Origin of the sequence: Jiella sonneratiae, assembly GCF_017353515.1 — a bacterium.
Classification (GTDB): Bacteria; Pseudomonadota; Alphaproteobacteria; order Rhizobiales; family Rhizobiaceae; genus Jiella; species Jiella sonneratiae.
The window spans coordinates 54,115-276,611 of record NZ_JAFMPY010000005.1; the positions used below are offsets into that span (position 1 = coordinate 54,115).

General features: G+C 69.2%; 194 protein-coding genes, 3 pseudogenes and 1 riboswitch (1 of these 198 running past the window's edge). Of the genes and pseudogenes, 98 read left to right on the forward strand and 99 right to left on the reverse strand.

Going from position 1 to position 222,497, the window contains the following annotated elements; genetic code table 11:
• From J1C47_RS06145 to deoA, 8 genes are all read left to right on the forward strand, one after another.
• A protein-coding gene (locus J1C47_RS06145; RefSeq protein ID WP_207349863.1) for an ABC transporter ATP-binding protein crosses the window boundary here: on the forward strand, window positions 1–212 show its final stretch. 1,321 nt of this gene lie to the left of the window's left edge; the window shows 212 of its 1,533 coding nt (coding positions 1,322–1,533); its start codon lies beyond the left edge, outside the window; its stop codon occupies window positions 210–212.
• Window positions 209–634 (forward strand): VOC family protein, encoded by a 426-nt coding sequence (locus J1C47_RS06150; protein ID WP_207349864.1) that lies wholly within the window; start codon window positions 209–211, stop codon window positions 632–634. The genes J1C47_RS06145 and J1C47_RS06150 overlap by 4 nt, the downstream gene beginning before the upstream one ends.
• 655 nt (window positions 635–1,289) lie before the next feature.
• A complete protein-coding gene (locus J1C47_RS06155) occupies window positions 1,290–2,432 on the forward strand; it encodes an ABC transporter permease (protein ID WP_207349865.1) in 1,143 nt (380 codons plus the stop codon).
• Window positions 2,432–3,400: an ABC transporter permease gene (locus tag J1C47_RS06160; protein WP_207349866.1), complete on the forward strand. Its 969-nt coding sequence runs from the start codon at window positions 2,432–2,434 to the stop codon at window positions 3,398–3,400. The genes J1C47_RS06155 and J1C47_RS06160 overlap by 1 nt, the downstream gene beginning before the upstream one ends.
• 5 nt (window positions 3,401–3,405) lie before the next feature.
• Window positions 3,406–3,816 (forward strand): cytidine deaminase, encoded by a 411-nt coding sequence (locus tag J1C47_RS06165; RefSeq protein ID WP_342591946.1) that lies wholly within the window; start codon window positions 3,406–3,408, stop codon window positions 3,814–3,816.
• Window positions 3,813–4,619: a purine-nucleoside phosphorylase gene (locus tag J1C47_RS06170; protein WP_207349868.1), complete on the forward strand. Its 807-nt coding sequence runs from the start codon at window positions 3,813–3,815 to the stop codon at window positions 4,617–4,619. Before J1C47_RS06165 ends, J1C47_RS06170 begins: the two co-directional genes overlap by 4 nt.
• Window positions 4,612–5,391 carry a deoxyribose-phosphate aldolase gene (gene deoC / locus J1C47_RS06175; RefSeq protein ID WP_245396392.1) on the forward strand — a complete coding sequence of 260 codons (780 nt, stop codon included), beginning with the start codon at window positions 4,612–4,614 and terminating at the stop codon, window positions 5,389–5,391. The genes J1C47_RS06170 and deoC overlap by 8 nt, the downstream gene beginning before the upstream one ends.
• Before the next feature lie 342 nt (window positions 5,392–5,733).
• Window positions 5,734–7,050, forward strand: coding sequence for a thymidine phosphorylase (deoA, locus tag J1C47_RS06180; protein ID WP_207349869.1), 1,317 nt, complete (start codon window positions 5,734–5,736; stop codon window positions 7,048–7,050).
• A 6-nt stretch (window positions 7,051–7,056) separates the two neighbouring features.
• Here the strand turns inward: deoA and J1C47_RS06185 are convergent, their stop codons facing one another.
• A complete protein-coding gene (locus J1C47_RS06185) occupies window positions 7,057–9,087 on the reverse strand; it encodes a thioredoxin domain-containing protein (protein ID WP_207349870.1) in 2,031 nt (676 codons plus the stop codon).
• A gap of 298 nt (window positions 9,088–9,385) precedes the next feature.
• On the opposite strand from J1C47_RS06185, the gene J1C47_RS06190 reads away from it, so the two are divergent.
• Window positions 9,386–10,027, forward strand: coding sequence for a LysE family translocator (locus J1C47_RS06190; RefSeq protein WP_207349871.1), 642 nt, complete (start codon window positions 9,386–9,388; stop codon window positions 10,025–10,027).
• A 91-nt stretch (window positions 10,028–10,118) separates the two neighbouring features.
• On the opposite strand, the gene acs is transcribed toward J1C47_RS06190, so the two are convergent.
• The 4 genes from acs to J1C47_RS06210 form a co-directional block, all read right to left on the reverse strand.
• The gene (acs, locus tag J1C47_RS06195) at window positions 10,119–12,068 is read right to left on the reverse strand and encodes an acetate--CoA ligase (protein ID WP_207349872.1); all 1,950 of its coding nucleotides are present in this window, start codon (window positions 12,066–12,068) and stop codon (window positions 10,119–10,121) included.
• Window positions 12,069–12,202: 134 nt separating this feature from the next.
• Window positions 12,203–12,601 (reverse strand): DUF1761 domain-containing protein, encoded by a 399-nt coding sequence (locus tag J1C47_RS06200; protein WP_207349873.1) that lies wholly within the window; start codon window positions 12,599–12,601, stop codon window positions 12,203–12,205.
• Between the two features lie 178 nt (window positions 12,602–12,779).
• Window positions 12,780–13,844, reverse strand: a complete 1,065-nt coding sequence (locus tag J1C47_RS06205) for an AI-2E family transporter (RefSeq protein ID WP_207349874.1) — start codon at window positions 13,842–13,844, stop codon at window positions 12,780–12,782.
• 178 nt (window positions 13,845–14,022) lie between these two features.
• Window positions 14,023–14,940: a helix-turn-helix domain-containing protein gene (locus J1C47_RS06210; protein ID WP_207349875.1), complete on the reverse strand. Its 918-nt coding sequence runs from the start codon at window positions 14,938–14,940 to the stop codon at window positions 14,023–14,025.
• 402 nt (window positions 14,941–15,342) lie between these two features.
• Here J1C47_RS06210 and J1C47_RS06215 point away from each other — a divergent pair, with 402 nt between their 5' ends.
• Both J1C47_RS06215 and J1C47_RS06220 read left to right on the forward strand, forming a co-directional pair.
• Window positions 15,343–17,526: a TonB-dependent siderophore receptor gene (locus J1C47_RS06215; protein ID WP_207349876.1), complete on the forward strand. Its 2,184-nt coding sequence runs from the start codon at window positions 15,343–15,345 to the stop codon at window positions 17,524–17,526.
• 122 nt (window positions 17,527–17,648) lie between these two features.
• Window positions 17,649–18,308, forward strand: a complete 660-nt coding sequence (locus tag J1C47_RS06220; RefSeq protein WP_207349877.1) for a DedA family protein — start codon at window positions 17,649–17,651, stop codon at window positions 18,306–18,308.
• Here the strand turns inward: J1C47_RS06220 and J1C47_RS06225 are convergent.
• The 3 genes and pseudogenes from J1C47_RS06225 to J1C47_RS06235 all read right to left on the reverse strand — a co-directional run bounded on the left by J1C47_RS06225 (window position 18,299) and on the right by J1C47_RS06235 (window position 19,618).
• Window positions 18,299–18,979, reverse strand: coding sequence for a YggS family pyridoxal phosphate-dependent enzyme (locus J1C47_RS06225; protein ID WP_207349878.1), 681 nt, complete (start codon window positions 18,977–18,979; stop codon window positions 18,299–18,301). The genes J1C47_RS06220 and J1C47_RS06225 overlap by 10 nt on opposite strands.
• Window positions 18,979–19,152: pseudogene (locus J1C47_RS23635) on the reverse strand (YegP family protein); the annotation flags it as partial. The gene J1C47_RS06225 and the pseudogene J1C47_RS23635, both read right to left, overlap by 1 nt.
• A gap of 178 nt (window positions 19,153–19,330) precedes the next feature.
• Entirely contained in the window at window positions 19,331–19,618 is a 288-nt protein-coding gene (locus tag J1C47_RS06235; RefSeq protein WP_207349879.1) for a BrnT family toxin, read from the reverse strand.
• Window positions 19,619–19,810: 192 nt separating this feature from the next.
• On the opposite strand from J1C47_RS06235, the gene leuS reads away from it, so the two are divergent.
• On the forward strand, window positions 19,811–22,429 hold the full coding sequence (gene leuS, locus J1C47_RS06240) for a leucine--tRNA ligase (protein WP_207349880.1): 2,619 nt from the start codon (window positions 19,811–19,813) through the stop codon (window positions 22,427–22,429).
• Window positions 22,416–22,997: a hypothetical protein gene (locus tag J1C47_RS06245; protein ID WP_207349881.1), complete on the forward strand. Its 582-nt coding sequence runs from the start codon at window positions 22,416–22,418 to the stop codon at window positions 22,995–22,997. Before leuS ends, J1C47_RS06245 begins: the two co-directional genes overlap by 14 nt.
• Window positions 22,998–23,187: 190 nt before the next feature.
• Here J1C47_RS06245 and J1C47_RS06250 read toward each other — a convergent pair whose 3' ends face one another.
• Window positions 23,188–23,586 (reverse strand): (R)-mandelonitrile lyase, encoded by a 399-nt coding sequence (locus J1C47_RS06250; RefSeq protein WP_207349882.1) that lies wholly within the window; start codon window positions 23,584–23,586, stop codon window positions 23,188–23,190.
• Window positions 23,587–24,121: 535 nt separating this feature from the next.
• Between J1C47_RS06250 and araD the strand changes: the two genes are divergently transcribed.
• Genes araD through J1C47_RS06265 form a run of 3 tightly spaced genes read left to right on the forward strand, consistent with a single transcriptional unit; the run spans window position 24,122 to window position 27,666 of the window.
• Window positions 24,122–25,864 (forward strand): L-arabinonate dehydratase, encoded by a 1,743-nt coding sequence (gene araD, locus J1C47_RS06255; RefSeq protein WP_207349883.1) that lies wholly within the window; start codon window positions 24,122–24,124, stop codon window positions 25,862–25,864.
• Window positions 25,865–25,876: 12 nt separating this feature from the next.
• On the forward strand, window positions 25,877–26,704 hold the full coding sequence (locus tag J1C47_RS06260) for an HpcH/HpaI aldolase family protein (RefSeq protein ID WP_207349884.1): 828 nt from the start codon (window positions 25,877–25,879) through the stop codon (window positions 26,702–26,704).
• A gap of 2 nt (window positions 26,705–26,706) precedes the next feature.
• Complete coding sequence (locus J1C47_RS06265) at window positions 26,707–27,666, forward strand: aldose 1-epimerase (protein WP_207349885.1); 960 nt, start codon at window positions 26,707–26,709, stop codon at window positions 27,664–27,666.
• Between the two features lie 58 nt (window positions 27,667–27,724).
• Here J1C47_RS06265 and J1C47_RS06270 read toward each other — a convergent pair whose 3' ends face one another.
• The 3 genes from J1C47_RS06270 to J1C47_RS06280 all read right to left on the reverse strand — a co-directional run bounded on the left by J1C47_RS06270 (window position 27,725) and on the right by J1C47_RS06280 (window position 30,570).
• On the reverse strand, window positions 27,725–28,687 hold the full coding sequence (locus J1C47_RS06270) for an aldo/keto reductase (protein WP_207349886.1): 963 nt from the start codon (window positions 28,685–28,687) through the stop codon (window positions 27,725–27,727).
• A gap of 15 nt (window positions 28,688–28,702) precedes the next feature.
• Window positions 28,703–29,542 (reverse strand): amidohydrolase family protein, encoded by an 840-nt coding sequence (locus tag J1C47_RS06275; RefSeq protein WP_210382257.1) that lies wholly within the window; start codon window positions 29,540–29,542, stop codon window positions 28,703–28,705.
• Window positions 29,543–29,763: 221 nt separating this feature from the next.
• Window positions 29,764–30,570, reverse strand: coding sequence for an HpcH/HpaI aldolase family protein (locus J1C47_RS06280; protein ID WP_207349887.1), 807 nt, complete (start codon window positions 30,568–30,570; stop codon window positions 29,764–29,766).
• Window positions 30,571–30,983: 413 nt separating this feature from the next.
• On the opposite strand from J1C47_RS06280, the gene J1C47_RS06285 reads away from it, so the two are divergent.
• Window positions 30,984–32,378 carry an HD-GYP domain-containing protein gene (locus J1C47_RS06285; RefSeq protein ID WP_207349888.1) on the forward strand — a complete coding sequence of 465 codons (1,395 nt, stop codon included), beginning with the start codon at window positions 30,984–30,986 and terminating at the stop codon, window positions 32,376–32,378.
• Between the two features lie 42 nt (window positions 32,379–32,420).
• Here J1C47_RS06285 and lpdA read toward each other — a convergent pair whose 3' ends face one another.
• The 19 genes from lpdA to J1C47_RS06380 form a co-directional block, all read right to left on the reverse strand.
• Window positions 32,421–33,830 (reverse strand): dihydrolipoyl dehydrogenase, encoded by a 1,410-nt coding sequence (gene lpdA, locus J1C47_RS06290; protein ID WP_207349889.1) that lies wholly within the window; start codon window positions 33,828–33,830, stop codon window positions 32,421–32,423.
• Window positions 33,831–33,968: 138 nt separating this feature from the next.
• Entirely contained in the window at window positions 33,969–34,526 is a 558-nt protein-coding gene (locus J1C47_RS06295) for a hypothetical protein (RefSeq protein WP_207349890.1), read from the reverse strand.
• Window positions 34,523–35,266, reverse strand: coding sequence for an SDR family oxidoreductase (locus J1C47_RS06300; protein ID WP_207350050.1), 744 nt, complete (start codon window positions 35,264–35,266; stop codon window positions 34,523–34,525). The genes J1C47_RS06295 and J1C47_RS06300 overlap by 4 nt, the downstream gene beginning before the upstream one ends.
• Window positions 35,267–35,336: 70 nt before the next feature.
• Complete coding sequence (locus tag J1C47_RS06305) at window positions 35,337–35,642, reverse strand: pentapeptide repeat-containing protein (RefSeq protein ID WP_207349891.1); 306 nt, start codon at window positions 35,640–35,642, stop codon at window positions 35,337–35,339.
• The gene (locus tag J1C47_RS23640; RefSeq protein ID WP_245396393.1) at window positions 35,642–36,040 is read right to left on the reverse strand and encodes a hypothetical protein; all 399 of its coding nucleotides are present in this window, start codon (window positions 36,038–36,040) and stop codon (window positions 35,642–35,644) included. The genes J1C47_RS06305 and J1C47_RS23640 overlap by 1 nt, the downstream gene beginning before the upstream one ends.
• A 24-nt stretch (window positions 36,041–36,064) precedes the next feature.
• Window positions 36,065–37,678, reverse strand: coding sequence for a 2-oxoglutarate dehydrogenase complex dihydrolipoyllysine-residue succinyltransferase (gene odhB, locus J1C47_RS06315; RefSeq protein WP_207349892.1), 1,614 nt, complete (start codon window positions 37,676–37,678; stop codon window positions 36,065–36,067).
• Between the two features lie 26 nt (window positions 37,679–37,704).
• Complete coding sequence (locus J1C47_RS06320) at window positions 37,705–38,028, reverse strand: YciI family protein (protein ID WP_207349893.1); 324 nt, start codon at window positions 38,026–38,028, stop codon at window positions 37,705–37,707.
• A gap of 24 nt (window positions 38,029–38,052) precedes the next feature.
• Window positions 38,053–41,037 carry a 2-oxoglutarate dehydrogenase E1 component gene (locus tag J1C47_RS06325; protein WP_207349894.1) on the reverse strand — a complete coding sequence of 995 codons (2,985 nt, stop codon included), beginning with the start codon at window positions 41,035–41,037 and terminating at the stop codon, window positions 38,053–38,055.
• A gap of 175 nt (window positions 41,038–41,212) precedes the next feature.
• The gene (sucD, locus tag J1C47_RS06330) at window positions 41,213–42,133 is read right to left on the reverse strand and encodes a succinate--CoA ligase subunit alpha (protein WP_207349895.1); all 921 of its coding nucleotides are present in this window, start codon (window positions 42,131–42,133) and stop codon (window positions 41,213–41,215) included.
• An 18-nt stretch (window positions 42,134–42,151) separates the two neighbouring features.
• A complete protein-coding gene (locus J1C47_RS06335) occupies window positions 42,152–42,571 on the reverse strand; it encodes a PIN domain-containing protein (protein ID WP_207349896.1) in 420 nt (139 codons plus the stop codon).
• Window positions 42,552–42,836, reverse strand: coding sequence for a ribbon-helix-helix protein, CopG family (locus J1C47_RS06340; RefSeq protein ID WP_207349897.1), 285 nt, complete (start codon window positions 42,834–42,836; stop codon window positions 42,552–42,554). The genes J1C47_RS06335 and J1C47_RS06340 overlap by 20 nt, the downstream gene beginning before the upstream one ends.
• 64 nt (window positions 42,837–42,900) lie before the next feature.
• Complete coding sequence (locus tag J1C47_RS06345; protein ID WP_207349898.1) at window positions 42,901–43,461, reverse strand: STM3941 family protein; 561 nt, start codon at window positions 43,459–43,461, stop codon at window positions 42,901–42,903.
• A 93-nt stretch (window positions 43,462–43,554) separates the two neighbouring features.
• On the reverse strand, window positions 43,555–44,175 hold the full coding sequence (locus J1C47_RS06350; RefSeq protein WP_207349899.1) for a hypothetical protein: 621 nt from the start codon (window positions 44,173–44,175) through the stop codon (window positions 43,555–43,557).
• 29 nt (window positions 44,176–44,204) lie between these two features.
• Window positions 44,205–45,398: an ADP-forming succinate--CoA ligase subunit beta gene (gene sucC, locus J1C47_RS06355; protein ID WP_207349900.1), complete on the reverse strand. Its 1,194-nt coding sequence runs from the start codon at window positions 45,396–45,398 to the stop codon at window positions 44,205–44,207.
• An 85-nt stretch (window positions 45,399–45,483) separates the two neighbouring features.
• Window positions 45,484–46,446 (reverse strand): malate dehydrogenase, encoded by a 963-nt coding sequence (gene mdh, locus J1C47_RS06360; protein ID WP_207349901.1) that lies wholly within the window; start codon window positions 46,444–46,446, stop codon window positions 45,484–45,486.
• Window positions 46,447–46,825: 379 nt separating this feature from the next.
• Entirely contained in the window at window positions 46,826–47,233 is a 408-nt protein-coding gene (locus tag J1C47_RS06365; RefSeq protein WP_207349902.1) for a helix-turn-helix domain-containing protein, read from the reverse strand.
• The gene (locus J1C47_RS06370) at window positions 47,230–47,793 is read right to left on the reverse strand and encodes a Smr/MutS family protein (RefSeq protein ID WP_207349903.1); all 564 of its coding nucleotides are present in this window, start codon (window positions 47,791–47,793) and stop codon (window positions 47,230–47,232) included. The genes J1C47_RS06365 and J1C47_RS06370 overlap by 4 nt, the downstream gene beginning before the upstream one ends.
• Entirely contained in the window at window positions 47,790–48,887 is a 1,098-nt protein-coding gene (gene mltA / locus J1C47_RS06375; protein ID WP_207349904.1) for a murein transglycosylase A, read from the reverse strand. Before mltA ends, J1C47_RS06370 begins: the two co-directional genes overlap by 4 nt.
• 18 nt (window positions 48,888–48,905) lie before the next feature.
• Window positions 48,906–49,613, reverse strand: coding sequence for a Tim44/TimA family putative adaptor protein (locus J1C47_RS06380; protein ID WP_207349905.1), 708 nt, complete (start codon window positions 49,611–49,613; stop codon window positions 48,906–48,908).
• A 232-nt stretch (window positions 49,614–49,845) separates the two neighbouring features.
• On the opposite strand from J1C47_RS06380, the gene J1C47_RS06385 reads away from it, so the two are divergent.
• The 3 genes from J1C47_RS06385 (at window position 49,846) to secB (ending at window position 52,509) form a co-directional block, all read left to right on the forward strand.
• A complete protein-coding gene (locus J1C47_RS06385; RefSeq protein WP_207349906.1) occupies window positions 49,846–50,391 on the forward strand; it encodes an FxsA family protein in 546 nt (181 codons plus the stop codon).
• Window positions 50,392–50,666: 275 nt separating this feature from the next.
• Window positions 50,667–51,677 carry a DM9 repeat-containing protein gene (locus J1C47_RS24100; protein WP_207349907.1) on the forward strand — a complete coding sequence of 337 codons (1,011 nt, stop codon included), beginning with the start codon at window positions 50,667–50,669 and terminating at the stop codon, window positions 51,675–51,677.
• 322 nt (window positions 51,678–51,999) lie between these two features.
• Entirely contained in the window at window positions 52,000–52,509 is a 510-nt protein-coding gene (gene secB / locus J1C47_RS06395) for a protein-export chaperone SecB (RefSeq protein WP_207349908.1), read from the forward strand.
• A 197-nt stretch (window positions 52,510–52,706) separates the two neighbouring features.
• On the opposite strand, the gene dnaQ is transcribed toward secB, so the two are convergent.
• Window positions 52,707–53,444 (reverse strand): DNA polymerase III subunit epsilon, encoded by a 738-nt coding sequence (gene dnaQ, locus J1C47_RS06400; protein ID WP_207349909.1) that lies wholly within the window; start codon window positions 53,442–53,444, stop codon window positions 52,707–52,709.
• A gap of 225 nt (window positions 53,445–53,669) precedes the next feature.
• Between dnaQ and J1C47_RS06405 the strand changes: the two genes are divergently transcribed.
• The 5 genes from J1C47_RS06405 to sbmA all read left to right on the forward strand — a co-directional run bounded on the left by J1C47_RS06405 (window position 53,670) and on the right by sbmA (window position 58,029).
• On the forward strand, window positions 53,670–54,230 hold the full coding sequence (locus tag J1C47_RS06405; RefSeq protein WP_207349910.1) for a Uma2 family endonuclease: 561 nt from the start codon (window positions 53,670–53,672) through the stop codon (window positions 54,228–54,230).
• A 55-nt stretch (window positions 54,231–54,285) separates the two neighbouring features.
• On the forward strand, window positions 54,286–55,095 hold the full coding sequence (gene hisF, locus J1C47_RS06410) for an imidazole glycerol phosphate synthase subunit HisF (protein WP_207349911.1): 810 nt from the start codon (window positions 54,286–54,288) through the stop codon (window positions 55,093–55,095).
• Window positions 55,096–55,134: 39 nt separating this feature from the next.
• A complete protein-coding gene (locus J1C47_RS06415) occupies window positions 55,135–55,467 on the forward strand; it encodes a phosphoribosyl-ATP diphosphatase (protein ID WP_207349912.1) in 333 nt (110 codons plus the stop codon).
• Between the two features lies 1 nt (window position 55,468).
• Window positions 55,469–56,428: a type I pantothenate kinase gene (gene coaA / locus J1C47_RS06420; RefSeq protein ID WP_207349913.1), complete on the forward strand. Its 960-nt coding sequence runs from the start codon at window positions 55,469–55,471 to the stop codon at window positions 56,426–56,428.
• Between the two features lie 344 nt (window positions 56,429–56,772).
• Window positions 56,773–58,029: a peptide antibiotic transporter SbmA gene (gene sbmA / locus J1C47_RS06425; RefSeq protein ID WP_207349914.1), complete on the forward strand. Its 1,257-nt coding sequence runs from the start codon at window positions 56,773–56,775 to the stop codon at window positions 58,027–58,029.
• 74 nt (window positions 58,030–58,103) lie between these two features.
• Here the strand turns inward: sbmA and J1C47_RS23650 are convergent, their stop codons facing one another.
• Window positions 58,104–58,718: an alpha-ketoglutarate-dependent dioxygenase AlkB gene (locus J1C47_RS23650; protein ID WP_207349915.1), complete on the reverse strand. Its 615-nt coding sequence runs from the start codon at window positions 58,716–58,718 to the stop codon at window positions 58,104–58,106.
• Window positions 58,715–59,425, reverse strand: a complete 711-nt coding sequence (locus J1C47_RS23655) for a LuxR C-terminal-related transcriptional regulator (RefSeq protein ID WP_342591941.1) — start codon at window positions 59,423–59,425, stop codon at window positions 58,715–58,717. The genes J1C47_RS23650 and J1C47_RS23655 overlap by 4 nt, the downstream gene beginning before the upstream one ends.
• Before the next feature lie 746 nt (window positions 59,426–60,171).
• On the opposite strand from J1C47_RS23655, the gene hslU reads away from it, so the two are divergent.
• The 3 genes from hslU (at window position 60,172) to J1C47_RS06450 (ending at window position 64,049) form a co-directional block, all read left to right on the forward strand.
• Window positions 60,172–61,479: an ATP-dependent protease ATPase subunit HslU gene (gene hslU / locus J1C47_RS06440; RefSeq protein WP_207349917.1), complete on the forward strand. Its 1,308-nt coding sequence runs from the start codon at window positions 60,172–60,174 to the stop codon at window positions 61,477–61,479.
• Window positions 61,480–61,765: 286 nt separating this feature from the next.
• On the forward strand, window positions 61,766–63,037 hold the full coding sequence (locus tag J1C47_RS06445) for an SAM-dependent methyltransferase (protein ID WP_207349918.1): 1,272 nt from the start codon (window positions 61,766–61,768) through the stop codon (window positions 63,035–63,037).
• A 178-nt stretch (window positions 63,038–63,215) separates the two neighbouring features.
• Window positions 63,216–64,049 carry an MBL fold metallo-hydrolase gene (locus J1C47_RS06450; RefSeq protein WP_207349919.1) on the forward strand — a complete coding sequence of 278 codons (834 nt, stop codon included), beginning with the start codon at window positions 63,216–63,218 and terminating at the stop codon, window positions 64,047–64,049.
• Window positions 64,050–64,555: 506 nt separating this feature from the next.
• Here the strand turns inward: J1C47_RS06450 and J1C47_RS06455 are convergent.
• Window positions 64,556–65,560, reverse strand: a complete 1,005-nt coding sequence (locus tag J1C47_RS06455; RefSeq protein ID WP_342591942.1) for an MBL fold metallo-hydrolase — start codon at window positions 65,558–65,560, stop codon at window positions 64,556–64,558.
• A gap of 155 nt (window positions 65,561–65,715) precedes the next feature.
• Between J1C47_RS06455 and mnmE the strand changes: the two genes are divergently transcribed.
• Entirely contained in the window at window positions 65,716–67,164 is a 1,449-nt protein-coding gene (gene mnmE, locus J1C47_RS06460) for a tRNA uridine-5-carboxymethylaminomethyl(34) synthesis GTPase MnmE (protein WP_207349921.1), read from the forward strand.
• Between the two features lie 396 nt (window positions 67,165–67,560).
• Here the strand turns inward: mnmE and J1C47_RS06465 are convergent, their stop codons facing one another.
• Entirely contained in the window at window positions 67,561–68,127 is a 567-nt protein-coding gene (locus tag J1C47_RS06465; protein WP_207349922.1) for a Uma2 family endonuclease, read from the reverse strand.
• Between the two features lie 93 nt (window positions 68,128–68,220).
• Between J1C47_RS06465 and J1C47_RS24205 the strand changes: the two genes are divergently transcribed.
• The 7 genes from J1C47_RS24205 (at window position 68,221) to J1C47_RS24105 (ending at window position 76,376) form a co-directional block, all read left to right on the forward strand.
• A complete protein-coding gene (locus J1C47_RS24205) occupies window positions 68,221–68,679 on the forward strand; it encodes a helix-turn-helix domain-containing protein (RefSeq protein ID WP_425354544.1) in 459 nt (152 codons plus the stop codon).
• Between the two features lie 205 nt (window positions 68,680–68,884).
• On the forward strand, window positions 68,885–70,777 hold the full coding sequence (mnmG, locus tag J1C47_RS06475) for a tRNA uridine-5-carboxymethylaminomethyl(34) synthesis enzyme MnmG (RefSeq protein ID WP_207349924.1): 1,893 nt from the start codon (window positions 68,885–68,887) through the stop codon (window positions 70,775–70,777).
• Between the two features lie 9 nt (window positions 70,778–70,786).
• Window positions 70,787–71,674, forward strand: a complete 888-nt coding sequence (locus J1C47_RS23975) for a 16S rRNA (guanine(527)-N(7))-methyltransferase RsmG (RefSeq protein WP_207349925.1) — start codon at window positions 70,787–70,789, stop codon at window positions 71,672–71,674.
• Window positions 71,675–71,798: 124 nt separating this feature from the next.
• The gene (locus J1C47_RS06485; RefSeq protein WP_425354545.1) at window positions 71,799–72,602 is read left to right on the forward strand and encodes a ParA family protein; all 804 of its coding nucleotides are present in this window, start codon (window positions 71,799–71,801) and stop codon (window positions 72,600–72,602) included.
• 82 nt (window positions 72,603–72,684) lie between these two features.
• A complete protein-coding gene (locus J1C47_RS06490) occupies window positions 72,685–73,671 on the forward strand; it encodes a ParB/RepB/Spo0J family partition protein (protein WP_207349926.1) in 987 nt (328 codons plus the stop codon).
• Window positions 73,672–73,681: 10 nt separating this feature from the next.
• The gene (holA, locus tag J1C47_RS06495) at window positions 73,682–74,728 is read left to right on the forward strand and encodes a DNA polymerase III subunit delta (RefSeq protein ID WP_207349927.1); all 1,047 of its coding nucleotides are present in this window, start codon (window positions 73,682–73,684) and stop codon (window positions 74,726–74,728) included.
• Window positions 74,729–75,014: 286 nt separating this feature from the next.
• A complete protein-coding gene (locus J1C47_RS24105; protein ID WP_207349928.1) occupies window positions 75,015–76,376 on the forward strand; it encodes a glycosyltransferase 61 family protein in 1,362 nt (453 codons plus the stop codon).
• 93 nt (window positions 76,377–76,469) lie between these two features.
• On the opposite strand, the gene J1C47_RS06505 is transcribed toward J1C47_RS24105, so the two are convergent.
• Entirely contained in the window at window positions 76,470–78,599 is a 2,130-nt protein-coding gene (locus J1C47_RS06505) for a S9 family peptidase (protein WP_207349929.1), read from the reverse strand.
• Window positions 78,600–78,936: 337 nt separating this feature from the next.
• Between J1C47_RS06505 and J1C47_RS06510 the strand changes: the two genes are divergently transcribed.
• The 10 genes from J1C47_RS06510 (at window position 78,937) to J1C47_RS06555 (ending at window position 88,230) form a co-directional block, all read left to right on the forward strand.
• Window positions 78,937–81,297 (forward strand): putative monovalent cation/H+ antiporter subunit A, encoded by a 2,361-nt coding sequence (locus J1C47_RS06510; protein WP_207349930.1) that lies wholly within the window; start codon window positions 78,937–78,939, stop codon window positions 81,295–81,297.
• Window positions 81,294–81,713 (forward strand): Na(+)/H(+) antiporter subunit B, encoded by a 420-nt coding sequence (locus tag J1C47_RS06515; RefSeq protein ID WP_207349931.1) that lies wholly within the window; start codon window positions 81,294–81,296, stop codon window positions 81,711–81,713. The genes J1C47_RS06510 and J1C47_RS06515 overlap by 4 nt, the downstream gene beginning before the upstream one ends.
• A complete protein-coding gene (locus J1C47_RS06520) occupies window positions 81,713–82,090 on the forward strand; it encodes a Na+/H+ antiporter subunit C (RefSeq protein ID WP_207349932.1) in 378 nt (125 codons plus the stop codon). Before J1C47_RS06515 ends, J1C47_RS06520 begins: the two co-directional genes overlap by 1 nt.
• Window positions 82,091–82,093: 3 nt before the next feature.
• Entirely contained in the window at window positions 82,094–83,800 is a 1,707-nt protein-coding gene (locus tag J1C47_RS06525; RefSeq protein WP_207349933.1) for a proton-conducting transporter transmembrane domain-containing protein, read from the forward strand.
• Window positions 83,797–84,270: a Na+/H+ antiporter subunit E gene (locus tag J1C47_RS06530; protein ID WP_207349934.1), complete on the forward strand. Its 474-nt coding sequence runs from the start codon at window positions 83,797–83,799 to the stop codon at window positions 84,268–84,270. The genes J1C47_RS06525 and J1C47_RS06530 overlap by 4 nt, the downstream gene beginning before the upstream one ends.
• A complete protein-coding gene (locus J1C47_RS06535; protein WP_207349935.1) occupies window positions 84,267–84,656 on the forward strand; it encodes a cation:proton antiporter in 390 nt (129 codons plus the stop codon). The genes J1C47_RS06530 and J1C47_RS06535 overlap by 4 nt, the downstream gene beginning before the upstream one ends.
• On the forward strand, window positions 84,653–85,093 hold the full coding sequence (gene mnhG, locus J1C47_RS06540) for a monovalent cation/H(+) antiporter subunit G (RefSeq protein ID WP_207349936.1): 441 nt from the start codon (window positions 84,653–84,655) through the stop codon (window positions 85,091–85,093). Before J1C47_RS06535 ends, mnhG begins: the two co-directional genes overlap by 4 nt.
• A 4-nt stretch (window positions 85,094–85,097) precedes the next feature.
• Window positions 85,098–85,556, forward strand: coding sequence for a DUF423 domain-containing protein (locus J1C47_RS06545; RefSeq protein WP_207349937.1), 459 nt, complete (start codon window positions 85,098–85,100; stop codon window positions 85,554–85,556).
• Complete coding sequence (locus J1C47_RS06550) at window positions 85,553–86,353, forward strand: SDR family NAD(P)-dependent oxidoreductase (protein WP_207349938.1); 801 nt, start codon at window positions 85,553–85,555, stop codon at window positions 86,351–86,353. The genes J1C47_RS06545 and J1C47_RS06550 overlap by 4 nt, the downstream gene beginning before the upstream one ends.
• A 194-nt stretch (window positions 86,354–86,547) precedes the next feature.
• Window positions 86,548–88,230: a CHASE domain-containing protein gene (locus tag J1C47_RS06555; protein ID WP_207349939.1), complete on the forward strand. Its 1,683-nt coding sequence runs from the start codon at window positions 86,548–86,550 to the stop codon at window positions 88,228–88,230.
• A 70-nt stretch (window positions 88,231–88,300) separates the two neighbouring features.
• On the opposite strand, the gene J1C47_RS06560 is transcribed toward J1C47_RS06555, so the two are convergent.
• The 5 genes from J1C47_RS06560 to J1C47_RS06580 all read right to left on the reverse strand — a co-directional run bounded on the left by J1C47_RS06560 (window position 88,301) and on the right by J1C47_RS06580 (window position 95,557).
• Window positions 88,301–88,753 (reverse strand): hypothetical protein, encoded by a 453-nt coding sequence (locus J1C47_RS06560; RefSeq protein WP_207349940.1) that lies wholly within the window; start codon window positions 88,751–88,753, stop codon window positions 88,301–88,303.
• 49 nt (window positions 88,754–88,802) lie between these two features.
• Window positions 88,803–89,957 carry an osmoprotectant NAGGN system M42 family peptidase gene (locus tag J1C47_RS06565; RefSeq protein ID WP_207349941.1) on the reverse strand — a complete coding sequence of 385 codons (1,155 nt, stop codon included), beginning with the start codon at window positions 89,955–89,957 and terminating at the stop codon, window positions 88,803–88,805.
• Window positions 89,958–91,766: an N-acetylglutaminylglutamine synthetase gene (gene ngg, locus J1C47_RS06570; protein ID WP_207349942.1), complete on the reverse strand. Its 1,809-nt coding sequence runs from the start codon at window positions 91,764–91,766 to the stop codon at window positions 89,958–89,960. It lies immediately after the preceding gene.
• A gap of 4 nt (window positions 91,767–91,770) precedes the next feature.
• The gene (locus J1C47_RS06575; RefSeq protein WP_207349943.1) at window positions 91,771–93,546 is read right to left on the reverse strand and encodes an N-acetylglutaminylglutamine amidotransferase; all 1,776 of its coding nucleotides are present in this window, start codon (window positions 93,544–93,546) and stop codon (window positions 91,771–91,773) included.
• A 229-nt stretch (window positions 93,547–93,775) separates the two neighbouring features.
• The gene (locus tag J1C47_RS06580) at window positions 93,776–95,557 is read right to left on the reverse strand and encodes a sensor domain-containing phosphodiesterase (RefSeq protein ID WP_207349944.1); all 1,782 of its coding nucleotides are present in this window, start codon (window positions 95,555–95,557) and stop codon (window positions 93,776–93,778) included.
• A 212-nt stretch (window positions 95,558–95,769) separates the two neighbouring features.
• Window positions 95,770–96,024: riboswitch (cobalamin riboswitch) on the forward strand.
• Window positions 96,025–96,218: 194 nt separating this feature from the next.
• On the opposite strand from J1C47_RS06580, the gene cobU reads away from it, so the two are divergent.
• From cobU to cobO, 5 genes are all read left to right on the forward strand, one after another.
• The gene (cobU, locus tag J1C47_RS06585; protein ID WP_207349945.1) at window positions 96,219–96,737 is read left to right on the forward strand and encodes a bifunctional adenosylcobinamide kinase/adenosylcobinamide-phosphate guanylyltransferase; all 519 of its coding nucleotides are present in this window, start codon (window positions 96,219–96,221) and stop codon (window positions 96,735–96,737) included.
• Window positions 96,738–96,840: 103 nt separating this feature from the next.
• Complete coding sequence (gene cobW, locus J1C47_RS06590) at window positions 96,841–97,950, forward strand: cobalamin biosynthesis protein CobW (RefSeq protein WP_207349946.1); 1,110 nt, start codon at window positions 96,841–96,843, stop codon at window positions 97,948–97,950.
• Window positions 97,951–97,960: 10 nt separating this feature from the next.
• On the forward strand, window positions 97,961–102,253 hold the full coding sequence (gene cobN / locus J1C47_RS06595) for a cobaltochelatase subunit CobN (protein ID WP_245396396.1): 4,293 nt from the start codon (window positions 97,961–97,963) through the stop codon (window positions 102,251–102,253).
• Between the two features lie 31 nt (window positions 102,254–102,284).
• On the forward strand, window positions 102,285–102,740 hold the full coding sequence (locus J1C47_RS06600; RefSeq protein WP_207349948.1) for a GNAT family N-acetyltransferase: 456 nt from the start codon (window positions 102,285–102,287) through the stop codon (window positions 102,738–102,740).
• 38 nt (window positions 102,741–102,778) lie between these two features.
• Complete coding sequence (gene cobO / locus J1C47_RS06605) at window positions 102,779–103,387, forward strand: cob(I)yrinic acid a,c-diamide adenosyltransferase (RefSeq protein WP_207350053.1); 609 nt, start codon at window positions 102,779–102,781, stop codon at window positions 103,385–103,387.
• 181 nt (window positions 103,388–103,568) lie between these two features.
• On the opposite strand, the gene J1C47_RS06610 is transcribed toward cobO, so the two are convergent.
• Both J1C47_RS06610 and pcaD read right to left on the reverse strand, forming a co-directional pair.
• Entirely contained in the window at window positions 103,569–104,627 is a 1,059-nt protein-coding gene (locus tag J1C47_RS06610) for a 3-carboxy-cis,cis-muconate cycloisomerase (protein WP_207349949.1), read from the reverse strand.
• Window positions 104,624–105,433, reverse strand: a complete 810-nt coding sequence (pcaD, locus tag J1C47_RS06615; protein ID WP_207349950.1) for a 3-oxoadipate enol-lactonase — start codon at window positions 105,431–105,433, stop codon at window positions 104,624–104,626. Before pcaD ends, J1C47_RS06610 begins: the two co-directional genes overlap by 4 nt.
• Before the next feature lie 154 nt (window positions 105,434–105,587).
• Here pcaD and J1C47_RS06620 point away from each other — a divergent pair, with 154 nt between their 5' ends.
• Window positions 105,588–106,538 carry a carbohydrate kinase family protein gene (locus J1C47_RS06620; RefSeq protein ID WP_207349951.1) on the forward strand — a complete coding sequence of 317 codons (951 nt, stop codon included), beginning with the start codon at window positions 105,588–105,590 and terminating at the stop codon, window positions 106,536–106,538.
• Window positions 106,539–106,727: 189 nt separating this feature from the next.
• Here the strand turns inward: J1C47_RS06620 and J1C47_RS06625 are convergent, their stop codons facing one another.
• Window positions 106,728–107,516 (reverse strand): outer membrane protein, encoded by a 789-nt coding sequence (locus J1C47_RS06625; protein WP_207349952.1) that lies wholly within the window; start codon window positions 107,514–107,516, stop codon window positions 106,728–106,730.
• 537 nt (window positions 107,517–108,053) lie between these two features.
• On the opposite strand from J1C47_RS06625, the gene J1C47_RS06630 reads away from it, so the two are divergent.
• The gene (locus J1C47_RS06630) at window positions 108,054–108,500 is read left to right on the forward strand and encodes a c-type cytochrome (protein ID WP_207349953.1); all 447 of its coding nucleotides are present in this window, start codon (window positions 108,054–108,056) and stop codon (window positions 108,498–108,500) included.
• A 159-nt stretch (window positions 108,501–108,659) separates the two neighbouring features.
• Here J1C47_RS06630 and J1C47_RS06635 read toward each other — a convergent pair whose 3' ends face one another.
• The 13 genes from J1C47_RS06635 to J1C47_RS06695 all read right to left on the reverse strand — a co-directional run bounded on the left by J1C47_RS06635 (window position 108,660) and on the right by J1C47_RS06695 (window position 122,950).
• The gene (locus J1C47_RS06635; RefSeq protein ID WP_207349954.1) at window positions 108,660–109,604 is read right to left on the reverse strand and encodes a 2-hydroxyacid dehydrogenase; all 945 of its coding nucleotides are present in this window, start codon (window positions 109,602–109,604) and stop codon (window positions 108,660–108,662) included.
• A gap of 110 nt (window positions 109,605–109,714) precedes the next feature.
• Window positions 109,715–111,217, reverse strand: coding sequence for a tripartite tricarboxylate transporter permease (locus J1C47_RS06640; protein ID WP_207349955.1), 1,503 nt, complete (start codon window positions 111,215–111,217; stop codon window positions 109,715–109,717).
• An 8-nt stretch (window positions 111,218–111,225) separates the two neighbouring features.
• On the reverse strand, window positions 111,226–111,699 hold the full coding sequence (locus J1C47_RS06645; RefSeq protein ID WP_207349956.1) for a tripartite tricarboxylate transporter TctB family protein: 474 nt from the start codon (window positions 111,697–111,699) through the stop codon (window positions 111,226–111,228).
• A gap of 310 nt (window positions 111,700–112,009) precedes the next feature.
• Window positions 112,010–112,996: a tripartite tricarboxylate transporter substrate binding protein gene (locus J1C47_RS06650; protein ID WP_207349957.1), complete on the reverse strand. Its 987-nt coding sequence runs from the start codon at window positions 112,994–112,996 to the stop codon at window positions 112,010–112,012.
• A gap of 288 nt (window positions 112,997–113,284) precedes the next feature.
• Window positions 113,285–114,133, reverse strand: coding sequence for a fumarylacetoacetate hydrolase family protein (locus tag J1C47_RS06655; RefSeq protein ID WP_207349958.1), 849 nt, complete (start codon window positions 114,131–114,133; stop codon window positions 113,285–113,287).
• Between the two features lie 351 nt (window positions 114,134–114,484).
• Entirely contained in the window at window positions 114,485–115,243 is a 759-nt protein-coding gene (locus J1C47_RS06660) for an SDR family oxidoreductase (protein ID WP_207349959.1), read from the reverse strand.
• 133 nt (window positions 115,244–115,376) lie between these two features.
• Window positions 115,377–116,180, reverse strand: coding sequence for a GntR family transcriptional regulator (locus tag J1C47_RS06665; protein ID WP_245396397.1), 804 nt, complete (start codon window positions 116,178–116,180; stop codon window positions 115,377–115,379).
• Window positions 116,181–116,232: 52 nt separating this feature from the next.
• Window positions 116,233–117,216 carry an NAD(P)-dependent oxidoreductase gene (locus J1C47_RS06670; RefSeq protein ID WP_342591943.1) on the reverse strand — a complete coding sequence of 328 codons (984 nt, stop codon included), beginning with the start codon at window positions 117,214–117,216 and terminating at the stop codon, window positions 116,233–116,235.
• 237 nt (window positions 117,217–117,453) lie between these two features.
• Window positions 117,454–118,437, reverse strand: coding sequence for a D-erythronate dehydrogenase (gene denD / locus J1C47_RS06675; protein WP_207349961.1), 984 nt, complete (start codon window positions 118,435–118,437; stop codon window positions 117,454–117,456).
• A gap of 351 nt (window positions 118,438–118,788) precedes the next feature.
• Window positions 118,789–119,541, reverse strand: coding sequence for an SDR family oxidoreductase (locus J1C47_RS06680; RefSeq protein WP_207349962.1), 753 nt, complete (start codon window positions 119,539–119,541; stop codon window positions 118,789–118,791).
• 103 nt (window positions 119,542–119,644) lie between these two features.
• Entirely contained in the window at window positions 119,645–121,465 is a 1,821-nt protein-coding gene (locus tag J1C47_RS06685) for an IlvD/Edd family dehydratase (RefSeq protein ID WP_207349963.1), read from the reverse strand.
• 285 nt (window positions 121,466–121,750) lie between these two features.
• Window positions 121,751–122,146, reverse strand: a complete 396-nt coding sequence (locus tag J1C47_RS06690) for a DUF1761 domain-containing protein (protein ID WP_207349964.1) — start codon at window positions 122,144–122,146, stop codon at window positions 121,751–121,753.
• A 123-nt stretch (window positions 122,147–122,269) separates the two neighbouring features.
• Complete coding sequence (locus J1C47_RS06695; protein WP_207349965.1) at window positions 122,270–122,950, reverse strand: class I SAM-dependent methyltransferase; 681 nt, start codon at window positions 122,948–122,950, stop codon at window positions 122,270–122,272.
• Between the two features lie 237 nt (window positions 122,951–123,187).
• Here J1C47_RS06695 and J1C47_RS06700 point away from each other — a divergent pair, with 237 nt between their 5' ends.
• From J1C47_RS06700 to J1C47_RS06730, 7 genes are all read left to right on the forward strand, one after another.
• Window positions 123,188–124,270 (forward strand): enoyl-CoA hydratase/isomerase family protein, encoded by a 1,083-nt coding sequence (locus J1C47_RS06700; protein ID WP_207349966.1) that lies wholly within the window; start codon window positions 123,188–123,190, stop codon window positions 124,268–124,270.
• A 66-nt stretch (window positions 124,271–124,336) separates the two neighbouring features.
• On the forward strand, window positions 124,337–125,197 hold the full coding sequence (gene mmsB, locus J1C47_RS06705; protein ID WP_207349967.1) for a 3-hydroxyisobutyrate dehydrogenase: 861 nt from the start codon (window positions 124,337–124,339) through the stop codon (window positions 125,195–125,197).
• 376 nt (window positions 125,198–125,573) lie between these two features.
• Window positions 125,574–126,941 (forward strand): ethanolamine ammonia-lyase subunit EutB, encoded by a 1,368-nt coding sequence (locus J1C47_RS06710; protein ID WP_207349968.1) that lies wholly within the window; start codon window positions 125,574–125,576, stop codon window positions 126,939–126,941.
• Window positions 126,942–127,268: 327 nt separating this feature from the next.
• Entirely contained in the window at window positions 127,269–130,133 is a 2,865-nt protein-coding gene (locus J1C47_RS06715) for a phosphoenolpyruvate carboxylase (RefSeq protein ID WP_245396398.1), read from the forward strand.
• A 14-nt stretch (window positions 130,134–130,147) separates the two neighbouring features.
• Window positions 130,148–131,446: a serine hydroxymethyltransferase gene (gene glyA / locus J1C47_RS06720; RefSeq protein WP_207349969.1), complete on the forward strand. Its 1,299-nt coding sequence runs from the start codon at window positions 130,148–130,150 to the stop codon at window positions 131,444–131,446.
• A gap of 237 nt (window positions 131,447–131,683) precedes the next feature.
• On the forward strand, window positions 131,684–131,974 hold the full coding sequence (locus J1C47_RS06725; protein ID WP_207349970.1) for a hypothetical protein: 291 nt from the start codon (window positions 131,684–131,686) through the stop codon (window positions 131,972–131,974).
• Window positions 131,967–132,185, forward strand: a complete 219-nt coding sequence (locus J1C47_RS06730) for a hypothetical protein (protein WP_207349971.1) — start codon at window positions 131,967–131,969, stop codon at window positions 132,183–132,185. Before J1C47_RS06725 ends, J1C47_RS06730 begins: the two co-directional genes overlap by 8 nt.
• Before the next feature lie 145 nt (window positions 132,186–132,330).
• On the opposite strand, the gene folD is transcribed toward J1C47_RS06730, so the two are convergent.
• Window positions 132,331–133,224 (reverse strand): bifunctional methylenetetrahydrofolate dehydrogenase/methenyltetrahydrofolate cyclohydrolase FolD, encoded by an 894-nt coding sequence (gene folD, locus J1C47_RS06735; protein ID WP_207349972.1) that lies wholly within the window; start codon window positions 133,222–133,224, stop codon window positions 132,331–132,333.
• On the reverse strand, window positions 133,224–134,900 hold the full coding sequence (locus tag J1C47_RS06740) for a formate--tetrahydrofolate ligase (RefSeq protein ID WP_207349973.1): 1,677 nt from the start codon (window positions 134,898–134,900) through the stop codon (window positions 133,224–133,226). Before J1C47_RS06740 ends, folD begins: the two co-directional genes overlap by 1 nt.
• Before the next feature lie 292 nt (window positions 134,901–135,192).
• On the opposite strand from J1C47_RS06740, the gene J1C47_RS06745 reads away from it, so the two are divergent.
• The 7 genes from J1C47_RS06745 to J1C47_RS06775 all read left to right on the forward strand — a co-directional run bounded on the left by J1C47_RS06745 (window position 135,193) and on the right by J1C47_RS06775 (window position 143,313).
• Window positions 135,193–135,822, forward strand: coding sequence for a LuxR C-terminal-related transcriptional regulator (locus J1C47_RS06745; RefSeq protein WP_207349974.1), 630 nt, complete (start codon window positions 135,193–135,195; stop codon window positions 135,820–135,822).
• 498 nt (window positions 135,823–136,320) lie between these two features.
• Window positions 136,321–137,265: an HpcH/HpaI aldolase/citrate lyase family protein gene (locus tag J1C47_RS06750; protein ID WP_207349975.1), complete on the forward strand. Its 945-nt coding sequence runs from the start codon at window positions 136,321–136,323 to the stop codon at window positions 137,263–137,265.
• A gap of 106 nt (window positions 137,266–137,371) precedes the next feature.
• Window positions 137,372–138,553 (forward strand): malate--CoA ligase subunit beta, encoded by a 1,182-nt coding sequence (locus J1C47_RS06755; protein ID WP_207349976.1) that lies wholly within the window; start codon window positions 137,372–137,374, stop codon window positions 138,551–138,553.
• 17 nt (window positions 138,554–138,570) lie between these two features.
• A complete protein-coding gene (gene sucD, locus J1C47_RS06760; protein WP_207349977.1) occupies window positions 138,571–139,470 on the forward strand; it encodes a succinate--CoA ligase subunit alpha in 900 nt (299 codons plus the stop codon).
• Between the two features lie 6 nt (window positions 139,471–139,476).
• Entirely contained in the window at window positions 139,477–140,445 is a 969-nt protein-coding gene (locus tag J1C47_RS06765; protein ID WP_207349978.1) for a 2-hydroxyacid dehydrogenase, read from the forward strand.
• Window positions 140,435–141,700: a DUF4147 domain-containing protein gene (locus J1C47_RS06770; RefSeq protein WP_207349979.1), complete on the forward strand. Its 1,266-nt coding sequence runs from the start codon at window positions 140,435–140,437 to the stop codon at window positions 141,698–141,700. Before J1C47_RS06765 ends, J1C47_RS06770 begins: the two co-directional genes overlap by 11 nt.
• Window positions 141,701–142,086: 386 nt before the next feature.
• Complete coding sequence (locus J1C47_RS06775; RefSeq protein ID WP_207349980.1) at window positions 142,087–143,313, forward strand: pyridoxal-phosphate-dependent aminotransferase family protein; 1,227 nt, start codon at window positions 142,087–142,089, stop codon at window positions 143,311–143,313.
• Between the two features lie 248 nt (window positions 143,314–143,561).
• On the opposite strand, the gene J1C47_RS06780 is transcribed toward J1C47_RS06775, so the two are convergent.
• The 13 genes from J1C47_RS06780 to J1C47_RS06840 all read right to left on the reverse strand — a co-directional run bounded on the left by J1C47_RS06780 (window position 143,562) and on the right by J1C47_RS06840 (window position 161,001).
• Complete coding sequence (locus J1C47_RS06780; protein ID WP_207349981.1) at window positions 143,562–144,905, reverse strand: aspartate aminotransferase family protein; 1,344 nt, start codon at window positions 144,903–144,905, stop codon at window positions 143,562–143,564.
• A 44-nt stretch (window positions 144,906–144,949) separates the two neighbouring features.
• Complete coding sequence (locus J1C47_RS06785; RefSeq protein ID WP_207349982.1) at window positions 144,950–147,325, reverse strand: xanthine dehydrogenase family protein molybdopterin-binding subunit; 2,376 nt, start codon at window positions 147,323–147,325, stop codon at window positions 144,950–144,952.
• A complete protein-coding gene (locus J1C47_RS06790; RefSeq protein WP_245396400.1) occupies window positions 147,322–147,789 on the reverse strand; it encodes a (2Fe-2S)-binding protein in 468 nt (155 codons plus the stop codon). The genes J1C47_RS06785 and J1C47_RS06790 overlap by 4 nt, the downstream gene beginning before the upstream one ends.
• A gap of 14 nt (window positions 147,790–147,803) precedes the next feature.
• Entirely contained in the window at window positions 147,804–148,673 is an 870-nt protein-coding gene (locus J1C47_RS06795; RefSeq protein WP_207349983.1) for an FAD binding domain-containing protein, read from the reverse strand.
• A gap of 318 nt (window positions 148,674–148,991) precedes the next feature.
• Window positions 148,992–150,020 (reverse strand): ABC transporter permease subunit, encoded by a 1,029-nt coding sequence (locus J1C47_RS06800; RefSeq protein WP_207349984.1) that lies wholly within the window; start codon window positions 150,018–150,020, stop codon window positions 148,992–148,994.
• On the reverse strand, window positions 150,013–151,038 hold the full coding sequence (locus J1C47_RS06805; protein ID WP_207349985.1) for an ABC transporter permease: 1,026 nt from the start codon (window positions 151,036–151,038) through the stop codon (window positions 150,013–150,015). The genes J1C47_RS06800 and J1C47_RS06805 overlap by 8 nt, the downstream gene beginning before the upstream one ends.
• Window positions 151,038–152,588, reverse strand: coding sequence for a sugar ABC transporter ATP-binding protein (locus tag J1C47_RS06810; RefSeq protein ID WP_207349986.1), 1,551 nt, complete (start codon window positions 152,586–152,588; stop codon window positions 151,038–151,040). The genes J1C47_RS06805 and J1C47_RS06810 overlap by 1 nt, the downstream gene beginning before the upstream one ends.
• 62 nt (window positions 152,589–152,650) lie before the next feature.
• On the reverse strand, window positions 152,651–153,739 hold the full coding sequence (gene torT / locus J1C47_RS06815; protein ID WP_207349987.1) for a TMAO reductase system periplasmic protein TorT: 1,089 nt from the start codon (window positions 153,737–153,739) through the stop codon (window positions 152,651–152,653).
• Between the two features lie 66 nt (window positions 153,740–153,805).
• Window positions 153,806–155,761 carry a hydantoinase B/oxoprolinase family protein gene (locus tag J1C47_RS06820; RefSeq protein ID WP_207349988.1) on the reverse strand — a complete coding sequence of 652 codons (1,956 nt, stop codon included), beginning with the start codon at window positions 155,759–155,761 and terminating at the stop codon, window positions 153,806–153,808.
• A 4-nt stretch (window positions 155,762–155,765) separates the two neighbouring features.
• Complete coding sequence (locus J1C47_RS06825) at window positions 155,766–157,790, reverse strand: hydantoinase/oxoprolinase family protein (protein ID WP_207349989.1); 2,025 nt, start codon at window positions 157,788–157,790, stop codon at window positions 155,766–155,768.
• Window positions 157,791–158,035: 245 nt separating this feature from the next.
• Window positions 158,036–158,992, reverse strand: coding sequence for an AraC-like ligand-binding domain-containing protein (locus tag J1C47_RS06830; protein WP_207349990.1), 957 nt, complete (start codon window positions 158,990–158,992; stop codon window positions 158,036–158,038).
• Window positions 158,993–159,155: 163 nt separating this feature from the next.
• The gene (gene pxpA / locus J1C47_RS06835) at window positions 159,156–159,878 is read right to left on the reverse strand and encodes a 5-oxoprolinase subunit PxpA (RefSeq protein ID WP_207349991.1); all 723 of its coding nucleotides are present in this window, start codon (window positions 159,876–159,878) and stop codon (window positions 159,156–159,158) included.
• A 196-nt stretch (window positions 159,879–160,074) separates the two neighbouring features.
• Window positions 160,075–161,001, reverse strand: coding sequence for a LysR family transcriptional regulator (locus J1C47_RS06840; protein WP_207349992.1), 927 nt, complete (start codon window positions 160,999–161,001; stop codon window positions 160,075–160,077).
• Window positions 161,002–161,223: 222 nt separating this feature from the next.
• Here J1C47_RS06840 and J1C47_RS06845 point away from each other — a divergent pair, with 222 nt between their 5' ends.
• The 5 genes from J1C47_RS06845 (at window position 161,224) to J1C47_RS06865 (ending at window position 165,518) form a co-directional block, all read left to right on the forward strand.
• Entirely contained in the window at window positions 161,224–161,466 is a 243-nt protein-coding gene (locus tag J1C47_RS06845; protein WP_207349993.1) for an acetyl-CoA carboxylase, read from the forward strand.
• 2 nt (window positions 161,467–161,468) lie between these two features.
• Window positions 161,469–162,860 (forward strand): acetyl-CoA carboxylase biotin carboxylase subunit, encoded by a 1,392-nt coding sequence (locus tag J1C47_RS06850; protein WP_207349994.1) that lies wholly within the window; start codon window positions 161,469–161,471, stop codon window positions 162,858–162,860.
• Window positions 162,857–163,726: a 5-oxoprolinase subunit B family protein gene (locus J1C47_RS06855; RefSeq protein ID WP_207349995.1), complete on the forward strand. Its 870-nt coding sequence runs from the start codon at window positions 162,857–162,859 to the stop codon at window positions 163,724–163,726. The genes J1C47_RS06850 and J1C47_RS06855 overlap by 4 nt, the downstream gene beginning before the upstream one ends.
• Window positions 163,719–164,711 (forward strand): 5-oxoprolinase subunit C family protein, encoded by a 993-nt coding sequence (locus tag J1C47_RS06860; RefSeq protein WP_207349996.1) that lies wholly within the window; start codon window positions 163,719–163,721, stop codon window positions 164,709–164,711. Before J1C47_RS06855 ends, J1C47_RS06860 begins: the two co-directional genes overlap by 8 nt.
• A gap of 84 nt (window positions 164,712–164,795) precedes the next feature.
• Window positions 164,796–165,518, forward strand: a complete 723-nt coding sequence (locus J1C47_RS06865) for an FCD domain-containing protein (RefSeq protein WP_207349997.1) — start codon at window positions 164,796–164,798, stop codon at window positions 165,516–165,518.
• Between the two features lie 140 nt (window positions 165,519–165,658).
• Here the strand turns inward: J1C47_RS06865 and J1C47_RS06870 are convergent, their stop codons facing one another.
• Window positions 165,659–166,975 (reverse strand): aspartate aminotransferase family protein, encoded by a 1,317-nt coding sequence (locus J1C47_RS06870; RefSeq protein WP_425354546.1) that lies wholly within the window; start codon window positions 166,973–166,975, stop codon window positions 165,659–165,661.
• A 415-nt stretch (window positions 166,976–167,390) separates the two neighbouring features.
• Between J1C47_RS06870 and J1C47_RS06875 the strand changes: the two genes are divergently transcribed.
• Window positions 167,391–168,500: a phosphotransferase gene (locus tag J1C47_RS06875; protein WP_207349998.1), complete on the forward strand. Its 1,110-nt coding sequence runs from the start codon at window positions 167,391–167,393 to the stop codon at window positions 168,498–168,500.
• Window positions 168,501–168,509: 9 nt separating this feature from the next.
• Here the strand turns inward: J1C47_RS06875 and J1C47_RS06880 are convergent, their stop codons facing one another.
• The 9 genes from J1C47_RS06880 to J1C47_RS06920 all read right to left on the reverse strand — a co-directional run bounded on the left by J1C47_RS06880 (window position 168,510) and on the right by J1C47_RS06920 (window position 183,095).
• A complete protein-coding gene (locus tag J1C47_RS06880) occupies window positions 168,510–174,158 on the reverse strand; it encodes a DUF4011 domain-containing protein (protein ID WP_207349999.1) in 5,649 nt (1,882 codons plus the stop codon).
• Between the two features lie 147 nt (window positions 174,159–174,305).
• Window positions 174,306–176,468, reverse strand: coding sequence for a methylmalonyl-CoA mutase (scpA, locus tag J1C47_RS06885; protein WP_207350000.1), 2,163 nt, complete (start codon window positions 176,466–176,468; stop codon window positions 174,306–174,308).
• Entirely contained in the window at window positions 176,465–178,516 is a 2,052-nt protein-coding gene (locus J1C47_RS06890; RefSeq protein ID WP_207350001.1) for an acetyl-CoA carboxylase biotin carboxylase subunit, read from the reverse strand. The genes scpA and J1C47_RS06890 overlap by 4 nt, the downstream gene beginning before the upstream one ends.
• Before the next feature lie 425 nt (window positions 178,517–178,941).
• Window positions 178,942–179,319: a hypothetical protein gene (locus J1C47_RS06895; RefSeq protein ID WP_207350002.1), complete on the reverse strand. Its 378-nt coding sequence runs from the start codon at window positions 179,317–179,319 to the stop codon at window positions 178,942–178,944.
• On the reverse strand, window positions 179,319–179,597 hold the full coding sequence (locus tag J1C47_RS06900; protein ID WP_207350003.1) for a DUF2442 domain-containing protein: 279 nt from the start codon (window positions 179,595–179,597) through the stop codon (window positions 179,319–179,321). The genes J1C47_RS06895 and J1C47_RS06900 overlap by 1 nt, the downstream gene beginning before the upstream one ends.
• Entirely contained in the window at window positions 179,578–179,814 is a 237-nt protein-coding gene (locus tag J1C47_RS06905) for a DUF4160 domain-containing protein (protein ID WP_207350004.1), read from the reverse strand. The genes J1C47_RS06900 and J1C47_RS06905 overlap by 20 nt, the downstream gene beginning before the upstream one ends.
• Before the next feature lie 66 nt (window positions 179,815–179,880).
• Entirely contained in the window at window positions 179,881–180,447 is a 567-nt protein-coding gene (locus tag J1C47_RS06910) for an HXXEE domain-containing protein (protein ID WP_207350005.1), read from the reverse strand.
• A complete protein-coding gene (yghU, locus tag J1C47_RS06915) occupies window positions 180,447–181,364 on the reverse strand; it encodes a glutathione-dependent disulfide-bond oxidoreductase (RefSeq protein WP_207350006.1) in 918 nt (305 codons plus the stop codon). Before yghU ends, J1C47_RS06910 begins: the two co-directional genes overlap by 1 nt.
• A gap of 198 nt (window positions 181,365–181,562) precedes the next feature.
• Window positions 181,563–183,095, reverse strand: a complete 1,533-nt coding sequence (locus J1C47_RS06920; protein WP_207350007.1) for an acyl-CoA carboxylase subunit beta — start codon at window positions 183,093–183,095, stop codon at window positions 181,563–181,565.
• Window positions 183,096–183,459: 364 nt separating this feature from the next.
• Between J1C47_RS06920 and J1C47_RS06925 the strand changes: the two genes are divergently transcribed.
• The 10 genes from J1C47_RS06925 (at window position 183,460) to J1C47_RS06970 (ending at window position 190,829) form a co-directional block, all read left to right on the forward strand.
• Complete coding sequence (locus J1C47_RS06925) at window positions 183,460–183,984, forward strand: DUF4405 domain-containing protein (protein WP_207350008.1); 525 nt, start codon at window positions 183,460–183,462, stop codon at window positions 183,982–183,984.
• Window positions 183,985–184,269: 285 nt separating this feature from the next.
• On the forward strand, window positions 184,270–185,709 hold the full coding sequence (gene atpD / locus J1C47_RS06930; RefSeq protein ID WP_207350009.1) for a F0F1 ATP synthase subunit beta: 1,440 nt from the start codon (window positions 184,270–184,272) through the stop codon (window positions 185,707–185,709).
• On the forward strand, window positions 185,706–186,134 hold the full coding sequence (locus J1C47_RS06935; protein ID WP_207350010.1) for a F0F1 ATP synthase subunit epsilon: 429 nt from the start codon (window positions 185,706–185,708) through the stop codon (window positions 186,132–186,134). The genes atpD and J1C47_RS06935 overlap by 4 nt, the downstream gene beginning before the upstream one ends.
• Window positions 186,131–186,460, forward strand: a complete 330-nt coding sequence (locus J1C47_RS06940) for an AtpZ/AtpI family protein (RefSeq protein ID WP_342591944.1) — start codon at window positions 186,131–186,133, stop codon at window positions 186,458–186,460. Before J1C47_RS06935 ends, J1C47_RS06940 begins: the two co-directional genes overlap by 4 nt.
• The gene (locus J1C47_RS06945; protein ID WP_207350011.1) at window positions 186,457–186,750 is read left to right on the forward strand and encodes an N-ATPase subunit AtpR; all 294 of its coding nucleotides are present in this window, start codon (window positions 186,457–186,459) and stop codon (window positions 186,748–186,750) included. The genes J1C47_RS06940 and J1C47_RS06945 overlap by 4 nt, the downstream gene beginning before the upstream one ends.
• Window positions 186,747–187,439 (forward strand): F0F1 ATP synthase subunit A, encoded by a 693-nt coding sequence (locus tag J1C47_RS06950; protein WP_207350012.1) that lies wholly within the window; start codon window positions 186,747–186,749, stop codon window positions 187,437–187,439. The genes J1C47_RS06945 and J1C47_RS06950 overlap by 4 nt, the downstream gene beginning before the upstream one ends.
• An 11-nt stretch (window positions 187,440–187,450) precedes the next feature.
• On the forward strand, window positions 187,451–187,693 hold the full coding sequence (locus J1C47_RS06955; protein WP_207350013.1) for a F0F1 ATP synthase subunit C: 243 nt from the start codon (window positions 187,451–187,453) through the stop codon (window positions 187,691–187,693).
• A 7-nt stretch (window positions 187,694–187,700) separates the two neighbouring features.
• Window positions 187,701–188,444: a F0F1 ATP synthase subunit B family protein gene (locus tag J1C47_RS06960; RefSeq protein WP_207350014.1), complete on the forward strand. Its 744-nt coding sequence runs from the start codon at window positions 187,701–187,703 to the stop codon at window positions 188,442–188,444.
• A gap of 2 nt (window positions 188,445–188,446) precedes the next feature.
• Window positions 188,447–189,994, forward strand: a complete 1,548-nt coding sequence (locus tag J1C47_RS06965; protein ID WP_207350015.1) for a F0F1 ATP synthase subunit alpha — start codon at window positions 188,447–188,449, stop codon at window positions 189,992–189,994.
• Window positions 189,987–190,829, forward strand: a complete 843-nt coding sequence (locus tag J1C47_RS06970) for a F0F1 ATP synthase subunit gamma (RefSeq protein ID WP_207350016.1) — start codon at window positions 189,987–189,989, stop codon at window positions 190,827–190,829. Before J1C47_RS06965 ends, J1C47_RS06970 begins: the two co-directional genes overlap by 8 nt.
• Window positions 190,830–190,847: 18 nt before the next feature.
• Here J1C47_RS06970 and fabI read toward each other — a convergent pair whose 3' ends face one another.
• From fabI to J1C47_RS06985, 3 genes and pseudogenes are all read right to left on the reverse strand, one after another.
• Window positions 190,848–191,648 (reverse strand): enoyl-ACP reductase FabI, encoded by an 801-nt coding sequence (gene fabI / locus J1C47_RS06975; RefSeq protein ID WP_207350059.1) that lies wholly within the window; start codon window positions 191,646–191,648, stop codon window positions 190,848–190,850.
• A gap of 126 nt (window positions 191,649–191,774) precedes the next feature.
• Window positions 191,775–192,173: pseudogene (locus tag J1C47_RS06980) on the reverse strand (MaoC/PaaZ C-terminal domain-containing protein); the annotation flags it as partial.
• The gene (locus tag J1C47_RS06985; protein ID WP_245396401.1) at window positions 192,142–193,914 is read right to left on the reverse strand and encodes a PHA/PHB synthase family protein; all 1,773 of its coding nucleotides are present in this window, start codon (window positions 193,912–193,914) and stop codon (window positions 192,142–192,144) included. The gene J1C47_RS06985 and the pseudogene J1C47_RS06980, both read right to left, overlap by 32 nt.
• 212 nt (window positions 193,915–194,126) lie before the next feature.
• Here J1C47_RS06985 and J1C47_RS06990 point away from each other — a divergent pair, with 212 nt between their 5' ends.
• Together J1C47_RS06990 and J1C47_RS06995 are read left to right on the forward strand one after the other, a co-directional pair.
• Entirely contained in the window at window positions 194,127–194,531 is a 405-nt protein-coding gene (locus J1C47_RS06990) for a host attachment family protein (protein WP_207350017.1), read from the forward strand.
• 14 nt (window positions 194,532–194,545) lie between these two features.
• A complete protein-coding gene (locus J1C47_RS06995; RefSeq protein WP_207350018.1) occupies window positions 194,546–194,881 on the forward strand; it encodes a c-type cytochrome in 336 nt (111 codons plus the stop codon).
• 43 nt (window positions 194,882–194,924) lie between these two features.
• Here J1C47_RS06995 and J1C47_RS07000 read toward each other — a convergent pair whose 3' ends face one another.
• Window positions 194,925–195,557, reverse strand: a complete 633-nt coding sequence (locus J1C47_RS07000; RefSeq protein WP_207350019.1) for a DsbA family protein — start codon at window positions 195,555–195,557, stop codon at window positions 194,925–194,927.
• Between the two features lie 450 nt (window positions 195,558–196,007).
• On the opposite strand from J1C47_RS07000, the gene J1C47_RS07005 reads away from it, so the two are divergent.
• Window positions 196,008–196,607, forward strand: a complete 600-nt coding sequence (locus tag J1C47_RS07005; RefSeq protein ID WP_207350020.1) for a class I SAM-dependent methyltransferase — start codon at window positions 196,008–196,010, stop codon at window positions 196,605–196,607.
• Between the two features lie 5 nt (window positions 196,608–196,612).
• Here J1C47_RS07005 and J1C47_RS07010 read toward each other — a convergent pair whose 3' ends face one another.
• From J1C47_RS07010 to J1C47_RS07035, 6 genes are all read right to left on the reverse strand, one after another.
• On the reverse strand, window positions 196,613–197,044 hold the full coding sequence (locus J1C47_RS07010; protein ID WP_207350021.1) for a DUF6691 family protein: 432 nt from the start codon (window positions 197,042–197,044) through the stop codon (window positions 196,613–196,615).
• Between the two features lie 11 nt (window positions 197,045–197,055).
• Window positions 197,056–197,490 (reverse strand): YeeE/YedE family protein, encoded by a 435-nt coding sequence (locus tag J1C47_RS07015; protein WP_207350022.1) that lies wholly within the window; start codon window positions 197,488–197,490, stop codon window positions 197,056–197,058.
• A gap of 30 nt (window positions 197,491–197,520) precedes the next feature.
• A complete protein-coding gene (locus J1C47_RS07020) occupies window positions 197,521–198,306 on the reverse strand; it encodes a sulfite exporter TauE/SafE family protein (protein WP_207350023.1) in 786 nt (261 codons plus the stop codon).
• Between the two features lie 68 nt (window positions 198,307–198,374).
• Window positions 198,375–200,057, reverse strand: coding sequence for a bifunctional protein tyrosine phosphatase family protein/NAD(P)/FAD-dependent oxidoreductase (locus J1C47_RS07025; protein WP_207350024.1), 1,683 nt, complete (start codon window positions 200,055–200,057; stop codon window positions 198,375–198,377).
• A gap of 162 nt (window positions 200,058–200,219) precedes the next feature.
• Window positions 200,220–200,675 (reverse strand): ArsR/SmtB family transcription factor, encoded by a 456-nt coding sequence (locus J1C47_RS24210; RefSeq protein ID WP_207350025.1) that lies wholly within the window; start codon window positions 200,673–200,675, stop codon window positions 200,220–200,222.
• Complete coding sequence (locus J1C47_RS07035; RefSeq protein ID WP_207350026.1) at window positions 200,672–201,313, reverse strand: peroxiredoxin; 642 nt, start codon at window positions 201,311–201,313, stop codon at window positions 200,672–200,674. Before J1C47_RS07035 ends, J1C47_RS24210 begins: the two co-directional genes overlap by 4 nt.
• 309 nt (window positions 201,314–201,622) lie before the next feature.
• On the opposite strand from J1C47_RS07035, the gene J1C47_RS07040 reads away from it, so the two are divergent.
• A complete protein-coding gene (locus tag J1C47_RS07040) occupies window positions 201,623–201,832 on the forward strand; it encodes a YgaP family membrane protein (RefSeq protein ID WP_207350027.1) in 210 nt (69 codons plus the stop codon).
• 28 nt (window positions 201,833–201,860) lie between these two features.
• Complete coding sequence (locus J1C47_RS07045; protein ID WP_207350028.1) at window positions 201,861–202,742, forward strand: MBL fold metallo-hydrolase; 882 nt, start codon at window positions 201,861–201,863, stop codon at window positions 202,740–202,742.
• Window positions 202,743–202,798: 56 nt separating this feature from the next.
• Here the strand turns inward: J1C47_RS07045 and J1C47_RS07050 are convergent, their stop codons facing one another.
• From J1C47_RS07050 to J1C47_RS07060, 3 genes are all read right to left on the reverse strand, one after another.
• Complete coding sequence (locus J1C47_RS07050; RefSeq protein ID WP_207350029.1) at window positions 202,799–203,713, reverse strand: SMP-30/gluconolactonase/LRE family protein; 915 nt, start codon at window positions 203,711–203,713, stop codon at window positions 202,799–202,801.
• Between the two features lie 203 nt (window positions 203,714–203,916).
• Window positions 203,917–205,851 (reverse strand): putative bifunctional diguanylate cyclase/phosphodiesterase, encoded by a 1,935-nt coding sequence (locus tag J1C47_RS07055; RefSeq protein ID WP_342591945.1) that lies wholly within the window; start codon window positions 205,849–205,851, stop codon window positions 203,917–203,919.
• 239 nt (window positions 205,852–206,090) lie between these two features.
• Window positions 206,091–207,560, reverse strand: a complete 1,470-nt coding sequence (locus J1C47_RS07060) for a cryptochrome/photolyase family protein (RefSeq protein ID WP_207350030.1) — start codon at window positions 207,558–207,560, stop codon at window positions 206,091–206,093.
• Window positions 207,561–207,831: 271 nt separating this feature from the next.
• On the opposite strand from J1C47_RS07060, the gene J1C47_RS07065 reads away from it, so the two are divergent.
• Both J1C47_RS07065 and J1C47_RS07070 read left to right on the forward strand, forming a co-directional pair.
• Window positions 207,832–208,779, forward strand: coding sequence for a ring-cleaving dioxygenase (locus J1C47_RS07065; RefSeq protein ID WP_207350031.1), 948 nt, complete (start codon window positions 207,832–207,834; stop codon window positions 208,777–208,779).
• 83 nt (window positions 208,780–208,862) lie between these two features.
• Window positions 208,863–209,513: an alpha/beta hydrolase gene (locus J1C47_RS07070; protein WP_207350032.1), complete on the forward strand. Its 651-nt coding sequence runs from the start codon at window positions 208,863–208,865 to the stop codon at window positions 209,511–209,513.
• Window positions 209,514–209,594: 81 nt separating this feature from the next.
• Here the strand turns inward: J1C47_RS07070 and J1C47_RS07075 are convergent, their stop codons facing one another.
• Window positions 209,595–210,479: a hypothetical protein gene (locus J1C47_RS07075; protein ID WP_207350033.1), complete on the reverse strand. Its 885-nt coding sequence runs from the start codon at window positions 210,477–210,479 to the stop codon at window positions 209,595–209,597.
• 604 nt (window positions 210,480–211,083) lie between these two features.
• On the opposite strand from J1C47_RS07075, the gene rimP reads away from it, so the two are divergent.
• The 5 genes from rimP to J1C47_RS07100 all read left to right on the forward strand — a co-directional run bounded on the left by rimP (window position 211,084) and on the right by J1C47_RS07100 (window position 219,101).
• Entirely contained in the window at window positions 211,084–211,674 is a 591-nt protein-coding gene (rimP, locus tag J1C47_RS07080) for a ribosome maturation factor RimP (protein WP_207350061.1), read from the forward strand.
• Between the two features lie 129 nt (window positions 211,675–211,803).
• Window positions 211,804–213,417: a transcription termination factor NusA gene (gene nusA, locus J1C47_RS07085; protein WP_207350034.1), complete on the forward strand. Its 1,614-nt coding sequence runs from the start codon at window positions 211,804–211,806 to the stop codon at window positions 213,415–213,417.
• A 29-nt stretch (window positions 213,418–213,446) separates the two neighbouring features.
• Window positions 213,447–214,166 (forward strand): RNA-binding protein, encoded by a 720-nt coding sequence (locus tag J1C47_RS07090; RefSeq protein ID WP_207350035.1) that lies wholly within the window; start codon window positions 213,447–213,449, stop codon window positions 214,164–214,166.
• A 94-nt stretch (window positions 214,167–214,260) separates the two neighbouring features.
• Window positions 214,261–217,548: a translation initiation factor IF-2 gene (infB, locus tag J1C47_RS07095; protein WP_207350036.1), complete on the forward strand. Its 3,288-nt coding sequence runs from the start codon at window positions 214,261–214,263 to the stop codon at window positions 217,546–217,548.
• A 1,046-nt stretch (window positions 217,549–218,594) separates the two neighbouring features.
• Window positions 218,595–219,101: a hypothetical protein gene (locus J1C47_RS07100; protein ID WP_207350037.1), complete on the forward strand. Its 507-nt coding sequence runs from the start codon at window positions 218,595–218,597 to the stop codon at window positions 219,099–219,101.
• A 5-nt stretch (window positions 219,102–219,106) separates the two neighbouring features.
• On the opposite strand, the gene J1C47_RS07105 is transcribed toward J1C47_RS07100, so the two are convergent.
• The gene (locus tag J1C47_RS07105) at window positions 219,107–219,817 is read right to left on the reverse strand and encodes a hypothetical protein (RefSeq protein WP_207350038.1); all 711 of its coding nucleotides are present in this window, start codon (window positions 219,815–219,817) and stop codon (window positions 219,107–219,109) included.
• Between the two features lie 211 nt (window positions 219,818–220,028).
• On the opposite strand from J1C47_RS07105, the gene J1C47_RS07110 reads away from it, so the two are divergent.
• The 3 genes from J1C47_RS07110 (at window position 220,029) to J1C47_RS07120 (ending at window position 222,089) form a co-directional block, all read left to right on the forward strand.
• On the forward strand, window positions 220,029–220,493 hold the full coding sequence (locus tag J1C47_RS07110; RefSeq protein ID WP_207350039.1) for a hypothetical protein: 465 nt from the start codon (window positions 220,029–220,031) through the stop codon (window positions 220,491–220,493).
• Window positions 220,494–220,943: 450 nt separating this feature from the next.
• Window positions 220,944–221,801, forward strand: a complete 858-nt coding sequence (locus J1C47_RS07115; RefSeq protein ID WP_207350040.1) for a hypothetical protein — start codon at window positions 220,944–220,946, stop codon at window positions 221,799–221,801.
• A gap of 30 nt (window positions 221,802–221,831) precedes the next feature.
• A complete protein-coding gene (locus J1C47_RS07120) occupies window positions 221,832–222,089 on the forward strand; it encodes an acyl carrier protein (RefSeq protein WP_207350041.1) in 258 nt (85 codons plus the stop codon).
• A 118-nt stretch (window positions 222,090–222,207) separates the two neighbouring features.
• Here the strand turns inward: J1C47_RS07120 and J1C47_RS07125 are convergent.
• Window positions 222,208–222,497 (reverse strand): annotated as a pseudogene (locus tag J1C47_RS07125) (IS630-like element ISAva6 family transposase); the annotation flags it as partial.

The following is a 222,497-nucleotide window of genomic DNA, read 5'->3' on the forward strand; positions in this document are numbered from 1 at the left end:
TCGAGTTCATCCACAAGCGCATCGTCGAGATGCGCGACGCCGGCAAGGCGATCCTCCTCGTCTCCGTCGAGCTCGACGAGATCCGGGCGCTGTCCGATCGCATCTTGGTGATGTTCGCCGGCAGGATCGTCGGCGAACGCGGCCCCGACGCGTCCGAGAGCGAACTCGGCCTGCTGATGGCCGGCGTCGACGGAAAGGAAGCCGCCGAATGACCCCCGCCCGCATCACCCTCGTCACCCTCGGCGTTGCCGACGTCGCGCGGTCGGTCGCCTTCTACGAGGCGCTCGGCTGGCGGAAATCGCCGCAAAGCGTCGCGACCACCGCCTTCATGAGCGGCGAAGGCATCGTCCTGTCGCTCTGGGACCGCGCCGAGATGATGGCCGACGGCAGCGAGGGCGAGCTTGCCGCCGGCTCCGGCTCGGTGGCGCTGGCGGTGAACTTCGACAGCCCCGAGGCGGTCGACGGCTTCTACGCCCGCGCGGTCGAAGCCGGCGCGAGGGCGGTCAAGCCGCCGCAAAAGGTCTTCTGGGGCGGCTATTCCGGCAATTTCCGCGATCCGGACGGCCATCTCTGGGAGGTCGCGCACAATCCCTTCTGGCAGTTGGACGAAGCCGGCCGGGTCGACCTGACATGAGCGTCTTGGCGGTTACACACGGGCCCCGGCACCGCTCACCACCGAACGTTCGGCGCGCCTTGAGAGCAAGAGCGGAAGCGCCCACCCCGACGCCTCGTCATTCTCGGGCCCCGTCCCGAGAATCCAGGGGCGGCTGCCGCAGCATCAGCCACTTCGCCGTCCGGCAAAGAACAGGCGTGGCGTCTTACGATCTCTGGATTCTCGGGACGGGGCCCGAGAATGACGAAGCTTCGTCGCTCGCGGCTGCCCGTCACCGTCGCGCCCCCTTGGCATCTCTGCGCCGGCGAAGCGTCATTGATATGAGGCGGGGTTGCCGGAATGAGTCGGGCGACGAAGGCAGGCCGCGCCCTTGGCACCCCCCTCTGGGCTGCCGCCCATCTCCCCCACAAGGGGGGAGATCACGCGGCGTCGATTACTCCGCCTCCTTTTTTTCAGCTGTGCTAGGGCGTAACCGCGGCCTCTCACCGGATTTCCAGGGAGCGTGTACCGCCCGCGCGGGATCGATCTCCCCCCTTGTGGGGGAGATGTCCGGCAGGACAGAGGGGGGTGCGGCCGTAGGCCTCGGCCATCGCACGAGCCGGCACCGTGGCGCCCCGACCCGCGGACCGTCCTGCACTGCCCAACGCATCACTTCCACCCGAAAGCCGACCCGCCGATGAGCCGTCCCTACGCCAAACTCCCGGCCTGGATCGACTACGGGCTGATCCCGCTCATAAATCTCGTCGTCGCCTTCCTCGTCGCCGGGCTGGTCGTGCTGCTCGTCGGCGAAAGCCCGCTGGAAGCCGCGGCGCTGATGCTGCGCGGCGCGTTCGGCTATGCGGAAGGCTTCGGCTTCACCCTCTATTATGCGACGAACTTCATCTTCACCGGCCTCGCCGTCGCCGTCGCCTTCCACGGCGGCCTGTTCAACATCGGCGGCGAAGGCCAGGCCTATGTCGGCGGCCTCGGCGTCGCGGCCGTCGCCCTGTCGCTCGGGGCGATCCTTCCCTGGTGGCTGAACCTGCCGCTCGCCATCGCGCTCTCCTTCGCCTTCGGCGCGCTCTGGGCCTTCGTCCCGGCCTATCTCCAGGCAAAGCGCGGCAGCCACATCGTCATCACGACGATCATGTTCAACTTCATCGCCGCCTCGCTGATGGTCTACCTTCTCGTCGGCGTCCTCAAGCCGGCCGGCTCGATGGCGCCGGAGACCCGCACCTTCGACGCCGGCGGGCAGCTGCCGAAGCTGAAGGGCCTGTTCGAGCTCTTCGGCTTCAATCTCGGCGGCGCGCCGCTCAACGTCTCGATCTTCGTCGCGCTTGTCGCGGCGGTCTTCGTCTATGTCCTGATCTGGCGCACGCGGCTCGGCTACGAGATCCGCACCCTCGGCTTCTCGCCGCGCGCCGCCCGCTATGCCGGCATGTCGGAGACCCGGCTGATCGTCGTCACCATGATGATCTCCGGCGGCCTTGCCGGCATGATGGCGCTGAACGCCATCATGGGCGACCAGTACCGCCTCGCCATCGACTTTCCGCAAGGGGCCGGCTTCGTCGGCATCGCCGTCGCGCTGATGGGCCGCGGCCATCCGGCCGGCATCGTGCCGGCGGCGATCCTCTTCGGCATGCTCTATCAGGGCGGGGCGGAGCTCGCCTTCGACATGCCGGCGATCTCGCGCGACATGATCGTCATCATCCAGGGCCTCGTCATCCTCTTCGCCGGGGCGCTGGAAAACATGTTCCGGCCGGGCATCGGCGCGGCCTATCAGCGGGTCCGCTTCCGCACCGAGGAGCCGGCCGGCGCCAATGTCGGGGAGGCGCGGTGATGGACCTCTCCTCGCTCCTCGACATCGTCGATTCGACCATCCGCCTGTCGACGCCGCTGATCTTCGCGGCGCTCGCCGGGCTCTATTCCGAACGCTCCGGCATCTTCGACATCTCGCTGGAAGGCAAGATGCTGATCGCCGCCTTCGCCTCGGCCTCGGCGGCCGCCGTCTGGGGCTCGGTGGTCCTCGGCCTCTGCGTCGGCATCCTCGCCTCCGTCGCCTTCTCGCTGATCCACGGCGTCGCCTCGATCACCTATCGCGGCAACCAGATCGTCTCCGGCGTCGCGATCAACTTCATCGCGGCGGGACTGACGATCATTCTCGGACAGAGCTGGTTCGGCCAGGGCGGCCGCACGCCGAGCCTCTTCGGCGGCGGCCGCTTCACCGCGGTCGACCTGCCCTTCGCCGAGGCGGTGCGCGACGTCCCGGTGCTCGGCCCGATCTATTCCGGCGTCCTCTCCGGCCAGACGCCGCTCGTCTACGTCGCCTTCCTGATGGTGCCGCTCACGTGGTGGGTGCTCTACAGGACGCGCTTCGGCCTGAGGCTCAGGGCGGTCGGCGAAAACCCCGCGGCGGTCGACACCGCCGGCATCTCGGTGACCTTCCTGCGCTACCGGGCGGTGATCATCTGCGGCGTCCTCACTGGCTTTGCCGGCGCCTATCTTTCGACCGGACAGGCGGCGGGCTTCACCCGCGACATGACCGCCGGCAAGGGCTACATCGCCCTCGCCGCCCTGATCTTCGCCAACTGGAAGCCGGTGCCGGTGATGTTCGCCTGCCTGCTCTTCGGCTTCCTCGATGCCGTGTCGATCCGCGTCCAGGGGGTCGAGCTGCCGCTGGTCGGGCAGGTCTCGGTGCAGTTCGTCCAGGCGCTGCCCTACATTCTCACCGTCGTCCTGCTCGCCGGCTTCGTCGGCAAGGCGACCCCGCCCAAGGCCGGCGGCGTGCCCTATGTGAAGGAGCGGTGATGGCCGTGACCGATCGTCTCTTCGAAGCCGCCAGTGCCGCGATGGCAAAAGCCCATGCGCCCTATTCGCGCTTTCCCGTCGGCGCGGCGATCCTCGCCGCGGACGGCACGGTCCATTCCGGCTGCAACATCGAGGTCGTCAGCTTTCCGGAAGGCTGGTGCGCCGAGACCAGCGCCATCGCCCACATGGTCATGGCCGGCGGCAGCCGGCAGATCGCCGAGGTCGCGGTGGTCGCCGAAAAGCTCGTCGCCTGCTCGCCCTGCGGCGGCTGCCGCCAGCGGCTCGCCGAGTTCTCCGGCCCCGGCACCAGGGTGCATCTCTGCGACGCCGCGACGGGCGTCGTCGAGACCGTGACCATGGGCGAACTGCTGCCGCACTCTTTCGCGACGGATGCGCTCGGCGAGGCGAAGGGATGAGCCCGGCAGCAGAGCTTCTGCGGCAGAGCCTCGGCGGCGGAACGCCGGTCGCGGCGATGGTCCTCGGCTCGGGCCTCGGCGATCTGGCGGCGCAGCTTGAGGTCGACGCCCGCATTCCCTTTGCCGCGATCCCCGGCTTTTCGGCGAGCGCGGTCTCCGGCCATGCCGGCGAGGTGATCCTCGGCCGGCTCGGCGGGCGCCCGGTTCTCGTCGTCTCCGGCCGCGTCCACTATTACGAGAGCGGCGATCCGGGCGCGATGCGCCCGGTGATCGCGGCGATCGCCGAGCTCGGCATCGCCAGTCTGCTCCTGACCAATTCCGCCGGCTCGGTGCGCGACGACATGGCGCCGGGGTCGGTGATGGCGGTCGCCGACCACATCGCCCTTTCCGGCATGAACCCGCTGATCGGTGAGGCTTCCGATGCCCGCTTCGTCGGCATGACCGCGGCCTATGACGCCGATCTTCGGGCCGGCATGGCGGCGGCGGCGGAGCGCCTCGGCGAGCCGCTCGCCGCGGGGGTCTACATGTGGTTTTCCGGCCCTTCCTTCGAGACGCCGGCAGAGATCCGCATGGCCCGTCTCCTCGGCGCCGATGCGGTCGGCATGTCGACCGTGCCCGAGACGATCCTCGCCCGGTTCTTCGGCCTGAGGGTGGTCGCCGCCTCGGTGATCACCAATTTCGGGGCGGGAATGACCGGTGCCGAACTCTCCCACGCGGAGACCAAGGAAATGGCGCCGAAGGGCGGTGCGCGGCTGTCGCGCATCGTCGAGGCGATGCTCCGGGAGGGCGTGTTCGATGACTGAGGAGCCGGCGATGGCGGGCGGCACGGCGGCGCGGCGGGCGAAGGCGCTGATCGCCCGGCTCGATCTGACGAACCTTGCCGAGGACTGCAGCGAGGCCGACGTCGCGGCGCTCTGCGACAGGGCAGAGACGCCCGCGGGGCCGGTTGCGGCGATCTGCATCTGGCCGGAATTCGTCGCCTTCGCCCGGCGCGAGCTCTCGGCCCGCATCAAGGTCGCGACGGTGGTCAACTTTCCGATGGGCGGCGCCGACGTCGACGCGACGCTCGCCGAGACGCGGCAGGCGGTCGCCGACGGCGCCGACGAGATCGATCTCGTCGTCGCCTACGACCGGGTCGAGAGCGATCCGGGTTTCGTCGAGGCGCAGGTGCGCACCATCAAGGCGCATTGCGGCCACGCGAAACTGAAGACCATCCTGGAGACCGGCCGGCTCTTCGACGAGGCCGCGATCCGCACCGCCTGCCACGCCGCGATCGCCGGCGGCGCCGACTTCCTCAAGACCTCGACGGGCAAGGTTGAGGTCAACGCGACGCCGGCCTCCGCCCGCATGCTGCTCGAGGAAATCGCCAAGGCCGGCGGCACCGTCGGCTGCAAGCCGGCCGGCGGCATCAGGACATTCGAGGACGCCGACGGCTACATGCGCCTCGCCGAGACCATCTGCGGCAGCGACTATCCGTCCCCCGACCGCTTCCGGCTGGGGGCCTCGGGCGTCCTCGCCGACCTTCTGGCCGTCGCCGCAGGCACCGAGCGGCCGGGCGGCAAGGCGGGGTATTGAGGGGATGGGTTCGGCGCGGCGTGTCTCGATGATCGACGGTAGCGCGCGGCGGTTACCCCCCTCTGCCCTGCCGGGCATCTCCCCCTCAAGGGGGGAGATCGATCTCGCGCAAACGCTTTCGCCTCCTCTCGACCGGAGGAAGCTGCAACCACGACGGATGAAAGGGCGCAAGCCGGGAAGCTTCCGATCTCCCCCCTTGAGGGGGAGATGTCCGGCAGGACAGAGGGGGGTCCGAAGTCGCCACCATCCGCCGAGCTCGTCACGGCGAACGGCAGGACGCAGGGAGGTCTGCCGGGGCACCAACCGGCTCAGTTCCCCGAAGCCGCCGCGGGCGCATCGCTGATGCTCCCCCAGGAGATCATCGCGGCAAAGCGCGACGGCCGGACGCTTTCGGAGGAAGAGATCGAGGCCTTCGTCGCCGGTTTTTCGAACGACACCATCTCCGACGCCCAGATCGCCGCCTTCGCCATGGCGGTGATCTTCCGCGGCCTGACGCGGGCCGAGACCGTCGCGCTGACCGGGGCGATGCGCGATTCCGGCGAGGTGATGCAGTGGCCGGATCTCGGCCGGCCGGTCGTCGACAAGCACTCGACCGGCGGCATCGGCGACAACGTCTCGCTGATGCTGGCGCCGATCCTTGCCGCCTGCGGGGCGGCGGTGCCGATGATCTCCGGCCGCGGCCTCGGCCACACCGGCGGCACCCTCGACAAGCTGGAATCGATCCCCGGCTACACAATCGTGCCCGATGGCCCGACCTTCCGGCGGACGGTCGGGGACGCCGGCTGCGCGATCGTCGGCCAGACGGCGCGGCTCGCCCCGGCCGACGGGCGGTTCTACCGGGTGCGCGACGTGACGGCGACGGTGGAATCGGTGCCGCTGATCGTCGCCTCGATCCTGTCGAAGAAGCTCGCCGAAGGGCTCGACGCCCTCGTCCTCGACGTCAAGACCGGCTCCGGCGCCTTCATGGCCGGGGAGGCGGCGGCCCGCGACCTTGCCGAAAACCTCGTCGGCGTCGCCGAGGGCGCCGGGCTGAAGACCGCCGCGCTGATCACCCGCATGGATCAGGCGCTGGCGTCCGCGGCGGGGAACGCCGTCGAGGTCGCGAACGCCGTCGCCTTCCTCACCGGCGTTCGCCGCGACCATCGGCTGGAAAAGGTGACGCTGGCGCTCGCCGGAGAGGCGCTGGCGCTGTCGGGGCTCGCCGCGGACACGGCCGCCGGCGAGGCGATGGCGCGGCGGGCGCTGGAGGGCGGCGCCGCCACCGAGCGCTTCGCCAAGATGGTCACGAGCCTTGGCGGTCCGGCCGATTTCGTCGAGCGGATGGATGCGCATCTTCCCCACGCCCCGCTCCTTCGCCCCGTCACCGTCGATGCGGCCGGCACGGTCGCCGCCGTCGACGCGAAGGCCCTCGGGCTGGCGGTGGTCGAACTCGGCGGCGGCCGGCGGCTGCCGGAGGATGCGATCGACCACGCGGTCGGGTTGACGGGTCTTGCCGAAATCGGCTGCGCTCGTGCGCCCGGCGAGCCGCTGGCGATGGTCCATGCCCGCGACGAGGCGGGCTTCGAGCGCGCCGCCCGGCGCGTCCGCGCCGCCTACCGGCTGGCGGACGGGGGCGTTAGGCCCGCAGCGCCGGTCATCGGCCGGATCGTCGGCTCCTGAGGTTTTTCACCCGCCGCGGCGCAGGAGGTCGAGAAGCGCCTCCGGCTCGTACACCGGTGCGCGGCAGACCCTTCCCTCGCAGAGAAACGCCGCCGGCAGCCGGGCCGGTTCGGTCGCGGCGATCGACAGCTCGGCCGGCAGCACGTTCGGCGAAGCGGCGAAGAAGTCGAGCCGGTCGAGATCGACGCTGGCGATCGCCGCCGCGCGCAGGGCCTCGAAGGCAGGGTCGCCGGCCGTGCCGAACACCGCGAGTTCCGCCCCGCGCTGCAGCCGGCGGGCCGCGGCGACGATCCCCGGATGGCCGGCGGCGCGATCGCCGATCCGCGCGGCGGCCCGCTCTGCCGCCCGCTCCGCCGCCTCGGTGGCGGCGATCCGTCCGCTCGCCTGGCCGAAGCTCGCCAGGCCCTCGACGACCAGCGAGGTGGCGCTCGGCACCGCCTCGTCCTGGTCGCCGCGCAGGCGAAAGAGCACGTCGGCGGAATCGACTGCGTTCAGCGTGTGGCCGCCCTCGCCGTCGCCGTGCCAGCGTTCCAGCTCGTCGGCCAGCCACTGGCCGCGGTCGAGATGGGCCGGCTTGTCCGTCGCGGCGAAGAGCGCGGCCGCCGCCGAAAGCAGCGCACCGAAATCCGAGGCGAGGGCGAGGCCCGCGGTCCGCCCGTCGCGGGCGGCATGCCGCAGCCGGCCGTCCGTCACCATCTGCGTCAGGACGAAGTCGAAGGCCTTCTCGGCCATGGCGAGCGCCCGGTAGTCGCCGAAGGCATGGTGGACGTCGCAGAGCGCCCGGATCGCAAGGCCGTTCCAGTCGGCGAGCACCTTGTCGTCGCGGCCGGGGCGGGCCCGGTCTTCCCGCGCCGCGAGGAGCGTCGCCTTCTCGGCGGCAAAATCCCCGTCGTCGCTGCGGGCGCCCGGATGCAGGCGATGGAGGATCGACCTGCCCTCCCAGTTGCCGGCTGCGGTCACGTCGTAGGCGCGCTTGAACGCCGGTGCCGCCGGGCCGAGCAGGGCGTCGACCTCCGTCTCGCGCCAGACGTAGAAGGCGCCTTCCTCCGGATGGCCGTCGGCGTCGAGGCTGTCGGCATCGAGCGAGGCGGAAAAGCCGCCGCCGTCGAGCCGCATCTCGCGTTCGAGCCAGCCGACCGTCTCGTCGACCCGCCGGCGGTAGAGGTCGTCGCCCGTCGCCCGGAACGCCCAGGTCAGGTGCCGCAGGAACTGGGCGTTGTCGTAGAGCATCTTCTCGAAATGCGGCACCAGCCAGCGCTCGTCGGTGGAATAGCGGTGCAGCCCGCCGCCGAGATGGTCGTAGATGCCGCCGGAGGAGAGCGCCTGCGTGGTCCGCAGGAAGCCGCCGAGCCGGGCCTCGTCGCCGGTCTCGAAGGCCGAGCGGGCGACGATCTCCATGAAGGGCGCGTTGGGAAATTTCGGCGCGCCCTTCATGCCGCCGCGCGCCGGATCGAGCATCGAAGCGATGCGGCCGGCCGCGGCGGCAAGGTCGAGGGGCTCGAGCCCGGCCGCCGCTCCGGCCGGGGCCGCCTCGCCCACCGCGTTCCGGATGTGGTCGGCGATGGTTCCGGCGCTCGTCTCGATCTCGTCCCGCCGCTCCGCCCAGGCCCGGGCGATCGCCTCCATCACCTGCACGAAGCCCGGCCGGCCGTAGCGCGGCGCCTTGGGGAAATAGGTCCCGCCGAAGAACGGCCGCCCCTCCGGCGTCAGGAACATGGTCATCGGCCAGCCGCCCTGTTCGCCGAGGGCGTGCAGCGCCGTCATGTAGAGGTGGTCGACGTCCGGCCGCTCCTCGCGGTCGACCTTCACGTTGACGAACAGCCGGTTCATCACCGCCGCGACGTCCGCGTCCTCGAAGCTCTCATGGGCCATCACGTGGCACCAGTGGCAGGCGGCATAGCCGACCGACAGGAGGATCGGGCAGTCGCGGGCCTTCGCCTCGGCGAGCGCGGCGGGAGACCACTCCCGCCAGTCGACGGGATTGTCCCTGTGCTGCAGGAGATAGGGGCTGACGGCATCGCCGAGCTGGTTGCTCATCTTCCGCTCCGGCCTGGATCTTCTTTCCGGGGCTCGCGCCGCTCGCGCCCGCGACGCGGCGGTGGCCCCGCCGAAACCGCAGCTAGGGCGCAGGGCCGCAAACGGAAATCGGCCCCTTCCGGCCGCCGGCGGGCGAACACCGCTCGCCGCCCCTCAAGTGGGAGCCGCCGCGCCGCCGCGCAGAGACCCGCGCGATGCCGCCGACCCTGCGGATTTCGGGCTGCGCGGGGCCGCCGCTTCGGCTATGGAAGCGACGGCGGCGACTGGCGCCACCGTTTGTCGGAATATCGAGACGGCCATGCATGCGATCACGCCCTATCTCGCCTATGCCGCGGCGCTCGGCATCGCCGCCTTCATTCCGGGGCCGGGAGTGGCGGGCCTCGTCGGCCAGTCGCTCGGCAACGGCCTGCGCGCGGCGCTGTTCTTCCTCGCCGGCATCGCTCTCGGCGACCTCACCTATCTGACCGTCGCGGTGGCGGGCCTCGCGGCGCTGGCGGAGATCTTCGCCGAGGCGCTCATCGTCGTGAAGATCCTCGGCGGGGCCTATCTGGTCTATCTCGGCGTCGTCTTCTGGAGGCACCGGGGCGGGCTCGCCGACCTTCGGGCGGCGAAGACGCGCAGCGCCTCGCGGGCCTTCCTCGCCGGCTACACCATCACCCTCGGCAATCCGAAGACCATCGTCTTCTATCTCGCCCTGCTGCCGACGGTGCTCGACCTTCACGCCGTCACCTTGGGCCAATGGATGCTGCTCGCGCCGCTGACGGTCCTCGTCCTCTTCGCGGTCCTCTCCCCTTACGCCTTCGTCGCGGCCCGGGCCCGCAGCCTGATGACCCGGCCCGCGGCGCTGCGCCGGCTGAACCGCGTCGCCGCAGGCATCATCGGCGGCGCCGGCGCGCTGATCCTCGGCGAGGCCGCGGTGGCCGCGGCCCGCCGGGTCTGACGCCGGCCCGCTCGTCGGGGCGGCGGCCGCCTTGCGGCGCCGCCCGCTTCGATGCCTGCGTCGATGGCCGATTCGACGGCCGGGGAGCGCCTCAGCCCTTCTTGTTCTGCCGGTTGTCGATCAGGTCGTCGACGACGGCCGGGTCGGCGAGCGTCGAGGTGTCGCCGAGCGAGCCGAAGTCGTCCTCGGCGATCTTTCTGAGGATCCGCCGCATGATCTTGCCGGAGCGGGTCTTCGGCAGGCCCGGCGCGAACTGGATCTTGTCGGGCGAGGCGATCGGCCCGATCTCGTTGCGGACATGGGCGACGAGCTCCTTGCGCAACTCGTCGGAGCCCTCCTCGCCCTCCATGAGGGTGACGTAGCAGTAGATGCCCTGGCCCTTCATGTCGTGCGGATAGCCGACCACCGCCGCTTCCGAGACCTTCGGATGCGAGACCAGCGCCGACTCCACCTCCGCCGTGCCCATGCGGTGGCCCGACACGTTGATGACGTCGTCGACGCGGCCGGTGATCCACCAGTAGCCGTCGTCATCGCGCTTGGCGCCGTCGCCGGTGAAGTACTTGTTCTGGCAGGTCGAGAAATAGGTCTGCTCGAAGCGCTCGTGGTCGCCGTAGACGGTGCGCATCTGGCCCGGCCAGGAATCGGTGATGCAGAGATTGCCCTCGGTCGCACCCTCCAGCACCCCGCCCTCGTTGTCGACGAGCTGAGGCTTGACGCCGAAAAAGGGGCGCGTCGCCGAGCCGGGCTTGAGAGCCGTGGCGCCGGGCAGCGGCGTGATCAGGATGCCGCCGGTCTCGGTCTGCCACCAGGTGTCGACGATCGGGCAGCGCTCCTCGCCGACAACCTTGTAATACCAGTTCCAGGCCTCCGGATTGATCGGTTCGCCGACCGAACCCAGAACCTTCAGCGTTTCACGTGAAGCCCGCGTGACCTTGTCGTCGCCGGCGCCCATCAGCGCGCGGATCGCCGTCGGCGCGGTGTAGAAGATGTTGACCTTGTGCTTGTCGACGACCTCCCACATGCGGCCGGCGTCCGGATAGTTCGGCACGCCCTCGAACATCAGCGTCGTCGCGCCGTTGGCGAGCGGGCCGTAGACGATGTAGCTGTGGCCGGTCACCCAGCCGACGTCGGCGGTGCACCAGTAGACGTCGCCCTCGTGCCAGTCGAAGACGTATTCGTGGGTCATCGAGGCATAGACGAGATAGCCGCCCGAGGTGTGGACGACGCCCTTCGGCTTGCCGGTCGAGCCCGAGGTGTAGAGGATGAACAGCGGGTCCTCGGCGTTCATCTCCTCCGGCGCGCACGCGGCCGGAACGGCGGCCTTCGCCTCGTGCCACCAGACGTCGCGGCCGTCCTGAAAGGCGACCTCGCCGCCGGTGCGCCGGACGACGAGGACGGTCTCGACGGTCTGGCCGGCTTTCTTGGCGATGTCGCAGGCCTTGTCGGCGTTCTTCTTCAGCGGCACCTTGCGGCCGCCGCGCAGCCCCTCGTCGGCGGTGATGAGGACGCTCGACTGCGCGCCTTCCAGCCGCCCGGCCAGCGCGTCCGGCGAGAAGCCGCCGAACACCACGGAATGGATCGCGCCGATGCGCGCCGAGGCCAGCATCGCATAGGCCGCCTCGGGGATCATCGGCATATAGATTGTGACGCGGTCGCCCTTCTTCACGCCGCGCTCCTTGAGGACGTTCGCCATGCGGCAGACCTCCTCGGACAGCTCGCGATAGGTGATCGCCCGCGAATCCTTCGGATCGTCCCCCTCCCAGAGGATCGCCACCTGATCGCCGCGCTTGTCGAGATGCCGGTCGATGCAGTTGGCCGAAACGTTCAGCGTCCCGTCCTCGAACCAGCGGATGTCGACGTTGCCGGGCGCGAAGGAGGTGTTCTTGACCCGGCCGTACGGCCTGATCCAGTCGATGCGCCGGCCGTGCTCCTTCCAGAAGCCCTCCGGATCGGACACGCTCTTCTCGTACCAGGCGAGATAGGTGTCGTTGTCGATCTTGGCGCGGTTCTTCCACTCGTCCTTGACGGCGATGGTGGTCATCGTTTCCTCCCGGTCCCTGCACGTGCCGACTTCGCGGCAATCTCCTCCGGCGGGACCTTAGGGCGAGATCGCGGCAAAGGTCTAGGTGACGCGGCGTTAGACTTTCGCCGCGGCGGGACTGACGCCGCGCCGCCTCAGCCGGAAAGGCCGATCACCACCGCCATGATGACGAAGACGCCGAGCCAGTGGCCGGCATTGACCAGGGTCAGCTTGCGCGGCCGCGCTTCGAAGGAGTGGTCGACGACCATCGTCGCGAGGACGAAGCCCGCCCAGACGAGGAGGGCGTTGACGAAGGCGTTGGCGAGGGTGATGCCGCCGATATGGGCGGTGAGGCCGGAGAGCATCTCGGCGACGACGAAATAGGCGATGAAGACGACGACGAGCGGGGCGAGCTTCAGCGCCGGCCTGGCGGCATAGCCCGGCGCCGTCATCCAGCGCCTTTCGAACGTTCTATGCCAGAAGAAGCCGAAGCCGAAGGCGAGGACGGCGGCGATGAGGCAGGGGATCGGATTGGCCGCGGCGGCGAGGTTCATGGAAAGGTCCTGACGAGGGTTGGCGAGAAAGGCTGCGGGCGCCGTTCAAAGCGGCCGCCCTTTTTGAGGCAACGCCGCACCCGCCGCATCGTTGCCGAATGCCGCGCGGCGGCGAAAAGTCGACAGCCTTGGGTGGCCTTCCCCTCCCCTCGGCCGGCAGCTTCTGCCCGCAGCGCTCCTAGTCCAGGCTCCCGCCATGCGGGCCGCCGAGCGTGTCGTTGACGTAGAGCTCGCGCACGAAAACCATGATGACGGCGATCAGCGGCACGGCGAGCGCGATGCCGAGCGTGCCGAACAGGACGCCGAAGATCGCCTGGGCGCCGAGCGTCAGAACCGGCGGCAGCGAGCTGGTGTAGCGCTGCGCGACGGGCTGGGCGAGATTGCTTTCGACGGTCTGGACGAGGACGTAAACGCCGAGGCCGAGCAGCGCCATGGTCACGGATTCCGACAGGCCGACGAGGACGATCGGGATGCCGGCGATGAAGGGGCCGAGGGTCGGGATGAAGGCGAGCAGACCGGCCTGCAGCGCCAGGAGAAACGCGCTCGGCATGCCGACGACCATCAGGCCGATCCAGGTGACGACGAAGACGATCGCCATCGAGATGCCGGTGCCGCAGACCCACAGGACCAGCTCCTCGGTCGCGTCGCCGAGGGTCTGGTCGACGCGGGCGCGCTTCGACGGCGGAAACAGGCTGACGAAGCCGCGGCGGTAGAGCTCCGGCTGGGCGACGAGGAAGATCGCGACGAAGACGATGATGAAGACGTTGCCGAGCGTGCCGAGCACGGAGAACATCGCCTGCGAGGCCGAGGAGAAAATGCCCGACGGATTGGGAAACAGCGTGTCGAGGCCGATCTGCTTGTCCTGGCCCGAGCCGCCGCCGCCGCCCTCCTCGATCCCCATGTCCGCCAGGGTCTTGGCCAGCGATTGGAGCTGCTCGCGCAGCTGGTGCCAGAGTTCGTTGAACTGGCTGATCAGCGTCACCCCGCCATAGAACAGCCCGCCGCCGATCGCGACGAACAGGAAGACGACGACGATCGCGAAGGCCAGTCCCCGCCTGACGCCGAGCCACTGCAGCGGCCGTGCGAGCGCGGCGATGATCGCGGCCAGCAGCAGGCCCCCGAAGATGAGGAGAAGCGCGCCGGCCGCCGCCCAGGCCAGCGCCACCGTCGCCGTCATGGCGAGGACGACCGAGGTGACGATCGTCGCCTTCTTGGTCAGCTCGCTCTCGTTGTCGTCCGTCACGCCGCCCCCGGGTCAAGATGGTCCGATGCGCCGGCCCCCGTCTGCGGCGATATGGCGCCGGCGGGGCGGCCCGACAGGCCGAAAAGCCGGTGGTCGCGACCCGATGCCGGCCGCCGGCCGTCGCGACGAGCGCCGCGGCCCGGGGGCGTTGCGGGAGCGGCCCGGATCGTCGCCGGGATCAGCTGCGGGAAAGGCCGTCCGCGCCCTGCCGCAGGCGCCGCCAGGCGGCGGGCGTCTCGCCGGCGATCTGGCGGAACACCCTGGTGAAGTGGGCCTGGTCGGCGAAGCCGAGCTGCGAGGCGACGGCTGCCACCGTCGGCTCGCCCTCGAGCAGCAGCTGCTTGGCCGCCGCCACCCGATGGGCGAGCTGCCACTGCAGCGGCGTCTGGCCGGTGGTGCGCTTGAAGCGTGCGGTGAACCAGCTCTCCGACAGGCCGACCGTCGCGGCCATCTCGGCGACGGTGAGGCGGCGGTCGCCCTTCGCCTCGATGCGGGCGGCGAGGCGGCCCATCTGCGCCTTGGTCAGCGGCCCGCCCGCCGTTTCGGCTTCCTCGGGCTCGGCCGGAAGGTCGAGGAGCGCGGTGACGATGCTTCCGGCCAGGCACTCGGCATGGACGCCGTGCCGGACCGGCTCGCGGAGTTCCCTGACCAGCAGCTTCGCCAGAGTCTCGATGGCGGCGACGTCTTGCGCCTCGACCGGACGGCGCAGCGCCGCCTGTGCCGCCGAGCCTCCGAGGGCCGGTGCCAGAAACCGCAGCATCCGGTCGCGGTTGAGATGCAGGTCGAGATGGGAAAAGCGGTGGCCGGCCGCAAACTCGGTCCATAGCGGCATGCCGGCGGGAACAAAGGTGACCCGGCGCATCGGGCGAGAGGCCGCGCGCGGCCGGTCCGGCGCGCCGCACGTCCGGATATGCGACGAGACGTCGTTGAAGAAGACGACGATGCGCGGGTCCGGCGAGACGTAGTAGCCCCTCGCCCGCTTCTCGCCCTCCGCCGTCCAGAAGACGCCGGCGATCCCGTCGAGATTGCGCCATGTCACCGGCGCGAGCGGCCGGATGCCCTCGGTCCGGCTGTGCATGGAGTGGGTGAAGCTCAACCTTTCGCACTCCCCGAGCCATGATGCCACCGACCCTCGTCCCCCTGTGCGCGGCGACCGGCTCGGATGCCGCCCGTCGGCCTGCGAAGGCGAGCCAAAACATGACTGGCATCATCATCTTTGGCTTGCGAGTCAATGGCGCCGGCGCGGCGGAGGACCGATGCAACCGCCCTCCACGGCTGCGGGACCGCCCGGCCGACACACTGTGTCCGATCCGCCACAGCATGGTTTGGGTGTGATCGGTGCGGCGGCGATTCCTTCCAGCCCGTCGGATTCTTCAATACCTGATGAAATCGGTCAAGTTATCGCACGAAAGAGGGCGTGGTTCGGGCACCGTCTCGCGGACGGGCGGGGCGGGCCGGGGCGGGCAACGCCGCAATGACGCAGAGAGAGGGGCAGACGATGACCGTCGAAAAGGGGCCGGTGGGGCCGTTCCGGAACGCGAGAAGACCGGTGAACATCGAGGTGCGGGTTCGCGAAGCGCGCTGGCGCACGGTGCTGTGCTGCGGAACGGCGCTCTGCCTCGTCCACCCCGTCGCCGCCCGTGCCGAGGATGCGGCGGACGACGGCGCGGCGATCGTCCTCGACACCGTCACCATCTCCGGCGAGGGCGCGAGTGCCGTCGGCCCCGACGCGACGATCGTCGCCACCGACACGGCGGTCGGCACCAAGACCGACACGCCCGTCCTCGACGTGCCGGCGGCGGTCTCGGTGGTGACCGAGAAGGAGATGCGCGAGCGCGACACCAACGATCTCGACGAAGTGCTTGCCTACACCGCCGGCGTCTCGACCGACATCTACGGCGCCGACGACCGCTACGACTTCTACCTGATCCGCGGCTTCTACCAGACCGGCAACGGCACCTATCGTGACGGCCTGCCGCAGCGGATCTTCGGCTTCACCGGGACGCGGCTCGAACCCTACGCCTTCCAGCGCATCGAGGTGCTCAAAGGCTCGACCTCGACGCTGTTCGGCCTCAACGCCCCCGGCGGCCTCGTCAACGCCATCACCAAGCGGCCGACCGACTATGCCTTCGGGGAAGTCTACACCACCTTCGGCGACGGCCACATCGAGACCGGGACCGACGTCGGCGGCCCGCTGACGGCGACCGGCGACTGGTCCTACCGGATCACCGCCAAGTGGCAGGACGGCGACAACGGCGCGGACTTCACCCGCGACGACCGGGTCTATCTCGCACCGGCGATCACCTGGAGCCCCGACGCGTCGACCAGCCTGACGCTGCTTGCCGACTACAACAAGCGCAAGGGCAACACCTCGCACGGCATTCCCCTCGGCTCGGGCCTCGACCCGGACCTGTTCCTCGGCGAGCCGGACTTCAACGCCATGGACACCGAGGAGAAGAACGTCGGCTGGCTGTTCAGCCACGATTTCGGCAACGGCCTCGAATTTCGCCAGAGCGCCCGCTATTCGACCTTCGATCTGACCTACGAATCCGTCTATGGCGGCACCACCGATCCCGCCGATCCGCGCAGCGCCTGGGCCGTCTATGGCGACGACGAGCGCTTCGCCATCGACAACCAGCTGCAATACGACGCGAGCTTCGGCCGGTTCGACAGCCGCACGCTCGTCGGCCTCGACTACACTCACGACAAGACGAGCGAATACCGCGTCTTCGGGTCGGCGACCGGCATCGACCCCTACGATCCCGACTATTGCGGCCTCTCCTGCATCACCCTGCCCCCCGGCTACACGTGGAACAACGAGCAGGCGGCGACCGGCCTCTACCTGCAGGAGGAACTGACCCTCGACGATCGCTGGATCCTCACCGCCGGCGGCCGCTTCGACCATGTCGAGACCGACAGCGGCTATCCGGACTACGACCTCGCCTACGACGCCACCGACGAGGCCTTCACCAAGCGCTTCGGGCTGACCTGGAAGGCGACGCCGCAGATCTCGGTCTACGGCAACTATTCGGAGAGCTTCGACCCGCTCGGTGCCGACCGCTCGACCATCGTCGGCGATCCCAAGCCGCAGGAGGGGCGCCAGTACGAGGTCGGGACGAAGTACCGGCCGGACGGCTTCGACGGCCTCTTCACCCTGGCGCTGTTCGACATCACCCAGACCAACGTGCCCTATTACGTCACCGCGACCACGCAGGCCCAGGTCGGCAAGGTGCGGGTGCGCGGCGCCGAGTTCGAGGCGAAGGTGGCGATGACCGACCGCTTCGACCTGACGGCGGCCTATTCCTACTGGGACGCCGAGATCCTCGAGGACGGCCTCGACGGCAATGCCGGCAAACGGCCGCAGCTCGTGCCCGAACACATCGCTTCGCTCTGGGCCGACTACACGATCCCCGGCGAGGGCGTGATCGGCGACCTGACGCTCGGGGCGGGCGTGCGCTATTTCGGGCCGACCTATGCCGACAACGCCAACACCATCGACCTCGACGCCCGCACCACCGTCGACGCCGCGCTGACCTACAAGATCAACGATAAGGCGACCTTCCAGGTCAACGCCACCAACATCTTCGATGCCCGGCACGTCGCCCAGGTCGATACCTACAACGGCACGGAATACTACAATGACGGCCGCACGGTGCGCGGGACGCTGCGCTACAGCTGGTAGCGGCCCGGTCGGGCGCCGCGCCGCGCGGCGCCCTCTCCACTATACCAAATCGTATAGCGGCGGCTGCTACCCTTCGCGCTGCCCGTGCGTTAGCCGGGCGAGATCACCGTCGAAGGCCGCCCATGTCGTCAATCCTCGCCACCGTCTCGTCCTGGATCCTCGCCGTCATCTCAGGCCTCGGCCTGCCGGGGATCGTGCTTTTGATGGCGCTGGAATCGGCCTGCCTGCCGATCCCTTCGGAGATTGTCATGCCATTCGCCGGCTATCTCGCCTCGACGGGACGGTTCGATCTCTGGGCGGTGGCGCTCGCCGGGGCGATCGGCTGCAATCTCGGCTCATGGGCGGCCTATGCGGTCGGCGCGCGGGGCGGCCGCAGGCTGGTCGAGAAGTGGAGCCGCCATTCCATCTTCGGCCCGCGCGAACTGGGTCTGGCGGAGCGGTTCTTCGCCCGCTACGGCCCCTCGGCCACCTTCATCTCCCGCATGCTGCCGGTGGTGCGCACCTTCATCGCCCTGCCGGCCGGCATGGCGCACATGAACCAGACGAAGTTCCACGTCTACACCTTCGTCGGCTCGTTCATCTGGTGCCTCGGGCTCGCCTGGATCGGCAAGCTCCTCGGCGACCACTGGAACGACAGCCCGGCGCTGAAGACCGCCTTCCACGTCGCCGACGTGGTGATCGGCCTCGCCCTCGTCGCCGCGGCAGTGCTCTACTGGCGGCATCGGCGGCGCCAGGCGGCGGAAGCGACGCCGACCGAGGCCGCTTCCGACCGTCAGCCGTAGTCGCGGGCGCCGAAGATCGCCGAGCCGACGCGCACCGAGGTCGCGCCCATCTCGACGGCGGTCTCGAAGTCGCCGGACATGCCCATGGAGAGCTTTTCGAGACCGGCTTCGCCGGCCAGCTTCTTCAAAAGCGCGAAGTGCGGACCGGGATTTTCGTCCGCCGGCGGGATGCACATCAGTCCCTCGATCGCAAGGCCGTGCTCGGTTTGGCAGCGCTTCACGAAGGCGACGGCCTCCGTCGGCATGATCCCGGCCTTCTGCGGCTCCTCGCCGGTGTTGACCTGGACGTAGAGCCGCGGGCTCCTGCCCTGCTTCTCCATCTCCTTGGCCAGCTCCCGCGCGATCTTCTCGCGGTCGACGCTTTCGATCACGTCGAACAGCGCCACCGCCTCCGCCGCCTTGTTCGACTGCAGCGGCCCGATCAGGCGCAGCTCGATGTCAGGAAAGCGCTCGCGCAAGGCGGGCCACTTGGCCTTCGCTTCCTGCACCTTGTTCTCGCCGAACACCCGCTGTCCGGCCTCGATCACCGGCAGGATCGCCTCCTCGCCGTGGGTCTTGGAGACGGCGACGAGGGTAACGGCATCCGTTGGCCGGCCAACGCCGGCGGCGGCTTTGGCGATGGCGTCAAGGACGGCTTGGTACTGATCCGCAACGGTGGTTGACGCTTTCACTAATCGATCCCAATCGTTCCGGCTTCGGCCATGTGGCGTTTGATCGTCTCGATGCCCCGGTGGGCGTCGGACTTCGTCCGGTAGCTGGTCGTCGAGAAGACGACCTCGCTGTTGAACATGAAACGGACGCGATACTCGCCGCTCCGGTCCTCGTAGACTTCGAACGTGTAGGAAGCCGGCCCGCTCTGTGGTCGAGGCGAGTTGTCCGCAGGCGGAGCGGCGTCGTCAGAGGCCCAGAACGAGGCGTCGAACTCGGGAATGTCGCCAAAGTCGATGTCCTCGTCCCGCATCGCATCCAGACGCTTCAGCTCATCGCGCTCTTCGGGCGAGAGTTCGGGCGGGTCGACGAGGTCAAGTGTCGTTCGGATCAAGGCCATGTCGGCTTCTCTCACGGGAACTGGCGATGCGGGCGGAAATGATGCGGATCGCGTCGCCGCGCAAGGTATAGACGACGACGACGAGCCGGCCATCGATGAAGCCCGTCGTGACGAAGCGATCTTCGCCGTAGTCCTTGCGGACGTCGCGTCGGGTGACACGCCCCTGGTCCAGAAACACCCGGCGGGCAAGTCGGAAGCTCATGCGATGCTTGGCCCGGTTGCGAGCGTCCTTGTCGTCGTCCCACTCGAAATCCGAGACCATGCGGACAAGGTAGCGACGACGCGAGGATCCAGCAAGGAGATCGGGCCGATAGTTCGTCGCGTGGCTCCCGGCATGACGACGACGATGCGACCGGCAGGGGACCTCCAGTTGACGCCCTCGTGGAAGCCGTGTTGAACGGCGAGCGATTTGAACGGCTGCCTCCCAGGCCCCACAGCGGCAATCATCCCGACCATGACCACCGAACGCTACAATCCCCGCACCGCCGAGCCGAAATGGCAGACCGCCTGGGCCGATGCGCGGCTCTTCGAGACGAGGACCGACGCTGCGGGCGAGAAATACTACGTCCTCGAGATGTTCCCCTATCCGTCGGGGCGCATCCACATGGGCCACGTGCGGAACTACGCGCTCGGCGACGTGATCGCCCGCTACAAGCGGGCCAGGGGCTTCAACGTTCTCCACCCCATGGGCTGGGACGCCTTCGGCATGCCGGCCGAGAACGCCGCGATGCAGAACAGGGTGCATCCGGCGAAATGGACCTACGAGAACATCGACACGATGCGCAAGCAGCTCAAATCGATGGGTCTGTCGCTCGACTGGTCCAGAGAATTCGCCACCTGCGACGTCGAATACTACCACCGCCAGCAGATGCTCTTCCTCGACATGCTGGAGAAGGGTCTCGCCTATCGCAAGAAGTCGAAGGTGAACTGGGATCCCGTCGACATGACGGTGCTCGCCAACGAGCAGGTGATCGACGGCAAGGGCTGGCGCTCGGGCGCCGAGGTGGAGAGCCGCGAACTCGTCCAGTGGTTCTTCAAGATCACCGACTTCGCCGACGATCTCGCGAGCGCCCTCGACCGGCTGCCGCAATGGCCGGAGAAGGTCCGGCTGATGCAGCGCAACTGGATCGGCCGCTCGGAAGGGCTGATGCTGCGCTGGGCGCTGGCCCCCGAGACGGCGCCCGCAAACGAGCGCGAGGTGACGGTGTTCACCACCCGGCCGGACACGCTCTACGGCGCTTCCTTCATCGCCGTCGCGCCCGACCATCCGCTGGCGCAGAAGGCGGCCGAAGGCGACGAGGCGCTGAAGGCCTTCATCGCCGAGACGCGGCATGGCGGCATCTCGGCGGAAGCGATCGAGACCGCCGAGAAGAAGGGCTATCGTACGTCGATCGAGGCGGTGCATCCGCTCGACGCGACCTGGCGGGTGCCGGTCTATGTCGCGAATTTCGTGCTGATGGAATACGGCACCGGCGCCGTCTTCGGCTGCCCGGCCCACGACCAGCGCGACCTCGACTTCGCCCGCAAATACGGGCTTCCCGTCAAGCCGGTGGTGCTGCCGCCGCACGAGGACCCGGTGGCCTTCTCGGTCGGCGACGAGGCCTATACCGACGATGGCACGATCTACAATTCAAAGTTTCTCGACGGCAAGACGCCGGCGGAAGCCTTCGAGGCGGTCGCCGCGAAGCTCGAAGCCACGGAGCTGTTCGGCAAGCCCCAGGCGGCGCGCAAGGTGAACTACCGCCTGCGCGACTGGGGCGTCTCGCGCCAGCGCTACTGGGGCTGCCCGATCCCGGTGCTCCATTGCGACGCCTGCGGCGTCGTGCCGGAACGGCGCGAGAACCTGCCCGTCAGGCTGCCCGACGACATCGACTTCGAAAAGCCCGGCAACCCGCTCGACCGGCATCCGACCTGGCGCAGCGCGACCTGCCCGCAATGCGGCGGCGAGGCTTCACGTGAAACCGACACGATGGATACCTTCGTCGATTCCTCCTGGTACTTCGTGCGCTTCACCGCCCCGCGGGCCGAGGAACCGACCGATCCGCAGGCGGCGAACGCCTGGATGCCGGTCGACCAGTATATCGGCGGCATCGAGCACGCGATCCTGCATCTGCTCTATTCCCGCTTCTTCGTCAGGGCGATGCGCGAATGCGGGCATCTCGACCTCGACGAGCCGTTCAAGGGCCTGTTCACGCAGGGCATGGTCGTCCACGAGACCTATCGCGACGGCCGCGAATGGGTGGCGCCTGCCGACGTCCGGATCGTCGAGGCCGACGGCCGGCGCGTCGCCACCCGCATCTCCACCGATGCGCCGCTTCAGATCGGCGGCATCGAAAAGATGTCGAAGTCGAAGAAGAACGTCGTCGATCCCGACGACATCATCGCCTCCTACGGCGCCGACACCGCCCGCTGGTTCGTCCTGTCGGACTCCCCGCCCGACCGCGACGTGATCTGGTCGGAGGCCGGCGTCGAGGGCGCCCACCGGTTCGTGCAGCGGCTGTGGCGGCTGTTCACCGAGACGGCGCCGAAGCTCGGCCCGGCCGCGGACGGCGCCGCCGAAGCGACCGGAGGCCCGGCGCTCGACATCCGCAAGGCGGTGCACCGCACCGTCGCCGGCGTCTCCGACGACATCGAGCGGCTCGCCTTCAACAAGGCGATCGCCCGGGTGCACGAGCTGGTCAACCAGCTCGCGGCAGCCTTCGGCAGGCTCGATCCGGCCGATGCCGGGGCGCGCGCCGCGGCCCGCGAGGCGCTGTCGATGCTCGCCCGCATCGTCGCGCCGATGATGCCGCATCTTGCCGAGAGCCTCTGGGAGGTGATCGGCGAGGCCGGGCTCGCCGCCGCGGCGCCCTGGCCGGCCGTCGATGCGAGCCTCCTCGCCGACGATCAGGTCACACTGCCCGTCCAGATCAACGGCAAGAAGCGCGGCGACTTGACCGTCCCGGTCGACGCCGGCAAAGCTGAGATCGAGAGGGCGGTGCTGGCGCTCGACTTCGTGAGCGCGGCGCTTGCCGGCCAGGCGCCGAAACGCCTGGTGGTGGTGCCGGGGAGAATCGTCAATGTCGTTGTCTGACCGCGCCGGGCGCGCGCCGCGCGCAAGGCTGGGCGCCCCGGTGCCGCGCCGTGGCCACCTCGCTGCGGCGATCCTCGTGTCGATCCTCGCCGGCTGCACCGCCGGCCCGCTCTACGGCACCAACGGCGTCGGCGGAACCGACATCGGCGGCGAGGCGGCCCGGCTGCCTTATGCCGGCCGCATCCTCATCACCGAGGCCGACACCCGCACCGACCAGCTGGTGCGCAACGAGCTGTCGTTCCGGCTGAACCGCGGCCGGCCCGTCGCCGCGCCGCTCTACGAGCTGCAGCTTTCGGTCTCGGGAAAGGCGCGCGGCACCATCGTCGGCAGCGAGGGCGTGTCGCGCTCGGTGATCTACGTCGAGACCGCGACCTACAAGCTCGTCCGGCTCGGCGACCATGCCGTCGTCACCTCCGGCGAACGCTCGGCGACTGTTCCCTACGACCAGACGATCCAGCTCTACCAGAGCCAGCGCTCGCTGAAGAACGCCCGCGAGGAGGCGAGCCGCCAGCTCGCCGGCCAGGTCGAGCTGGCGGTGGCGAGCGCCCTGTCGCGCAGCGGCGGCTGACGCCGACGCCGCGCCGTCGCGGCGGCCGCCCCGGGCGGCGCCCGCCGGCGTCCGCATGTCATCGCAGCGTCGAAGGGCGACGCAGCGCCCGCCCGCTGCGCCGAACGCACCCAGGCATTCGACGCGGCGCCCAGAGGTCTCGCAGAAACCCGGATCCGGCACCGGGCCTCGTGTCCGATGCCTCTCGCCGTCAGTCGGCCGCGTAGTCCTCGTCCGAGACCTGTTCCAGCCAGTCCACCGGGCTGCCGTCCTGGCGCTCCTGGACGGCGATGTGGGTCATTCCGGTCGTTGCCGTCGCCCCGTGCCAGTGCCGTTCGCCGGGTCCGAACCAGACGACGTCGCCGGGGCGGATAATCTCCTTGGCGCCCCCCTCGCGGCGCACCCAGCCGCAGCCCTCGGTGACGATCAGCGTCTGGCCGAGCGGATGGGTGTGCCACGCCGTGCGGGCGCCGGGCTCGAAGGTGACGCGGGCCATCGCCACACGGGCGGGCTCCGGCGCGCTGTAGAGCGGGTCGAGGCGGACCCGGCCGGTGAAATAGTCCGCCGGGCCCTCGCCCGAGGGCGTCTCGCCGATGCGTTTGATTTCCATGGTCGATGCTCCTTCGCTCCGCCGCCCGGTCCCTCGAGGGACGCGTGAGGGACGCGTGGGGGACGCCGTCGCGGCTCGAGTGTCTGCGCATCGCGCTTTCCCGAAAATCGATCGCGATCTTCGGGCCGATGCTTTCGGAAAGTCCGGCGACGATGGTGGTGCGCAGGCTTCGGCCGGCAAGGCGCTCGTTGCGCAGCCGGCGAGCGGCCGCGGCGGGGGAGAGCATCGCCTGAAGGCAGGCGCAGAGCAGGGCGATTGGCCTGATCTCCCCCCTTGTGGGGGAGATGCCGGCAGGCAGAGGGGGGTATCATGGCGCCGGACCTTTGAACGATGGCGCCGCACCCCCCTCTGGGTTGCCACCCATCTCCCCCGCAAGTGGGGAGATCGAAGCGTTGCCGACGGCGCTTGCAGTCGAGCGATCGCCCTGCCGTGCGCCCGGCGCGCATTGACCCGGAAGGTCCGCGCGCCTTACCTCGGCGGGACGGATCGACTCGCGCCGGGCGCGGCCGCTCCGGTCGGCCGGGAGGACCGCGACATGACCGAGACCAGACGACGCCCGCTCGCCGAGCTGCGCTCGCAGCGCTGGTACGCCTCGAACGACATCCGTGGCTTCGCCCATCGCCAGCGCTCGCAGCAGATGGGCCTGAGGCGCGAGGAGTTCCTCGGAAAGCCGGTGATCGCCATCCTCAATACCTGGTCGGAGATGAGCCCCTGCCACGCGCATCTGCGCGACCGCGCCGAGGCGGTGAAGCGCGGCGTCTGGCAGGGCGGCGGCTATCCGGTCGAGCTTCCGGTGCTCTCGGTCGGCGAGGTCATGGTGAAGCCGACGACGATGCTCTACCGCAACTTCCTCGCCATGGAGGCGGAGGAGGTGCTGCGCTCGCACCCGATCGACGGCGCGGTGTTGCTCGGCGGCTGCGACAAGTCCACCCCCGCCCTTCTGATGGGCGCGATTTCGATGGACATCCCGGCGATCTTCTGCCCGGCCGGGCCGATGTCGACGGGCAGGTGGCGGGGGGTGACCACGGGCGCCGGCACCCACACCAAGAAATACTGGGACGAACTGCGCGCCGGGCGCATCAGCGATGCCGACTGGGTGGATCTCGAAAGCCGCATGACCCGCTCGATCGGCACCTGCAACACCATGGGCACCGCCTCGACCATGACGTCGATCGCCGACGCCATGGGAATGTCGCTCACCGGCGCCTCGTCGATTCCCGCCGCGGACTCCGCCCATCCGCGCATGGCGTCCGCCTGCGGCACGCGCATCGTCGAGATGGTCTGGGAAGACCTCAAGCCCTCCGACCTCTTGACGCGCCAGAGCTTCGACAACGGGCTCGCCGTCTACATGGCGCTCGGCGGCTCGACCAATGCGGCGATCCACCTGATCGCCATGGCCGGGCGGGCGGGCATTCCCCTGACCCTTTCCGACATGGCGGCCGCAGCGGCGAAGATCCCGGTGCTCGCCGACCTCTTTCCCTCCGGTGGGCACCTGATGGAGGATTTCTGGTTCGCCGGCGGCCTGCCGGCGCTGATGCGCAAGCTGACGCCGCACCTCGCGCTCGATGCCCGCACCGTCGAGGGCCGCACGCTGGGCGAGGCGATCGCCGGCGCCGACTGCTATGCCGACGACGTCATCCGCGACCTCGACGACCCGGTGGTGCCGCTGGAGCGCGGCCGCACGCTGCAGCTCCTGACCGGCAATCTCGCCCCCGACGGGGCGGTGATGAAGTCCTCGGCCGCCAGCGACCGTCTCCTGAAGCACCGCGGCCGTGCCGTCGTCTTCGACGAACCCGAGGCGATGCGGCGGGGGATCGACGATCCGGCGCTCGGCATCGACGCCGACACCGTGCTCGTCCTGCGCAATGGCGGGCCGGTCGGCGCGCCGGGCATGCCGGAATGGGGCAACCTGCCGATCCCCAAGGCGCTACTGAAGCAGGGCGTCACCGACATGGTGCGGATTTCCGACGCCCGGATGAGCGGCACCCATTACGGCACCTGCATCCTCCACGTCGCGCCGGAGGCGGCGGTCGGCGGCCCGCTGGCGCTGCTTCGGACCGGCGACGTCGTCAGCCTCGACGTTGCGGCCGGCCGGCTCGACATGGAGGTGGACGCCGCCGAGATCGCCCGCCGGCGCGCCGCCTGGCGGCCGCCGCCGCAGCGCTACGAGCGCTCCTTCGCGGCCCTATACCAGCGCCACGTCTCGCAGGCCGACCGCGGCTGCGACTTCGACTTCCTCGAAGGCACGAGCGCCGTGCCCGAGCCCGAGATCTTCTGAAGGACGGCAGAGATGAGCGACAACCCCTTCAAGCGCTGGTTCGCCGCCGGCAACACACGGCCGACGCCGCTCGGCACCTGGCTGATGGCGGCGGCGCCCGCCACCGCCGAGGCCCTCGGCCATGCCGGCTTCGATTTCCTGGTGGTCGACGCCGAGCACGTGCCGATCGACACCGCCGATCTCGCTCATATCCTGAGGGCCGTCGCCGCGACGCCGGCCGCCCCGCTGGTGCGCCTCGCCTGGAACGACCAGGTTCTGGTCAAGAAGGCGCTCGACGCCGGGGCCGAGACGATCATGATCCCCTTCGTCGAGACCGCCGAGGAAGCGCGGCGCGCCGTTGCCTTCGCGAAATATCCGCCCATGGGCGTCAGGGGCGTCGCCGCCGTCCACCGCGCCTCGCGCTTCGGCGCCGACGCGGCCTATCTGAAGACCGCCAACGACCGCACCTGCGTGATCCTGCAGCTCGAGACGCCCGGCGCGATCGAACGTCTCGCCGAGATCGCGGCGGTTCCGGGGGTCGACGCGCTGTTCGTCGGGCCGGGCGACCTCGCCGCCGCGATGGGCCATATCGGCGACATCGGCCATCAGGACGTGCAGGCGGCGATCGAAGCTGCGGCGCGCATGGCGAAGGACGCCGGCAAGCCGGTCGGCATCGTCGGCGGCAATCCGGAGATGGTCGGCCGGTTCCGCGCCTATGGCTACGACTTCTGCGCCGTCGCCTCCGACGTCGCGATGATGACCGGCCGGGCGCGCGACTGGCTGGCGACCCTGCGCCAGGACGGCGCCGCGACGGTCGGCGCCGGCCCCGGCGATGCGGCGACCGAGGGGCCGGGCTACTGACGATGGCGGCGGCGAGCAATCCGTCCGTTCTCGTGGAGCTTGCCGCCGGCGATCTGGCCGTCCGCATCGCGCCGGCGGTCGGCGGCGCCATCGCCGGCTTTTCCCGGGCCGGCGTGCCGCTCCTGCGGGAGACGCCGGCCGCGGCGCTCGCCGACCGGCGGGCGGGGCTCTGCGGCTCCTATGCGATGATCCCCTATTCCAACCGCATCGCCGATGCGTCCTTCCGCTTCGGCGGCGAGGCCTTCCGCCTGGCGCGCAATTTCGGCGACAGCCCGCACAGCCTCCACGGCAACGGCTGGCAGCGCGCCTGGGAGGTCGCCGCCGCAAGAGCCGATTTCGTGACGCTGACGCTCGACCACGATCCCGCCGAGAGCCCGGCCCGGGCCGCGGAATGGCCGTTTGCCTATCGCGGCGAACAGCATTTTTCCCTCGGCCTGGCGACGCTCTCCGTGACCCTCGTCGTCGAGAACCGCGACGGGCGGCCGATGCCCGCGGGCTTCGGCCTCCACCCCTATTTCGACCGGGCGGGAGCGCATCTCAGCTTTGCCGCCGAGAGGGTCTGGCAGAGCGACGCGCGACTGCTGCCGACCGGACGCAGCGCCGTTCCTGTCGGCTGGGACTGTCGCGCACTGCGCCCCGTGGACGACGTTTCGGCGGTCGACCACTGCTTCGAAGGCTGGGGCGGGACGGCCGAGATCGTCTATCCGGAGCGTAACATACTGATCAGTATTTCCGCCGATCCGGTGTTTTCGAAGCTCGTCGTGTTCCGGGCCGACGAGCGGAGCTTCTTTGCCGTCGAGCCGGTGAGCCATATGGTCGACGCGGTGAACCGCGGCGACACCGCGGACAACGGCCTGAAGACCCTGGCGCCGGGAGAGCGGCTTTGCGGGACGATCCGCTTCACCGTCGCGGATGCGCCGGAAGGCCCCGCCATGGCAGGGAGCACAGGCGGCAACCGCTGAGCGTCGCGGCAAAAAATCCTCCGTCCGGCAAGTTCCGTGCGCCAGTTGCGGCGCCGTCTCAGCCGGGCCGGTACTGGCGGTTCGCCTCCGGGTCGTCGGTCGCAAAGGGCAGATCGGCCAGCGCCTGCCACAGGGCGTCGGGAAGCGTGGCGCCCGCCCATTCCAGGGTCTCTGCGACCCGCTCGGGCCTGGAGACGCCGACGATGGTCGAGGCGACGCGCGGATCGCGCATCGAGAACTGCAGCGCCGCCGCGCCCGGCGCGACGCCGAGCCGCGACGCGGCCTGTTCGACCCGGCGCACCGGCTCGAGTTCCGCCTCGCCGGCTTCCTGATAGGTGACCTTGCGCGTCACCGCGCTGCCCTTGGCGAGGACGCCGCCGGCATAGGGTGCGGCGTTGAGGATCGCGATGCCCTTCTCATGCGCGTAGTCGAACATCGGCGCGGCCGAGCGGTTGAGAAGGGTGAAGCGGTTGTGGGAGATCAGCGCGTCGAAGGGCCGCTCGCGCAGCAGCGGAAACATCAGGTCGAGCCGGCCCATGGCGAGGCCGACGGCCTGGACCAGCCCCTCCTCCTTCAGCCGGAACAACGCGTCGAAGGCGCCGCCCTCGCGGGTGATTTCGGAAAGGTCGGACGCATATTCTGGATCGTGGAGATGCAGCATCGGGATGCGGTCGAGGCCGAGCGCCGTCAGGCTCTCCTCGAAGGAGCGGCGGACCCGGTCCGCGTCGAAGCGCCCCGTCTCGAAGTCGCGGTCGAGCTTGGTCGACAGGACGAAGCCCTCCGGCAGGCCGCCGCGCTCGCGGATGACGCGGCCGATCCGTTCCTCGCTGCGCCCGAAACCGTAGATCCGGGACGTGTCGAGGAAGTTCGCCGGACCGTCGAGGATCGCGTTGACGGTGGCGAGCGCCCGCTCCTCGTCGACCGCGTAGCCGTAGGTTTCCGGCATGTCGCCGAGGGCCGAGGTGCCGAAGCAGATCTCGGTGACCGAAAGTCCCGTGGCGCCGATCGATGTGCGTTTCATGCCCGTCGAACCTCCTCAGGTCAGGCGATAGAACTGGCGCGCCGTGCCACCGAAGACCAGGGCCCTGTCCGCCTCTGAAAGGTGGGCGGCGAGCGAGACGGCCGTCCGGTGCCAGTCGGCGTAGTCGCAGCGCAGGCGGCATACCGGCCAGTCCGAGCCCCACATCACCCGCTCGGGCCCGAACACCTCCAGCACATGCGCCGAATAATAGGCGAGGTCTTCCCGCCGGAAATCGGATCTCGCCTCGGTGACCAGGCCGGAGAGCTTGCAGAAGGCGCCGGTTCCGCTCGCCAGACGCGCGATGCCGCGCGCCCATTCGTCGAAGGATTCCGGGCTCTCGTCGGCGATCGTCGGCTTCAGGCAGTGATCGATGACGACCCGCATCGAAGGATAGCGCTCGAAAAGCGCCGAGAAGTTCTCGGCATGGCGGGGAAAGCCGAGCGCGTCGAAGGAAAGGTCGAGGTCGCAGATGGCGCGGAACGCCCAGTCGAGCTCGGGGCGCAGCATCCAGCCGTCGTCGGGAAGGTCCTGGATCATCGGCCGCACGCCGAGGAATTTCGGATGCGCCGCGAAGCGCCGCAGCGTCTCGATCTCCTCCGGCCGTTCGAAGTCGATCCAGCCGACGACGCCGGCGACGCGCTCGCTCGCATCCGCGATGCCGAGGAGATACTCGGTCTCCCGGCTCGTCGGCGCGGCCTGCACGAGAACCGTGCGCGAGACCCCCGCGGCATCGAGCGCCGGGGCGAGGTCGGCGGGAAGATAGGGCCGCGACAGCACCGGGTCGCCCGGCGGCATCCAGCCGTAGTCGCCGCGTGCCGGATGCCAGAAATGCTGATGGGCGTCGATCGTTTCCAAGCCCCGCCCCCTCGTTTCCCCCGGATGCGGGCCGTTCTCGATCCGGCCCGTAGCGTGTCGCCGCTTGCGCCTCGAAAGCCATGCGGCGACCGGCCGGACTGTCGCCGGCCCTTGTCTTCTAGCCGTCGGATCCGCGGCCGTGCAACCCTTCCGTCACGGCCTTCCGGCGCGGCGTCTGGCGGGCCTCGCCGCCCGCTTCGCCGTCCCCGCCCCTTCCCGGATCAGCCGGGTTCGTTGGCGGCGGGCGTCGCGGCCCGGTCGACGAGGTCGCGCCAGCGCTGCACCGAGGCGGCCGCCGCCAGCGCCAGGAGCCGCGAGTCGCCGGAAACGGTGGTGAGGTCGAAGCCCCAGCCGATCGCCTGGGCGGCATAGTCCGGCGAGCCGCAATGCAGCCCCGCCCGCTTGCCGTTCGCCCTGGCGACGGCGGCGATGCGGCGGATGCTCTCGACGAGCCCTTCGTCCTCGGGATCGAAGCCGGGGACGAGCGCGCCGTCGCTGGTGCCGAGGGCGAGATCGGCCGGCCCGACATAGAGCCCGTCGATCCCCGGCGTCGCGGCGATCGCCTCGACGTTCTGCAGCCCCTCCTTGGTCTCGATCATCGCGAGGGCGAGCACCGCGTCGTTGGCCGAGACGCCGTAACCCGGATGCGCGAAGGCGGCGCGCGTCGGGCCGAAGCTGCGCGTTCCCTTTGGCGGATAGCGCATGAAGCTCGCAAACTCCGCCGCTTCCTCGGCATTGTTGATCATCGGGCAGATGATGCCCATCGCCCCGGCATCGAGCGCCTTCATGACGATGCCCGGCTCGCGCCACGGCACCCGGACGATCGGCGTCACCGGCAAGGCGCGCATCGCCTGCAGCATCGGCAGCATCGCCGCATAGTCCAGCGCGCCGTGCTGGAGGTCGATGGTGATGGTGTCGTAGCCCTGGCCCGCCATGATCTCGGCGGTGAAGGGGCTGCCGATCGACAGCCAGCCGTTCACCGCCGGGCGGCCGGCCTCCCAGAGCTTTCTCAGGCGGTTCTCGACCATGTGACCCTTACTCCCTCTCGGCCGCTCGGCCTTGCTGCCGCGGCAAATTTCCGCCGGGTTCCCGGCACCTTGCCGGCGGGGCCCGACCCCGGCCCTTCATCCCCGGGCCATCCGCAGACCCGCGTCCACCCGTTCCGGTGCAGGGACGACGCACGAACGGACGCCGGACGATCGGCGATCCCTTGCGCAGGCGAGATAGGGCTCCGGCGCGCGTCGTCCGCTCCCCCCCATTCCGATTGCCGACCTCGCGCCCGCGGTCGTCGGACGCGGAGCCTGCCCCGCGTCGACGGCGGCTTCGCGACGATTTCGCGAGCGACTGTTCATGCCGGAGCCGTTCGCGGCAGACCGTTCACCGGTTCTTACGATCGCCGTGTTCAACTCGAGCCGGAACGACGAAGCCTCCGGAGCTTTCGATGGACGTTGACAAGGTGGCGGAGCCGGGAACGGCGGAAAACCGCGGCTCGCTGCGGCTCGCGGAAATCCTCGCCGCGCTTTCGCGGGCGCTTGACATCACCGAGGGTCAGCCGCCCGGCCACTGCATCCGCGTCTGCTACATCGGCATCCACGTCGCCCGGGCGATCGGCCTCGACGCCGCGGCGACCGGCGACCTCTACTACACGCTGCTCCTCAAGGATCTCGGCTGCTCGTCCAACGCCGCGCGGATCTGCGAACTCTATCTGACCGACGACATCGGCTTCAAGAAGAGCTTCAAGGAGATCGACGACAGCCTCGCCCACGTGCTGCGCTTCATCCTGCAGCAGACGGGGCTGAAAGCCGGGCTGGCCGAACGCTTCCGTGCCCTCGTGAACATCTTCCGCAATGGCGGGGAGATCGCCCAGGAGCTGATCCTGACCCGCTGCCGCCGCGGCGCGGCGATCGCCCGCAGGATGCGCTTCGGGGAGGCGGTCGCCGCCGGGATCCACAGCCTCGACGAGCATTTCGACGGCAGCGGCAAGCCGGACGGTCTCGCGGGCGAGGCGGTGCCGCTGTTCTCGCGGATCGCGCTCCTGTCCCAGGTCGCCGACGTGTTCCTGAGGGTCGGCGGGCCGGCGGCGGCCCTCGCCGAGGTCAGGGCCCGCTCCGGCAGCTGGTTCGATCCGCACCTCGTCGCCGCCTTCGAACGGCTCGCCGCCGATGACGACTTCCTGGCGGCGCTGTCGCACCCCGAACTGGGCGAGATGGTGCTCGCCCTCGAACCCGCCCAGCAGCGGCGGGCCGCCGACGAGGACTATCTCGACGACATCGCCTCGGCCTTTGCCGAGGTGATCGATTCCAAGAGCCCCTATACCAGCGGCCATTCCGACCGCGTGGCGCTGTTCACCGACATGATCGCCGAGGCGATGGGCCATTCGCCGGAGCACCGCCGCCGGCTGAAGCGCGCGGCGCTGCTCCACGACATCGGCAAGCTCGGCATCTCCAACCAGATCCTCGACAAGCCGGGCCGGCTCGACGATGCGGAATTCGCCGAGATCCGGCGCCATCCGGTGCATTCCGAGGCGATCCTGTCGGAGATCTCGGCTTTCTCGGATCTGGCGAGGATCGGCGCCCAGCATCACGAGCGCCTCGACGGCAAGGGTTATCCGAACGGCCTTACGGCCGGAGAGATCGGCCTCGACACGCGGATCGTCACCGTCGCCGACATCTTCGACGCTCTCACCGCCGAGCGCCCCTACCGGCCGGCGATGCCGCTCTCGAAGGCGCTGGCGATCCTCGACGCCGATACCGGCACGGCGGTCGACGGCGCCTGCGTGGCGGCGCTGCGACTGGCGCTGGCGCGGCTCGAGGCCGAGCGGCCGGTCGCGGCCTGACGCGGCCACGCCGGCGCCGCCGAGGGGCCGCCGTCAGGATCCTCAGATGTGGATCGGCTTGGCGAAGGCGGCGAAGGCCGCCTCGCGCACCGCCTCCGACAGCGTCGGATGGGCATGCGAGGTGCGGGCGAGGTCTTCCGAGGCGCCGCCGAACTCCATGAGAAGCGCGGCTTCGGCGATCATGTCGCCGGCATCGGCGCCGAGGATATGGACGCCGAGGACGCGGTCGGTCTTCTTGTCGGCGAGCACCTTCACGAAGCCGTCGGTCTTGAGCATCGCCCGCGCCCGGCCGTTCGCCATGAAGGGGAACTTGCCGACGCTGTACTCGACGCCGGCCTTCTTCAGCTCCTCCTCGGTCCTGCCGACCGAGGCGACCTCCGGCGCGGTGTAGACCACCGACGGGATCGCCTCGTAGTTCACGTGCCCGGCCTGGCCGGCGAGGATCTCGGCGAGCGCCACGCCCTCGTCCTCGGCCTTGTGGGCGAGCATCGCGCCCTTCACCACGTCGCCGATGGCGTAGATGCCGTCGACGCTGGTCTTGAAGTGGCCGTCGATCTCGACCCGGCCGCGCTCGTCGCGCCTGACCCCCGCCTCGTCGAGCCCGAGCCCGTCGGTATGGGGCCTGCGGCCGGTGGCGACGAGAACGACGTCGGCCTCGACCGTCTCGGCCTCGCCGCCCTTCACCGGCTCGAAGGTGACTTTCGCCCCGGCATCGCTCTTTTCGACGCCGGTCACCTTGGCGCCGAGCTTGAACTCCAGGCCCTGCTTGACGAGCAGCTTCTGGAAGGCGGTCGAGATTTCCTGATCCATGGGCCCGAGGATCTTGTCGAGGAATTCGACGACCGTCACCTTTGCGCCGAGCCGCGCCCAGACCGAGCCGAGTTCGAGGCCGATGACGCCGCCGCCCACGACGACCATCCGTTCGGGAACCTTGGGCAATGCGATGGCCTCGTCGGAGGAAACGATGGTCGCCGCGTCGAAGGAAAGTTCGACGCCCGGAATGCCGGCGACCTCGGAGCCGGTGGCGATGCAGATCGCCTTGGTGGAAAGCGTCTCGGTCGAGCCGTCGTCCTTCGTCACCTCGACCGCGCCGGCCGCCTTGATCCTGCCGGTGCCGATGATGCCGGTGATCTTGTTCTTCTTGAACAGATAGGCGATGCCGTCGACATTCGCCTTCACCGTCTTGTCCTTGTGGGACATCATCTTTGCAAGGTTCAGCTTCGGCTCGACCTCGATGCCCATCTCGGCGAAGGAATGGCCGGCCTCGGCGAAGGCTTCCGACGCGTAGAGCAGCGCCTTGGAGGGGATGCAGCCGACATTCAGGCAGGTGCCGCCATAGGTCTTGCGCTTCTCGACGCAGGCGACCTTGAGGCCGAGCTGCGCCGCCTTGATGGCGCAGACATAGCCGCCGGGTCCGGAGCCGATGACGACGAGATCGTAGGTGTCAGCCATGGGGAGAGATCTTCCAGTCTGTTTGCAAAGCGGGAGCCGTGAATGGCGCTGCGGGCGCGGGCCCTGTTTCCTTCGCCGCCGGGCGCGTTGCAACCCCCGTCCGGCCGCAGCGCGGCCGGGGCGATGGCGGAGCGGCGGTCAATCGCCGCCATCCGGGCAGTCGCCCGAGGTCTCGTCGAACTTGGTGCGGGCCGGCCGCAGCGTCGCCTTGGAGATCTGCAGCGGCAGGAAGGGCGGCGTCGCCTGGTTGGCCGGCTGCACCAGGCGGGTGACGTAGCAGCCCGAAAACACCCGCACCGCGCCGTCGGTGCCCGTCGCCTCGATCACCGTCGGCACCGCGGTGTAGATCGAGCCGGCGGCGCCGTCGCTGGTCGGTTCGCCGAGCTTCAGGCGCACGCCGGCGGTGGTCTCGTAGCCCTTCTCGAAGGCCGGAAAGTCGGGCCGGCCGGAATCGTCGGCGAAATAGCTCCAGGCCCTCAGATATTCGTGCCGGTCGATGGCGTTGTAGAGCGAGCGGATCAGCGCCTCTGCGTTCGAGCGGTCGTCGGTATAGTCGTCCGGGGCCGGCGCTTCGGCCTGCCCTGCCCCTGCCGCGGCCGGCTGCAGCGCCTCGTCGAGCGCCAGGGCCGGCGGGCTGGCGCCCGCGCCGGCGGCGGCGATGCCGCCGATCAGGAGGGCGAGGCGGATGGTCTTCATGGCAGGATGGCCCTTGCACCGGACACGTCGAGAATGGCGCCGGTGGAATATGAGGCCTCGTTCGAGGCAAGGAAGAGGATCGCCCGCGCGACTTCCTCGGGCGTGCCGGCGCGCCGGAGCGGCAGGCTGGCGGCGATTTCGGCGACCCGGCCCGGCTCGCCGCCGGAGGCGTGGATGTCGGTCTCGATGATGCCCGGCCGGACGGCGGTGACGGAAATCCCCTCTTCGGCGACTTCTTTGGCGAGGCCGACGGTGAAGGTGTCGATCGCTCCCTTGGTCGCGGCGTAGTCGACCCGCGAGCCGCCGGCACCGAGCTTGGCGGCCGCCGAGGAGAGGTTGACGATCGCCCCGCCGGCGCCGCCGCGCTTCGTCGACATGCGCTTCACCGCCTCGCGGGCGCAGAGGAAGGAGCCGACGACGTTGACGGCGAAGATGCGCGTCAGCCGCTCGGCGCTCATCCCGGCGACCGGCGCGACGGCGTCGACGATGCCGGCATTGTTGACGAGGACGGCGAGCCTGCCGAGCCGGTCGGCCGCCTCGAACAGTGCGGCGACCTCCGCCTCGACGCCGACGTCGGCCCTCACCGCGACCGCCTGCCCCCCGGCGCGCTCTATTTCCGCGACGACCGCGTCAGCCGCCTCGCGGTTCGCGGCGTAGTTCACGACGACGGCATAGCCCGCCTTTGCGCCGAGACGCGCGGTCGCCGCGCCTATGCCGCGCGATCCGCCGGTGACGATCATGACGCGTGGGGATGATGCTTCGCTGGCTTCGGACACCGGCAGAAATCCAGTTTTCGAGTGGGGACCGGGCTCAGTCGGCCGGCGCGAGGGTCAGCCGCGAGCGGTCGATGTAATCCGGCAGCCGGGTGGTCTCATCGATCACGGCGCTCTGCAGCTGCGCGACGGTGAGGTTTTTGGCGCCGGTGAGGTCGGCGCCGCGGAGGATCGTCCCGTCCAGCCGGGCTTCGGTGAAATCGGCGCCGACGAAGCTCGCATGGCTGACGTCGGTGCCGGAAATATCGGCTCCCGTCAGGTCGGCGCCACGCCAGTCGGTGCGGCGGAGAAAGACGTTTCTCAGCCGCAGTCGCGGCATGTCGCGATCGCGTAGGCTCGACATCAAGGCTCTCCGGTCTTCAACAGAAGCGCGTCCAGGATAGCACGGACGTCGGTCGGCGGTTCGTTCTCACCGTAACCGTCAGCCTCCCTGGCTTCGAGATGGTTTTGCAGCAGTTCGAAAATCGGCTCCGCGAGGTCGGGAAAGTCCCGGCCGATCTCGCGGAGAATGTAGATCGCCGCGAGGCGAACTTCCAATTTCCCGTCGCCGAGCTGGCCGGCAGCGCGGTTGAACAGCTCCATGACGTGCGCCCGGCGGGCGAGCGTCGCCTGAAAGGCCACCGATCCCGCCTGCGTCGTTTCGGGCCCGAGCTTCTTCCAGGCAAGCCAGGCGCCGACGGCGGCAGCCGCCGCCAGCGCGAGATTTCGCAGGATCTCCGACAGGTCGACGAGCGTCTCCATGGCCGGAGACTACCCGTCCGGCAATCAGAGATCGAGGACCAGACGCTCGGGATCCTCCAGGCTGTCCTTGACGCGCACCAAGAAGGTGACGGCCTCCTTGCCGTCGACGATCCGGTGATCGTAGGAGAGCGCCAGATACATCATCGGCCGGATCACCACCTGGCCGCCGATCGCCATCGGGCGCTCCTGGATCTTGTGCATGCCGAGGATGCCCGACTGCGGCGCATTGATGATCGGCGTCGACATCAGCGAGCCGTAGACGCCGCCATTGGTGATGGTGAAGGTGCCGCCCTGCATGTCGGACATCGACAGCTTGCCGTCGCGCGCCGCGCGGGCGAGCCGGCCGAGCTCCTTCTCCACCTCGGCGATCGACATCTGGTCGGCATCGCGGATCACCGGGACGACGAGGCCCTTGTCGGTGCCGACGGCCATGCCGACGTGGCAGAAGTTCTTGTAGACGATCTCGTTGCCGTCGATCTCGGCGTTCACCGCCGGGATCTCCTTCAGCGCGTGACAGACGGCCTTCGTGAAGAAGCCCATGAAGCCGAGCTTCACGCCGTGCTTCTTCTCGAAGAGATCCTTGTATTTCGTGCGGATCGCCATCACCGCGGTCATGTCCACCTCGTTGAAGGTGGTGAGCATCGCGGCGGTGTCCTGGGCGTCCTTGAGGCGCCGCGCGATGGTCTGGCGCAGGCGGGTCATCTTGACCCGCTCCTCGCGGCCGGCGTCGTCCGGTGCCGACGGGGCCCGGGCGACCTTCTCCGGCTTTTCCTGCGGCGCCGAGGGGGCGCCGCGCGCGATCGCCGCGAGGACGTCGCCCTTCAGCACCTGGCCCTCTTTGCCGGAGCCTTCGACGCCGGCGGCCGCGATGCCCTTTTCGGCCATCATCTTGGCGGCGGAGGGAGCCGGGGGCCGGCCCTCCTCCGCCTCGGCCTTGCGGCGCGGCGCCTCGTCGGTGCCACCGCCGGCCGCGCTGGAGCCGGAGGCCGCGGCGCCGGAGCCGGCCGCGGCGCCTTCCTCGATCTTCAGGAGCAGGGCGCCGACCTTGACCTCGTCGCCCTGGCTGACGACGAGCTCGCGGATGACGCCGGCCACCGGCGAGGGGATCTCCTGCGCCGCCTTGTCGGTCTCGAGCTCGAGCAGCGCCTCGTCGACCGCCACGCTGTCGCCGACCTTCTTGAAGATCGCGCCGACCGTCGCCTCGGTGACGGATTCGCCGGCCGCCGGGACGTTGACCGCGACGAGCTTGCCGGAAGACGCCGCCGCGCCGTTCGCGCCGGCCTTCTTGTCTCCGGTGCCGCCGCCGCCGTAATCGGCCGCCGTGTCGGCCGCCTGATCGCTCTTCGCCGCCTTGCCCTTCGGCTTGGCGGTGGCGGCTGTGGTGCCGCCGGCCTTGCCCTCGCCCTCGCCGATCGTGCCGATCAGCGCGCCGACCCCGACGGTCTCGCCTTCCTTCACGACGATCTCCTCCAGAATGCCGGCGGCGGGCGCCGGCACCTCGACGGTCACCTTGTCGGTCTCGAGTTCGGCGATCGTCTCGTCCTGCTCCACCCGGTCGCCCGGCTTCTTGAACCACTGGCCGATGGTCGCCTCGGTCACGGATTCGCCAAGTGTCGGAACTTTGATTTCGGTCGCCATTGCTGGCCGTCTCCTTGAGAAACTGATCAGATTTCGGTCGGGCCGGCAGGGGGCAGACCCCGTGTCGCGGCCGGCATCAAGAGGCTCTTATAGGAAAATCCGGCCTCGGCCCGGATCACCGGATCGCCGTCGAGGATCGCCTTCAGCCCGGCCTCGTCCGGAGCCTCGATGACGGCGAGGCCCCAGAAGCCGGCGGGATCGGCCACCGGCCCGAAGACCGCGACCGAGCCGTCGCGGGCCTTCTCGCCGAGATAGGCGGCGTGGCGTGCCATCAGCGCGCGCTCGGTCTCGCTCATGTCGAGAGCGAAGCTCGGCCGCGGCGCATCGAGCCGGCAGAAATAGTACGCCATCGCCCGTCCCTCACCCTTTCCGGCTCAGCCGAGCGCATCCTGCAGGAAGTCGGCGAGCTGCTTCTGGTGGTTCGCCATGGTCCCCGCCGCCGGAGAGGCGGATGCCGGGCGGCCGGTATAGCGGACCCTGCGCTTCTCGGCGTCGATGTGGTCGAGCACCCATTCGAGATAGGGATCGATGAACGACCAGGCACCCATGTTCTTGGGCTCCTCCTGGCACCAGACCATCTCCGCCTGCTTGAAGCGGGAGAGCTCGGTGATCAGCGCCTTGGCCGGGAACGGGTAGAGCTGTTCCAGCCGCAGGAGGTAGATGTCGTCGATGCCGCGCTTCTCGCGCTCCTCGTAGAGATCGTAATAGACCTTGCCCGAGCACATGACGACGCGCCGGATCTTCTCGTTGGCAACGAGCTTGATCTCGGCCGTCTTGTCCATCTCCGCATCGTCCCACAGCAGCCGGTGGAAGCTGGTCTCGCCGGCCATCTCCGAAAGCTTGGAGACGGCGCGCTTGTGCCGCAGCAGCGACTTCGGCGTCATCAGGACGAGCGGCTTGCGGAAGTCGCGCTTCAGCTGCCTTCTCAGGATGTGGAAGTAGTTCGCCGGCGTCGTGACGTTGGCGACCTGCATGTTGTCCTCGGCGCACATCTGCAGGAAGCGCTCGAGGCGCGCGGAGGAATGTTCCGGTCCCTGGCCCTCGTAGCCGTGCGGCAGCAAGAGGACGAGGCCCGACATGCGCAGCCACTTGCGCTCGCCCGACGAGATGAACTGGTCGATCACCACCTGCGCGCCGTTGGCGAAGTCGCCGAACTGCGCCTCCCAGAGGGTGAGCGCGTTCGGCTCGGCCAGCGAGTAGCCGTATTCGTAGCCGAGCACCGCCTCTTCCGAGAGCATCGAGTTGATGACCTCGTAGACCGCCTGGCCCTTGGCGAGATTGGCGAGCGGGATGTAGCGGCCCTCGTCCTCCTGATCGTAGAGGACCGAGTGGCGCTGCGAGAAGGTGCCGCGCTCGACGTCCTGGCCGGACAGGCGCACCGGATGGCCCTCGGTGACGAGGGTGCCGAAGGCGAGCGCCTCGCCCGTCGCCCAGTCGAGGCCCTCGCCCTTGTCGATCATCTCGGCGCGGTTGTCGAGAAAGCGCTTGACGGTGCGGTGGACGTTGAAGCCCTCCGGCACGGCGGTCAGCTTGCCGCCGATCTCCTTCAGCGTCTTCATCGGGATGCCGGTGATGCCGCGGCGCGGCTCGTCCTCCTTCTCGGCCTTTCTGAGGCCCGCCCAGGCCCCGTCCAGCCAGTCGGCCTTGTTCGGCAGGTAGCTCTGCCCGGCCTCGAACTCCTCGTCGAGCGTCTTGCGCCATTCGGCGCGGCGGTTCTCGACGTCCTCTTCGCTCAGGAGCCCCTCGGCGACCAGCTTCCTGGCGTAGATTTCCAGCGTCGAGGGGTGGTTGCGGATCGTCCGGTACATGATCGGCTGGGTGAAGGCCGGCTCGTCGCCCTCGTTGTGGCCGAAGCGCCGGTAGCAGAACATGTCGATGACCACCGGCTTGTGGAACTTCATGCGAAATTCCGTGGCGATCTTCGCCGCATAGACCACCGCTTCCGGATCGTCGCCGTTGACGTGGAAGATCGGCGCCTCGACCGTCTTGGCGACGTCCGAGGGATAGGGCGAGGAGCGCGAGAAGCGCGGATTGGTGGTGAAGCCGATCTGGTTGTTGATGATGAAGTGCAGCGTGCCGGCCACCCGGTGGCCGCGCAGCGCCGACAGGCCGAAGCACTCGGCGACGACGCCCTGGCCGGCGAAGGCCGCATCGCCGTGGATCAGCAGCGGCAGGATCTTCGAGCGGGTCTCCAGCGGCACGATCTCGTTGCGCGTGCGCCCGGCGATCTGGTCCTGCTTGGCGCGGGCCTTGCCCATCACCACCGGGTCGACGATCTCGAGATGCGACGGGTTCGCCGTCAGCGACAGGTGCACCTTGTTCTGGTCGAACTCGCGGTCCGACGAGGCGCCGAGATGGTACTTCACGTCGCCCGAGCCCTCGACGTCGTCGGGCTTGAACGAGCCGCCCTTGAACTCGTGGAAGATCGCCCGGTGCGGCTTGGCCATGACCTGGGCGAGCACGTTCAGCCGGCCGCGATGGGCCATGCCGAAGACGATCTCCTTGAGGCCGAGCTGGCCGCCGCGCTTGATGATCTGCTCGAGCGCCGGGATCAGCGACTCGCCGCCGTCGAGGCCGAAGCGCTTGGTGCCCTTGTACTTGACGTCGAGGAACTTCTCGAAGCCTTCCGCCTCGATCAGCTTGTTGAGGATGGCGCGCTTGCCCTGCTCGGTGAAGGCGACGCCCTTGTCCGGCCCCTCGATCCGCTCCTGCAGCCAGGCCTTCTCGTCGGGATTGGAGATGTGCATGAACTCGACGCCGAAGGTCGAGCAGTAGGTGCGCTCCAGGATCGCCACGATCTGGCGGATCGTCGCGAACTCCATGCCGAGCACGTTGTCGATGAAGATCTTGCGGTCGTAGTCGGCCTCGGTGAAGCCGTAGGCCTTGGGCGACAGCTCGTTGTAGTCGTCGTCGGCGGGCCGGGCGATGCCGAGCGGGTCGAGCTTGGCATGCAGATGGCCGCGCACGCGATAGGCGCGGATCAGCATCAGCGCGCGGACGGAGTCGCGCGTCGCCCGGTTCACCGCCTCGGGCGACAGCTCGGCGCCGCCGCCCCTGGCCTTTTCCTTGACCTTGGTCTCGATGCGCTTTTCGACCGGGCCCCAGTTGCCGTCGAGGGCCGAGACGAGCTCGCCGTTCAGCGGGATCGGCCAGTTGTCGCGCTGCCAGGAGGGCCCTTCGGCGTTCTTGCGGACCTCGTCGCGCGGGTCGCCGAGCTCCTTGAAGAACGCCCCCCATTCGGCGTCGACGGAACCGGGATCGGCCTCGTATCGCGCGTAGAGATCCTCGATGTAGTCGGCATTGCCGCCATAGAGGAAGGAGGTGAGCGCGAAGGTTTCGTTCGCTGGGTTGCGTGACATGGTCGTTAAGCTCGCGGCGCGCGTCCGGCGCCGCCTCCTGTCGGATTGCATTCGTCCGGTCGGGCGAATCCCGTTGCCGGTTACAGACGCCGCGGTCCTTTGCCCGCGAATGCGGCCTTGCCGAGGCTGATAGCCGGCAAAGCCTTCGGTTCCGTTTCGCCGCGGCGCCGGGCGGTCAGCCCTTCAGCACCTCGACGAGGGTCTTGCCGAGCCGTGCCGGCGACGGCGAGACCTTGATGCCGGCCGCTTCCATCGCGGCGATCTTGTCCTCGGCGCCGCCCTTGCCGCCGGAGACCACCGCGCCGGCATGGCCCATGGTGCGGCCCTTCGGCGCTGTGCGCCCGGCGATGAAGCCGACCATCGGCTTCTTGCGGCCCTTCTTCGCCTCGTCGGCGAGGAACTGCGCCGCGTCCTCCTCGGCCGAACCGCCGATCTCGCCGATCATGATGATCGACTTGGTCGCCTCGTCGGCGAGGAACATCTCGAGGACGTCGATGAACTCGGTGCCCTTCACCGGGTCGCCGCCGATGCCGACCGCCGTCGTCTGGCCGAGACCCTCGTTGGTGGTCTGGAAGACCGCCTCGTATGTAAGCGTTCCCGAGCGCGAGACGATCCCGACATTGCCCTTCTTGAAGATGTTGCCCGGCATGATGCCGATCTTGCACTCTTCCGGCGTCAGGACGCCCGGGCAGTTCGGGCCGATGAGCCGGGACGTCGACTTTTCCAGCTTGGCCTTGACCTTCACCATGTCGGAGACCGGGATGCCCTCGGTGATGCAGGTGATGAGGTCGATGCCGGCGTCGATGGCCTCGGCGATGGCGGCGGCAGCCCCTGCCGGCGGCACGTAGATCACGCTGGCCGTCGCGCCGGTCGCCTGCTTGGCCTCGCCGACGGTGGCGAAGATCGGCAGTTCGGTGCCGGCCTTCTCCCCGGCGCCCTCGCCGGCGGTCCAGGTCTCGCCGCCCTTCTTCGGATGGATGCCGGCGACCATCTTGGTGCCGAAATAGGCCAGCGCCTGCTCGGTGTGGAACGTGCCGGTCTTGCCGGTCAGTCCCTGCACGATGACCTTGGTGTTCTTGTCGACCAGGATGGACATGGCTACAGCCTTTGCAGTTTACGCGAGAAAGTCTTCGATGAAGGGGTTGCAGACCCGGACAGATCCGTAGCTCTGCCCATGATTGAGGTCTTCCGTGTAGACGAGGTCGAGCCCGGCCCGCGCGGCGGCGGTCAGGATTAGGGCGTCCCAATGCGAGATATCGTAGCGATGCGCCACCTGAAGCGCGTCGATGACGTCCGACGGCGACATTGTCACCACGTCGTCGCCCTGCAGCGCGATCACCCATGCGAGCGCAGCGTCGGCCCCGTAGGCCAGTTTCTTCCGCAGGACGCCGTAGAGCTCCATCATCACCTGCGTCGAGGTGACGATCTGCCGGATCTGCATCAGCTGTCGCGCCTTGTCGCGCTTGGCGACGTCGGAAGCGAGGGTGTCGGCGGCATAGACGATGATGTTCGTGTCAAAGAAGGCCGCGTTCACGCATGACCTCTTCGTAGAAAAGCTCCCGGTCGAACAGCGGCTGCTTGTCGCCGAGGCGTCGGGAACGCCGTTCGGCGTTGTCGTCGGCAGCCTCGAACAGGCGGCCCCACGCTTCGGCGCGGTTCGCCTGGGTGGCTTCGCGCTTGACCTCGTGCACGAAGAAATCCCGCACCATGGCGTTGACGCTGGTCCGCCGCATCGCGGCGAGGACGCGCATCTTGTCGAGGAGATCCTCGTCGATGGCGAGGGTGATGTTCTTGGCCATGGCGTTTCGCCGATCAGCGTCCACACGGGTTATGTGGAGCACATATCCCGTGTCCTATGGCAGTTCAAGTGTTTTTGGTCTGGCACGGACCCAGCGCCTGCCAATATGCTTCGACAGCCGCGGTCAGATGATCGTGAGAAATTCGAAGGTCTGCACTCGTGACGCAAAGGCCCTTCGCGCCCAACATCGTGTTTGGCCACTTTGACACCCACGCGATGAGCGACAGGGGCAGACGACGTTCAATGTCGTCCTCCACTTTCAAGATCAGAAACTTTGAGCTTCTGTATGACCAGGTCCTGTGGGAGCGAATGGCGCCCCAGGGGATGACAGCTGCGGATATACGTCGGTCTTTGATTCCCTCTGGAGACAGCACCACGACTGGACCGACCCAAGTCATCCGCCAGAAATAGACGCATGCACCAAGAGCGAAAAACAGAACCCCGAGCCAGAGCCCCCAGTACTTGAAGTCCTCTGACGGTGGCTCGCTCCAGTTCAAAATCAGCGCCAATGATCCGAGGGAGAAGGCCGCGCTGCCTATCCCGAAGAGAAGCAATCTCGTCGGCGACTGCTCAATCTCGATGATGCGGGAGGTGTCGAACCCAGCCGCCGCCCTGCCCTCTTCCAAACCGAAACCTTTCCGAACCTCCTCGGACGCACATCCGCAAGCCGAGGGTTTCATCGAGCGGGCCATGGATTGCGACGCCACCGTCTTCCTGTCTCACCCCGCCGGCTTCGCCCCGGCCTTCCTGCCGAGCTCGGTCGGCTCGGCGCGGCCCATCGTCAGCACGAAGCGCGTGCCGCCCGCCGGGATCGCGGTCATGGTGACGATCTCGCCCTTGTCGTCGACGAAGCTCCACAGCCCCGAGCCCTTGTCGGCCATGTCCATCACCCCGCCGCCGCCGGCGACCCCGTCGATCTCGTTCAGCACCTTGGTCCCGAGATCGGCGGGCTTGGTGGCGAAAACCATCTGGCAGCTCGACGCGACGACGTGGGGAAACTCCACGCGGTTGACGACGAGAAAGGTTCCGTCGTCGCCCTTGGTGGCGGTGAAGGCGCCGGCTGCGGGCATGGAAGCGGCGTCCTTTTCCTTGCCGCCCGCCGGCTCGACCGTCTTCCAGCCCTTGTCGGCGGCGATCTTGGCGGCCGCGTCGACGTCGACCATGCCGGTCGAGCAGATCTTGAGATAGTCGGCGATGGTCGTCGAGGCATCCTCAGGCGGCGTCAGCGGCAGCTTCGGGCCGGCGGCGAGCGCCTCGGCCGCCAGAGAGAGCGAAAATCCCAGTGCCAGGACGGCGCGGGAAACACCCCGCGCCGCGGCGATCGATCCCAGGTCGGTCATGCGGTTCCTCCCGAAAACGCGTGCTGCGGTCAGCCGCCGACGGCCGCGACGATCTTCTTCGCCGCGTCGTCGAGATCGTCGGCCGCGGTGATCGCGAGGCCGCTCTCGTTGAGGATGGCCTTGCCCTTGTCGACATTGGTGCCTTCGAGGCGCACCACCAGCGGCACCTTCAGCCCGACGTCCTTCACCGCCGCGACGACGCCCTCGGCGATGACGTCGCAGCGCATGATGCCGCCGAAGATGTTGACGAGGATGCCCTTCACGTTCGGATCGGCGGTGATGATCTTGAAGGCCGCCGTCACCTTCTCCTTGCTGGCGCCGCCGCCGACGTCGAGGAAGTTCGCCGGCTCCTTGCCGTAGAGCTTGATGATGTCCATCGTCGCCATGGCGAGGCCGGCGCCGTTGACCATGCAGCCGATGTCGCCGTCGAGCGCCACATAGGCGAGGTCGTATTTCGACGCCTCGATCTCCTTGGCGTCCTCCTCGGTCTCGTCGCGCAGCGCCTTGACGTCGTCGTGGCGGAACAGCGCATTGCCGTCGAAGGAAACCTTGGCGTCGAGGACCCGGAGGTGGCCGTCGGTCATGACGATCAACGGGTTGATCTCGAGCAGGCTCATGTCCTTCTCGGTGAAGGCCTTGTAGAGGATCGGGAAGAGCTGCATCCCGTCGACCTTGGCGGCGCCGCCGAGCTTCAGCGCGTCGCAGAGCTTCTCCGCGTCGCTTGCCGTCACGCCGGCGACCGGGTCGATGGCGACGGTGACGATCTTCTCCGGCGTCTCCTCGGCGACGGTCTCGATGTCCATGCCGCCCTCCGTCGAGGCGACGAAGGCGACCTTGCCGACCGAGCGGTCGACGAGCAGCGAGAGATAGAGTTCGCGGTCGATGTCGGCCCCGTCCTCGATGTAGAGGCGGTTGACGACCTTGCCGGCCGGGCCCGTCTGCTTGGTGACGAGGGTGTTGCCGAGCATTTCGCGGGCGTTGGAGACCACGTCCTCGACCGACTTCGCCAGCCTGACGCCGCCCTTGGCGTCCGGCGAAAGCTCCTTGAACTTGCCCTTGCCGCGCCCGCCGGCGTGGATCTGGCTCTTCACGACGTAGAGCGGGCCGGGCAATTCCTTCGCCGCGGCCTCGGCCTCGCCGGCGGAGGTGATGGCGATGCCCGCCGCAACCGGCGCGCCGTAGCCCTTCAGGATTTCTTTCGCCTGATATTCGTGGATGTTCATGGAAACTGTCCGGCCTCTCGCTTGAGCCTCGATGGCGGAGATCAATGGAAGAAGGCCGGGTCTTGAGCCCCGGCCTTCGAGAATGTCACTTCAGGTTCGGGGCGATGCCCTGGCAGGCCTCCATGAGGCCCTTGACCGAGTTCACCGACTTGTCGAACTGCGCCTTCTCGTCGCCGTCGAGGTCGATCTCGATCACCCGCTCGACGCCGCCCTCGCCGATGACGCAGGGAACGCCGACATACATGTCGGAAAGGCCGTACTGGCCCGAAAGGTTGGCGGCGCAGGGCAGGACCCGCTTCTTGTCCTTCAGATACGCCTCCGCCATCTCGATCGCCGAGGCGGCCGGCGCGTAATAGGCCGAGCCGGTCTTCAGGAGGCCGACGATCTCCGCACCGCCGTCGCGGGTGCGCTGGATGATCTCACCCAGCCGCTCGTTCGAGCACCAGCCCATCTTGACGAGGTCGGTCAGCGGGATGCCGGCGACGGTGGAATAGCGCGGCAGCGGCACCATCGTGTCGCCGTGGCCGCCGAGCACGAAGGCCGTCACGTCCTCGACGGAGACCTTGAACTCCTCGGCGAGGAAGGTGCGGAACCGCGAGGAGTCGAGCACGCCGGCCATGCCGACGACCTTTTCCTTCGGCAGGCCCGAGAACTTCTGCAGCGCCCAGACCATCGCGTCGAGCGGGTTGGTGATGCAGATGACGAAGGCGTTCGGCGCGTATTTGGCGATGCCGGCGCCGACCTGCTCCATCACCTTCAGATTGGTGCCGAGAAGATCGTCGCGGCTCATGCCGGGCTTGCGCGGCACGCCGGCGGTGACGATGCACACGTCCGCGCCCTCGATGGCGGCGTAGTCGTTGGCGCCGGAAAGCCGCGCGTCGAAGCCCTCGACCGGCCCGCTCTCGGCGATGTCGAGCGCCTTGCCCTGGGGCGTGCCCTCGGCGATGTCGAACATGACGATGTCGCCGAGTTCCTTCAGCGAGGCGAGATGGGCGAGCGTGCCGCCGATCATGCCGGAACCGATGAGTGCGATCTTCCTGCGGGCCAAGTCTCTTATCCCTTCCTGTTCGCGGCGTCCGGTCCCTCCTGACCGGTCGCGCCGCCTGGAACTCGCGCCGCCGGCACCGGCTGTTCCGGCCGCCGCGGCGCATCGGGCATCGAGACCGAACATGCCGGCCGGCGCATGGTGCCGGTCGTCGCATGCTGCAATGCAACGGTGCCCCCGTCGGGGGGCACGCTTAGCCCTGTCGGACTAAGCTTGCAACAAGCAAAATCCGACGCGAGCAAATACAATCGGTTGTATCGATCGCGGCTTACGTAAAAGTAAGAATTTTCACGTCGCGCACCGCGACCGGCCGGCGTCCGGAAAGGCCGGTCGTCGCATGTTTCGTCCAGCCCGCAGCCGTTCCCGGCGAGCGCGCGAGCCTTCAGCGGCCGCGCCGTGCGGCCTGCGCCGCCCGCTGCCGGGCTTCCGCGGCGGCGCTGACCTCCTCGAGCTCGCCGAGCAGGCGCCCGACCTCCTCGCGATCTAGGAGCCGGATCGTCTCCGCCAAGCGGTTGGCGAGGCGCGTCGCCTCGGGGGAGAGGCCGGCCGTCTCGACGACGACCTTCGGATGCGACAGTTCGGCGAGCCGTTCGAGTTCCTCGGCATCGTCCCAGATGACGTTGAGAAAGCCGATGATCCGCTGCAGCATCGCCCAGGTCGGGCGGCCCCGACGGCCATGTTCGAGGGCGGAGAGATAGGCCGAGGAGACGCCGAGCGCCCGGGCCATCTCCTGCTGGGTGACGCCGCGCTCGTGCCGCAGCGCCCGCACCTTTTCGCCGAAGGGGGTCATCGTGCCGACGACCCGAGGCGCCTGACGCGGACATAGAGCGCGCCCTCGCCGCCATGGTGGCGCTCGGCGCTCTCGAAGCCAGAGACCAGCGGCCGGAACTGCGGGCCCGCGAACCATTGCGGCACCACGCGCCGCAGCACCCCGCGCGGGCCGCCGGAAAGCCCGCGGCCGGTGATGACGAGGACGTGCCGCAGCCCCATCGCCTGGGCCTGGGCGAGAAAGCGCGCCAGCGCCGCATGGGCGTTGGTCTGGGTCATTTCGTGAAGGTCGATCCGCGCCTCGATGGCGATCCGTCCCTTGGCGATCTTGCGGCGGGTCGGGCGTTCGATCGGGTGCTGGGCGGCAAGAGCCGGCCGTTTCGCCGGCGCGGGCGGCAGGCCCGAAGCCGCGGCCGGCACGGCGGTGGGGCTCGGCTGCGGAGGCGCAGGCGGGGCGGCCGCCGCCTCGACCGCCTCCGGGAGCTTGGGGTGCTTGCGGCCGGCGAGCGGGACGGCCTGGCGGGCGACGCTCGCCCAAAGCCGCCGGTCCTCCTCGCTCAGGGTGCGGCGGCGCCGCGTCACGACGCGAGCTCTGCCGCGAGATCGGGCGGTGCGAAGAGGAAGAAGTCGGCCTTGTGGCGGAGCGTGCCGGCGATCGTGCCGGCCGCGTCGCCCGTGCCGACGAAGATGTCGGCCCGTGCCGGCCCGAGGATCGCCGAGCCGGTGTCCTGGGCGATCATCGTCCGTCGGAAGGCCCGTCCCCCGATCGACAGGTCGTCGGAGGCGATGAAATAGGGAATGCCGTAGGTCGAGAGCAGCCTGTCGACGGCGATCGAGGCAAGCGGCGTCAGCGGCACCTTGGCGGCGCCGAGCGGTCCGAGGTTGGGGTCTTCCACCGGCATCTCGGCGAAGAAGATGAAAGACCGGTTGCGGGCGAGCACCTCGTCCACCCGGTCCGGATGCGCCGCGAACCACGCCTTGATCCCGGCCATGTCGGCTTCAGCGAGGGTGAGTTCGCCTTCGGAAACGAGGCTGCGGCCGACCGCCGTGAAGGGGTGGCCGCTCTTTGCCGCATAGCCGACGCGCATTTCCCGCCCGTCGCGGAGGACGAGGCGGGCCGAGCCCTGCACGTGGATGAAGAAGGCCTCGACACGGTCTTCCAGCCAGGCGATCTCCAGCCCGCGGCCGTTCAGCGCCCCGGCCTCGATCGCGCCGCGGTCGTAATATTCGCCGATCATCCCGCAGGACAGTCGGCGGCCGAAGCGGAAGTCGGGATCGAGGCCGGGCGGCCGGTTGACGTCGTCGAGCGCGACGAGATCGTCCGGCCGGCGGTAGAGCGGATAGCGGAACCGCGCGTCCGGTGTCGCCGAGGCGGCGACCACCGGCTCGTAATAGCCGGTGAGGAAGCCTGCCCCGCCCTCCGGAACGATCGCGAGCGGGGTGAAATGCGCCTCGAAGAAGCGCCTTGCGGCCGAGACGTCGACGTTCTCGCCGAGGTCGAGTGCGGCTTTGGCGGCGCGGTGAAAGCTCTCGGCCCGAAACCCCAGCGTGCCGGTGGCGAAGGCCCCCGCGAGAAGCCGCGGCGCGCTCAACCGGAACGCCGCCAAGGCGGCGCGGTGGTCGCCTGCGGCGAAGCCGGCGAGATCGTCGAAGCTGCGCCGAAGCAAGGTCGCCATCGTCCGCCCGCCGAACGCTCAGGCTTCGTCGGATTCGGTTCCGACGAGTTTCCAGTTCGGATCGCGCGACCGGATGTCGCGGGCGAACGACCAGATGTCGCGCACCTCCACGACGGCTTCCGGATCGCCGTCCACCAACTCGCCGTTCGGGCCGAGTGTCGCGCTGATCAACTGCGAGACGAAGCGCACGGTGATCTGGGCCTCGCGGTCCTTCATCTCCGCGGCGACGATCTTGGCGTCGTCGATGCCGACGAAGGAGGAACTCATCTTTTGGCCGGCTGCCTCGCGCTCGGTGATCGCCCGCTCGAAGTCGGCGTAGACGTCGGGGGAGAGCAGGCCCTTGAGCACGCGCTTGTCGCCGTCGGCAAAGCCGTTGACGATCATCTCGTAGGCGATCTTCGCCCCGTCGAGGAATTCCGCCGGGTCGAATTCGGGATCGGCGTCGCGGATTTTGCGCAGTTCGCCGTTGAGCGGGCTGCCCGGCGTCGCGATCTTGTCGATCTTCTCGTAGAGCACCCGCGCCGGCACGCCGTCGCTCTCCTCGACCCGCCGGCTCGGCAGCGTCACGACGTTGCCGTTCGAGGCGGCCTCCTCGCGCGGCGTCTCGCTGCGCGAATAGGGGTCGAAGGGCGGCCGCTCGCTGCCGGTCCGTCGCCCGAGCACGTTGCGCAGCTGAAACAGGACGATCGCCGCAAGTACAATGAAGAAAATCGTCCCAAAACTCATCGTGCGCCGTCACCTCGTGCCGCCTGCCTGAATTGCCCTCATATAGAGACGACGGCCGGCGCATTCAAATCATTGCTCCCGCACCCTATCTGTCGTCTCGGGAACGCCTGCACCCATGCCGACCGATGCCGGCCGAAATGCCGGATCTCTGCCGACCGAGGCCGGCCAAGGCCGGATATGCCGCCGAAGCCACGGCAAGGCGATCCCCGAAGCCCAGCCAGGAACGACCACAATGCCATTCGCCGTCATCCCGTTTCTCCTCCTGATCATCCCCGTCCTGGAGATCGCCGTCTTCATCGTCGTCGGCAATCTCATCGGGCTGTGGCCGACGCTCGCTCTCGTGGTGCTGACGGCGCTGATCGGCTCGATCCTCCTGAAGCGCCAGGGGCTGGGGACGCTGCGGCGCATCCAGGCCGAGACCAATGCCGGGCGCGTGCCGGGCCGGGAACTGGTCGACGGCGCGATGATCATGGCGGCCGGCATCCTGCTTCTGACGCCGGGCCTCGTCACCGACACGCTCGGCTTCCTGCTGTTCGTGCCGCAGATCCGGTCTCAGATCCGTCGTTTCCTGGGGAACCGGGTGGTCGTCATGGCCCGCGGCGGCGCCTCCGGCGGCTTTGCCCGCAGCGGACCCGCCGACGCCGGCGACGGGCAGCGTCGCCGCGCGCCGGACGTCGTCGATCTTTCCGGCGAAGACTATCACCGCCGTCCCGACCCCTCCTCGCCCTGGCACGGCGACGACGAGGAAGGGCGCCCGTCCGGCCGCACGCTGCACTGAACCCGCTCTCAAAGAGGCCGGCCTGCTCCCCAAGAGGCCGGCCTTCTGCCAAGCCCGGCTCGCCCCGAGCGTGCTTCCGAGAGCCCGGGCCCGCTCCGCGAGCGGCACGGGGCGGCTGGCGATGCCCTGCCCGACCCGACCCTTCCTCGATTTTTTCGTTGTCTTTCGCTTTCCCTCCGGGCAAATGATCTCGTGCCGATGGTTCCGTTGGGGAAGGACCGGCATTTGCCGCGGCGATATAGGGCGCTGCGTGCTCGAAGAGGGGTAGGGACATCGTGCGTGACAGTCTGAAGGCGTGGCTCGCCGGGCTTGCGCTGTTTCTCGTGCCGGGCGCCGCAGGCGCTCAGGAGATCGCCAATATCGGCCAGGGGGGCCGCAGCTTCCATTACGGCGACGTGCGCGGCTGGGAGATCAGCGCCACCCAGCAGGGACGGCGCTTCCTCTCCTGCCATGCGTCGGTCGACCGCGACGGCAACGGCGACGACGTGCGGATCGGCTACGGCTCCGGCCAGTGGCAGATCGCGGTTCCGGTCCGGGCGCAGCCGGACTGGTACGGCCAGCTCGACATCGACGGCCACGCCACGGGGGCGAGCGGCACCGCCGATCGTGGCTGGACCTTCGCCTGGATCGGCCTCGGCGAACTCGACGCGATGCGGGCCGGCCATACGGCGATCCTCTCGGTCGGCAAATACGACATCGACTTCTCGCTCTCCGGCGTCACCGCCGCGACGCTGATGGTCGAGGAATGCGTGCAGCAGCGCGGCGAGGCGCCCGGCGGCGGTCGCTACGACCCGGCGCCGGTGGTCGCGCCGAACCCGCCCGCGCAGGACTATGGCGGCCGGCAGGCGAAGCGCGGCCCCGCCCTCGACTGGATCGACCAGGCCGGCGGCCGCGTCGACCGCCGCGCGGTGCCGGCCGGCAACGAGGCGAACGGCGAGCCGCTCTTCGTCTGCAACGCCGTCTTCAACAACGGCATCCACCCCGGCAAGCTCAGGCCCGGCTTCGGCGGCTGCGTGATCGGCTATGGCGGCCGGGAATATACCGTCGGCCAGTACGGGACGCTGCTCGGCCGCGGCGACTGGCTGCAGGGCATTCCCGTCGACCGGCTCGATTCCATCGGGGTGAATGCCGGGCGCGAGGCGAATGGCAGCCTGCTCTACGTCTGCCGGGCGCGTTTCAACAACGGCGTCCATCCCGGCAAGATCGGCGCGTCGACGGGCGGCTGCAACATCACCTATGGGGGCGTCGAGCACACGCTCTACGACTATCAGGTCCTGAGCGAGTAGCCTTCCGGACGGTTCCTCGGCCGGCCTTGCGCCGCCGCCGGGAAGGCGGCGTCGCGGGCCGCGTCGAAGGGATGCAGAATTGATATGGAGGCCGCGCCGGCTCGGCGCGGCACTGGCCTGTCGAAGCCACTGCCGCATCGCGGCGAGCGGCACAAAGGGCGGCTTGTCGTGCCCGAAACCCCGCCTTGTGATCGGAAGTCCTGCGTGTTAGCTCGGCGCCAGCAGATTTTCCGCCGGGCTGCGGTCCTTTAAGACCCGTCCGGCCCTCTCCGGGCGGCGCCGCGCGCCGTTCCCGGCACGGAACCGACAAGAAAGGTCAGGCATGTCACAGACCAGCGACGTCAACGGCAGCAACGGCACCTCCAGCAACGAGGGCGCGACGCCGCCGAGCCTCAACATCCTCACGCAGTACATCAAGGACCTCTCCTTCGAGAGCCCGAACGCCCCCGCGATCCTGCGCAGCCAGGCGCGCGGCCCGGCGATCAACATCGGCGTCAATGTCGGCGCCAACCAGATCGAGGGCAGCCAGAGCGAATTCGACGTGCGCCTGACGCTGAACGCCAAGGCCGGCGAAGGCGCCGAGATGCTGTTCGCCGTCGAACTGGAATATGGCGGCGTCTTCCGGCTGGCGAACTTCCCGCAGGAGCACCTTTTGCCGCTGCTCTTCATCGAATGTCCGCGGCTGCTCTTTCCCTTCGCGCGGCAGGTCGTCGCCGACGTCACCCGCAATGGCGGCTTCCCGCCGCTGATGATCGACCCGATCGACTTCGCCAAGCTTTTCCAGCAGCGCATGGCCGAAGAGCGCGCCCGCCAGCAGGTGCAGACCGCCTGAGGCCACGGATTGCGCCCCTTCGCGGCGCGACGGCGATTTCCCATGACACTGCCGGTGCGAGCGATCGCGCCGGTTTTTTTGCGTGGTGTTTCGTGAGGGTCGCAGGGTGAGGTCGCCTGGACCGAAGACCGCGCAGCGTCGACGGCCGCGGGCGCCGACCAGCCGTGCCGGCCGGTCTGCGCCCTCCGGCGGCCCGATCAGCCGGCGGCTTCGGCTTCGGCTTTGACGGGGCGCGGCAGATAGCGCCACCAGACGGCCTCCTCGCCGAGGCTTTCGACGAAGGCGAGATGCCGCGCCGCCTCGTCCGCGGTGAGGCGCGGCGGCAGCGGCGCGGGTCGCCGGGCGAGGCTTCCGGCACCGGCCGGTCCGCCGCGCTCCGCCCCGGCCGCGGCATCGGCGCCGAAGACCAGGCCCAGCGCCGCCTGCCGGCCGCCGATCAGCTCGATATAGACGTCGGCGAGAAGCTGCGAGTCGAGCAGCGCGCCGTGCTTGTCGCGCCGCGAGGTGTCGATCGAGAAGCGCGAACACAAGGCGTCGAGGGTCGCCGGCGCCATCGGGAACTTGCGACGCGCCATGGCGAGCGTGTCGACCACCCGCTCCGGCCCGATCGGCTCCCGGCCGAGGCGCTCAAGCTCGGCATTCAGGAAGCGCATGTCGAAATTGGCGTTGTGGGCGATCAGCCGGCCCTCGGCGAAGAAGCCGAGGAAATCGTCGAGGACCTCGGCGAAGACCGGCTTGTCGGCGAGGAACTCGTCGGAGATGCCGTGGACGTCGAAGGCGGCGGGATCGACCTTGCGCCCTTCCGGGCGGATGTAGACGTGGAATTCGCGGCCGGTCGGGATGTGGTTCCAGAGTTCGACGCCGCCGATCTCGATCACCCGCTCGACCGCCGGGTCGAGGCCCGTCGTTTCGGTGTCGAAGACGATCTCGCGCATGGTTCAGGCTCCCGCTCGCCCCTCCGTCGCAAAACCTTTGGGCGGTGGCAAGCGTCGCCCGGCGGGTTGCCCCGCAATTCCACAGGCGAGCGGTTTCGGTTAGTATGGGGCGATGGGATGCTCGGCGAATGCGGACACGCCCCGCATGACGGAGGCAGCCCCCGGCGTCCGGTGTATCGAAGCCGTCGGGATGCGCTCGGGACCGCCGGTCGAACGGAGGCTCAAATGAACCTGCAGGCACCAGCCGTCCGCACGGTCGAGGACTTTCTGCGCTGGAACGAGGGGCGCGAAGGCCGCTACGAATTCGTCCACGGAAGGATCACCGGGATGATGACCGGCGGCACCAGGCATCATGCGCAACTCATGTTGGAACTGGCTCTTCTCCTCAAGACTGCGCTTGCTTCAGGCGACTACATCGTTACGGCGGCCGATTACGCGGTGCGCACGCCGTTCGGGGTGCGTTATCCGGACGTCCTTGTCGAGCCTTCGGGCGCAAACACTGGCGACAGTCTCGCCACAGACCGCGCGCTGTTCGTCGCGGAAATTCTCTCACCCTCCTCCCTCGCCACCGACTTCGGCGAGAAGGCCGAGGAATACACCGCGATCGACGGCCTTGCGCATTATCTCGTGCTCTCCCAGGACGAGCCGCGGGTCTGGCTGTGGTCGCGGGGCGGGGACGGGGCGTTCGGCAAGCCGGAGATGATCGCCGGGAGCGCTGAGACCATCGAGCTGGCAGGCCTCGGTGTTTCCATTGCCCTTGCCGAAATCTACCGCGGAATTGCATAAGCCTCGAGCGAGCGGTCGTCCTTCGAAGCGACCGGCCGGATCACGAGAAATCGACATGACCCTCAAGGCCCGCATCATTCCCTGCCTCGACGTCAAGGACGGCCGCGTCGTCAAGGGCGTCAACTTCGAAGGCCTGCGCGACGCCGGCGACCCGGTCGAGGCCGCCAAGGCTTACGACGCGGCCGGCGCCGACGAGCTCTGCTTCCTCGACATCACCGCCTCCTCCGACGAACGCGAGACGATCTTCGACGTCGTGGCGCGCACCGCCGAGCACTGTTTCATGCCGGTGACCGTCGGCGGCGGCGTCAGGACGGTGAAGGACGTGCGGCGGCTGCTCCTCGCCGGCGCCGACAAGGTCTCGATCAACACCGCGGCGGTGAAGAATCCGGACTTCGTCAAGGAAGCCGCCGACAAGTTCGGCGACCAGTGCGTCGTCGTCGCCATCGACGCCCGGCGCGTCGCCGATGCCGCGCCGCGCTGGGAGATCTTCACCCATGGCGGGCGCCAGGCCACCGGCATCGACGCCGTCGACTTCGCCCGCAGGGTGGTCGAAAACGGCGCCGGCGAGATCCTCCTCACCTCGATGGACCGCGACGGCACCAAGGCGGGCTTCGACCTCGAGCTGACCCGGGCCGTCGCCGACGCCGTCCACGTGCCGGTGATCGCGTCCGGCGGCGTCGGCACGCTCGACCATCTGGTCGAGGGCGTGCGTGACGGCCATGCCGGGGCCGTACTCGCCGCCTCGATCTTCCATTTCGGCACCCACAGCATCGCCGAGGCCAAGGCCCACATGGCCGCCGCCGGGATTGCCGTGCGGCTCGACGCGGCCGGCACCGGTGCGGGCGGGCTCGACATGCCGCGCTGAGGCTGGCATTTGCCCCCGGATGTGCGAAAAAGGGCAGCCATGACCGACTTCACCCTCGAGGATCTCGAAACCATCGTCGCCGCGCGCGCCGGCTCCGGCGATCCCGCCTCCTACACCGCCAGGCTGAAGGAGAAGGGCGTCGCCCATGCCGCCAAGAAGTTCGGCGAGGAGGCGGTCGAGACGGTGATCGCCGCCCTCGACGAGACCGACGGCCGTCTCGCCTCCGAGGCGGCGGATCTGCTCTACCACCTCCTGGTCCTCATGCATCTGCGGCACGTGCCGCTCTCCGGCGTGATGGCCGAGCTCGCCCGCCGCACGGCGCAGACCGGGCTCGAGGAGAAGGCGGCGCGGCCGGGCGGGGCGGCCGACTGACATGGACCAGCTCGCGCCGGCGAAATATTCGCCCTACCGGGTCTTCTCCTCCGCCGAATGGGCACGGTTCCGGGCCGACGCCCCGCTGACGCTCTCCGAGGACGAGGTCGGGCGGCTGCGCTCGCTCGGCGATCCGATCGACCTCGACGAGGTGGCGCGGATCTATCTCGCGGTCTCGCGGCTGATCTACTCCCATGTCGAGGCGATGCAGCTGTTGTTCCGCCAGCGCCAGCGCTTCCTGTTCGGCGACCAGCCGGGGCGCAAGACGCCGTTCATCATCGGCATCGCCGGCTCCGTCGCCGTCGGCAAGTCGACCACGGCCCGCATCCTGAAGGAACTCCTCGCCCGCTGGCCGTCCTCGCCGAAGGTCGATCTCGTCACCACCGACGGCTTCCTCTATCCGAACGCCGTGCTCGAGGCGGGCGGCCTGATGCGGCGCAAGGGCTTTCCCGAGAGCTACGACGTCGGCAAGATCCTGCGCTTCCTCTCCGACATCAAGGCCGGGCGCCCGAAGGTCGAGGCGCCTGTCTATTCGCACTTCGTCTACGACGTCATGCCGGGCCGGAAGATCACCGTCGACCGGCCGGACATCCTGATCTTCGAGGGGCTCAATGTCCTGCAGGTGCGCGAGATGCCGAAGGACGGCAAGGCGATCCCCTTCGTCTCGGACTTCTTCGACGTGTCGATCTACATGGATGCCGACGAGGCCGACATCCACCGCTGGTACATCGACCGCTTCATGCGGCTGCGCGAGACCGCCTTCCGGGAGGAAGGCTCGTTCTTCCACCGCTATTCCAAGGTTTCCGACGCGGAGGCGCTGGCGATCGCCGGGGACCTGTGGGTGGAGATCAACGCCAAGAACCTCCACGAGAACATCCTGCCGACCCGGCCGCGCGCCGATCTGATCCTCAGAAAGGGTGCCGACCATCTGATCGAGCAGGTGGCGCTGCGCAAGCTGTGAACGGCCTCGCCGCGGCGCGAACGCGGGCCGGCGGCGCGGCAGGGTCTTGCGCCAGCCCGCCCCTGAACCGCCGCCTTCGCGCGATTTCGTCGGCCCGGTCGGCCGGGTCGGCCCGGTCGCCTCTGTCGTCCAGGCTGCGTGGCGGCGGCCGCGCCCGGCGGCATCGGCTCACATAACCAAGATTTCACGAGCGAACGACGCCGGAGGGCGTAAGGATGAGGCCCGGGAGCATCGCTTGCGGCGGCGGCACGCCTCGCGCGGTGCTCCGGCCGTTTTCTCGTCGACGCATCAGGCCCGCGGCTTGCCGCCGGCGATCGTTTCTCTCGCAGGGACGCCTCCTACCGATGTTCGTGTCGTTCTTTCCCAAGCCGAAACTCTTCTTCGCCTCGGCGCTCGCCTGGACGGCCGTCGCCGTCCTCCTCTGGTACGGCGCCGGCGAGGCGCTCGGAGCCGCCGTCGGCCTGCCGCCGCTGCCGCCGGACGCCGAGCCGGTCATCGGCATCTCGGTGTTCTGGACGGCGCCCTATCTCTGGTTCTACGTCTATTTCGCCGCCTTCACCCTGGCCTTCTATCTGTTCTGGCGGCTCTACGCCCCGCATCCCTGGCTGAACTGGTCGCTGCTCGGCTCGGCCTTCATCCTCTTCACCATCTACTTCCAGGTGCAGATCGACGTCGCGGTGAACGCCTGGTACAATCCGTTCTACGACCTGTTGCAGGCGGCGCTGACCAAGACGCGCCCGGTGACGCTGGCGGAATTCTTCGGCGAACAGTGGACCTTCGCCGGGCTCGCCCTCGTCGGCATCACCACCGCCGTGCTCGTCGCCTTCTTCGTCTCCCACTACGTGTTCCGCTGGCGCACGGCGATGAACGACTACTACATGTCGCACTGGCCGAAGCTGCGCCTGATCGAGGGCGCCTCGCAGCGCGTCCAGGAAGACACGATGCGCTTTGCGACGACGACCGAGGATCTCGGCACCAGCTTCGTCCAGTCGGTGATGACGCTGATCGCGTTCCTGCCGGTGCTGCTGGCCCTTTCCGTCCACGTCACCGAGCTGCCGCTCGTCGGCAAGATCCCCTATTCGCTGGTGCTCGCCTCGCTCCTCTGGGCGGCCTTCGGCACCGTGCTGCTCGCCCTCGTCGGCATCAAGCTGCCGGGGCTCGAATTCAAGAACCAGCGGGTCGAAGCGGCCTATCGCAAGGAGCTCGTCTACGGCGAGGACGACCCGCGCCGCGCCCAGCCGCCGACGGTCCGGGGCCTCTTCGCCAATGTCCGCCGCAACTACTTCCGGCTCTATTTCCACTACGCCTATTTCAACGTCGCCCGTTACGGCTATCTGCAGGCCGACGTGATCTTCCCGACGCTGCTGCTCGGCCCGACTATCGTCGCCGGAGCGATCACCTTCGGCCTGTGGCGGCAGATCACCAACGCCTTCGAGCAGGTGCGCACCTCGTTCCAGTATCTGATCAATTCCTGGACGACGGTGGTCGAGCTGATGTCGATCTACAAGCGCCTCAGGGCCTTCGAGGCGCAGATCTTCGACGAGCCGCTGCCGGAGATCGACCAGCGCTGGCTTGCAGGCCGGGAAAGCCCGGCCGAGTGAGCCTGCCGCCGGCCCGCTGACACGGATCCGTCTCGCCGCGGCCCCTCACGCGCCTCGCCTCGTTCCGGCTGCCCTCACGCCGGCTTCGTCACGCGCCGCAAAGTGAGGTTGATGCGCCCGCCGTTCTTGAGGAGTGTCGAGCTCTGCGGATAGATCCGGTCGACGCCGTGATAGGCGAGCCGCGAGGCGCCGCCGAGGACGAAGACGTCGCCCGAGGCGAGGCGGATCGAGGCCGTCGGCCCGCCCCGCTCGGTTCCGCCGATCCGGAAGCGGCAGTCGTCGCCGAGCGAGACCGAGACGACGGGCGCGCCGAGATCGGCTTCGTCCCTGTCCTGATGCAGCCCCATCCGCGCGGCCTCGTCGTAGAAGTTGACGAGGCAGGCTTCCGGCGGATGCGGATAGTCGGCGACGCTCTGCCAGAGCGTCAGCAGCGGCGCCGGGATCGGCGGCCAGGGCCTGCCGGTGGCCGGATGCTGCGGCTGGTAGCGGTAGCCCGCCTTGTCGGCGACCCAGCCGAGCGGCCCGCAATTCGTCATCCGCACCGAGAACGGACGGCCCCAGCGCGGCATCACCGGCGTATAGAGCGGCGCCTGTTCGAGGACGGCCCGGATCGCGTCGACGAGGGCCTCCTGCGCCGCCCGGTCGAAATGGCCCGGCAGATGCCGGGCGCCGTCCGGCAGCCCTGTCACGACAGATAGCCGAGCTGGGCGGCCATGGCGACGGCGTGGGTGCGGTTGGCGGCGTTCATCTTGCGCTGCGCCGAGGTCAGATATTGCGAGACGGTGTATTCCGACAGGGACAGGATCGTCCCGATCTCGTTGGAGGTCTTGCCGAGCATGGCGAGCTTCAGGCAGTCGCGTTCGCGCCCCGACAGGGGATTGTTGCGCTGGTTCTCCTCGAAGCGGATCGCCGCGAGCATCGCGAAATAGACGATGGCGAAGCGGTGGAGCTCGGAAACCGCCCCGGCCGAAAGGTCCGGCGCGCGGCCGGCGAGAGACAGGGCGCCGTTGAACGAGGTCATCGCATGCACCGGCAAGAGGACGCCGGAGAGATAGCCCTCGGCGAGGAGGAAGCGGGCGGCCGGCGTCGGATCGGGTTCGTCGGAACCGTAGAGCGTCTCGATGTCCCAGACGAAGGGCATCGGATCGGTCCGCAGCGTGCCGAGGACGATCTTGAAGCGGTGGAGGCCGTTGAGCTCGTAGCCCTTGGCGAAGCCCGGCGACCAGTTGGCATGGATGACGCGGGTGGCGAGCCCCTCGTCGTCGGTGGACGGCAGCGAGAAGACCGCGGCGTGGCTGAAGCCGTAACGCGCGGCGACCCCGTCCAGCGCCGCGACGAGACATTCCTCCCGCCAGGGCTCCTCGATCGCCGAAAGCACCTCGGTCGCCGCCGTCACGTCAAATCCCCGCCCGCCGTTTCGAGATGTCGTCCGAACCGTTCCCGGATCGGTCCTTCGGCCCGTTCCGCCTTTCGCCGCGATGCCGGCAGCCGCGCCCTGTCGCCGATCGGCGCCGGGCAGCCGGTCCGGCGACGACGTTCCGCCCGGCTGGACGGGCATTCGGCCGTTCCTGCCCGCTGCCGCGCGGGACGCAAGCCTGGATCCATGATCGCGAAACGGTCCGAGCGCGCCATTCTGCACCAATCCGTCACGGCCGGCACCATGCGCTCTTTGGGAGAAATCATTCCTCCCTCCGGCGCGCAGGGCGGCGGCGGGGGCGGCGCCGCTCCGTCCCCTTCGTCCGCATCCCGGCGCTTGCCGCAAGGCCGCCGCAACCGCCGAATCGCCGCCTCAGTTTGACTGCATTTCCGCCGGCTTTTGAAGCCCCGAATGAGCCCTTGCCGGCTTGGCGGCGCCGAGGCTGGCACAAGCGGGGGGGCGATCCCATCTAGACCCAGACGCACGAAGGACGGAGGCGCCGGGCACCCCGCCTGTTCGAAAACCGCCGCAAGAGCAGGCAGGCCGCGCATCCCGCGGCCGCCCCGCCGGCCGGAAAGCGGGCGGGCGGCAGCGGCGAAACCTGCGCCATGTGTGACAGACTGACGCTCCCCTTTGCCGGCCGCCCTGCGGGACGGCCGCCGTCATCCGCCGGAGGGGGCCATTTCCCGGGCCGGCTCGGCCCTGACAGAGAAAAAGTGACGTTCATGACCGATTTTTCACCCCGCGAGATCGTTTCCGAGCTCGATCGGCACATCATCGGCCAGAAGGATGCCAAGCGGGCGGTCGCCGTCGCGCTGCGCAACCGCTGGCGCCGTCAGCAGCTCGACGGATCGCTGCGCGAGGAGGTGATGCCGAAGAACATCCTGATGATCGGACCGACCGGCGTCGGCAAGACCGAGATCTCGCGCCGGCTGGCGCGGCTCGCCGGGGCGCCCTTCATCAAGGTCGAGGCGACCAAGTTCACCGAGGTCGGCTATGTCGGCCGCGACGTCGAGCAGATCATCCGCGATCTCGTCGAGATCGGCATCGGCCTCGTGCGCGAGAGAAAGCGCGAGGAGGTGAAGGCCAGGGCGCATCAGGGCGCCGAAGACCGGGTGCTCGACGCGCTGGTCGGCAAGTCGGCCTCGCCGGCGACCCGCGACAGCTTCCGCAAGCGCCTGCGTTCCGGCGAGCTCGACGACAAGGAGATCGACGTCGAGGTCGCCGACACCGCCAACCCGCTGGGCGGCATGGAGATCCCCGGCATGCCCGGCGCCAATATCGGCGTCCTCAACCTCTCCGACATGATCGGCAAGATGGGCGGGCGGCGCACCAAGCAGCGCCGCACCACCGTGCGGGACTCCTACGAGCTTCTGATCGGCGAGGAGTCCGACAAACTGCTCGACCAGGAGCAGCTGGTGCGCGAGGCGGTGGAGGCGGTCGAAAACAACGGCATCGTCTTCCTCGACGAGATCGACAAGGTGGCGAACAAGGACGGCTATGGCGGCGCGGGCGTCTCCCGCGAGGGCGTGCAGCGCGACCTGCTGCCGCTGGTCGAGGGGACGACGGTGGCGACCAAGCACGGGCCGGTGAAGACCGACCACATCCTGTTCATCGCCTCCGGCGCCTTCCACGTCTCCAAGCCCTCCGACCTTTTGCCGGAGCTGCAGGGGCGGCTGCCGATCCGCGTCGAGCTGAGGGCCCTCACCAAGGACGACTTCCGCCGCATCCTGACGGAGACCGAGGCGTCGCTGATCAAGCAGTACGTGGCGCTGATGAGGACCGAGAGCGTCGACCTCGAGATCACCGACGACGCCATCGACGCCATCGCCGACACCGCGGTGTCGCTCAACGGCTCGGTCGAGAACATCGGCGCCCGGCGCCTGCAGACGGTGATGGAGCGGGTGCTCGACGACATCTCCTTCGAGGCGCCGGACAAGGCCGGCGAGCGCTACGTCGTCGACGCCGCCTATGTCCACAAGGCGCTCGACGGCATCGCCGGCAATGTCGACCTGTCGCGCTACATCCTCTGAGGCTCGGGGCTTTTTGGTCGACGCGCCGGGCCGGCTCTCCGCCGGCCCGGCGGTCCCCTTCGGCATCTTCTCGGGCTTCAGTAAGCCGGCTTATTGAGTGACTCCTGCCTGTCCTGGTGAGGCTCGCGAAGCCGCCCTTCGCCGGTGGCGGCGGCGCAAGCGCCCATGGCGCTCGCCTTGAGGCGATTAGCCCCCGATCCGGCCGCCCGCATTGCGCCCGCCACCGCGCGGCGATAAGCCGGGCCCCGTGTCCGACATGGTTTCACGTGAAAACGGAGTGCGTTGCATGGCCAGTGGTGAAGACAGGCTGGCGGAGATCGTGCGCCATGTGTTCGCCGCCTTCGAGCCGAAGATCGCCGTCAGGCTGTGGAACGGCGAATGGCTCGGACCGGCGGGCGGGCCGGTGCTCGTACTCAACGACCCGGCCGCCATCGCGCGCCTCGTCACCAGCCCGAACATCGCGACGGCCGTCGGCCTGTGGATGGCCCGGGCGATCGACGTCGAGCACGGCACGATCTTCGATCTCGCCGCGGCGCGGCCGGACATCCGCACCAAGGCGGCGATGAAGCGCATCGACAAGCTGAAGATCGCCGGCGCCCTGCCCGCGCTCTACGCCCTGTCGCGCCGCTCCAGGGCGAGCGGCCCGGCGGCGGGCGAGGACGCCTCGGCCAGCGGCTCGTCGAAGGCCGCGATCCAGTTCCACTACGACGTCTCGAACGACTTCTACCGGCTCTTCCTCGACAGCCGGATGCTCTATTCCTGCGGCTATTTCGACGGCTGGCACGACGACATCGACAAGGCGCAGGCGGACAAGCTGGACATGATCTGCCGCAAGCTCCGCCTGAAGGCCGGCGAGCGCTTTCTCGACATCGGCTGCGGCTGGGGCGCGCTGTTGATCCACGCGGCGGAACATTACGGCGTCAGCGGCCACGGCGTCACGCTCAGCCAGGCCCAGTACGATCTCGCCCGCGAGCGGATCGCCGAGAAAGGGCTCGCCGATCGCGTCACCGTCGAGTTGAAGCCCTTCGAGGAGCTTTCCGGCCAGTTCGACAAGGTGGCCTCGATCGGCATGTTCGAACATGTCGGCTGGGAAAAGCACGACGCCTATTTCACGGCGGTCCGCAAGCTGCTCAGGCCGAACGGCCTCTATCTCCACCACGCCATCACCCGGCCGGCCAAGGAGACCGACGCGAAGTTTCGCAAAGGCACGAAGGAATATGCGGCGATCATCCGCTACATCTTTCCCGGGGCCGAGCTCGACCATGTCGGCCATTCGGCGCAGTTTCTGGAAAAGCACCGCTTCGAGGTGCACGACGTCGAGAACTGGCGCGAACACTATGCCCGCACCTGCCGGCTCTGGCACGACCGGCTCCTCGCCCGCATGGACGAGGCGGCGGCGATCGCCGGCGAGGAGCGCGCCCGGCTGTGGCTGCTCTATCTCGCCGGCGTGTCCCTCGGTTTCGAGCGCGGCGGCCTTCTGATCTACCAGACGCTCGCCTCGAAGCGCTCCAAGGGCCCGAGCGGCCTGCCGCCGACGCGCCGCGATCTCTATTCCTGAGGCGGCCGGCCCGGCGGGACGGATGGCGTGCGCGCGGCGCGGCGGGCGGCGGGCTTACGTCGCCGCAAGTGCCGACGCGGGACGGCGCGATGCCCCCGCGATGCACCACAATGTCGGGGCCCATGGCGGCGCGACGGCGGGAAGGCTATGAACGAAACGCCCCCGGGAGCCCTCCACCATGCCTTTCAGCCCCTCTGTCGCTTCCTTCCTGTGCCAGGCCTGCGGAACCGAGTTTCCGCCCGCCGCCTCGCCGCCTCCGGCCTGTCCGGTCTGCGAAGACGAGCGCCAGTTCGTGCCGCCGGGCGGCCAACGCTGGACGAGCTTCGCCGCCCTTTCCGCCGGCCATCGGACCGTCGTCGCCTATGACGGCGCGCTTCTCGGCTTCGGCATGACGCCGCATTTCGCGATCGGCCAGCGTGCCCTGCTGCTGCGCACGCCGGCGGGCAACGTCCTGTGGGACATGATCCCGCTGATCGACCGGGCGACGGTCGATCTCGTCGAAGGTCTCGGCGGCCTCGCCGCGATCGCCATCTCGCATCCGCACTATTATTCGACCATGGCGCGATGGGCGGAGGCCTTCGGCGTGAAGGTGCATCTTCATGCGAGCGACGAGGCGTGGGTGATGCGGCCGGGCGGGCATGTGAAGGCCTGGGACGGCGAGCGGCTGGAGCTTCTGCCCGGCGTCACGCTGCTGCGCTGCGGCGGGCATTTCGCCGGCGGCGCGGTGCTGCATGCGGCGGAGAGCCTCGTGCCGGGCGGCGCGATCCTTGCCGGCGACATCCTGCAGGTGACGCCCGGCTGCGACGGCGTCGGCTTCATGCGCAGCTATCCGAACTTCATCCCGCTCGGGGCCTCCGCGGTGCGCCGGATCGCCGCGGCGCTCGACGGCTTCACCTTCGAGGCGATCTACGGTGCCTTCTGGGGCCGCGTCGTCGAGCGCGGCGGGCCCGCGGTTCTCGAGCGGTCGGTGGCGCGGCATGTCGGATGGCTCGAGCGGACGGCCGACATCTGAGCGCGGCCCGGCGCCGGCCCCTGCCCTTGCCCCGGACAATCAAAAGGCCGCTTTCCCTTGCAGGAAAGCGGCCCCGTGATAGGCGTCAGCCGGCGGTCCTCAGCGACCGCTTGCAGGCGTCATCTGAAATTCTCAGGCGAAGCGAAGAGGCTGCTCCGTCGAACCACCGAGAATCATGGACCCAGCCGGCTTCAGACAATCACTCGACATCGGATCACCTCCTTTCGCTTCGTTGAACACGAGAGAGAGTATGGGGCCCGGATTCGGGCAGCGCAAGTGGCTGCCGCAATTTTCGTCAGCTTCGGGCAATGTTCCGCCCACGCCTAGGGCCCCGCGACAACGGCCCGAACCTTCGGCAGGTCTTTCCGACGCGGTTTCAGGCGGTCGCCCGGCATCCACGGGCTCGGTGCCGCGGCGCTTTCTCGGACCGATCATAGGCGGCCGAGGTCGCCGGCGGGCCTCGGGCCCCGGCGGAGAGGCGTCCTCAAGCCGGCCTGTCGGGAGAGTCAGGCCGCGTCGAGGCTTTCGCCGGGAGACAGGGTGCGGAATCGCTCCGGCGCAATCCCCCGCGCGTCGAGCGCCTCGCGAAGCCTTGCCGGCGGCTCGCCGAAGGGCTCGTCGGTGAGCTGCACGGTGCCCCAGTGGATGGCGACGGCCTGCGCGGCGCCGAGATCGGCAAAGACTGCGGCCGCCTCTTCCGGGTCCATGTGCTGCGGCTGCATGAACCAGCGCGGCGCATAGGCTCCGATCGGGATCAGCGCGAGGTCGGGCGCCCCGAAGCCGGCCCGCACCTTGCGGAAGATCGCGCCGTCGCCGAAGCCGCTGTCGCCGACGAAATAGACCGTGGAGCCGCCGGCGCGCAGCACGAAGCCGCACCACAGGCGCATCCGCGTGTCGGAGATCCGGCGCCGCGACCAGTGCTGTGCCGGCACGAGATCGACCGTGGCGCCCCCTGCTCCGTTGGACCGGCGCCGACGATCCAGCGGGAAGCTGTCGCCCCAGTCGCCGGCCACGACGTCGATGCCGGGGACCGCGCGCTGCAAAAGCACGTCGTTGCCGAGGGCGGTGACCACCCGCGGACGATCCCGCTTCATAAGCCGGCTTAGCGTTGCGATGTCGCAGTGGTCGTAATGGTCGTGCGACAGCAGCACCACGTCGATCGGCGGCAGGTCGTCGAAGCGGATGCCGGGTTCGCTGACGCGCTTCGGCCCGGCGAAGCCGACCGGGCTCATGCGGGGCGAAAATACCGGATCGGTCAGGACGTTCAGCCCGGCCACCTGGATCAGCACCGTCGCATGGCCGACCATCGTCGCGCGGAGGCCGTCGACGCGGGGAGCCGGCACGGCGGGCGTCACCGGAACCGCCGCCGGCCAGCGGGCGCGCTCGCCCGAGAACTGCCATTTGAGGAGGTCGGCGAAACGCCGGTCGACCCGCCCCTGGCCGGGATTGTGGAACCTCGTCCCGTCGAAATGGTCGGAGACGGGACCGGAATAGAAGCGATTTTTCGGCATGGCGCCCATATCGGTCTCGCCGCGCGGTTTGAAAAGGCTGGCGGAGCGCCGATCATCTCCCGGTGCGGGACGGCGACGTTCTCGGGCGGTCGCGATTTCGGCCATGATGGCTTACATGTCGGAGGAGGACCCGTCACCGACCGAAAGCCGCCGGAATGCATTCCGACACCATCGCCGCTCTTTCCTCCGGCGCCCTGCCCTCCGGCGTCGCCGTCGTACGCGTCTCCGGCCCCGATGCCGGCGCGGCGCTGGAGCGGCTCTGCGGCCGCCGTCCGCCGGAACGCCGTGCGAGCCTCTGCACCTTCCGCGACGCTGCCGGCACCGTCATCGACCGGGGCATCGCGCTGTTCTTCGTGGGCCCTGCCACGGCGACGGGCGAGGACGTCGCCGAATTCCATCTCCATGGCGGCAAGGCCGTCGTCGCGGCCTGCCTCGAGGCGATCACCGCGGAAGTCGGGACCCGCCTCGCCGAGGCCGGCGAGTTCACCCGCCGGGCCTTCGAGAACGGGCGCATCGACCTCACCGAGGCGGAAGGCCTCGCCGATCTGATCGCCGCCGAGACCGAGGGTCAGCACAGGGCTGCGATTCTCCAGGCCGGCGGCGCGCTGCGGGCGCTCTACGAGGGCTGGATGCAGCGGCTGACGGCGGCACGGGCGCGGCTCGAAGCCTCCTTCGACTTTTCCGACGAGGGCGACGTCGGCGAGGACGTCGCGGACGGCGTCTCGCGGGAGGCCGCCGCGATCGTCGCGGAACTCCGCGCGCATCTTTCCCGTGCCGACCGCGGCGAGATCCTGCGCTCCGGCTTCAAGGTGGCGATCGTCGGCGCGCCGAATGCCGGCAAGTCGAGCCTTCTCAACGCCCTCGCCGACCGCGAGGTGGCGATCGTCACGGAGGTTCCGGGAACCACCCGCGACGTCATCGAGGCGACGCTCGATCTCGATGGCATACCGGTGCGTTTTTCGGACACGGCGGGCATCCGCGAGACCGCCGACAAGGTCGAGGCGATCGGCGTGGAGCGGGCGCGCGAGGTGATGGCCAGGGCCGACCTCGTCCTTGCCCTCGTCGACACCCAGCAGGGCCACGGTCCCCTCGCCCGCTTCTCCGAGCTTTTGTCTCACGTGAAACATCCGATGATGCTGGCTGCCGACGCCTCGCTCGAAGACCTCGCCGGCGGCTCGGCCAAGGGCCGGCGCCGCATCTTCACCGTCCGCACCAAGGCCGACCGGCCGGCCCCGACCGGCCTCGTCGCGCGGCTCGGCAACGAGTGGCGCGACTTCCGCTTCGACTTTGCGGTGTCGGCGAAGACCGGCGAGGGCCTCGACGCGCTGACGGCCCGGATCGCCGAACTTGCGGCCGCTGCCGCCGGCCTGGACGGGCCGGAGGGCGGACGCGACGCCGCGGTCCCTCTGCGGTCGCGCCAGCGCGCGCTTCTTTCCGAGACGCTGCGGATCCTCGACGAATTCGTCGGCAATTCGACTTTGCCGCCGGAGGTCGGCGCCGAAACCCTCCGCCATGCGTCCGACACGCTCGGCCGGCTGACCGGCAAAGTGGGGGTCGAGGACCTGCTCGACGTGATCTTTTCCGAATTCTGCATCGGCAAGTGAGGCTCTGCGATGGACGGCATCGTCATCCGCGCCGCCGGCGCGGGCGACCTCGAAGGGCTGAACGCCCTTGTCCAATTCTATTCGCGGGCTCCGGCCGGCCATACGCATCGCAGGCGCCCGCCTTGCCTTGCGTCCCGGCCGGCGAGTGGGCCCACCCCGACATTGATGATATGGTGTGGAATCCGCCGAGCCGATTTTCGGGATCGAACCGCCAGCACGGTGCATGGTCCTGCAGATTTTCGGAATTTGACATTCGAGGCGATGCGGGGCCCGGTCGGGAGTGATACGGTTTCCGGCAGATCACTTCGTGATGCCGGAAACAAAGACGCTCTTTCGCCGCGCGGGCTCGATACGAGCCCCGCTCTGACCGAGCGGATCTCGTATCAGACGTCGAATTCAATCCACGAGCGCCAGGCGGTCGTAGATCTCCCGCATCGGCAGGTCGATCACGACGGCGGTGAGCACGACGCTGCGGTCGAGGCCCAGAATTTCGTCCGCCGTCCAGTCGCCGCCGTCCTGCCGCGACCAGATCAGCACCTGCGGGCGGGCCGCCTCGACGACGACGATATGGCGCATCGTGGATACGCGTTTGTATTCATCGACCTTGCGCAGCCGGTCGAAGTCCCGCGTCGACGGCGACAGCACCTCGAAGACGACGACCGGCTCGGCGGCGAGGTAGCCGTCCGGATCGAAACTGCCGCCGTCGATCCCCGCATCGGGCCGGCGGATCTGGCCGGGAAGAGTTTCGACCGCTCCATCGCCGGTGAACGGCCGGCACGGCTTGCCGAGCAGCCGCATGCCGAGACGCAGAAGAAGGTTCGCGACGATCACATCGTGGCGGTTCGATGCACCGGTCATCATCCGGGCGGGAAAACCGTTGACGAGTTCGTAGCGCTCGTCATGGCTTGCCTGCCAGGCGAAGAACTCCGCGATCGTCCAGGGCTGGATGTCGAGAAGGCTCATAGCGCATCCCGCGACGTTGCAACGGAAAATAGAACATCAACGCGCGTTCTGCTATGATAATGTCGGATCAAGATGCGGTGTCGTGGAATTTCGATGCGTGGACCGGGCTCTCGAGGGGGTATTTCAAAATCGACTTTCTATCGCGCGTGGCGGGATGATCAGCTACGTCGCTTCCAGCGTCCGGTCGTGCCGCAGGTACCCTCGACTGCACGCCCTTTTCACGATCTAAACGTTGCGCCCAGGCCTATTTCCCCGTTGCGGGCAGCACGCGAGTTGCGTGAACTCACCCCGAGCGAGCTCGGGCGAATGATCGGCGTGTCCGGCCTTCACATTTTGCAGTTCGAAAATGGAACGCGCCGCCTAAGGAGTTCGGACTCTCAAGCACTTGCAGGAGTTCTGAATGCCAAGTGGCTGATCGTGGAAGAACCAGCAATTTCCGTCCCGAAAAGTGATCAGCTAGCCGTGGTACGTCGGCGGATATTGCGGTTGGTGCAAAGTCGGGCGGCCGTTGGACGCCCTTCATCAGTCGAAATGATAGACGGGGAGGTGTGAAGAAGGAGCGGCATTTCGAAGGCCGCAAGACTGGCAACCATAGACTGACGACGCGCGGCGTTGTTCGAATGGCTGCATTCTTCTATAGGACCGCGTCAGGAAAGCGATGGACGGCGAAATTCTGGCCTAATTATGCCTCTGCATGTCAGTTCGTCCGAGGCGAATATAGTGGCGCAACAATTTCATTTGGGATCGATCCCCAACCATGACCGACCGACATGTCAACCCCTTCTCGCTCGCATGCGACGTCGTCGTCGTGGGCGGCGGCCATGCCGGCTGCGAGGCGGCGAGCGCGGCGGCGCGGGCAGGCGCCGAGACCCTGCTCGTCACCCACCGCTTCGACACGATCGGCGCGATGAGCTGCAACCCGGCGATCGGCGGCATCGGCAAGGGCCACCTCGTGCGCGAGATCGATGCGCTCGGCGGGCTGATGGGTCGCGCCGCCGACCGGGGCGGCATCCAGTTCCGCATGCTCAACCGCCGCAAGGGGCCGGCCGTCTGGGGCCCGCGCACCCAGGCCGACCGCAAGCTCTACCGCGCGGCGATGCAGGGCCTTATCCGCGAGACGCCGGGCCTGACGGTCGTCGAGGGCGACGTCTTCGACCTGTCGCTCGACGCGGCCGGCAGCGTCTGCGGCGTCGTCTTCGCCGACGGCCGCAGCATCGCCTGCCGCGCCGTGGTGCTGACCACCGGCACCTTTCTCGGCGGGCTCATCCATATCGGCGTGCGGCAGATCCCGGCGGGCCGCATGGGCGAGGACCCCTCGATCGGGCTTTCCGGCACGCTCGCCCGCCTCGGCCTCGCGCTCGGCCGGCTGAAGACCGGAACGCCGGCCCGCCTCGACGGGACGACGATCGACTGGGCGAGCCTCGACCGCCAGAAGCCGGACGAGGATCCGCTGCCGTTCTCGTTCATGACGGATCGCATCGACAATCCGCAGATCGACTGCGGCATCACCCGCACGACGCCGGAAACCCACCGGATCATCCGCGACAATCTTTCCCGCTCGGCGCTCTATTCCGGCCGGATCGAGGGCGTCGGCCCCCGCTACTGCCCGTCGATCGAAGACAAGATCGTCAAGTTCGGCGATCGCGACGGCCACCAGATCTTCCTCGAGCCGGAAGGCCTCGACGACGACACCGTCTATCCGAACGGCCTGTCCACCTCGCTGCCCGAGGACGTGCAGGACGCCTTCCTGCGCTCGATTCCCGGGCTGGAAAGGGTGTCGATCCTGAAGCCCGGCTATGCCATCGAATACGATCACGTCGATCCGCGCGAGCTCGACCGCTCGCTCGCCGTCCGCAAGGCGCCGGGCCTGTTTCTCGCCGGCCAGATCAACGGCACCACCGGCTATGAGGAGGCGGCGGCCCAGGGGCTCGTCGCCGGGCTGAACGCCGCCCGGCTCGCCGGCGGCGCCGCCCCGGTCGTCATCGGCCGAAGCGAGGCCTATGTCGGGGTGATGATCGACGACCTCACCCGCACCGGCGTCACCGAGCCCTATCGCATGTTCACCTCGCGGGCCGAATTCCGCCTGTCGCTCAGGGCCGACAATGCCGACCGCCGGCTCACCCCGCTGGCGATCGCGCTCGGCATCGCCGACCCCTCGCGCCGGCAGCGCTTCGAGGAAGGCGAGGCGGCCTTCTGCGCGGCCCGGACCGCGCTGGAAGCGGCGCGTGTGACGCCGGCCGAGGCCGCGCGCCACGGCATTGCCGTCAATCAGGACGGCCGCCGGCGGAGCGCCTGGCAGCTGCTCGCCCAGGGGGCGATCACCCGGGACGAGCTTGCCGGGCTCTGGCCGGAGCTTGCCGCCATCGATGCGCCGACCTTCGGCCGGCTCGCCATCGAGGCGGCCTACGACGTCTATCTCGACCGCCAGAAGAAGGATCAGGACCGGCTGCGCCAGGACGAGGCGCGGCGGATTCCGGCGGGTCTCGACTATGCCGCGATCCCGGGCCTTTCCAACGAGTTGCGGCAGAAGCTGACCGCCCGCCGGCCGCAGAGCGTCGCCGAGGCGGAGCGCATCGACGGCATGACGCCGGCGGCGCTGGCTCTGCTGCTGGTGGCGCTGCGCCGCGGAAGCCTCGCCGATGCGGCGTGAGGACCGGTGATGGCGCAGCGTGACGGCGGCGGCCGACGCAGCGGCGGCGCGGGTGCGGCCGGGGGCAGCGCACGACGCGGCAGTGCGCAGCGCGGCAGCGTCCGACCGGGGTCCGGGCCCGATTTGAAGCGCAGCGCCGCCGCGGCGCCGCAGACCGGGGCAAGCGCAGGTGAAGGACCGCCGGGGAGGGGACCGCCGGGGAGGGGGACAACCTGGTCGCCGAGGCCGGGCGGGGCCTTAAAGGCGCTGGACCATGCGGCGATCGCCGCGCAGCAGGCCGAGGGGCGCGCCTGGTTCGTCGACGAGTTCGCGGTTTCACGTGAAACGCTGGCGCGTCTCGATACATATGTCGCCCTCCTCACCGAATGGCAACAGTGCATGAACCTCGTCGCGCCCTCGACGCTCGGCGACGTCTGGCGGCGCCACGTCGCCGATTCGCTCGGGCTCGAAGCCCTGCTTCCGGCTGCCGGGTCGATCGTCGATCTCGGCTCGGGCGGCGGGTTGCCGGCCCTCGTCGTTGCCGCCTGCCGGCCGGAGACGCCGGTAGAAATGATCGAATCGAGCCAGAAGAAATGCGCCTTCCTCGCTGCCTCGGCGGCGGCGATGCGGGTCGAGGCGCGGCCGCATCCGCTCCGCATCGAAAACGCCGGCGCCGTCGTCGCCGGTGCCGGGATCGTCACGGCCCGGGCGCTCGCGTCGCTCGACACGCTGCTGCGGCTCGTCGCGCCGCGGGTTTCACGTGAAACGCGGTGCTTTTTCCAGAAGGGCCGCACTCATGAACAGGAAATTGCCGAAGCGGCTGCCCATTGGCGATTCACCATGATAATTCATGCTTCCAGGCTCGAAGCTGATTCGGTCGTCTTGGAAATCGCCGACATCGCGCCCCGGGCGAGCTGACGGGGCGCCGGGAGCCGGCGGCGGAAGGGCGGCTTCGCGCCGTCGACGCGGCGGCGAAACCGGCAGGCGGAAGGCCCGAACCGACGCCGAAACGTTGGAAGACATGGATTTTCAGCCAATGGACATGGCCACGCGGAAGCCCATGCGGATCATCACCATCGCCAATCAGAAGGGCGGCGTCGGCAAGACGACGACGGCGATCAATCTCGCCACGGCGCTCGCCGCGGTCGACAAGCGCGCGCTCCTCATCGATCTCGATCCGCAGGGCAACGCTTCGACCGGCCTCGGCATCGACAAGGACGAGCGGGAAATCTCCTCCTACGACGTCCTCACCGAAAACGCCTCGATCAGCCAGGCGGCGGTGAAGACCGTCGTCCCGAACCTCTCGATCATCCCCTCGACGATGGACCTCCTCGGCTTCGAGATGGAGATCTCCGGCGTCCACGGCCGCGCCTACCGCCTGCGCGACGCCCTGCATTTCCATCAGCAGGACGAGGCCGACTTCGACTTCGTGCTGATCGACTGTCCGCCCTCGCTCAACCTCCTGACGATCAACGCCATGGCCGCCGCGGACGCGATCCTCGTGCCGCTGCAATGCGAGTTCTTCGCGCTGGAGGGCCTGTCGCAGCTTTTGCAGACCGTCGAGCAGGTGCGCGACAGCCTCAACCCGATGCTCGGGCTGCACGGCATCGTCCTGACGATGTTCGACAGCCGCAACAACCTCGCCTCACAGGTGGTGCGCGACGTGCGCTCCTATATGGGCGAGCATGTCTACGAGACCGTCATCCCGCGCAACGTGCGGATTTCCGAAGCCCCGTCCTTCGGCAAGCCGGCGATCCTCTACGACCTGAAGTGCCCGGGCAGCCAGGCCTACATCCAGCTCGCCTCGGAGGTGATCCGCCGCGAGGGCCGGCTGGTGGCGGCGTGACCGGGGCGGATCGGGGATGAGGGCGGAACGCGAGGAGTGGCGGGGCGGCGATGCAACCGACGATGCGGATGAGGACCGGACGATGACCGAAGACAGATCTCGCCAGCGGCTGGGCCGGGGCCTCGCCTCGCTGATCGGCGCCGGCGCCGCCGGCCCGTCGCGCCCGGTGCCGGGCTTCGAGACCCAGCCCGCCGCGCCGACGATCGCCGCCGAGCGCTCGATCCCCGTCGGCCGGATCACCCCGAACCCGCACAATCCGCGCCGCACCTTCCGGCGGGAAGAGCTCGACGAGCTCGCCGCCTCGATCCGCCAGCACGGCGTCGTCCAGCCGCTCTTGGTGCGGCCCGTCGCCGGCGAGCCGTCGCGCTACGAGCTCGTCGCCGGCGAAAGGCGGCTGCGCGCCGCGATCCTCGCCGGCCTCGCCGAAGTGCCGGTGGTCACCCGCGAGATCAACGACCGCCAGTCGCTCGAGATCGCGATCATCGAGAACGTCCAGCGGACCGACCTCAACGCCATCGAGGAGGCGCTCGGCTACCAGGCGCTGATCGACGAGCACGGCTACACCCAGGCCGATCTCGCCGAGATCCTCGCCAAGAGCCGCAGCCACGTGGCGAACACCCTGCGGCTCCTGAAGCTGCCGCAGGAGGTCCGCGCCATGGTCGAGAACGGCTCGCTCTCGGCGGGCGCCGCGCGCACCGCCGTCACCGCGGAGGATCCGCTGTCGCTCGCCCGCCGCATCGTCGCGGAAAACCTTTCGGTACGCGAGGCCGAAGCGCTCGCCCGCGACCCGGCGGCGATCGAGGAGCCGGCGCTGCGGGGCCCGGTCCGCGGCGGCCGCGCCCGCCGGGGCCGGGACACCGCCCCGGAAGACAAAAGCGACGCGATCATCGCCTATGAGCGGCGCCTGCGCGAGGCGACCGGCTTCGAGGTGACGATCGAGCTTCAGGCCGGGCGGCCGGTGGTCTCGCTCGTCCTCGACCGCGAGAGCGATCTCGACGGGCTGATCGAGCGGCTCGACCAGCGCGGCTACGCGCCCGCCTTCGCCGGGCCGCGCCTGCGCTCGCTCTGAGACCGGCGGCATGGCCCAGAAGAAGGCCGGCGAGGTCGAAGCCTTCCTGGCACGGCCGGATTTCGCCTATTCGCTGGTTCTCGTCTACGGCCCGGACGTCGGCCTCGTCGCGGAGCGCTCGGCGAAGCTTGCCGCGACCTTCGGCGTCGACCCCGCCGATCCCTTCGCCGCCGTCACCCTTGCGGCCGACGAGATCGAGAAGGACATCGGCCGGCTCTACGACGAGGCGAAGACGCTGTCGCTGCTCGGCGGCCGGCGGCTCGTGCGGGTGCGCGGCGCCGGCGCCGGCCGGGCGCTGTCGGACGCCGTCGGCGATCTCGGCGGCGAAAGGCTGCCGGAGACGCTCATCCTCGTCGAGGCGGGAGACCTGAAGAAGAGCGCGGGTCTGCGCCTCAATGCCGAGCGCGGGCGGCACGCGATGGCGCTGCCCTGCTATCAGGACGAGGGCAGGGCGCTCGACCAGATGATCGACGAGGAGCTGACGGCCGCCGGGCTCTCCATGGACCGGGAGGCGCGCGAGGCGCTGAAGGCGCGGCTCGGGGCCGACCGTATCGCCTCGCGCGGCGAAGTGAAGAAGCTCTGCCTCTACGCCCTCGGCGCCCCGACGGTGACCGAGGAGGATGTCGCGGCGATCGTCGGCGACGTCTCGGCCGATGCCCTCGAAGAGGCGATCGACGCGGCGGCGGCGGGCGAGGTGAAGCGGCTGCCGCATCTGATCGACCGGCTGGCGACGGCGGGCACGCCGACTTTCCAGCTGCATCAGAACCTCCTGCGCTATTTCCAGCAGCTCGAAGCGCTGCGCGAAGGCGTCGAGCGGCGGGGAGAGCCGGTGGCGCGGGCGGTCGAGCGGCGCAGGCCGCATTTTCGCCGGCGCCCGGCGCTGGAGGCGGCGCTGTCGGCCTGGACGCTGGCGGCGATCGACCGGCGCCTGCAGGCGATCGAGGCCGACATCCTGGCGAGCCGCAAGGAGGCAGGGCTCGCCCTGACGATCACCCACCGCACGCTGATGGAGACAGCCGTCGAGGCCGCCCGGCTGCGGGCCCGCGGCCGGGGCTGAGGCGGCCGGCACCAGGCCGCCAAGCCGACCAGAGCCCCGCGGATCTGGAAGACCGCACGGGCGGCGGCGGTGCCGTCGGGCGAGGCGTACGATGACAGGAACCATCGCCGACGCTTTGATCTCCCCGTGCGCGGCGAGGGCGATGCCCGGCAGTGCCGAGGGGGTGCCGCGTGCGGCGACGAATGGAGCGAGGTGCCGCTCGCTCTCGCCGAAGCCGGACGCGGTGTGGACAAGACGACGCTCGCGGTGCGGGGGCTCGAACCGAGATGGCCAGCCCCCGCCTCGCGTGACAGAGTGGACGAGGGGCGGACTCGAATCGGCGGCGCCCCGACCTTCGTCGCGGCTGCGGCACGGCCGCCGGTCGTCGCCACCGCAGGCGTTGTTTCGGGCGCCTCGGCACTCCGGTGCAGGGTGGCCCGCCCGCAGCTTCACGGATTGGGTCGGCCATATGTGGTCTTCGTCTCGCGCGCTCATGCGTCCCCGATTGCTGTCGCGCCTCACGCGCCAAAGCCGTGCCGGAAAAGGCGGCGGTGGATCGGGACGCCATGTCCTCGGAACCGTGACCGAGCGCGAAGCCGCCCTTATCCGGCAGGACGTGCCCGCACCTGACCCCGGCGTCGCCGTCTACGAGAACTGCTTCGTACCGCCGGCCCGGATCGACGCGATGGCGCCGCTGACGATGGCTGCGGGCGCATATCGGGCGGACGGCACGATGATTGCGGGAACCGGCCTGCAACGGCCCCACGGCGGCGCGATCCGGGAGACCGTTCTGAGCTACGACGAGCTGCAGGTGAATGGCGAAGAATACGCCGAGGCCGTCTATGGCGGCTACATCCTTCCCCATTTCGGGCATTTCATGATCGAGAGCGCCGCGCGGCTCTGGTGGGTGGCGCGCAACCGATATCAGGGCCCGGTGATCTTCCAGACGGTCCTGCCGAAGTTCCCGGACTATGCGCAGCGCTTCTTTTCCCTGCTCGGCGTCAGCCCCGTCGTCCTCGACGGGGCCGAGGGCGTCCGCGTCCGCTCGCTGATCGTCCCGGATGCCGCGGCCATGGAACGGGGCGGAGTGCATCGCAGCTTCCTTCTGCCCTTCCAGCAGATCGCCGAAGCATCGGCGCAAAAGACCGGCCCGGAAAGGCTCTTCGTGTCGCGAGGCCGGGGCGTCGGGGTCGTCTTCGGCGAGGCCACGGTGCAGAAGGCGTTGCGCAAGGAGGGCTTCGCGGTGCTGGACCCGACCCGGGCAACGCTGCCCGAACAGATCGCGGCCTTCGCCAACGCCCGGGAAATCGTCGGCTGTACCGGTTCGGCAATGCACAACGTCCTTTACTCCCGCCAAGCCGCCAGGGTGGCCTTCCTCTGCCGGAGCGGATCGATCGCACCGACTTTCCCGGCAATCGACCAGGCACTCGAATCCTACGAGAGCTTTTACATCTACGCGGCGCTGAACCCGCTGCCCACCACCAGCGGCCTGATGAGCCCGCGTCTCATCGATTCCGAGGCCTGTTGCCGCCATCTCTTCGAGGCCGGCTTCCTGTCGAGGCTTCCGAAAATCGATCCGCGCGATCTCGTCGAGGAGCGCGATCTCTACATGCGCGAATGGCGGCGCCTGCATGATGCGAAGACGCCGCCCAAGGGTCGCGCGCCGTGACGACGGCCGGGCAGCGACGGGGCGGCGCTCCTCGCGAAGCCGTCCGGCGCCGATCCCTCGGCGAACCTGTGACGGCGTCCGGCGATGCTCGAATTACTCGGTCAGTCCCATCAGCCTGAGCGCGAAGGCGTGGATGTAGGCGACCTCCTCCAGCTTGGAGAAGCGGCCGGAGGCGCCGGCATGGCCGGAATCCATGTTGGTGCGCAGGAGCACCGGATTGTCGTCGGTCTTCATCTCGCGCAGCCGCGCCACCCATTTGGCCGGTTCCCAATAGGTGACGCGCGGATCGGTCAGGCCGGCGAGCACGAGGATCGGCGGATAGGCCTGGCGCTTGACGTTGTCGTAGGGGCTGTAGGAGGCGATCACCGCGTAGTCCTCGCCCGACAGCACCGGGTTGCCCCATTCGGGCCATTCCGGCGGGGTCAGCGGCAGCGTCTCGTCGAGCATCGTGTTGAGGACGTCGACGAAGGGGACGACGGCGACGATGCCGCCGAACTTTTCCGGCGCCATGTTGGCGACGGCCCCCATCAGCATGCCGCCGGCCGAGCCGCCCTCGGCGATGATGAGCCGGTGCGTGGTGAAGCCCTCGGCGACGAGATGGTCGGCGGCGGCGATGAAGTCGGTGAAGGTGTTGGCCTTGTTGCGGCGGCGGCCGGCATCGTACCAGCGGAAGCCCTTGTCCTTGCCGCCGCGGATGTGGGCGATGGCGTAGACGAAGCCGCGATCGACCAGCGACAGGATGTTGGCGTTGAAGCTCGCCGGAATGGTGATGCCGTAGGAGCCGTAGCCGTAGAGGAGGGCGGGCGCCGAGCCGTCGAGCGGCGTGTCGCGGCGGTAGAGCAGCGACACCGGCACGGTCTCGCCGTCCTTGGCCGGGGCGAAGATGCGGCGGGTGACATAGGCGTGCGGATCGTGGCCGGAGGGGATCTCCTGCGTCTTCAGGAGCTTCCGTTCGCGGCTTTCGACGTCGTACTCGAAGGTCTGGGTCGGCGTGGTCAGCGAGGAATAGGTGAAGCGGATCGCCGTCGTGTCGAACTCGTAGGTGCCCGACAGGCCGAGGGAATAGGCCTCTTCGGCGAAGGCGACCGCGTGTTCGGCGCCGTCCGAGAGCCGCTTGACGACGATGCGCGGCAGGCCCTCGCGGCGCTCCAGCCAGATCAGGTGGTTTGAAAGCACGAAGTGGTCGAGGATCAGCCGGCCGTCCTCGTGCGGCACGTAGTCGGTCCATTCCCGCCGGCCGACGGCGTCGACCGGCGCGGTGACGATCTTGAAGTCCTGCGCGCCGTCGGCATTGGTGCGGATGTAGAGGGTGCCGCCGCCCTCGTCGACGTCGTATTCGACGCCGGTCTCGCGCTCGGCGAGGAGCCGCGGCTCGGCGGCGGGGTTGGCCGCCGGGATCAGCCAGCATTCCGAGGTCTCGTGGTCGTGGATGTCGATCACCACGAACTCGTCGGACTGGGTCTTGCCGACGCCCATGAAGAAGCCGGCGTCGGTCTCCTCGTAGATCAGCGCGTCGTTGGCCGGATGGTCGCCGAGCCGGTGGTAGAAGACCCGGCTCGGACGGTGGTTGGAATCGAGCCGGGTGTAGAACAGGCCGTTGCAGCGCGCCGACCAGACGCCGCCGCCGCCGGTGTCCTCGACGATGTCGGCGGTGTCCTCGCCGGTCTCGAGGTCGCGGATGCGCAGGGTGTAGAATTCCGAGCCCTTGTCGTCATAGGCCCAGGCGAGCAAGCGATGGTCGCCGGAATGGCTGGCGCCGCCGAGCGAGAAATACGGCCGGCCCTCGGCCTCCTTGACCGCGTCGATCAGCACCTTGGCCTCGCCGCCCGCGCGCGGCGTGCGCACGAAGCGCGGATATTCGGCGCCGGCCTCGTAGGCGATGCCGTAGGCGAACGGTCCGTCGGGAGCGGGAACGGAGGAATCGTCCTCCTTGATGCGGCCGCGCATCTCCTTCACCAGCGCCTCGCGCAGCGCCTCGGTGCCGGCCATGACGCTTTTCTGGTAGGCGTTCTCGGCCTCGAGATGGGTGCGGATCGCCGGGTCGAGCAGTCCGGCGTCCTTGAACACCTCCTGCCAGTTCTCCGCCCGCAGCCAGGCATAGGGGTCGACGCGTTCGCGGCCGTGGCGGATGTCCGACATGACGCGCTGCTCGGGCAGCGGCGGCTTGGGAAGGTCGGCGGGAACGGCGAATCGGTTCGTCACGGGCAGGTCTTCCGGGCTCATCGTCGAAGGGGCGGATGGCTCTTGGCGCGATTTCAGCCCAATCCGCCGACAATTGCCACCTCTCGACGCCCGTCGGCGGCATGGCGCCCACGGAATGGTAACGGAAGTGTTGACCAACTGCCGGTAAATCGGCGCACCGAGATCTGCGCCGCAGGTAAGTCCTCGCCGCCGGCTGTGCAAGCCTCGTCACGGGGGAGCGGACGTCGCGCCGCGGAAATTGCCGCAGGTCCCGCCGGCGACCCACGTCCTTGCTCCCGGACGTGCCGGTTCTTATAGAACGGTGACTGGCATGCCGTTCCGGCGGCAGGCCTTCCGGGGGAAACGGCAGGGACGGCGGATGGCGGAAATCGAGGCGACGACCGGTGGAACCCTGGCCCTTGCCCTGCCATTCATCGCCGCAGCGCTCGCGCCGCTCCTGAAGCGGATCTTCGGCTCCGCCGCGGCCTGGATCCTGGCGCTGGCACCCGCCGCCGCCTTCGTCATCCTCGCGGGCTTCCTGCCGACCGTCGCGCACGGCGGCGTCGTTTCCTTCGGCTACGACTGGATCCCCGCCTTCGACGTCCGCTTCTCCTTCCGCATCGACGGCCTCGCCTCGACCTTCGCGCTCTTGATCACCGGCATCGGCACGCTGATCGTGCTCTATTCGGGGGGCTATCTGAAGGGCCACCGCGACCAGGGCCGGTTCTTCTCCTTCATCCTGATGTTCATGGGCTCGATGCTCGGCCTCGTCCTTGCCGACGACCTGATGACGCTGTTCGTCTACTGGGAGCTGACCTCGATCACCTCCTTCCTTCTGATCGGCTTCGACCACGAGCGGGAGAGGGCGCGGCGCGGGGCGATCCAGGCGCTGGCGATCACCGGCGGCGGCGGGCTGGCGTTGCTCGCCGGCTTCATCGTGATCCGCGAACTCGCGGGGCTGAACTCGATGAGCGACATCCTCGCCGCGGGCGACGCGCTGAGGGCGAGTCCGGCCTATGTGACGATCCTGATCCTCGTCCTCTGCGGCGCCTTCACCAAGTCGGCGCAGATGCCGTTCCACGTCTGGCTGCCCAACGCCATGGAGGCGCCGACGCCGGTCTCGGCCTATCTCCATTCCGCGACCATGGTGAAGGCCGGCGTCTACCTGCTCCTGCGCATGCAGCCGGCGCTCGGCGGCACCGAGCTCTGGACCACCGTCTTGCCGCTGTTCGGCGCGGTCACCCTCGTCATGGGCGCGCTGCTCGCGGTGCGCGCCACCGACATCAAGATCACCCTCGCCTATACGACGGTCTCCTCGCTCGGCCTCCTCGTCATGCTGATCGGCGTCGGCACCGAAGGCGCGCTGATCGGCGCGGTGCTCTATCTGATCGCCCATTCGCTGTTCAAGGGCGGGCTGTTCATGGTCGCCGGCTCGGTCGATCACGGCGCCCATACCCGCGAAATCGAAAGGCTCGGCGGCCTCGCCCGGCCGATGCCGATCACCTTCGCGGCGGCGCTTCTCTGCGCGCTGTCGATGGGCGGGATATCGCCCTTCGTCGGCTTCCTCGCCAAGGAGGAGATCTACCACGCGCTCGAACAAGGCGACGCCTGGCACGTCTTCCTGATCGGCGCGGCGATCCTCGGCAACGCGCTGATGTTCGCCGCCGCCTTCATCGTCGCGCTGAAGCCCTTCCTCGGCAGGCTGCCCGAGACCATCCACCACCCGCACGAGGGCGGCGTGACGATCTGGTTCGGCCCGCTTATCCTCGGCGTCCTGTCGCTTCTCGGGGCGCTGTTCTTCGAGACCTACCACGCGCTGCTTTCCGGCCCGATGGCGAGCGCGGCGATCGGCGCGCCGGTCCGGATCGACATCTCATGGGTGCCGCATCTCAATCTCGCCTTCGCCCTGTCGCTGGCGACGATCGCGCTCGGCATCTGCATCTATCTCGCCTCGAGCCGCCTGCGCACGGCGACCGCCGCGACGCTGGAGCGGATCGGCTGGGGCCCCGACGTCGGCTTCGACCAGGCGATGCGCGGGCTGCTGCACGTTTCCGTCTTCGTCACGCGGCGCCTGCAGTCCGGCCGGCTCGACTACTACATGACGGTCACGGTGATGGCGATCACCGCGGCGCTGTTCGTGCCGATGATCCTCACCGGCACGCTGCCGGCCGAGCCGCAGATGCCGGATCTGCGTTTCTACGAGTGGATCGTGATCCTGCTCATCCTGGTCGGCATCGTCGCGGTGGTCATCGCCAAGAACCGGCTGACGGCGATCGTCTCGCTCGGCATCCAGGGTTTCGGCACGGCGCTGATCTTCATGCTGCTCGGGGCGCCGGACCTTTCCTTCACGCAATTCATGGTCGAGACGCTGTCGGTCGTCATCCTCGCCCTCGTGATGACCCGGCTGAAGCTTTCGCCGGCCGACCACCGGCCGTGGCGCGAAAAGCTGCCCGACGCGCTTCTGGCTGCCGGCGGCGGAGCCGGCTTCGGCGTCTTCCTGCTCGCCATCGCCCAGCGGCCCTTCGACCCGGTGCTGTCCGACTTCTTCGAGCGCTATTCCTATGCGATCGCCCACGGCCACAACATCGTCAACGTCATCATCGTCGACTTCCGCGGCGTCGACACGATGGGCGAGATCGCCGTGGTGATGACCACCGGCCTCGCCATCCTCGCCTTGATCCGCATCCGCGTCGGCCGCAAGGGAACCGCCGAGCCAGACCCGACGGAGACGACGCCATGAGAACCGTGATCTTCCGCTTCACCGCGCCGTATCTGACCGCGCTGATGGTGCTGTTCTCGATCTTCGTGCTCCTGCGCGGCCACAACGACCCGGGCGGCGGCTTCATCGGCGGGCTGATCGCCGCCTCGGCCCTGGCCATCTACGGCATCGCCTGCGGCGTCGGGCCGGTGCGCCGGGCGCTCTACTTCCATCCGATGGCGATCTCGGCCGCCGGGCTCGTCGCCGCTGTCGTCGCCGGCATCTTCTCGGTCTTCGCCGGCACCGGCTTCATGACCGGGCTTTGGGTGTTTCCGACGCTGTTCGGCACCGAGGTCGCGCTGTCGACGCCGATGCTCTTCGACATCGGCGTCTATCTCGTCGTCGTCGGCGGCATCTCCTCGATCGCGCTCGCCCTCGAAGAAAGAGAATCCGACTGATGGAAGCGACCCTCAGCCTCGTCGTCGGCTGCCTCTTCGCCGTCGCCCTCTACCTCATCCTGTCGAAGCACATCATCCGCATGCTGCTCGGCGTCGTGCTGCTCTCCAACGCCGTCAACATCCTGATCTTCACCGCCGGCCGCGTCGCCTCCGTCGCGCCGCCGCTGGTGCCGGAAGGCGCCGGGGCGCCGCTGTCGGCGGTCGCCAACCCGCTGCCTCAGGCGCTGATCCTGACGGCGATCGTGATCTCCTTCTCCTTCTTCGCCTTCCTGCTGGTGCTCGCCTACCGGGCCTATCAGGACCTCGGCACCGACGACACCGACCGGATGCGCGTCGCCGAGCCCGAGAACGACGGCTTGCCGCCGCTGGGATATTAGAGCATGGCCGCATCTTCCTCCGAGACCGCGATGCTGAAGGCCGAGGCGATGGTCCACGGCGCCTTCTCGCCGGCGGACTTCCTGGTGATCGCGCCGGTCGCCGTGTGCTTCCTGTTCGGGGCGGTGCTGCTGATGGCGCGCAAGCGCGTCGAGTGGCATCCCTTCGTGGCGATCCCGGGCTTCGCCCTCGTCCTCGGCATCGACGTCGCCCTGCTCCTGAAGGTCGCGGCCGACGGGCCGCAGACGATGATGATGGGCAACTGGCGGCCGCCCTTCGGCATCGCCTTCACCGTCGACATGCTGGGCGCGCTGTTCGCCGCGACGGCGGGCTTCGTGGCGCTCTGCGCGGCGATCTACGCGACCTTCTCGATGAGCCGCACCGAGAGGCGCTACGGCTTCTTCCCCTTCCTGTTCCTGATGATGGGCGGCGTCTCGGGCGCCTTCCTCACCGGCGACATCTTCAATCTCTACGTCTGGTTCGAGGTGCTTCTGATCGGCTCCTTCGGCCTCCTGATCCTCGGCTCGGAACACGAACAGCTCGACGGCGCGACGAAATACAGCTTCCTCAACCTCGTGGCGACGACGCTGTTTCTCATCACCACCGGCTATCTCTACGGCCTGTTCGGCACGCTCAACATGGCCGACATCGCCCAGAAGGCCGGCAGATTCGAAAACGACGGCGCGCTTTTGACGATCGCGCTGCTCTATCTCGTCGCCTTCGGCATGAAGGCGGCGGCCTTCCCGCTGAACTTCTGGCTGCCGGCCTCCTATCACACGCCGCGCTTCGTCGTGTCGGCGCTGTTCGCCGGGCTGTTGACGAAGGTCGGCGTCTACGCGCTGATCCGCGTTCTCCTGATGCTGTTTCCGCCGCAGCATGCCGATCTCGCGACGCTGATCTCCTGGGTGGCGATCCTGACCATGCTGGCCGGCGCCCTCGGCGCGCTGGCTCAGAGCGACCTGCGGCGGCTGCTCAACTATTTCGTCATCGCCGGCATCGGCACGATCTTCGCGGGCCTCGCCGTGACGGATCCGGGAAGCGGCGCCGCCCCGGCCGTCGTCGCGGGCGCCGCGCAGGCCGCCGGCACCATCACCGCGGCGACGGGGGATGCGGCAGCGGCGGCGCCGCTCCTCGCGCAGCATCCGGGCGCCATGGTCGTCGCGCTCTCGGGCGCCGTCTTCTACGCCCTCCACTCGATCGTCGTGATGACCGCGCTCTATCTCGCCGGCGGCACGGCGGCGCGCCTTTCCGGCTCGTCCTCGCTGTTCGCGATGGGCGGCCTGTGGCGGCAGCGGCCGGGGCTCGCCGCCCTGATGCTCGTCTTCCTCCTGTCGGTCTCGGGCCTGCCGCCCTTTTCGGGCTTCTGGCCGAAGGTGATCCTGGTGCGCGGCGCATTCCAGGCGGGCCTGCCGCTGCTCGGCGCGGTCATCCTCCTCACCGGCTTCCTGATGACGGTCGCCAGCGCCAGGGTCTTCGCCTTCGCCTTCTGGCGGAACCCGCCGGAGCGGGGCGCAGGGACGGACGGCGCGAGCTTCCCGCCGCAGAAAGAGCCGGTGCCGCTCCTGTCGATGCTGCCGCTCTTGATGCTCGCCGTCTTCGTCGTCATCGCCGGCATCCTGCCGCAGTGGCTCGTCGGTCTCACGGACGTCGCGGCGCGGGGCGTCGTCGACCCCGCGGCCTATGTCGGTTCGGTCTTCGGAGGCGGCTCGTGATCCTGTTCCTGATCAACATCGTGCTGGCGCTGACCTGGACCGTCGTCAGCGGCTCCTTCACCTTCCTCAACCTGGTCTTCGGCTTCCTGCTCGGCGCCGCCTCGCTCTATCTGATCCGCCGCGAGATCGGCACGACCGGCTATGTCGACCGCTTCTTCCGGATCGGCTCGCTGTTCCTGCTCTTCGTCAAGGAACTGCTGCTGTCGGCCTGGCGGGTCGCGGTGGTCGTCCTGTCGCCGAAGATGGACCTCACCCCCGGCGTCTTCGCCTACCGCCTGAAGGTCGACCGCGACTTCGAGATCACGCTGCTCGCCAATCTCATCACCCTGACGCCGGGAACGCTGTCGGTCGACGTCTCCGAGGACCGCTCGACGCTCTACGTCCACGCCATCGACTGCTCCGACCCCGATTCGACCCGCGCCGACATCGCCTCGGGCTTCGAGCGCAAGATCCTCGAGGCCTTCCGATGACCCTCAGCGACTTTTCCCGGACGTTTCTCGAGGTCTGCGTCGATCTCTCGCTGGCGCTGCTCGGCATCGCCTTCTTCCTGACCATCGCCCGGATCGTCCTCGGCCCGACGCTGCCCGACCGCGTGCTCGGCCTCGACATGCTCACCTCGGTCGCCATCGGCTTCATCGCGGTGATCGGCATCGACACCGGCTTCGTGCTCTATGTCGACATCGCCATCGCCCTCGGCCTCGTCGGCTTCCTGGCGACGGTGGCCTTCGCCCGTTTCATCCTCGCCAGGGGCAAGACCGGCGACGATTCCGAGCGCCAGGACCTGCGCGACATGGACGACGACCCCTTCGCCGGCAAGGGCGGCGGCAACCGCACGGTGACGGAGGACGGACGATGATCGACGCGGTGCTCTCGATCCTCGCGGGGCTGCTGATCCTCGCGGGCTCGCTGTTTGCGGCCGTCGCCGCCTTCGGCATGCTGCGCCTGCCGGATCTCTATACGCGCATGCACGCCGCCTCGAAGGCCGGCTCGGTCGGCTCGGGCATGGCGCTCATGGCCCTCGCCCTCGTCTCCCATTCCGGGCCCGAGGCGCTGCGGGCGATCGCCGCCATCGCCTTCTTCCTTTTGACGGCGCCGCTCTCGGCACATCTTCTCGCCAAGGCGGCCTATGCGGTGGGATACCGGATGTGGCCGGGCTCGGTGCTCGACGAGATGCCGAAGCTTGCGGTGACGACCCGCCAGTCCGACACGCCCGGCTCGGACCGGCCCGGCCCGGAAAGGCCCGCCCCGGATCGGCGCGCCCCGGCCGCGCCGGAACGGCGGGAGGGAGACTGAACCGATGTCCGGTGCCGGAACGCGCGTTCTCTCGGGCCTCCTCGTGGTCTTTGCCGGGCTGTTCGGTGCGGCGGGCGTCGCGGGGGCCGCCGTCGCGGCCCATGTCGCGGCCAACGACCGGCTGGTCGCCATCGCCGCGTCGATGGCGCTGATCCATGCGCCGGCGCTTCTCGGCCTCGCCGCGATCCTGCCGCGGGCGCCGCGCCTCCTCGGGCTCGCCGGCGTCGCGACGGTGGTCGGCGTTGTCCTGTTCTCGGGCGATCTCGCCATGCGGACGGCGAGCGGCGCCGCGCTGTTCGAAAATGCCGCGCCGACCGGCGGCACCATGCTGATCGCCGGCTGGCTCCTCGTTGCCGTCGCCGGCCTTTTCGCCATGTTCCGCAAGGGCGCGCGAGGCGAAAGCGCGAAGGCCAGCGCTCAGGCACCGGCGCGGGCGCCGTCGATCGATGGAGTGACCAGATGACCGGCTTCGATCCGCAACTCTTCGCCGGAAGGACCGTCGTCGTCACCGGCGCCGGCCGGGGCATCGGCGCGGCGGTCGCGAGGGAGTTCCTCGCCACCGGCGCGGCGGTCGTCGCCCATGCCGGCCGGACGCTGGAGCATGCCGAAGCCGACCTCCTTGCAGGCCTTGGCGAAGCGGCGAGGGCGCGCCTCGTCCTCGTCACCGGCGATCTCAGCCGGCGCGGTGGCGGCGAGAGCCTCGCGGCCGCCGTCGTCGAAAAGCTCGGCGGCAAGGCCCTCGACGTCCTCGTCAACAATGCCGGAACGATGGTCGGCCGCATCCCGGCCGGCGCGGTCGACGACGCAGCCTTCGACGCCGTGGTCGATCTCAACGTCCGCTCGGTCGTCGCGCTGACGACGGCGCTGCTGCCGGCGTTGAAGCGAGGCGGAGAAGCCGAAGGCGGCGCGGCGATCGTCAACACCTCGTCGATCTCGGCGACCGTCGGCGGCTCGCCCGGCTCCTCGCTCTATTCCGCCTCCAAGGCCTTCGTCTCGACCTGGACGCGGGCGCTCGCGCGCGAGCTCGCACCCGACCGGATCCGCGTCAACGCCGTCTCGCCCGGCACCATCATGACGGACTTCCACCGCCGCTACTCGTCGCCCGAAAAGCTCGAGGCCACCGCCGCCTCGATCCCGATGAAGCGGCTCGGCACCGCCGAGGACTGCGCCCCGGCCTATCTGTTCCTCGCCAGCCCGCGGCTCTCGGGATACCTGACCGGGCAGGTGATCGAGGTGAATGGCGGCCAGTTCATGGGGTGAGGGCCGGCGCGCCGGCGTCGCCGCCCGCACCCCGTCCCGGCCGCGCGGCGAGCGTGCAGAAAGGCCACGAAGCGTTTGAAATCATAACTCTGCCGTTTCATTGGCCGGCATGAACGCCTATGACGGGAGGGTCGGTGCGTTCTTCTCGCGGCGACCCGGGGCACGGCGGTGAATTGAAGAAGCGGATCATTTCGGTGGTGGTTTTCTCACTGGCGGCGGCCATCGGCCTGTCGCTGGCGGGACAGCTCCGGATTTCGCGCGAGGACGCCGACCACCGCAGGTTCGAGCAGTTTTCCGACGATGCCCTCAGCCGCGTCGAATCGCGCCTCGAGCTCCACCTCTCGCTGCTCTATGCGACGCGCGCCTTCCTCGCCGTCGAGGGCACCGACCTGCCGGTCGGGGATTTCCGCCGCTACGTCGCGGGTATCGACATCGCCGAGCGTTACGCCGGCATCCAGGGGATCGGCTATGCCCCCATCGCCGCGGCCGGCAACGACGCGGCGACGAGCGACGCGCTGGCGGCCCGCTACGGCCGCACGGTGAAGGTCTGGCCGGAGACGACCGACCAGGCGCAGCGCACGCCGATCACGCTGCTCGAGCCGCAGGACGAGCGCAACAAGGCCGCGCTCGGCTACGACATGTTCTCCGACCCGGTGCGGCGCGCGGCGATGGAGGCCGCCGCCAAGAGCGGCAAGCCCGTCGCCTCGGGGCCGGTGCGGCTCGTCCAGGAGATCGACGAGAACCGCCAGTTCGGCTTCCTCGTCTATCTGCCCGTCGCGCCGGCCGGCGCCGATGCCAGTGCCGACCCTGGGGCCGATGCCGGTGCCGGCCCTGGGGCCGACGCCGCGACGGGAACGGCGCCCGGCCGGCCGCAGGGCTTCGTCTATGCGGCCTTCCGCATCGGCGACATGCTGACGGCCGCCTTGTTCGAACGGCCGCTGCTGCCGATCCACGTCGAGGTCTTCGACGGCGCGGCCCGGCCGGAGAACATGATCTTCGATTCCGACGAAAGCGTCTCGACAAACGGCCCGGACTACGTCGCCGAGCGGCGCATCGACGTCGCGGGCCGCAGCTGGCTCTTGCGGATCAGCCCGACCGCCCGGTTCGAGCGCTGGAGCTCGGGCCACCAGTCCGCGCTGCTCTCGGCCCTCGTGCTGGTGCTCGCTCTGGCGCTGGCGCTGCTGACGCTGGTCCAGGCGCGGCGGCTCGAGGCCGTCGCCGCGCTGAACCGCGAGGGCGAGCGCAGCCTCGCGCAGAAGGACCTGCTGCTGCGCGAGATGAACCACCGGATCAAGAACTCGATCGCGCGCGTGCTCTCGATCGCCCGCCAGACGGCGCGTCGCTCGACCGATCTCGACGACTTCGTCGAGCGCTATTCGGCGCGGCTGCAGGCGATGAGCGCCGCGCAGGAGATGCTGACGCGGTCGAAATGGAGCCGGGCGGAGCTGCGCGAGCTCCTCGCCGCCGAACTCGACCAGGTGTTCGGCGAGGACCGGCACGACTACACGCTCGACGGTCCCGCCCTCGAGGTGGACGAGACGGCGGCGCAGGCGCTCGGCCTGACCTTCCACGAGATCGCCACCAATGCGATGAAATACGGCGCGCTGTCGGATCCGGACGGGTCGCTCTCCGTCAAGTGGCGCAAGGAGGCGGACGACGTCGTCATCGACTGGCGCGAGACCGGCGGAACCAAGCCGGACCTTGCCGCGGCGCGGCCCGGATTCGGCACCCGGCTGATCGACATGACGATCCGCGGCGAGCTGCGCGGCTCGATCGAGCGGATGGTCGAGGGCGATCTCTTCGCCATCCTGATCCGCTTTCCCTTCGTCGACCGGCCGCAGCAGCGGCCGCAGCCTGTGCCCGGCGCACGCCTCTGATACGAATGAGGTTGCCGTTCCGGCGAGTGGTCCGGTGACTGGCCCGGCGACTGGCCCGGCGACCCGCAGGTCACTCCGGCGGCCCGAGGCGCGGCGTCTCGTCCTCGCCCTCGCGGAACTTCAGCCCGGCGGTCCAGCCGGCGCGGCGCGCTTCCTCCACCGCCTCCTCGCGGGCGGTGATCTCGTCCTCCAGCCGCTCGCGCATCTGGCGCTGCCGGCGCATGACGAGGCCGATGAGTAGCATCGCCGCCATCGACAGCACCGCGAAGGCCTGGCGCTTGTCGAGCTCGGCGACGGGGTCGGCGCCGATCAGCGCGGCGACGGCGATGAAGCCGAGAACGAAGACGAGGAGCACCGACCCGCGCGACAGGACCAGCGCGACGAGAAACACCAGGAGCACGGCCGCAGCCAGCGCCGCATGGGCCCGCGCCGCGACGACGAGGTCGCCGGACAGTGCGCCGAGAAGGACGAGGAGGTTCCACAACAGCCGCCCGGGGATTGCGACGATGTCGTCGACGCTCATGGGAGGGGAGGGCCTCTTCGTGTCGTTGCCGCGGCGGGGCTATGCGCGGCTATTCGGCGGGGTCGGTGTCGCTGGCGAGTTCCTGCGCCGCCTCGACGTCGGGCTGGCGGGTGAAGCCCTTCAGCCCGGCGTGGAAATTGCGGTCGCGCTCGATCTCCACCGGCGAGGTGAGATAGGCGGTGATCAGCTCGGCGAGCGAGCGCAGCGCGTGGACGTGGATGCGCTCGTAGCCGTGCGAGGCGTCGACGCCGAAGGTGATCAGCGCGGTGCGCACGTCGTGGCCGGCCTCGATCGCCGAGGCGGAGTCGGAACGGTAGTAGCGGAAGACGTCCTTCTGGTAGCGGATGTCCTCGTCCTGGCAGAGCCGCACCAGCTTCTTGGTCAGGTGATAGTCGAACGGCCCGGTCTGGTCGGCCATCGCGACGGTGACGCCGAATTCCGCCGAGTTCTGGCCCGGGGCAGAGGTGCCGTTGTCGACGGCGATCATCGAGGCGATGTCGGGGGTGAGGATCGAGGCCGCGCCGACGCCCACCTCCTCGGCGATGGTGAACAGCCAGTGGGTGTCGACGGGCGTCGACGTGCCGGCATCCTCCATCGCCTTGATCGCGGCGAGCATGACGGCGACGCCCGCCTTGTTGTCGAGATGGCGCGAGACGACGTAGCCGTTGTCGAGGAATTCCGGCTGCGGATCGATCGCCACCGTGTCGCCGACCTCGATGCCGAGCTTGGTCAGTTCCGTCAGGTCGCGCGACAGCGCGTCGACCCTCAGCTCGACATAGCCCCAGCCGACGGGAAGCGTGTCGATCTCCTCGTTGTAGGTGTGGCCGGAGGCCTTCAGCGGCAGGATCGTGCCGCGATAGGTGCCGGCGTCGGAAAACACCATGCAGCGGGCACCCTCGGCGAAACGCGCCGACCAGTGGCCGATCGGCACGAGCTCCAGCCGGCCGTTCTCCTTCAGCCGCTTCACCTGGGCGCCGAGCGTGTCGAGGTGGCTGACCACGGCCCGCGCCGAAGCCCGGCGGGAGCCCTGGCGCAGCGCCGAGATCGCGCCGCGCCGGGTGAGCTCGACCTTGAGGCCGAGCCGCTCCAGTTCCTGCGCGACGTGGCGCACCACGGTATCGGTGTAGCCGGTGGGACTTGGAATTCTCAGGAGCGCCTTCAGCTGCTCGGTCAGATACTCGGTATCGATCGTAAGCCTCGGCACTCAGTCCTCCCTTCGCGACCTCTGCTGCTGCGAGCGCGCCGCCCGCACCGAAAATGGCACCGACAGCGGGAACAGAAGGTCGACGAACCGTTCCGCAGTCGGCTGCGGCTCGTGATTGGCAAGGCCCGGCCGCTCGTTCGCCTCGATGAACACGTAGTCCGGCAGGGCCGGCGACTTGATCATCAGGTCGATGCCGGTCACCGGTATCTCAATTGCCCGCGCCGCCGCAACCGCCGCTTCGACGAGCGCCGGGTGGATGTCGCCGGTGACGTCGTGAATTGTGCCGCCGGTGTGGAGGTTCGCGGTCTTGCGGACGGTGATCCGCTCGCCCTCTTCCGGCACGTCGTCCATGCCGTGGCCGGACTGTCTGACGCAGCGCTCGGTCTCGGCGTCCATCGGCACCTTGCTCTCGCCGCCGGTCGCGGCCGAGCGCCGGCGCGACAGGTGCTCGATGAGCTCCCTGATGCTCGAACGGCCGTCGCCGGTGATCACCGGCGGCTTGCGCAGCGCCGCGGCGACGAGGCGGTAGTCGATGACGATCAGCCTGAGATCGTCGCCCTGGAAGCACGCCTCCAAAAGGACCGTCTCGGAATGCTTGCGGGCCGCCTCGATCGCCGCCTTCGCGTCTTCCAGACTCTCGATGCCGACCGAGATGCCGCGGCCCTGCTCGCCGCGCGCCGGCTTGACGACGATCTGGCCGTGCTTCTCGATGAAGGCGGCGACGGCTTCGTCGTCGCTGCCGGCCGGGATCTGTTCGGGCACCCGGACGCCCGCCGCCTCGACCAGACGCCGCGTCACCGTCTTGTCGTCGCAGATCGACATGGCGACGGCGGTGGTCAGTTCCGAGAGGCTCTCGCGGCAGAGCACCGTCCGCCCGCCATGGGTCAGGCGGAAGAAGCCGCCGGCGGCGTCCACCACTTCGGTGTGGATGCCGCGCCGCCGCGCCTCGTCGACGATGATCCGGGCATAGGGGTTCAGCCCCTCGTAGTCGTCGTTCGGGCCGGTGAAGAGCTTCTCGTTGATCTCGTTCTTGCGCTTGATCGTGAAGTAGGAGACCCGGACGAAGCCGAGCTTCTCGTAGAGCGCGATGGCCTTGTCGTTGTCGTGCATGACCGACAGGTCCATGAAGGCGCAGCCGCGCGCCTGGAAGTGCTCGGCGAGCCGGCGCACCAGGCTCTCGCCGATGCCGGGATGGGTCGCCTGCGGATCGACGGCGAGGCACCACAGCGACGAGCCGTTCTCCGGATCGCCGAAGGCGCGCTTGCCGTGGACGCCGGTGACGGTGCCGAGGATCGCGCCGGTGGTCTCGTCCTCGGCGACGAAATAGGTCAGCGCCCGGTTGTCGCGGTTCGACCAGAAGAACGCCGGATGCACCTGCACCATGCCGCGGGACTGGTAGATGCGGTTGACTTCGGTGGCGTCCTCCTCGGAGGCGAGGCGGCGGATGAAGAAGCCGCGCGGCCGGCGGTTGCCCTGCTTGTAGGTTGAAAGGTCGAGCCGGTAGGTGTGGGACGGATCGAGGAACAACTCCTGCGGCGCGTGGCTGAGGAGGACGTGCGGATCCTTGACGTAGAAGGCGATGTCGCGCCGGTCCGGCCCCTCCTCGCGCAGCGAATTGGCGAGCTCGCGCGGATCGGCGAAGGTCTGGCCGAAGACGAGGCGCCCCCAGCCGCAATCGAGGATGGCGTTCTGCCTCAGACCGTCCGAATCGGCCCTGGCGCGCACCGCCGAGCCGTTGGGCCCCGAGGCGCGCAGCTTCTCGAGCCGGTGGTCCCTGCGCGGGCGGTCGGCCTGCCTCTCGCCTGCCATGAAATCAGACCCCCTGTTCCTGCAGCCAGAGTTCGAGGAGCGCGACCTGCCAGAGTTCCGAGCCGCGCAGCGGGGTGATGTGGTCGGCGGGATTGGCGAAGAGCTCGTCGAGATAGCTCTTCTGGAACAGCCCGCGGGAGGTCGCGGCCTGGCTGGTCAGCGTGTCGCGGACCATGTCGAGATAGGGCCCGGAGATGTATTTCAGCTGCGGCACCGGGAAGTAGCCCTTCTTGCGGTCGATGACTTCCGAGGGAACGACCTGCCGCGCGACCTCCTTGAGGACGCCCTTGCCCTCCTGCTTCAGCTTCTCCTCGGCCGGCACCCTGGCCGCGAGCTCGACGAGTTCGTGATCAAGGAAGGGCACCCGCGCCTCGAGGCCCCAGGCCATGGTCATGTTGTCGACGCGCTTGACCGGATCGTCGACCAGCATGACGTGGGCGTCGACCCTCAGCGCCTTGTCGACCGGGTTCTCGGCGCCGGCCATGGCGAAGTGCTTCGCCACGAAGTCGCGGGAGACGTCTTCCTCGGTCATCCACTCGGGGGCGATCTGGCCCTTCAGCGTCGCGTGGCTGCGGTCGAAGAACGCCCTCGAATAGGCGGCGAGCGGATCGTTGGCGCCGACCATCTTCGGATACCAGTGATAGCCGCCGAAGACCTCGTCGGCCCCCTGGCCGGACTGCACCACCTTGATGTGCTTGGAGACCTCGCGCGAGAGCAGGTAGAAGCCGACATTGTCGTAGGAGACCATCGGCTCGGACATCGCCCGGATGGTGCCCGGCAGATGCTCCATCAGCTCCGAGCCCGGCACGAAGATCTTGTGATGCTCGGTGCCGTAGTGTTTGGCGATGATGTCGGAGAACTCGAATTCGTTGCCGACCTCGCCATTGGCGTCCTCGAAGCCGATCGAGAAGGTGTTGAGGTCCTTCTGCCCGGCTTCCGCGAGAAGCCCGACGATCAGCGAGGAGTCGACGCCGCCCGATAGGAGCACGCCGACCGGCACGTCGGCGACCATGCGCCGGTCGACGGCGAGCTTCAGCGCATCCATGACGAGATCGCGCCAGTCGGTCGGCGACAGCTTCTCGTCGCCGGGGCGCGGCGCAAAGTCCGGCGCCCAGTAGACCTGGTCGTCGAAGGAACCGTCCGGCTCGATCATCCGCGTCGTCGCCGGGGGCAGTTTGCGGATGCCCTTGACGATGGTCAGCGGCGGCGGGACCACAGCGTGGAAGGTCATGTAATGGTGCAGCGCCGCGCGGTCGATCGAGCGGTCGACGTCGCCCGTCGCAAGGATCGCCGGCAGCGAGGAAGCGAGATAGAGCCGCTTGTCGTTTTGCGAGAGATAGAGCGGCTTGATGCCGAAGCGGTCGCGCGCCAGCATCACCCGGCCGCTCTCCCGCTCGGCGATGGCGAAGGCGAACATGCCGTGGAAGCGCTTCACGCAGTCGCGGCCCCAGGCGTGATAGGCCTTGACGATGACTTCCGTGTCGCCGGTCGAGAAGAAGCGGTAGCCCTTGCCCTCCAGCTCCTGCCTGAGTTCGGGATAATTGTAGATGCAGCCGTTGAAGGCGATGGTCAGCCCCAGCTCGGGGTCGACCATCGGCTGCTGCGCCTTTTCGGAAAGATCGATGATCTTCAGCCGGCGATGGCCGAGGCCGATCGGTCCGCGCAGCACCTGCCCCGCCCCGTCGGGGCCGCGCGGGGCGAGACAGTCTCCCATGCGCTGCAGCCGTTCGCCCGAGGCCGTCGTTCCGTCGAAGCGAATCTCACCGCATATCCCGCACATGAAGCCACTGTCTCCCGTCGATCCGTCAAACTCACCATGATGTCGATCGGGGGAGATATAGAGCCGCTGCGCAAACGAGAACCGTCGCGGCGGCATGTTTTTGCGCTGCGGTAGCGCCGGAGGCCGCCGCGGCCGCGGTCGGCCGGACGGTCATGCGGCGGTCATGGGCGGGGAAGGCGAGGGCGGAGGGCGGCGGGAGGGCGGGGCGGCGCGCCTTCGCGCCGCGGCGTCAGGCGCTGCGCAGGGCGAGGCCCTGCGGCCGGTGCCAGATGCGTTCGATGACGTCCGCCGGCTCCGGCTTCGAGAACAGAAAGCCCTGTCCCTCGATGCCCGCCTCGCGGGCGACGACGGCCCGCTGCTCCTCGGTCTCGATGCCTTCCGCGACGACGTCGAGGTTCAGCTTCTTCGCCAGCGAGATCAGCGCGGTGACGATCGTCAGATCGTCGGGCTTGCGGATCATGTCGGCGATGAAGGACCGGTCGATCTTGATGCAGGAGACGGGGTAGCTGCGGAGCGCCGAGAGCGACGCGAAGCCGGTGCCGAAGTCGTCGAAGGCGATCCCGACGCCCATCTCGCGGAGCTGGCGGACCTGGGCGAAGATCTTCGGATCGTCGCCGAGGAAGATCCGCTCGGTCATTTCGAGCCGCAGCGCCTGCGGCGGCAGGCGATGCCGCGACAGCGCCTCGCGCACCCGCATGACCAGCGTCCCCGGCCGGAACTGCAGCTCGAACAGATTGACGGCGATGGAGAACTCGGGATCGAAGCGCCCTCGCCACAGGGCCGCCTGCCGGCACGCCTCGTCGATGACCCAGGCGCCGAGATCGACGGCGAGATGGCTCTTCTCGAGCACCGGCAGGAACAGCGCCGGCGACAGCACGCCGCGATAGGGATAGTTCCAGCGCAGGAGCGCCTCGGCGCCGGTCCAGCGGCCGTCGGCGAGCCGCACGATCGGCTGGTAGTAGAGCTGGAAGGCGCCGTCTTCCCAGGCGTCCTGCATTTCGAGGACGACGTCGCCGCGGTCGCGGGCGACGTTGCGCATGCTGCGGGTGAACAGCCGGTGGCAGTTCCGTCCGTCCTGCTTGGCCCGGTACATGGCGAGATCGGCATTGCCGACGAGCTGCATCGCCTCGGTCTCGTAGGAGCGCAGCACGACGCCGACGCTGGCGCCGAAATTGACGACGTGGCCCTGCAGGGTGATCGCCTCGCCGAGCCGCGCGACGACGGCCTCGGCGAGCCGCGTCACCTCGATCGGGTCGGCGGTGCCGTCGACGAACACGACGAACTCGTCGCCGCCGAGCCGCGCGATGGTCCGGTCGTCGCGGGCAAATTCCCTGAGCCGGCCGGCGACGAGGGCCAGCGCTTCGTCGCCGCAGCCATGGCCGAGCGAATCGTTGATCTGCTTGAAGCCGTCGAGGTCGATGAGAAGCACCGAGGACGCCCGGTCGGCCTCGAGCGAGGCCTTGATCGTCTCCACCAGGAAGCCGCGGTTGCGCAGGCCGGTGAGCGGGTCGTATTTCGCCTCGTCGACGACCGAGACGAGCTCCATGTGTTCGACGGCGAGCGCCGCGAGATCGGCGAGAAGCTCGCCGTCACGGGCGCTGAACTTGCGCGGGCGGGTATCGAGCAGGCAGAGCGCGCCGATCGCATGGCCGCAGGGCGTGACCAGCGGCGCGCCGGCGTAAAAGCGCAGATGCGGCTTGCCGGCGACCACCGGATGGTCCGTGAAGCGCGCGTCCTTCGACAGGTCGTGGACGACCATGAGCTCGTGGCTGGCGACGGGATAGCGGCAGAAAGTCTCCTCGCGCCGCCGGTCCTGGCCGTACCGGCCCACGTGCACGTGACAGACCTGCATCTCGTCGTGATGGGTGGTGAGGTTGACGTGGGCGAAGCCGAAGATCGTGGACGCCAGCTTGACGACGCGCTCGAGCTTTTCCCCGAACAGCGCGCCGCTGCGCCGATAGCGCTCGACGGCCGCGCGCCGGGCGATTTCCTCAGGGTCGATCGTGGTCATCGTTCCGGTGCTCCGGCAGGGATTCGAGGCGATGCGGTGCCGAAGCGGAAGTCTGCGCCGAAGGGGTTGAGATTTCCTTTGGCCACTGATTGTTTCAGATGCAGTGAACACAACCGGAGGAAGAGGGAGGCGCCGTCCTGCCCCGGATTGCGCCGCCGGGAGCGCGGATGCTACTCTCTCGAGGCTCCGGTTCGGCGCGGCACTGCGCCGCAGCGATCCGGACGAAGGACGGTTCCCCTCCCGTTGGCGCGGGCTGGGGCGAAGAGGGAATGCGACGGGCCGACCCAATCCGGGGGCCTTCATCGCAGCCGACCCCGCGACTGTAGAGCGGCGAGAGATGCGTCACCGGCCCGGCATGCGCGACCAGCGTTCCGGTGTCCGGAAAGCCACTGGAGGCGACTCCGGGAAGGCGAGACGGATGTCGACGACCCGCGAGCCAGGAGACCTGCCGGCCTTTTTGAAACGCCGACCCGCTTCGGGCGGCCGTCACGGAGGTTGATACGACCATGACGACGCACATCCTCGATCGCCCGGCCGCGCCGCGCTGCCGCCGCGCCGCGCCGTGCCTCGGGCGGGACCGGTTCCCGGCCGCCGGGCCCGGCCGCTGACCGCGACGGTCGCCGGACGAGAGCCCGCCCCGGCAATCCGCGCAAGGCCCGTCGTGCCTCCCGGCATCAGCTTCGTTCTCGGCGGCGCGCGTTCCGGCAAGAGCGCCTTTGCCGAACGCCTCGTTTCGGCGAGCGGTCTCGCGCCGGTCTATATCGCCACCGGCCGCGCCTTCGACGCCGAGATGGACGTGCGTATCGCGCTCCACCGCCAACGACGCGGCGGGGACTGGCGCACGGTTGAGGCGCCGATCGACCTTGCCGGCGCGCTCGCAAGCGAGGCCGGGCCCGGGCGGATGGTCCTCGTCGACTGCCTGACGCTCTGGGTGACCAACCTGATGCTGGAGGAGCACGACGTCGAGGCGGATGCCGCGGCGCTCTTCGAGCGGCTGGCGGCAGGCCTTGCCGGGCCGGTGGTCTTCGTCGCCAGCGAGGTCGGCCTCGGCATCGTGCCGGACAATGCGATGGCGCGCCGCTTCCGCGACCATGCGGGCCTCGTCAACCAGCGTGTCGCGGCGCTGGCCGACGCGGTCCATTTCGTCGCCGCCGGCCTGTCGATGCAGCTGAAGGGGTGAGCGCCGACGCCGCTCGCGCCGCACCAGGACTTGAACAGATGAAACCGCGGCGGCGGCGGCCCCTCGGCCGGACCGTCGCGCCGAAAAAACCCAGGAGGCAACCATGCCCGCCCAGAAGATCCCCGCCACCGTCATCACCGGCTTCCTCGGAGCCGGCAAGACGACGCTGATCCGCAACCTGCTCGAAAATGCCGGCGGCCGGAAGATCGCCCTGATCATCAACGAATTCGGCGATCTCGGCGTCGACGGCGGCATCCTCAAGGGCTGCGGCATCGAGACCTGCGGCGAAGACGACGTCGTCGAGCTGAACAACGGCTGCATCTGCTGCACCGTCGCCGACGACTTCATCCCGGCGATGGAAAAGCTGCTGCGGCGCGAGACGCCGCCCGACCACATCGTCATCGAGACCTCGGGCCTGGCGCTGCCGCAGCCGCTGGTCGCCGCCTTCAACTGGCCGCAGGTCAAGACGCAGGTGACGGTCGACGGCGTCGTCACGGTGATCGACGCCGCCGCAGTCGCCGCCGGGCGCTTCGCCGAGGACGAGGCGAAGGTCGCGGCGCAGCGCGCCGCCGATGAAAGCCTCGACCACGACAACCCGCTCGAGGAACTCTTCGAGGACCAGATCCGCGCCGCCGATCTCGTCGTCCTCAACAAGGCCGATCTCATCGACCGGGACACGCTGGAAAAGGTCCGCAAGGAGACCGCCGCGGCCACCGACCGCACGGTGAAGACCGTCGCCGCCGAGAACGGCAAGCTGCCGGCCGACGTGCTCCTCGGCATCGCCGCCGGCACCGAGGCGCTGATTTCCGGACGCAGGTCGCATCACGAGATCGAGCACGAAGGCGGCGCCGAGCACGATCACGACGAGTTCGAGAGCTTCGTCGCCGCGGCCGGACCGCTCGCCGACCAGAAGGCCTTCGTCGAGGGCCTGAAGGCGCTGATCGGCGCCCACGACATCCTGAGGCTGAAGGGCTTCGCCGACGTTCCCGGCAAGCCGATGCGCCTCGTCGTCCAGGCCGTCGGCCAGCGCATCGAGACCTATTTCGACCGGCCCTGGGGCAAGGACGAGACGCGGGCGACGAAGCTCGTCGTGATCGGCCTCCATGACGGTCTCGACCAGGCGACCACGGCGGCGATCGCCGGCCGCATCGAAGCGCTCGCGGCGGGGGAAGCCGGCGAGGCGCCGGCGATGCCCTCGACGGCGGCCGAATAGGGAGCCCCGCTTGCATCTCCTCCTCGCCCAGAAGGGTGCGATCGACGACGGCGGCGAGGCGGTGGATCTCGGCCAGTCGCCCGGCGCGATCGTGTTTCTCTCCGCCGCCGACACCGAGATCGCGGCGCTCGCCGCGGCGGCGCATCGGCTCGGCTTCGGACCTTCCGATCTGCGCCTCGCCAATCTCCTGCGTCTCAAACACCCGATGTCCGTCGACACCTATGTGGCACGGACGCTCTGCCGGGCGAAGCTGGTGGTGGTGCGGCTCCTCGGCGGCGCCGCCTACTGGCCCTACGGCCTCGACGCCCTGCTGGCGAACGCCCAGGCGACCGGCGGCAGGCTGGCGGCGATCCCCGGCGACGACAAGCCGGACCAGGGCCTCGACGCCTTCACGACGATCCCTGTCGAAGAGCGCGACCGGCTCTGGCGCTATCTGGTCGAGGGCGGCCCTGCCAATGCCGAGGGCTTCCTGCTCGCTTGCCGGGCCTTTCTCGGGGAAGGGGATTGGCCGGGCGATGCGACACCGCTGCTGAAGGCGGGGGTGATCGGGTTTGCAGGAGACGGCGGCGCGGGGCGCCCCCCTCTGGCTTGCAAGCCATCTCCCCCGCAAGGGGGGAGATCAGGCCGCGGCACGGAAGGCGCCCCTAACGATCGGGCCACTCTTCACCCTGACCCGGCAAACAAGGATGCCGCGGGCGAACGAGGTCCGATCTCCCCCCTTGCGGGGGAGATGTCCGGCAGGACAGAGGGGGGTGGAGGCGACGTTGATCGCAGCGGTAACGGTTTGGAACGGATCCCGGGTCAAGCCCGGGATGACGAGACTGAGGCCCGGGACGCCGACGCTGGCGGGAAGCCCCTCGCCGCCATCGTCTGCTATCGCGCGCTGGTGCAGAGCGGCCAGACGGGGCCCGTCGAGGCGCTGGCGGAGGCGATGGCCGGGCGCGGCCTCGACGTGCTGCCGGTTTATGTCTCCAGCCTGAAGGACCCGGTCTCGGTCGCAACCCTGCGGGAACTGTTCGCCCGCCGCCGGCCCGCCGTCGTCGTCAACCTCACCGGCTTTGCCGTTTCCTCGCCGGCCACGGGGCCGGGTGCCGCGCGAAAGCCGACGGTGCTCGAAGAACACGGCGCCGTCGTCATCCAGGCGGTGCTGGCGAGCGGCTCGGAAGCGGCGTGGCGGCAATCCAGTCAGGGCCTGTCGGCGCGCGACCTCGCCATGAGCGTCGCCCTGCCGGAACTCGACGGGCGGGTTCTCTCCCGCGCCGTCGCCTTCAAGTCGGCCGGGACCTGGGACGCTCTGACCGAGACCGACATCGTCGCCCATCGCGCCGTGCCGGACCGGGTGGGGTTCGTCGCCGAGCTCGCGGCCCGCTGGGCGCGGCTGCGGACGAAGCCGAATGCCGACAAGCGCATCGCCGTCCTTCTCGCCAACTATCCGAACCGCGACGGGCGGCTCGGCAACGGCGTCGGCCTCGACACGCCGGCGGGGACCGTCGAGGTCCTGAAGGCAATGCGGGCGGCCGGCTATCCGGTCTTTGGGGTGCCGGAGACCGGCAACGCGCTGATCGACCATCTGATGGCCGGGCCCACCAATGCGGGACTGGCGGCACGCGAGATCCGCGAGGTCATGCCGGTCGACGCCTACCGGGCCTTCCTCGCCGGCCTGCCGGCCGCCCTGCGGCAGGCCGTGAACGAACGTTGGGGGTCGCCCGAGCGTGATCCTTTCCTCGTCGAAGCAAATGGTAAGCCGGCTTTTGCGCTGCCGCTGGCGCGGTTCGGCGCGGCGCTGGTCGGCATCCAGCCGGCGCGCGGCTACAATGTCGATCCGAAGGAGACCTACCACTCTCCGGATCTCGTGCCGCCGCACAACTATCTGGCGCTCTACGCCTTCCTGCGCGAGGTCGCCGATGTCGACGCGGTGATCCACATGGGCAAGCACGGCAATCTCGAATGGCTGCCGGGCAAGGCGCTGGCGCTGTCAGAGACGTGTTTTCCCGAGGCGGTGTTCGGCCCGCTGCCGCATCTCTACCCCTTCATCGTCAACGATCCCGGCGAGGGGACGCAGGCCAAGCGCCGGACCGCGGCCGTCATCGTCGACCATCTGACGCCGCCGCTGACCCGGGCCGAGACCTACGGGCCGCTGAAGGACCTCGAGGCGCTCGTCGACGAATACTACCAGGCGGCGGGGGGCGATCCGCGGCGGCTGGCGCTTCTGAAGACGGGGATCCTCGATCTCGTCCGCGACATCGGCCTCGACGCCGATGCGGGGATCGGCAGGGGCGAGGAGGACGACGCCGCGCTGACCAAGATCGACGCCTATCTCTGCGATCTGAAGGAGATGCAGATCCGCGACGGGCTGCACGTCTTCGGCGTCGCGCCCGAGGGCCGGCTTCTCACCGACCTCGTCGTCGCGCTGGCGCGCCTGCCGCGCGGCAGCGAACCGGGCGACGCCTCGCTCACCCGGGCGCTCGCGGCGGATCTGGGGCTGTGTGGGGCCGCTGCGGTTGAACGGGGCGGGGATTTGCACTCTTCCAACATTGGCGCCGGGCACCCCCCTCTGTCCTGCCGCACATCTCCCCCACAAGGGGGGAGATCAGGCGGTGTTGACGGTGGCTCGCTTCCTGATCCGTTGGGTGTATCAGCCTCTGAAGCAAAGGGCGCCGGTCTCGAACGAGGTTCTATCTCCCCCCTTGTGGGGGAGATGCCCGGCAGGGCAGAGGGGGGTGCAGCCGCCGCCCAAGTGTCAGCCGAGCGGTACGCCGCAGCCGCAAAACCATTTGACGCCCTCGACTGCGACATGGCGGCACCGTGGGAGGGGCCGCGTCCACAGGTTCTCGCGCGCCTGTCCACAGACCCGTGGCGCACCGCCGGCGACACGGTGGAGCGGCTCGAAGCCCTCGCGGCAAACCTCGTCGCGGGCGAATTCCCGCCGGATGTCCGCTGGCAATCCACAGCCGCCGTCCTCGGCGCGGTGGAATCGCGGCTGAAGCCGGCCGTCGCCGCCTCCGGCCGCGCGGAGATCGCCGGCCTGCTCGAAGGGCTCGCCGGCCGCTTCGTCGCGCCCGGCCCGTCCGGCGCGCCGACGAGGGGCCGGCCGGACGTGCTGCCGACCGGCCGGAACTTCTATTCCGTCGACACCCGGGCGGTGCCGACCGAGACCGCCTGGCAACTCGGCAGGAAGTCGGCCGAGCTTCTCGTCACCCGCCACCTGCAGGATCACGGCGAGTGGCCGACTTCCCTCGGCCTGACCGCCTGGGGCACCTCCAACATGCGGACCGGCGGCGACGACGTCGCGCAGGCGCTGGCGCTGATCGGGGCGAAACCGGTCTGGGACCGTGCGTCGCGCCGGGTGACGGGCTACGAGATCGTCACGCTTGCCGAATTGGGGCGGCCGCGCGTCGACGTGACCCTGCGCATCTCCGGCTTCTTCCGCGACGCCTTTCAGGACCAGATCGCGCTGTTCGACCGGGCGGTCCGCGCCGTCGGCGCACTCGACGAGGAGGCGGCGGACAATCCTCTCGCCGCGCGGATGCGCCTGGAGAAGGCGGCGCTGGTCGAGGCCGGGGCGAGCGAAGCCGAGGCGGAAAAGCGCGCCGGCTTCCGGGTCTTCGGTTCGAAGCCCGGGGCCTATGGCGCCGGGCTGCAGGCGCTGATCGACGAAAAGGGCTGGACGGACAGGGCCGACCTCGCGACGAGCTATCTCGTCTGGGGCTCCTATGCCTATGGCGCCGATGCGGAGGGCGAGGCGGAGCGGCAGACCTTCGAGCAGCGGCTCTCGGGCATCGAGGCGGTCGTCCAGAACCAGGACAACCGCGAGCACGACCTGCTCGATTCCGACGACTACTACCAGTTCGAGGGCGGCATGACCGCGGCGGTCGAACATCTCTCCGGCGCCCGCCCGGCCGTCTATCACAACGACCATTCGCGGCCGGAGCGGCCGGTGGTCCGCACGCTGGAGGAGGAGATCGGCCGGGTGGTGCGGGGCCGGGTGGTCAATCCGAAATGGATCGCCGGCGTCATGCGCCACGGCTACAAGGGCGCCTTCGAGATCGCCGCGACGGTCGACTACATGTTTGCCTTCGCCGCGACGACGGGGGCGGTGCGCGACCATCATTTCGAGGCGGCCTGGAACGCCTTCGTCGCCGACGAGCGGGTCGCCGGCTTCCTCGCGGAGAACAACCCCGCGGCGCTCGCCGAGATTCGCGAGCGCTTCGCCGAGGCGGTGGAGCGGGGCCTGTGGACGCCGCGCTCGAACTCCGCCCTTTCCGACCTCGCCGGGATGCGCCGACGCGCCGCCGGGGCTTGAAGCGATGCCGCCGCCGCTCCATGACGCTGTCATGACGCCGACCATCCACCGCCTCGACCTTCCGGAGACCGCGCATCGCGCCCGCATCGTCGCACCGCTCGCCGAGCACGCCACCGCCGGGAACTTCGCCTTCGCGCCGCGCTTCCTCACGCTGGCGCTTCAGGACGACGCCGGCATCGACGGCGGGCTGATCGCCCAGATCTACTGGAACTGGATGTGGATCGAGATCCTCGCCGTGCCGGAGCGCTGGCGCGGCCGCGGCCTCGGCCGGGCGCTGATCGAACGCGCCGAGAGCGTGGCGCGCGAGGCGGGCTGCGCCGGCATCTGGGTCGACACCTATTCCTTCCAGTCGCCGGGCTTCTACGAGCGGCTCGGCTACCGGCCCTTCGGCCGGCTTCCCGACTATCCCGCCGGCGAGAGCCGCATCTTCTTCGCCAAGCTGCTGGCCGAAGACGACGAACCCACACGACCGGAGAAGGCTGCATGAACGACGCGCCGGCGACACGCCCGAAGGCCACGGACGGCATGAGCGAAGAGGAGCTCGACGCCCGCCACGCCGAGAAGATGAAGAAAAAGAAGGCGGCGCGCGACAAGATCCTCGCGACCAAGACGATCGAGAAGGGCCTCCTCATCGTCCACACCGGCAAGGGCAAGGGCAAGTCGACGGCGGCCTTCGGTCTGGTCTTCAGGGCGCTGGGCAACGGCATGAAGGTCGGCATCGTGCAGTTCGTCAAGGGCAAGTGGGAGACCGGCGAGCGCCACGCCCTCGAGCGGTTTCCCGGCGAGGTGACGATCACCGCGATGGGCGACGGCTTCACCTGGGAGACCCAGGACCGCCAGCGCGACATCCAGGCGGCGCGGGCCGCCTGGGAGCGGGCGAAGGCGATGATCATCGACGAGGAGCACGACATGGTGCTGCTCGACGAGATGAACATCGTGCTTCGCTACGACTATCTCGACATCGCCGAGGTGGTGGACTTCCTGAAGGGACGGCCCGACAGGAAGCATGTCGTCGTCACCGGCCGCAACGCCAAGGACGAGCTGATCGAGCTCGCCGACCTCGTCACCGAGATGGAGATGGTCAAGCATCCGTTCCGCGCCGGGGTGAAGGCGCAGAAGGGCATCGAGTTCTGAGCCGGGCCCGCCCCGCGCCGGGCCGGGCGTCCGATGTCGCCGCCGCGGCGCGGTCCATACCGACGGGCGAAGACGCTGTCCGCGTCCGCCCGTCGAACACATGTGGATTTTCAATGCGAAGCCAAAGGCTTGGTGAAAATCCAGTTAAGGAACCAAGAGCCATTTCCAATGCCTCTTGGTATCAGCCCCCGGCCAGCGACAGCTTGCCGAGAAGCTCCTGCGCCGTGCGGGTGGCGGCGCCCGCCGCCATCGCCATCTGCGGCAGGATCATCCATTCCAGCGTCCAGGCGGCGCCCGAGCGCTCGTTCTCGTGGACCAGCGCCTGGTGCATGCCGGAGACCAGGGTGGCGTTGAAGCGGGCGAGCGCGACGAGGATCTCGGCCCCGACCGGATTGTTCTTGTGGGGCATGGCCGAGGAGCCACCGCCGCCGGAAAGCTCAAGTTCCCCGACCTCGCTCTGCAGCGACAGCGCCGCGTCCTGGCCGAACTTGCCGAGCGCGCCGGTGATCAGCGAGAACCAGCCGGCGAGTTCGGCGATGCCGTCGCGTTCGCAATGCAGCGAGGCAGGCGCCGGATGGAGCCCGAGGCGTGTCGCGACGCCGGCCGCCACCGCCTCGGCGGCATCGCCGAAGCCGCGCCGGTCGCCGACGGCGCCGCCGATCCGGAGCGCGAAGGCGCGCGGCGCGATCTCCTCGCGCCGCAGGCGGCAGCGCAGCAGCGGATCGGTCCAGGCGGCGATCTTGCGGGAAAAGCGCGTCTCCTTCGCCGCCTGCATGCGGGTATGGGCCATCACCGGCCGGTCGCCGTCAGCCAGGTTCCACCGCGTGAAACCGTCGCAGAGGACGGCGAGACGCCGGTCGAGCGCGAGCGAGACGCCCTGCATGCGCATGGCGAGCGATGCGTCGATCGCGTCCTGGCTGGTCGCCCCGAGATGCAGGGCCTTGCCGGCGTCTTCGCCGAGCCCCGCGCGAAGCTCGGCGAGAAGCCCCGGCACCACGACGCCGTCGCGGGCGGTCGCCTGCCCGAGCGCCGCAAGATCCGGCGCGTAGGCCGCCGTGCGGCTGCGGATCGCCGCGACATCGTCTTGCGAGACGAGGCCGGCCTCCTGCTGCGCCGCGGCCAGCGCCAGCTCGAAATCCACCATCGCCGCGATGTCGGCGGCGGCGGTGAAGTAGCTCGCGATCTCCTCGTCGCCGAGGAGCGGGCCGAGGAAGGGGTGCCCGAAGACGCAGGCGCTCACGCGGCGGCCTTTGCGCCGAACACCGCGTCGGCGAAGCCGCCGACCAGCCGGACCGTCGCCTCCGGCTGTTCGATCGGCGGCAGGTGGCCGGCGCCCGCCACCACTTCGAATCGCGACCCTGCGACGAGGTCGGCGCAGGATTTCACGAGATCCGGCGGCGTCGAGCCGTCCTGATCGCCGACCATCAGGAGGGTCGGGATCGCGAGCTTCCTCGCGGTTTCGGTGTAGTCGGCGTCGCGCAGCGCCGCGCAGGAGCCGAGATAGCCGGGAAGGGGCGAATTCAGCAGCATGTTGGAATAGCCGGTGAAGGCAGGATTGTCCGGCGTGCGGAAGCCGGGCGTGAACCAGCGCGAAAGGATCTGCGGGGCGATCGCGCCGATCCCGTCCTTCTCGATCGCGGCGATGCGGGCGTCCCAGCTCTCGGCGTCGCCGATCTTGTGGGCGGTGTCCATCAGGACGAGGCCGGCGAGGCGGGTCTCGTCGAGCGCGGCGAGGCCGAGCGCGATCTCGCCGCCGATCGAGAGGCCGACGACGAGGCAGCTCGGGACGAGGTGATGGTCGAGCAGCGCCAGGAGATCGGCGGCGTGGTCCTCCATGCGGTAGGGCGGCGGCGGGACCTCCGAGAGCCCGTGGCCGCGCTTGTCGTAGCGGATGATCCGGTAGCGGCCGGAAAACGCCGCGGCGACGTCGTTCCAGATCCTGAAGTCGGTGCCGAGCGAATTGACGAGGACGATCGTCGGCGCGCCGCTCTCCGGCCCCTCGACCTGGTGATGGATGACGATGCCGTTGATGCGGTCGAAGGGCATGGCGGGTTCCGGTTGCGATGGATTGTTTCCGGGATGATAGGAACCGGCGAAGGCGAAGGAACCCCTCGCGGCAGCCGACGGCTCTTTTCGGGACGGGACAATTTTGCTAGCGGCTTCGGCAGCGTCCGGGCGAACCGGAAGGGGAGAGCCGCGAATGTTCCTGAGCTGCGGAGATTGCCTGTTCGATCTGTTTGCCGTGCCGACGGAGGACGTCGCCACGGTGGCCCTGTCCGGCCGGATCGGCGGCTCGCCTCTCAACGTCGCCCTCGGCCTCGCACGGCTCGGCCACCATGCGGGCTATTTCACCAAGATGTCGGGCGATCTGTTCGGCGAGAAGATCCGCGCCTTCATGGAGCGCGAGGCGATCGACCAGCGCTTCCTGATCCCGACCGACCGGCAGACGACGCTCGCCATGGTGTCGCTGTCGGCCGAGGGCTCGGCGAGCTACGCCTTCTACATCGAGGGGACGGCCGACCGCTCGATCGAGCCCGACGAGGTGCCGCAGAGCTTCCCACCGGAGGTCGAGGCGATCCACGTCGCGTCCTATTCGACGGTGACGGAGCCGACCGGCGCGGCGCTGGCGCGGCTGGTGCGCCAGGAGGCGCCGAGCCGCTTCATCTCCTACGACCCGAACATCCGTTCCTCGATCGAGCCGGACCTCGACGTCTGGCGGGCCAAGGTCGCCGAACTCGTCCCCTTCGCCGGCCTCGTCAAGGCGAGCGAGGAGGACATCGCCCAGCTCTATCCCGGCCGCGCCGTCGACACCGTGGTCGGCGAGTGGCTGGCGGCGGGCGCGGGAATGGCCGTCGTCACCCTCGGCGAGCACGGCGCGATCGGCGAGACCAGCGGCGGCGTCGCCGTGAAGGTTCCCGGCCGGGCCATCCGGGTCGAGGACACGGTCGGCGCCGGCGACACCTTCCAGGCGGCCATGCTCGCCGGGCTGAAGGAGCGCGGCGCCCTGTCGCGGTCGGCGATCGCCGGCTTTACCCGGACGGATGCCGAGGGTCTTCTGGCCTTCGCGGTCGAGGCCGCGGCGATCACCTGCACGCGCAAGGGCGCCGACCTGCCACGCCGGGAGGATCTCGGGCTGCCGCCGCTCGCCTGACCTGCGCGTAACGGGCTCGCCCGTCTGAAGACACACCCGCAAACGCAAGAATGCCGGCGGAGGGGCTCCGCCGGCATTCTTCCTCATATCAGACGGCCGAGGGGGTGGGGCCGTCCGATCCGATCGGTGCGCACCGGCCCCGCCGGGGCCGGTACAGTCGCCCGAGCCCCGCCGCAGGCGGCGGAGCGATCAGTTGAAGTGATACGCCGCCTTGGCCCAGACCGTGTGGAAGTCGAGGTCCTTGTCGTCGTTGCTCTTGAACTCGACGCTGTTGACGCCGTTGCTGCCGCTGACCGTCGCCGAGTTCTTGCCGAGGTTGGTGTAGAGATATTCGACGCCGAAGGAGAGGTTCTGCGTCGCCATCACGTCGACGCCGCCGCCGACCGTGTAGCCGACCTTGGAGCTGTCGGTGCTGGTATCGAAGTTGTAGCCGGCAAATTCCGAACCCGCCGCCGTCGACGGCGTCGAGACGTCGGTCTTCACGTCGGCATAGGCAAGACCGCCCGAACCGTAGACGAGGACGTTGTCGAAGGCGTAGCCGAGCCGGCCGCGCACCGTGCCGAGATAGTCGAGCTTGGTCTGCGACGAGATGTCGGTGCCGCCCGGCGTCGAGTAGGTCGTGTCCTTCTCGCGGTCGATGTAGTTGAAGTCGGCGGTGGCGCCGAGGACGACGTTGTTGCCGAACTGGTAGTCGTAGCCGATGTTGGCGCCGCCGATGAAGTTGCCGTCCAGGTCGTAGTTGCTGGCGCCGCCGCCGAGCGTCGCGCTGGTGCCCGGATCGAAATTCGCCTCGCCCTCGTCACCGCCGAAGACGCCGCCGGCCTGCACGCCGAGGCTGAGGCCGGTCCAGGTCGTGGTCTGGGCGACCGGTTCGATGGCGATCGGGGCGGGTGCCGGCGGCTCCGGCGCAATGATGTCGGCAGCCATCGCCGGGGTTGCGAAGGCGGCGGTGGCGAGAAGCAGTGCAAAACGCTTCATGGGTACTCTCCTTTGTCGCATCTGCGACGACTGGGCAGGGGTGAGACCGCCTGCTCGTGACGGATTCGGAAGGCTCTGGTCCGAATTCGGCGACGATCCCTGATCAGTTCGGGTGGCTGAATGATGGCAGGAATACGGTCATATTTTCACTGTTGCCCTTTGGCCTCACTTGGCGCCCGGTCGCGCCGGGAATGGCCGATTCCTCGCCCCTAACCCTTCATATTTTCATAAAATTTTTGGTGAATGAAGGATTAAACGAGGAGTTTCATGGGTTTACGACTATGGCAGAAATGTGGGGACTAAATTCCCATGCGTAAGAGTTAATGCATTGCGGCGATCGACCTTGACGGCCGTGCCGGCGGCCTGTGAAGGCCGGCAAGCCCCGCGGCGGCGGGGCAGCGGAGCGGCGCGGGGTGCGTTCGCCCGGCACATTGGATTCGTTCGAAACTCTGATTGCCAAGCCGGGGCTTCGCCCAATATGGTCGTCCCAGTGGGTGCTGGACCAACCTCTCCAACATCACACGAAAGGGAGGACACATGCGTAAGGTCAGTCTCGTCATCGCCGGCACGGCGCTGCTTTTCGCCGCCGGGGCGGCATCGGCTCAGGACATGGGTGATCCTGCGGCCGGCGAGAAGGTTTTCAACAAGTGCAAGGCCTGCCACGCCATCGGCGAGGGCGCCAAGAACAAGATCGGCCCCGAACTCAACGGCATCGTCGGCGACAAGCCGGGCGCCGGCCGCGGCGGCTACAGCTTCTCCAAGCCGTTCCAGGAATGGGCCTCCGACAAGAAGGCCTGGAACGAGGAACTGCTGACGACGTGGATTTCCGATCCGCGCGGCACCGTCAAGGGCACCAAGATGGCCTTTGCCGGTCTCAAGAAGCCCGACGAGTTGAAGAACGTCATCGCCTATCTGGCGAGCTTCGACGAGCAGGGCGGCAAGCAGGATCCCGTTGAGGCCCTGAAGGCTGCCGCGGCGAGGTGACCGAAGGCCCGGGGCGAACCAGCCGCCGGGCAGCTTTTTAAAAAAGGGCGGGCCGCCGGGGGGCGGGCCGCCCTTTTCAATGTCCGCTCGCCGTCGACGGGTCGGGCGGCCGGGACTTCCGGCGCCGTTCCGCGCCGGCGCCATCCCGTTCGCCGGGCGTCAGACGACGCGGCTGATCAGCGGCTCGCCGCGCAGATGGGCGACGAGGTTGCGCACCACCAGACGGCCCATGGCCGCGCGGGTCTTGTGGGTCGCCGAGCCCTGATGCGGCAGGAGCACGACGTTTTCGAGGGCGCGCAGGCGCTCCGGCACCTTCGGCTCCTCGGCGAAGACGTCGAGGGCGGCGCCGCCGAGGCCGCCGGTCTCGAGAAGCTCGATCATCGCCGGTTCGTCGACCAGCGAGCCGCGCGCGACGTTGACGAGCTTGCCCTTCGGCCCGAGCGCCGTCAGCACGGCGCGGTCGACGAGACCCTTGGTCTCGGCCGAGCCCGGCGCGATCACCACCAGCCAGTCGACGGCGGCGGCCATTTCGGCAAGGTCCGGATAGTGCGGAAAGGGGACGTGCTCCTGCCGCGTGCGGCCGTGATAGACCACCTCCATGTGAAAGGCCTGGGCGAGCCGGGCGATCGCCTTGCCGATCCGGCCGAGGCCGAGGATGCCGACGCGGCTGCCGGTGAGTTCGTCGGTCAGCGCGAACGGCCCTTCCGCCTCCCAGCGCCCCTGCCGCACGTAGCGGTCGGCCTGGGGCAGGCGGTGGGCGAGCGCCAGCATCAGGCCGAGCGTCACCTCGGCGACGCAGTCGTTGAGGACGTCGGGCGTATTGGTGACGGCGACGCCGTGCTCCTTCGCCGCCTCGACGTCGACCGCGTCGTAGCCGACGCCGAAGGAGGCGATCAGCTCCAGCTTCGGCAGCGCCGCGATCATCTCGCGCGAGGCGCCGTGATGGCCGCCCGTCGCGACGAAGCGCGTGGTCGGGGCGAGGCTTTCAAGCAGCGCCGGCTTGTCCTTCGCCTCGAAATAGCGGTGCAGGGTGAACTCCTTCTCCAGCGCCGCGGTGACGGGCTCGGCGTAGGGGCAGACCTGCAGGAGATCGGGTTTGGCCATGAAAAGACGGTTCCTTCGTGGTTCGGGCGAGCGATCCGGCGGGCCCGCGACGGGCGAGGGCGCTCCGCCGGCCGGCGCCGGACGGTGCGGGCACTGCCCTGGACGGCTTGTCACGCCGCGGGCACGGCGCCCGGCCGGCCACGGCGAATCGCCAGCATGATAAGCGGGATCGACCAGATGGCGATGGTGAAGATCCCGAGACCGGCGGCGATCGGCCGTTCGAAGAAGGCGAGGAAGCTGCCGTCGGCCTTGATCATCGAGGTGACGAAGTTCTGCTCCAGCATCGGGCCGAGGACGAGGCCGAGGATCGCCGGGGCGATCGGAATGTCGTTCTCCTCCATCAGGAAGCCGACGATGCCGAAGACCAGCATCAGGACGATGCCGAAGGGCGAGTTGTTGATGGCGAAGGAGCCGACGATGCAGAACATCAGGATGATCGGCATCAGCACGCGGGCCGGAATCGACAGGATGGTGCGGGCGGCCTTGATCGCCACCCAGCCGAAGGGCAGCATGATGAGATTGGCGAGAAAGAAGACGATGAACACCGCATAGATCAGCTGTGGCTGGTTGATGAAGATCGTCGGTCCCGGATTGAGGCCCTTCACATAGAGGACACCGATGACGATGGCGGTGATCGAATCCCCGGGAATGCCGAAGACGAGGGCGGGGATCCAGGCGCCGCTGACGGCGCCGTTGTTCGAGGCGCCCGCCTCGACGATGCCCTCGACGTGGCCGGTGCCGAACTTCTCCTTCTGGCGGGAGAACTTCTTGGAGATCGCATAGGAAATCCATGCGGCGATGTCGGCGCCCGCACCCGGCAGCGCGCCGATCGCCGTGCCGGTGATGCTGCCGCGCAGCGCCTGCAGCGGATAGCGCCGCATGTTGTCGAGCTGGCGGGTGAAGATGCCGGCGCGGCCGCCCTTTTCCACCGCCGGCATGTCGGCGCCGGCGGCGACCGAGCGCAGCACCTCGGAAATGGCGAAGAGGCCGATCATCGCCGGGATGAACTGGATGCCGGCGAGCAGCTCGACATTGCCGAAGGTGTAGCGCGGCTGGCCGGCCGGATTGTCGATGCCGACGGTGGCGGCGAAGAGGCCGATGATCAGCGAGATCATGCCGCGCGGCACCGAGCCCGGCGAGACGAAGATCGCGCAGGAGAGGCCGAGCACCACCAGCCAGAAATATTCGAAGGACGAGAATTTCAGCGCGATGTCGGCGAGGATCGGCGAGGCGGTGACGAGGACGATGGTGCCGAAGATGCCGCCGATCGCCGAAAACACCAGCGAGGCGCCGAGCGCTTCCTCCGAGCGGCCCGAGCGGGTCATCCGGTAGGCGTCCTCGACATAGGCGGCGCTCGCCGGCGTGCCGGGCATTCTGAGGAGCGAGCCCGGAATGTCGCCGGCGAAGATCGCCATCGCCGTCGCCGTGACGATCGCGGCGATCGCCGGCACCGGCTCCATGAAGAAGGTGACCGGCACGAGCAGCGCCGTCGCCATCGTCGCCGTGAGGCCGGGAATCGCCCCGACGAACATGCCGAAGGCCGCCGAGGCGGCGATGACCATCAGCACATAGGGCTGGAAGACGAGGGCGAAGGCTTCGGAGACGACGGACATCGATCGGCCTACCAGAGGAAACCGAGGAATTCGCTGCGCGGCAGCGGCACCAAAAGCAGTCGGCCGAAGGCCTGCTGGATGACGACGCAGGCGACGACCGAGACGAGGAGGGCGGTCAGCGGCCGGGTGCGCAGCGTCAGCATCAGGACGACCATGACGACCAGCGAGGCCGGCACGAAGCCGATCGCCGGCGCCGCGACGATGTAGAAGACGATCAGCGCCAGCGCCACGGCGACCGAGACAAGCGACCGCCGCGAGCGGACCCAGGCGGCGAGTTCGAGCCGCGGCATGCGCGTCCCGGCGATCGCTGCCTTGGCGATCATGAACAGGCCGAGGCAGCCGGCGAAGATTGCGATCGCCCGGGGCATCGTCCCGGCACCGTAGGACTGGCCGGGGATGTCGGTGAAGCCGAGGGCCGACACCCAGATCGCGACGCCGCCGCAAAACACCAGCAGGCCGAGGAGGAGATCGTTGAATTTCATCGGATTTCGTCCGTGGCTGCGGCGTGATCGACAAGCTCGCTCAGGAGGTCTCGGCGAGGCACCCCCTCTGCCTGCCGGAATCTCCCCCGCAAGGGGAGAGATCAGTCGCTCGATCGAAGCCAGCGCCCCGGAATCGAGCTATTCCGGTCTCGATGCGACGTCGAACCATCGGCGAGACGCAGGCGAAAGAGTCGATCTCCCCCCTTGCGGGGGAGATGTCCGGCAGGACGAAGGGGGGTGCCTGTCGCAATCGCCCGAGACGACCGCCGGAAAAGCGAGGCGCCCGAAGGCGCCCCGCCGCATCGGCCCTCTACTGCTTGGCGAGCCCGGCCTTCTGCATGACCTCGCCGAGCGACTTGTCGTCCTCGGCGACGATCTTCGTCGCCTCGTCGCCGGCCGCCCAGCGCACGCCGAAGCCGCGCTCCTTCATGAAGCTCTGATACTCTTCGGAATCATAGGCCTTCTTGACGGCGTCCTCGAGCTTGGCCCTGACGTCGTCCGGCAGCCCGTCCGGCGCGACCACCGCCCGCCAGACCGCCAGCGTCCAGTCCGAGCCGGTTGCTTCCTTGAGGGTCGGAACGTCGGGGAACAGCGCCTGGCGGTCGTCGGACATCGAGGCGAGGGGACGGACCTTGTCCGCCTCGATCATCGAGCGGCCCTCGGCGAGCGAGGAGGGCACGATGTCGACCCCGCCCGCGACCATGTCGGTGATGCCGGCGGCAGCGCCCTGGCTCGGCACGAAGGTGACCTGGTCCGGCGGCAGGCCTTCCGAAAGCATCCAGCCGGCGAGGCCGAGATGCCAGATGCCGCCCTGGCCGGTGCCCGACGCCTTGAAGGTGCCCTTCGGCTCGGACTTGATCTTCTCGAGCAGCTGCTTGGCGGTCTCGTAGTCGGAATCGGCCGAGACCATCACGCCGCCCGGATCGGCATTGACCAAGGCGAGGATGTCGTAGTCCTTGTAGGTGAGGTCGGTCAGGCCCTGCCAGTGCATCATGTCGATCTCGATCGTCATGATGCCGAGGGTGTAGCCGTCCGGCTCGGCATTGGCGATGGCGCTGTGGCCGACGACGCCCGACCCGCCGGTCCGGTTGACGACGTTCACCGGCTGGCCGAGCACCTCCTGCAGCTGCGAGGCGATGACGCGGCCCACCGCATCGGTGCCGCCGCCCGCGCCCCAGGGCACGATCATCTGGATCGGCCGGCTCGGATAGTCGTCGGCGGCCCGGGCCGGCGCCGCGAACGCGGCGGCGGCGAGGGCGAGCGCCGCGCTGGCGGCAAGAAGCGAACGTCTGTGCATGATGCGGTTTCCTCCCGATGGTGGCCGATCGCCGCCCCGAGCGACCTTGGTCCCTGCGGTGACCCCCGCGCCTCCCAGCGGCGGGCGCCCGGCCGAAGCCGGCGACGATGCAATTCCGCCGGCACTATTCCGGCCGGGACCTGAACTGTCAACGTATACGTCTCAAATCACTCGCTGTGACTTATCGTTCGCGACGCTTGCGACCGGACAGTTCCGGCAATCGCGACAGGGCGTCCGAAGGCGCCGCGTCGTTGATGCATCGGCCGGCCGTCGGCCGGGGCGGGACCGTCACGGCCGGGCGGCGACGACCGTCTGCTTCTGTTCGCCGAGCCCGTCGATGCCGAGGGTCATGACGTCGCCGACCTTCAGATATTGCGGCGGCTTCATGCCCATGCCGACGCCCGGGGGCGTGCCGGTGGTGATGACGTCGCCCGGCATCAGCGTCATGTACTGCGAGACGTAGGAGACGAGATGCGGCAGGTTGAAGATCAGCGTCGAGGAATTGCCGGTCTGGCGGCGCTCACCGTTGACGTCGAGCCACATGCCGAGATCGTGCGGATCGGCGACCTCGTCGCGGGTCACCAGCCAGGGGCCGAGCGGCCCGAAGGTGTCGTGGCTCTTGCCCTTGGTCCACTGGCCCTGGCGCTTGGTCTGGAAGGTCCGCTCGGAAACGTCGTTCATCACCGCAAAGCCGGCGACGTAGTCCATCGCCTCGGACTGCGAGACGTATTTCGCCCGCGAGCCGACGATCACCGCAAGCTCGACCTCCCAGTCGAGGGCGTCGGAGCCGCGCGGCTGCTCGACGTCGTCGTTCGGCCCGCAGAGCGCGTTGATCTGCTTGGTGAAGATGATCGGCTCGGTCGGCGGCTGGGCGCCGGTCTCGGCCGCATGGTCGGAATAGTTGAGGCCGATGCACAGGATCTTCGAGACGCCGGCGACCGGCGCGCCGTAGCGCGGATTTCCCTCGACCAGCGGCAGCGAGGCCGGGTCGATCGCCTTCAGCGCCTGCAGGCCCTTCGGCGAGAGGACGTCGCCTGAAATGTCGGCGACATGGCCGGAGAGATCGCGGATCCTGCCTTCGGCATCGATCATGCCGGGCTTTTCCTGGCCGAGCGGGCCGGTGCGTACGAGTTTCATGGTGTCCTTTCGGGGGTGATGGGTTGGGGGAAGTGTCGGTCAGGATGCACTTGCGCGTGGGTGAGGGGGGTGAGCGTGAAGCGTCGTCATTCTCGGGCCCCGTCCCGAGAATCCAGGGGCGGTTGCCGCAGCATTCACCGCTTCCGCTCCCTGCTGCTGGAGCCGATCGTGCCCGACGATCTCTGGATTCTCGGGACGGGGCCCGAGAATGACGAAGCGTTGAGGCTGACGCCTCGCTTTTCTGCGCCTCGCTGGGTCGAAACAGGCATCTGCGCCATCGCGCTGCGGCGGGGCCTTGTCCTCCGACCCCACGGTCTGAACGACGCTCTCCGCCACGACGCAACCATCGCCTCAATACACCGCGCGGCCGCCGGAAATGTCGAAGACGGCGCCGGTCGAGAACGAGCAGTCCTCCGAGGCGAGCCAGGCGATCATCGCCGCGACCTCCCGCGGCTCGAGGAACCGGTTCATCGGGATCTTCGACAGCATGTAGTCGATGTGCTCCTGGCTCATCTGGTCGAAGATCTGGGTGCGCGCCGCCGCCGGCGTGATGCAGTTGACGAGGACGTTCGAGCCGGCGAGCTCCTTGCCGAGCGACTTGGTGAGGCCGATCAGCCCGGCCTTCGAGGCGGAATAGTGCGAGGCGTTGGGATTGCCCTCCTTGCCGGCGATCGAGGCGACGTTGACGATCCGCCCGTAGCCGGCCTCGATCATCGAGGGCACCAGGGCGCGGGCAGTCAGATAGGGCCCGACGAGATTGACCTCGACGGTCTTGCGCCAGACGGAGGGATCGAGCTCCCAGGTCTTGCCGTTGCCGCCGGTGATCCCGGCATTGTTGACGAGGATGTCGACCGCACCGCCCGCGAGCGCCGCGACGGCGGCGGCGCCGACCGACGTCTCGTCGGTGAGTTCGACGACGGTGCCGAGGGCCTTGCCGCCTCCGGCGGTTTCGGCAAGGCCGGCGACCGCCTCCTCGATCGCCGCGGCGTCGACGTCCCAGAGGATCACCGAGGCGCCGCTTTCGATCAGCCGCTCGGCCGTCGCGAGGCCGATGCCGCGGGCGCCGCCCGTGACGACGGCCCGCCGGCCGGAAAGATCGATCCGGTTCATCCTGTTGCTCTCCCTTCTCGTCGCTTTCGGCCCGGCATGATGGCCCGGGGCCCGTCGTCCGGCATCGCACAGGGCCGTCCGACAATCAACGTATACGTCGCGGTCATCCCGGTCCGCCCCACGCTGCCCGCAATCAGCCGCCGGCGGGAAACCCGCCGGCCTGACGCCGCAGCAGGAACAGCGCCGTGCGGTCGGCGCGCTCGCGGTGCTGGGCGTGCAGATGGGTGGCGAGGCGCTCGTCGCGACCCCGGATCGCCTCGAAGATCGCCCGGTGCTCGCGGTCGGACTGGGTCGGCCGCGGCCTCAGCTTCACGATCGCCATGTGGGCGCGGTACTGCTGGTCCCAGCACAGTCTGAGCGCCCCCTGCAGCCGGCGATTGCCGCACAGGCCGACGAGTTCGGAATGGAAGACGTTGTCGAGATGCGACCACTGCACGATGTCGCCGCGCGCCGTCTCCCGCTCCATCTGGTCGAGCAGGCCGGCGAGGCGGCGGGTCTCGTCCTCGCCGAGGCCGCGCCGCGCCAGAAGCCCGGCGGCCTTGACCTCGAGCGGCGACAGGACGTCGTAGATCTGGGCGAGATCGTCGAGCGACTGCGACTTGACGGTGATGCCGTGGCGCGGCCGCACCTCGACGAGGTCCTCTTCCTCGAGCCTTATCAGCGCCTCGCGCACCGGCGTGCGCGACAGGCTGAGAAGCGAGGCGACCTCGGCCTCCAGCAGCTTGGTTCCCGGCGGCAGGCGGCCTTCGAGAATGCGGAACTTCAGGTCGTGATAGGCCCGGTCGCGGGCCGGCATGCGGGCGACGCCGGCGAGCGTCGGCCGCGGCCGCGAACCGCCCGGCGCCGGCTGCTGCCGGCGCTGGCGCGCCCCGTCCGCGGCGCCATCGTCGCGCGGGGCGGCCGCCTCGTCGCGATCTCCGGGCTTCATCTCCGACATGGTGCCATCACGCCCGCATTCCCGCGGTCTCCCTGCCCCTCGCGTCCCGCCTCTACGCCTTGCCCCGCCCGACGCCGTTCAGTTCCGCGACGATGTCGGCGAGGGTCGGCAGGTAGCCGCTGCCGTGGCCGGTCGCCTCGGCCGTCGCCAGCGTGTTCTTGACCACCGACGAGACGTTGCTCGCGATGCCGCTCTCGTTGGCGAGCGACACCAGATAGCGCATGTCCTTGTGGGCGTTTCTCAGGGTGAACTTGTGGGCGTTCGGATCGCCGCCGACGACGTAGTTCATGAAGGTCTGGTAGAAGCCGCAGTCCATCCGCCCGCCGCCGATCACCGAATGGAAGACCTCCGCCGAGACGCCGCCCTTTGCGCCGATGGCGAGCGCCTCGGAATAGATCGCGGCATAGCCGAGCGAGAGGAAGTTGTTGAGGAGCTTCATGGTGTGGCCGGCGCCGGTCTCGCCGACCCTGACCACCTTGCCGCCGATGACGTCGAGAAGCGGCTTCACCTTTTCGAACACCGCCTCGCTCGCCCCCACCATGACGTCGAGATTGCCGTCCCAGGCCTCCTTCGGCGTGCGCGACAGCGGCGCGTCGACGAGGCTGATGCCGCTCGCATGGCAGCGCTCGGCAAGGCTGCGGGTCGAGACCGGATTGGCGGTGGAGGTGTCGACGATGGTCGCGACCGGTCCCTTTGCCGAGAGGATCTGCCCGACCACCTCTTCGACCTCGGGACTGCCGGGCAGGCAAAGGAAGACGATCTTCGCGGTGGAAGCGATGGCCGCGACGCCGTCCGCCTCGGATGCTCCACGTGAAACAAGGTCGTCGATCGGCTCGCGGTTGCGATGGGCGAGGACGCTCAGCGGGTAGCCGGCCTCGACGAGGTTCTTCGCCATGCCGTGGCCCATCAGGCCGGCGCCGATGAATCCGATCCGGGGTTTGTCGGTCATGGGGTGGCTCTCCGGTGGTTGCTTCTTGTGCTTGCTTCTCGTCGATCGACAATCCTGCGTCCGACTTCGAAAGGTCGTGCGAGGCACCCCCCTCTGCCTGCCGGCATCTCCCCCACAAGGGGGAGATCGGTGTGAGGAAGGCTAGCGCCCTATTTGTCGAACGTCTGTGCATATCGCGGTTCATGACAGGCGAGGGTGAACGCAACCGCAGGATCGATCTCCCCCCTTGTGGGGGAGATGTCCGGCAGGACAGAGGGGGGTAACCCGGCGCGATGCCTGCCCGGAAAGGCGCGGCGGCGCGCGCGCCGGCTGACGTCCGTCCGCTCAAGCACCCCGTCCCCGCCCTGCCTCGTCGGCGATGTGGGCGCGGACGATGTCGGCGAAGCTCGCATCGGCCGAGAAGCCGACGCTTTCGGCGCGGCTCGCATCGAAGGTCCGCGGCCAGCCGGCGACGATCTTCTCGATTACCGCGTCGGGCTCGCGGCGGATGCGTGCCGCCACCTCGTCGCCGGCGACCTCGCGCAGCGCCTCGATCATCTCGGCGATGGTCACCGACAGGCCCGGCATGGTCAGGCAGCGGCGCGACCCGAGCACGTCGGTGTCCATGGTCGCGGCATGCATTAGGAAGCCGACCGCCGAGGCCGGGCTCGCCACCCAGTGCCGCACGTCGTCGGCGACCGGCAGGATCGCCTCCTCGCCGGCGAGCGGCTCGCGGATGATGCCCGAGAAGAAGCTCGAGGCGGCCTTGTTCGGCTTGCCGGGCCTGACGACGATGGTCGGCAGGCGGATGCCGACGCCGTCGACGAAGCCCTTGCGGCTGTAGTCGTTGAGAAGCAGCTCCGAGATCGCCTTCTGGGTGCCGTAGCTGGTCAGCGGCGCCGAGAGGAAGGTCTCGCCGATCGGCTCCTCGAAGGGCGCGCCGAAGACCGCGATCGAGGAGGTGAAGACGAGGCGCGGGCGATAGTTGTCGCCCTGGCTGCGGATCGCCTCGAGCAGGTTGGTCATGCCGCCCTGATTGATGCGGTAGCCCTTGTCGAAATCCGCCTCGGCCTCGCCGGAGACGATCGCCGCGAGGTGGAAGATCATGTCCGGACGCCGGGCGACGAGCGCCTCGACCGTCGCCTCGTCGGAAATGTCGCCGGCCTCAGCCGTCAGCGCGATGGTCTCCGGAGCGGCGATCGCCGGCTCGACGACGTCGAAGGCGTCGATCGCGGTGATCGTCTCGCCAGCGATCTTTCGTTCCGCGACGAGCCGGTCGATCAGCCGCCGCCCCACCATGCCGGCCGCGCCGAGCACCAGTATCCGCATGTCGTTCCTCCCTTCTCGTGACGCTCATCTCCCCCGAAGGGATCCATGGCGTCTATGAACCGCGCAAGAGGTGCGCCGCTATCCCCTCTGGGCTGCCGCCCATCTCCCCCGCAAGGGGGAAGATCCGATCGCGTTCGTCATCGTCGCCTCGTCGGCTGCGACGACGACGCTCCGGCAGCCGTCTCAACGCCTGGCCTTTCCGGAAAAGGAAACGGCCCCAACGCTTCGTCATCCCAGGTCAAGCCCGGGACGACGAAGGTGAGGGGCCTTCGTCCAATCCGGAAAGTCCGATCATCCTCCTCGAACTGTCGAGACCTCATCCGGCCCCTTCAGGCCCACAAAAATACCGTCCTACAGCGACCACCCGCCGTCGATGAGCTGCGTCGTCCCCGTCGTGAAGGCGCTCTCGTCGGACGCGAGATAGACCGCGAGATGGGCGATCTCGGCGGCCCGGCCGATGCGGCCCATGGGCTGGCGCTCGACGAACATCGCGCGCGCCTTGTCGGCGCCGCCGACGCTCTTGCCGAGTTCGGCGATGCGCCCGTCGAGCGACGGCGATTCGATCGTGCCGGGGCAGATGGCGTTGCAGCGGATGCCCCGGCTGATGAAGTCGACGGCGACGGAGCGGGTGAGGCCGATGACGGCCGCCTTGGTCGCCATGTAGACGTAGCGGTTCGGCGCCGCTTTGATCGAGGATGCGGCGGACGACATGTTGATGATCGAGCCGCCGCCCTTTTCCAGCATGCGCGGCAGAAGCGCCGAGATCGTCCGGTGCATCGCCTTGACGTTCAGCTCGAAGGAGAAGTCCCAGGCCTTCTCGTCGCAGTCGAGAACGGTGCCGTGATGGACGTAGCCGGCGCAGTTGAACAGGATGTCGGGCGTCTCGATGCCGGCGAGATAGCTCTCGACGGCGGCGGTGTCGGTGACGTCGAGGGCGGCGAGGCTGGCCTTGCCGGCGTGGTCGAGGCCGGTCAGCTTCTGGGCGTCGAGGTCGGTGGCGTAGACCGTCGCGCCCTCGGCGAGGAAGGCTTCGGCGACCGCCCGGCCGATGCCCTGTCCGGCGGCGGTGCACAGGGCGATCTTGCCTTCGAGGCGTCCTGTCATTGCGGCATTCCTTCACTCTCGTTGGCGCCGGCGCCGGCCCTGCGGCGGGCCTGCCCGGACGCCCGGTGGCGGCGTGTGCCGCCCGATCGGCCGGAGGATCCGGTCAGTGGTTGTCGCGCGGCACCTTCGGCATGTCGCCATGGGCGCCGCCCTGGGCGAGGCGCTGGTAGGTGACGGCCGGCTGCAGCACCATGCCGGTCTCGAACTGCGAGACGATGCCGCGCTGGATCTCCTGCCAGGGCGTCTGGTTGGCGGGGAAGTGGTAGCCGCCCCCGGCCTCCAGCGCGCTCCGGCGCGATTTCAGCTCGTCCTCGGAAATCAGGATGTCGGCGGTGCCGCGGCCGATGTCGATACGCACCTTGTCGCCGGTCCGGAGCAGCGCCAGGCCGCCGCCTGCCGCCGCCTCCGGCGAGGCGTTGAGGATCGAGGGCGAACCCGACGTGCCGGACTGACGGCCGTCGCCGATGCAGGGCAGCTCGGTGATGCCGCGCTTGATGAGGTAATCGGGCGCGCGCATGTTCACCACCTCGGCCCCGCCCGGATAGCCGATCGGCCCGGCGCCGCGCATGAACAGCACCGAGTTCTCGTCGATTTCGAGCGCCGGATCGTCGATGCGGTGGTGATAGTCCTCCGGCCCGTCGAAGACGATCGCCTTGCCCTCGAAGGCCATCGGATCGGCGGGGTTCTCCAGATAGCGCTTGCGAAAACCCGGCGAGACCACCGACAGCTTCATGATCGCCGAGGAGAAGAGGTTGCCCTTCAGCACCCGGAAGCCGGCATGGGGCTTCAGCGGATTGTCGAAGCGCCGGATGACGTTCTCGTCCTCGATGACGGCGCCGCGATAGTTCTCGCCGACGGTCCGGCCGTTGACGGTCATCGCGGCTTCGTGGATCAGGCCCTTCTCGATCAGCTGGCCCATCACCGCCGGCACGCCGCCGGCATGGTAGTAGTCCTCGCCGAGATATTCGCCGGCCGGCTGCAGATTGACCAGAAGGGGGATCTCCTCGCCATAGGTCTGCCAGTCGTCGATCGTGAGCTCGACGCCGACGTGGCGGGCCAGCGCGTTGAGATGGATCGGCGCGTTGGTCGAACCGCCGATCGCCGAATTGACGCGGATGGCGTTGACGAAGGATTCGCGGGTGAGGATGTCGGTCGGCTTGAGATCCTCGTGCACCATTTCGACGATGCGCTTGCCGGTGAGGTAGGAGATCTCCTGGCGGTCGCGATAGGGCGCGGGGATCGCCGCCGAGCCCGGCAGCTGCATGCCCAGCGCCTCGGCCAGCGAATTCATCGTCGAGGCCGTGCCCATGGTGTTGCAGTAGCCCGTCGAGGGCGCCGAGGAGGCGACCAGCTTGACGAAGCCCGGATAGTCGATCTCGCCGGCGGCCATCATCTCGCGGGCCTTCCAGACGATGGTGCCCGAGCCGGTGCGCTGGCCGCGGAACCAGCCGTTCAGCATCGGGCCGACGGAGAGTGCGATGGCCGGGATGTTGACGGTCGCCGCCGCCATCAGGCAGGCCGGCGTCGTCTTGTCGCAGCCGATGGTCAGCACCACGCCGTCGAGCGGATAGCCGTAGAGCAGTTCGACAAGGCCGAGATAGGCGAGGTTGCGGTCGAGCGAGGCGGTCGGGCGCTTGCCGGTCTCCTGGATCGGATGCACCGGAAACTCGACCGCGATGCCGCCGGCCTCGCGGATACCCTCGCGTACGCGCTTCGCCAGCTCCAGATGGTGGCGGTTGCAGGGGGAGAGGTCGGAGCCGGTCTGGGCGATGCCGATGATCGGCTTGCCGGACTGCAGCTCGTCCTGGCTGAGGCCGAAATTCAGATAGCGCTCCAGATACAGCGCCGTCATGTCGGGATTGTCGGGATTGTCGAACCACGCGCGCGATCGGAGCGGGGTTTTCAGCGAAGTGCGATCGGTCATTGCGGCTCCCGGCCCGTCTGCCCTCTCGGTGGGCGACGGCCTTCTCTTGTCTCGAAACGACGTATACAATAACCGCCGGGCAGCGCAAAGCCTTCCGCGCGTCCAGGCGCCGCGTCGGGCCCGCAGCGGCGCGGCGGCGGGCCGAACCCGCCTCCTGCGCGGGCGCTGCGGAGCGGGCCGCTCGCGCCCCCTGCCGTTGCAACCTGCGCATACGCAAGGAGCGGCCTTTCTTCGAGACGTGCCAAGAGCCGGGTCCGGATCGGCGTTTCCCCGAGGGATCGGACGTCACAGGCTGCCGAAGACGAGGCCCTGGCCGAGCAGCACGACCAGCCAGTGGCCGGCCTCGATGGCCGTCAGGTCCCAGCCGAAGCCGAGGAAGCGCTGGCTGACCGCCACGGTGGTCGCCACGAAGCCGAGCCAGAGGGCGAGTGCCGAGAGGACGGCGTCCGGCAGCGAGACGGTCGGAAAATGCGCGAGAAGCAAGGCGAAGACCGCCGCCATGACGAATTCGGACAGGGCGGCGAGGGCGATGTTGCCCGTCCGCGCGGCGGTGCCGTGATCTTCGGTACGGGCCGCGCGCTGCCAACTGCGGGCGAAGGCCGTATACCAGATCGTCCCCACGATCATCGAGACCACCGTCGCCAGGACGATGGCGAAAACATCGATCGCCGCCAGCGACATCGGTCCCCGGTCCCCTCGCTGCCCCCGGATTCGACCATGCTGAAGCCATGCTCGTTCGTCAACCGAGCATGACCGTTTCGACATGCAATGCGAATGGCAGGCCCGCCATTGCCCGTGTCGGCGCTAGGCCGGCCGTCGCCAGCCCCAGACGTCGACCCGCTTGATCTCCTGGTCCTCCAGCGCCCGGCTGACGGCGACGCGATATTCGGCGCGGTGGACGAGATGCGGGCGCGGCAGATAGGCCCGGCCGGGATCGCCGAGGAGGATCTCGACGCCCGCGGCCGCGAGCCGGTCGAACCAGGGAATGAGCGCCGCGGCCATCGCGCGGTCGTAGAAGACGTCGCCGGCAAGCAGGATGTCGGCCTCGACCGGCCCGCCGACGAGATCGTCACCGACAAAATCGAGGCGTTCGGAGGCTGCCTCCGGCGCAAGGTTCAGCGCCGCGTTCAGCCGCAAAGCGGTGGCGGCGAAGGGATCGACGTCGGCGGCGGCGACCCGCGCGGCGCCGGCACGGAGCGCAGCGATGGCGACGAGGCCGGAGCCGGTGGCGAAATCGACGACGGCGCGGCCGGCGACCGCCTCGGGATGGTCGAGGACGTAGCGGGCGAGGCCCTGGCCGCCCGCCCAGGCGAAGGCCCAGAAGGGCGGCGGCAGGCCGAGGGCTTCGAGCTCCGCCTCGGTCTTCAGCCAGATGTCGTGGGCCTCCGAGGCGACGTGGAGGCGGATCTCCGGCACGTGCGGCGGCGCGGCGACGGCGGTGTTTTCGAGGATGAAGGCCTTTGCCCGCAGGGGATCGAGTGTCATCGCGGTTTCATCCCTGCGGCGGCGCCCCGCCCTCTGTCGTCCTGCCGAAGCCGGCGGCCGGGCTTGCCGGAATCGGCCGTCGCGGCCGTCGCCCGGCGCGGCGCCGGCCGCCCCCGGGCAGCCTTACGGACCGGATCGCCCCCCGGGGGCGCCCTTCCTATCGCCGCAAGCCTGCGGATGGACAAGCCCGGCGGCGGCGACATGTTGGCCGGAAGAGAGTGGAAGGAGCGGCCAAAAATGAGCAGCGAAGCGGGAAAGCCCGGGCCGGAGGCAGGCGCCGCAGCTTCGGACCGGACGGTCGTTGCGCGAAAGGCGGGCCGGGCCGGGCGAATCACCCTGAACCGGCCGCAGGCGCTCAACGCCCTCGACCGCGACATGGCGCTCGCGATCCACGCCGCACTCGACGAATGGGCGGGCGACGAAGCGGTGAAGCTCGTCGTCATCGACGCTTCGGGGGAGAAGGCGTTTTCGGCCGGCGGCGACATCGCCGCGCTCTATCGCGAGGCGATCGCCGGCCGGCTCGATCCGGCGCGCCGCTTCTTTGCCGACGAATACCGGATGAACCGGGCGATCGCCCGCTATCCGAAACCCTATGTCGCCTTCATGGACGGCATCGTCATGGGCGGCGGCGTCGGGCTGTCGGCGCATGGCAGCCTGCGCGTCGTCACCGAGCGCTCGATGGTCGCCATGCCCGAATGCGCCATCGGCCTCGTTCCCGACGTCGGCAGCACGCTGGTGCTGGCGAGGGCGCCGGGACGGCTCGGCGAATATCTCGGCCTCACCGGCTTTAGGATGGGCGCGGGAGACGCGATCTTATCCGGCTTCGCCGACCGCTTCATGCCCGCCGCCGCGATCCCCGAGGCGGTCGCGCGGCTGCAGGAGAGCGGCGATCCGGGCGCCATCGATAATCTGTTCGCGGCGCCGCCTCCCGGCGAGCTGCACGGCCGCATGGCCGCGATCGACCGGTTCTTCGCCGAGCCGGACGCTCCCGCCATCCTGGCGGCGCTGGAGGCCGATGGCGGCGACTTCGCGCGCGCCACCGCCGCTGCGATCCGCCGCGGCTCGCCGCTGTCGGTGGCCGTGACGCTCGAGCTGGTGCGGGCCGCCCGCGCCGAGCCGGCGATCGAGGCGGCGCTGGCGCGGGAATACCGCTATACCCGTCGCGCCCAGTTGGAGGGCGACTTTCTCGAAGGCACCCGCGCGGCGGTGATCGACAAGGACCGCAATCCGCAGTGGCCGGCCGGCGGGCTGGAAGGCCTTTCGCGGGAACGGGTGGAGGCGATGCTCGCCCCGCTCGGTGCCGACGAGCTGGCCTTCTGAGGCGCCAATGAAGGCTGCGGGGCGGATGTCCCGACGCCGCGGAGAGACGAACACGGGAGGAAAGTCATGAAGATCGGATTCATCGGCCTCGGCAACATGGGCGCGCCGATGGCGAAGAACCTGGCGGCGGCCGGCCACGCGGTCACCGGCTTCGACACGGCCGGGGTGACGGTCGAGGGCGTGACGCCCGCGGCGACGATGGAAGCGGCCGTGGCCGGGCAGGAGGTGATCGTCACCATGCTGCCGAACGGCGCGATCGTCAGAAAGGTGCATGAGGCCATCGTCGCTGCGGCCGATCCGGAGACGCTGATCATCGACTGCTCGACCATCGACGTCGAGAGCGCCCGCGCAGTCCACGATCTGGCCGGGGAAAAGGGGCTGATGTCCCTCGACGCGCCGGTCTCGGGCGGCACCGGGGGCGCCGCCGCCGGCACGCTGACCTTCATGGTCGGCGGGTCCGAGGCTGCCTTCGCCAAGGGCCGGCCGCTGTTCGAGATCATGGGGGCGAAGGCCGTCCATTGCGGCGATGCCGGCGCCGGCCAGGCGGCGAAGATCTGCAACAACATGATCCTCGGAATCTCGATGATCGGCGTCTGCGAGGCGTTTCATCTCGCCGACAGGCTCGGCCTCGACCGACAGGCGATGTTCGACGTCGCCTCGACCTCGTCCGGCTCCTGCTGGTCGCTCAACACCTATTGCCCGGCGCCGGGCGTCGGCCCGGAAAGCCCGGCCGACCGCGGCTACAGGCCGGGCTTTGCCGCCGAACTGATGCTGAAGGACCTCGACCTCTCCCAGACCGCCGCCGAGAAGAACGGCGCGTTCACCGAACTCGGCCGCCACGCCCGCGACGTCTACAAGGCCTTCGTCGAGGCCGGCGGCAAGGGCAAGGACTTTTCGGCGATCCTTGAGAAGCTGAGCGCGGGGTGAGGCGGTCGGCGACGAGAGTCTCGCGCGCGGCACGAGGGGCGAGGCGCCGCGCAGCGCCCGGCGCCTCTCGCCCCCGGGCAACGGCCTGAATGGGCCGCGTCGGGGCGACTGGTCTGATCTCCCCCCCTTCGGGGGACATGCCGGCAGGCAGACGGGAATTACCGCAACCGCGAATCTTTCAACGACGGCGCCGGCACCCCCCTCTGGGTTGCCACCCATCTCCCCCGCAAGGGGGGAGATCGAAGCGTCGATGACGGCACTTGCTCCCTGCCGACCGTTTGACCACCGGCGCGAAATGCCGTTCCTTAAGGCAGAGGATCAGTCTCGCAGCATGGCGGCACAGCACCGGAGGCCGAGCAGTGCAAGGACCAAGGTCATGACTCCCGAACCGCTCAGGACCCTCCTCGCCGAGGCCTCGCCCGCCCGCTCCGGCGACTTCCTCGCCGGCGTCGCGGCGGAAAGCCAGGAGGCGCGGGTGAAGGCGCAGCGGCGGCTGGCCGACACCGGCCTCGCCGAGATCCTCGCCAGCCCGCTGATCGACCCCGAGACGGACGAGGTGCAGCGGCTGATCCTCGACCAGCATGACGCGGCGGCGTTTCGGCCGATCGCCGGCTTTTCCGTCGGCGAGTTCCGCGACTGGCTCCTGTCGGACGCGGCGACGGGCGAGGCGATCGCCGCGCTGAAATGGGCGCTGACGCCGGAAATGGTCGCCGCCGTTTCGAAGATCTGCCGCAACCAGGATCTGATCGCCATCGCCAGAAAGCGGCCGGTGGTGACGAAATTCCGCACCACGGTGGGCCTTCCGGGGCGCCTTTCGGTGCGCATCCAGCCGAACCATCCGACGGACGATGCCCGGGGGGTGGCTGCCTCGATTCTCGATGGTCTCGCCTTCGGCTGCGGCGACGCGGTGATCGGCATCAATCCGGCGACCGACAGTCCCTCGGCGATGCGCCGGCTGCTCGAACTGATCGAGGAGCTGCGCCTGCGTCTCGACTGCCCGGTGCAGTCCTGCGTCCTCGCCCATGTAACGACGGCGATCGACGCGATGAACCGCGGCGCGCCGGTCGACCTCGTCTTCCAGTCGATCGCCGGGTCCGAAAAGGCCAACGCCTCCTTCGGCATCGACCTCGCCATGCTGCGGGAGGCGCATGACGCCGCAAAAGCGCTGCAGCGCGGCACGATCGGCGACAACGTCATGTATTTCGAGACCGGCCAGGGCGCGGCGCTTTCCGCCGACGCCCATCACGGGATGGACCAGCAGACCATGGAGGCGCGGGCCTATGCCGTGGCGCGGGCCTTCGACCCGCTGCTCGTCAACACCGTCGTCGGCTTCATCGGCCCGGAATATCTCTATGACGGCAAGGAGATCATCCGTGCCGGGCTGGAGGACCATTTCTGCGGCAAGCTGCTCGGCGTGCCGATGGGCGTCGACGTCTGCTACACCAACCATGCCGAGGCCGACCAGGACGACATGGACAACCTGTTGACGCTGCTCGCCGTCGCCGGGGTCAACTTCGTCATGGGCGTGCCGGGCTCCGACGACGTGATGCTGAACTACCAGTCGACCTCCTATCACGACGCCGCCTATGTGCGTCGGGCGCTCGGCCTGAAGCCGGCGCCGGAATTCGAGGCGTGGCTGAAGGATGTCGGCGTCTTCGACGAAAAGGGCTTCCTCCTGCCGGAGACCCGCAACGGCGACGCCGGCCTGATCGCCCGCTCGAAGCTGCTCGAGGCGGCGGAATAGGGAAGAGCCCGAAAGGCCGGACCCGGTTTTCCAAAAGGATCATGCGCGCACGAGCGGGAGCGATCCGGATGGTGGGGGGAAACTCGCCTCGCCGCGCTCTCGCCGCCGGCCTGTAATGGCTGCCCTTTCGGCAAGTGGGGAGAGCCATCGGCACACTGCCGGAACGTCGCCGCGGCGGTGGCCCGCCTGACGCCCGGCCGCGACGCGGGCTTCGCGGCTTCATCCGAAGGAGTAGACCCGCCCCACCGATCGGGCAGCAATTTCCATGCGACCGGCACTGGCCCGCTTTCGCCCCGCGATTATCGTCGCAAGCGGGAGGCGAAAACCATGTCACAAGCTCACCTGGCCCAGCCGGACCATGCGTCACGGACCGATGCGTCGCCGCAAAGCGCGTCGCGGGAAGGGGCGTTTCCGACCGATGCGCCCCGGATCGATGCGGCACGGACCGAGGCGTCGCAGGCCGATGCATCGCCGATGCGCGGCGACGCGATGTCGCCGCCGCTGCCGCGGCCCGACACCTTCTCCATGGCGAAGGACGTCCTCGATCTCCTGCGCTCGCTGCTCATCGACGTCGGCACAGGTCTCCTGCCCGAGATCGACGCTCTCCTCTGCGGCAGGACGCCGGTCGACGAGGTGCCGGAGGCGCGGCGGTTCCTGGCGCTGCAGGCCTTCGGCGTCTGGCACCAGCTCATCGCCATCGCCATGGAATACGAGGGCGCCCAGTATCGTCGCCGCGAGGAGCGCGCCGGGCGCGCGATGATCGGCACCTTCGCCGACGTCCTGAAGCGGGCCGAGGCGCATGGCGTCTCGCGCACGGCGCTGGACGAGGCGCTGGCGCGGCTGCGCGTCCAGCCGACGATGACCGCGCATCCGACCGAAACCAAGCGGGTGACGGTGCTCGAGATCCACCGGCGGATCTATCGCCGGCTCACCGAACTCCTGACCCGCGAATGGACCCCGCAGGAGGTCGAGACGTTGACGGCGGCGCTGCAGGCCGAGGTCGAGGTCTTATGGCTGACCGGCGAGCTCCGGCTCGAAAAGCCCTCCGTCGCCCAGGAGGTCGACTGGGGCGTCCACTTCTTCGACGAGGTGCTCTACGAGGCGCTGCCGGCGGTGGTCCAGAGCCTCGACCATGCTCTCTCGCAGTCCTATGGCGGCGAGGCCCCGGAGACCTGCCTGCATTTCGCCTCCTGGATCGGCGGCGACCGCGACGGCAACCCCTTCGTCACCGCCGAGGTCACCCGCGCGGCGCTGAGGCGTTACCGGCAATCCGCGCTTGCCGCCTACCGCCCGATCCTCGCCCGGCTCGCCGGCGACCTGTCGATCGGGGTGAGCGTCGTCTCCTTCTCGCAGGAGTTCCGCTCGGCCCTCGACGGGCTGCTCGCGCAGTGCGGGATCGAGCGCGTCGGCATCGAGCGGCGCAATGCCGGCGAGCATTTCCGCCAGTATGCGGCAGCGCTTCTCTGCCGCCTCGACGCGACGATCGAGGCCGACCGCGGCGCGCCGGCCGCAGCGACGCCCTTTGCGCGGCCCGCTGAGTTCCTGCGGCTCGTCCAGACCCTGCGCCAGGGGCTGTGCGAGACCGGCGCGCCCGCGGCGGCCGAGCGCAAGGTCAAGCCGCTGGAGCGGCGCATCCGCATCTTCGGCTTCCACACCGTCGCGCTCGACATCCGGCAGAACGCGACGGTGGTGAACCGCAGCCTCGCCGAGATCTTCTCGGCCCTCGACGACAGGCCGATCACCGGGCCAGAAAGCCCCGGCTGGGCGGAGCGGCTCGCGGCGGCGCTCAGGGAGGAGGCGCCGGATCTCGCCGGCCTCGCGCTCTCCGAGGAAAGCCGCGATCTCGTCGCGCTGTTCCAACTCCTCGCCGAGGCGCGCCGGCGCGATCCGGCGGCGATCGGCGCCTTCATCCTGTCGATGACCACCTCGGCAGAGGACCTGATCGCGGTCTACGTCCTGTCGCAATGGTGTTCGGGGGGCGCGTCGACCATCATGGCGCCGCTGCCGATCGTGCCCCTGTTCGAGACGATCGACGACCTGCGCGCCGCGCACGACATCCTCGACACGATCTTTACCAACCGGGCGGTGCGCCGGCTCGTCCGCGAGGCGGGCGACCGGCAGGAGGTGATGCTCGGCTATTCCGACAGCAACAAGGACGGCGGCTTCTTCACCTCCAACTGGGAACTCGCCAAGGCGCAGGTCGCGCTGAAGCGGATCGGCCGCAAGCATCGGGTGGAGGTCTCCTTCTTCCACGGGCGCGGCGGCTCGGTCAGCCGCGGCGGCGCGCCGGCCGGCCGGGCGATCGCCGCCCAGCCGCACGGCACCGTCGACGGCCGGCTGCGGGTCACCGAACAGGGCGAGATCGTCTCGGCGAAGTTCGCCAACAGAGGCACCGCCCTCACCATGCTGGAACGCCTGGTCGGCGCGGTCCTCGACCATACGCTGCAGCCGCCGGACACCGCCCGTCCCGACGAGATCGGCGAGGACAAGGAGGCCTTCGAGGCGCTCTCCGGGCTCAGCCAGGTGAAATATCTCGACCTCGTGCGCATGCCGGGATTCATCGACTATTTCAACGAGGCGAGCCCGGTCGAGGAACTGAGCCTGTTGAAGATCGGCTCGCGGCCCGCCCGCCGCTTCGGCTCGGCGCCGCAGAACCTCTCCGATCTCCGGGCGATTCCCTGGGTCTTCGCCTGGAGCCAGAACCGCCACATGCTCACCGGCTGGTACGGGATCGGCACGGCGCTCTCTTCGTTCACGGGCGTTCGCGGCGAGCCCGGCCGGGCGCTGCTGAAGAAGATGTACGACACCTCGCCGCTGTTCCGGCTGATCATCGACGAGGCGGAGAAGCTGCTGTTCCAGGCGGATCTTGAGATCGGCCGGCGCTATGCCGACCTCGTCACCGACCCCGTCGCGGCGACGAACGTCTTCCGGGCGATCGAGGCGGAGGCGCGGCTCACCGAGGAGATGATCCTGTTTCTGACCGAAGAGCACAGCCTCGCCCTGCGCTTTCCCGAATTCAGGACCCGCGCCGAGGGCATGCGGGCGCAGATGGAGGGCCTGCACCGGCTGCAGATCGACCTGTTGCGCAAGGTCCGGGCGGGCCGGGGAACCAACGACGCGCGGCCGGAGGACATCGACGCGCTCTTGATGACCATCCACGTCATTTCCGGCGGTCTCGGATGGACAGGATAACGGAGGAATCGACCATGGATATCAGAGTGCCGGCGCGGACGCGCTTCTTCACCGACCGGCTGGCGGATCGCGACCCGGACGTCTGGGCGACGATCACCCGCGAGTTCGGCCGCCAGCGCGACGAGATCGAGCTCATCGCCTCGGAAAACATCGCCAGCCGCGCCGTGATGGACGCGCAGGGCTCGGTGATGACCAACAAATACGCCGAGGGCTATCCGGGCCGGCGCTACTACGGCGGCTGCCAGTTCGTCGACCAGGCCGAGGAACTCGCCCGCGACAGGCTGAAGACGCTCTTCGACTGCGCCTGGGTGAACGTCCAGCCGAATTCCGGCAGCCAGGCGAACCAGGCGGTGTTCCTGACGCTGATGAAGCCCGGCGACACCTTCATGGGCCTCAACCTCGCGGCCGGCGGCCATCTCACCCACGGCGCCAAGGTCAACATGTCCGGCAAGTGGTTCAACGCCGTGCATTACGGCGTCGACAAAGACACCGGGCTGATCGACATGGACGCGGTGGAGCGGCTGGCCGAGGAAACCAAGCCGGCGCTCATCATCGCCGGCCATTCCGCCTATTCGCGCTTTCCCGACTTCCAGCGCTTCCGCGCAATCGCCGACAGGGTGGGGGCGAAGCTGATGGTCGACATGGCGCATTTTGCCGGTCTCGTCGCCGGCGGCGCCCATCCGAGCCCGCTGCCGCACGCCCATGTGGTCACCTCGACCACCCACAAGACGCTGCGCGGTCCGCGCGGCGGCATCATCCTGTCGAACGACGAGGACCTCGGCAAGAAGCTCGATTCGGCGGTGTTTCCGGGGCTGCAGGGCGGCCCGCTGATGCATGTGATCGCGGCCAAGGCCGTCGCCTTCGGCGAGGCCCTGACGGAGGACTATCGCGATTACATCAGGGCCGTCGTCGCGAACGCCAAGGTTATGGCCGCAACGTTGCAGGAGGGCGGCGTCGACATCGTCTCGGGCGGCACCGATTCGCATCTGATGCTGGTGGATCTGAGGCCCAAGGGGCTGACCGGCAAGGCGGCGGAGGCCGCCCTCGGGCGCGCCCACATCACCTGCAACAAGAACGGCATCCCCTTCGATCCGGAAAAGCCGATGGTGACCTCCGGCATCCGCCTCGGCACGCCGGCGGTGACCACCCGCGGCCTCGGCGAGGCCGAGATCCGGACGGTGAGCCGGCTGATCCTGGAGGTGCTCGAAGGGCTGGCGAAAAACGGCGAGGAGCAGAATGCGCCCGTCGAGACGGCGGTGCGGGGCAAGGTCGGCGACCTGATGAAGGACTTCCCGATCTATCCGCAGGCGTGACGGCAGCGATCTTTGCGTCACGATCACGGCGCTCCCGGCTGGGGGCGCCGTGATCGTTCGCGTTCACCACTGACGATGCAGTGGCTGCGGCGCAGGGATGGCGGCCGATGTCCACCGGCGCATGGTCTTCAGGTGACCGATCCTTCGCCATCGCAGAAATGGACGCCGATCATCGCCGCATGCACCAGACGCTGGATCCATGTTACGATCCACAACTCAAGGGCGTCGTGGAGAGGGGTGAGCAAGCTGTCGCGGTCATTTCGCCTTGCTTTCGACTTCGTCGTGCACCTTCTCGTCGGAGTCGTGATCTTCATCGCATTGGCGTCGGCCGCGTTCGGGATCTGGGAGTTTACGGAGTGGATGAGGGGATTCCACGCGCCGGCGTGGCTCCTGTTCATATGCGATGGGGTCGCCTATCTCCTGTTTGCGACCGACGTTTTCTGCGCCACCTTCTTCATTCTCGTCGAGAGTTTGAAGTTCGTCCGCGCCGTCTGGAAAGCTTGGAAGATGGAGTTGCGGGATGGCTGAACCCAAGAGTGAACGCAGCGACTTTCTCGGTATGCTGCGAGCCGACGTCCACGAGTCGGTGGGCTTGTACTTTGCGCCGCTGAAGGCTGTCTTGCGGGAGTTCCGGAAGGCGATCGCGACCGAGGGCTCGCAGACCGGATCGGCTGCGACGTCGTCGGGGGGGCGCGATACAGTCGCTACCGGTGAGCGCTTTCACGAGCTGCGCGAATAATGGCCGGTCGAGGTGATGCCAGGTTCTGTGGCGCCGCATCATCAGGAATGCCACGATCTTTCCCACGGACGACATGCCGTCGACGGGCCGGGAACGCTTCGAACGTTCCCAGCCCGCCGGGTCTTCGCCTGGGAGGCGATCTCTGTCAGGCGGTGAGGCCCTCGGGTTCGGCAAGGCCGAGCTTGCGGCAGCAGGCGGTGACCGTGTTGGCGAGGAGGCAGGCGATGGTCATCGGGCCGACGCCGCCGGGCACCGGGGTGATCGCGCCGGCGACCTTCGCCACGTCCTCGTAGTCGACGTCGCCGACGAGGCGGGTGCCGCCCTCCGGCTTCTCGATCCGGTTGATGCCGACGTCGATAACCGTCGCGCCGGGCTTGATCCACTCCGACGTCACCATGTTCGGCCGCCCGACAGCCGCGACGACGATGTCGGCGCGACGCACGACGCCGGGCAGGTCCCTGGTGCGCGAATGGGCGATCGTCACGGTGCAGCTGTCCTTCAGGAGAAGCTGCGCCATCGGCTTGCCGACGATGTTCGACCGGCCGATCACCACCGCCTCCATGCCCGAAAGGCTCCCGAGCTCCTCGCGCAGCATCATCAGGCAGCCGAGCGGCGTGCAGGGCACCATCGCCTTCTGCCCGGTGCCGAGCAGGCCGACATTGGAGATGTGGAAGCCGTCGACGTCCTTGGCCGGATCGATGGCGGCGAGCACCTTGTCGGCGTCGATGTGGTCGGGAACCGGCAGCTGGACGAGGATGCCGTGGATCGTCTCGTCGCGGTTGAGTTCGCCGATGAGCGCCAGGAGATCGGCCTCGGAGGTCGCCGCGTCGAGCTTGTGCTCGACCGACTTCATGCCCGCCTCCCTGGTCGCCTTGCCTTTCGAGCGGACATAGACCTCGCTCGCCGGATTCTCGCCGACGAGCACCACCGCGAGACCCGGCATGACGCCGTGTTCCTCGACGAGGCGCGTCACATGCGCCTTGACCCGCTCGCGGACCTTGGCGGCGAACGCCTTGCCGTCGATCACCGTTGCCGCCATCAGAACAGTCCCTCGATGTTGCCGTCCGCATTCAGGGTGATCGACTGCGCCGCCGGCACGCGCGGCAGTCCGGGCATGGTCATGATCTCCCCGCAGATCGCCACGACGAAGCCGGCGCCCGCCGACAGGCGCACCTCGCGCACGGGAAGCGAATGGCCGCTCGGCGCACCGCGCTGGTTCGGATCGGTGGTGAAGGAATATTGCGTCTTCGCCATGCAGACCGGCAGATTGCCGTAGCCGGCCTCCTCCCATTCCTTCAGCTGCCGGCGGATGCCCTGGTCGGCGACGACCTCGCCGGCCCGGTAGATGCGCCTGGCGATCGTCTCGATCTTCTCGAACAGCCCCATCGCGTCGGGATAGAGCGGCGCGAATTCCGCCTCGCCGCGATCGGCGAGGTCGGCAACGCGCGCCGCCAGCTCCTCGATCCCCGCGCTGCCCTGCGCCCAGTGCCTGCACAGCACCGCCTCGACGCCTGCGGCCGCGGCCGCCTGCTTCAGCGCCGCGATCTCGGCCTCGGTGTCGGTGACGAAGTGGTTGATCGCCACGATCACCGGCACGCCGAAGCCTTTGACGTTCTCGATGTGGCGGGCGAGATTGGCGCAGCCGGTGGTGAGCGCCTCGACGTTCTCGGCGCCGAGATCGGCCTTGGCGACGCCGCCGTTCATCTTCAGCGCCCGGCAGGTGGCGACGATCACCGCCGCGGCCGGCTTGAGGCCCGCCTTGCGGCACTTGATGTCGAAGAACTTCTCGGCCCCGAGATCGGCGCCGAAGCCGGCCTCGGTGACGACGTAGTCGGCAAGCTTCAGCGCAGTGCGGGTCGCGACCACCGAATTGCAGCCATGGGCGATGTTGGCGAACGGCCCGCCATGGACGAAGGCCGGATTGTTTTCCAGCGTCTGCACCAGGTTCGGCTGCATGGCGTCCTTGAGAAGCACCGTCATCGCCCCGTCCGCGCCGATGTCGCGGCAGGTCACCGCCGACTTGTCGCGGCGATAGGCGACGATCATGTCGCCGAGCCGGCGCTTCAGATCCTTCAGGTCGGCCGAAAGGCAGAGGATCGCCATGACTTCCGAAGCGACGGTGATGTCGAAGCCGGTCTCGCGCGGAAAGCCGTTGGCGACGCCGCCGAGCGAGGTGACGACGCTTCTGAGCGCCCGGTCGTTCATGTCGAGGACGCGGCGCCAGGTGACCCTTCGCAGGTCGATCTCGAGCTCGTTGCCCCAGTAGATGTGGTTGTCGATCATCGCGGCGAGCAGGTTGTGCGCCGAGGTGATCGCGTGGAAGTCGCCGGTGAAGTGGAGGTTCATCTCCTCCATCGGCACGACCTGGGCGTAGCCGCCGCCGGCCGCCCCGCCCTTCATGCCGAAATTCGGTCCGAGCGAGGCCTCGCGGATGCAGATCGCGGCCTTCCTGCCGATGCGGTTGAGCCCGTCGCCGAGGCCGACGGTCGTCGTCGTCTTGCCCTCGCCGGCCGGCGTCGGGTTGATCGCCGTCACCAGGATGAGCTTGCCGTCGGGCTTCTCCCCCTGGGCGGCGATGAAGTCCGCCGCGACCTTCGCCTTGTCGTGGCCGTAGGGCAGCAGCGACTCGGCGGGGATGCCGAGTTTCGCGCCGATCTCCTGGATCGGCCGTTTCGTCGCTGCGCGCGCAATCTCGATGTCGGTTGGCTGGCCCATGTCTCCTCCCGGTCCAGGCGTGGTGTCGATCGTCGCTCGTCTTCTTGAATGGCGGGCAAGGCGCTCGTTTCTCCCGCGGTCGAGCGCTGAAGCGGTGCCCGGCGCATTGTCGGCGAAGCGCCGCTCCGCGCCCACTACCGGGTGGCGGAAGAAATCCGCCCGTTCGGGTAGGGCCGCCTGTTCGGTCGGAGAGGAGCCGGCCGTCATTCTTCGCCCGATCGGAGGAAAGACAAGCGCAAACCTTTCGTCTAAGAACCGAAACCCAGGAGGGCACGCATTCCGGGAGGGTGAGATGGCGGAAGATCATCTGCGATCGCAGTCGACGCGTGTCTTTCTGCTCGAGGCCAATCCGCTGGTGGTCTCGGCGATCACCGGCCTCGTCGCCGAGGAAGCGGACCTTTCGCTCGCCCGCATCAGCGATCGCGGCACCGACCTGATCACCGCCGCGGAAGACGGCATCGATCTCGCCGTCATCGCCTGGGAGCTCGCCGACATGAAGGCGGTGGACGTGCTGCGCCGTTTGAAGGCGAAGAACAGCTCGATCCGCTCGGTGGTGTTCAGCAACAACCGCGAGCCGGCGGCGCTGCGCCAGGCGGTGCGGCTCGGCGCCCGGGGCTACTGCTACCAGCAGGACGACATCGGCATCTTCTTCACGACGCTGCGGGCGGTGGCCGCGGGCCACATCTGCATCCCCTACATCGACCTCGCCTCGGTGAACGACACGCCGCTCGCAGCCCTCAACGCGCGCGAGCGCGAGCTCCTCGACATCCTGTCGCGCGGCTGGACCAACCAGCAGATCGCCAACCGCATCGGCATGTCGGAAAACACGGTCAAATATTACCTGAAGAACATCTACGAGAAGCTCAACGTCCGCAACCGCTCGATGGCCGTCGCGCTGTGGACGCGCGAGGTGCAGAATTGAGCGTCGATCGGGGAGCGGGCGCCCCGTCGGCCGCCGACGCGCCTTGCTGTCGGCGAAACGGCCGCGCCGCGGCAGCACCGCTCCCTCGGGACGCGTCGGGGCCGGCGCGTCCGCGGCCCGCCGGCCGAGGCCGCGATCGCCGGGTCCGGCGCATCGTCCGGAAGCCCGCGCCGGTTCTCCGAACGGGTAGGGCGGGGGTCGTCGCAGGACGGTGAGTTTCTATCCGCCTGTGTGTGGCCGTCTCCGGCAACGGTGACGTAGGTCTTGGGGCGGGAAACGAGACGGGAGGAGATCGGTCCGGAACGCCGGTCCGTCGGGCGCCCGACGCCGCGGGTCCGGGCGCAGCCCGGCCTGCCGGGACGGGCATCGGCCGGCCGGGCATCGGGCGGGCATCGGGCGATCGCTCCGGGTTTCGAAAGACATCGGCTCCTGCGAAAGACGGGGATCGGCTTCATGGCGAAGCCGGGAGTCTCGAGGCAGGAATGGGGAGGAACACAGATGAGCCATTCAATCCACAACCTGCGCAGGATGCGCCTGCAGCGCTCGACGCTGGCGGTGCCGGGGTCGAACCCGACGATGATCGAGAAGGCGGCCGACAGCGCCGCCGACTGCATCTTCCTCGACATCGAGGACGCCGTCGCGCCGGACGACAAGGAGCGGGCGCGCAGGAACATCATCGAGGCGCTCAACGACATCGACTGGAAGGCCAAGAACAAGACGATCTCGGTCCGCATCAACGGCCTCGACACCCATTACATGTATCGCGACGTCGTCGACGTGATGGAGCAGGCCGGCGCCAAGCTCGACATGGTGATGATCCCGAAGGTCGGCGTGCCGGCGGACGTCTACATGGTCGAGGCGCTGCTCAACCAGATCGAGATGGCCAAGGGCTACGAGAACAAGGTCGGCATCGAGGCTTTGATCGAAACGCCGCTCGGCATGGCGAACGTCGAGGCGATCGCCGCCGCGCCCTCGCGGCTCGAGGCGCTGCATTTCGGGGTCGCCGACTACGCGGCCTTCAACAAGGCCCGCACCGTCAACATCGGCGGCCTCCATCCCGACTATCCCGGCGACCAGTGGCACTTCGCCCTGTCGCGCATGACGGTCGCCTGCCGGGCCTACGGGCTCAGGCCGGTCGACGGGCCGTTCGGCGACTTCTCCGACCCCGACGGCTACCGCGCGGCGGCCAAGCGCGGCGCGGCGCTCGGCATCGAGGGCAAGTGGGCGATCCATCCGAGCCAGATCGCGCTGGCCAACGACGAGTTCTCGCCGCTCGGCGGCGAGGTCGACCGGGCGCGCCGCATCCTCGCCGCCCTGAAGGAGGCGGCGGCGGCCGGCAAGGGCGCCGCGAGCCTCGACGGCAAGATGATCGACGCCGCCTCCGAACGCATGGCGATGAACGTCATCGCGGTCGACGACGCCATCCGCGCAAGCGCCAAGTGAGCCGGCTTCGCCCGGTTCGCGCCGGCGCGAGCCAACCCCGTGTCTTTGCGGATCAGGTGCCCGGCGAGGTCGTCTCCGGCACCGTGCTCCGAGGGAGGAGGTCCCGATGAACATCCATGAATTCCAGGCCAAGGAGCTTCTGGCCACCCATGGGGTGAAGCTGCCGCGCGGCGGCATCGCCTACAGTCCCGAGCAGGCGCGCTACCGGGCGAGCGAGATCGGCGGCGAGGCCTGGGTGGTCAAGGCGCAGATCCACTCCGGCGCGCGCGGCAAGGCCGGCGGCATCATCCTGTGCCGCAGCGAGGAGGAGGTCGAGGCGGCCGCCGACAGGCTGATGGGCCGCCGTCTCGTCACCAGCCAGACCGGCCCGAAGGGCAATCTCGTCAACCGCCTCTACATCGAGGAGACCGTGCCGATCGAGCGCGAGCTCTATCTCGGCATCGTCCTCGACCGGAAGGCCGAGCGCATCAAGATCATGGCGTCGGCCTCGGGCGGCATGGAGGTCGAGGAGATCGCCGAGAAGGAGCCCGACAGCCTGATCCAGGTCACCGTCGATCCGGGCGCCGGCATGCAGAAGTTCCAGGCCCGCGAACTCGCCTTCGGCCTCGGCCTCGACGGCTCGATCGTCACCAAGGCGACCGATACGCTGCTCGCCTGCTACCGCGTCTTCCGCGACTTCGACGCCACCATGCTGGAGATCAATCCGTTGGTCGTCTCCAAGGGCGAACTCGTCGCCCTCGACTGCAAGATGAGTTTCGACGAGAACGCCCTGTTCCGCCGCCCGGACATCTCCGAGATGCGCGACAAGAGCCAGGAGGACCCGCGCGAGACCTTCGCCTCGGACCGCGGCCTCAGCTATGTCGGCCTCGACGGCGAGATCGGCTGCATCATCAACGGCGCCGGCCTCGCCATGGCGACGCTCGACATGATCAAGCTGTCGGGCGGCGAGCCGGCGAACTTCCTCGACATCGGCGGCGGCGCCAGCCCCGAGCGGGTGGCCAAGAGCTTCCGCGCCGTGCTGCAGGACAAGAACGTCAAGGTGATCCTCGTCAACATCTTCGCCGGCATCAACCGCTGCGACTGGGTGGCGGAGGGCGTCGTCAAGGCGCGCGAGGAGGTGGGGCTCGACCTGCCGCTGATCGTGCGCCTGTCCGGCACGAAGGTCGAGGAGGGCAAGCAGATCCTCGCCGAGAAGGCGCCGGACGTGCTCGTCGCCGACACGCTTGCCGAGGCCGCCGAGATGGCGGTCGCGGAATGGAAGAAGCTCGGCCACAGCGCCGCGGCCTGACGGGAGGACTTGTCAAGATGGCTATTCTGCTCACCAAGAAGACCAAGGTGCTGGTGCAGGGAATCACCGGCCGGATCGGCAGTTTCCACGCCGAGGAGATGAAGGCCTACGGCACCAACGTCGTCGGCGGCGTGACGCCCGGCAAGGGCGGCACCACCCATCTCGGCCTGCCGGTCTTCTCGACCGTCAAGGGCGCCGTCGCCGAGACCGGGGCGGAAGCCTCGATCGTCTTCGTGCCGCCGCCGTTCGCCGCCGATTCGATCATGGAGGCGGCCGACAGCGGCATCAGGACCTGCGTGTGCATCACCGACGGCATTCCCGCCCAGGACATGATGCGGGTGAAGCGCTACATGCGCCGCTACCGGGCGGAGAACCGCATGATGCTGATGGGCCCGAACTGCGCCGGCATGATCACCGCCGGCCAGGCGATGATGGGCATCATGCCCGGCTCGATCTACGCCCCCGGCCGCATCGGCATCGTCGCCCGATCCGGCACGCTGAGCTACGAGGCCGCGAGCCAGATGCAGGCGCACGGCATCGGCGTGTCGACCAGCGTCGGCATCGGCGGCGATCCGATCAACGGTTCGTCCTTCCGCGACCTGCTCGAACTGTTCGAGAAGGACGACGATACGGATGCCGTGGTGATGATCGGCGAGATCGGCGGTCCGCAGGAAGTCGACGCCGCGCGCTGGGCGAAGGACAATTTCTCCAAGCCGCTGCTCGCCTACATCGCCGGCCTCTCGGCGCCGAAGGGCAAGCGGATGGGCCATGCCGGCGCGATCGTCTCCGGCGAGGGCGAGTCGGCCCAGGAGAAGGTGGCGATCATCCGCGAATGCGGCCATCACATCATCCCGCATCCCTCCGCCTTCGGCGAGACCGTCGCCAATCTCCTCGACAAGATGAAGCAGGCGGCCTGAAGCGTCATGGCGAAACGGAAGATCCTCGTCACGCGCCGCTGGCCGAAGCCGGTGGAGGACCGGCTGTCCGAGACCTACGACGCGACGCTCAATTCGGACGACGTGCCCATGTCCTCCGAGGCGATCGCCGCGGCCTTTTCCGACTACGACGCGATCTGTCCGACGGTCAGCGACAAGCTGCCCGCCGGCGTCTTCCCCGCCGAAACGCCGCGGACGAGGATCCTCGGCAATTTCGGCGTCGGCTTCAGCCACATCGACACCGATGCCGCCGGGGCGGCCGGCATCGTCGTCACCAACACGCCCGACGTCCTGTCGGAATGCACCGCCGATCTCGCGATCACCTTGATGCTGATGGCGGCGCGGCGGGCATCGGAGGGCGAACGCGAGGTCCGCGCCGGCGACTGGGCGGGGTGGCGCCCGACCCACATGATCGGCACCAAGGTCTCGGGCGCCACCTTCGGCGTCCTCGGCTTCGGCCGGATCGGCCGCACCGCGGCGAAGCGCGCCCATCACGGCTTCGGCATGAAGGTGATCTATTACGACGCCTTCCCGGTGAAGCCGGAATTTTCCGCCGAGACCAGGGCCGAGGCGCGCGATTCGATCGAAGCCGTCCTGCGCGAGGCCGATGTCGTCTCGCTGCACATGCCGGGTGGCAGGGAGAACTATCACTTGATCAACGCCGAGCGGCTGGCGATGATGAAGCCGACGGCGATTCTGGTGAACACGGCGCGCGGCGAAGTGGTGGATGCCAATGCACTTGCGGATGCTCTCGGGCGCGGCACGATCGCCGGCGCGGGGCTCGACGTCTACGAGGGCGAGCCGACCATCCCGCCGGCGCTGTTGCGCACGAACGCCGTGCTGCTGCCGCATCTCGGCAGCGCCACCAAGGCGACGCGCGAGGCGATGGGCATGATGGTGGCCGACAATCTCGATGCCTTCTTCGCGGGAAGGGAGCCGCCGAACCGTGTCGCCTGAGGATCTCGGGCCGGCGCTGCGCGCGGCCTTCGCCGTCGCCGTCGCGGCGGCCGATCCCGCCGCGGCCGTCCGCGCGGCGATGGCCGGGCACCGCGCCGAACTCGCATCGGCCGGCCGGGTTTTCGTCGCGGCGCTCGGCAAGGCGGCCTCCGCCATGGCCGAGGCGGCGATCGCCGAACTCGCCCGGCCGATCGCCGGCGGCGTCGTCGTCACCACCGATGCCGCCGCGCGGCCCGTCGAGGGCTGCCGCGTCGTCGTCGGCGGCCATCCGCTGCCCGATGCCGGCAGCGCCGAGGGCGGGGCCGCGCTGCTCGCCCTTGCCGAAGAGGCGGGGGAGGGCGATCTCCTCCTCGCCCTGATCTCCGGCGGCGGATCGGCGCTCGGCGTCGCGCCGCGCGAGGGCCTCGGCCTCGCCGACAAGACCGCCGTCACCGACCTTCTCCTGCGCTCCGGTGCCGACATCACCGAGATGAACACCGTGCGCCGGGCTTTGTCGCGCCTCAAGGGCGGCGGCCTCGCCGAAGCCGCGGCGCCCGCCAAGGTCCTGTCGCTGATCGTCTCGGACGTTCCCGGCGACGACCCGGCGACGGTCGCCTCCGGACCCACCGCGCCATCCCATGGCGGCCCCTCCGCCCGGGAGGTGCTCGAACGCTATCGCCTGACGGACAGGCTGCCGCCCGCCGTGATCGCGGCGCTCGACGGCGGGACGGCGCAGCCGCCCTCGGGCCACGCCCTCAACCAGATCGTCGCCAGCAACGCCCGTTCGGTCGAGGCCGTCGCCCGCCATCTCGAGCGCCAGGGCTTTCGCGTCGTCACGCGGCCCGGCTGGCTCGGCGGCGACGTCGCCGGGGCGGTGGCGGAGGTCTTCGCGCTGCTTCACGACGAGGCCGCGGCGCCGGGACCGGTCGCGGTCGTCGCCGGCGGCGAGACCACCGTCCAGGTCACCGGCGACGGGCTCGGCGGGCGGAACCAGGAATTCGCACTGCGCTTCGCACTCGCCGAGGCCGACCGCCCGCTGAAGCGCCCATGGGCCTTCCTTGCGGGGGGCACCGACGGCCGCGACGGGCCGACGGACGCGGCGGGCGGCATCGTCGACGGCGAAACGCTGCGGCGGATGAAGGCCGCCGGCGCCGATCCCGCCCGCCATCTCGCCCGCAACGACGCCTATCATGCGCTTGCCGCCGCCGACTCTCTCCTGACGACCGGCGCCACCGGCACCAACGTCGCCGACGTCGAGATCGCGCTGATGCTCTGAACTACCGTCGCCGCCTCTCGGGTGGCGACGTTTTCGCCAGAGCGCCGCTGTCTTCCGTCTCCCGAAAAGAACCGGCGTCTCCCGCGCCGCTCGCCGGAGCCACCCGTCGCCGTTTCCGGCGGACGGGCGCCTTTGCGCGTTTCTCGACGCGGGCACTGTCAGCCTACACGCTTCGGCGTCCTCCTATCCGATGCGGTCGCGCCGGATACCCGATGGGGCAGCAGGAAACACCCGCGCGAGCGTGGCCAAGACGGCCGCCACGGCCTCTTTTGGGGGAAGGGATGCAGGAGGGCCCGTCCGCCGGCAGGTGCGAGAGGCCCCGCGCCGGAAATCGTATCAGGCCTGCGATCGCGCCATGCGACCCGAAAGAGGAGGAGGAGACCCCCATGAACGCGCCCGTCTTTCCGCGGCTGGAAATCCCGCACACCATCGCCGCCGGCCCCGGCCCCGGCAACACGGCCGAGCGGGTGCTCGCCGCCTTTGCGGGCGCGGGCGTCGCCGACCACATGCAGCCCGACGTGCTGCGCGGCATGGTCGAGTGCAAGCGCATGCTGCGCGAGATCTTCGGCACCGGCAACGTCCACACCTTCGGCATCGCCGGCACCGGCTGGAGCGGCCTCGACGCGATGTTCTCGGTCGTCCATCCGGGCGACAGGATCGTGATGTTCGTCAACGGCACCTTTTCCGGGATCGACGAGCTTTCGGTGCGCATGAAGGCGGCGACGGAGGAGGAGCTGAGGGCCAATCCGCTCAACCCGGATGCCGCCTCGGTCGTCACCATAAGGGTGCCGCACGGCCAGTCGGTCACGGGCGAGATCGTCGAGATGGCGCTCGCCGAGCACAAGCCGAAATGGGCGGCGATGGCGCATTGGGAGACCGGCTCCGGCCGCATCAACGACGTCAAGGGCTTTTCGGAGGCCTGCGAGAGGCACGGCACGATGGGCCTCGTCGACGCGGTCTCCTCGCTCGGCATCGCCGACCTTCGCATCGACGATCATCCCGGCATCGTCGGCTGGGCCTCCTGCCCGCAGAAGGGCATGATGGCGCTGCCGCTGACCTACGCGCCGGTGAGCTTCTCGGACCGCTACATCGCCGAGCTCCGCAAGGTCGGCGCCCGCAGCTTCGTGCACCACCCGATCATGGAAGCCCGCCACTGGGGCATCATCGACGGCGAGGACGTCGAGAAGGGCACCTATCACCGCACCCATTCGCCCTATGCCGTCGCCTCCTTCCACGAGGCGCTCAGGATGGTGCTGGAGCAGGGGCTGCTGCAGCGGGCCGAGCGCTACCAAAGGGCCGAGGCGGCGCTGCGCGCGGCGCTGGAATCGATGGGCTGCAGCGTCACGTCCAACATGACCAGCCTCGTCGTCCTCGACCTGCCGCGCGCGCTGAAGGGGCGGGAAAAGGAATTCGTCAACGCCTGCCGGGCCGAGGGCTTCGGCATCTGGCCGACGCTGTCGGAGCCGACGCAGGTGCGCGTCGGCATCCTCAACCTGATTGCCGAGGACGAGCTTGCGACCATCGTCAGGCGCTTCGGCGAGATGCTGAACCGCTTCGACGTCGCCGCCGACGCCGAAGCGGCAGTCGCGGAACTGCGACGTCGCCTCGGCTGACCTGCGGATCGAGTGGTTTGAATTTGACGTTTGAGTCCCGATCGGGTGGGGCGCCGCATCGAATGTCAAAATTCGAAAAATCCACTAGGATCATCTACTTGGCTGGTGGTCTTTCGATCCCGACATTTGCTTCGCGGTCTCCACAGGACGGCACCAAATGTCGGAATCGGACCACCAGGCGGGAAGGCGCGGCAGCCTTCCCCAGGGGCGTTCCCGGCGCCGGGCCGCTCTTCGGGGCCGGCGGCAGGTCAGCCGGCCGGGTCGCTGCGGTCCAGCGCCTTCGCCACCAGGGCGAACATCTCGTCGAGTTCGGAATCGGTGATGATCAGCGGCGGGCAGAGGCAGAAGCTGTCGCCCACCGCCCGGCCGATGACGCCTTCCTCCAGCGCCGCTGCGGCCATCGCCGCGCCGGCCCGGCCGACGTCGCCCACGGGATGAAGTTCCAGCGCGCCGATCAGCCCGATGCCCCGCGTCACCTTCACCTTCGGATGGGCGGCGAGTTCCCGCAGATGCGCCAGGAAGCGCGGCGAACGGGCCCGGCAGTTGCCGACGAGGTCGCGCTCCTCGATGATCCTGATGTTCTCCAGCGCCACCGCCGTCGCCACCGGGTGGCCGCTCGCCGTGAAGCCGTGGCCGAACACGCCGAGCCGGTCCGATTCCTCGGCGATCGGGCGATAGAAGCCGTCGCTCATCAGGATCGCGGCGATCGGCATGTAGGAGGAGGCGATCTGCTTCGAGACGACCATGACGTCCGGCTGCATGCCGAAGGTCTCGGTGCCGAACATGTTGCCGGTGCGGCCGAAGCCTGTGATCACCTCGTCGGCGACGAGGAGGACGTCGTATTTCCGCAGGACGGCCTGGATCTCCTGCCAGTAGTTTTCCGGCGGCACGTAGACGCCGCCGGAGCCCATCACCGGCTCGCCGAAGAAGGCGGCGACGGTCTGAGGGCCCTCTTCGAGGATCAGCGTCTCGAGTTCGCTCGCCATGCGCTTGGAGAAGGCCGCCTCGCTCTCGCCGGGCAGAGCCAGGCTGTCGAAGTCCGGGCAGTGGGTGTGGAGGAAGCGGTCGATCGGCAGGTCGAAGCTCGCATGGTTGCGGGCAAGGCCGGTGATCGAGCCGGCGGCGATGGTGACGCCGTGATAGCCCTTCACCCGGCCGATGATCTTCTTCTTCTCCGGCTTGCCGAGGGCGTTCGACCGGTACCAGCAGAGCTTGACGACGAGGTCGTTGGCCTCGGAGCCGGACGAGGTGAAGTGCACCTTCGACATCGGCACCGGCGCGAGCCGGATCAGCTTCTCGGCGAGATCGACCGACGGGCCGTGGGTCTTGTGGGAGAAGACGTGGTAGTAGGGCAGCTTCTCCATCTGCGCCTTGGCCGCCTCGGCGAGGCGCTTTTCGCCGAAGCCGACGGCGACCGACCAGAGCCCGGCGAGGCCCTCGAAGTAGCGCTTGCCGTCGCGGTCGAAGACGTAGACGCCCTCGCCGCGGTCGATGACCAGCGAGCCCGTCGTCTCGTGCGCCTTGAGATTGACCAGCGGGTGCATCTGGTAGGCCCGGTCGCGGGCCTCGATGGAATTCGGGATCTCGTTCATGGCCTTGGGTCTTTCGGTTGCATCGTCGTGCGTCGTGGGAGCGTTCAGCCCCCGCCTCCCTGGCGGGGCGCTGAAGGGAGCAGGTTGTCGGCGTGCCGCTCGGCAATGTGCGGGAAGGCGGGCGGCGGCGCCTCGCCGGAAAGCAGCGCCAGCACCCGCGGCGGCGTCAGCGGCAGTTCGCAGACCCGGCCGCCCGTCGCCCGCGCGACGGCGCAGGCGATCGTCGCCCCCACATTGAGGATCGGCACCTCGCCGGCGCCCTTGGTGCCGAGCGGACCGAGCGAGGGCGCGCCCTCGTAGAGGTCGATCGCGACCGGCACGACGTCGCCGGCGAGCGGCAGGCGATAGGTCTCGAAGCTCGCCTGGCGGATGCCGCCGTCCGGCCCGACGTCGGCCTCCTCGTGCAGCGCGTAGCCGAGGCCCTGCACCACCCCGCCCTGGATCTGGCCGAAGATCGCGGGGGGATTGAGCGCACGGCCGACGTCCTGGACGACGCGATAGGCGAGCACCTCGACGTGGCCGGTCCCCGGGTCGACTGCGAGGTCGCAGTCGTGGACGGCGAAGACCGGGATGTCGAGGGCCTCGATGAAGTGCCCGGCGCAGCAGCCGGCCATGGCCGGCGTTCCGGCGGCGGCGAAGGAGCCGGTGCCGGAGACCGGGCCGTAGCGCGCCTGGGCATGGGCGGCGACCTCGGCGATGGTCAGGCCGGAGCCCCTGGCGCCGGCGATCTCGATGCGGCCGTCCGCCATCACGAGATCCTCGGCGGCGGCCTCCAGCATGTCGCCCGCGACCTTCAGAAGCCGGGTGCGGACCTCGATCGCCGCCGCCCGGCTCGCCGCCCCGAGGGAGACGGTGGTGCGCCCGCCGCCGACGCCGACGTCGTAGCCCGCCGCATCCGTGTCCGCCGCCCGCACCACCACGTCCTCGGGCTGAAGGCCGAGCGTTGCCGCGACGATCTGCGGCAGCGCCTGCTGCATGGAGCCGGAGCCGATCTCGACGCCGGAGGTCACCAGCGTCGCGCTGCCGTCGGCATTCATGTTGACGGTCGCGGCCGAGGGCCCGGTGAACACGAACCAGGTGCCGACGGTCGTCGCCCGGCCCCAGAGGCGGCCGTCCTGCGGCGTCGCGACGGGCGTCTTGTCGCGCAGCGCCCGCATCCGATCGAGCATCGGCCCCAGCACGTCGCCCTCGAAGACCTGGCCGGTCGCGCCGAGATCGCCGTCGCCGACGACGTTCTGCCGGCGGAAGGTCTCGGGCGCGATGCCGGTGGCCGCGGCGATCTCGTCGGTGTGCCGTTCGAGGGCGAAGGTGTTGTAGACGCCGTTGCAGGCCCTGAAGGCGCCGTTCGGTGCGGTGTTGGTGTAGACGGCGCGCGAGACGATGCGCACCGCGCCGAGCCGGTAGTTGCCGCCGAGCGTGTGGGCGGTCATCGTGGTCAGGAAGACCTGCTCGCCGCCATAGGCGCCGCAGTCCATCAGCACGACCGCCTCGCGGCCGGCGACGGCGCCGTCGGCGGTGACGGCCGAGCGGATCCTGATCTCGGCGTTCTCGCGGAAGAGGCAGGTCTGCATCTCCTCCTCGCGGCTGTTGACGAGGCGGACGGGCCGGCCGGCGCGGCGGGCGAGCAGCGCGGCGAAGGGTTCGAGCGCCCAGTCGAACTTCAGCCCGAAGCCGCCGCCGACCGGCGGCACCGTCACCCGGATCGCCGCGGCGGGAACGCCGAGAAGCGCGGCCGTGGCGTTGCGCACCGTCCAGGGAACCTGGGTCGAGGTCTCGATGTGGAAGCGGCCGTCCTCGAAGCGCGCCACGACCGCCCTCGGCTCGAAGGGAACGTGGTTCTGGCGGGGCACCCGCAGGCTGGTCTCGACCAGCGTGACGTCGCGACGGGCAAAGGCCGCCTCGACGTCGCCGCGCTCGACCGTCGCCTCCCAGGCGACGTTGCCGCCGCGCGCCCCGCCGGCGTGGAGGACGGCGTGGTCGCGCCAGTCGGGATGAACGAGCGGGGCGTCTTCGGCGAGCGCCGCGGCCATGTCGAGGACGGCCGGCAGCGGCTCGATCGCAAGGCCGATGGCGGCGAGCGCCGCGCGGGCCTCGGCTTCGGTTTCCGCAGCGACGGCGGCGATCGGCTCGCCGCGATAGCGCACCACGTTCGAGGCGAAGAGCGGATGGTCGGCAATGCCGATACCGGCCCGCCCCGGAGCGTCGGCGGACGTGACGATGGCGCGCACGCCGGGCATTCGCGCCGCCGCCTCGATGTCGAGCCGGACGATCCGGCCGCTCGGCACCGGCGAGCGCAGCAGCGCGGCGTGCAGCATGCCGAAATGGCCGCGATCGATGGTGTAGCGCGTCCGGCCGGTCAGCTTGTCGCGGGCGTCGCGGCGGCGGAAGTTGCGGACCGCGGTCTCGGCGGAAAGGCTCATCGCCCGTCCTCCATCACGGCGAGCGCGGCGTCGACGATGCGCTCGTAGCCGGTGCAGCGGCAGAGATTGCCGACGAGCCCCGCCTTGACGGCGTCGCGCGTCGGCGCGCAGTTGCCCGGCCGGGTCAGGTGGGTCAGCGTCACCACCATACCGGGAAAGCACATGCCGCACTGGACGGCCTCGTGCTCCTCCAGCGCCCGCTGCACCGGCGAGGGCGTCTCCGCCGTGCCGAGCCCTTCGACGGTCTCGACGCTCCGGCCGTCGGCGAGCGCCACCGGCGTCAGGCAGGCAACCGCCGGCGCGCCGTCGAGAAGGACCATGCAGGCCCCGCAGAAGCCCTCGCGGCAGACCGGCTTGGCGCCGGTGAGGTGCAGCGTGTCGCGGAGGACGTCGAGGAGCGGCGTCAGCGGCTCGGCGGACAGCCGCCTTTCCTCGCCATTGACCAGAAGCGTGACCTGCATCATCGGCCGATCCTCCTTCAGGCCGCCGCGGCGAGCGCCGCGATCGCCCGGCCGACGAGCGTCGGCAGCACCCGGACGCGGTACCAGCCGGGTGCTTCGACGCCGTCGCGGCCGGAAAACTCGGGCGCGAGGGAAGCGGCGAGGGCGGCGATGCGCGCCGGGTCGAGGCGTTCGCCGTTGATCGCCCCTTCGAGGCCGGTCCAGCGGCGCGGCGCCGCCTCGACCGAACCGACCGCGATGCGGGCGCTCTCGACCCTCCCGCCACCGCCGACGCCGATCGCCGCCGAGACGATCGCCACCGGATAGTCGCCGGCCTTGCGGAGCGGCAGGCGGACATGGACGGAGCGGAGCCCGGACCGCTTCAAGACGATGCGCGTCACGATCCTGCCGCCGCCCGTCGCCGCCGGATCCGCCAGGAACGCCTCGACGGGAAGCCGCCGGCTGCCGGCGGGCGCCGCGGCCTCGGCGATCTCGACGACGGCGTCGAGGCAGAGGAGCGCCGGCACCAGATCGGCGGCGGGAAAGCCCCTCGCACAGAGATTGCCGCCGATCGTCGCGGCATTGCGCACGGCGGGATTGGCCGAGCCGGCGGCCGCGGCCGCGAGGGCGGCGAGGTCTGAAAACGGCGACAGCGCCTTGGCGAGTTCGGCATGGGTGACGGCGGCGCCGATCGCCACTTCGTCGTCGGCGACGTCGATCCGCCGCAGTTCGGCGATGCGGCCGAGCGCGACATAGGCCGGCGCGTGCGCCTCATGGCGGATCGGCGCCCGCATGATCCAGGTGCCGCCGGCGAGCGGGGCGGCGCCGTCGCCCGCGGCGGAAAGCGCCGCGAGGGCTTCGGGCAGGGTCCGCGGAACGGCGACCGGCGGTGGCGCGAGGCCTTGCATCTTCTGTGGTGCCTCCGTTTCGGCGGCGGTTGGACGGGCCGGCCCCGTCGCGGCCGGCCGCGGGATGAAATGAGCGTCGCTCATCCTCCCGCTCGATCTTCCCGTTTCCGCATGATCTCTTCCGGAAACCGGTTCCCACCTTCCGGGATCATGCTCCAGTGGGTTGAATTTGACATTTGAGTCCCGATCGGGTGAGGCGTCGCATCAAGGTCAAATTCGAAAAATCCACTGGGATCATAATCTTGGCTCGTGGTCTTTCGATTCCGACATTTGCTGCGCAGTCTCGACAAAGCGGTACCAAATGTCGGAATCGGACCACTAGCGGGCCTCGAGGCTCAGCCGGTCGATGACCACGCCGAGGATGACGATCGCCCCGAGCACGATCATCTGGACGTAGCCGTCGACGCCGGTGAGGTTCATGCCGTTCGACAGGATGGTGATGAACAAGGCGCCGAGCACGGCGGTGACGACGCCGCCGCGCCCGCCGGCGAGGCTGGTGCCGCCGACGACGGCGGCGGCGATCGACTGCAGCGACAGGGTGCCGCCGAGATTGGGCTCGCCGGAGCCGGTGCGCGCCGTCATCATCAGCGCGCCGAGGCCGGCGAGCGCCGAACAGAGGATGTAGGCGGCGACCAGAAGCCGCCGCACCGGCACCCCGGCGACGGCCGCAGCGCCGGGATTGGTGCCGATGATGTAGAGCGAGCGTCCGAACACCGTCCGGTTGAGGACGAGATGGAGAACGAGGCCGACGGCGCAGGCGATGACGATCGCCGAGGAGATGCCGAACACCGACCCCGAATAGAAGATCTCTGAGAACGGCGCCGGCACGCCCTGGACGGGGCGGCCGCCGGAGATCGTCGTGGCGATGCCGATGGCGACGTTCATGCTGCCAAGCGTCGCGACGAGCGGGCTGACGCCGAGCAGCGCGACGACGACGCCGTTGAAGACGCCGCAGGCGCAGGCGAGGGCAAGGCCCGCGATGATGCCGAGAATGACGGCCGGCACGAGCGAGCCGCCCGTGCCGCCGACGCCGGCCATGGTCAGCGCCGCCGCGACGCTGACCATCGAGACGGTGGGGCCGAGCGAGAGGTCGAAGCCGCGCGTCAGGATCACCACCATCTGCGCCATGGCGAAGAGAGCGAGATAGCTCGCCTGCTGGGCGATGTTGAGGAGGTTGTAGCCGGTCAGCACCCGGTCGTCCGCGGCGCCGAAGCCGGCGAGCAGCACCAGCAGCACCGCCGGCAGGGCGAGCTGGCGCAGCCATTCGACGGCGAGGCCGCGCCGTTCCGCCTGCCGCGGCGCCTCGGCGGCGGTCTTCGGCGCGGCGGCGAGGGGCGCATCAGACACTGGACATTCTCCGCCGGCTGTATTCGTCGAGGGCGACGGCCAGAACCATGATCAGGCCGAGGAAGATCGGCTGCAGGCGGGAGTCGATCCGCAGCAGGTTGAGGGCGTTGGAGAGGATGGTGAGGAACAGCGCGGCGACCGCCACGACCTCGACCCGGCCGATGCCGCCGCGCAGGCTGACCCCGCCGATCACCGCCGCGGCGATCGACTGCAGCATCATCGCGTCGCCGCCGAGCGTCGCCTGGCCGGAGCCGACGAGGGCGGTCAGAAGGATGCCGACGCTCGCCGCGAAGACCCCCGAGAGGACGTAGGTGCCGACGAGATGGCGGCGGATCGGAACGCCCGAGACGACCGCCGCCTCCTGGTTGCCGCCGATGGCGTAGACGTAGCGGCCGAAGAGCGTGCGCCGCTGCACGAAAGCCATGGCGAGGATGATGGCGAGGGCGATGTAGATGGCGATCGGCAGGCCAAGGAACTGCAGCCGGCCGACGTTCTGGATGAAGGATTTCGGCATGCCGTAGACCGGGATGCCGTTGGTGAGCAGCAGCCCGATGCCGGCCGTCGCCGACATGGTGCCGAGCGTGACGACGAAGCCCGAGACCTTCAGCCGCGAGACGCAGAGCCCGTTGAACAGCCCCACCGCGAAGCCGGAGCCGAGCCCGGCGAGGACGCCGAGCACGACGACGAGGATGTCCGGGCCGCCCAGCGACGTCGCCAGCGCGGCCATCACCTTGGCGGTGACGACGCTCGCCAGCGCCACCACCGCGCCGACCGAAAGGTCGAAGCCACCCGCGACGATCACCATCGCCTGGCCGCAGGCGATGATCGCCAGGAAGGCGGCCATCCGCAGGATGTTGACGATGTTCATCCAGCCGAGGAAATACGGCGACAGGAGCGAGGTGCCGGCGACGACGACGAGGAGCAGCACCGGCAGCAGGCCGATCCGCAGCAGCCGGCCGAGATGGTCGCGGCCTTGCGGAGTGGCGGGCCTGCGGGAGAGGGAGGCGGTCGCGCTCATCAGGCTGCCTTTTCCCGCGTCTCTTCCTGGAAGAAGCTCGCCAGGACGTTCTGCTCGGTCATCGCCTCGCCTTCGAGCAGGGCCGCGATGCGGCCGTGATGCATGACGTAGAGCCGGTTCGACAGGGCCAGCACCTCCGGGAGCTCGGAGGAGACGACGATGACGGCGGCGCCGCCCTCGACCAGCCGCTTGATGAATTCGTAGACCTCGACCTTGGCGCCGACGTCGATGCCGACGCTCGGCTCGTCGAAGAGGAAGATGTCGAGGTCGCGCGCCATGGCCCGGCCGAGCATGACCTTCTGGCGGTTGCCGCCGGAAAGGTTGCGCACGGCGCGCTCGATGTTCGGCGGCCGCAGCTTCAGCGTCTCCATGATCGGGCCGACGATCCGCCGCTCGGCGCCGCGCCGGATGACGCCGCGGCGCTGGAAGCGCGCGAGGTCGAGCGCCGTCATCGAGACGTTCTCGCGGATCGGCCGGGTCAAAGCGAGGCCTTCGGCGCCCCGGTCGGCGGGGAAATAGGCGACGCCCCGCCTCAGGCTGGAGCGGGGATCGGGCGCGGCGACGGCTTCGCCGCGGATCGAGACGCTGCCGCCGGCGATCGGCTCGATGCCGTAGATCGCCCGCACCAGCTCCGACTTGCCGCAGCCGACGAGGCCGGCGATGCCGGTGATCTCGCCGGCCCGCGCGACAAGGTCGACGCCCGCCACCTGGTTGTCGGCGGTGGAGAGGTTCTCGACGGCGACGGCGACGGCGCCCGGCCGGTGGGTGATCGTCGGGAAGAGGACGTCGATCCGCCGGCCGGTCATCAGCTCGACCAGCTCGGCATCGGTGACCGTCGCCGCGTCGAGCGTCTTGATGTGGCGGCCGTCGCGCAGCACCGTGACGCGGTCGGCCAGCGCCCGGATCTCGCGCATCCGGTGCGAGACGTAGATGATCCCGATGCCCTGGCTCTTCAGCCGGGCGATCAGTTCGAACAGCCGGCCGGTCTCGCGCTCGGTGAGGGAGGCGGTCGGCTCGTCGAGGATGAGGAGGCGGACGTTGCCGAGCAGCGCCTTGGCGATCTCAGCCATCTGCTGATGGGCGCGCGACAGCCGGTCGACGCGGGCCTTGGGGTCGAGGTCGAAGCCGAGTTCGCCGATCAGTTCGCGGGCGCGCCGGCGCATCGCGCCGCTGTCGAGGATGCCGGCGCTCGAGGTCTCGCGGCCGAGGAAGAGGTTCTCCTCGACGGTCAGGCTCGGGACCAGCGAGAATTCCTGGAAGACGGGGCTGATGCCGATGGCGCGCGCCTTGTTCGGCGTCAGGTCGACGATCTCCTCGCCGCCGAAGCGGAAGCTTCCCCCGCTCGGCGGGAAGGTGCCGGCGATAACATTGATCAGCGTCGACTTGCCGGCGCCGTTCTCGCCGAACAGGACGTGCAGTTCGCCGGCCCTGACGTCGAGGTCGACGTGGTCGAGCGCGAGCACGCCGGGGAACCGCTTGGTGACGCCCGCAAGGACGAGCAGCGGTTCGCCGGGGCGCGGGCTCGCGGGCAATGAGCCTTCGGCTGGCATGGCCGTCTCCTGGCACGAGGGGGCGGGCCGGCGCACCGGCCCGCCGGGCTTCGGCGGGGCTTTTACTGCGCCTTGACCGAATATTCGGGGTTCCAGTCGGCCGGGGCAAGGACGAGGTCCATGTTGAGGTCCTTCGCCGTCGTCTCGTCGATCACGTCGGCCTTCGGCTGGGCGAGCTTGACGACGTCCTTGCCCTCGATCAGCCGCACCGCCTGGTCGATCGCCATGGCGCCTTCGGCAACCGGGTACTGGGTCGCGAAGGCGAGGATCTGGCCGCCGTTCAGCGCGTCGAGCATCGCCTGGTTCTCGTAGGAGGAGATGATCTTGATGTCCGGACGCCCGGCGAGCTGGACGGCGCCGATCGCCGCCTCGGCGGTCGGGGCGGTGCCCCAGATGACGTTCATGTCGGGATAGGTCTGCAGCGCGTCCTGGATCAGCTTGAGCTGCACCGCGACGCCGCTGTCGCCGAACTTCTCGTCGAGGATCTTGACGTTGTCGTGCCCGGCGACGGTGTCCTTGAAGCCCTTGTTGAAGTCCTCGGCCCAGCCCGAGCCGGCCGGTCCCGGGAAGGTCACGACATTCGCCTCGTCGTCGCCGATCTGGGCCAGGAGGCCCTTGGCTGTCACCCCGCCCATGGCGACGAAGTCGACGTAGTTGGCGGCCGGCAACGCGTCCTTCGGCAGCGGGTTGGTGACGCCGACGACCGGGATCTTCTTCTCCTTGGCCTCGGCGAACTTCTGGGTGAGGCCCGCGCCGGAGATCGCTCCGACGACGATGGCGTCGGCGCCGCTCGCCATGCAGTCGTCGAACTGCGAGATCTGCTTGGGCAGGTTCTCGTAGCCGCCGGCCTCGTAGAGGTTCATGTTGACGTTCTCGGCCTTGGCCTGGGTGACGATGCCGTAGGCCACGGCGACCCAGAAGCTGTCCTTCATGTGCGGGAAGAGGACGCAGATGTTGTAGGGCTTCTCGGCCTTGTCGAGCGGCTTGTACTCGGCCTCCGTCGGCGTCCCGGAGGATGCGTCGTAGATCGGGAACGGCCACCAGGAGGCCGAGGACTTCTCGTCGGCGGCAAGGCTCGGCCGGGCGGCGAGCGTCAGGAGCGCGAGCGCGCTCGTCGCGGCGAGGGCGATGCGGGCGGTTTTCGAGGCCATGGAATGCGGTCCTTTCTTCGGGGGCTTACGGGGGTCTCTACGGGATGAAGGGGCGGCCGCCGGCGGTCAGGCCGGCGCCCATTCGGAAACGGAGCGGCGTTCGAAGACCTCGCGGAACTGGCGGGTGGATTCCGGCAGGAGCGCGCCGCTCTCCCAGTCGAGGATCACCGCATGCCGGCGCACGACGTCGTAGACGTCGATGGTGCCGCCGCGGTAGCGCTCGGCGACGCTCTCGGGGTCCTCGCGCGCCCAGGCGACGCGCTCGGCGCGGATCGAGCGCCGCAGGCTCTCGGTCGCCGCCGCGTCGATCTCGTATTCGCAGATCTCCGGATCGACCGGCCGGATCACGACGCCGTAGTCACGCGCCGCGCGCTCGACCGAGACGTAGTCGTCGATGACGTCCTCGAGGACGCGGGCGGGGTCGCGCTCCAGCGGGTCGCCGAAGCCGCCGCCGCCGGCGGTCGGGCGGGTGAAGACGTCGCCCTCGGCGATGGCGACGTCGGAAAAGATCGCCCCGAGCCGCTCGGTGCGCCCGTCGGCGCGGGTGAGAGTCAGGCCGTGCGGCATCGACGGCAGGCCGCCCTCGATCCCCCAGACCACGGCGCGCTCGCGGTCGCAGATGTAGGAGATCACGACGTTGTCGCTGGCGAGCATCGCGGAGGTCTTCACCAGGCCCGCGCCGCCCCGCCACTTGCCGGGCCCCGGCGAGTCGGTGATGATTTCCATCTCGGTGCAGAGGATCGGATTGGCCCGCTCCTGGCCCTCGACGGGCTGGGCCATCATGCCGGTGCCGAAGGAGGCGGTGGTGCAGTTGTTGCCGTCCTTGCCGTTGCGCCCGCCCCAGCCGCCCGGCAGCCAGTCGTAGAACATGAAGATCGACTTGTCGGCGGCGCGGGCGTCCCAGCCGCCGGTCAGGAGGTATTCGAGGTTGAAGGCGCAGGCGAGCGCGCGCTGCGGCATCAGCCGCGACCACATCTCGTAGATCGAGTTCATGATCTTCTCGAACGGCATCAGGAAGCCGGTGACGGCGACCGGCCACCTGGCGTCGACGATCGAGCCCTCCGGCACGATGATCTCGAAGGCGCGGTAGAAGCCGGAATTCAGCGGCAGGTCCGGGAAGAAGGTCTTCATGCCGGCGGCGACGCCCGAGAAGGTCGTGCCGAAGGCGGAGTTGTAGATCGAGCCGATCACCGGATGGCTGCCGGTGAAGTCGTAGATCACCTTGTCGCCCCTGATGGTCATCTTGATCCTGATCGGGATCATGCCCTCGCCGCCGGCGGGATCGCGGTCGATGAAGTCGACCGTCTCCCACTCGCCGTCCGGCATCGCGGCGATGCGCTGGCGCACCGCCCGCTCGACGTAGTCCTGGACGGCCGACAGGCCGGTTTCGATGGTGTCGCGGCCGTATTTGTCGACGAGGCGCAGGATCTCGCGCTCGCAGACCCGCGTCGCCTGGGCCTGCGCCTGCATGTCGCCGATGATCGAGGCCGGGTCGCGGGTGTTGTGGGCGATCAGCCCGGCGACGTCCCGGTGCAGCTGGTTGTTCGAGAACAGCCGCACCGGGGTGATCCGCAGCCCCTCGCGGAACATCTCGCGGGCGGCGACGTCGAACGAGCCGGGGACCGAGCCGCCGACGTCGGACCAGTGGCCGTTCGACTGGGCGAAGGCGATCACCTTGCCGCCCGAGAAGATCGGCCGGACCAGGCGCACGTCGGAAAAGTGGGTGCCGCCGGCATAGGGGTCGTTGATGGCGAAGACGTCGCCCTCGTGCATGTCGCCCTCGAAGTGGCGCATGACGTCCTGGCAGGTGAAGTGCAGCGTGCCGACGTGGACGGCGATGTCCTGGTTGCCCTGCGCGGCGCATTCGCCCTTGGCGTCGTGAAGCGCGCTGGAGAAGTCGTGGTTGTAGATCACGAAGGAGTAGCAGGTCCGCAGCACCTGTTCGCCCATCTGGTCGACGGCGGTGATGAAGGAGTTCTTCAGGACTTCGAAGGTCACGGGATCGAGCTGTTCGTTCGCCATGGTCTCAGGCCTTCGCGCGGATGATGATGTTGAGGTAGCGGTCGACTTCCGCCCCGGCCCAGGGCGGGACGACGGTCGTCGAATCGACCTGCTCGACGATCGCCGGTCCGCTGAAGGCGAAGCCGGCGGGCAGGCGGTCGCGGTCGAAGATCGGCGTGTCGTGGGGCTCGGCATCGAACCAGACGGTCCGGCGGCCGGCCGGCTCCGGGGTCTCTCCCGTCGGCTCGTGCACCGGCAGCTCCGCCTTCGGCACGACGCCGACCGCCTTCAGGTTGACGCGGAACAGGCTCACCGGCGTGTCGTCGCGGCGGAAGTTGTACTCCCGGTCGTGCTCGCGGTGGAAATCCTCGACGAGGGCTGGGATCGAGCGGATCGGGCTCGGCGCCGAGACGGCGAGCGAGCGCCACTGGCCGCGATACATCATGTCGATCGAGCGCTGGAAGACGATGTCCTGCGGCGCGACGCCCTCGTGGGTGAGCCGGTCGAGCGCCTCCTTCTCGATGCGGGCGAACTGCGCCTCGATGGCGTCCGGATCGGCCTCGGCGGCCTCGACCATGCAGTTTTCCGAAAAGTCGTGCTGCATGTCGACGAGCAGGCAGCCGAGCGCCGAGGTGACGCCGGGATTGGGCGGCACGATCACCACCGGGATCGCCAGCTCGCGCGCCACCGCCGCGCCGTGCAGCGCCCCGGCGCCGCCGAAGGCGACGAGGGCGAAGTCGCGCGGGTCGTAGCCGCGGCTGATCGAGATCAGCCGGACGGCATCCGACATGTTGGCGTTGGCGACCTGCAGGATGGCGTCGGCCGCCGCCTCGACGGCAAGGCCGAAGGGCTCGGCGACGCCGGTCGCGACGGCGGTGCGGGCAAGCTCGGGATCGAGGCTGACCGAGCCGCCGGCGAGCTTCGTGCCGAGGCGCCCGAGGGTGACGTTGGCGTCGGTGTTGGTCGGCTGTCGGTTGCCGTTGCCGTAGCAGGCGGGGCCGGGATGGGCGCCGGCCGACTGCGGGCCGTTGCGCAGCGAGCCGGCCTCGTCGGTCCAGGCGAGCGAGCCGCCGCCGGCGCCGATGGTCAGCACCTCGATCGAGGAGAAGCGGATCGGATAGCCGAATTCGATGAACCAGTCCTTGGTGACCCGCGACTGGCCCTCATAGGCGAGCGAGACGTCGGTCGAGGTGCCGCCCATGTCGAGGCCGATCGAATTGGGATAGCCGCAGAGGCCGGCGATGTGGCGGCTGGCGATGGCGCCGGCGGCGATGCCGGAGCCGGCGAGGCGGGCGGCGAAATCCTTGACGCTTGCCGGCGTCATCACGCCGCCGCCGGTGTGCAGCAGCAGGAGGTCGCGGGTGTAGCCCTCGCTCGCCAGCCGGTCGCCCAGCCGGTTGGTGTAGCTGACGACGACGGGGCTGAGCGCGGCGTTGACGACCGTCGTCGAGAAGCGCTCGTGCTCGAAGATCTCCGGCAGCACCTCCGAGGAGATCGACACCGGCGTGTCCGGCATCGCCTCGATCAGGATCTCGCGCATCGCCCGTTCGTTCTCGCCGTTGAGGTAGGCGTTCATGAAGCACACGGCGATCGCCGCGACGCCGCGGCGCTTGAGGATCCGCGCCACCTCGCGGGCCGCCGCGACGTCGAGCGGCTCGATGTTGCGGCCGGCCGCGTCGACGCGCTCGGGCACCGTCAGCCGGTCGCGGCGCGGGACATAGGGGCGCACCACGTCCTTGTAGGCGTCCCAGAGATCTTCCTTGTTGGCGCGGCGGATCTCGATGACGTCGCGGAAGCCCCGCGTCGAGACGATCGCCGTGCGCGGCAGGCGGCGGGTGATCAGCGCGTTGGTGGCGACGGTGGTGCCGTGCGAGAACAGCGCCACCTCAGACAGGTCGACCCCGGCCTTGGCGACGCCCGCCATGATCCCGTCGATCGGATCGCTGGTCGAGGCGGTCTTCTCGATCCGGATCGTGCCGGTCGTCTCGTCCATGATGCACATGTCGGTGAAGGTCCCGCCGACGTCGACGGCTACGCGAAGGTTCTGCAAGGTCGTCTTCCCAGGTTCCTTGTCCTGCCGGCGCTCGCGGCGGCAGGGGAGCGTCAGGCCCATGGGAGAAGTGAAACAGCTTTCCGGCCGCGGTTCTTGACGCTGCGCGAAGGAAATCTTGCGTCTCAGCGCGTTGGCAGCGCGGTTTTTCCGCGCCTGCGAAAAATGCCTATTCGCTGTGCAGCATGCCGGCGGAGCCGGGCCGGCCCGCGGCCCGCGCGGGGCCGCGACGGGCGAGGCCGCCCTCAGCATCCACGTTGCGCCTCGGCCCGGGTCTGGCGCGGCGTGCAGCCGAAGCGGGCGCGGTAGTTGCGGCTGAACTGCGCCTGGTCGCTGAAACCGCATTCATAGGCGATCTCGGAGATCGATCCGCGGAAGCGCGGGTCGCGCAGGCGCTCGTCGCAGAGTGCCAGGCGCTGGGCGCGGATCTGGCCGCCGACGGTGGTGTTCTCGGCCTCGAAGATCTGCTGCAGATAGCGCAGCGAGATGCCGCAGGCGTCGGCGACGCTCTGGGGCGAGAGCTGCGGATCGGCGAGCCGGCTGCGGATGACCGCCTCGGCGCGGCAGAGATGGGCGTTGCGCACCGAGGTCGAGGAGCCCATCAGCAGCCGCTCGTCCGCCGCGACGGCCGCCGCGAGGAGTTCGACGAGCTGGTTGCCGATCAGGTGGCGGGAGGCCGCGTCGAACTCTGAGATCCGCGCGACGGCGAGCCGCAGCATGTCGACGAACAGCGCGCCGGCGCCGCTGCGGGCGTCGAAGCGCAGCGTCGCGAGCCGTTCCGGCCGCCGGATCCGGGCCTCCAGCACGGCGTTCGGCACCTTCAGCACCCAGAGCGAGGCCGGGTCGCGGTGGCTGAACTCGTAGGGAAGGTGGCTGCGTTCGATGAGAAAGCCGCCCGGGCTGCAGGAGACGTCGCGGCCGTCCTGGACGAAGCGGACCTCGGCGAGTTCGGGAACGGTGACGAGGTAGTTCTCGTCCTGCTCCTCGAGGAGATGCTGCTCGTGGCGGCGATAGAGGACGCCGTTCGAGCAGTTGCGCGAGATCGACACCGGCCCGAGCGTCCAGGCATCGAGCGTTCCCTCGAAGACGCGCGTTCCGGGAAAAGCCAGCTCCAGCGGGAAATAGATGTCCGCGATGGCCCTCTGCCAGGCGCGGCGGCGCTCCGACGGCCGGGAATCGAAGGTGGAGTATGTCAGCTGCATCGCCATGCACTCCCGAATTCGTCGCGCGGGCCGCTCGGAGCCCGGACGCTTTTCCCCCTTTCGATGTCGCTTCGGCCGGTCCTTCTTCTCGTTCTTCTTGTCGTTCCGTTCGCCCGAGTGGATGACGCCCGCCGGAAGAGCGCCATCGATCAGACGTCGCGGCTCAGGAAAATTCCCGCACCGATTGCTGAACCGCCCGCGCCAGCTCGACGGCACCGGGCGTGTCGGAATGCACGCAGACGGTCTCCGCGCGCATGTCGATCGAGGTTCCGTCGACGGTCGTCGCCTTGTGTTCGCGCAGCATCCGGGTGACGCGGCGGGCCGCTTCCTCGGGGTCGCGCGCATCGTGCTTGCGCGTGATGATCAGCCGGCCCTCGCCGTCGTAGTCGAGGTCGGCATAGTATTCGGCGAGGAAGGTGACGCCCCGCTCGGTGTAGACCCGCTCCTGCAGCGTGCCCCGCATGCCGAGCAGCGGCACGCCGAACACCGCGGCGGCGTCGGCGATGGCGTGGGCGACGTGCTCGTGGCGCATCGCCGCGCCGTAGAGCGCCCCATGCGGCTTGATGTGGTTGAGCGCCAGTCCCGCCTCGTCGAGGAAGCCGCGCAGCGCGCCGATCTGGTAGATCAGGCAGGCGGCGAGCTCGTCCCGCTCCATCGCCATCTCCCGCCGCCCGAAGCCCTGGCGGTCGGGGAAGGAGGGGTGGGCGCCCACCGCGACGCCGTGCTCGGCCGCCAGCCGGACGGTCGAGCGCATCACCGAGGGGTCGGAGGCATGAAAGCCGCAGGCGACGTTGGCAATGTCGACATGCGGCATCAGGCCGGCGTCGTCGCCGCATTGATAGAGGCCGAAGCCCTCGCCCATATCGCAATTGATGGTGACGCCCAATGGTCCCGTCCTTCGCTGCAACAGCCCCGCATTTGCGGTGTTTCCCAGCGTGGACAGGATCGTGCCCCGGCGTCAAATTGAATAAACCGGGGCCGGGTATCTGGAAAATCGATGGGATGATCGGCCGGCGAAGGGCAGGGGCGGGCAGGGCACGGGCGGCGCGATCCGCCTCGCTCCGGCCCGCCGGCCCGTCGGCTCAGGCCGGCACCTCGACGTCGCCGCCGGCGCTCGCCGCCGCATAGCGCAGGAAGTCGCGGAAGGCGTCGCAGGCCGCGTCCGGCCGCAGGTCGCGCTTCCAGGCGAGGCCGACGTCCATGCTCGGCACCCCCTCGTCGATCACCCGGGTCTCGATGCGCTGGCCGTCGAGCGACCAGGGACGGTAGACGAGGTCGGAGAGGATGGTGACGCCGACGCCGCTCGCCACCATCGAGCGCACCGCCTCGACGGAGGCCGTTCGGAAGATCACCCGCGGTTCGAGGCCGGCATGGCTCCAGTAGCGCATCGCCGTCACCCGCGCCTCGTCCACGGTCAGCATCAGATAGGGATGCGGCTCGATGTCGCCGAGGCCGACGCGGTTGGCCCGCGTCAGCGGGTGGTCGGGCGACAGCCACAGCCGGCGCGGCGAGCGCTTGAGGATCTCGCTGGCGATGTCCTCGCGGTTCTCGAGATTGGAGACCAGCATCACGGCGACGTCGATCGCGCCGTCGCCGATCGCCTGTTCGAGCACCGTGCGCGGCGCTTCGAAGAGATCGAGCGTCACCCCCGGGAAGCTGGCGGAAAAGCGCGTCAGCAGCGGCGGCAGGAAATAGCCGGCGACGGTGTAGGTGACGCCCACCCGCACCCGCCCGGCGACGCGGTCGCCGGTCATGTGCGGGCGGCGGATCGCCTCGGCGACGGCGGAGAGGATCTGCCGCGCCTGCGGCAGGAAGCGCCCGCCTTCGATCGTCACCCGCACCCCCTGGGGCGTGCGTTCGAGCAGCGGGGCGCCGAGCACCGCCTCGAGCTGCTGGATCGCCGTCGTCACCGCGGATTGCGAGACGTTCAGCTCGACGGCGGCGCGGCTGATCCGGCCAGTCTCGGCGGCGGCGACGAAATAGCGGATCTGCTTCAGCGATATGGACAAGCGGCAAGCTCTTCGACGGGACTACGGCGATCGCGGCCGGGACTGGCAGGGCGGCCGAAGGTCCCCGCGCATTGGGGCTCCGGCCGCGCCGGCCGGGGCAGGGCGGCTGCCGGTGCACGGTATCTGAATTATTGATACGGCGCTTTCTCTTTTGCAATTTTACGCCGCCGCCGAGTTTTGCAAGGCTTGCGGCCACAAGCGCTCCGACAAAGGCGAGACACCATGACGAAGACCACCATCGAGGCGCCGCTTCCGGGCACCTTCTACCGCGCGCCCTCGCCGGAGGAGCCGGTGTTCAAGAACGAGGGCGACCAGGTCGCGATCGGCGACACGGTCGGTCTGATCGAGGTGATGAAGTCGTTCACGCCGGTGGTGGCCGAGGCGGCGGGCACGCTCGTCGCCTTCCACGTCGACAACGAGGATGCGGTGATGGCCGGCCAGCCGCTCTACGACCTCGAAGCCTGACCATGGCGATCTCGAAGATCCTCGTCGCCAATCGCGGCGAGATCGCCGTCAGGATCATCCGCGCCGCCAGGGAACTCGGCATTTCGACCGTGCAGGCGGTGAGCGCCGCCGACGAGACGATGCTCGCGGCCCGCCTCGCCGATGCGGTGGCGAAGATCGGCCCGGCCCATGCCTCGAAGTCCTATCTCAACGCCGACGCGCTGGTCGCCGCGGCGCTGGAGACCGGCTGCGACGCCGTCCATCCCGGCTACGGTTTCCTTTCCGAAAATGCCGGCTTCGCCGAGAAGGTCGAGGCGGCGGGCCTTACCTTCATCGGGCCCAGGCCGGAGACGATCCGCAAGATGGGCGACAAGGCCGAGGCGCGGCGCGAGGCGGCGCTCGCCGGCGTTCCGACGGTGCCGGGCTCCGAGGGTGTCGTCGCCGGCGTCGAGGCGGCGCTCGAGGCGGCCGCCGGCGTCGGCTATCCGGTGATGATCAAGGCGGCGGCGGGCGGCGGCGGGCGCGGCATCCGCATCGCCGCGGACGCTTCGGAACTGCGCAGCCTCGTTCCCCAGGCGAGCGCCGAGGCGAAGGCGGCCTTCGGCGACGGCGGCCTCTATCTCGAACGCTTCGTCTCGCGGGCCCGGCACGTCGAGGTGCAGATCCTCGGCGACGGCGAGCGCGCGATCCATCTCTTCGAACGCGAATGCTCGCTGCAGCGGCGGCGCCAGAAGGTCTGGGAGGAGGCGCCGGCCGCCTGCCTCTCGCCGGACCAGCGGGCGGCGCTCTGCGCCTCGGCGGTGCGGCTCGCCGAACGGGTGAACTATCGCGGCGCCGGCACGCTCGAATATCTCTTCGACCCGGCGACCGGCGAATTCTTCTTCATCGAGATGAACACCCGCATCCAGGTCGAGCATCCGGTCACCGAGATGGTCACCGGCATCGACCTGATGCGGGCGATGATCCGCATCGCCGGCGGCGAGAAGCTCGGCCTCGCGCAGGAGGACGTCGCGCTTTTCGGCCATGCCGTCGAGGTGCGCATCAACGCCGAGGATCCGGCGTCGGACTTCCGCCCGCATCCCGGCACGGTGGAGAAACTCGCGGTGCCCGGCGGCATGGGGGTGCGCTTCGACACGATGCTCTATCCCGGCTACCAGGTGCCGCCCTTCTACGATTCCCTGCTCGGCAAGCTGATCGTCCATGCCGAGAGCCGGGAAGCGGCGATCGCCCGCCTGTCGCGGGCGCTCGGCGAGCTCGAGGTCGGCGGGCTGCCGACCACCGCGCCGCTGCATCGCGCGCTCGCCTGCGCCGGCGAGGTCCTGCGCGGCGACTTCCACACCGGCTGGCTGGAGGAATGGCTGAAGGGCCGTCCGCTCGCCGCAGCGCAACCCGCAACACAGAGTGAGGGCCGATGAAGACGCGTTATTCTTTCGGCGGCGACGAGCACATCTTCGTCGAGGTCGACGAGGAGATGTCGCTCGAGGCATTCTTCAAGAGCCTGTCGATGACCAATGCGGTGCGCGACAGCCAGATTGCGGGGATCACCGAGATCTGCCCGGCCAACGCCTCCTTCCAGGTGAAGTTCGATCCGGACGTGATCGCCCCGGACGATCTCATGGCCGAGTTGAAGAAGTTCGAGGCGGCGGCCGAGAACGCCGAGAAGACGATCGACACCCGGATCATCGAGATGCCGGTGCTCTACAACGATCCCTGGACCCATGAGACGCTGATGCGGTTTCGCGAGCGGCACCAGGACCCGACCGGGACCGATCTCGAATACGCCGCGCGGATCAACGGCTTCGAGAGCGTCGAGGCGTTCGTCGCCGCGCATTGCGGCGCGCCGTGGTTCGTCTCCATGGTCGGCTTCGTCGCGGGCCTGCCCTTCACCTACCAGCTGGTCGAGCGGTCGCGGCAGATCGAGGTGCCGAAATATCTGCGGCCGCGCACCGACACGCCGCGGCTCACCGTCGGCCACGGCGGCTGTTTCGGCTGCGTCTATTCGGTGCGCGGCGCCGGCGGCTACCAGATGTTCGGCGTCACGCCGATGCCGATCTACGATCCGAAGGGCGAGCAGTCCTATCTGAAGGAGCTGTTCCTGTTCCGACCCGGCGACATCATCCGCTTCAAGGCGATCGACCGGCCGACCTACGACGCGACGCTCGCCGCGGTCGAGGCGGGTCGCTTCACCCCGAAGATCGCCGAGGTCACCTTCTCGCTCGATGCCTTCAACGCCGATCCCGAAGGCTGCAACGCCAAGCTCCTGGAGGCGCTCGATGGCTGACACCGCAAGCTTCGAAGTCGTCAAGCCCGGCCTGTCGACGACCGTCCAGGACCTCGGCCGCCCGGGCTTCTACCATCTCGGCCTGCCGATCTCCGGCGCGATGGACCGCTTCTCGCTGATCGCGGCGAACCGGCTGGTCGGCAATCCCGACGGGGCGGCCGGGCTCGAGGCGGTGTTTCTCGGGCCGGTGCTGCGGTTTTCGGCCGACGCGACGGTCGCGGTCACCGGCGCGACCATGGCGCCGAAGCTCGACGGCGTCGAGCAGCCGGGCTGGGCGGCGTTCAAGGTCGCTGCCGGCCAGGAACTCTCCTTCGGCACGCTGAAGGCCGGGGCGCGGATCGTCATCGCCGTTGCCGGCGGCATCGACGTGCCGGAGGTGAAGGGCTCGCGCTCGACCTATGCGCTCGGCGGCCTCGGCGGCTTCGAGGGCCGGGCGCTGAAGGCCGGCGACGTGGTGAAGATCGGAACGCCGGCGGGGCCCGCGAAGCTCGGCGTCGCCGTGCCGGAGGAGATCCGCCGGCAGGCGCCGGCGGGCGGCACGGTGCTGCGTGCGATGCCGGGGCTCTACTGGCACCGTATCACCGAAGGCTCGCAGCGCTCCTTCTTCGAGGATACATGGAAGGTCGCGCCAGAGGCGGACCGCATCGGCTACCGCTTCCGCGGCGGCCGGAGCCTCGATTTCGTGCCCCGCGAGCAGCCCTTCGGCGCCGGCTCCGATCCCTCGAACATCGTCGACAGCTGCTATCCCTACGGTTCGATCCAGGTGCCGGGCGGCACCGAGCCGATCGTCCTGCATCGCGACGCGGTCTCCGGCGGCGGCTATTTCATGGTCGGGACGGTGATCTCCGCCGACATGGACCTGATCGGCCAGCTGCAGCCGCACCAGCCGGTGCGCTTCGAAGCCGTCGACATGGACCAGGCGCTCGCCGCCCGCCATGCGGAGAAGGAGCGTCTCGACCGTCTCGCCGCCTTCATTGCGGGCTGAGCCGTGGAAATCCCGCGCGAAGCCTCTTCGCGGCGCTGATCCCATCCGGCAGGATATATGGTATCAGCGGCGCGTGGAGGCGGCGTGGACAAGATCGAGCATCGCACACTCAACGATCGGACCTACGATCGCATCAAACAGGGTCTGATGACCGCGTCCTTCCGGCCGGGACAGGTGCTGGTGATCCGCACCCTCGCCGGCCAGTACGGCGTCTCGGCGACGCCGGTGCGCGAGGCGCTGCAGCGTCTGGTCGCAGAGCGGCTGCTGGTGATGAAGGCCAACCGCAGCATCGCGGTGCCGGAACTCGAACTCGACGCTTATCTGGAACTCCTGCGCATCCGCTGCGAGGTCGAGGGCCTTGCGGCGGAGCTCGCCGCCGAGCGGATCGACGCGGCGGGCGTCGCGCGGCTCGAAGCGATCGCCGAGACCCTCGAGCGCGCCGTCGAGGCCCAGGACCACGCGGCCTACCGCACCGCCAACCAGGCCTTCCACTTCGCGCTCTACGAGGCGGCGCGCTCGCCGCGCCTCTTCGGCATCATCCGCGACCTCTGGGGCCAGACCGGCCCCTACGTCTCGGCGCTCTTCGTCTCGGCGCCCTACCGGCTGCAGGCGAACAGCGAGCATCGGCGCATTCTCGCGGCCCTCGCCGGGAACGACGCGGCGGCGGCGCGCGAGGCCCTCGTCGCCGACATCAGCATCGCCAGCGAACACATCGTGCCGAATCTCATCCGGGCGCGGGCCTCGCGCGCCGCGGCGCAGCGCCGCGAGCCCGCCAGGCGACCGCTGCCCGATCCGGCCGAAGCGTGATCCGGCCGAAGCGAGATCCGGCAGGGGCGTGATCCGGCTGGGGCGGCCGGGCTCCCGGCCCGCCGCGCGGCTGCCGCGCGACGGAAAGGCCGCTCGGGTCGCCAGCCGACGGGCTGCGACGCCGACGCGCCCTCAAGGTATCAGCGGGTTTCGTCGAGGGCCTGTGCCATGACGGCATTGAACCGGTCGGCATTCGCCTCGGTGAAGATCAGCGGCGGGCGGATCTTCAGGACGTTGTGGGAACGGCCGGTGACGCTGATCAGGACGCCGAGCTCGCGCATCCGGTTGACGACGCGTGAGGCGCGGTGGCGATCCGGGATGCGGCTCTCTCGATCGGCGACGAACTCGGCCCCGACGAACAGCCCGGCGCCGCGCACGTCGCCGAGACAGGGATGGTGGTCGGCCAGCGCGCGGATGCCTTCGAGGAGGTGGCGGCCGACCCTTTCGGCATTTTCCATCAGCCCGTCGCGCTCGATCGTCCGCAGAACCGCCATCGCCGCGGCGCAGGACACGGCATTGCCGCCGAAGGTGTTGAAGTAGCGGGCCTTGCGCCCGAACTCGTCGCAGACTTCGGGGCGCATCACCACCGCCGACACCGGGTGGCCGTTGCCCATCGGCTTGCCGAGGGTGACGAGGTCGGGGACGAGGGCATGGCGCGCAAAGCCCCACATCGCCTCGCCGGTGCGCCCGAAGCCGGGCTGCACCTCGTCGGCGACGAAGACGCCGCCGGCCGAGCGGATCGCCTCGACGGCGCCGGCGAGAAAGCCCTTCGGATCCGGCAGCACGCCGTCGCTGGAAAACAGCGTGTCGACGATCAGCGCGGCCGGCCGGATGCCGTGACGCCTGAGATCGGCGATCGCCGCCTCGACGTCGGCGGTGAAGCGCGCCGCAAGGTCCGCGCCGCCGCCGCGATAGAGTTCCGGCGCCGGAACGGTGCGCACATGCGGCCCGAGATCGACCGCCGGGCCGAGCGAGGGCGAGAAGGCGGCGACCGATTCGGTGATGCCGTGATAGGCGTTGTCGGTGACGACGATGCCGGTGCCGCCGGTGAAGGCGCGGGCGATCCGCATGGCGAGGTCGTTGGCCTCGCTGCCGGTGCAGGCGAACATCACCTGGCTGAGGGCGTCCGGAAAGGTCGCGGTCAGCCGCTCGGCATAGTCGAGGATGAGGTCGTGGATGTAGCGGGTGTTGGTGGCGAGGATGCCGACCTGATCGCGGATCGCCTCGACGACGCTCGGATGGCAGTGGCCGAGCGAGGCGACGTTGTTGTAGGCGTCGAGATAGGCCCGGCCGTCGGCGTCGTAGAGGAAGACGCCTTCGCCGCGGACGATGTGGAGGGGCGTCTCGTACATCAGCCGGTAGGCCGGGCCGAGCACGCGGGCCCGGCGCTCGACCATCGCCTCCGCCTCCGGCGAAAGATTGCCCTGGCCGGGGACGAAGGCGTTCGGCATCGACAGGTCGGCGGCTCTGCTCACGGTCGGTCCTTTCCCCCGTCGCGGACGGGGCCCTGCATTCAGACGGTTTCCGGCAGATCACTTCGTGAGGCCGGAAACGATGACGCTCATTCGCCGCGCGGGCTCGATGCGAGCCCCGCTCCGATCGCGCGGATCTCGTATCGGACGATCGGGACACGGTTCGAGGTCCTGGGCAAGTGCGGCGATGCCGACCAGTCGTCGCGGCCGATCGGCGCGGCGCTGCACAACGCCGTCGGCGCCTGACTGTGTGCCTGGATGATATATCATTGGAAGTTCGTTGCCAGCCGAAATTCGCAGAGAACCGGCAATTCTCTCACGCGGTCTGGCGATCGTCGGGCGCTGTGGTATATCATGCAGGCCGGACCGAGTGGCACGGATGGAAGGGCGGGGCACGCAGATGACGGCATTCGAGGGCAACGGCATGTCGGCCGCGAGCGGGCCGCGGCCGTCGGCCGGCGAGGGCGCTCCGGCGGCCTTCAGCACCGCGGCGCCGCGACTCGACGAGGCCGAGATCGCAGCGCTCCTTTCGACACGATACGGCATCGAAGGCGCGGCTTCGGCGATGGCGAGCGAGCGCGACCTGACGCTGTCGATCAGGGCGACAGACGGCGAGCGCTACGTCCTCAAGGTCGCCAATGCCGCCGAGAATGTCGCGGCGATCCGCTTCCAGAACGCCGCCCTCGTCCACCTGGCGACGGCTGCCCCGGATCTGCCGGTCTCGCGGCTGGTGCCGACACGCTCGGGCGAAGCGGATTTCTTCTTCGAGGCCGGCGGCGGTCGCCATCTCGTCCGGCTGCTGACGTTCCTTCCGGGTCGGCCGCTGGCCGAGGCCCGCCGCACCGCCGCCCAGGCCGGGGCGATCGGCGCGCTGCTCGGCGAGCTGGCCCGCACCCTGCGGGATTTCGGCCACGCCGCGCCCGCCGGCGACAATCTCTGGGACATGCAGGGCGCTGCGCGGCTCCTCGATCTGACGCCGGCGATCGACGACGCCGGGCTGCGCCGGGCGGTCGAGGCGATCCTCGTGCGCTTTCGCGACGAGGTGGCGCCGGCGAGCCTGAGGATCCATCGTCAGATCGTCCACAACGACTTCAACCCGTCGAACCTTCTCGTCGCCGCCGAGGATCCGGAGCGCCTTTCCGGCATCCTCGACTTCGGCGACATGGTGGAGGCGCCGCGGATCTTCGACCTCGCCGTCGCCGCGGCCTATCACGTGCCGGCCGACGGGCCGCCCTTCGACCCGATCGCCCGGCTCGTCGCCGCCTATCACGCCGCCTTTCCGCTCGATGCCGCCGAGATCGCGCTGATCCCCGACCTCGTCGCGACGCGCCATGCCATGACCGTCGCGATCAGCGCCTGGCGGGCGAAGCGGCATCCGGAAAACGCCGCCTACGTGCTGCGCAACCGCGCGGTCGCGGTGCGGGGCATCACGCGCCTCGTCGGCGAGCCGCGCGCGGCCTTCGTCGCCGCTCTTTCGGCCGCCTGCGCCGGCGAACCGGCGCCGGGCTGACGCTCCGGATCAGGCCGGCAGTGCCGGTTCGGCCTCGCGGTCGAGACGGTCGAAGGCCTCGTAGATGTCGGTCGTCGTGAAGGTCACCTCGCTGCCTTCCGGCGTGCCGCGAAACCGCGGCAGGGCCGGCGCCGATCCGGCTGTCAGCCGCCGGTCGACGCCGACGCCGGACTGGCGCTCGACCTCGCCGAGGACGATGCCGTCGCGGCGCACCTCGAAGAGGCCGGGCAGGACCTCGTAGACGTCGAGATGGCGGCGGCGGATGTGCCGGCCGCGCGGCGGCGGCGGGGTTTCCCCGGCCGCGACGGCGGATGCCGGAGAGACTGCGGCCGGCGGCGGCTGCGGCGCTCCGGATGCCGCGGGATCGTCGTCCGGCGCCGCCTCCAGACATTCGGAAGGCGGAGGCATTTCCGCCTCCCCGACTGCCGCATCCGAAGCCGGCGCGCTCACCGGATCGACCTCTGCCGGCCCATCCGCGGCCGGGGCCTCCTCCGCTTTGGCTGCGACGAACGCCGCCGGCCGGCTGGAATCGACGAAGGCCTTCCGGCTGTCGAGGAAGCCGACCAGCTTTGCCGCCTCGCCCTCCGGATCGGCGTACCAGTCGGTGGACCAGACCCGCCAGATCGACCAGCCGAGCCCTTCCAGCACCTGCTGGCGGATGATGTCGCGGTCGCGGACGGTCAGCCCGGTGTGGAAGGGCGCGCCGTCGCACTCGATCCCGGCGATGAAGACGCCCGGATCGTCCGGGTGGCGCACGGCAAGGTCGATGCGGAAGCTTTCGACGCCGATCTGGTGGGCCACCTCGTAGCCGGCGGAAGCGAGCCTTGCCGCGACGAACTCCTCGAACGGGCTTTCCGCATCTCCCGCCTCGGCGTCGTCGTAGACGGCGCCGCCGCGGGCATAGTCGAGGAAGCCCTTGAACACCTTGACGCCGCGCGAGGAGGTGGCGGTCGGCACGATGTCGCCGGTCTTCAGGGAGGTGACGACGATCATCGCCCGTTTCGCCCGGGTGAACAGGACGTTGAGCCGCCGGTGGCCGGCCGCGCGGTTGATCGCGCCGAAGTTCTGCTTCGGCCGCTGGCCGGGCTCGGCCGGGCCGAACAGCGTCGAGATGACGATGACGTCGCGCTCGTCGCCCTGGACGTTTTCGAGGTTCTTCACGAACACCGGCTCGACCGTCTTCTCCCAGCGCTCGACATAGGCGCGGACGATCGGATCGCTCGCCGCCAGCCGCTCGAACTCGGCATTGATCAGGTCGCGCTGCTTGAGGTTCATCGTCGCGATGCCGAGCGACAGGTCGCGGCCGGTCTCGGCCGCCTCGTAGATCAGCCGGCGCGCCTCGTCGATGACCCGCTCGGCCTCGCGCGGGTTGACGTTGGCCTGATAGATCCCGTCGATCTCGATGGCGCGGACGCCGGAGAGCCCGTCTTCGCTGGCCGCCGGGAAGATCACCAGCTCGCGGTCGTAGAACTCGCGGTTGGAGAAGGCGATCAGCGCCGGGTGCTGCGAGCGGTAGTGCCAGCGCAGCCGCCGCTTGTGCGGCAGGCGCCCGCTGGCGAGGTCGAGGACGCTCTCGGCGAGGTCGGCCGCCCCCGCGTCGTCGTCGCCGTCCCCGTCGCCGTCGCTCTGGGCGGCGAAGAAGTCGGTCGGCGGCAGCTGCTTCTGGTCGCCGACGATCACCGACTGGCCGCCGCGGGCGAGGGCGCCGACGGCGAATTCCGGCTTCATCTGCGAGGCCTCGTCGATGACGACGAGGTCGAATTCGAGCGTGCCCGGCGGACCGTACTGGGCGAGCGCGTGCGGGCTCATCATCAGCACCGGCTTCAGCGCCTGCAGCGCCCTTCCGGCCCGCTGGACGAGCTGGCGGATCGGGACGTGGCGCTTCTTCTTACCGACCTCGTTGGTGATCAGCGCCAGCTGCGTGTGGGTGCCGACCGGCCCGGAATCGTTGCCCCAGGGCGCCTTGCGGGCCCGGGCCCTGGCGACGGCGAGGACGTTTTCCGCCTCCAGCCGGTAGATCTCCGTCTCGGCGTCCCGGAAGCGGCCGCGCGCCGTGTCGAGCCGGCCGGTGGTCGTGCGCCGGATCGGCGAGGCGGGGTCGTCGAAGATCCCTTCCAGCGCCTGCTGGCAGCGCAGCAGCGACAGGATCTCCGGCAGCGCGGCGAGCGGCATGCCCGCCGCAGCCTGCGCCTCGTAGAGCGCAAGGACGCCGGTGGCCGCGGCCTCTTCGAGATAGCGTTCGAGGCTGGCATGGAGTTTCAGCCCCTCGGAATCGGCGAGCGCCGCGTCGAGACGCTCGCGCCGCGTCGCGATCGCCGCTTCCGCCGCAATCGGCTGGAAGCTCGCGCCGAGCCGGGCGCAAAGCGGGGTGCACGCGGCGTCGAGCGCGGCCAGCCGGGCGGCGAGCTGTGCCGCGTTCGCCGTCAGCTCGCGCACCGCGGCGAGGCGCTTGGCGCCGTCCTCGGCAGGTCCCGTGCCGAAAAAGGCGCGGAGGGGCGGCGCCTCTGCCGCCTCGATTGCAGTGCGCGCGCCGTCCGGATCTGCGGCCGCCGCTTCCACCGCCGACCGCTGCTCGGGGCCGAGTTCGGCAAGGAGCGCCGCGATCCCGCTTTCGATCGCGGCGAGGCGCCCGGAAAGCCGTGTCTCACCATCGAGGAGGAGGGCATCCGACACGACGCCGAGCCGCTCCGCCTCGGCGGCGAGGTCGTCATAGTCGCGGGCGCGGCCGCCCAGCCCTTCCGCCAGCGCCAGCAGCGCGGCGCCGTCGCTCAGCCGCTCGACGAGGGCAGCCTCTTCATCCGACATCACCTCGGCTTCGAGATCGGCGGCCGGAATGCCGAGCGCCGCACGCAACAGGTGGTCGGCGCCGCGGCGCTGGAGATGGGCCGCGACCTCTTGGAGACAGGCGTCCGCCTCGTCGATGACGGCGAAATCGGTCTGCGGTCCGCGCCAGTCTGTCCCGAACGCGGCGATCCCCTGCTCGTCGGCGAGGATCCCCGCCCATTCGTCGCTCGTCGCGGCGGTCTCGAAGAGCAGCTTCTGCAGCCGATCCCGGTCGTCGACGCCCGGAGCGAGCGTCCGGGCGCGGGCAAGCGCCCTCTTGAAGTCGCCGCCGAACAGCCGGGCGACCATGCCGGCACCGCCGATCGTCTCGCCGATCTCGCGCAGTTCCCGCGAAGAAACCGCCGAGGCGGCACCGACGTCGACGGTCCCGGCAAGCCGTCGCAGCTCGGCCTCGACCTTGCGCGAGCGTTCGGCGAGGGCTTCGAGATGGTCGCGCCGGCGACGGTTGGCAATATGGAGCATGAGGTCCCACGCCCGCGCGCCGGAGCGCCGGCGGATCGCCGCGAGCCCGGCGAGCGTGCGGGCGCTGCCGGCGACGGCGGGAAGATCCTCGCCGAAGGCGGCAAAGCGCCGGCGGAGCCTGGCGTCGAGCGTTGCGAGGAGCCTCGCATCCTCGCCTGCCGTCAGGGCCTTGCGCCGCAGATCGGCGATCGAGGTCCGGGCGAAGCCGAGCCCGGCGAGGCGATCCTCCAAAGCGGCGAGCCTGCCGGGATCGGCAAGACCGTCCCCGACTGCGGCGGCGCGCTCGCCGGAGAGGTCGGCGAGCCTTTCCGCCCGCGCCAGGACTTCGGCGTCGAGGCGATGGGAAAAGGCGAAGCCGGCGAGCCGGTCGTCCGCCGCAAGCCGCACGGCGGCGATCCCGTCGCAGAAGGCGGCGAGGGCCGCGGCGGCTTCTTCCGTGAGCGACCTCCCGTCGGCGGAAGGGCCGAGCGCCGCGACGGCGTCGACGACGGCGCCGAGCATCGGCGCGAGACCTTCGCCGAGTTCGGCAAGGAGCGCCTCCTGCTGGTGCGGCTGGACCGGCAGCCCGCGGGCGGCGTGCCAGGGGCTTACCGCAAGGCCGTCCAGCCGCTCCTCCACCGCCGTCGCCGCGGCGGCGAGTTCGCGCAGCGTGTCGCCGGCGTCGCGGAACATCGTCTCGCCCCGAAGCTCGAGCCCGGCGGCGAGCCCGGGCCGGATCGTCTCGGCCATGCGTCCGGCCAGCTTGCGACGAAGGGCGGTCTCCTGCCAGATGAGCTGCCAGACGGTTCCGTCGTGGCCGTCCGGCCGCTTCTGCAGCGCGGCGTGATAGTCCCGGAGCAGCCCGCTCTCGCGCTGCTGCTCGGCACGCAGGCCGTCGAGGCGGGGCGGCGTCTCCCGGCGGTTTTCGATCGCCGCGGCGAGCGAGGCCATCACCTCCGGCTTCGAGGTCTTCTCCGAATGCAGTTCGAGCAGCGTCGGCCCGAGGCCGCGCTCCTCCAGCCGCTTGGCGACAGCCTCCAGCGCGGTGCGCTTTTCGGCGAGGAACAGCACGCGCTTGCCGGCGCCCGTCGCCGCGGTGATGAGATTGGCGATGGTCTGGCTCTTGCCGGTACCGGGCGGCCCCTCGACGACGAGGTCCTTGCCTTCCATCGCGTCGAGAATCGCCGAATGCTGCGAGACGTCGGCCGGCATGACCAGCGGCGGCACGCGGGCGCGCCACGCCGCGTCCTCGATCGGATGGTCGACGCCGAAGCTCGAGGCGCCGCCTTCCGTCGCGAGGCCGCCGAGGAGCCGGGCGAGGCCCGGATGCCGGACGAGGCCTTCCCCGGGCCAGATCGCCTCGTCGAGATCGGCCCACAGCCCCATGCGCGGGAAGGGGAAGACCGCGATGGTGACGAAGCGCCGCAGCTTCAGGAGCTTCTGGCCGGCGAGCGCCGGCGCCAGCCGCGCGAAATAGCCCTCCGGCGTCTCGTCCTCGCCGGCCTCGGGCAGGACGACGCCGTGGTCGCGCTTCAGGAGTTCGGCGAGCGCGAGATTGACCGTCAGCTCCGCCTCCGGCGCGCTCGCCCAGAAGCGGTAGCTGCCGCCGACGATCCGCCGCCTGAGACCGAGCGGCATGGTCAGGAGCGGCGCGTGGTAGGGCCCGGCCGACGGCTGCTTCGGATCGGCCCATTCGACGAAGCCGAAGGCGATCTGCAGCGTGTGGATGCCGGTCTCGTTCTCGAGCGTGCGGTTGCGGTCGAAGATCGTGCGCAGGCGCCGCTCGGCCTGCGACCTGGTCAACAGGATGCGGATCCTGTCGTCGCCGAGATGGGCCGGCGCCGCGGCGTCGAGCTCCGGGTCGGCGGGCGGCGCGAGCCGGACCTCGAAACTCGGGTCGAAGCCGTTCGCCCGGGCGAGTTCGGCGATGTCGAGCTTCCTGCCGCCGTCGAGCCTCGGCAGCGCCAGCGAGGCACGCACGCGGTGGCGCAGCGCCTCGTCGGCCTCGGCGAGCTTCTCGGTGTCGGCCTCGGCCTCGCCGAGTTCCGCCGTCGCGGCGAGATAGGTCTCGTCGGTGAGCCTTGCGATCGCCATGGCGTTCTGGAAGGCTTCGGTGCGCTCGTCGGCCGGCTCGCTGTCCGGATCGGGCAGCGGCTCGAATTCCATCTCCCCCGCCCGCAGGCGCGCCAGCAGCACATCCGGCAGTTCGTCGACGACGCGCACGAAGGCGCCGCCCCGCGAGTGGCGGAAGTTGAGGAGCCCGTTGCGGCGGGTCAGGTCGAGCAGCTTCTCGCGCAGCCGCTCGATCTCGCGGCGCTGGAAGGCGACGTCGATCGCCTCGGCCTCGCGGTTCGGTTCTGTGGCTGAATCCATCACGCTGTCTCGATTCGGGCTGCCGGCGTCATGCAACCGTAGGACAGGCCGCACGGCCTTGAGAAGAGGCGCGGTTGCACGGCCTCCTCCGGCTCGCGGCCCGGTCCTCTGCCGCGTGCCCCGGCCGCACGGGCCTCGACAGCCGGGTCAGGCCGAAAGCCGCTCGGCGCTGCGCGCATTGCGGCGCTTTCCCTCGAGCACGCCGAGGACGGCGAGCGCCGCCTGCAGCACGTGCGTTCCGGGGCCGAAGATCTCCGCGACGCCGGCATCGTAGAGGGCGGCATAGTCTTCCGGCGGAATCACGCCGCCGCACAGGACGTGGATGTCCGGCCGCTGCTTCTCCTTCAGGGCCTCGACGAGTTCGGGGACGAGCGTCAGGTGGCCGGCGGTGTGGGAGGAGATGCCGACGAGGTCGACCCCCTTCTCGATCGCGAGATTGGCCACCTCTTCCGGCGTCTCGAACAGCGGGCCGAGATGGACGGTAAAGCCGAGATCGGCGAAGGCCGTGGCGATCACCTTGGAGCCGCGGTCGTGGCCGTCCTGGCCGAGCTTGGCGACGAGGATCGACGGGCTGCGGCCCTTGGCCTTCGCATGGTCGGCGACGCGCTGGCGGATCGTCTGAAATTCCGGATCGCCCTCGTGGGCGGCGGCGAAGACCCCGGAGATCAGCGAGGTGGAGGGCGCGTGCCTGCCGCCGAAACCCTGCTCCATCGCCTGGCTGATCTCGCCGAGGCTCGCCCGCGCCCGCGCCGCCTCGACCGCGGCGGAAAGGAGGTTGCCCTCCTTGCCGGCCGCACAGTCGCGAAGCGCGGCAAGGGCGGCGTCGCAGGTTTCCCGGCTGCGCGAGCGCCTGACCTCTTCGAGCCGCGCGACCTGCGACCTGCGGACGGCGGCCGTGTCGATCTTCAGGATGTCGATCGGCGCCTCCTCTTCCAGCCGGAAGCGGTTGACGCCGACGACGACGTCCTCGCCCTTGTCGATCCGCGCCTGGCGCAGCGCCGCGGCCTCCTCGATGCGGCGCTTCGGCAGGCCGTCCGCGACGGCCTTGGTCATGCCGCCCGCCGCCTCGATCTCCGCGATCAGCGCTGAGGCCTTGTCGCAGAGCTCCTTCGTCAGCGCCTCGACGTAATAGGAGCCGCCGAGCGGGTCGACCACCCTCGTCACGCCGGTCTCGTTGGAAAGGATCAGCTGGGTGTTGCGGGCGATGCGGGCCGACATGTCGGTCGGCAGCGCGATCGCCTCGTCGAAGGAATTGGTGTGCAGCGACTGCGTCCCGCCGAGCACCGCCGACATCGCCTCATAGGCGGTCCGCACGATGTTGTTCATCGGGTCCTGCTCGGTCAGGGAGACGCCCGAGGTCTGGCAGTGGGTCCTCAGCATCTTCGAGCGCTCGTCTTTGGCGCCGAAGTCGCTCATGATCTTCGCCCACATCTGCCGCGCGGCGCGCAGCTTGGCGACCTCCATGAAGAAGTTCATGCCGATGCAGAAGAAGAAGGAGAGGCGGCCCGCGAAGCGGTCGACGTCGAGGCCCCGCGCCGTCGCCGCCCGGACGTATTCCATGCCGTCGGCGAGGGTGTAGGCGAGCTCCTGGGCGAGCGTCGCCCCGGCTTCCTGCATGTGGTAGCCGGAGATCGAAATGGAGTTGAAGCGCGGCATCTCCGCGGCCGTGTAGGCGATGATGTCGGCGACGATCCGCATCGAGGGCTCGGGCGGATAGATGTAGGTGTTGCGGACCATGAACTCCTTCAGAATGTCGTTCTGAACGGTTCCGGTCAGCCGCGACTTGTCGACGCCCTGCTCCTCCGCCGCGACGATGAACATCGCGAGGACGGGAATGATCGCGCCGTTCATCGTCATCGACACGCTCATCTCGGAGAGCGGGATGCCGTCGAAGAGGATCTTCATGTCCTCGACGCTGTCGATGGCGACGCCCGCCTTGCCGACGTCGCCGGCCACCCGCGGATGGTCGGAATCGTAGCCGCGATGGGTGGGCAGGTCGAAGGCGACGGAAAGGCCCTTCTGGCCCGCCGCGAGATTGCGCCGGTAGAAGGCGTTGGACTCTTCCGCCGTCGAGAAGCCGGCATACTGGCGGATCGTCCAGGGCTGGCCGGCATACATCGTCGCGCGGGGGCCGCGGGTGAAGGGCGGAACGCCCGGAAGCGCCCCGGCGGCCTCGGCCGGAAGATCGGCGGCGGTATAGAGCGGCTTGACGGCGATGCCCTCGGCCGTCTGCCAGGTCAGATCCTCGACCGGGCGGCCCTTCAGTTCCTTCGCCGCCAGATCGAGCCAGTCGCGCGGGGTCTCGCTCATGTCTCGAACTCCATGATGACGGCGTCGACGGCGAGGCTGTCGCCGGCCTTTACCGGGATCGATTTCACCACGGCCTTGTGCTCGGCCCTGAGGACGTTCTCCATCTTCATCGCCTCGATCACCGCCAGCGTCTGGCCGGCCTCCACACTATCGCCTTCCGCGACGCTGAGCGAGACGACGACGCCGGGCATCGGGCAGAGCAGGAGATTGGAGGTGTCGGGCGCCTGCCTTTTCGGCATCAACGCGGCGAGCGCGGCCATGTGCGGCCGGTAGACCCGCGCTTCGACGTCGATGCCGGCGTGCCGCAGCCGATAACCCGAGGTGATCGGATCGACGCGCAGATGCAGCGTCCCGTCGGCGAAGCGAAGTTTGGCGAGCGGCTCGCCGCGCCGGAAATCGAGCGCCACCGTGCCGAGATCGGCGCCGTCGACGGCGATGCCGCCGGCCTCCGAAGCGTCGACCACCAGCCGGTCCTCGCCGATGCAGACGATGCGCCGGCCGCCATCGCGGGAGAGCGCCAGGGTCTCGCCGAGGCTCGGGCCGCTTCCTGCCCGCCGGCGCTGCGAGGCCCTGTCGATCAGGACGGCCGCGGCGGCGAGCTTTGCCCGCATCGCCGCGTCGGCATGGGCACCCGCAAAACCATCCGGATATTCCTCTGCAATGAAGCCGGTGGAGATCTCGCCGGAGCGCCAGCGCGGATGCTGCATGATCGCCGCGACGAAGGGCACGTTGTGGCCGATGCCGTCGAGGACGAAGCGGTCGAGCGCCTCGGCCATGGCGTCGGTCGCGGCCTCGCGGGTCTCGCCCCAGGTGCAGAGCTTGGCGATCATCGGATCATAGAACATCGAGATCTCCGAGCCTTCGGAAACCCCGGTGTCGTTCCTGACGATCGGCGCGCCACCCGCGACGGCCCGGCCGGCCGGACCCGCCCCCGATGCCGGCGATCCGTCGAGGGGGCCTTCGTCCGGCGGAGAATAGCGCTTCAGCCGGCCGATCGACGGCAGGAAGCCGCGATAGGGATCCTCGGCATAGACGCGGGATTCGATCGCCCAGCCGTCGATCGTCACGTCCTCCTGCGTAAACGGCAGCCTCTCGCCGTCGGCGATGCGGATCATCTGCTCGACGAGATCGACGCCGGTGATCAGCTCGGTCACCGGGTGCTCGACCTGCAGCCGGGTGTTCATTTCCAGAAAGTAGAAGTTGCGGTTCTTGTCGACGATGAATTCCACCGTGCCGGCGCTCTGATAGTCGACGGCTTTGGCCAGCGCCACCGACTGTTCGCCCATCGCCTTTCGGGTCTTCTCATCAAGGAAGGAGGAGGGCGCTTCCTCGACGACCTTCTGATTGCGACGCTGGATCGAGCATTCGCGCTCGTTCAGATAGACGCAGTTGCCGAAACTGTCCGCCAGCACCTGGATCTCGATGTGGCGCGGCTCCTCGACGAATTTCTCGATGAAGATCCGGTCGTCGCCGAAGGAGCTCTTCGCCTCCGAGCGCGAGCGCTCGAAGCCGTCCTTCGCCTCGGCGTCGTTCCAGGCGATGCGCATGCCCTTGCCGCCGCCGCCGGCCGACGCCTTGATCATCACCGGATAGCCGACCTCCGCCGCGATCTCGGCGGCGTGCCCGGCATTCTCGATCAGCCCCATGAAGCCCGGCACCGTCGAGACGCCGGCTTCTGCGGCCAGTTTCTTCGAGGTGATCTTGTCGCCCATCGCCCGGATCGCCTTCGGCTTCGGGCCGATGAAGGCGATGCCGGCATCTTCCAGCATCTGACAGAAATCGGCGTTTTCCGAGAGGAAGCCGTAGCCCGGATGCACCGCCTCGGCGCCGGTGTCGCGGCAGGCCTTCAGGATCCTCTCGCCGAGGAGATAGGACTGGCCGGCCTGGGGCGGGCCGAGATGCACCGCCTCGTCGGCTTGTCTGACATGCATCGCGTCGCGGTCGGCATCGGAATAGACCGCCACCGTGGCGATGCCCATCTTCTTCGCGGTCCTGATGACCCGGCAGGCGATCTCGCCGCGATTGGCGATGAGGATCTTTTCGAACAAACCCGTTTCTCTCCCTTGCGAGGGACGGGCCTTGCCCCCCGGATGCTTCGTCTTATCCGCCTCAGGCCGGTTCCGTCACCATGCCCGCCTCATGCCTGATGCCTCATGCCGCGGGGCGAATGACCAACGCGCCTCCTGCCGGCTGCTTCCGGCAGGCCGACGCCACGCCGCCGCCTCGACGCCGGCGCGTCTCGAACATGCCTCTGCCCCACCGCGATACCACCCGCCCTTTGCAGAAAGCGCGCTGACCTCCGAAGCGGCGTCATTCTCGGGACGGTGCCCGAGAATGACGATGCGCTGGGGTCTGGCCTCTCTTTCGTCACGCTTTGCCAATCCCATCCCTTGCGGCGCAATGCCATGGAAGGGGCCGCTGCCTCGCCGGCTATCGGCCGGCAACAGACCACCTCAACCGGCAACCGAAATCCTCAAACCTCCAGCACCTCCTGAAACGCCTCCGGATAGCTTTTCCGCGCCACCTCCTCGTCGATCATCAGCATCGCCTCGTAGGAGGCCGGGTCGAACGGTTTTTCGGCCGGCACGATCTCGCGGTTGAACAGCCAGGAGATCCGGCCCGCGTCGAGATTGCCGCGCTCGAAGGGTTCGGGGCCGAACATGTGCCACAGCGCATGCAGGAAGGCGGCGTCGGCGAGCTTTTCCGTCGGCGTGCGATCGTTGAAGCGCTTGCGCTCGATGATCTTCGTCGCGCCCTTCGGGTTGGCCCGCCGGACGGTGAACTGAAAGCCGGTGCCGGGCAGCCCGGACGGGATGCCGCGGTGCTTGGTCATGTCGGGCAGTTTCGCCATTATTCGGCGGCCTCCGCGGGCGGCACGGCGCCGGGGGCCTTGGAGCCGCGGAGCATGCCTTTGATGCTGAGATCCTCATCCAGATCGGGCCAGTGAATACCCGAATACATCAGCTCGAGATTGTCGCGCTGTCGCTGAGATGCCGCCTGGAGCCGAGGGTACCACCACAAGGGCGTGATGATTTCACGCCCATCGGCCAGCCGGACATGGAGACTGCTGGTGTCGCACCACGCCGCTTTCGGCTCTTCGGCATCCATCTCATTTTCCGAACTGGTCATTCCAGACACCCAGCAGATGGACCTGCTGCTCCTTCGTCTTTTCGATCAGCGCCCGCAAGTCCTTTAAAGAATGGCCACGGTTGAACGCCACGGAGAGATCGTGCAGCCAGATCTTGCATTCAGCCCCGTCCTTGAAAATGTGGACGTGCGCCGGTTCGATCGCGTCATAGGGATACCAGAAAAACCGATATCCACGCCACCTGAGAACCGTGGGCACCTGTTCGTCCTCCCCGAAGCGTAGAGCCAGCTCGTCTTACTCGAGCTTTTCCCAGTCTCTTCACCATCAGGCCAGCCGCCTGCGCCGCGTGAAGACATAAGCGACGATCCCCGCATGGATGGCGATCGCCACCGCGAGGCCGAAGAGGTGGTGGCCGATGCCGACGCCAGGGACGGCCCCCACGACCAGCGCCCCCGCGATGCCGACCGGCAAGAACAGGACGATGGCCGTCGCGAGGCCGGGATTGTAGGACCGCAGCCGGATCGCCTGGCCGATATGGGCGAGCGCATTGACGAGGGTGAGGTACACGCCGATCAGGCCCCAGCCGATGCCGACGCCGAAGGCGAGCCAGATCGAGACGAGGTTGACGCCCCAGACGCCGGGGACGTTGATGACGAAGACCGCGGCGTCGTCGAGGACGGTCCTGCCCTTGCCGATCATGGCGTTGATGGCCGCTGCGAAGCGGCCATCGTCGTGTTCCTCGAACTGGTGGACCATGTAGACGGGCAGCTGCAGGAAGACGAGCGTCAGCGCCGCCGTCCATTCCGCCGCGATGATCGGCGTCAGAGCGAGGATCAGGAGCCCCGCCAGGAAGCCGCCATAGACCCAGTGCTCCACCAGACGCGTGACCATTAGCCCGCATCCCCGATCTTGTCCTGCGTCTTCGTCTCGAAGTCGCCGGCCTCGTGGCGCTCGCGGAGCTGCGTCGAAGGATCGCCGGAGACCGAATTGACCATCACGCCGCGCTTCACCGCCGCGCGCTCGCCGATCTGCCGGCGCCAGCGCTGGACGTTCTCGTATCCCTCGACCGAGAGGAAGTCGCCGGCGTCGTTGTAGGCCTGCTTGGCGGCGATGCGGCCGTACCAGGGCCAGGTCGCCATGTCGGCGATCGAATAGTCGGCGCCGGCGAGATATTCGTTGTCCGCCAGATGCCGGTCGAGGACGTCGAGCTGGCGCTTCACCTCCATGGCGTAGCGGTCGATCGCATACTGGATCTTCATCGGCGCATAGGCGTAGAAATGGCCGAAGCCGCCGCCGAGGAACGGGGCGGAGCCCATCTGCCAGAACAGCCAGTTCATCGCCTCGGTCCGGCCGCGGATGTCCGTCGGCAGGAAGGCGCCGAACTTGTCGGCGAGATAGGTCAGGATCGATCCCGATTCGAAGAGGCGCAGCGGCGCGCCGCCGTCCTTCGGCTTGTGGTCCATCAGGGCCGGGATCTTGGAGTTCGGATTGACACCGACGAAGCCGGAGCCGAACTGGGCGCCCTCGTTGATGCGGATCAGCCAGGCGTCGTATTCGGCCTCGGCATGGCCGGCGGCGAGCAGCTCCTCGAGCATGATCGTCACCTTCTGGCCGTTCGGCGTCGCCAGCGAATAGAGCTGCAGCGGATGCCTGCCGACCGGCAGCTCCTTGTCGAACTGCGCGCCGGCGGTCGGCTTGTTGATCGAGGCGAAGGCGCCGCCGGACGGCGTGTCCGGACTCCAGACCTTCGGCGGCACGTAGCCGGCGGGGAAGTTGTTTTCGGGCGGGAACTTGGATTCGTCGGACATGATCGGATCGCTTTCGCGTGAAATTGGCGGTCGAAAGGCGCCGCGCGCCGTCAGCGGAACATATCGACCCGCCCGCCGATGACGAGACTTGACGGATCGTTCGCGATTCGACGCCGTCCCTCACGAGGGCCGATCACGAGGGCCGATCACGAGGGCCGATCACGAGGGCCGATCACGAGGGCCGGTCACGAGGGCCGGTCACAGGGGGATGTTGCCGTGCTTGCGGAGCGGCGCCGTCACCGCCTTGGTCTTCAGCATCTCGAAGGCCCGGATCACCCGCCGCCGCGTCGAATGCGGCATGATCACCTCGTCGACGAAGCCGCGCTGGGCGGCGATGAACGGATTGGCGAAGCGGTCCTCATACGCCTTGGTATGCTGGGCCAGCCTCTCGGCGTCGCCGGCATCCTTGCGGTGGATGATCTCCGCCGCGCCCTTCGCCCCCATCACCGCGATCTGGGCGCTCGGCCAGGCGTAGTTCACGTCGGCGCGGATGTGCTTCGACGCCATCACGTCGTAGGCGCCGCCATAGGCCTTGCGGGTGATGACGGTGACCTTCGGGACCGTCGCCTCGGCATAGGCGAAAAGCAGCTTCGCCCCGTGCTTGATGATGCCGCCGAGTTCCTGGGTGACGCCGGGCAGGAAGCCCGGCACGTCGACGAAGGTCAGGATCGGGATGTTGAAGGCGTCGCAGAAGCGCACGAAGCGGGCGGCCTTACGCGACGAATCGATGTCGAGGCAGCCGGCCAGCACCATCGGCTGGTTGGCGACGACGCCGACGGTCGAGCCGTTGAGCCTGACGAAGGCGGTGACGACGTTGGGCGCGAAGTCCTTCTGGATCTCGAAGACGTCGCCTTCGTCGGCGACCTTTCCGATCAGTTCGGCCATGTCGTAGGGCTTGTTGGGATTGTCTGGGACCAGCGTGTCGAGGGCGTGGTCGAGCCGCGCCGGATCGTCGAGGGTCTCGTAGACCGGCGGCTTCTCGCGGCACGACAGGGGCAGGAATGTGAACAGCCGGCGCATCTCGGCCAGCGCCTCGACGTCGTTGTCGAAGGCGCCGTCGGCGACCGAGCTCTTCTTCGAATGGGTCGAGGCGCCGCCGAGCTCCTCGGCGCTCACCACCTCGCCGGTGACGGTCTTCACCACGTCCGGGCCGGTGACGAACATGTAGCTGGTGTCGCGCACCATATAGACGAAGTCGGTCATCGCGGGCGAATAGACCGCGCCGCCGGCGCAGGGCCCCATGATGACGGAGATCTGCGGGATCACGCCCGACGCCTGGACGTTGCGCCAGAACACCTCGGCATAGCCGCCGAGCGAGGCGACGCCCTCCTGGATGCGCGCGCCGCCGGAATCGTTGAGGCCGATCAGCGGCACGCCGTTCTGGACGGCAAGGTCCATGATCTTGCAGATCTTCTCGGCATGGGTCTCGGAAAGCGAGCCGCCGAACACCGTGAAGTCCTGGGAAAAGACGTAAGCCGGCCGCCCGTCGATGGTGCCCCAGCCGGTGACGACGCCGTCGCCGGGAATCTGCTGGGCCTCCATGCCGAAATCGGTCGAGCGATGCGTCTTGAAGGTGTCGTATTCCTCGAAGGAGCCCGGGTCGAGCAGCGCCTCGACGCGCTCGCGCGCGGTGAGCTTGCCCTTGGCGTGCTGGGCGTCGATCCGGGCCTGTCCGCCGCCGAGCCTGGCCTCGGCGCGGCGCGCTTCGAGCTTTTCGATGATCTCGATCATCAGGCGCGATCCCTTCCCTGCGGGGCGGCGGGGTGCGAGCCGCCACGCCGCGCCGTTCCGGTCCCGGCCGTCGCACGGCCATGGCTCCGGGTCGAAATCGCCTTGCCTGCCATCAATCCTCCCTCCGGTTCTCGGCGGCTGCCGCGCGGCACCCGCACGGCCCGTCGCCCGGGCGCCGCCCACCGCAGGAATAATGGTCGGCGAAGGAAATTGCCAAGACCCGGCTCCGGGACGCAGGGCGACGGGGCTCAGGAGTTCAGTAACACTTTGAAGCCAATTTTCGCACATCGCGACGTTCGCCCGTGGCATGAAGGGGCATCGCCCGCCGCCCTGCCGCGGGCTCTCGGATTTACGGGGCTCGACCATGCCGAACCTTCTCAAGCGCTATGCCACTCCCTTCGTGACGGGGCTTTTCGTCGTCTCGCTGATTTCCGGCATCGCGCTGTTCTTCCATACCGGACCCGGCGCGCTGCATCCGGTGCACGAGTGGCTCAGCATGGTGCTGATCCTGCCCTTCGTCCTGCATCTGTGGCGCAACTGGCGGGCCTTCTCGACCTATTTCCCGCGGGCGCCGATGGCCATCGCGCTCTGCGTCTCGGCCGTCGCGACGCTCGCCTTCTTCGTGCCGGCCGGCGGCGAGACGACGCGCGGCGGCCCGCCGCAGTTCGCCTTTGCCGAAACCGTCGTCGGCAACGGCACCCCGGCAAGCGTCGCGCCGGTGCTCGGCCTTTCGGTCGACGACGTGACGGCGCGGCTGCAGAAGGCCGGCTTCACCGACGTCGCGGCGGAAAAGCCGCTGGGCGCGATCGCCAACGCCTCCGGCCGTTCGACCGCCGACGTGCTGCGCGCCCTCTCCGGGTCGCCGGCGGCCGAAGGCGCGAACCGGTAGCCGGGCGGCGGGTGACCCCCGCACCCCGCGGCGAATGCGTCGCGGGAGGCTGTCCCGTCGCGCCTGATCCTGCGGCTCTTCCCGGCCCCTGCCCCGGCACCGGCCCCGGTTCTGGCCCCGGTTCTGGTTCCGGCCGCCGTCGCGGATCCCGGCGCAAAGGCGGGCGGCGCCGGGCGACTTGATCCGGATCAAGGCCGGGTGGTCCGGTCGGCTTAGAATGCGGTGCAGCTTCACATTGTCAGGGACGGCCCTCGCCGCGTTGCGGCAGGGCCGGGTCGCGCCGCCATGCCGCAACGGATCGAAACCGGCGAAGTCGTCGCCGTCAGGGGCGCGGTGGTCGACGTGCGTTTCGCCGAGGCCGCCCTGCCGCCGGTCGAGTCCGCCCTGGTGATCGACCCGGGGGAGGATGGCGGCGAGCCGCTGCTTCTCGAAGTCCAGAGCCATCTCGACACCCGGACCGTCCGGGCCGTCGCCCTTGCGGCGACGACGGGCCTGCGGCGCCACGTCGGGGTCAGGGCGACCGGTGAGCCGGTGACGGTGCCCGTCGGCGAGGCGGTGCTCGGCCGCCTCATCGACGTGCGCGGCGCGGTCCGCGACGAGAAGGCGGCGCTTGCCCCTAACACCCCGCGCCGTCCGATCCACGCTCCGCCGCCGGCCCTCATCCAGCCGCATGCGGCCGGCGGCCTGTTCGAGACCGGCATCAAGGTGATCGACTTCTTCGCGCCGCTGCCGCAAGGCGGCAAGGCGGCGATGTTCGGCGGCGCCGGCGTCGGCAAGACGGTGCTGGTGATGGAACTGATCCACGCCATGGTCGAGAAATATCGCGGCATCTCGGTCTTTGCCGGCATCGGCGAGCGCTCCCGCGAGGGCCACGAACTCCTGACCGAGATGGACCGCTCCGGCGTCTTGGCGCGGACCGTCCTCGTCTACGGCCAGATGAACGAGCCGCCGGGGGCGCGCTGGCGCGTGCCGATGACGGCGCTTTCGATCGCCGAGCATTTCCGCGACGAAAAGCACCAGAACGTGCTGCTTCTGATGGACAACGTGTTTCGCTTCCTCCAGGCGGGAGCGGAGATTTCCAGCCTCCTGGGGCGGCTGCCCTCCCGCGTCGGCTACCAGCCGACGCTCGCCAGCGAGGTCGCGGCGCTGGAGGAGCGGATCGCCTCCGCCGCCGGGGCGGCGGTCACCGCGATCCAGGCGGTCTACGTGCCGGCCGACGATTTCACCGATCCGGCGGTGACGGCGATCTCCAGCCACATGGACAGCGCCCTCGTGCTGTCTCGGACGCTGGCGGCGGAAGGCTTCTACCCCGCCGTCGATCCGCTCGCCTCCTCCTCCGTTCTGGTCGATCCGGCGATCGTCGGCGAGGCGCATTACGCCCTTGCCGAGCGCGCGCGCCAGGCGCTCGCCCGCTTCAAGGAGCTGCAGGACATCATCGCGCTCCTCGGCGTCGACGAACTCGGCCCCGAGGACCGGCTGACGGTCCGCCGCGCCCGCCGCCTGCAGCGCTTCTTCAGCCAGCCCTTCGCCGTCACCGAAGCCTTCACCGGCATCGCCGGCAGGAGCGTCGCGCGCGCCGATACGCTGGCCGGCGTGAAGGCGATCCTCGACGGCGCGGCCGACGACTGGGCGGAAGACTCGCTCTACATGGTCGGCACGCTCGCCGACGCCGCCGCGAAGGAGGATGCGGCGAAGGCCGGGAGCGACGGGAAGGCGGCGGCATGAGGCTCAGCATCGTCACACCGCTGACCGTGGTGGTCGAGGAGGCGGGCGTTCGGGCCGTGCGCGCCGAGGACGCCAGCGGCTCGTTCGGCATCCTTCCCGGCCATGCGGGCTTCCTGACGGCGCTCGGGCTTTCCGTGGTCAGCTGGACGGCGAGTGACGGCGCCCGCCACCACTGTGCCGTCCGCCGCGGCGTTCTCGGCGTCGAGCAGGACGGCATGAAGGACGGCGGCCACGTCTCGGTCGCGACCCGCGAGGCGATCCGCGGCGACGATCTGGCGACGCTGCATGCCACGGTGCTGGCGCGGTTTGCGGCCGACCGCGAAGACCAGCGCCGCGAGCGCGCCGAGGCGACGCGGCTGGAGCTTGCCGCGATCCGCCAGATCATGCGCCACCTGCGGCAGGGCGCGGCGGGGGCGGGACCGTGAGCGAGGACCCGCGCCGCGATCCGCCCGGGCCCGGGACCGCCGGGCCGGAGCCGGACGAAACGCCGGACCGCCTGGCCGACACCGTCCGCGTCCGCGCCGAGCGGCATCGCCGCTGGCGCGAGGAGGGCGAGCCGGCGATCGCCCATCGCCTCGCCCAGATCGGCGTCCTCGGCTGGATCGTCGTCACGCCGATACTGATCGGCCTGTTCCTCGGCCGCTGGCTCGATCGGGCGGCAGGGACCGGCCTCACCTTCGCGGGCGCGCTTTTGATGGTCGGAGCCGGCCTCGGCGCCTGGTCCGCCTGGAAATGGATGAACCACGCATGAGCATCGCTTCCCCTGTCTGGATCGAAATTGCCGAAAGCGCCGCCCTCCTCGTCGCCGGGACCGGACTCGGCGTCCTGCATTTCGGCGCGCTCTGGCGGCAGGCGCAGGCGCTGGCGGCGGGCGACGCGCCGATCCGTGCCGCCGGGGCCGCGGCCCTGCGCTTTCTCGCGCTCGTCGCCGGCCTTGCCGCGGCGGCCATGCTCGGCGCAGCGGCGCTGCTGGCGCTTGCCGCCGGCGTCCTGATCGGCCGCGCCTTGGTGATGCGGCGGGTGGAAGGGGCGGCCCGGTGAAGACGCCGCTTTCCACCGAGCCCCTGTTCACCCTCGGCCCGGTCGCGATCTCCGAGCCGGTCGTCGTGACATGGGCGCTGATGGCGCTCCTGACGCTCGGCTGCCTTCTCCTGACGCGGCGGCTGTCGCTGCAGCCCTCCGGACTGCAGGCGGCGCTCGAAACCGTGGTCGAGGCGATCGACGGCCAGATCCGCGACGTCATGGGCGCCGAGCCCGGCCCCTATCGCTCCTTCGTCGGCACGCTCTTCGTCTTCATCCTTCTCGCCAACTGGTCTTCGCTGGTGCCCGGGGTGGAGCCACCGACCGCGCATCTGGAGACCGACGCGGCGCTGGCCGTCCTCGTCTTCTTCGCCGTCATCGTCTTCGGCATCCGGGCGAACGGCGTCGTCGGCTATCTGAAGAGCTTCGCGGCGCCCGCGATCTTCATGTTCCCGCTCAATCTCGTCGAGACCGTCACCCGCTCGCTCTCCCTTCTCGTCCGCCTCTTCGGCAACGTGATGAGCGGCGTCTTCGTCGTCGGCATCGTGCTGTCGCTCGCCGGGCTGTTCGTGCCGATCCCGCTGATGGCTCTCGATCTCCTGACCGGCGCCGTCCAGGCCTACATCTTCGCGGTTCTCGCCGCCGTCTTCATCGCCGGAACGGTCGCCGAAGGGCGGCCGCACGGCGCCCCGTCTCCCGAAGCATCATAAAGGACCACGCCATGAACTGGCTCGCCCTCGCCAGCATACTGGGTGCCGCCTTCGCCGTCGCCTTCGGGGCGATCGGCCCGGCGCTCGCGGAAGGGCGCGCCGTCGCGGCCGCGCTCGACGCCATCGCCCGCCAGCCGGAGGCCGCCTCGACCATCTCGCGGACCCTCTTCGTCGGCCTCGCCATGATCGAGACGATGGCGATCTACTGCCTCGTGGTGGCGCTGCTCCTGCTCTTCGCCAACCCGCTGGTCTGAGACGGCGATGACCCTCGACTGGTGGACCTTCGGCTTCCAGACCGTCAACGTCCTGATCCTCGTCTGGCTGCTTTCCCGCTTCTTCTTCAAACCGCTGGCGGCGATGATCGCCGCCCGGCGGCAGGCCGCCGCCGCCATGCTCGCCGAGGCCGACGCCGCCCGCCGCAAGGCGGTCGACGCTGCCGCGGCGATCGAGACGACGCGGGCGGGCTTTGCCGGCGAACGCGCCGGCATCCTCGATGAGGCGCGGACCGAGGCCGAGGCGCTGCGCCAGGAGATCCTCGCAAAGGCGAAGGCCGAGGCGGCGAAGACCGAGAGCGACGCCGAAGCCGCCATCGCCGGCAGGGTCGACGCCCAGAGGCGGGCGTTCGAAGAGGAGGCCGCGCGGCTTGCCGTCGACATCGCGGCGAAGCTTCTCGGCCGCATCCGGGCGCCGGCGCTGAGCGGCGCCTTTCTCGACGCGCTCGTCGAGGCGGTCGCGGGGCTGCCCGAGAGCGAGCGCCGGGCGATCGCCGCCAACGGCGCGCATTTTACCGCCGTCAGCCCCGCGCCGCTCGATGCCGAGGAACGGACCCGCTGCCGCGACCGGCTCGCGCAGGTTCTCGGCCGTGCCCCGGCGCTCGATTTCGCCACCGATCCGGGGCTGATCGCCGGCCTCGAACTGAAGGGCGAGCATCTGACCGTCGCCAACAGCTGGCGCGCCGATCTCGACGCCGTGCGCGCCGAACTCGCCCGCTCGAAGGACCGGTGACCATGGCGAGCGGAACGGCGGAGACCGCGGGCGCGGCGGACTGGGCGAAGCGGGCGAGACGACGCCTCGGCGCGGCCGGGATCGGCGCCAGGGCGCGGCAGATGGGGCGGGTGGAGGAGATCGGCGACGGCATCGCCATGATCTCGGGGCTGGCGGAGGCGCGGCTCGACGAGCTTCTGGATTTCGGCGGCGGCCGCTTCGGCTTCGCGAAGGTGCTCGAGGAGGAGAGGATCGGCTGCGTTCTGCTCGACGCCGGCGCCGGCGTCGAAGCGGGAGATGCGGTGTGGGGGACCGGCGACGTGGTGCGCGTGCCGGTGGGCGAGGGGCTGCTCGGCCGCGTCGTCGATCCGCTCGGCCGGCCGCTGGACGGCAAGGGCGAAATCGCCGCATCAAGCTTCGCGCCGATCGAGCGGCCCGCCCCGGCGATCACCGAGCGCGACGCTGTCACGCGGCCGGTCCAGACCGGGACGCTGGTGCTCGACGCCCTGTTCGCCCTCGGCCGGGGGCAGCGCGAGCTGATCATCGGCGACCGCGCCACCGGCAAGACCACCGTCGCGGTCGATGCGATCGTCGCCCAGAAGGCCAGCGACATGATCTCGGTCTATGTCGCGATCGGCCAGAAGAGCGGCAATGTCCGGCGGGTGATCGAGGCCCTGCACGACCACGGCGCGCCGGAGCGCACGATCGTCGTCGTCGCGAGCCCCTCCGACGCGCCGGGCCTGCAATGGATCGCGCCATTCGCCGGCATGACCATCGCCGAACATTTCCGCGACCGCGGCCAGGATGCGCTGATCGTCCTCGACGACCTCACCAAGCACGCCGCGACCCATCGCGAGATCGCGCTTCTGACCCGCCAGTCGCCGGGCCGGGAGGCCTATCCGGGCGACGTCTTCTACGTCCATGCCCGGCTTCTGGAACGGGCCGCGATGCTCTCGAAGGAAAGGGGCGGCGGTTCGCTGACGGCGCTTCCCATCGCCGAGACGGACGCCGGCAATCTCTCGGCCTACATCCCGACCAACCTGATCTCGATCACCGACGGCCAGATCGTGCTCGACGCCAGGCTGTTCAACGAGGGGCAGAAGCCGGCGATCGACGTCGGCACCAGCGTTTCGCGCGTCGGCGGCAAGACCCAGGCGAAGGCGCTGCGCGAGGCCGCCTCCACCATGCGCCTCGACTATGCGCAGTTTCTGGAGCTTGAAATGTTCACCCGCTTCGGCGGGCTGGCGGATGCGCGGGTGAAGGACCGCCTGAAACGCGGCGCGCGGATCCGCGCGATCCTCGGCCAGCGTCCGTTGCGGCCCTACCGGCTCGCCGCGGAGGTGGCGCTGGCGACGGCGGTGCAGTCCGGCATCGCCGACGCCGTCCCGCTCGACCGGCTGGCCGCCTTCGTCGAGGCGGTCGGCAGCCGGATCGAGGCGGAGGCCCCGGCCTTGGTCGCGCGGATCGAAACCGGGGGCGAGCTGGACGGCGAGGGCCGGCAGGCGTTGCGGGCATGGCTCGCCGGGCTTTCCGGGACGTTTTCCGGCAAGGAGCGGGCGGCGGATGAGTGAGCGCCTCTCCGACGTCGCCGCGAGGATCGAAGGCGTCCGCCAGCTCGGAAGCGTCGTCAGCGCCATGCGCGGCATTGCCGGCGCCCGCATCCAGAAGGCGCGGGAGGAGCTGAAGGCCGTCGACGCCTATGCCGCGATCGTCGAAGCGGCGCTCGGCCGCTCGCTGGCTCTCCTGCCGCGGCCGGCGCCGGGGAGCGGCGCGGCCGAAGGCCGCACGGTGCTGATCGTCTTCGCCGGCGAGCAGGGTTTTGCCGGGGCGTTTTCCCAAAAGGTGCTGACGGCGATCGCGGGCGACGACGGGCCGGTCTTCCTCGTCGGCTCGCGGGGCGCCGCGCATGCCGCCGAGCGGGGCATCGCGATTGCCTGGCAGCGGGCGATGCCCGCGCGGTCCGACGGCATTCCCAAGCTTGCCAGCGACCTCGTCGACGCGCTCTATCCCGACATCGCCGCCGGCCGGACGGGCGCCGTCGACACCGTCTATTGCGAGGCGTCGCGGGCGGGCGATCTGTCGATCCTGCGTCGCCGGCTGCTTCCTCTCGATCCGGACGTTCCCGGCGCCGCCGACGAAGCCGTCGAGCCGCTCCGCAACCTGCCGCCGGAAACCCTCGTCGCGGAGATCACCGCGGAGTTTCTGCACGCCCGGCTGATGCGCGCCGCGCTGCACGCCTTCGTCGCCGAAAACCAGGCGCGGATGAGTGCCATGGCCGCTGCCCGGCGCGACGTCGACCGGCGCCTCGCAGAACTCGGGGCAGCCTTTCGCCAGGTTCGTCAGGAGGCGATCACCGCCGAGATCATCGAGCTGGCCACCGGCACGGCGGCCAGCTCCTCGGCTTGAGGCGCCGCCGCGTGCGCCTCATGCCAGGATGTGTTCGCCGCCGTCGACCGGGATGACCGTGCCGGTGATCCGCCGCGCCGCGTCCGAAACCAGGAAGGCGGCGAGATTGCCGACGTCGCCGATCTCGACGAGATGGCCTTCGGGCGCCCGGGCGGCAGCCTTTTCCAGAAGTTCGTCGAAGCGGTCGAGGCCGCTCGCCGCCCTCGTGCGGATCGGCCCGGGCGAGATCGCATGCGCCCGGATGCCCTTCGGGCCGAGTTCCGCCGCGACGTAGCGCATGGCGCTTTCGAGCGCCGCCTTCACCGGACCCATCAGATTGTAGTTCTCGACCACGCGCTCCGAGCCGTAGAAGGAGACGGCGAGAAGGCAGCCGCCCTCACTCATCAGCGGTTCGGCGAGATGCGCCATGCGGACGAAGGAGTGGCAGGAGACGTCCATGGCGAGCGCGAAGCCGGCCGGGGAGGAATCCGTCACCCTGCCGTGGAGATCCTCGCGCGGGGCGTAGGCGATCGAATGGAGCAGGAAGTCGAGGCCGCCCCATTCGGCCTTCACCCGCTCGAAGACCGCTTCGAGCTGGCCCGGCTCGCGCACGTCGCAGGGCATGACGAGGTCGCAGGGCAGCGTGTCGGTCACGGACCTGACGAAGGGCTCGGCCTTGGCGTTGACGTAGGTCGCGGCGAGCTTGGCGCCGGCCCTGGCGAAGGCCGCGGCGCAGCCGGAGGCGATGGAGTGCTCGTTGGCGATGCCGAGGACGAGGCCGCGCTTGCCGCGCAGGTCGACGATCGGCGGCTCGCTGGCGACGCGCCGCCCGAGGTGGATTTCGGGCAGGACGACGCGCGGCCGCCGGATCTTCGCCGTCGGCGCCCGCACATGCGCCGTGCCGATGATCACCGGGGCGCCGTCCTGATTGGTGCAGAGACAGTCGAGGAAGAGATCGGGCTTGCCGTCGTCGGCCTTCTTGGTGACGGTGAGCGTCGCCGTCACCGTGTCGCCGATCGAGACGGGCCGCAGGAATTTCAGCTCCTGCGACAGATAGATCGTGCCCGGCCCCGGAAGCCGGGTGCCGAGGACGCTGGAGATGACGCCCGCCCCCAGCATGCCGTGGGCGACGACGTGGTGGAACATGTCGGTCGCCGCATAGGCGGGGTCGAGATGGGCGGGATTGACGTCGCCGGAGACGAGGGCGAACAGCTCGATGTCCTCTTGCGTGATCCTGCGGGAGAGGCTGGCCGAGTCGCCGACGGCGATCTCCGCGAAGGTGCGGTTCTCGATCGTCGCCCGGCCGGCGAGGGGATCGCTCATGGCTCGGCCCTCAGTGCTCGTGGACGTAGGTGCCCGGCGCATCGGCGATCGCCGGATGGCGCTCCGAGCCGGTCGGCGGCGGCACGATCTCCTCGCCCGAACGGGCGGCGAGCCATGCGAACCAGGCCGGCCACCACGATCCGTCGCGCCGTTCGGCCTCGCCGCACCACTCGTCCGGCCCGACATAGCGGCCGTTTGCCGGGCGCGTCTTCATCCGGAAGCGCCGGTTCGGATGGCCGGGCTCCGAGACGATGCCGGCATTGTGGCCGCCGGAGGTGAGGACGAAGGTGATCTCGGCGTCGCTGAGGAGATGGATCTTGTGCACCGAGCGCCACGGCGCGACGTGGTCGGTCTCGGTGCCGACGACGAAGAACGGCACGTCGATGTCGCTCACCGCGACGGGTTTCCCCGCGACCTCGAACCGGCCTTCGGCAAGGGCGTCTTCGAGGAAGAAGCGGCGGAGATATTCCTCGTGCATCCGCGCCGGCATCCGCGTGCCGTCGGCATTCCAGGCCATCAGGTCGCTGGCATGTTCGCGCTCGCCGAGAAGATAGCTGCGGATGAGCCGCGACCAGATCAGGTCGTTGGAGCGCAGAAGCTGGAAGGCGCCGGCCATCTGGCGGCTGTCGAGGGTTCCGCGCTCGCGCATCACGTCGGCGAGGAACGCCACCTGGTCCTCGGTGATGAAGATCTGCAGCTCGCCGGCCTCGGTGAAATCGGTCTGGGCACAGAGCAGCGTGACGCTCGCCAGCCGCGCGTCGCCGTCGCGCGCCATGGCGGCCGCGGCGACGGTGAGGAGCGTGCCCCCGAGGCAGTAGCCGCAGGCATGCACCTTCGCCCCGCCGCAGATATCCTCGACGGCGGCGAGCGCCGCCATCACCCCCTCGCGGCGATAGTCGTCGAAGCCGACGTCGCCGAGCTCGGGCCCCGGATTGCGCCAGGAGATGGCGAACACCGTGTGTCCGGCCGCGACGAGATGCCGGATCAGCGAATTTTCCGGCGACAGATCGAGGATGTAGTATTTCATGATCCAGGCCGGCACGATCAGCACCGGCTCGCGCGCCACGGTCTGCGTCGTCGGGCGGTACTGGATGAGTTCGATGAGCCGGTTGCGGAAGACCACCTTGCCCGGCGTCGCGGCGAGATCCCTGCCGACGACGAGGGCGGCCGGATCAGCGGGGCGCCCGTTCAGCGCCTCGGCGAGATCGGTGGCGAAATTCGCCGCGCCGTCGACGAGGTTGGATCCCATGGTCGCGACGGTCGCGTCGATGACTTCCGGATTGAGGCACGGGAAGTTGGTCGGCGAGGCGACGTCGGCGAACTGGCGCGCGGCGAAGGCGACGATCCGCTGGTGCCTCTTGGCAAGGCCCGGCAATTCGCGGGTCGCCTCGGCCCACCAGTCCTCGCCGAGCAGGAAGGCCTGGCGGTAGAGCGAATAGGGCATCGTCTTCCAGGCCTCGACGGCGAAGCGGCGGTCGTTCGCGGCCGGCTCGATCACCTCCTCCCCGGCGCAGGCGCGCAGGAACTTCTGCCAGTTGACCACCGCATGTCCGGCGAGTTCGGCCCGCCGCCACGGTGCGTTGGCGAGATGCAGGGCCCAGTCGGCCACCGCCATGCCGAGGCCGGAGGGCGACAGCCCGCCGGTGAGCCGCCCCTCGAAGGCATGCAGCCGCCCGTCCGGGCCGGCGGCATCGTCGCGGCCGGGGGCAGGGTCGGGCAGGGCTTCGCAGGGGGCCGGGAGACGCTCCGACGCGACCTGCACGGCGTTCGTGAACTGGTTCAACGCATGCCTCCGATCTCGTTCCGGCCCGTTCCTAGCCGCCGCCCCGGCGGCAGGCTTTGCGATAGATCAAGGGTCCGCATCCCCGCCCCCGCACCCCCGCACTCGCGCGCATCGCGGCGGGGAGGGTTTGATCTCGCTCAAGGCGAAGCGCGCGAAGACGCGGTGGGATACGCTTCGATAGCGGCCGAAGCCGCCCTGGCGGAGTTGCGAGAATGATCCTTCCGAACGGTGCGATCGTCGCCGTTGCCGACGGCACGACCCTGAAGCTCTTTCGCAATCGTGCGGCGGAGCCCCACATCGATCTCGCGGTCTGGGACGACCCGGAGATCGCGGCGAAGAATCCGGGTTCGGGCGGCCGGCATCGCCTGAGTTCGGCCAATCCCGATTCCGATCGCGGCGCCGAGGACGGCTTCGCCGCCGGCATCGCCGCCTGCCTCAACCAGATGGCCCTCGACCACGGCTTCGACCATCTGTTCCTCATCGCCGACCCGCGCACGTTGGGCGAGTTGCGTCGGCACTTCCACCCGAGGCTCCGCTCGAGGATCGTCGGCGAATTGTCCAAGGATCTCACCGCCCATCCGGCCGAGGACGTGGCGGAGGCGATCCGGCGGGCATGAGGGGGAGAACGCGCATGCGAGGCAACCTTGCGGCCACCGCGATGCACGGCCTTCGAACCGCGCTGGCGTTCTGCCTGCTCGCGCCCGGCATCGTCCATGCCGGGCCGAGAGGCGATCCGGCGGAGGGCAGGCGGCTTGCCGAACGCTGGTGCGCCAACTGCCACATCGTGTCGCCCGAGCAGCGCGCCGGCACCGCCGACGTCCTGACCTTCGAGGCGATCGCGAGGAAGACCACCGACTTCGATGCCCTCGCGGCCTTCCTTGCCGATCCGCATCCGGTCATGGCCGACATCGGCCTGACGCAGCGCGAGATCGCCGATCTCGTCGCCTATATCGCCAGCCTCCGCTGAGCGCTGGCCGTCGCGGCCGACAAACTTCGCGCTGCGTTCCGCACTATCCGTGATTGCGCGCCCTGGCCTTGGCGAGCGCCGCCTTGACGTCCTCCATCCGCGGCACGCCGGGAAACAGCACCGTGCCGGCGACGAAGGCCGGCGTCCCGCTGAAGCCGAAGCCGTCGGCCTGGGCGTAGTTGCGGCTCAAGAGCCCGTCGATCGCCGCCTTGTCGCGCCGGTAGTTCTCCTTCAGCACGGCGATCTTGAAGCCGGCCCCGACCAGCGTGTCGTCGATCATCTTGGTGGTGAGACGGCCCCTCGTCTTCATCAGCGCGTCGAGCGCCTGCGGCCGGTATTTGCCGGCGGCGAGCGTCAGCTGCGAGGCATAGACCGACTCGTCCCCGAAGATCGGCCAGTCCTTCAGGAGATAGCGGACGTTCCCGTCCTCGCGGACGAGCCTGCCGACGTCGGGATAGATCTTCTTGCAGTAGGGGCACTGGAAGTCGAAATATTCGACGAGATTGACGTCGCCGCGCGGATTGCCGAGGACCGGCGCGCCGGGATCGCCGAACACTTCCTGCGGCGTCGGGTCCGGCGGCATGCCGGCGGCCTTCGCCGCGCCGATTGCCGCTGCACCGAAGGCCGCGGTGGCGCCGACGAGGAAGCCGCGACGGCCGAGCGTCGGATGATGCATGCGAATTCTCCTTTTTGGTGATGGCCGAAGCGTCGCCCGGATGGGCGATCGCGCGAATCTGCGGGCCGGGCACGGCGATCGGCCCGAACTCCCACGCGAGAGAAGAGATGCCGTCGGTGCGTCGCCGATCGCGCCTTCTCTGCAGCGATCGTCCTGACGCGATTGCCTTGGGCGGCCGGTCGTCCCGATTCTCGTCGTCCCGATTTTCCCGTCCCCCGCCTTTCTCGGCCCCGACTTTCTCGGTCCCGATACGGGAGCCGGGAGGGCCGCCGGCTCTGCGGGGTCTTTCCGCCATCCCCGCAACCGGCACGGTCCTTGCGGTTCGTCGCGCGGCGGCAAAGTGTTACGTCCGCCTTGCAATCGAAGGGCCGCCGGGCTTCGCCCGTGTCTTTCGCCCGCCGCCGTCTTCGGCGACAAGAGGAGGGCCACGAGAGAAGGATCGTCATCACCATGATGGACTGGGACGAGCGCTACCGCAGCGAGGACTACGTTTTCGGCACCCTCCCCAACGCCTTCCTGAAACGCGAGGCGGGCCGGCTGCCGGCGGGCGGCGCGGTTCTCGCGGTCGCCGACGGCGAGGGGCGGAACGGCGTCTTCCTCGCCGAACGCGGTTTCGACGTGACGGCGGTCGACGCCTCGAGCGAGGGGCTGGCCAAGGCGAAGCGTCTCGCCGATCGGCGCGGCGTCGCGCTTCGGCACCAGAAGGCCGATCTCATCGCCTGGGACTGGCCGCTCGAAGCCTTCGACGGCGTCGTCGGCATCTTCATCCAGTTCGCCCCGCCCGGGGAGCGGGCGATCCTCTTTGAGGGAATGCGGCGGGCGCTGCGGCCGGGCGGCATCCTCATGCTCGAAGGCTACCGGCCCGAGCAGGTCGACTACGGCACCGGCGGCCCCCCGACCCGCGAGAACATGTATACGCGGGCTCTTCTGGAAGAGGCCTTCGCCGGCTTCGACATCCTTCTCCTCGAAGAATACGACGCCGAGATCGAAGAGGGCGCCGGCCATCGCGGCCGCTCCGCACTGATCGATCTCGTCGCCCGCAAGGGCTGACGGCATCAGGCCCGAGCGCCGGCCGTCCGGCGCTCCTTCATCAACGTCGCAAGGGCCATGCCGGCCAGCATCGCCGGCAGGAAGACCAGGGTGCCGGGTGCGGCGAGCGGCAGCGCCGTCCAGGCAGGGCCGGGGCAGAAGCCGCCGATGCCCCAGCCGACGCCGAAGGTGGCGGCGCCGAGGATCAGGTCGCGGTCGATGTCGTTGCGGCGGGGCACCTCGAAGCCGGCGAGCAGCAGCGGCTTCTCGCGCCGCCAGACGAGCCGGTAGCCGAGGAAGGTGGTGACCGCGGCGCCGCCCATGACGAAAGCGAGGCTCGGATCCCACGTCCCGAAGAGGTCGAGGAAGTTCAGGACCTTGGCCGGGTCGGACATGCCGGCGACGACGAGGCCGACACCGAAGAGGAGGCCGGAGAGGAAGCCGAAGAGGATGCGCATGGGATCGGGTCTCAGAGAAGGTGGCGCAGGACGAGGACGGCGACGAAGGCCGTCGCCATGAAGGTGAGGACCGCGACCAGCGAGCGGGCCGACAGGCGGGCGAGGCCGCAGACGCCGTGGCCGGAGGTGCAGCCGGAGCCGGTGACCGTGCCGAAGCCGACGAGGAGGCCGGCGAGCGCCATCGCGACGAGATTGCCGGAAACGGTCTGAGCGACCGGCGCGCCGGTGACCGCGAGGACGAGGAGGGGCGCGGCGATCAGCCCGAGGACGAAGGCGAGACGCCAGCTCCAGTCGTCGCGCCGGGCCGGCAGCGCGCCGGTGGTGATGCCCGAGATCCCGGCAATGCGCCCGAAGAGCGCCATCACCATGACGGCGGAAAGGCCGATCATGATGCCGCCGAGGGTGGAGGCGAGCGGCGTGAAGGGGGTGATCGTATCGAGTGGCATGGCAAATGTCCCGGTGACGGCGGCGCACGATCAGGCGAAGGCGGCGGCGCTCTTGTAGATCATGTAGACCGCGACGACGAAGATGAGGCCGGCGAAGGCGGTGTTGAGGGCGCCCTTCTTGGCCGACAGGAATCTGGCGACGAAGGCGCCGAGAAGCCCGCCGACGATCCCGCCGGCGACGAAGATGATGGCGAGCGGCCAGTCGACGAGGCCGGAGAAGGCGTAGTTCAGCGCCGTCGTCAGGCCGAAGGCCGCGACGGCGACGAGGGAGGAGCCGATGGCGTTGAGGATCGGCATTCCCGTCGAGGCGACGAGGCCGGGAACGATGAGAAAGCCGCCGCCGATGCCGAAGAAGCCGGAGAAGACGCCGGTGAGGCCGCCGAAGCCGAGCACCTTCGGTGCGTTCTCGCGGTTGCACTCGGCGCCCGGATCGCCGGTCTGGCGGCGGTTCCTGAACATCAGGATGCCGACGACGATCATCAGGAGCGCGAAGAGGAACAGAAGCTTCTGCCCGTCGATCGCCTTTCCGATGGTGGAGCCGAGCAGGGCGCCGAGGATGCCGGCGACGCTGTAGAACCCCGCGCAGCGCCATTTGACGTTGCCGAGCCGGGCGTGGCTGACGAGGTTGGTGCCGGCATTCGCCGCGACCGCGAAGGCGCTGGTGCCGATCGCCATGTGGGCGTTCGGAACGCCGACGAGATAGACCATCAGCGGCACGGCGAGGATCGATCCGCCGCCGCCGAACAGGCCGAGCGTCAGTCCGACCAGCGAGCCGGAAACGGCGCCGAGGGCGTATTGCAGCGGTTCGAGGGTCATGGCGGTGCTGCGTCGGTCGTGGGGGTGGGGCTGCGGTCCGGCGCGGGCCGGGCCGCAGCCGATCCGCCTCAGGCGGAGGTCTTCTCGTGGGCGGGCTTGGCCATGGGCTCGCGGCCCTTCAGCATCGCCTGCCAGTAGACCGGCGGCAGGATCTTTTCCTTCAGGATCCAGGCGGTCTTCGACGGCTTCAGGTCGTCGATGAACCATTTCGGGAAGCTCGGCACGCGCCGGCCGCCATAGGCGAATTCGGCGAGCAGCACCTTGCCGCGCTCGACGGTGAGCGGGCAGGAGCCGTAGCCGTCGTAGATCGCCTGGCGCGGCTCGTCGATGCGGCCGAGATCGCGCAGCAGGTTTTCGGCGACGACCGGCGCCTGCTTGCGGGCGGCGGCTGCCGTCTTGGCGTTCGGCGCGCTCATCACGTCGCCGAGACTGTAGACGTCGGGATAGCGCGGGTGGCGCAGCGTCGCCTGGTCGACCTCCACCCAGCCCGCCTCGTTGGCAAGCGGCGAGACGCGGACGAAGTCGGGCGCGGTCTGCGGCGGCACGACGTGGATCATGTCGAACCGCTTCTCGACGATCGCCTTGCTGCCGTCGGCGTCGGTCCTTTCGAACCAGGCGGTCTTGGCCGGCCCGTCGATCTTCTTCAGATTGTGGCCGAAGGAGAGGTCGATGCCGTAGCGCGCGACATATTCCATCAGCGGCGGGACGTATTCCTTGACCCCGAACAGGACGCCGCCGGCATTCAGGAACTCGACCCTGGTGTTCTTCAGGGTGCCGCGCCGCTCCCATTCGTAGCAGGAGAGATACATCGCCTTCTGCGGCGCGCCGGCGCATTTGATCGGCATCGGCGGCTGGGTGAACAGCGCGGTTCCGCCCGACAGCGACTGGACGAGCTCCCAGGTATAGGGGGCGAGGTCGTAGCGGTAGTTCGAGGTGACGCCGTAGCGCCCGAGCGTCGCCTCGAGGCCTTCGACGCCGGCCCAGTCGAGCTTCAGGCCCGGCGCGACGATCAGCTTCTTGTATTTCAGGACGCGGCAGCCTTCGAGGATCACCGCATTGGCGTCCGGCTCGAAGGCCGCGACCGCGGCGCGGATCCACTTGACGCCCTCGGGGATCAGCGAGGCCATGTCCCGGCGGGTTTCCTCGGGCTTGAACACGCCGCCGCCGACCAGCGTCCAGCCGGGCTGGTAATAGTGGATGTCGGCCGGATCGACGATCGCGATGTCGAGGCCGTCAGCCCGGGCGGCGAGGCTCGCCGCCGCGGCGATGCCGCCGGCGCCGCCGCCGACGATGACGATGTCGTGGCGCATCTCGGCCGTGTCGGTGGGCACCCGGCCGCCATTGGCGATGCGCCTGACGACGCCGGACATGTCGTAACCGGCGGCCTTCGCCCGGGCGAGGATGTCCGGGACCGGACGCAGCCCGGCCTGGCTGAGGGCCCAGAGCGTCGTCGAGCGCGTGCCGGAGCGGCAGAAGGCGACGACCGGCTTCGGCAGTTCGTCCAGCGCGGCGGCGAATTTCGCCGCATCCGCATCCGACACCCTGCCGGTCTCGACCGGCACGTAGCGTGCCTCCATGCCGGCGGCCTTCGCCGCCCGTTCGATCTCGGCGAAGGTCGGCTGGTCGCCGCCTTCACCGTCCGGGCGGTTGACGAGGATCGCCCGAAAGCCCGCAGCTCTCAGGGCCGGGATCTCGTCGGGCCGGACCTGGTCCCGGACGGAGAGCTGCTCGGTCAGTTTCTTCGTGTCCATCTTGCATCTCCTTCCGACAGTGAAACCGGTTGGCCGGCCCAGCCGAGGTCGGGCCACCTCATGACCGGCTGGACCGACCCCGCCGCCACCGGCTCGCGGGGGCGGCGATCGCCGAAGGCGTTCAGGCCTTCGCGGACCATCGCGGCCGTCCGGCCGCGCCACTCATTTCGCGTCGCGCTCTGCGGCGTCGCGCTCGGCCGTGCCGCGAAGCGTCGTCTCTTCGCCCCGAGGGGCGGCCGCCGGCGGCCCGACATGCGCGAAGACCGCCGCCGAAAGCGGCGAGACCGGCCGGTGTTCGCGCCGCGGCGGCCGGACGGCGTGGCTGCCGCCGTTGCAGAGGATGTTCAGGACCCGTTCGACCCGCTCGTCGACGAGGCGGTAGAACACCTGCTTGGCCTGCCGCCGCGGCGCGATGAGGCCGGCGGTCCTGAGGTCGGTGAGTTGCTGCGACAGCGAGGGCTGGGCGAGGCCGAGATCGGCCTCGAGTTCGCCCACCGACCGCTCGCCCGACGCCAGATGACAGACGATGGCGAGGCGCGCCGGATGGCTGAGGCGCTTGAAGAGCTCTGCCGTCTCGACGATCGGCGCGCTGTCGATCCGCGGCGGGGTCGTCATCATCGCGACGCCTGCAGCTTCCGGGTGCGGTAGAGCCAGTCGGAGACGCCGAGACCGTCCTCGCGCACCATGTCGGCGAAGTCGATGATCTCGTCGCCCGGCTGCCAGCCCTCCGGCGTCGCGACGTCGTGGCCGTCGGAAAGCTGCAGCGCCCGGACGGTGCGCAGCACCTCGGCGACCGAACGGCCCGTCGACATCGGATAGAAGGCGCTCATCCGCACGATCCCCTCAGGGTCGATGACGAAGAGGCCGCGAACCGTCGCGCTCGATCCGGCGGCGGCGTCGAGCATGCCGTAGGCCCGCGCGATCGCCATCGAGGGATCCTCGCAGACCGGGAAGGGGATCTTCAGCGCAAAGCGCTCCTCGATCGCCCGGACCCAGGCGAGATGCGAGAACAGCCCGTCGACGGAGAGCCCGAGGAGGTCGCAGCCGATCGCCTCGAACGCCTCCGCCGCCCTGGCGAAGGCGACGAATTCCGAGGTGCAGACCGGCGTGAAGTCCGCCGGATGCGAGAAGAACACCAGCCAGCGGCCGCGATGGGCCGACAGCCTGACCTCGCCCCTCGTGGAGCGGCAGGAAAAATCCGGCGCGGCGTCGCCGATGCGCGGCTGGTGCCGGGCCTGATCGAGCGGGTTCGACATGGGGTCTCCTGAATTACGATTTCAAAAATATGCAATATTAGCCTCTTGTCAATATGCAAAAATCATATCTATATGTCGTCGGGACGGCGATGCCGGCTTACTGCCGCGATGACATGACGTCCGGATGTCGGCAAGCGTCGCAACGACACGGGAAAATGCGTATCATTATGTAGAAATGCATAATGACGCTGTCGGCATCAAGGCTTCGGATCGCAGCCGCGCCGGTGCACCGACGCGCCCCTTCGTGCCGTTCCGACGGCGATCTTCCGGGGCGGCCCCGGAGCCATCCGGAAGCAAAGGAGACCGAAAATGGCAGTCAACATGGGCAAGCTCGACCGCGGCCTCCGCCTGGTGGTCGCCGCCGCTCTCTTCATCCTCGCCGCCGGCACGAGCGTCGGTGACGGAACCTTCGTCGAATGGGCGTTCTACGGCCTCGGCGCCATCGCGCTCCTGACCGCCCTCGTCGGGATCTGCCCGCTCTATTCGGTGCTCGGCATCAGAACCTGCCGCGCCGCCTGACCCAAACGCAAGAATGGAGGACCATGCCATGACCTACCCCGTCCATCTCGACGTGAAGCCGCAGGTGAAGGGCTTCTTCGACCCGGCGACCAACACGATCAGCTATGTCGTGAAGGATCCCGCCTCGAATGCCTGCGCCATCGTCGATTCCGTCATGGACATCGACTACGCGGCCGGCCGCATCAGCTATGGCCACGCCGACGAGATCATCGCCTATGTCGAGGCCAACGGCCTGACGGTGGCGTGGCTGATCGAGACCCACGTGCATGCCGACCACCTGTCCGCCGCCCCCTACATCCAGGAACGGCTCGGCGGCCGGATCGGCATCGGCAAGAACATCACGATCGTGCAGGAGACCTTCGGCAAGGTCTTCAACGAGGGCACCGAGTTCCAGCGCGACGGCTCGCAGTTCGACCGGCTGTTCGAGGACGGCGACACCTACGAGGTCGGCGAGATGTCCTGCCTCGCCATCCACACGCCCGGCCACACGCCGGCCTGCATGACGCATGTGATGGGCGACGCCGCCTTCGTGGGCGACACGCTGTTCATGCCGGACGGCGGCTCGGCCCGCGCCGACTTTCCCGGCGGCGATGCCGGCACGCTCTACGATTCGATCCAGAAGGTGCTGTCGCTGCCCGACGAGATGCGGCTGTTCATGTGCCACGACTACGGACCGAACGGCCGCGACATCCGCTTCGAGACGACGGTCGGCGAGGAGAAGGCGCACAACATCCATGTCGGCGGCAAGACCAAGGCGGATTTCGTCAAGTTCCGCACCGAGCGCGACGCGACGCTCGCCATGCCGAAGCTGATCATCCCGTCGCTGCAGGTGAACATGAAGGCCGGCGCGCTGCCCGAGCCGGAGGCTGACGGCAAGCGCTATCTCAAGGTGCCGATCGACACGCTGTGACGGCGTGAGGCAGAGGGCGGCGGCCACCCCGCCTGACGACACGACAGGCGCCGGGGTCAGAAGGTCTTGGCGCCATTCACCGGCAGGCGGATGGCGTAGAGCGAGGTGGTGCCGCAGATATAGAGATAGTTGCGCTTGATGCCGCCGAAGCAGAGATTGGCGACGACCTCGGGGACGCGGATCTTGCCGATCAGCGTGCCGTCCGGGTCGTAGCAGTGGACGCCGTCGGCGGCGCTCGTCCAGATGCGGCCGGCATCGTCGAGACGCAGGCCGTCGAAGAGGCCGCTGGTCGACACCGCGAAGACCTCGCCGCCGGAAAGCCGGCCATCCTCCGAGACGGCGAATCTTCGGATGTGCCGCGGCCCGTCCTCGACATGCGTCGCGCCGGTGTCGACGATGTAGACGAAGCGCTCGTCGAGCGAGAAGGCGATGCCGTTCGGCTGCACGAAGTCGTCGGCGACGACGCTCAGCCGGCGCCCCCGCGGGTCGAGGCGGAAGACGTGGCTGCCGGCCTGTTCCCGCTCGCCGCGATGGCCCTCGTAGTCGCTGTCGATGCCGTAGGTCGGGTCGGTGAACCAGATCGTGCCGTCGGACTTCACCACCACGTCGTTGGGGCTGTTGAGGCGCTTGCCGTCGTAGCGGTCGGCGAGGGTCACCACCCGCCCGTCGAACTCGGTGCGCGACACCCGGCGCCCGCCATGTTCGCAGCTGACGAGGCGTCCCTGGCGGTCGACCGTGTTGCCGTTGGCGTGGCCGGCCGGGTGCCGGAACACCCCGACGCTGCCGGTCGCCTCGTCGTAGCGCAGCATGCGGTCGTTGGGGATGTCCGACCAGACGAGATAGCGGCCGGCGGCGAAATAGGCCGGCCCCTCGGCCCAGCGGCAGCCGGAATAGAGCGTGTCGAGCCGCGCGGTCGGCACGAAGAGGCGCCTGAAGCGCGGATCGAGGACTTCGAAGATCTCGGAATTCATCGACGCATCCCTCCCGTCGGCGTGACGCTCCGGCCGTCTCGACGCGGCGCCTCCTCCCGGGGCAAGCCGTGTCGAGTGTGCCGGGTGCAGCGAGGTTTAGGCGGTCTTCGCCGTGCTGTCACGGCCGGCGGCGCCAGCCGGCACGATCTGCGTCCGCTCCCCGGCACGTCGCGGCTGCCCGCACCCGCGGCCCGCGAGGTTCGTCAGGCGATGCGGCGGACCGCGGCGGAGCGTGCTCCGTCGCCGAACCGGTCGGTTCGGCGATAGCCGACGAGAAAGGTCTCGACCGTCTCGGCGGCGGGCAGCGGCTTGCCGAAGAAGAAGCCCTGCAGTTGGTCGCAGCCGAGCGAGGCGAGGAACCGCGCCTGGTCCTCGGTCTCGACGCCTTCCGTCGTCACCTTCATCTTCATCTGATGGGCGAGGGCGACGATGGTCGCGACGATCTCCTTGACGTTCGGCTCGCCGTTTTCGAGCGCCTTCATGAAGGACTGGTCGATCTTGAGCTTGTCGAAGGGGAAGCGCCAGAGATAGCCGAGGGAGGAATAGCCGGTGCCGAAATCGTCCATGTCGATCGAGATGCCGAGCTGCTTCAGGGCGTAGAGCTGGTCGAGGATCGCGGTGGAGCGCTCGAGGAGCAGCGACTCGACCACCTCGACCTCGAGCCTGTTGCCCTGGATGCCGGCGGCCTTCAGGGCGCTGCGGATGATCTCCACGAGGTCGCCGTCGACGAACTGCACCGCCGAGAGATTGACCGAGACGAACAGCGGCTCCGGCCATTCGGCGATCTGGCGCGTCGCCTCGCGGATCACCCAGCTGCCGATCGCCTTGATGTAGCCGCGCGCCTCGGCGATGGGCACGAATTCGCCCGGCGAGATCAGGTTGCCCTTCTCGTCGCGCAGGCGGACCAGCGCCTCGAAGCCGACCAGCGTGCCGTCGCGCCCGCGCACCAGCGGCTGGTAGAACAGTTCAAAGCCGCCGTTCTCGACCGCCCGCTTGATCTGCGCCTCGATCTGGCGGCGGCGATGCATCGCCTCGTCCATGCTGGGCTCGAAGAAGACGAGGGGCAGCTGATGCGCTCCCTTGTGGTGGAAATGCGCGATTTCGGCGTGCTTGACCAGTTCGGAATGGCTTCTGCCGTGGTCGGGCGCGATGGCGCAGCCGATCGAGATCTTCGGCTTGACCACATGGCCGTCGAGATCGACCGCCTCTCCCACCGCGGCCGACAGCCGCCGCGCCAGGCCGTCGATCTCGGCGCGGTCGCCGACGCGGCGGCGCACCACGGCGAAGTCGTCGGGGCCGATGCGTGCGACGAGATCCTCGTCGCCGAGGCTCGTCGCGATCCGGCGCCCGACGATGCGCAGGATCTCGTCGCCGCGCGCCTGGCCGCAGCGGTCGTTGATCTCGGCCAGATCGTCGAGGTCGACGTAGAGATAGGCGATCTCCTCGCGCGTGGCGCGGATCTTGAACAGCAGCTGGTCGCAGGCCTCCTGCATGCGGCGGCGGTTGAGCAGCTGGGTGAGCGGGTCGTGATCGGCGAGAAAGCGGATGCGCGCGTCCGCCTCGGCGATCTTGCGCCGGCGCAGGACGTAGAGCACGAAGGGCACCAGCGTCGCGGCGAGCACGACGAGCACCACGAAGGTGTAGGTGCGGGCGAGCGTCGCCTGGTAATGGTAGCGCTCGGCGGCCATGTCGGCGTCGACCGACAGGAATCCGATCGTCCGGCCGTCGCGGATCAGCGGCATGATGACCGAGGGATTGGTCTGGCCGTCGTCATAGACCACCTGCCAGAAGCCGGGCCGCGAGACGACGGAACTGCCGAGCTTGTCGCCGGTCGAGACCCCGCCCGGCCGGTCGCGCAGCAGCCATTCGTAGCGCTCAGACTTCGACCGGAACACCTCGTTGCCCTGGCGGTCGAAGATCGCGTAGCCGTCGACATTGGACAGGTCTGCCACCTTGCGGACCAGGTCGCCCGTGCCAGGCCGGCGCGAGATGCCCGTCAGGAGGGCGTCGACATAGTTCTCGGGTCCGAGCAGCAGGTCGGCAAAATTCTGGCCGCGGCTGCGCATCTCCGCTTCGACGAGACGTCCGACGGCGACATGGCCGATGGCAAAGAGGCTCAGCGCGACGAAGCCGGTCACGGCCGCCGCTCCAAGGACATTCGCCCAGAAGACCCGCTTTGAAAGAAACGAAATCATGACCCTCGACGCTTATCGACGTCATGACAGTGGCCCGGATAAGTAAATTTTTCGGTGCGACGTCTCCGCGAAACCGGCGTAATTTCGATCAGTCGGCAATCGTTACCGATCGATGCGGGCAATATTTGCGGCTTGAACTCGCGCCGGCGGGAAAGTCGGCCCCGCCGCGGCTTTGCCGCCGGTCAGCCCTTCACCTCGTCATAGGCGGCAAGAGCCCGCTCGCGTGCCTCGCCGTGATCGACGACCGGCCGCGGATAGGTCTTCCCGAGCTTCACCCCGGCCTTTTCGAGAACGGCCGAATCGGCTTCCCAGGGCGCGTGGATCGCCTTCTTCGGCAAGTCCTTCAGCTCCGGCACGAACTGCCGGATGTAGTCGCCGGCGGCATCGAACTTCTCGCTCTGGGTGATCGGGTTGAACACCCGGAAGAACGGCTGGGCATCCGCCCCGGACCCGGCGACCCACTGCCACTGCGCGGTGTTCGAGGCGATGTCGCCGTCGACGAGCGTGTCCCAGAACCAGCGTTCGCCGGAGCGCCAGTCGATCAGCAGGTCCTTGGTCAGGAAGGAGCCGACGATCATCCGGACGCGGTTGTGCATCCAGCCCGTCTGCCGGAGCTGGCGCATGCCGGCGTCGACGATGGGATAGCCGGTCAGGCCCTTCTGCCAGGCCTTCAGATCCTTTGCCGACTTGCGCCAGGAGAAGCCGTCGAAGCGGTCGTTGAAGTTGTCGGCTTCGAGACGGCCGAAATTGTAGAGAAGGTGATAGTTGAAGTCGCGCCAGACGAGTTCCTGCCGGAACGTGCGGATCGCCGCGTCCGGGATGGTCTTGCGGCGGGAGGCGTAGGCGTTGGCGGTGTGCCAGGCGCGAAAGGGCGAGATCTCGCCCCATCTCAGATGCGGGGAGAGCCGCGAGGTCTCGTCGGCAAAGGGCCGTTCCCGCCCTGCCTCGTAGCCGTCGAGGAGTTCGTCGCAGAAATGCTCGAGCCGCGCCTGCGCCGCCTTTTCGCCGGGCGTCCAGAAATCGGCGATGCCGCCCGACCAGTCCGGGCTGGTCGGCAGGAGGTCCCAGTCGTCGAGGCTGTCGGATGTCGGAAAGACGTCCGGCTGCTTCAGCCCCTTCGGCGGGTCCATCGGATCGCGGAAGCCCGCCTCGGAGACGTTCTTCCAGAACGGCGTATAGACCTTGTAGTAGCCGCCGGTCTTCGTCCGGACGGTTTCCGGCTCGTGCAGGATGTTGGCAGTGAAGCGCTCCACCGTGACGTCGTCGCCGAGCGCTTCCGCGACGGCGTCGTCAACCTTGCGGGAGGCGGGATCGTAGCGGCGGTTGAAGAACAGCGCCGTCGCGCCGGCCGCGGCGACGACGTCGGGCACCTCGTCCGTCGCCTTGCCGCGACGCAGCGTCAGCCGCGAGCCCTTGCCGCGCAGCGAGGCTGCGAAGCTTTCCAGCGAATGGTGCAGCCACCATTTGTGGGCGGCGCCGAGCGAACGCACGCCCGGCGATTCCTCGTCGAGGACGAAGAGCGGCACCACCGGCCGGCCGGTGTCGGCGGCATGAGCGAGGGCCGGATGGTCGTCGAGCCTCAGATCGTCGCGGATCCAGACGACGATCGGTCCTTCGCCCGCCCCTTCGCGGTGCTGCTTGCGCTTCGGCATCGGCTGTCGTCACTCCTCAGAAGATCTTTGTGGCGCGGGTTTTTGGGGGCGCGAGATTTGCGTCGACCGGCGTGTCTGCAGCGCCGCGCTGCGGCGGATCGACCCGGAAAACTGGCGCCGGTGCGGCAAGTTGCGACCCGCTGCGACGATCCGCCGACGTCAAACCGGAAACGGCCGTTCACGATAAGGCGACAATACGTCACGAATCACCCCCTGACGGGGCGCGGCGGCAATGCCTAATCTTCTGGCCGGACAACCAACGGAGGCGACCATGAGCCTGACCCTCGCCGGAATCCACCACCTGACGGCGATCACCGCCGACGCGCCGGGCAATCTCGACTTCTACACCCGCGTCCTCGGCCTGCGGCTGGTGAAGAAGACCGTCAACCAGGACGACACCTCGGCCTACCACCTGTTCTATGCCGACGGGCTCGCCGCGCCGGGTACGGACCTGACCTTCTTCGACTGGCCGGCCCCGCGCGAGCGGCGCGGCACCCATTCGATCGCGCGGACGTCGCTGCGGGTGTCCGGGCGGGCGAGCCTCGACTATTTCGCCGCGCGGCTTCGGGAGGCCGGCGTTGCCGCCGGCGCCGTCCGAACGCTCGACGGCCGCGAATCGCTCGACTTCGATGATCCCGAAGGCCAGCGCCTCAGGCTCGTCGACGACGGCGGGGCGGGAAACGCCAATCCCTGGGACGCCAGCACCGTGCCGGCGGAACACCAGATCCGCGGCCTCGGGCCGATCGTTCTGTCGGTGCCGCAGCTCGACCCGACCGAGGCGCTGCTGACGAAGGTGATGAACATGCGTAAGGCGAGGCAATACGAGGAGGCGGGCGCCGTCGTCCACGTCTTCGAGATGGGCGAGGGCGGCCCCGCGGCCGAACTCCACGTCGCGGTCGAGCCGCATCTCGGGCCGGCCTCCCAGGGTGCCGGCGGCGTCCACCACGTCGCCTTCCGCACCAAAGACAATGCCGAACTGACGGAATGGACGAAGCGCGTGCGGGAATACCGGGTGCCGTCGAGCGGCGAGGTCGAGCGCTATTATTTCCGCTCGCTCTATTTCCGCGAGCCGAACGGCATCCTGTTCGAGATCGCCACCGACGGTCCGGGCTTTGCCGTCGACGAGCCGCTGGCGAGCCTCGGCGAAAGCCTGGCGCTGCCGCCTTTCCTCGAACCGAAGCGCGCGGCGATCGAGGCCAATCTGAAGCCGCTCGCCTGACGTCGCCTCAAAAGGCCGGCGGCCGCGACGAGACGGCCGCCGGCCCCGCCAACGCCATCCACCGCGAGGAAGGAGAATTTCCCATGCCCCTCGTCCAGCCGACCGGCGCTTTTGCCGGACACGGGCTCTCTGCCGCTGGCCGCGAGCCCGCAAAAGCCCGGCTCGCCGTCCTCTGCCTGCACGGCCGCGGCGCCTCGGCCCGCGACATCATCGGCCTGTCGGACGCGCTCGATCTCGACGACGTCTTCTACGTCGCGCCCGACGCCCCCGGCGGGGCGTGGTATCCGGCGCCCTTCATGCAGCCGCTCGAGGTCAACGAGCCGCATCTGTCGAGGGCCCTCGAACGGATCGACGGCATCCTGGCACTGCTTCAGGCGGAGGGCTTCGGCCCCGAGCGGGTCGCTCTCGCCGGCTTCTCGCAGGGGGCCTGCCTGTCGCTCGAATATCTGGCGCGCAACCCCGGCCGGGTTGCGGCCGTGCTCGGCTTTTCCGGCGGGCTGATCGGCCCGGACGCGGCGGAAAGGCCGGAGACCGCCAGTCTCGCCGGCACGCAGGTCTTCCTCGGCTGCAGCCGGACCGACCCGTTCATCCCGGCGCTGCGGGTGATGGAGACCGAGCGCCACCTCGTCTCGCGCGGCGCGAAGGTCGAGGCGGTGCTCTATCCGGAGCCCGGCCACACGATCAATGCCGACGAGATCGCCCGCGCCGCGGCCATGCTGACGGCCGTGGGCTGAGGCGCCGCCGCGGCTTGAGGCGCCGCGGCTCGAGGCGGGACGGTCCGGGATCGCCGGCCGGCGGCCGCGATCCTCGGGCGCTCAGTCGGCCTCGGCGAAGATCGCGAGGACGTGGCCGGTGTCGGCGAGTTCGGGGACGAACTGCTGGCGCCAGACGGGCGAGCCGGCCTGCTGCAGCCTGATCGACAAGGGCGGCGAGCGGCGCAGGCCGTTCAGGGTGACGCGGGCGGTCTTGCGGGTGCGCCGCGCCAGCCGGCCGATCGCCGCCTCCAGCGCCAGCTCGTCCTCGCGGCTGGCGAGGTTCAGCCGGTCGTCGAAGAAGCGCGGACGGAAATAGCGGGTCTCGTGCAAGAGATCCTCGGCGGCGACGTTGCTCGCCTCGATCACCATGTCCCGCGTCAACAAGACCACCGGCGCGGACAGATGATCCCAGGCGCCCTCGATGACGTCGCGGGTCGGCTGGTCGGGACTGCCGGTCGCATGCGACACGAGGAAGGCCGGGACGAGATCCTCCGCCAGCCGCTGCAGCAGCGCGGTGGCGGTCGGCAGCATCGCCTCCCGCGCCTCGGCGGGAACGGTGAGGGTCAGCGACCAGCTCTGCTGCGCGCCGTCGTGGAGAATCAGGCCGGCGCCCGCCTTGCCCTCGCCGGACGAAAGTTCCGGCCGGGCCAGGCGTTCGAGCTCGTCGAAGCGGAAGATCGTGCCGCGTTCGAGGCTCGGGAAACACTCGTCCTGCCAGCCGCCGTCGGAATAGCGCAGCCGCGTGCGGTTGGCGACTGACAGCACCCGGCGCACCGTGACGCCGCGACGCGCGACGTTACGATCGAAGCGCTGCAGCCGGCTCTCGACACCGGGCAGGATCCTGTCGATGGCCGCGAGAAGCGGCGTCCAGGAGGATGGACATAGAGAGGCTTGGCCGACACGCTCGCGAACGAGGTCCAGTCGACCGGGAAACTGGAGTAACATTGAAGCATGCCGTTTCTAAGCCCCGCCGGCATGATTCCACCGACGACCGAAAATTACAAGACCGCAAGATTCGCCGCGTCGCCGCGACGTCCCGCGGCCGATCATGCCCGACGCATCCTAACCGAAGCTGACGGTGTGCCGGACCTTCGCCGACCGGCGGCTCAAAACGTCGCGAAACTCCCTCATCCTGTGGCCCTGCAGCCGGGTCGTCCGGTTCATCGTCGCGCCGCCGCCTGCGCGATACCCGACCCGGACGACTGATCTGCTCCATGACCCGGACAACCAATCTGCCTGCGACACACAGACGGAAGATCGCTCTTGATGCGCCGGGCGGAGCGGAGTATATGAGCCGCATATTCTCTGCGGTGATGTCGTGAGAGTGGGTCCATCCGGTCCCGCTCTTTTTTGTTACCGGAAGCCGGCGCGGCCCGAAGCCAGCCGGTACGGCACGCCTTCGGAAGAGTGCGAGATTTCGAGGAGGAGCTGCGGCCCTGCCCGCCGCATGGCCGAGACGGCCGGCCGGTCCGACCGGCCGGGCGAGGCGGCCCCGGACAGTCCGGGCGGGCATCGCAGCGACACCGCCGATCCGTGAAGGAGCTTCAGCCTGGTCGAGCAGCGCATCATCCGTGAACACGGCCTCGAGGCCAAGGTCGCCGACCTCGTCGAGGCGCCGATCGAGGCCGCGGGCTATCGTCTCGTGCGGATCCGCATTTCGGGTCTCAACGGCATGACGCTGCAGATCATGGCCGAGCGCCCGGACGGGACGATGACCGTCGAAGACTGCGAGGCGGTGTCGCGGGCGCTGTCGCCGGTGCTCGAAGCCGCCGATCCGATCGACCGGGCCTATCATCTCGAAGTGTCCTCGCCCGGGATCGACCGGCCGCTCGTCAGGCGCGGCGACTTCGAGACCTGGGCGGGCTTTCTGATGAAGCTTGAGGCGAACCGGCTGATCGGCGAGCGCAAGCGCTTCCGCGGCAGGATCGTCGCCGTTTCAAACGCCGGCATCAGGATCGAGCGGGACCAGCCCGCCTATGGCGAGCCGAACGCCGTCGACGTTCCGTTCGACGCGATCGGCGAGGCCCGGCTGGTGCTCACCGACGATCTCGTCGCCGCCTCGCTGAAGGCCGACAAGGCCGCCCGCAAGCGCCGCGGCGAAGCCGGCGCGGCGGGCGGGGAAGAACCGGACCTCCACTGAGGCGCTCGACGACAACGGCGCGCCCGGGCCATCCGGCCGGCGCGCCACGGACAGGCGGCAACGGACGCATTTTGGGGTGAGGCCCCGCGGCAGGAATCTCGGCGGCCGCCCGATCAGGAGACAGGACAAATGGCAGTCAGTGCGAACAGGCTCGAGCTTCTGCAGATCGCCGATGCGGTCGCGCGGGAAAAATCGATCGATCGCGACATCGTCATCGGCGCCATGGCCGACGCCATCCAGAAGGCCGCCCGCTCCCGCTACGGCCAGGAGACCAACATCCGCGTCGACATCAACACCAAGACCGGCGAGATGAAGCTGCAGCGGCTTCTGGAAGTGGTCGAGGACGTCGAGAACCCGGCGACGCAGATCTATCTGGAACTCGCCCGCGACAAGAATCCCGATGCCGAGCCCGGTGACTTCATCGCCGAGCAGCTGCCGCCGATGGACTTCGGCCGGATCGCCGCCCAGTCCGCCAAGCAGGTCATCGTCCAGAAGGTCCGCGACGCCGAGCGCGACCGCCAGTACGACGAGTACCGCGACCGGGTCGGCGAGATCGTCAACGGCACGGTGAAGCGGGTCGAATACGGCAACGTCATCGTCGACCTCGGCCGCGGCGAGGGCATCATCCGCCGCGACGAGCAGATCCCGCGCGAGATGTTCCGCTACGGCGACCGTGTCCGCGCCTATGTCTACGACGTGCGCCGCGAGCAGCGCGGCCCGCAGATCTTCCTGTCGCGCACCCACCCGCAGTTCATGGCGAAGCTGTTCACCATGGAAGTGCCGGAGATCTACGACGGCATCATCACCATCAAGGCGGTGGCGCGCGATCCAGGCTCCAGGGCGAAGATCGCCGTGGTCTCGTCGGATTCCTCGGTCGACCCGGTCGGCGCCTGCGTCGGCATGCGCGGCTCCAGGGTCCAGGCCGTGGTCGGCGAGCTGCAGGGCGAGAAGATCGACATCATCCCCTGGTCGCCCGACGCCGCCTCCTTCCTCGTCAACGCGCTGCAGCCGGCGGAAGTCGCCAAGGTGGTGCTCGACGAGGACGCCGAGAGGATTGAAGTCGTCGTGCCGGACGACCAGTTGTCTCTGGCCATCGGCCGCCGCGGCCAGAACGTGCGCCTCGCCTCGCAGCTCACCGGCTGGGATATCGACATCCTGACCGAAGAGGAGGAATCGCAGCGTCGCCAGAAGGAATTCCAGGAGCGCTCCGAGACCTTCATGGAGGCCCTCGACGTCGACGAGATGGTCGGCCAGCTGCTCGCCTCGGAAGGCTTCGCGACGGTCGAGGAGGTCGCCTATGTCGATCTCGACGAGGTCGCCTCGATCGAGGGCTTCGACGAGGACACCGCCCAGGAGATCCAGACAAGGGCGCGCGAATATCTCGAGCGCCGCGAGGCCGAGTTCGACGCCCGCCGCAAGGAACTCGGCGTTGCCGACGAGCTCAAGGAGATCGACGGCCTGACCACCGAGATGCTGGTCGGGCTCGGCGAGGAAGACATCAAGTCGCTCGAGGACTTCGCCGGCTGCGCCGTCGACGACCTCACCGGCTGGAGCGAACGCAAGGACGGCGAGACCAAGCGCTATCCCGGCGCGCTCACCCGCTTCGACGTCGCCCGCGCCGACGCCGAGCGGATGATCCTGCAGGCGCGGCTGAAGGCCGGCTGGATCACCGAAGCGGATCTGCAGGGCCCGCAGGAAGAGGATTCGGAAGAGGCGGAGGCCGTCGAGACCGACGCCGCCTGAGCGTGACGGAACGGCAGGGGGCGACGGCGATGGCCGCGACTGAAGCGCCCGATGACGGGCTCGGCGCCGCGGCCTTTCAGGACGACGACGTGTTTGCGGGAGACGACACCTTGAACCCCCGCAGTTGCATCGTCACCCGGCAGCGGCTCGATGCCGACGCGCTGATCCGGTTCGTGCGCGATCCCGACGACCGGGTCGTGCCGGACCTGCGGCGCAGGCTTCCCGGCCGCGGCGCGCATGTCGCGATGCGGCGCGAGGCGGTCGAGGAGGCGGTGAAGCGGCGCCTGTTCGCCCGGGCCTTCCGCGGCAGCGTCGAGACCCCGGCCGATCTCGGCGCGATGGTCGACGCGCTGCTCGCCCGGCAGGCGGCGGGATCGCTCGGCCTTGCCCGCAAGGCCGGCCAGCTGGTCGCGGGCGCGGCGAAGGTCGAGGCGGCGATGCGTTCGGGACGTGCGGCGGCGCTCGTCCAGGCCCGCGACGCCGCCCCGGACGGGCTGCGCAAGCTCGACGCGGCGCGCCGCGCCGGAATGCGTGAAACCGGGCGCCCGATCGCGCTGTTTCGACCGTTCGACGCGGACGAAATGAGTTTGGCGTTGGGTGGGTGGAATGTGATACATGCAGCCATCCTTGCCGGTGACGCGGGCTCGGCTGCCCTGAAGCGCCTCGAGGCGCTGGCCAGATACCGGGGCGAAAACCCCGTGGAGGCGATCGACGGCGCCGTTGGCGGCGACTCGACGCCGGACCGTTGAGACGACTGCAACCGATCGGAAGCGCCTCTTGAAGCGACGCTTCCTGCAAGACGAAGGGCGCGGGGCCGATCCCGCGCAGGAAGTGGAAGCGTAGATGAGCGATACCAAGTCCGGCGACGACAAGACGCTCCATGTGAGCTCGAAGAAGACCCTGACCCTGAAGCGCGGCGGCGTCGAACAGTCGACGGTGCGGCAGAATTTCAGCCATGGTCGGACCAAGAATGTCGTGGTCGAGACCAAGAAGCGGCGGATCCACAAGCCCGAGGAGACGGCGGCGCCGAAGCCGGCCGTCGCCGCGGGGCTGAAGCCGCGTGCCGGCGAGCCGGCGCCGACCCAGCAGGCGCCGCAGCAGGCGGAGCGCACGCCGGCCTCCGGCGGTGCGGGCCACGTCGCGCCGAAGATCGCCCCGGCGCCGCAGCCGCTGAACACCGGCGGCCGGCCGAAGCAGATCGAGTTCGGCAGCAAGCCCGCCCCGGCAGCGGAAAAGCCCGCCGCCGAAGTCGCGCCCGCCGAGGCCACCGTCGCGGCGCCCGCCGCCGAGGAGGTGGCCCCGACCGCGACCCCGGCCGCGACTACGACCCCTGATCAGGCCCCGGCCGCCGCGGTGAGCGAGGCCAAGCCCGAAGAGGTGCCGGCAGCGCCGGCCGAGGCACGCGCCGCCGAGGTCGCGCCGGCCTCCGGCGAGACCACCGAGACCACGGAAGCAGTCGCGGCTCCGGCTGCCGCCGAGACCCGCGAGCCGCCGCGCGCGGCTGCCGCCTCGACCAGCCCGGCGCCGCAGCAGCGGAGCGCCGCGCCGGCGCCGTCCGGCCAGCGCGCCGGCCAGGCAGCCGCGCCGCAGGCACCGGCGGCGCGCGGCCGCGACGGCCAGCCCGGCGGACGCGACCAGCGTGACGGCCGCGGTGACGGCCGGGGGCCGCGCAGCGACCATCGCGGCGACCGCGGCGGCCGGCCGACGGGCCGCGACGACCGGCGCGGCGGGCCGCAGGGCCAGCCCTCCGGTCAGCGCCAGCCCCGCGGCGCCGTGTTGTCGGACCTCTCCTCCCGCGAGATGGACGCCCGCCGCAGGGCGCTGGAGATCGCCAAGCAGCGCGAGGTCGAGGCACGCCGCATCTTCCAGGAGGAAGAGGCGCGCCGCATCGCCGAGGACGAACGCCGCCGCGCCGAGCGCGAGGAGTCCGAGCGCCGCCAGGCCGAGGAGACGGCCCGGCTCGAGGCCGAGGCGGAAGCCCGCCGCAAGGCCGAGGCGGACGCCGCGACGCGCCGCTCCAACAAGCCGACGGCCACCACCGCCAAGGAAGCCGCGCCGCTGTCGCCCGCCGACGCCGAGGCGGCGGCCGCCCGCGCCGAGCGCGGCGAGGGCCGCCGGCGTCCGATCGGCGACGACGAGGAGGGCGGCCGCGCCGGCCGCACCGGCACCGCCCGCCGTGCGCCGAAGGGCGCGACGACCGAGGCTCCCCGCTCGACCCGGCCGGATCGGGGCGAGGGCCGGCGCAGCGGCAAGCTGACGCTCGACAAGGCGCTGTCCGGGGACGAGGGGGCGCGTGGCCGTTCGCTTTCGTCGATCCGGCGCCGCCAGGAGAAATTCAAACGCTCGCAGCAGAACCAGCCGCGAGAGAAGATTGCCCGCGAAGTGGTCATTCCCGAAACCATCACCATCCAGGAACTCGCCAACCGCATGTCGGAGCGTTCCGTCGACGTCATCAAGTTCCTCATGAAGGAGGGACAGATGATGAAGCCGGGCGACATCATCGACGCCGATCTCGCCGAGCTGATCGCCACCGAATTCGGCCACACGGTCAACCGCGTGGCGGAGTCCGACGTCGAGTCCGGCATCTTCGACGTCGAGGACAATCCGGAGCATCTGGTGTCGCGCCCGCCGGTGGTCACCATCATGGGCCATGTCGACCACGGCAAGACCTCGCTGCTCGACGCCATCCGCCATACCAAGGTGGTCTCGGGCGAGGCCGGCGGCATCACCCAGCACATCGGCGCCTATCAGGTCGAACAGGGCGGCCAGAAGGTCACCTTCATCGACACGCCCGGCCACGCCGCCTTCACGGCGATGCGCGCCAGAGGCGCCCAGGCGACCGACATCGCGATCCTGGTGGTCGCGGCCGACGACAGCGTGATGCCGCAGACGATCGAATCGATCCACCACGCCAAGGCGGCGGGGGTCCCGATCGTCGTGGCGATCAACAAGATCGACAAGCCGAACGCCGATCCCGCCAAGGTCCGCAGCGGCCTCTTGCAGCACGAGGTGTTCGTCGAATCGATGGGCGGCGAAGTGCTCGACGTCGAGGTTTCGGCGGTCAAGGGAACCGGCCTCGACAAGCTGCTCGAGGCGGTGCTGCTGCAGGCCGAGATCCTCGACCTCAAGGCCGATCCGGCCCGCACCGCCGAGGGCGTCGTCATCGAGGCGCAGCTCGACAAGGGCCGCGGTCCGGTGGCCACCGTGCTCGTCCAGACCGGCACGCTGAAGGTCGGCGACATCGTCGTCACCGGCGACGAATGGGGCCGTGTGCGCGCCCTCGTCAACGACAAGGGCGAGCAGCTCAAGGAGGCGCCGCCGTCGATGCCGGTGGAGATCCTCGGCATGCAGGGCACGCCGCATGCCGGCGATCGCTTCGCGGTGGTCGAGAACGAGGCCAAGGCCCGCGAGATCTCCGAATACCGCCAGCGTCTCGCCCGCGAGAAGCAGGTGGCGAAGTCGGCAGGCCAGCGCGGCTCGCTCGAGCAGATGATGTCGCAGCTGCAGGACACGGGGCTGAAGGAGTTCCCGCTGTTGATCAAGGGCGACGTGCAGGGCTCGGTCGAGGCGATCATCGGGGCGCTCGATGCGATCTCGACCGACGAGGTGCGCGCCACCATCGTCCATTCGGGCGCAGGCGCGATCACCGAATCCGACATCTCGCTCGCCGCGGCCTCGAACGCCGCGATCATCGGCTTCAACGTCCGCGCCAACAAGCAGGCGCGCGACGCGTCCGAGCGGGACGGTATCGAGATCCGCTACTACAACATCATCTACGACCTCGTGGATGACGTGAAGGACGCGATGTCGGGCCTGTTGTCGCCGGAACGCCGCGAGACCTTCATCGGCAATGCCGAGATCCGCGAGGTGTTCAACATCACCAAGGTCGGCAAGGTCGCCGGCTGTCTCGTCACCGAGGGCGAGGTCGAGCGCGGCGCGGGCGTGCGCCTGATCCGCGACGGCGTCGTCATCCACGAGGGCACGCTGAAGACCCTGAAGCGCTTCAAGGACGAGGTGCAGAAGGTCCAGAGCGGCCAGGAATGCGGCATGGCCTTCGAGCGCTACGAGGACATCCGCCAGGGCGACATCATCGAGTGCTTCCGCGTCGAGCACGTGGCGCGCAAGCTGTAGGGGCGACAGACGCACCGAGCTGACGTCATGTCAGCACTGAAACCGGCAATGCGGATCGAAGAAGACCTCCTGGCGATCAGGCGGGCTCTCGATTCGCTTGGCCGGCCCCGTGCCCCGAGCCAGGGTTCCGGGCCTTGACCGGCTGACGACGTGGTGGCCGCCAAGGCGGCCTTGGACCGGCTGGCGGATGCACTCGATATGCGATGGCCGGTCGCCGGCGACGAAGTGACGGACTTTCCGCACGCTCGTCGCTCGCCGGCTTCGCCCTCGCTTCGGGCGTGAATCGCGGCCGAACGAGGTCTGGTGAATTCCATTAAGGCGGCCGAAGAGGCGGCCGAGCGGATGGTTCGCGAGAACCAGGAATGGCACCGCGCTTTCGCCCGGCGCGCGGCAGAACGGCAAGACCCCTTGGCAGCTCTCAGTTCCGGGCTGCAAGACCTTCTCGATGGCTGAAGCCGGCGACCCCCGAAACCCACACCGAAGGACGGCGGAGCCTGGCCGGAATGGCTGACGCCGAAACGTCTTTGGGAATACGTCGGCAATGTCGCCCGGATGGAAAGCGCCTGAAGACGCTCGACGGCGACGACAAACAGCTGCGAGCCGACACATGTCAAACGGCTTTGGAACGGGCCCCCTCATTGGCGTGCGGCGCGGTGGGGAGCGTTGATCCCAAGTGGTCCACGCTCATGCCAGCCGATCGAAAACGGCGACCAAATGGGGCATGCGTTTTCCAGCCGCGATAACGTTGCCTTAGAGAATCCCTTCGTTTACGGATTTTCCCACCGGAGCCAGAAGAGCCCACGTTCAATTGGCGACCTGCCAGTGAATGCGAACTCTGGCCGGCCACGATCATTAATCGGCTCACTAAGCGCGTTCTTTTCGTCGGAGTACCGGAGTGGAAGGTCCGAGAACACGTTTTGGTCAAGCAGAGCCCGTGCCTAACCTTTTCCCCAGCCGAAGGTCGCTGGTACCTCAGCAAGCGTGGGGCAGTGCGATGGGTCCCGAAGGTCGACGACGCCGTAACCCTTGCGAGTTATCTACCGCTGATGATGCAGGATGTCGCCGAGGCCGCGAAGCTCGAGGGGTGGGCGATCGTCGCGACGGCGAATGCCGGATATTGCGATGTCAGACAGATCGACACGGCAGGACAGGATGTCGCCGAACCATTGCATCTGTCGCCGGTTTCCGTTGGCTGCGTGACCTGGCTTGACGGCTTCTTCCCGGAGGACAGGTGGGTGGACTGCGAGGTGTCCCTGTTTCTGGAAGAGGTCAGCCGGCTTGGCCTGCGTTGCTATCTTCCACAGATAGCCGGCCGAATCGCCAAACGCCTGACGGCCTATTTCGACGGAGTTCTTCTCCAGGAGTTCGACATTCCGCGCGGCCAATCGAGCGAGCTCTGGATTACGCTCGCGCTCCCGGGCACCGGCACGCTGTCATTGCGGAGCAGTTCCCCGAAATCCTCGGTCGGCGACGATGTGCGCGACCTCGGCTTCATGGTCTCACACGTCAATGTCAACGATGCGGACTGGATCTCTCCCAATTCACTTCTATGAGCGATTCAGATAAGATTCGCAATCTTCGATTGAGTCACAACCTCAAGGTCGCGACGACGTGGGCGAAGAAGGCGCAGGCATCGATCAGCCGCCTGGAACGCGCGATCAACCAGACTGCGGACGGTGCGGCCCATCCCGCGAAGACCGCCCGACCGGCGTTTCCCGACGGCGAGACGCGACGCGGACGTGCGGCGGTGGTCTGTTGGGATCTCGGCCATAATCCCGCCGGCCGCGGGGCCGTCCTTTACGACCTCCTCGAACACGACTGGCAGGTCGACCTGATCGGTGCGTTGTGGACGCGCTATGGAGGCAAACTCTGGCCCCCGATTGCCCAGAGTGCGCGGAACATCAAGACCATTCCGGCCGTCGGCCTGGAGGACTTCTACCCCTCGGCGCTGGCCTTCACGGCAGGGCAGCATTACGACCTCGTCGTCGTTTCCAAGCCGCGCCTGCCCTCCCTCCTCCTGGGAATGATGATCAAGGCGCGCTGCGGTTGTCCGATGGTCGTCGACGTCGACGATCTCGAACTGTCGTTCTTTCCGGACGGGACGACGGTCTCTCTCGACGATCTGGCGGCGGATCCGAACGCGCTGCGCGAACCTTACGAAGCGCTGGCCACGCGCGCCTGCGATGCGTTGGTTCGAGTGGCGGCGGACGCCGTCACGGTCTCCAATGCCGCCCTCAAGCAGCGCTATGGCGGTTTTATCCTGCGCCATGCCCGTGACGAGCGGGAATTCGATCCCGAGCGTTTCGACCGTTTTGCCGAACGCGCGAAGATGGGGATCGCACCGGACGACTTCGCGATCGTCTTCGTCGGCACATCGAGGCCCAGGATGACGCCTATCGGCAGGCGCTGCGGGCGATCGCCTGGGAGGGGCGTGCGGCCCAGATGCTCGATGCGCTCGATCGATGGACCAGGGGGGAGAGATGACCGACAGCCCCCCGGACGACCGACGATTGGTCGACGATGTCACAGGCACCACGGGCCGCGACGAGCCGCAGCACCTCGCCAAGCTGCGTGCCGAACGCTGCGTGCCGCTTGGAAGTGCCTGGGCCGGCTCCAGTGTCAACTGCAAGACATACGCTACCGAGGGGCTGGTCCAGACCGGCACGATGCTCTGGGGCGCGTTCTACGATCATGCCGGGATGCTTGCCGTATACGGCGTCGCCGACGGAGCGGAGACCGCTCAGATGAGGCGGTTTCCCATTGCACGGGCTCCCAGGGACGCACACGACACGCCGGCTCTCCAGACCGACCGGTCGGGCGTCTCCACGTCTTTTGCGGCGCCCATGTCAACAAACCGACCTATTTCAGAAGTGCCGATCCTGGACAACCGCTCGCCAGTCTCACGAATGCTGGTGCCGACCTCGACGCCGAAATGGCCAGGCTGAGCTATCCTTCACTGGTGCGATGCGGAGCGGACGGGGACCTTTGGCTTTACTATCGAACCGGCTTTCCAACCCGAAGTGTCTGGTCGGCGAGACGCTGGTGTGAGGATGAGGCCGGTTTCGGTTCTCAGATCGACATCCTGGGCGACGATGGAGCTTGGGCTGGGCACACTGCCGGACCGTATCCGAACAGCCGATCGTGTTCGATGACGGCGCGGTCGGCCTGGCGATCGCCTGGCGGACCGACGCAGTCAGGGGCGCCAACGCGGATCCGATGAATATCGGCCTCGACTATGCCGAGTTCCGGGAGGGGTTCGAGAGGCTCACGACCCGGTCCGGAATCGAGCTTGCGATGCCGCTTCTGCCCATCCAGGCCGAACGCGTCGTCGCGGTGCCGTGGGGTGCGGATCTCGCCAATCAATGCGGCGCCTGCAGCCTCGATGGGCGTCCAGAGTGCGGAGCGCCGCCCAACGATCCGGCAAGAGCCTGCTGCGGGCGGAGGCCGCAATTGCCGCGTTGCAGGCGCGCGAGAATGACTTCGCACTTGACCTCCTCCAGTCGCTGCAACTCGGCAAGGAGCACTGGGCGCCGCAGATGATGGCTCTGCGACGTCTCCTTGAGACGGTTCCCCCACAAACATGGGAACGTGCCCGGCTCATCGACGATCCGGCGAAGGAAATGCAGGTGGTCACGACGCCAGGCGCCGACATCACCCTCGTCGTATTCCTTACCCTCAACGGCAACTTCACCATGCTGCCGGTGGAGATGCTCGATGCCCTCTTGTCGTCGCTGCCCGCGAACGTGATTTATCTGCGCGACACGAGCTCGATGCTTCAAGGTGCCAACGGTTACAGGACTTTGGGCTCGTCACCGAGCCTGAGCGTCGCGGCGATCGCCACCGAACTCGCAGCGATCGGGGCGTCGCGCACGCTCGCCGTCGGTGGCTCGGCGAGCGGACTCTCGGCAATCCGCTATGGCGCGCGTCTTGGAGCAGAGCGCGTTGTCGGCTTTGGCGCCATGACGGCTCTCGCGCCTCGCCGCAGACCACGCAACAGTCATGCCTCGGCAGGAGCGAGCAGGGATTCGAGGGACCGCTTCGGCACTGTCGAGGAAGAGATGGCCGCCGCACCGGGACTTGTGGTCGACCTGTACTACGGAGCGGACTATGCCCGCGATTGCGAAAGGGTCGAGCGCGTCGCCGGTCTTCCGGGCATCCGCCTCCTGCCGCTCGCTGGTGTCGATCACCACTATTGCGCCCTGGAAATGATCGCCGACGAAACATTCCTCGATGCGATCATGCCCTCATCCTAATTCCCTCGATCCGACTGTTTGGAGAACACGATGCAACCCCAGCGCGCCGCTGTCACCCAGTGGATTAGCGAATATCTCATTAACGAACTCGACCTGTCGTCGAGTCAGATCGACCTGGATACGGATTTCGATACCTACGGACTGGATTCCCTGGAGCAGGCGGTGATGGTGGGCATGCTGGAAGAAGCCTTCGACATGGAAGTCGAGGTCAATGACATGGCCAAGACCCCGACCATCAACGGCCTCGTGGACAGTCTGGTCGCGCAGGGTCTCGTTCTGAGCGCGTGAGAAGGTGCCGACGACGTTTCGCACGCTCAGCATCGTTCTCGTCACCTACGAGATGGGACGCGAAGTCGCGCGCACATTGACCTCGCTCGCCCCGCCGTATCATACCAGATTCGGGTGATCAGGTCGGCCTGACTGGCTTGGGCCACCATGTAAAGCTTGTATGCGCCGCGACGGTTTGGCGTTGTTGGTCGAGTTCGCGGCAGCGTTTTTCGAGAACGAGCTCGAGGTCCCCGAGCGTTTCGAAGTATCGATTGGCGAGCGGTTCGTCGACGAGCGGCCATAGGTGTTCGGCGGGTTGGACTTCTGGCGTGTAGGCCGGCTGATGGACGAGACGCATGCCGTCTGGAACGGCGAGATTGGGCTTTGTGTGATAGCCGGCCCCGTCGAGGACGAGGATGACGAAGCGAT

Bases quoted from the DNA above. Each gene is read 5' to 3' on its own strand.
- J1C47_RS06150 (WP_207349864.1), top strand. From the start codon at position 209: ATGACCCCCGCCCGCATCACCCTCGTCACCCTCGGCGTTGCCGACGTC.
- J1C47_RS06155 (WP_207349865.1), top strand. From the start codon at position 1,290: ATGAGCCGTCCCTACGCCAAACTCCCGGCCTGGATCGACTACGGGCTG.
- J1C47_RS06160 (WP_207349866.1), top strand. From the start codon at position 2,432: ATGGACCTCTCCTCGCTCCTCGACATCGTCGATTCGACCATCCGCCTG.
- J1C47_RS06170 (WP_207349868.1), top strand. From the start codon at position 3,813: ATGAGCCCGGCAGCAGAGCTTCTGCGGCAGAGCCTCGGCGGCGGAACG.
- deoC (WP_245396392.1), top strand. From the start codon at position 4,612: ATGACTGAGGAGCCGGCGATGGCGGGCGGCACGGCGGCGCGGCGGGCG.
- deoA (WP_207349869.1), top strand. From the start codon at position 5,734: ATGCTCCCCCAGGAGATCATCGCGGCAAAGCGCGACGGCCGGACGCTT.
- J1C47_RS06185 (WP_207349870.1), bottom strand. From the start codon at position 9,087: ATGAGCAACCAGCTCGGCGATGCCGTCAGCCCCTATCTCCTGCAGCAC.
- J1C47_RS06190 (WP_207349871.1), top strand. From the start codon at position 9,386: ATGCATGCGATCACGCCCTATCTCGCCTATGCCGCGGCGCTCGGCATC.
- acs (WP_207349872.1), bottom strand. From the start codon at position 12,068: ATGACCACCATCGCCGTCAAGGACGAGTGGAAGAACCGCGCCAAGATC.
- J1C47_RS06200 (WP_207349873.1), bottom strand. From the start codon at position 12,601: ATGAACCTCGCCGCCGCGGCCAATCCGATCCCCTGCCTCATCGCCGCC.
- J1C47_RS06215 (WP_207349876.1), top strand. From the start codon at position 15,343: ATGACCGTCGAAAAGGGGCCGGTGGGGCCGTTCCGGAACGCGAGAAGA.
- J1C47_RS06220 (WP_207349877.1), top strand. From the start codon at position 17,649: ATGTCGTCAATCCTCGCCACCGTCTCGTCCTGGATCCTCGCCGTCATC.
- J1C47_RS06235 (WP_207349879.1), bottom strand. From the start codon at position 19,618: ATGGTCTCGGATTTCGAGTGGGACGACGACAAGGACGCTCGCAACCGG.
- leuS (WP_207349880.1), top strand. From the start codon at position 19,811: ATGACCACCGAACGCTACAATCCCCGCACCGCCGAGCCGAAATGGCAG.
- J1C47_RS06245 (WP_207349881.1), top strand. From the start codon at position 22,416: ATGTCGTTGTCTGACCGCGCCGGGCGCGCGCCGCGCGCAAGGCTGGGC.
- J1C47_RS06250 (WP_207349882.1), bottom strand. From the start codon at position 23,586: ATGGAAATCAAACGCATCGGCGAGACGCCCTCGGGCGAGGGCCCGGCG.
- araD (WP_207349883.1), top strand. From the start codon at position 24,122: ATGACCGAGACCAGACGACGCCCGCTCGCCGAGCTGCGCTCGCAGCGC.
- J1C47_RS06260 (WP_207349884.1), top strand. From the start codon at position 25,877: ATGAGCGACAACCCCTTCAAGCGCTGGTTCGCCGCCGGCAACACACGG.
- J1C47_RS06265 (WP_207349885.1), top strand. From the start codon at position 26,707: ATGGCGGCGGCGAGCAATCCGTCCGTTCTCGTGGAGCTTGCCGCCGGC.
- J1C47_RS06270 (WP_207349886.1), bottom strand. From the start codon at position 28,687: ATGAAACGCACATCGATCGGCGCCACGGGACTTTCGGTCACCGAGATC.
- J1C47_RS06280 (WP_207349887.1), bottom strand. From the start codon at position 30,570: ATGGTCGAGAACCGCCTGAGAAAGCTCTGGGAGGCCGGCCGCCCGGCG.
- J1C47_RS06285 (WP_207349888.1), top strand. From the start codon at position 30,984: ATGGACGTTGACAAGGTGGCGGAGCCGGGAACGGCGGAAAACCGCGGC.
- lpdA (WP_207349889.1), bottom strand. From the start codon at position 33,830: ATGGCTGACACCTACGATCTCGTCGTCATCGGCTCCGGACCCGGCGGC.
- J1C47_RS06295 (WP_207349890.1), bottom strand. From the start codon at position 34,526: ATGAAGACCATCCGCCTCGCCCTCCTGATCGGCGGCATCGCCGCCGCC.
- J1C47_RS06300 (WP_207350050.1), bottom strand. From the start codon at position 35,266: ATGATCGTCACCGGCGGATCGCGCGGCATAGGCGCGGCGACCGCGCGT.
- J1C47_RS06305 (WP_207349891.1), bottom strand. From the start codon at position 35,642: ATGTCGAGCCTACGCGATCGCGACATGCCGCGACTGCGGCTGAGAAAC.
- J1C47_RS23640 (WP_245396393.1), bottom strand. From the start codon at position 36,040: ATGGAGACGCTCGTCGACCTGTCGGAGATCCTGCGAAATCTCGCGCTG.
- odhB (WP_207349892.1), bottom strand. From the start codon at position 37,678: ATGGCGACCGAAATCAAAGTTCCGACACTTGGCGAATCCGTGACCGAG.
- J1C47_RS06320 (WP_207349893.1), bottom strand. From the start codon at position 38,028: ATGGCGTACTATTTCTGCCGGCTCGATGCGCCGCGGCCGAGCTTCGCT.
- J1C47_RS06325 (WP_207349894.1), bottom strand. From the start codon at position 41,037: ATGTCACGCAACCCAGCGAACGAAACCTTCGCGCTCACCTCCTTCCTC.
- sucD (WP_207349895.1), bottom strand. From the start codon at position 42,133: ATGTCCATCCTGGTCGACAAGAACACCAAGGTCATCGTGCAGGGACTG.
- J1C47_RS06340 (WP_207349897.1), bottom strand. From the start codon at position 42,836: ATGGCCAAGAACATCACCCTCGCCATCGACGAGGATCTCCTCGACAAG.
- J1C47_RS06350 (WP_207349899.1), bottom strand. From the start codon at position 44,175: ATGACCGACCTGGGATCGATCGCCGCGGCGCGGGGTGTTTCCCGCGCC.
- sucC (WP_207349900.1), bottom strand. From the start codon at position 45,398: ATGAACATCCACGAATATCAGGCGAAAGAAATCCTGAAGGGCTACGGC.
- J1C47_RS06365 (WP_207349902.1), bottom strand. From the start codon at position 47,233: ATGACCCCCTTCGGCGAAAAGGTGCGGGCGCTGCGGCACGAGCGCGGC.
- mltA (WP_207349904.1), bottom strand. From the start codon at position 48,887: ATGGCGACCTTGCTTCGGCGCAGCTTCGACGATCTCGCCGGCTTCGCC.
- J1C47_RS06380 (WP_207349905.1), bottom strand. From the start codon at position 49,613: ATGAGTTTTGGGACGATTTTCTTCATTGTACTTGCGGCGATCGTCCTG.
- J1C47_RS06385 (WP_207349906.1), top strand. From the start codon at position 49,846: ATGCCATTCGCCGTCATCCCGTTTCTCCTCCTGATCATCCCCGTCCTG.
- secB (WP_207349908.1), top strand. From the start codon at position 52,000: ATGTCACAGACCAGCGACGTCAACGGCAGCAACGGCACCTCCAGCAAC.
- dnaQ (WP_207349909.1), bottom strand. From the start codon at position 53,444: ATGCGCGAGATCGTCTTCGACACCGAAACGACGGGCCTCGACCCGGCG.
- J1C47_RS06405 (WP_207349910.1), top strand. From the start codon at position 53,670: ATGAACCTGCAGGCACCAGCCGTCCGCACGGTCGAGGACTTTCTGCGC.
- hisF (WP_207349911.1), top strand. From the start codon at position 54,286: ATGACCCTCAAGGCCCGCATCATTCCCTGCCTCGACGTCAAGGACGGC.
- J1C47_RS06415 (WP_207349912.1), top strand. From the start codon at position 55,135: ATGACCGACTTCACCCTCGAGGATCTCGAAACCATCGTCGCCGCGCGC.
- coaA (WP_207349913.1), top strand. From the start codon at position 55,469: ATGGACCAGCTCGCGCCGGCGAAATATTCGCCCTACCGGGTCTTCTCC.
- sbmA (WP_207349914.1), top strand. From the start codon at position 56,773: ATGTTCGTGTCGTTCTTTCCCAAGCCGAAACTCTTCTTCGCCTCGGCG.
- hslU (WP_207349917.1), top strand. From the start codon at position 60,172: ATGACCGATTTTTCACCCCGCGAGATCGTTTCCGAGCTCGATCGGCAC.
- J1C47_RS06445 (WP_207349918.1), top strand. From the start codon at position 61,766: ATGGCCAGTGGTGAAGACAGGCTGGCGGAGATCGTGCGCCATGTGTTC.
- J1C47_RS06450 (WP_207349919.1), top strand. From the start codon at position 63,216: ATGCCTTTCAGCCCCTCTGTCGCTTCCTTCCTGTGCCAGGCCTGCGGA.
- J1C47_RS06455 (WP_342591942.1), bottom strand. From the start codon at position 65,560: ATGCCGAAAAATCGCTTCTATTCCGGTCCCGTCTCCGACCATTTCGAC.
- mnmE (WP_207349921.1), top strand. From the start codon at position 65,716: ATGCATTCCGACACCATCGCCGCTCTTTCCTCCGGCGCCCTGCCCTCC.
- J1C47_RS06465 (WP_207349922.1), bottom strand. From the start codon at position 68,127: ATGAGCCTTCTCGACATCCAGCCCTGGACGATCGCGGAGTTCTTCGCC.
- J1C47_RS24205 (WP_425354544.1), top strand. From the start codon at position 68,221: ATGCGTGGACCGGGCTCTCGAGGGGGTATTTCAAAATCGACTTTCTAT.
- mnmG (WP_207349924.1), top strand. From the start codon at position 68,885: ATGACCGACCGACATGTCAACCCCTTCTCGCTCGCATGCGACGTCGTC.
- J1C47_RS23975 (WP_207349925.1), top strand. From the start codon at position 70,787: ATGGCGCAGCGTGACGGCGGCGGCCGACGCAGCGGCGGCGCGGGTGCG.
- J1C47_RS06485 (WP_425354545.1), top strand. From the start codon at position 71,799: ATGGCCACGCGGAAGCCCATGCGGATCATCACCATCGCCAATCAGAAG.
- J1C47_RS06490 (WP_207349926.1), top strand. From the start codon at position 72,685: ATGACCGAAGACAGATCTCGCCAGCGGCTGGGCCGGGGCCTCGCCTCG.
- holA (WP_207349927.1), top strand. From the start codon at position 73,682: ATGGCCCAGAAGAAGGCCGGCGAGGTCGAAGCCTTCCTGGCACGGCCG.
- J1C47_RS06505 (WP_207349929.1), bottom strand. From the start codon at position 78,599: ATGAGCCCGGAAGACCTGCCCGTGACGAACCGATTCGCCGTTCCCGCC.
- J1C47_RS06510 (WP_207349930.1), top strand. From the start codon at position 78,937: ATGGCGGAAATCGAGGCGACGACCGGTGGAACCCTGGCCCTTGCCCTG.
- J1C47_RS06515 (WP_207349931.1), top strand. From the start codon at position 81,294: ATGAGAACCGTGATCTTCCGCTTCACCGCGCCGTATCTGACCGCGCTG.
- J1C47_RS06520 (WP_207349932.1), top strand. From the start codon at position 81,713: ATGGAAGCGACCCTCAGCCTCGTCGTCGGCTGCCTCTTCGCCGTCGCC.
- J1C47_RS06525 (WP_207349933.1), top strand. From the start codon at position 82,094: ATGGCCGCATCTTCCTCCGAGACCGCGATGCTGAAGGCCGAGGCGATG.
- J1C47_RS06535 (WP_207349935.1), top strand. From the start codon at position 84,267: ATGACCCTCAGCGACTTTTCCCGGACGTTTCTCGAGGTCTGCGTCGAT.
- mnhG (WP_207349936.1), top strand. From the start codon at position 84,653: ATGATCGACGCGGTGCTCTCGATCCTCGCGGGGCTGCTGATCCTCGCG.
- J1C47_RS06545 (WP_207349937.1), top strand. From the start codon at position 85,098: ATGTCCGGTGCCGGAACGCGCGTTCTCTCGGGCCTCCTCGTGGTCTTT.
- J1C47_RS06550 (WP_207349938.1), top strand. From the start codon at position 85,553: ATGACCGGCTTCGATCCGCAACTCTTCGCCGGAAGGACCGTCGTCGTC.
- J1C47_RS06560 (WP_207349940.1), bottom strand. From the start codon at position 88,753: ATGAGCGTCGACGACATCGTCGCAATCCCCGGGCGGCTGTTGTGGAAC.
- ngg (WP_207349942.1), bottom strand. From the start codon at position 91,766: ATGGCAGGCGAGAGGCAGGCCGACCGCCCGCGCAGGGACCACCGGCTC.
- J1C47_RS06575 (WP_207349943.1), bottom strand. From the start codon at position 93,546: ATGTGCGGGATATGCGGTGAGATTCGCTTCGACGGAACGACGGCCTCG.
- J1C47_RS06580 (WP_207349944.1), bottom strand. From the start codon at position 95,557: ATGACCACGATCGACCCTGAGGAAATCGCCCGGCGCGCGGCCGTCGAG.
- cobW (WP_207349946.1), top strand. From the start codon at position 96,841: ATGCCCGCCCAGAAGATCCCCGCCACCGTCATCACCGGCTTCCTCGGA.
- J1C47_RS06600 (WP_207349948.1), top strand. From the start codon at position 102,285: ATGACGCCGACCATCCACCGCCTCGACCTTCCGGAGACCGCGCATCGC.
- cobO (WP_207350053.1), top strand. From the start codon at position 102,779: ATGAGCGAAGAGGAGCTCGACGCCCGCCACGCCGAGAAGATGAAGAAA.
- pcaD (WP_207349950.1), bottom strand. From the start codon at position 105,433: ATGCCCTTCGACCGCATCAACGGCATCGTCATCCATCACCAGGTCGAG.
- J1C47_RS06620 (WP_207349951.1), top strand. From the start codon at position 105,588: ATGTTCCTGAGCTGCGGAGATTGCCTGTTCGATCTGTTTGCCGTGCCG.
- J1C47_RS06625 (WP_207349952.1), bottom strand. From the start codon at position 107,516: ATGAAGCGTTTTGCACTGCTTCTCGCCACCGCCGCCTTCGCAACCCCG.
- J1C47_RS06630 (WP_207349953.1), top strand. From the start codon at position 108,054: ATGCGTAAGGTCAGTCTCGTCATCGCCGGCACGGCGCTGCTTTTCGCC.
- J1C47_RS06635 (WP_207349954.1), bottom strand. From the start codon at position 109,604: ATGGCCAAACCCGATCTCCTGCAGGTCTGCCCCTACGCCGAGCCCGTC.
- J1C47_RS06640 (WP_207349955.1), bottom strand. From the start codon at position 111,217: ATGTCCGTCGTCTCCGAAGCCTTCGCCCTCGTCTTCCAGCCCTATGTG.
- J1C47_RS06645 (WP_207349956.1), bottom strand. From the start codon at position 111,699: ATGAAATTCAACGATCTCCTCCTCGGCCTGCTGGTGTTTTGCGGCGGC.
- J1C47_RS06650 (WP_207349957.1), bottom strand. From the start codon at position 112,996: ATGCACAGACGTTCGCTTCTTGCCGCCAGCGCGGCGCTCGCCCTCGCC.
- J1C47_RS06655 (WP_207349958.1), bottom strand. From the start codon at position 114,133: ATGAAACTCGTACGCACCGGCCCGCTCGGCCAGGAAAAGCCCGGCATG.
- J1C47_RS06660 (WP_207349959.1), bottom strand. From the start codon at position 115,243: ATGAACCGGATCGATCTTTCCGGCCGGCGGGCCGTCGTCACGGGCGGC.
- J1C47_RS06665 (WP_245396397.1), bottom strand. From the start codon at position 116,180: ATGTCGGAGATGAAGCCCGGAGATCGCGACGAGGCGGCCGCCCCGCGC.
- denD (WP_207349961.1), bottom strand. From the start codon at position 118,437: ATGCGGATACTGGTGCTCGGCGCGGCCGGCATGGTGGGGCGGCGGCTG.
- J1C47_RS06680 (WP_207349962.1), bottom strand. From the start codon at position 119,541: ATGACAGGACGCCTCGAAGGCAAGATCGCCCTGTGCACCGCCGCCGGA.
- J1C47_RS06685 (WP_207349963.1), bottom strand. From the start codon at position 121,465: ATGACCGATCGCACTTCGCTGAAAACCCCGCTCCGATCGCGCGCGTGG.
- J1C47_RS06690 (WP_207349964.1), bottom strand. From the start codon at position 122,146: ATGTCGCTGGCGGCGATCGATGTTTTCGCCATCGTCCTGGCGACGGTG.
- J1C47_RS06695 (WP_207349965.1), bottom strand. From the start codon at position 122,950: ATGACACTCGATCCCCTGCGGGCAAAGGCCTTCATCCTCGAAAACACC.
- J1C47_RS06700 (WP_207349966.1), top strand. From the start codon at position 123,188: ATGAGCAGCGAAGCGGGAAAGCCCGGGCCGGAGGCAGGCGCCGCAGCT.
- mmsB (WP_207349967.1), top strand. From the start codon at position 124,337: ATGAAGATCGGATTCATCGGCCTCGGCAACATGGGCGCGCCGATGGCG.
- J1C47_RS06710 (WP_207349968.1), top strand. From the start codon at position 125,574: ATGACTCCCGAACCGCTCAGGACCCTCCTCGCCGAGGCCTCGCCCGCC.
- J1C47_RS06715 (WP_245396398.1), top strand. From the start codon at position 127,269: ATGTCACAAGCTCACCTGGCCCAGCCGGACCATGCGTCACGGACCGAT.
- glyA (WP_207349969.1), top strand. From the start codon at position 130,148: ATGGATATCAGAGTGCCGGCGCGGACGCGCTTCTTCACCGACCGGCTG.
- J1C47_RS06730 (WP_207349971.1), top strand. From the start codon at position 131,967: ATGGCTGAACCCAAGAGTGAACGCAGCGACTTTCTCGGTATGCTGCGA.
- folD (WP_207349972.1), bottom strand. From the start codon at position 133,224: ATGGCGGCAACGGTGATCGACGGCAAGGCGTTCGCCGCCAAGGTCCGC.
- J1C47_RS06740 (WP_207349973.1), bottom strand. From the start codon at position 134,900: ATGGGCCAGCCAACCGACATCGAGATTGCGCGCGCAGCGACGAAACGG.
- J1C47_RS06745 (WP_207349974.1), top strand. From the start codon at position 135,193: ATGGCGGAAGATCATCTGCGATCGCAGTCGACGCGTGTCTTTCTGCTC.
- J1C47_RS06750 (WP_207349975.1), top strand. From the start codon at position 136,321: ATGAGCCATTCAATCCACAACCTGCGCAGGATGCGCCTGCAGCGCTCG.
- J1C47_RS06755 (WP_207349976.1), top strand. From the start codon at position 137,372: ATGAACATCCATGAATTCCAGGCCAAGGAGCTTCTGGCCACCCATGGG.
- sucD (WP_207349977.1), top strand. From the start codon at position 138,571: ATGGCTATTCTGCTCACCAAGAAGACCAAGGTGCTGGTGCAGGGAATC.
- J1C47_RS06765 (WP_207349978.1), top strand. From the start codon at position 139,477: ATGGCGAAACGGAAGATCCTCGTCACGCGCCGCTGGCCGAAGCCGGTG.
- J1C47_RS06775 (WP_207349980.1), top strand. From the start codon at position 142,087: ATGAACGCGCCCGTCTTTCCGCGGCTGGAAATCCCGCACACCATCGCC.
- J1C47_RS06780 (WP_207349981.1), bottom strand. From the start codon at position 144,905: ATGAACGAGATCCCGAATTCCATCGAGGCCCGCGACCGGGCCTACCAG.
- J1C47_RS06785 (WP_207349982.1), bottom strand. From the start codon at position 147,325: ATGAGCCTTTCCGCCGAGACCGCGGTCCGCAACTTCCGCCGCCGCGAC.
- J1C47_RS06790 (WP_245396400.1), bottom strand. From the start codon at position 147,789: ATGATGCAGGTCACGCTTCTGGTCAATGGCGAGGAAAGGCGGCTGTCC.
- J1C47_RS06795 (WP_207349983.1), bottom strand. From the start codon at position 148,673: ATGCAAGGCCTCGCGCCACCGCCGGTCGCCGTTCCGCGGACCCTGCCC.
- J1C47_RS06805 (WP_207349985.1), bottom strand. From the start codon at position 151,038: ATGAGCGCGACCGCCTCCCTCTCCCGCAGGCCCGCCACTCCGCAAGGC.
- J1C47_RS06810 (WP_207349986.1), bottom strand. From the start codon at position 152,588: ATGCCAGCCGAAGGCTCATTGCCCGCGAGCCCGCGCCCCGGCGAACCG.
- torT (WP_207349987.1), bottom strand. From the start codon at position 153,739: ATGGCCTCGAAAACCGCCCGCATCGCCCTCGCCGCGACGAGCGCGCTC.
- J1C47_RS06820 (WP_207349988.1), bottom strand. From the start codon at position 155,761: ATGGCGAACGAACAGCTCGATCCCGTGACCTTCGAAGTCCTGAAGAAC.
- J1C47_RS06830 (WP_207349990.1), bottom strand. From the start codon at position 158,992: ATGCAGCTGACATACTCCACCTTCGATTCCCGGCCGTCGGAGCGCCGC.
- J1C47_RS06845 (WP_207349993.1), top strand. From the start codon at position 161,224: ATGACGAAGACCACCATCGAGGCGCCGCTTCCGGGCACCTTCTACCGC.
- J1C47_RS06850 (WP_207349994.1), top strand. From the start codon at position 161,469: ATGGCGATCTCGAAGATCCTCGTCGCCAATCGCGGCGAGATCGCCGTC.
- J1C47_RS06855 (WP_207349995.1), top strand. From the start codon at position 162,857: ATGAAGACGCGTTATTCTTTCGGCGGCGACGAGCACATCTTCGTCGAG.
- J1C47_RS06860 (WP_207349996.1), top strand. From the start codon at position 163,719: ATGGCTGACACCGCAAGCTTCGAAGTCGTCAAGCCCGGCCTGTCGACG.
- J1C47_RS06875 (WP_207349998.1), top strand. From the start codon at position 167,391: ATGACGGCATTCGAGGGCAACGGCATGTCGGCCGCGAGCGGGCCGCGG.
- J1C47_RS06880 (WP_207349999.1), bottom strand. From the start codon at position 174,158: ATGGATTCAGCCACAGAACCGAACCGCGAGGCCGAGGCGATCGACGTC.
- scpA (WP_207350000.1), bottom strand. From the start codon at position 176,468: ATGAGCGAGACCCCGCGCGACTGGCTCGATCTGGCGGCGAAGGAACTG.
- J1C47_RS06895 (WP_207350002.1), bottom strand. From the start codon at position 179,319: ATGGCGAAACTGCCCGACATGACCAAGCACCGCGGCATCCCGTCCGGG.
- J1C47_RS06900 (WP_207350003.1), bottom strand. From the start codon at position 179,597: ATGACCAGTTCGGAAAATGAGATGGATGCCGAAGAGCCGAAAGCGGCG.
- J1C47_RS06910 (WP_207350005.1), bottom strand. From the start codon at position 180,447: ATGGTCACGCGTCTGGTGGAGCACTGGGTCTATGGCGGCTTCCTGGCG.
- yghU (WP_207350006.1), bottom strand. From the start codon at position 181,364: ATGTCCGACGAATCCAAGTTCCCGCCCGAAAACAACTTCCCCGCCGGC.
- J1C47_RS06920 (WP_207350007.1), bottom strand. From the start codon at position 183,095: ATGATCGAGATCATCGAAAAGCTCGAAGCGCGCCGCGCCGAGGCCAGG.
- J1C47_RS06925 (WP_207350008.1), top strand. From the start codon at position 183,460: ATGCCGAACCTTCTCAAGCGCTATGCCACTCCCTTCGTGACGGGGCTT.
- atpD (WP_207350009.1), top strand. From the start codon at position 184,270: ATGCCGCAACGGATCGAAACCGGCGAAGTCGTCGCCGTCAGGGGCGCG.
- J1C47_RS06935 (WP_207350010.1), top strand. From the start codon at position 185,706: ATGAGGCTCAGCATCGTCACACCGCTGACCGTGGTGGTCGAGGAGGCG.
- J1C47_RS06945 (WP_207350011.1), top strand. From the start codon at position 186,457: ATGAGCATCGCTTCCCCTGTCTGGATCGAAATTGCCGAAAGCGCCGCC.
- J1C47_RS06955 (WP_207350013.1), top strand. From the start codon at position 187,451: ATGAACTGGCTCGCCCTCGCCAGCATACTGGGTGCCGCCTTCGCCGTC.
- J1C47_RS06960 (WP_207350014.1), top strand. From the start codon at position 187,701: ATGACCCTCGACTGGTGGACCTTCGGCTTCCAGACCGTCAACGTCCTG.
- J1C47_RS06965 (WP_207350015.1), top strand. From the start codon at position 188,447: ATGGCGAGCGGAACGGCGGAGACCGCGGGCGCGGCGGACTGGGCGAAG.
- J1C47_RS06970 (WP_207350016.1), top strand. From the start codon at position 189,987: ATGAGTGAGCGCCTCTCCGACGTCGCCGCGAGGATCGAAGGCGTCCGC.
- J1C47_RS06990 (WP_207350017.1), top strand. From the start codon at position 194,127: ATGATCCTTCCGAACGGTGCGATCGTCGCCGTTGCCGACGGCACGACC.
- J1C47_RS06995 (WP_207350018.1), top strand. From the start codon at position 194,546: ATGCGAGGCAACCTTGCGGCCACCGCGATGCACGGCCTTCGAACCGCG.
- J1C47_RS07000 (WP_207350019.1), bottom strand. From the start codon at position 195,557: ATGCATCATCCGACGCTCGGCCGTCGCGGCTTCCTCGTCGGCGCCACC.
- J1C47_RS07005 (WP_207350020.1), top strand. From the start codon at position 196,008: ATGATGGACTGGGACGAGCGCTACCGCAGCGAGGACTACGTTTTCGGC.
- J1C47_RS07010 (WP_207350021.1), bottom strand. From the start codon at position 197,044: ATGCGCATCCTCTTCGGCTTCCTCTCCGGCCTCCTCTTCGGTGTCGGC.
- J1C47_RS07015 (WP_207350022.1), bottom strand. From the start codon at position 197,490: ATGCCACTCGATACGATCACCCCCTTCACGCCGCTCGCCTCCACCCTC.
- J1C47_RS07020 (WP_207350023.1), bottom strand. From the start codon at position 198,306: ATGACCCTCGAACCGCTGCAATACGCCCTCGGCGCCGTTTCCGGCTCG.
- J1C47_RS07025 (WP_207350024.1), bottom strand. From the start codon at position 200,057: ATGGACACGAAGAAACTGACCGAGCAGCTCTCCGTCCGGGACCAGGTC.
- J1C47_RS24210 (WP_207350025.1), bottom strand. From the start codon at position 200,675: ATGATGACGACCCCGCCGCGGATCGACAGCGCGCCGATCGTCGAGACG.
- J1C47_RS07035 (WP_207350026.1), bottom strand. From the start codon at position 201,313: ATGTCGAACCCGCTCGATCAGGCCCGGCACCAGCCGCGCATCGGCGAC.
- J1C47_RS07040 (WP_207350027.1), top strand. From the start codon at position 201,623: ATGGCAGTCAACATGGGCAAGCTCGACCGCGGCCTCCGCCTGGTGGTC.
- J1C47_RS07045 (WP_207350028.1), top strand. From the start codon at position 201,861: ATGACCTACCCCGTCCATCTCGACGTGAAGCCGCAGGTGAAGGGCTTC.
- J1C47_RS07050 (WP_207350029.1), bottom strand. From the start codon at position 203,713: ATGAATTCCGAGATCTTCGAAGTCCTCGATCCGCGCTTCAGGCGCCTC.
- J1C47_RS07060 (WP_207350030.1), bottom strand. From the start codon at position 207,560: ATGCCGAAGCGCAAGCAGCACCGCGAAGGGGCGGGCGAAGGACCGATC.
- J1C47_RS07065 (WP_207350031.1), top strand. From the start codon at position 207,832: ATGAGCCTGACCCTCGCCGGAATCCACCACCTGACGGCGATCACCGCC.
- J1C47_RS07070 (WP_207350032.1), top strand. From the start codon at position 208,863: ATGCCCCTCGTCCAGCCGACCGGCGCTTTTGCCGGACACGGGCTCTCT.
- J1C47_RS07075 (WP_207350033.1), bottom strand. From the start codon at position 210,479: ATGTTACTCCAGTTTCCCGGTCGACTGGACCTCGTTCGCGAGCGTGTC.
- nusA (WP_207350034.1), top strand. From the start codon at position 211,804: ATGGCAGTCAGTGCGAACAGGCTCGAGCTTCTGCAGATCGCCGATGCG.
- J1C47_RS07090 (WP_207350035.1), top strand. From the start codon at position 213,447: ATGGCCGCGACTGAAGCGCCCGATGACGGGCTCGGCGCCGCGGCCTTT.
- infB (WP_207350036.1), top strand. From the start codon at position 214,261: ATGAGCGATACCAAGTCCGGCGACGACAAGACGCTCCATGTGAGCTCG.
- J1C47_RS07100 (WP_207350037.1), top strand. From the start codon at position 218,595: ATGATGCAGGATGTCGCCGAGGCCGCGAAGCTCGAGGGGTGGGCGATC.
- J1C47_RS07105 (WP_207350038.1), bottom strand. From the start codon at position 219,817: ATGGCGCAGGATAAAACCGCCATAGCGCTGCTTGAGGGCGGCATTGGA.
- J1C47_RS07110 (WP_207350039.1), top strand. From the start codon at position 220,029: ATGACCGACAGCCCCCCGGACGACCGACGATTGGTCGACGATGTCACA.
- J1C47_RS07120 (WP_207350041.1), top strand. From the start codon at position 221,832: ATGCAACCCCAGCGCGCCGCTGTCACCCAGTGGATTAGCGAATATCTC.